Genomic DNA, 230686 nt, shown 5'->3' with positions numbered 1-230686 from the left:
GCCCTCGAGGAGCCCTTTTGTTATCAATCGCTGACGAGGTGCACAGGGCCTTGCCTTAGAAGCTCAAACCGGGGGAGAGCTGCTCTGGCATGGCAGCCTTGCTGTCTTCCACCGATGCGACCGGGTAGGCGCAGTAGTCGGCGGCGTAGTAGGCGCTCGCCCTGTGGTTGCCGGAGGCACCAATGCCGCCGAATGGCGCCGCACTGGAGGCACCGGTGATGGGCTTGTTCCAGTTGACGATACCGGCGCGAATGCGCTTGAAGAAGTGGTTCCAGTCCGCTTCGTTATCCCCAAGCAGACCGGCCGACAGCCCGAAACTGGTCGCATTGCCCAGATCGATGGCGGCGTCGAAGTCCTGGTAACGGGTCACCTGCAGCAGTGGGCCGAAGTACTCCTCATCCGGCAATCCTTGTGCGACAGTGATGTCGACAATACCGGGGGAGACAAATCCCGTGCCCGGCTCCAGATGCTTGAGGGTGAGCAGGCTCTTGCCACCCAGTGACTGCAGCTTGGCCTGGGCCTCGACCATGCCGATGGCGGCACGCTCGCTTATCATGGCTCCCATGAAGGGCTGATCCGCATCATCGTAGTGACCCACTTTGATCTTGCCGACCACCTCGATGAGGCGCGCCAGCAATGCGTCGCCGGCCGGGCCCTGTTCCACGAACAGACGGCGAGAACAGGTGCAGCGCTGACCCGAGGTGATGAACGCGGACTGGACGATGGCGTGCACGGCGCCGTCCACATCACTCACGTCTTTTACGATGAGCGGGTTGTTGCCACCCATCTCCAGCGCCAGGATCTTGCCCGGTTGACCGGCAAATTGCTGATGCAGGAAGTGACCGGTACGGGACGAGCCGGTAAAGAAGAGGCCATCGATGTCGCTGTGACTTGCCAGGGCTTTGCCGGTGTCGACTTCCCCCTGCACCAGATTGATGACACCGGCGGGCAGACCCGCTTCCTGCCAGATTTTGAGCATGGCCTCGGCCACCATGGGGGTCAGCTCGGAGGGCTTGAACACCACCGTATTGCCGGCGATGAGTGCCGGCACTATGTGGCCGTTGGGCAGGTGGCCGGGGAAGTTGTAGGGGCCGAACACCGCAACCACACCGTGGGGTTTGTGGCGTACGAACGCCTTGGCACCCGGCATGGGATTTTCGACCGTGCCGGTACGCTCATCGTGGGCGCGCAGGGAGATGGCAATCTTGCCCTGCATGGCGGCGACCTCGGTGCGGGTCTCCCACAGCGGCTTGCCGGTTTCGCGGGCTATGGTGAGCGCCAATGCTTCCTTGTGCTCGCCGAGCAGTTCGGCGTAGCGACTGATGATGGCACTGCGCGCCGCCAGGGGGAGATCCGCCCAGTGGTAGAACGCGGTGCGGGCAGCCTTGACGGCGGCATCCACCTGAGCGGCACTGGCCGCTTGACCGCACCAGACCACCAGGTTCTTGGCCGGATCTTTTGACTCGAACGCCTTGCCCTCACCCGCCAGCCAGTTGCCATTGATCAGCTGTACTAATTCGCTCATTGCTCATATCCCTTGTTGCTTGGCTCTCGCCTGCCAGGCCACCCAGTGCGGGCCGCCAGCTCATCGTGTTCAGCGGGACAATGCATCGCACTATCCCCATGTTGTCAGTCCAGATCCACGACCCTGACCTGATCGCCATTCTCCACCTTGAGGGCCGCGGCCATCTTGGGCGGCACTATGGCCTCCTGCTTGTCCAGATCGACCCGGATATTGCCAAGGCAGGCACGGTATTGTTCGAAGCGGGTGTTGCACAGCAGATAGGTGTGGCCACCCAGGGGCTCGCCCACCACCACGGTCAGCCGTTTGCTGCGGCGTATGCTGCGAATGTTGTTCACATCGCACTCGACGGTGGGGCCGGCATCGAAGATGTCGACATAGCCGCGGTTCACGAAGCCCTCGTCCTGCAGCATCTTGATGGCAGGGCGGGTCTTGTCGTGAGTTTTGCCGATCACGGCCCGCGCCTCATTGCTGAGCAGATTGACGTAGATGGGGTACTTGGGCATCAGCTCGGCGATGAAGCGCTTCTTACCAATCCCGGTCAGATAGTCGACGGTGGGGAAATCCATCGAGAAGAAGTGCTTTTGCAGCCACTCATAAAAGGGGCTGTGACCCTTTTCGTCGGAGACGCCACGCATCTCGGCGAAGACGGTCTTGTCAAACAGCTCGGGGTGTTCGGCCATGAACAGGAAACGGTGCTTGGAGAGCAGCCGACCGTTGAGTCCCTCGCGAGCACATTCGCGCAAGAAGAGCGTGCAGAGCTCAGAGTTGCCGGTGTAGTCATTGGACAGAGTGAGCGTCTCGACCACGTTGTAGATGCCGAGCTTGGGGGAAGAGTGCACCACCTTGCCGATGTGATAGTTATAAAACGGCTGGGACAGGCCCACGGCCGCATCGATGGCGCAGGTGCCAACCATGTCCCCGGTGTCCAGATCTTCGGCCACGAAGAAATAGAGGCAGTCGCCCTTTCCCGCAGGTTTGTCCGAAAAAGTCTGGGTGGAGGCGTCGATTTTGCGCTGCAGCAGCTCATCATTAACCGGCAAGGAGGTCATGCCAGTACCGGATTCGATGGCGCAAGTCTTGAGACCGGCAAAATCTTTCTGTTCGATAGGACGGATTAACAACATAGATGACAACTCCCTTTCATTGACGACAGGTGGGGTCCCGGCTCCTGCCGGGAGGGCTCCCCACCTCAATTCGGGATCAGGCGTTAACAACCTGAGCCACGGCCAGCTCGAAGCGAGCCAGACCTTCCTTGATGTCCGCTTCCGGGATCACCAGGGAGGGGGCAAAACGCACTACGTTGGTGCCGGCCACCAGGGCCATCAGCCCCTGATCGATGGAGGCCAGCAGGAAGTCGCGAGAGCGCCCCTTGAAGTCATCGTTCAGTACGGCGCCGAGCAGCAAGCCCTGGCCACGCACTTCGCTGAAGCAGTGGTACTTGGCGTTGATGGCTTCGATGCCGGCGCGGAACAGGGCTTCGCGCTGCTTGACCCCTGCCAGCACTTGCTGAGTGTTGATCACATCGATCACCGCCTCAGCCACGGCACACGCCAGCGGGTTACCGCCGTAAGTCGAGCCGTGAGTACCCACTTTCAGGTGAGCGGCTATCTCTGTAGTGGTCAGCATGGCGCCGATGGGGAAACCGCCGCCGAGCGCCTTGGCGCTGGTGAGGATATCCGGCGTGACGCCCAGACCCATGTAGGCAAACAGTTCGCCGGTGCGGCCAACCCCGGATTGCACTTCGTCATAGACCAGCAAGGCATTGTGCTTGTCGCACAGCTCGCGCACACCCTTGGCGAATTCGTCGGTGGGACGAATGATGCCACCCTCACCCTGCAAGGGCTCCATCACCACGGCGCAAGTGTTGTCGGAGATGACAGCAGCCAGCTCGGCCAGGTTGTTGTAGGTGACATGGGTGATGTCGGCAGGCTTGGGGCCGAAACCGTCGGAGTAGGCGGCCTGGCCACCCACGCTCACAGTGAAGAAGGTGCGACCGTGGAAACCCTGATGGAAGGCGATGATCTGGGTCTTGTGCGCACCGAACTTGTCGATGGCATAGCGACGGGCCAGCTTGAGCGCGGCTTCGTTCGCTTCGGCGCCCGAGTTGCAGAAATAGACCTTGTCGGCGAAGGTGGCGGCGACCAGCTTCTTGGCCAGACGCAGGGCCGGCTCATTGGTCATGACGTTGGAGAGATGCCACAGCTTCTCGCCCTGAGTTTTCAGGGCTTCGACCAGCTTGGGATGACAATGACCCAGGCCATTGACCGCAATACCGCCGGCGAAATCCACATACTCACGTCCAGCCTGATCCCAGACACGTGAACCTTCACCACGCACCGGGATGACATTGGCGGGCGCATAGTTGGGAACCATCACTTCATCGAACACTTCACGTGTCACTGCCAACAACTCTGACATACTTGCTCTCCTTCCAGATGGCGACAGAATAATCCACCGCCTAAAAGTTAAATCCGTGTAAACGTGACGGTATTGTCACAGAAAAAAAGTAAAAAGTCTGTAACTTGACGGCCTGCAAGGAACAATCTTCGATTGCCCGTGAGATTTTAGGCAGCCCCATTGCATAACGGCTCAGAGGCTGTTGGCAAGAGATAATTTCGACTGGCAGAGGGGTGAATAAACCGTCAGAGAAAAAAATTTTACCCATAGCGTAAAAATGAGACTCAAGTCACGTCTTATAGCCGAAACAGGGTGAAATCCCCCAAGGTTTTGGGGTGGGAAAGATGAATCAATCTAGTCGAACGGACAGCCTGGGCGATGGATGGGAGCCGAGGCAGCCCATCAGCAGATGATGCGGGTAAAGGAGATAAAGCAGTGCAATATAGGGCAGGATGGACTCAGCGGTGAGCCAGGAAGTTGGCCAGCAACCCATGGCCCTGTTCGCTCAGGATGCTTTCGGGATGAAACTGCACCCCTTCCAGGGCCAGCGTCTTGTGGCGCAGCCCCATGATCTCGTCAACGCTGCCATCCTCATGCTCGCTCCAGGCCGTCACGGCCAGGCAATCAGGCAGTGTCTGCGCCTTGACCACGAGTGAGTGGTAACGGGTCACCCGCAGCGGATCATTGAGCCCCGCGAATACCCCCTCCCCCTGATGACGGATAAGGGACGTCTTGCCATGCATCACCCGGCGGGCACGCACCACCTCGGCGCCAAACGCCTGGGCCAGGGACTGGTGGCCGAGACAGACTCCGAGAATGGGCAATTGACCGGCGAAGTGCTTGATGGCGGCCAGGGAGATGCCAGCCTCATTCGGTGTACAGGGTCCGGGGGAGATCACCAGGCGCTCGGGGGCCATGGCCTCAATGTCGGCCAGGGTCAACTCGTCGTTGCGTTTGACCACCACCTCCTGCCCCAGCGCACCAAAATACTGCACCAGGTTCCAGGTAAAAGAGTCGTAGTTGTCGATCAGTAACAGCATGCAATAAACCCAGGGATTGAAATCGAGGCGATGGTAACCCGCCGTCGGCTGGCGAGTCGCGCATTCTGGCACGTCTGTCCTGGTTAATAAACGCCTGCCAATGGATGCCGCGGGGGCGAGGGCCCGCCCATCAATGCCCTCCTGGTGGATCATTCCACAGGGGCCCGGAACCCGCAGCCAGGAGTCCGCCCGCTCTGCTCCTCCTCTCTATCACCTTGGCTACCCCTCTCTTGCCGGGCGCATTCCCCCGAGACCCTCGACATTGACCGGACGCCTCGTCGACAGATCACCGCGAACGCTCTCCTGCGGCATCGCTCGTCCTGTCCCCTGAAAATAAAAATGCACAACCTAAATCACAAAATACAAAACGATGTTTCATTTTAATTTGATCGCTATTTTTTATTTTGCTATCGTGCCTTCAACGACAGGAGTTCCCGACACATTGTCATTGATGCCGCGTGCGGCCCGCAATTGAGGTTCATTATGCAAACTCGTCAAAGCATCCACAGCGATCATGCCAAGCAACTGGACACCCAGGGCCTGCGCCGTGAGTTTCTGGTAGAAGAGATCTTCACCCCGAACGAGCTGACCATGACTTACAGCCACATCGACCGCATCGTGTTCGGTGGCATCATGCCGGTTGATGCGCCATTGACCTTTTCCGATGCGCTCGGCAAGGCATTCGGGGTCACTTATTTCCTCGAGCGGCGCGAGCTCGGCCTCATCAACATCGGCGGCCCGGGGGTGGTGGTGGTGGATGGCACTACCTATGAAGTGGACAAGGCCGAGGCGCTCTATGTCGGCCAGGGGGCCCGTGCCCTGAGCTTTGCCAGCGTCAACGCCGAGCAGCCAGCCAAGTTCTACTACAACAGCGCTCCGGCCCATACCAGCTACCCGACCCGCAAGGTCACCCAGGATCAAGCGTCTCCGGCGACCCTGGGGGACCCATCCACCAGCAACCGCCGCACCATCTACAAGTATCTGGTACCGGACGTGCTGCCGACCTGCCAACTGGTGATGGGCATGACCCAGCTGGAAGAGGGCAGCCTGTGGAACACCATGCCCTGCCACACCCACGAGCGCCGCATGGAGGTCTATTTCTACTTCAACATGAAGGAGGACGCCGCCGTGTTCCACATGATGGGCAAACCGGACGAGACCCGTCACCTGCTGGTGCACAACGAGCAGGCCGTCATCTCCCCGAGCTGGTCCATTCACTCCGGCGTCGGCACCCAGGCCTACACCTTCATCTGGGGCATGGTGGGCGAGAACCAGGTATTCGGTGATATGGACCATGTCGCGGTCCAGGATCTGCGCTAAGCCCCCATCTCGAGCAGCCAGGGCGGCGGCTCCTGACACTTAATCCCACACCTTCCTGTGGCTAGAGGTAACAACATGATTCTTAATGCATTCAATCTGAAAGATAAGGTCGCCATCGTCACCGGTTGCGATACCGGTCTGGGTCAGGGTATGGCACTGGGCCTTGCCGAAGCGGGCTGTGACATCGTCGGCATCAACATTGTCGAACCCAGCGACACCATCGCCAAAGTCGAGGCCATCGGCCGTCGCTTCCTGAGCCTGAAGGCGGATGTCAGCAAGGTAGACACCCTGCCGGCCCTGGTCGATCAGGCGGTCTCCCACTTCGGTCGCGTCGATGTGCTGGTGAACAACGCGGGCATCATTCGCCGAGACGACGCCATCAACTTCAGCGAGAAGGACTGGGATGATGTGATGAACATCAACATCAAGAGCGTGTTCTTCATGTCTCAGGCCGTGGCCAGGCAGTTCATGGCCCAGGGCGAGGGCGGCAAGATAGTCAACATCGCCTCCATGCTCTCCTATCAAGGCGGCATCAGGGTTCCCTCTTACACCGCCTCCAAGAGCGGCGTCATGGGCATCACCCGCCTGCTGGCCAACGAGTGGGCCAACCAGGGGATCAATGTCAACGCCATCGCCCCCGGTTACATGGCCACCAACAACACCGCGGCACTGCGCGCCGATGATGACCGCAATGCCGCCATCCTTGAGCGGATCCCGGCGGGTCGCTGGGGTGTGCCGGACGACATGATGGGCCCGGTCGTATTCTTGGCTTCTGCCGCCTCCGACTACATCAATGGCTATACCATCGCTGTCGATGGCGGCTGGCTGGCGCGTTAATTTCCCCCTGTTTGACGAGGCGCCGCGAGGCGCCTTTTGTCGTTGTCCGCGGACAGGAAAGCAATATGTTCCTCGATAATCTCTGGTTTGCCCAATCCATCGGCCTGCTGGCTTGTCTCGTTGGCGCCACGGCGTTCATGCAACGCCAAGACAACAAACTCAGACTCCACCTCACCCTCAATGGCTCCCTGATGGGCCTGCACTTCCTGCTGCTGGGATCCTCGGTCGGCGCCATCAACTGCCTGCTGTGCGCGATGCGCAACTGGGTGTCCGGTTACTATCGCGGGCCCGGCGTGATGCTGCTGTTTCTGACGCTGGCCTGGCTGCTGGTCATCCCCCGCATCGAGCATCCGGTGCAGATGCTGACTCTGCTCGGCACCACCCTTAGCACCGTCGCCTTGTTTCGCCTCAACGGCATTGCGCTGCGACTGTGCATGCTGAGCAGCACCCTCTGCTGGCTGACCCACAATATCTGGGCGGGATCCATCGGTGGCATCCTGCAAGAGAGCATCTTTTTCGTCATCAATGGCTACACCATCCTCAAGCTCTACCAGGCAGCCCCGCAGGACATCGAGGGGTGAACCACCCTGCCTGCGGGTCCAATCACGGGCAACGGGTCACTGTCGATGGGAACTGAAATGCAAAAGAGCAGGCCAAGCCTGCTCTTTTTGAGACGAGATACTCAATCAGCGTGAGGAGTGAGAACCAAATGGATAGTCGTGGAAACCCAGCCCGGCAGAGATATTGGCCGCCGCCTCATGCAACTGGGCCACCAGGGTGGCCTTGTTCTCTTCATGGAAGCGCACCAGGGGCAACGACAGGGAGAGCCCCGCAATGATCCGCCCCATACGGCTGTAAATAGGCACGGCGAAGCAGCGCAGACCGTGTTCCATCTCTTCCCGATCTTCGGCGTAGCCTTGCTCGCGCACCTGAGCCAACTCCACCAGCAGCGCATCGACATCGGCGAGGGTATGCTCGGTAAAGCGCTCGAAGGTCACACCGGCCAGCATGGCGCGCACTTCCGTTTCGGGCAACCAAGCCATCATGACTTTGCCAAGGCCGGTGCTGTAGAGCGGACGGCGACGACCGATACGGGAGTACATCCGCAGGTTGTATTCGGAGTCAATCTTGTGCAAATAGACGATGCTGTCTTCATCCAGCATCCCAAGGTGCAGGGTCTCTTTGGTCAGCTTGCCGAGCCGATGCATCTGCTCGTCGGCAATCTGCACCAGATCCTGATGTTCCAGCGCCTTGGCGCCCAGCTCGAACAGCTTGAGGCTAAGGGCATACTTGTCAGTTTCACCCTCCTGGGTGATATAACCCAGGGTCTTCATGGTCTGCAAGAAACGGTAGACGGTGCTCTTGGACATCATGATCCGCTGGGACAGCTCGGTCACTCCGATCTCTTTCTGCTCCCCCAGTGCCTGCAGTATGCCGAACACCTTGAGTACCGATGATACCGATTCTGGCGAGTTGTCTATCATCGACATTGTTCACTTCCAAAAAAAATGATTGATTGTTTCATTGTATTTGAAATGAAATGACCATCATAGTGACAGAGCCGATTATCCAGTCAAATCATCTACTAATAGATAGAGAATGTGGTCTCGCTCACGCAGGTATCGGCCAGAGCCTCGCCGAACGCGCTGACCATGAGAGCGTCCCTAGCGGCCGACGCACGGCCACCCTTCCTTGCCTGCTTGCTTCCTCACATCAATACAAGACCATTGTCACATTTTTAATGAAATGATGTTTCAATTGTTTTTTCTTCCCTGTCAATTAAATAGAATGACGCCATCATCAACGCGGAACACGCGGGAGGATCTATGTCTATCAAGGTCGCCGTCATTGGCGAATGCATGATCGAGTTGTCCGAAAACAAGGCCAACATAGTGCGCCATTTTGGAGGGGATACCCTCAACACGGCCGTTTACCTGACCCGCGCCAACCCTGACATCTCGGTGCATTACGTGAGTGCCCTTGGCACTGACCCCATGAGCAGCGCCATGCTGGCGCAGTGGCAGCAGGAGGGGATAGACATCGAGCTGGTGCAGCGTCTCAGTCACAAGCTGCCCGGCCTCTACCTCATCGAGACCGACGAGCGCGGGGAGCGCACCTTCCACTACTGGCGCAGCGACGCGGCGGCCCGTTATTGGCTGCAAACCCCGCAAGCGAAGCGGATCGGTGAGCGGCTGCATGAATTTGATTATCTCTATCTGAGCGGGATCAGCCTCGCCATCCTGTCACAAGCTGACCGGCTGACCCTGCTGCACCTACTGGCCGACTGCCGGGCTGGCGGAGCCAGAATTGCCTTTGACAACAACTACCGCCCCCGCTTGTGGGAGAGCCAGGAAGCGGCCCGGCAAACCTATGCCGCCATGCTGGCGCTGACCGATCTCGCCTTCCTGACCCTGGATGACGAGGTCGCCCTCTGGGGGGACAGCAATGAGTCCCAGTGCCTGACCCGTACCCGTGCACTGGGCGTGAACGAGATCGTCATCAAGCGCGGGGCCGCGCCCTGTCTCATCGTGCAGCCAGAGTACCGCTGCGAAGTGCAGGCCATCCCCCTGACGAGCGAACAGGTCATCGACACCACTGCGGCGGGGGACTCCTTCAGTGCGGGTTACCTCGCCACCCGGCTGGCGGGGCACTCCATGGCCGACTCGGCCCGCTATGCCCATCGGCTGGCAAGCACCGTCATTCAACATCGAGGCGCCATCATCCCCCTGACTGCAATGCCACATCCCATCACCCCTGACCACCCATCCCACGAGGCTTCCCATGTCCCCATTGCTTGAAACACTATCGACCCTGAAGATCATTCCCGTCATTGCCATCCAGGATGCCGACGATGCCGTGGCCCTCGGTCGCGCCCTGTTGGAAAACGGCATGCCCAGTGCCGAAATCACCTTCCGCACCCCGGCAGCAGCAGAATCCATACGCCGACTGAGGGACGCCTTCCCCGAGATGATCATCGGTGCAGGTACCGTCTTGACCACGGCCCAGGTCGATCAGGCCATCGCCGCCGGTGTGGATTTCATCGTGAGCCCGGGGCTCAACCCACGCATAGTGCAGTACTGCCAGGCCCGCGGGGTGCCCATCATTCCCGGCGTCAACAATCCCAGCCAGGTCGAGCAGGCCATGGAGCTGGGTTTAAAGACTCTCAAGTTCTTCCCGGCAGAACCGTCCGGTGGGCTGGCCATGCTCAAGGCCATGAGCGCCGTCTATCCGGTCGCCTTCATGCCCACCGGCGGCGTCAGTCCAAGCAATGTGAAGGCGTACCTTGCCCTGCCCGCAGTCTTTGCCTGTGGCGGCACCTGGATGGTTCCCGCCAACCTCATCGACAATCGCGAGTGGTACAAAATCGGCGTCCTTGCCAAGGAAGCCATGGCCGCGCTCTGAGCCTGCATGGGCCTGTCCCACGGGCCCATCATTCCAGCCCCGACCGGTTTGCCATAGCCCTGCGCCGCCGGTTCAATGAAAGGATCCATCCCATGATCGTTGGTAACCTGCAGCAACTCGCCATCGCCATGCTGCCGCCCCCGCTGTTGCGCCTTCTGAGCCGGCCCGATCTCTCCTTGCACAAGCTGCAGCAACGGGAAGAGGGAAAATATGATCTCATCGAGGATACCCTCTTCTACATCGTTTCCTGCCCCACCACCGCTCAGGAAGCGGATCTGAAGAGCGAATTTCACGATCGCTACCTAGATATCCAGATAGTGCTGCTCGGGCAGGAGATGATAGCCCTCAGCCCCACTGTCACCTCCCCCCATGACCACCGGGAAACCAAGCCGGATCTTATCTTCCTGGACAACCCGGCGATCACCACCCGGCTGCTGCTCAATGTCGGCGACTTCGCCATCTTCTATCCCGGCGAGGTACACAGACCCACCTGCCAGGTCGGCTCTTCGGCCCAGATAAAAAAAGTCGTGTTCAAGATCTGCAAAACCTGGCTGTCCGCCCAGTAATGGCCACTGGCCGCAACCATTCGTTCCTCTCTCTTGCATGAATGCCCCTGCCTCCAGCCGTATTGAGAGGCAGGAGGCCAGCTCCGCGCATGACACCATGTCATCACTGGCGGCTCCTCTTCTCGTGGCCCTTTGGGAGCTGATGCTCCCCCTTTTCGCGATAGAAAACCTCGATTGAAATCCCTCTTCAGCTTCACTGTGACAATGCCACATGCAGCAAACACAAAACTTGACTCAGCATTCCTTCAAATATGGAACGCCATTTCATTAACTTGAGTTTGATCACTGAAATGCGGCCGGATTCGCGTAGCATGAACGACATCAAAATAACCAAGGGATAACACACATGCGTACCATCAATGCTCTGCCCAAGCTGTCTCTGATTGGCACAGTTGTCGCCGCGGGTCTGTTTCTGACTGGATGTGGTGAAGACAGCAAGGCTGCTGGCCCTGTGATCCTGAAGACAGCGTTTAACCAGTCTGAACACAATCCCCAGTTCAAGGCGCTTCAAGATTTCAGCCAGAAGCTCGAAGCCGCCACCGGTGGTAAATACAAGTTGGAAATTCATCCCAACGAGCTGCTTGGGGATCAACGTGCGGCCCTGGAGCTAGTGCAGTCCGGCGCCATTCAGCTGGCTGTCGTCGCCAATCCCTTGGTCGAGAACTTCAACAAGAACTTCTCCGTGCTGGCCATGCCGTACATCTACGACAACCCGGCTCACCAACGCAAAGTGTTCACCAGTGGCACCCTGGATGCCCTGTTCAGCTCTACCAAGGGCAATGGCTTTGAGGTGCTGACCGCCTATACCGCCGGGGCGCGCAGCATGTACGTCAAGGGGGCTCCCATCAAGACCCCGGAAGATATGAAAGGAGAGAAGATCCGGGTGATGCAGTCCGACACCATGGTCAAGATGCTGACCTGCATGGGGGGAACCGGCGTACCCATGGGCCAGGGAGAGGTCTACTCCGCCATCCAGCAGGGGGTGCTAGATGGCGCCGAGAACAACGAGATCACCTACGCCGACCTGAAGCAGTATGAAGTTGCGCCGCATTTCTCCTACACCCGCCATGTGATGGTGGCTGACCTGTTGGTGGCCAACGAGTCCTTCCTGGCAAAGATGGATGCCGCCGATCAGGCGACCTTCCGCAAACTGGCCAAAGAGAGCACAGAGACCGAGTTCGACCTCTTCAGTCAGGCGCTGGAAACCGCAAAGCAGACGGCTACCAGCCAGGGAGCCACCTTCACCGAAGTGGATATCGCCCCCTTCCAGGCGCGCTGCAAGCCGCTGCAAGAGACGCTGCTGGTCACCCCGGAGCAGAAAGATATTTTCAACAAGATCCGCGCACTGGCCAACTAATGGCAGCTGTTGCTAAGGGCTGCCATGGCAGCCCTTTCTATGAGGTTCCTCTATGAAACCCGCTCAACAACCCACAATGCTCTCCGCCCCTCCCGGCCCCCCCGTTCAACAAGGCTTCTATGCCTCGCTGACCGGGTTCAAGCAAAGAGTGGATCTGCTGGTCTCTTATTTCTGTATCGCCATCGTGGCGTTGATGACACTGCTGGTCACCTATCAGGTGGCGACCCGCTACCTGCTCAATGACCCAAGCGCCGTGAGTGAGGTGCTCTCCCGCTACCTCTTTATCTGGCTGGTCTTGATCGGGAGTGCCTATGTCTTTGGACTGCGCGAGCACATGGCGATCACCTTCATGCGCGATCGCATGCCACACAATGTTCGCATCCTGCTGGAGATGCTCGGTGAGCTGGCGACCACCCTATTTGCCTTGCTGGTACTGAGCGTGGGAGGTTACATCGGGATGAGCCGCCAGATGGGACAACTCGACTCGGCGTTGCAGATCCCCATCGGCGTCATCTATGCCGCCATTCCCCTTTGCGGCGTACTGACCGTCTTCTATTGCCTGTACAACCAATACGGGTTGGCCAGACAACTCTCCTTCGAGCACAAGGTATAACCATGGATATTGCGGTTGTTGTCGCGCTGGTGATGTTCATCGGTGCCTTTGTCCTGCTGTTTATCGGCACCCCCATCAGTATCAGCATCGGGCTCTCCTCCTTCCTGGCCATGGCGATGATCCTGCCCTTTGATGGCGCCATCCTGACCTCTGCCCAGCGGGTCTTCGTCGGCCTGGACTCCTTTGCCCTGCTGGCCATTCCCTTCTTCATTCTGGCCGGCAATCTGATGAACAATGGCGGCATCGCCATTCGCTTGATCAACTGCGCCAAGATCGTCAGCAACTTCCTGCCGGGTCCGCTGGCCCAGACCAACGTGGTTGCCAACATGCTGTTTGGCTCCATCAGCGGCTCCGGCGTCGCCTCGGCGGCGGCCATCGGCGGCATCATGTCCCCGATCCAGAAGAAAGATAAATACGATCCCGCCTTCAGCGCCGCGGTCAACATCGCCTCGGCCCCGACCGGCATGCTGATCCCCCCAAGCAACTCCCTGATCGTCTATGCCACTGTCGCCGGCAGCGTCTCCATCACAGCACTGTTCATGGGTGGCTACGTGCCCGGCATCCTGTGGGGGCTGGGGGTCATGCTGGTAGCCGGCTTCATTGCCAAGCGCCGTGGTTATATGGCCGAGCCCGACTCCCTCAAGGGTCTGCGCCTCAAGTTGCTGCTGGATGCCATCCCCAGCCTGCTGATGATCGTGGTGGTCATCGGCGGCATCCTCGGCGGCATCTTCACCGCGACCGAAGCCTCCGCCATCGCCGTGGTCTATTCGCTTGTCCTCGGTGTCTGCTACCGGAACATCAAAGCTGCCGACCTGCCCGCCATCTTCCTGGCCACCGCCAAGATGACGGCCATCGTGATCCTGATGCTGGCCGCCTCATCCATCATGTCCTGGGTGATGGCGTTCACCAAGATCCCGGCACTGATCGCATCGGGCTTGCTCTCCTTCACCGACAGTTTCCTGATCATTCTGCTGGTCATGAACCTGGTGCTGTTGCTGGTGGGCACCTTCATGGACCCCACCCCAGCGGTGCTGATCTTTACCCCTATCTTCCTGCCCATCTGTACCCAGTTCGGCATGGACCCGGTGCAGTTCGGCATCATGATGATCTTCAACCTCTCCCTCGGAACCATCACGCCGCCGGTGGGCCCCATCCTGTTTACCGGCTGCAAGATAGGCGAGATAAAGATTGAGGGGGTCATCAAGCCACTGCTGCCCTTCTTCGTGGTGATCGCTCTGATCCTGATGCTGGTGACCTATGTGCCGGCCATCTCGATGGCCCTGCCCCAGGCGATGGGACTGGTCAACTGAGACAACTTCGCCGAGCGTTGCGGCAAGAGGCCGTCGTTGAACACAGCCAATGAGCCAGCCCCGGGTGATCAGCACACCCGGGGTTTTTCATGGCTGCGCCGCACCGCCAGAAAACGGGCAGATAGAGGATACCGCCGGGCGGTTTGCGGTATGAACAATACGCACGGAAGGCAAATCAAAGAGGAGACGAAACAGGCGTCACCGACAGGGGAAGGTACCTATCGCAACACAACAGCAGGCCGAGCCAATGGCGTCAGCGATCCAGATAACGGCCCTGTTCCATTTCACGCTCACGTTGGCACTCGGCGAGGTAGATGGCGGCGACGATGGCAGGGACGGCATGGTGCCTGTCGATGGCATTGGAAACCATCAGTTGCAGGGTATTGAGGTTCTTGGCCTTGCGAAACTTGCGCAGCCAGTGACCCTTGTCGCCCAGCTCGTCTATGGAGATTTTTTCTTGGATGGACATGCTCACTCTTGGGACTCGGGGTCCACATAAATTCAAGATCCGGGGATCACAGATACCGAGGGGGAAACAAAGAAAGCCAGGTTGAGACCCGGCTTCCTACGGTTACACCACAATCCGATATATCAGGCTCTGGGAACAAAGCCAACCACATCATATACGCTGGCCAGGGTTTTTTCAGCCCTTTCCCGAGCCTTTTGTGCACCGGCAGCGAGGATGGCCTGCAGATGAGTCTCATCTTGACGCAGGGCGTGGAAACGGGCTTGCAGCGGCTCGAGCAGGGCAACCACGGCCTCGGCGCACTCACCTTTCAGATGGCCATACATCTTGCCTTCGAAGTGCTGTTCCAGCTCCGGAATGGTGCGGCCCGTCACGCCAGACATCAGGGTCAGCAGGTTGGATACCCCAGGCTTGTTGACCGGATCAAAGCGCACCACGGCAGGCTCGTCCGAATCGGTGACGGCCCGCTTGATCTTCTTCACTATCTGCTTGGGATCTTCCAGCAGACCGATGAAGTTGGCCTCGTTGTCATCCGACTTGGACATCTTCTTGGTCGGGTCCTGCAGGCTCATCACCCGGGCACCCTCTTCGGGAATGAAGGGCTCGGGCAGGGTGAACACCTCGCCGTGCAGATTGTTGAAGCGGGTGCAGATGTCACGAGTCAGCTCCAGATGCTGCTTCTGATCGTTGCCGACCGGTACCTGATTGGCTTGATAGAGCAAGATGTCCGCCGCCATCAGCACCGGGTAACCGAACAGGCCAACGTTGACGTTGTTCTCAAAGCGCGCCGATTTGTCCTTGAACTGGGTCATGCGCGACAGCTCGCCCATCTGGGTGTAGCAGTTGAGGATCCAGCCAAGCTCGGCGTGCTGGGGCACATGGGACTGGATAAAGACGGTGCTCTTGGCGGGATCTATCCCGACGGCCAGATAGAGGGCGGCAGCGTCCAGGCAGGCTTTGCGCAAAGAAGCCGGATCCTGACGGGTGGTGATGGCGTGGAGATCGACGATGCAATAGAGGCAATCGAAGTCATCCTGCATCTTGACCCACTGACGCAGGGCGCCCATGTAGTTGCCTATGGTGAGCTGCCCGGAGGGCTGGGCACCGCTCAGTACTATTGGTTTAGCCATGGAGAGGAGTCCTTGTTCTTATTCGACCAGCAGGGCATCGAGCTCACAGAAATGCTCGCACACCCAGTCTGGATTGGAGTCGGCAATGGGGCGGCCATAGTTATAGCCATAGGTGAGCCCCACCACCTTCATGCTGGCAGCCTGAGCGGCCAGCACATCATTTTCGGAGTCACCCACCATCAGGGTGCGCGCCGGGCTGACACCCAGCTCATGGCAGGCATGCAGCAGCGGTGTCGGGCTCGGCTTCTTTGGTTCCACACAGTTACCGCCCAGCCAGAGCGCGAAGCAATCGGCAATGCCGAGGGCATCGAGGATTGGCTGCACGAAGTGACTCGGCTTGTTGGTCACCACGGCTTGGCGGTAACCCAGTTTTTGCAAACGTCGCAGACTCTGCTCGACGCCATCATACATAGCCAGACCTTCGAGCAGGCAAGCCTGGTAGTGCCGATCGAACAGGCCGCGGGCCTGGCTGAACTGCTCGCCAGCGCCGCGATAATCCAGGGCGCGGGAGATAAGCTTATCGGCACCATTGCCGACCCAGGTACGGACCACGGCCTCGTCGGCCTCGGCCAGTCCCAGGTCGGCAAGGGTGCGATTGACCGCCAGTGCCAGCTGGGAGGCGCTGTCGATCAAGGTGCCGTCCAAGTCGAACAGCACCAGATCGAAGGGACGATTAACGCTGGACATGAGCAAGCTCCGCACGCATCTGGTCGATCACTGCCTTGTAGTCCGGCTGACTGAAGATGGCGGAGCCTGCCACGAACATGTCGGCACCGGCTTGCGCGATCTCGCGAATATTGTCTACCTTGACGCCGCCGTCGATCTCCAGGCGAATGTCACGGCCACTCTCGTCGATCAGACGGCGCACCTGGCGCAGCTTGTCGAGGGTGCCGGGAATAAAGCTCTGGCCGCCGAAACCAGGGTTGACTGACATCAGCAGGATCACGTCCAGCTTGTCCATCACATATTCGAGGCAGGAGAGGGGGGTAGCCGGATTCAACACCAGACCGGCCTGGCAACCCTGCTCCTTGATGAGCCCAAGGGTGCGATCCACATGATCCGACGCTTCCGGGTGGAAGGTGATGAGATTGGCACCCGCCTTGGCAAAATCAGGGACTATCCTGTCCACCGGCTTGACCATGAGGTGCACATCGATCATCGCCTTGATACCGAAGTCACGCAGGGCCTGGCAGACCATGGGGCCTATGGTCAGATTGGGCACATAGTGATTGTCCATCACATCGAAGTGCACCACGTCGGCACCCGCTGCCAATACCTTGGCAACATCGTCACCCAGACGGGCAAAATCGGCGGAGAGGATCGAGGGAGCTATCAGAAAGTCTTTCATCACGTCATCCATTGGCAGCTAGGCGAAAAAACGGCGCAATTTTACCCCAAACTGGCTCAGGAAACGAGACTGATTGCCGCTTACCGCGCCTCATGCCACACAGGAGGCCTATTTTCCCGGTCAAGGAAGCGATACGAGCAGAGATGTCGCGCCACCCAGGCCGGGAAGGTGATGCAGGTCAGGCTGTCTGGCGCAGCCAAGCCTGATGCATATGGCCGTGATCAGAGCAGAAAAACGGGAGGGATCGCCTTTCATGAGCGGGTCAGCGGCAGGATGTCTCGGCGGGTTCTGGGGCTAAAGGGGATACCTTGACGAAAACTGGCTAGGCTGTAGGGAGCCAGGAGGCACAAATGAACCAACGACTCACCCTGTGGCACACGCTCACCAGCACCCTCGCCGCCCTGTTCGGGGTGCAATCCCAACGCAATCGCCAACGCGATTTTGCCAACGGCTCGCCATGGGCGTTCATCCTGATGGGCGTCGTGCTGATCGCTCTGATGGTCGGCTCTCTGTGGCTACTGGTTAGCTGGGTACTCGGCTAAACCATCCCCTCCCCTAGACGCTGGCTCCTGTCTCGACCAGATCCCCTGGATACCACCCCTGCTCCGGCGCGATACCGGGGGGATAGAGCGCCAGCAACTCGGCCACCTTGTTGCGGGTGCCGCCATTGCGGCTGATGGTGCGTTTGACCAGAATCTCATCGAGCCGGGCACCACGGTAGAGTTCACGGGTCAGTTCAATATCATGGTTGCTGATGAGCACGGGCACTCCTTTCTCGGCAGCCGTGTGACGAGCCAACCGGGCCAGTACCGCCTGATCGTCCAGGGTAAAGCCGCCGGCCGAATAGCTGGTAAAACTGGCCGTGGTAGAGAGGGGGGCATAAGGGGGATCGCAATAGATGACCCAGTCGGCCTGCGCCCGCCTGATGGCATCGGCATAACTCTCGCAGATGAAGGTCGCCTTCTGCGCCTTCTCCGCAAAAAACCACAGCTCTTTTTCCGGGAAATAGGGCTTTTTGTAAGAGCCAAATGGGACGTTGAAGCCACCCTTCTTGTTGTAACGGCACAGACCGTTGAACCCATGGCGATTGAGGAACAGGAACAGAAGAGCGCGGTCGAAGCTGCCCTCCGTCTGGTTGAACTGGGTCCGCAATCGATAATAAGCCGCCTTGTGATTGTTCTCAGCCACAAACAGCTTGCGCGCCTCGGCAATCAGCCGCTCAGGTGTGAGCTTGAGGTGGTTATAGAGCGCAATCAGATCCGGGTTGATGTCGTTGAGTACATAGGCATCGTAATCTGTGTTGAGAAATACCGATCCTGCGCCGACGAAAGGTTCCAGCAACACACGTCCTGCTGGCAGGCGCTCGGCAATCTCTTCAACCAGGGAATACTTTCCCCCGGCCCATTTTAAAAAAGCGCGTGTTTTCTTCATGGAAATCCGGCGTTAAGAAGGCAACAACCCAAAAAGGGGGGCGATTCTACCCCCTTATCCGACCTGCTGCTATGGCTTCAGCTCTTTTTGTACCTGGGCGAACGACTTGGGCCAGGGTTGCCCTTTGACGAGGGCGGGTGGCAACTGGCGGATGGCCGCCTTCGCCTGCTGGAGATTGGCATGATCTCCCTGCAGCACCACAAACCAGGGACTACCACGGAATTGGGTCTGATAGACCCAGACCTTGCCCGCCAGCTTGTTCTCAGCCACGAAGCTGTCGACCGCCGGCCGGTTGCTCGCCCCCATCAACTGCACGCTGTAATGGGTCTTGGCTTTCTTTTGCAAGGTGGCTATCGGGGTCAGGGCAACCCGGGGGGCGGGCACTGCCTGCTCGACGTCCTTTACGATGTTGGTGTTGGTCGCCGGGGGGACCGCCACACTCTGACTGCCTGTCGTCTGTTTGGCCTGCGTACCAGCCTGTAGATTGGGCCGGGGCTGACCGACCGTGTTTGACTCTTCACCGGTCAGCTCTTTGACCACTTCGCTGGGCAGGGCGCCGCTGGCGGTGGGCCCTGTCATCAGCTTCTCGACCACGTCGTCGGAGATCACGATTCGACGGCCCTCGTAATTGCCTGACTCGGCAGTCACTGTCTCGCTCTCCACTTTCTTGGGCAAGACCTTGCTTTCTGGTTTCCAATCGCGCACCAAGGCGTCGGTATCATTACCTGCCGCACCAGGTTGCGCAGCCTCCTGGCTAACCCCTTCCGGACTCTCCCCCGCAATGGGTGCGGGCAGTTCTGTGCTCATCGGCTTAGCCGTCTCCTGACCGTCCTGCTTGTCTGAAAACAGCGAAGGCAGCAGGTAAGTGAGCGCCAACAAGATGCCGATAACGGCAACAAAACCCAGGACGACCTGCTTGATGGGCAGCTTGGGTTGCGACTTCTTGGGTCTTCTGTCGGTCATGATATCCTCCAGGGCCTGCATGATGATGGACGGCTGTCCTTTCGACTGGCTCAGGATCTCCTCTACCCTGGTTTTGGGCAAGAGGGTCGCCGGTATCTTCTGCTCTTTTGCTTTCTCATACAGGAAGATGCGTTGCTCAGGTGCGCTCAGCGGCGCGACCTCCAGCTCAAGGGGCGGCATGGCGCGCCCCTTGAGGCCCGCGCGCATAGTGCGACACCAGACGTCATCGCCGGTCAACAGGGTCGCCAACTGATGAGGCTTGGTCAGGGTGTCATTGTGGCGACACAGGGTCCAAAGCTCACTGCTCACCTCAGCAGGCAACTCATGCGCCCGCTCAATCAGCAGCAGCAGCGTTGCAGGCTTTCCTTCCATCATGCGAAAGAAGCTGTCAGCCAGGGCATCTTGGGGATTGAACAGGGGTTTGTCGACTATCTGCTCAAGCAGCAGCTGACGCACCTCGGCCATCTTCATGTCGGGGCGACCGATCAGGCTCACCACCATCACCTTCTCAGGCAAACGGGTCAGCAACAGCTCGCAGAGGGTGGCGCGGCCGCTGCCGGCTGGACCGGATAGGAATATAAAAGGGTGATTGAATTCAATCAGATGCAGCAGCCGTTCGACCAGCTGCCGCTGAGAGGGAAATTGGAGCAACTTACTCACATTCGGACTCGATCACCGATTGCAATTGAGCATCAGACACATCGGCCACCACTTCGGCATGGCCAATTCCCACCGGCAATACCAGACGCAGCTTGCCAGCAAGCACTTTCTTGTCTCGGCGCATGTGGCGCAGGTAGGTATCAAAATTCATATCGGCAGGTCCCTTCACCGGCAACTTGGCAGCCAGCAGCAGGGCACGGATCCGCTCTTGTTGCTCGGCGCTCAACTGACCACGCAACTGCGCTGTGGCCGCCGCTTGCATGATACCGGCAGCAACGGCCTCGCCATGCAACCAGTTGCCATAACCCTGCTCTGCTTCGATGGCATGGCCAAAGGTATGGCCCAGGTTGAGCAGAGCCCTTACACCGTGCTCAGTCTCATCTTCGGCAACCACATCGGCCTTGATCTCGCAGCAGCGCTTGATGGCATGAGCCAACGCGACCGGGTCCTGTTGCTGCAGCCGAGACATGTTCTGCTCCAGCCAACGGAAGAAATCAGCATCCCAGATGATGCCGTACTTGATCACCTCAGCCATGCCAGCGGCGAATTCTCGCTCGGGCAGCGTCTGCAGGCACTCGGTGTCGATGACGACCAGCTTGGGTTGATAGAAGGCGCCTATCATGTTCTTGCCGAGAGGGTGATTCACGGCAGTTTTGCCGCCAACGGAGGAGTCGACTTGGGAGAGAAGGGTGGTGGGGACCTGGATGAAGGGGATACCGCGTTGGAAGCTGGCGGCCGCAAAGCCCACCACATCCCCAATCACACCCCCACCCAGGGCGATCAGGGTAGTATCACGTCCATGGTTGGTCTCAAGCAGCGCTGACATGATGCGCTCGAAAGTCGCCAGCGTCTTGTGCGCCTCGCCGTCCGGCAGGATCAGGTGTTCTACCTGATAGTCCGCCAGTAGCTGACTCACCCGCTCGAGATAGAGGGGAGCCACCACGGTGTTGGTCACTATCATGACCCGCTTACCCTTGATGGCCTGAGTCAGCACGTCGGGGCGCTGCAGCAGTCCAGCCGCTATTTCTATCGGGTAAGAACGCTCACCCAGTTCGACCTTCAACCTTTCCATGGACGTCCTCGACATTACATACCGATTAGCTTGACGATTTGATTGGCAACGATTTTAGCACTCTGATCATCGGTGTGGATAACAAAGTCAGCCACTTCCTCATAGAGGGCATTGCGCTCGTACGCCAGACGCTCCAGCACTTCACGGGGCGGCTCTTCGGTCTGTAGCAAGGGCCTGCGCTTGTCTCTCTGTGTGCGCGCCAGTTGCTTTTCAATGGTGGTTTCGAGGTAAACGACAATGCCGCGGGCAGAGAGCTTGTTGCGGGTTTCGCGGCTCTTGATTGCACCACCGCCCGTCGCCAGCACTATGCCTTGCTGCTCGGACAGATCGCCGATCACCTTCTCTTCGCGAATCCGGAAACCTTCTTCGCCTTCAACATCGAACACCCAGCTGATATCGGCACCACTGCGGCGCTCAATTTCATGATCTGAGTCGAAAAACTCCATATGCAGTTGTTCTGCCAGATGTCTACCTATGGTGCTCTTGCCCGCACCCATGGGACCTATCAGGAAAATATTGCGTTTCTCAGCCATGTCTTTTCATTAGTAATTACAAACTGTACGACCCCGATGAACTATGGATCGGGGTACCTATGAACCTTATCTTGCGATGGATCAGGAGGGGATTATCTCAATAGAAATCAGGACTGGCAACCGCAGACCTTACGCCCCAGCCTCATTGGGGCGTAAGGTTATATGTGTTTTACCCCGATATGTAAAGCATTCAAAACTTGTCGGTAACTATCCTGGGCGTCACAAAAATCAGCAACTCGCGCTTCTTGTTCTCGCTGGTGGTCTTGCGAAACAAGGCGCCAAGGCCAGGGATGTCGCCAAGCAGAGGCACCTTGCTGACATCGTTTTTGATCGTCTGCTGGTAGATGCCGCCAAGCACCAGTGTCTCACCATTGTTTACCAGCACCTGAGTGGTGATGGACTGGGCATTGATGGAGACGGCATCACCTGTCCCCGTTGGCACCGTTTCGCCTTTAGTATCCTGGGTCACTGTCAAGTCGAGGATGACCCTGTTGTCCGGCGTTATCTGCGGTGTCACTTTGAGGCTCAGCACGGCTTTTTTGAAGGTGACCGAAGTCGCGCCGCTTGATGAGGACTCCACATAGGGGATCTCGGTACCCTGTTCAATCAATGCCGGTTTCTGGTTTGCCGTGGTGACTCTCGGGCTCGCGATAATCTCTGCCTTGCTCTCTTTTTCCAGCGCCGACAACTCGAGATCCAGCAAGGTACCATTGGCCAGACGAGCCACCTGGAAAGCCAGGGTGCCGGCGGCGTTGGTGACAGGTAGATTGACGTTAAGGCGATCCTCAACTCCGGGCCTGGTATTGGTGCCAGTGCCATTACCCGAACCATCATTCCCCTCTATCGAACCCGATGTGCTATTGCCATGACCATCATTCTTGGTCACCCCCCAGCGCACCCCGAGTGCCTCGTCGAAGCCGTCATCTATAGTCACCATCCTGGCTTCAATAACCACCTGCTTGACCGGGATATCGAGGATATCCAACATGCGTTTGATGTTGCTGATCACGTCTGCGGTGTCTTTTACCACCAGCACGTTGGTACGCTCATCCACGCTCACGGCGCCTTTGGCCGAGAGCAGCTTGGTACTCTCGGAGGAGAGCAGGGCCGCCACTTCCGACGCCTTGGCATAGTTGATCTGCATATATTCGGTATAGAGCGGCGCCAAATCTGCCACTTGGTTGCGGCTCTCCAACTGCTGCTTCTCCCGGGCCGCTATCTCTTCTGCCGGGGCCACCAGCAAGATGTTGTCATCGAGACGCTTGTCGAGGCCACGCACCTTGAGAATGATGTCAAGCGCCTGCTCCCAGGGCACACCGTCGAGGCGAAGGGTGATATTTCCGGAGACTGAATCCGTGGTCACCAGGTTGAGGTTGTTGAAATCGGCGATGAGTTGCAACACGGTTCGTACCGGTATGTCCTGAAAATTCAGGGAGATGGGTTTGCCTTTATACTGTTTGGCGACAGAGCCGACTGGCGCGCGCTTTTTCACTTCTATGATGAACAACTTGTCCGCCTGATCGTAGCGAAAATCAAACTGGCCATTTACCGATAGCTCGAATCGGGTGTCATTACCCTGGCGAAATGCCTCAACTTGGGAGACTGGGGTGGCGAAGTCTTGTACATTGATGAGGTTCAGCTGATCGTCCGGGATCCGGGTACCGTGAAACTTGGCCACCACTTTCTGCCCTGTACTACTGACATCCACGGCTGCCGAGCTGTTATCCAGCCGCACCAGAAATTCGCCCTGACCATCTTTGCCACGACGAAAATCGACCCCCTTGACCGAGTTGAAATAGGCATCACCAGTGTTGGCTTTGGTGGCGGGTAACATGATGGGTGCCTTGGTAACAGGCATAGGTACGGGTTTGGCCGCCTTGTCGCCGAGGGAGATGAGCAACTTGTTGCCTTGCTGATGCACTTGATAAGGCATCAACCTGTCCAAGGCAATCTGTATATCAAGTCCTGTTCCTTTGCCATCGACCTTGACGCTGTCGACCCCCTCCTGCTTGATGGGCAGTGGGTTGACCTTCAGCGCTCCTACCGCTCCCGGGATGTGCAGCATCAACTGATTAGGCTGGTAACCCAGCCGGTCGGTAAAACCTGAAACCGGCTCGCTAAAGCTCAACTCCAACAAGAGTTGATCGGCTAACAGGGGGTTTACTTTTACCTCCTGCAAGGTCGGGATCGCCCATGCCGGATGAAACAAGCTGCCCAGTAACAGCGCAGCCACCCTGAATGTTATTGCTGTTGTTATTCTCATCGACGCTCATCCCTGATTATCGTTTCGCTTCAAGAAGATGGACCATCACCAGCGGCAATGCTTCATGCTCATCACTGATTATTTTTTGCTTCCATATTGGCCATCACCAACTGCGTTTCTCGTGTTACCCAACATCCCTTGCCGTCGGGTACTGTTTCTAGCAAATCCACCGCTGTATTGGTGATCCTGATGACCCGTCCCTGATCCAGGCCCATGTAATGATTCAACCCCATGCGCATGGATTGACCATCCGGCGTGCGGATGAGTGCCCACAACTGACCCTGTTTACCCATGGTGCCCTGCATGGCCAGACTTGCCAGCGAATAATTCTCAAGCACCTCTTTGGGTCTATTGGCCACTATCTGGGCACAGTCTGCTTTTACTTTTTGTTCAACGCCAGCACGACTCTCTGGCTGGGGTTCACTGAAGGGGTTTCGTTTATCAATCGATTCATAATGCAGGGGAGAGAACGGCGTTATGACGGGCAGTGGTTCTATGGCTATCGGTGGCCTGGCCTTGATCTGGCTGATATAGCCATCCATATTCTCTTGGCTGTTACAACCAGCCAGCAATAACACAAACCAATACTTGGTGAGCTGCCTCATTTTTTCTGCCCCCCAGCATTGCCATTGTATTTATAGGTTTTGGCCAGCATGGACATGGCGATGATATCGCTGTTCGCGCCATGACTCAGGGTGAAAGAGTCCAGAATGACGATACGCGGCAGGGCCGCCATGGCTGCCGTAAACTTGCCTATCTCGTGATAAGTGCCAGCTACCTCAATGCGCATTGGTAATTCGGTGGAGAATTCATGAGGCGCCTCGGCTTCCCAGTGAATACGATTGAGTTTTAGACCGTTGTCGGTGGCGATGAAGCTGATGTCATCAAGCAACCCGGCAACCTCATGGGTGTTGGGCAACTGCTTGAGCTGGGTATCAACCAGTTGCTCCAACTCGACCAGCTGCTTTTTATAGGCAGGCAAGCTAGCCGCCAGCATCGCCTTGCTCTCAAACTGTGCCTTGAGTTCTTTCTCTTTATTCTGTTCCTGAGTCAACGCGGTCATAGAATTGTTTATCACATAGTAATAAATCGCGCCGCCAAGCAAGATGCAACCAAACAGGATGAGTACCCGTTTGGCCGCTTTTGGCCAGCCGCCAATGTTGTTCAGATCCAAATCATTAAGCTGTTGCAGGTTCATGATTTACCTCCCGCGACATCGGCTGGCGACTTGGTGACCTGGAACATCATGGAGAACTGACTGAGGGCAACGGGGGCCACATCCGAGGCAAAAATGGTGCTTATGCGCGATGCCCCCAACCAGCCGGAATCATCAATGCGCCGCATCATACTCGCGACCCGTCCATAGGCTTCGGCCTTGCCATTCACATCGATGACATCACTCTTCAACGCTAGCGTATTAAGGTAGACCCCATTGGGCACCATGACCGGCAACTGATTGAACAGGCGTACAGGTAAGTTACGCCGCTGCTGCAGTCTCTCGATGAGATCCATACGTGCAAGCAACCCTTGGCGCTTATCCTTGATGAGGCGGATTTCACCAAGTTGGGCATCAAGAGTGACCATCTCCTGCACCAAACGTTGATTCAAGCCGCGCTGCTGGGCGACTTGCTGGTTCACGAACCAGTCCACAGCAAATCCCAGCGATGCTGTCATCGCGAGACAAACCCCAAACAGCACACCAAATTGCGTCTTCTCACGCTTTTGCTTAGCGTCACGCCAGGGAAGCAGGTTTATATTTGACATGGTGTGAAGCTCCGCAAGGCCAAGCCAAATGCGGTCATGTACTTGGCTCCATGACCACGACCATCACCGCCACTATGGCCAAACAAAGCAAAAGGATCGGGGTGCAATACCTCCAGAGATAGTTCCTGATGCAGCATATCTGCTAACCCGGCCACCAGACTCCCTCCCCCGGTCAGCACCAGCTTGGAGAGCTCCCGTTGTCCGGATGAGCTGACAAAAAGTTGAATATTGCGACGCACCTGCTGCAACAGACTCTGCAAGTACGGTTGCAGCACCTCAGTCTCATGCCCCTCGGGCAACTGGTTCTGAGTCTTGGCGAGCTCAGACTCATCCAAGGGGAGGTTATAAAAAGAGGAGATAGCTTGGCTGTATTGGTCACCACCAAAATTCTGCAAGCGAAAATAGGTCACTTCACCCTTTTGCACAGAGGCAAAAGTCATGGTACTCGCCCCGATGTCGATGACGGCCACGGGCTTTTCCAAGCTGGCGAGATCAGGCTGACAGGCCAATACGGCGCGGACCAATGCATGGGCTCCAACATCCACCACTCGGGCAGTGAGTTCAGCCTCGGCCAGTGCGCTGACCCGACCGCTGACACTCTCGGTTCGGGCTGCACTGAGCAATACTCGCTGGCGCGTGGCCTCGGAAGCGCCAGCCAATACCTCAAAGTCCAGACTGACTTCATCAAGGGGGTAGGAGATGAGCTGCTCTGCTTCCCGCTGCACCTGATCTTCCAGCTCTCCCTCGCTAAGACCCGCATCGACCAGTATCACCTTGGTGATCACATTGGATCCGGTCACGGCGGTCGCTACATTTTGATTGCTGCCAACCAGCTGGCGCTTGAGGGTCTTGAGAGATTGGCTGACCCTCTCGATGTCCTGCACCTGATAGTCTATCAAGGCCCCTTTGGGCATCTGAACATCGGCAATCGACTCGAGTCTGGGCTTGCTCGCGCTGCCATGCAGGGTAACCGCCTTGAGGGACTGGCTGCCAAAATCAACCCCTATCATGGGGATCAGAGTTCCATTCTTGAATAGCCCAACCATATACACATCCATGCGTTATTGGGTTGTGGTCTTGATTGTAGAACAGCTAACTCCATATTGAGTGGCACCACAACCTAGAATTGCCTAATTATCAGAGCCATAACACATCTTCACTAAATCGCCAGCACAACCGGCATTCTGGCGCAGCTTGGTGAAAAGGGTACGGGATGCTAATCTGAGCGCTCTTTGGCCAGCCGATCCCCTGCTTGGAAATGTCGAATTTTCCTGGGCAGTTTGGGTATACTCTGCGCCTGTTGGTTACTTTTAAGACGATTGGTAGTTCTTCCATGCAGAAATGGCTCGTACGCCTGTTAATAGTGATGATGTTCGGTGCTGTTCTTGGCGTCGCCAGCCTCATCGGTATCTACTTCTACATCAAACCCCAGTTGCCGGATGTCTCGGCCCTGCGTGACGTCAAGCTGGCCACCCCCATGAAGGTGTACAGCCGCGACGGCGAATTGATCGCACAGTTTGGCGAAATCCGTCGCATCCCTCTGCAACTGAGCGATATCCCTCAGTCCATGATCGATGCCGTGTTGGCGACCGAAGATGCCCGTTTCTACGAGCACCCCGGTATAGATCCCATCGGGATCCTGCGCGCGGCCACCGTCTGGGCCGTCTCGGGCAAACCCCAACAGGGCGCCAGTACCATCACCCAGCAGGTGGCTCGTAATTTCTTCCTGACCAATGAGAAGACCATAGTGCGCAAGGTGAAAGAGGTCTTCCTCGCCTGGCGTATCGAACAGAATCTCACCAAAGACGAAATACTGACGCTCTATCTCAACAAGATCCCCCTTGGCTATCGCTCGTTCGGGGTTGGCGCCGCCGCCCAAGTCTATTTTGGCAAAGATGTAAAAGAGCTGACGCTCGATGAGATCGCCATCATCGCCGGCCTGCCCAAAGCGCCTTCCATGCTCAACCCCATCCGTTCTCCAGAGCGCGCTTTCGCCCGCCGCAATGTGGTGCTGGGGCGCATGCTGGATACCGGCAAGATCACCCAGGCCCAGTATGACGAAGCCAGCAAGATGCCCATCAAGGCCCGCTACCACGGCGCCGAAACCACACTCCACGCCCCTTATCTGGCCGAGATGGTGCGCCAGAAGATGGTGGATCAGTTCGGTGAAGACGCCTATACCATGGGCTTGCATGTCTACACCACCGTCAGTGCCGACCGCCAGCGAGCGGCTAAGCAGGCCCTGCTGGATGGCATCACGGATTATGACACCCGTCACGGTTACCGTGGCCCTAGCGCCCAGCTCTGGAAAGAGGGAGAGGCTCAATGGGACTACAACCAGATAGTCGCTCACCTCAATAAGGAGCCTGCCTACAATCCTCTGATCCCGGCTGTAGTGACCAAGCTCGCGGACAAGAGCGCTAGCATAGTGCTCAAAAATGGCAAGCAGGCTGAGCTGAACTGGGATGGCATCAAATGGGCTCGCGCCTTCATCACCGATTCGCGCCAGGGCAATGTGCCCAGAGGTGCAAGAGACGTGTTGAAAGTCGGCGCCCAGATCTGGGTACGAGAACAGGGTGAGTCCTTGATCCTGGCTCAAATTCCGGACGTCAACGCGGCCCTGGTCGCCATGAATCCGACCGACGGTGCCATCGAAGGTCTGGTGGGGGGCTTCAGCTTCGAGCTCTCCAAATTCAACCGGGTCGAGCAAGCTCGTCGCCAGATAGGCTCCAACATCAAACCCTTCCTCTATGCCACCGCCCTTGAGCAAGGTTATACCCTGGCATCCATCATCAATGATGCCCCCATCAACCAATGGGATCCTTCCAAAGGCCCCATGTGGCAACCAAAGAACTCACCGGCCGTCTACGATGGTCCGACACCACTTCGAATTGGTCTCGCCAAATCCAAGAACGTGATGTCAGTGCGCCTGATGCGTGCCATCGGCCTCGATACCTACATGGATGGCCTGATCAAGTTCGGCTTCCCCCGCGAACACATTCAGCGCAATGAATCCCTGGCGCTGGGCGCCGCCGAATTCACGCCAATGGAAGTGGTGCGTGGTTTCTCCATGCTCGCCAACGGCGGCTATCAGGTTACCCCTTATTTCATCAATGAAGTCAGAGACAGCTTTGAAACCCTGCTGTTTGCCGCCAACCCGGCCGCGGCATGCCGCGGCTGCGGCGCCCTGGCTGCCGCCAATATGAACGCCCCCGAGGCCTACCTCAATGTGCCGGGTGACTGGCGCGCACAGTGTGCCATCGACCCCGTGGTGCCCAACAACCTGGCGCCCCAGACCATCAGTGCCCAGAGTGCATTCCTCATCTCCGACACCCTGACCACGGCCATCTGGGGTGGACGTGGCTGGATGGGGACCGGTTGGCGTGCGGCGCGGGATCTCAAGCGTCATGACATCTCGGGTAAAACGGGAACCACCAACGAATCGCGGGATGCCTGGTTCTCCGGCTATACCCCAAATCTGGTGGCCACCGCCTGGATAGGTTTTGACAACCATCAGCGGGCCCTGGGCCGGGTGGCCTACAACGCCAACATGGGCCGTGACCAGACAGCAGGTGGTGAATTCGGTGGCAACGCCGCACAGCCTATCTGGATCGACTTCATGAAAGTTGCGCTCAACAAGGTGCCCGAGCAGCCGATGCCGGTACCGGAGGGCATCATCAAGCTGCCGGTCGACGCCACCACGGGTCTCCTGACTCACGGCAGTAATGCCACCACCGAGTATTTCAAGGAAGGCACAGAGCCAACCCGTTACTCGGCCCCCATCTCGGACGGCAATAGAGTCTATGGGGAGGATGGCTATTACGGTGATGGCGACAGTCCGGTCTCTACCGACGATCTCTTCTGAACCAGGCCCGTCTGGCGGGCCTATTGCAATAAAAAAAAACCGGCGCCTCTGCGCCGGTTTTTTTTATTGCCGCTCACACACTGAGCTGCGCTTGGTGCTGTTCATGGCTCAACTGGCCAACTGCACCTTCATCAAGGCCCGAATACGGCTCGCCAGCTCGTTGAAGCAGGGACGGCGCACCGAATAATGGCGATAGAAAAGTGAGATGGCGCGCCCGGGAACGGGGTCAATCACGGGTCGGTAGCTCACCCCACCCTCATCGCGATTGGCGGGCACCGCCAGGCGCGGGATCAGCGTCATGCCGCTGCCTGCCGCCACCATATTGCGCAGGGTCTCCAGGCTGGTGCCCTGGAAGCGCACATCCTCCCCTACCCCTGCGGCGAAGCAAAACCCCATGGCCTGATCCCGCAGGCAGTGACCATCTTGCAGCATTAGCAGCTTCTTGCCCTTGAGGTTGCCAAGCGGTACAGCCTTGGCGTGGGCTTCGGGGTGCTGCCGGGGGACCGCCAGCCACATGGGCTCCTGATAAAGCGGCAGTGAGCCAAAGCCCTCCATGCCATCCAGTTCAGCCAGAATGACGCAGTCCAGCTCCCCCTCCTCGAGTCGCTTCATCAGTACCTGGGTCTGCTCTTCGTAAAGGTAGAATTCGAGCTGGGGAAAGTGTTCGCGCAGATCCTGGATGATATGGGGCAACAGATAGGGCCCCACCGTGGGGATGAGGCCGATGTGGATCTCCCCTGACATCGGTTCTGCAAAGTGCTGACCGATGTTTTTTAGCTCACGCGCCTCGCGCAGCACCTTGCGAGCCTGCTGGGCCATGGCATCACCGGCTGGGGTAAAGAGCACCTTGCGCGAGGTTCGCTCGATTAAGATAACCCCGAGCTCATCTTCCAGCTTGCGCAACTGGCCACTCAGGGTCGGCTGGCTGACGAAGCAGCGCTCCGCCGCCTTGCGAAAATGTTTCTCCTCTTCCAGCGCTACCAGGTACTCGAGATCGCGAAGGTTCATATATCCCCACTGCTGACGGGCAAAAAATCGACCCCTAGCATGCCCAATAAGTGCTTGAAGAACAAGGCAACCTAGTCAGCCAATCGCGCCAGAAACCCTGCCACGTCTCCCAGATAGGGACCGATGTCGAGACGCTGCAGCGCCTCGCCACGCGCCAGCCCCAAGGTCGGGTAACCTTGGCCCCTGAGTCGGGTTAGCCAACGCTGGCTCTCTAGCAGGGCAGGCTCCAGAGCCTGTGTCTCATAGGCATGCTGAAAGGCAGCCTCATCCACGCCCTGTTCGGCGGCGAGGCTGGCCAACAGCACCGAGTCCCCGACCCAGAGACCATCCCGATAGTGGGACTCCTGGATACGCTGCAACAGGGTCAACTCATTGCCCCCCAGGGTGCCGAGCGCGAGTATGGCGCGAATGGGAGGGGCAGAGTCGAGCTGCAACCCATCCCTGAGCAGCAGCCCATTGAAGTAGCGCTCACCAAAAGGCTGACCGGTCAGGGCCTGGATCCGCTCATCATGAGGTTTGACATAATCACGCAGGGCCAATCCCATCGCCTGGCGCCGCTCGCCTAGCCAGAGACCGCCCGGATGCAGCTTGATCGTTACTCCCGCCAGCCTGGCCGCGGCCGCAAGCAGGGGGGCTGCACCATAACACCAGCCGCAGAGGGGGTCATAAACGTAGTGCAATGTTGTTTCTTTCATCTTCATGGCGTCGTATCCAGCTTGAAAAAACCGGGCCAAGGGGCCCGGTAAAAAACACAGGGAAGTAGGCTCAATGCTTTACCACTTCATCTCGCCGGTCGCGACCTTGGCGCCGATAGCCAGACCATCATCGTCAGGCAACGCGGGGAAGGCTTGCTTCATGCTCTGGATCAAGCTGTCTGAGTCCTTGGCCTTGGCCAGCTCCTGCTCGAAGCGCTGCACATAATCGCGTGTGAAGGTCACGGCTTCGGCCCCCCTGGGCTCTGCTCCCAGGAAGTGGCCCGGGATCACCCTGGCCGGTTTCATCGCCAGCAACTCATTGAGGGTCTTGACCCACTGCGTCCGTGCCGTCTTGGTCTGGCTGTCCGCCATCCAGACATGCACGCCGTGATACACCGGCACGCCACCGAATGCGGTCTTGATAGAGGGGACCCAGAGATAGGCGCTCGGCGTGTTCATTGCCTTTATCTCGATCCGCTCACCTTCAATAGTCAGATGGGACGCCGTCATCACCTCGGGGACTATCAGGCTCTTGGGCGCCTGTTTGCCTAGAATGGGGCCCCAGTAGGCCAGCTTGGCATCCTTGGTGGCCTTGATATGGTCAACTACGTGCTGGCTGGCCACTATCTTGACGTTCGGGAAGGCCGCCTTGAGAGGTTCCAGGCCGAAATAGAAATCGGGATCGCCACCACTGATGAAGATGGTGGTCAGCGTCTTACCACTCTTGTGCAGCAACTCGACCAACGCCTGGCCATCACCGACCCCAAACTGGGCATCAACCAGTATGGCTTCCTTGTCTCCGCTGACGATCTCGGAAGCGACAGGGAAGATCCCCTGCTCGCCCGGGTTGTAGACGGTCACCGTCAGAGGGGCAGCTAGCGCGGCGCCGCTGAGCAGTGTGGTGGCCAGGGTCAAATTGCGAAGTGCTTGCTTGTTCATTGCGTCATTCCTAATGATGGATTCGGGATGAACAGAGTTTATTAGAACGACTGAGTTGCAAATACAGCATAATAGTCACTTCACTGTTGCATGAATCGAACAGATAGAGGTTAAACATGGATAGACTGACCGCCCTGCGGGTCTTTGTCAGTGTGGTGGAACAGGGCAGTTTGAGCGCTGCGGGAGAGCAGCTGGAGATGTCGCGCGCCATGGTTTCACGCTACCTGGCCGAGCTGGAGCGCTGGATGGGAGCCCGCCTGTTGCACCGGACCACTCGCCGCCTCAGTCTGACCGGGCCGGGAGAGGAGGCGTTGTTGCGAGCCCGTACCATGTTGACCCTGGGCGAAGAGATGGAGCAGCTGGCAGCCCAGAGCCAGGATGCCCCCAAGGGATTGCTGCGCATCACCAGCAGCTACTCCCTCTCCGAGGCATTGCTGGTCAACATCGCCAACGACTATCTGGCCCGCTATCCAGGCACGGCTGTCGACATATTGCTGTTGGACAGGACGGTCAATCTGGTGGAGGAGCGTATCGATCTGGCCGTGCGGATCACCAACGATCTGGATCCCAATCTGGTCGCCCGCCGGCTCGGCACCTGCCGCTCGGTGGTCTGCGCCAGTCCGGCTTACCTGGCCAGCCACCCGGTGCCGCAACAGGTGCAAGATCTCGCCTTGCACAACTGCCTCACCTACACCTACTTCGGCAAAAGCCTGTGGCAATTTGATGGGGTGCAGGGCCCTCAGTCGGTTCCCGTCAGCGGCAATCTGAGCGCCAATATATCCAACCTGCTTCTGGCCGCCACCCTGGCGGGGACAGGCATCAGCCTGCAACCCCACTATTCGGTTAAAACGCATCTCGAACGAGGTGAGCTGGTGGCCTTGCTGCCCGACTGGCAGCCCAAGCAAATGGGCGTTTACGGTGTCTATGGCACCCGCAAGCAGATGTCTCCCTTGCTGCGCAGTTTCCTCGACTTCATGGTCGCGCGCATGGCAGCCGATCCACTCTGGCAATAAAACAGGGGCCTTTCGGCCCCTGATAAAGAGAAGCAGGGATCAGGCTTCGAAGCCGGTCAGGGCGATCCCCTCCTCCCCCTCTTGCTCGATGAGGAAAATATCCTTGTAAGCCATATAGATGGAGTAGTTGAGCGCAGGCAACACCACCAGCAGGCCAATCAGCATCAACAGGGTGCCGAGTAGCAGCATGACGCAGCCCAGCAGCCCCCACCAAAGGAAGGGCCACATGTTGCGCTGACAGCCGATGAAGCTGAGTTTGGCGGCCTGCCAGGCTCCGACATCATGGAAATAGATGAGGGCGGGGGCAAAGGTCACCGCCATCAATACCGGCACCAGCAGCAACATCCCCAGCAGCACGCAGAGCAGCACGCCTCTTGCCTGCTCCACCGTCAGGGAAAGCTGTTCGGGATCCTGACTGAACAGATCGCTCAGCCCCCACCAAGAGAGCAGTCCAAAACAGAGCATGGCTATCAGGGTGAAGAGGCCAAGGGCAAACAAGCCCCCCATCATCAGTGGCGTCAATCGGTGGCGAAAGCCAGCGAACAGGTCGGAGAGGGTCAGCCGTCCCTGCTCATCACCCCCTTTGGCCACCACCATCCAACCCGCCATCCACACCATGTAGAGCAGTTGGGAAATAAAGCCTCCCGCGGGTAGCTGCTCGATCAGCAAGCCGACCCCCAGCCAGAGCAGCAACATGGCAACGCTCAGTCCCATGCCCTTGTTGAAGATATCGAATCCACTACGGATCCATAACCAGCCCCGCCCTATGGGGTGACGCTGGGGCTCGGTGCGCAGGGCGCTGTGGGTACTCATCATTTAGCCTCGATAGGATTCGCGGGCTGAGGGCGGCTCAGGGCACAGTCACCGTCACCATGACGGTGGCCGTATAGGGCCCGGTTCGTACCGGCTGACCTGGCAGCTTGGTCGGATACACCCTCACCCTGTAGTCAGTCTTATGGGTGCTTTGCGAGTAGGGTACCCCGATGGCAGTATCAAATGGAATAGGGGTATCCGTATCCTGTTGGAGCAAACCTATGCCCACTCCCGCCAGGCTGGTGTTGATGAAGTTACCCTGACTGGTGAGAGCACCACCAAAGCTGTAACTGAGAGGGATCACGTAGTCGCTCGGGATCTGGCTGCACGACACACTCACATTGACGCTGCGCGGGGCATAACCCCGTGGCACGCCTCCTTCGACGAAGGCACTCTGGGCCACGGCCCCGAGATCCAGAGGAATGCTGGTACCAGCTGGAAACTGGCAGCTCGGGGTTGAGGTGATGCTGATATTCATGGCCAACCGGCTGAACTCGTTGCCAACGTTGGTATCGGGCAGGCTGGAGCGCCGCACGAAGAGGCTGGCGACTGTGCCACTGAAGGTCTGGGTGCCAGTGATCCCCTTGAGCAGCTTGAGGGTATATTTACCGCCATTGACGTCAATGCCGCCAAGCGCCAAATTGAGCAGGTTACCGACACAAACACTGAGCAATCCGATTGTCGTGGTATTGAAGGGGACAGTACGATAACTCCCTCCCACATTGAACTCCGCCTTGAGACCGAAATAATCGTTGAGTTTAATCAGGGTACCCAGGGTATCGGCAATGGTCGGCAGTGTGGTCGCCCCCTGGTAGTAAGCCGTCACCAAGAGACCAAGCGATATACCGGTACAGTCGCAGGTAGCTGTGCTGGTGGTGGCAAAACTGCCATTGGTCGTATCCCCCGGTTGATAGACGCTGACGGGGTTGGTCACCGGGACTGTTGCCAGAAAGGGGCTGGTGCACTGGCCGTTGACGGCGCTCGCATCGGGCAAGTAACAGAGCGCGCCAAACAATAACAGCCCCGGCATCCCCACTCGCTCCAGTGCCCGCCGGGTCCAGCCCGCCCGCTCACCGATTCTGAATTTCATCGCCCTGCTCCCTGAGTCAATTGAAAGCCCTGCTCATGATAGTTGCCATCATCATCAATCCAGCGCGCCCTGCCACGCGCACCGTGCAATGCGATCTCATCTGACACCGCAATGGGCAGAAACAGCTTAGCCTGCGGCGGGATCAAGGCAGCCTCTTGCCAGAGTAGCGACTGCTTGCCGTGGGAGATCAACACCTCACTCAGGCTGATATAAAACCCACCGGGATTGGACACAGTCACGCCCAGCCCCGGCCCGGTTTGCCAAACAAGCCGAGTCACGGCGTCGCGCACTGAGCCAGGCAGGCCTGCGGGCCGATAGAACAGCTTGATGCGGGTGCGATAAGCGAGCTGTACCCTGGCCCCTTCAGCAACAGTTTTGGGAGGTAAACCCAGCACATTGAGCCAGAACAGGGATTCGCGGTCCTGTACCAGATGTTTGGTATCCACCCCGTAAATGCGCAGCATCTGCCCCTTGCGCCCCCCCAACCGGATCATGGGAGGAGTCACCAAAAATGGCGCCTTGCTGTGACTCGGTCCTTGCTGCACATCCCCCTCATCAACCCAGGCCTGCAGCAAGCTGGGGGCCTGGTCATCGTTGAATACCCTGAGACTGGCTTCGGGGGCCCCGCCCGGGTAGACGAGACGCGTCGCCATCAAATTGATGGCGGCCTGTCCCTCTTCTTCCCAAAGCAGGAGCGCACACAGTAACATCAGGCAATAGAGCCGACGCGGCTTCATCATGGCGTCTGCTCAGGCTGACAGAGGGCGGTCACCTGCTGATAGGGAATGGCAGGATCCGGCTTGGGTTGTCGATAGTCCAGACGGCAGCGCTGGCTTCCCTCCTTGCCCCACTGCACGTGAAGCGGCCCCTGTTCGCCGCGCACGAAAATAAGTCCCCCCTGTCCGACCACGGCCACCGAGCGGCCACTGCTATCAACTACATCGGCCCCAAAAGGCAGCGTCATCCGATCCGGTAGCTGGGCCTGCAGCAGCAAGGGTTGGCCGATATGAGTCTCATAGTCGAGTTTGACGATGGCACCGCGCCTGGGGGCCACCATCTGCGCACTGCCCTCTATCTCCACGTCCACCGGCAGCCCCCCCGGATCCAGACTGATGATGTTGTTGCGATAGGGATTGAGCCCGGCCAGCACCGCATAACCATCTCCATCGACCTCACTGCCGATACCATGGCTTATCTTGGCTCCCTGAGCCCCTCTGGCCTCCACCAGCGCCATTGTCTCCCCTTGGGTCTGGCCCAATACCCAACCATCTTTATGTACCAGCAAGGTCCCTTTGGCCGAGGCGACATATTGGGAGTAACCATCTCCCTGACTGGTGCTGGCGCCGAGTTGGGCCGCGGCCCCCTGATACTGCAAATTCCCGCCGTAACCATAGTGGCTGGCTGCGCCCCCTCCATTCTTGCTGGCGTAAAGCCCGTAATAGAGCAGACCATCGCGAGCACCACCATTGAGATCGGCGCGGGCGCTGTAGCCCTGTCCCTCCTGATAGGAGAGGGTGCTACTCAGGCGTGGCCCACCGAGTGCCTCGCCGATGGGAATGCTGAGACTCAACACATATTGATCCCCGCCATCGTCCTCATTGAGGGAGTGACTGGCCGAGAGGGAGAGACTGCCCCAGCTAACCCCCTTGTTGTAACCCAGCTGGAAGCTGCTGTTGTTCGCTTCACCTCCCCAGTAGTTGCGCGCGATGCCACTGAAATAGAGATCGCCCAGCTCCCCTACCGGCTGGCTGATGTTGAGTTGGAAGCGATTGCGTTCCCGTTGCAACAAATTGAGGCGATCTCCCTGCAATGCCGCCACATCGTTGAGGTCCAGATAACCCTCGCTCGAGAACCGGTATGCGGCCAGCGTGACATAGGTGCGGGTGTAATCCAGTTGCTTGCTGTAGGTCAACTGATAGCTTTGCCCCGACAACTCCTTGGCTAATCTGGACTCGGGGGGAAGATCCCGTGCCCAGGAGCCGGTGAGATCGAGAGCGAGAGCGCCATAATCGGAGCCGACTGCCAATCCCCCCAGCAGGGCGCCATAATCTTGCGCCGCAATAGCACCACCGTAGAGGGTCAGGATATTGGAGAGGCCGCGTCTGTAGGTGCCTTGCAAGAAGTTGGGACCATCAACCCCCGCATCATTGCGATACTGGCCCAGGGTCAGGCTAAACCGGGAGGCATCGGTGCGCAGCATCTGCACCACCGATGAAAATGGCAGGGTGAAACTGCGCTCACGACCGTCAGCTTCCGTAATAGTCACATCGAGATCGCCCGCAAAACTGGTGGCATAGAGATCGTCGATAGCGAAGGCGCCAGGGGCAACTTGGGTCTCATAGATGAGTGCCGTTCCCTGACGGATGGTCACCCTGGCATTGGTCTCGGCAGTACCGCGTACCACAGGGGCGAAGCCACGCTCAAAATCCGGCAGCATGGCATCATCGCTGGCAAGCTGCACACCGGTGAAGGGCACACTGTCGAAGCTGTCTCCCGGGGAAAAATACTCCCCCAAGGTGAGCTGGGCTCTCTGCCCTGTGATATCCCGCTGGGCATAGCTGTTGAGCGCTTGATAATCACCTTCGCTCTGAAAGGAGCCATTGTGACGTAAACGCCAGCTCCCCAGGTTGAGCCCACTATTGAGGTTGATGTTGCTGCTGAGCTTGTCTGATGCGCCGCGCTGGTCGCTGTAATAGAGATTGGCGTTATAACCGACAAAACCGGCATTGATCCCCTGCACCCACTGATCCGGCCCCACATAGTTGCGACGCACCCGTCCGACATAAGCCTGCGGCAGGCTCAGCGCACCTGTCAGGCTGGGCAAATCCAGAGTGAAACGGGCTTCAGGCACCAACGCTTCCACCTCGATACAATCGCTCTGTAACAGCGCGTTAACTGCCTGCTGATGAGGGAGCTTACCGATCAACAGCCCCCATTGCTCAACCTGAGCTGATTTGAAACAGAAGCGGGGTGACTGGGGATCCGCGCCCGTCCTCACCTCCAGCTGCTGGCTCAGCTTGTCTTGGCCGTTAATGATGATATCGAGTTGATAAATACCTGGCGGAACAAAGTCGGCGCGAGAGAAGCGGGTCAGGTCGATATTCATGCCAAGAGCGTCAAGCAGCTGGCTATTGAACTCCACCGGTTCGGGAGCCGCTATCGCCTTGGCTTGCACCGGCTCATTCGCCATTGCGGTATGACCGATGAGCAGGATTATAAGCAGGAAAATGCGTGTAACCCGGCAAGATGCCAGGCAGGCGGGGGGGCAAACATGAAGACCTGTCATCGATATGGCGGCAGGGAGAACACAGGCAATCACGGCGCACCTCCCTCCAGATACAGACTGACATCGAATGCGGGAAGACCTGGCGCCGGGCTCAATTCCCCGACCCGGTGCTCGTCAGTTGAACGCGAATCGGCCCACCTCGCGGGCACCATAATCATTAAGCCAATAGAAGGTCACCGTTTTGGCCTGCACTGGCCCGCTCAATCGTTCCAGAGGAAAATCAAAACTGGCTCCAGGCGCCACCATGCCACCGCTGCGATTGACATACTGCCTGGCCTGGGCCGTTGTCAGATCGAGATTGCTGATGCTGACGTGGTAACTGCTCGGGTTGCTGGCTCGCAGCACGTAACCACTCGCCTGGTGCAGCAATTGCCACTGCAACCCGTTGGCGGATTGCTGGATATCACCGGCCAATCCCTGGGGCCGATAGAACAGCTTGATGCGAGAGCGAAAGGCGAGTTGCACCAGATTCTGACCCGCCACGGCAGACTTGGCACTGGGCGGCACTTCCAGCACATTGAGCCAGAACACCGACTCCTTGTTGAGGGGCAGTCCTTGCCCTATGTAAGCAAGGCGCAGGGATTGGCCGCGCAAGGCCTCTATTCGGGTAATGGGTGGTGTGATGAGGAAGGGCAATCTATCGGCACCGGGCCGGATCCGGCGATCGCCCGTATCCATCCAGACCTGAACCAACGCTGGCAGCGTGCCCTTATTGGTCAGCTCCAGTGTCACTTCACGAGCCGTGGAGGGATAGATGACCCGGGTGCCAGATATCTGAACCTGCCCCCAGGCCAGCATGGGAAAGAGCACAACCCCATGGAGCAGGAATCGACCTAACATGCCGCTCCAACGGGCCAGACCCGATACCGTGCTCATGGGGCAGATCTCAGTGATAATCGAGAGAATAGATAAGGTCAGCTGACACCAACCCGGCTCCCACAGGCCCGGTGGCTATGTACTGGGCGCTGTAATAAAGGGTGGCATCGCCGGTCGCATTGAAATCAACCAGTACATCATTGCCCGTGTTGTCTCTCAGATCGATAGGGGTGCTGTCGGATGCTAGGATCTGCACCTCCACGTTAGCCGCCGGGTTCTTACCGCCGGACGCCACCGCTTTATTGCTCAGATTCCCCGTGCTCTGGGCCACGCCAAAGTTCTCGAAATAGGCTCGCACCGAACCCGTCGTCGGGCAGCTGGTGAGCTCCAGATTGAAACCTGTCGCACCGGCGGTTACCCCCAGACCGGAGAGTGCATTGGTACTGACAGTGGGCAGGGTCACAATCGCCGAAGCACTGCCACCGTTGACAGAAATGTCGCAGGTTCCCGCCGTGACCTCCCCAGTGATCGTTATGGTGCCATTGAAGGCCAAGACAGACCCCGAGGCCAGCAAGCTGGCCGAGAGTCCAAGAGCCGCAAGAAGATTTATTTTCATCACAACCTCCACCTAACCCGCTGGGATAGCTCAACTCGGTGTGCTGGCAATGCTCTGTTCTCTATCTCCGGCACATCATCCTTGATGGGTGTCATTTAACGACCAAAAGTTAATGACTTATTAGTAAATAGCACAACCTGCGGCGCAGTGCCTGCCGCAGCTCAAAATATAGAAAGCCCCAAGTGAACCATTCACTGTTTCAAGGAGAAGTACTATTCAGCCTGGGGATGTCAGACAGATAAACGGCGATGTGGCATCATATCGCCTCTGTTATTTGCCTCTATCCGGAGTGGTCTATGCGCCTCTTGTTCTCCCTCTGCCTGCTGCTGTGCAGTGCAGCCCTGCAGGCTGAGCCCGGCTTTATCAGCCGCTTGCTCAATCAACCCGTTCCCGGTGGCATCGCCGTCATTCCCCTCGATGAAGGGAGCCAGACACCTGCTCCTCGCTATGAGGGAAATCCCGTGCTGGTGGTCAAGGAGCAAGGCAAGGAGTGGATCGCCATCGTCGGCATACCGCTCAAGAGCAAGCTCGGCGAGCATCGGCTCTCCCTGGCCGACGGTCGCACCCTCGCCTTCACCGTCGAAAACAAGCACTACCGCGAGCAGCACATCAAGCTCAAGAACAAGCGGCAGGTCAATCCCAACCCCGATGATCTCGCCCGCATCCAGCGTGAACTGGCCGAGCAGACCCAAGCTTATCAGTCCTTCAGCCCGATCCAGCCTAGCAATCTGATGTTTGACAAGCCGGTGCAGGGGCCACTCTCCAGCCCGTTCGGACTGCGACGCTTCTTCAATGGTGAGGAGCGTAACCCCCACTCGGGGCTCGACTTTGCGGTCGGTGCCGGCACTCCCGTCAAGGCCCCCGCCGCGGGCAAGGTGATCCTTATCGGCAACTACTTCTTCAATGGTAATACCGTCTTTATCGATCACGGCCAGGGGTTGATCAGCATGTTCTGCCATCTCTCCAAGGTGGATGTGAAACGGGGTCAGAGTCTGCCCAGAGGCGGCATTCTCGGCCGAGTAGGCTCAACTGGCCGTGCCACCGGCCCCCATCTGCACTGGAACGTCAGCCTCAACGACAGCCGGGTCGATCCCGCCATCTTTATCGGTGCCTTCAAGCCCTGAAGCCGGCTATCCAGAACTGAAAAAAGGCAGCCATTGGCTGCCTTTTTTCATGCACTGACCCCACTTATCCTGAGGTCATAGTCGCCTTGTCTATCAGGAGGTGGCCCCGCCATGGCGTGCCGACTCCTGGCGCATGCCCCACACCATGATGGCGATCAGCAAAGCGCTGGAAGTAGGCAGGGCCAGCCAGACGCCTGCTACCCCCCACAGGGTGGAAAATAGCCACAAGAAACCACCGATCAACACTAGCTTGCCGCCGGTAAGCAGGGAAGCCATGCGCGCGCGGCCTATGGCCTGGAAGTAAGTTGCCCCCACCAGCAACAATCCCTCCAGCGGCAAGCCCCAGAAGTAAAGCCAGATGCCCAAGGTAGCCACCGGCAGCAGGGCCGGGTTGTCGCCGGCAAACAGGTAGACGGCCCCCTCTGGCCAGAGATAGAGCGGGAACAAGGCCAGCAAGGCGATAATCAGGGTCGTCCCCAGCGCCAGGTTGCGAATGCGGATGACCCTGTGCCACAGCCCGGCGCCGGCATTGAAGCTGGCGATGGGTTGAATGCCCATGGCGATCCCCTCGAAGATGAGATAGAAGAAGGCCTCGGTGTAACTTATCACCCCATAAGCGGCGACATGCAGCGAGGTTCCCACCGCCAGCATGGCCTTGTTGTGCATGGCCAATACCACAGAGAGATAGAGATACATCAGGAAGCTGGAGAAACCGAGCCGCAACGTCTGGCCAATTTGACGCCAATCCGGACGCAGGCTGTCCCAACGGATCCGTAGCTGACTGCGGCGGCTAAGGAAGTGCCACAGGCAGAGTCCACCTGTCATCGCTTGTGAGAGCATGGTGGCGATGGCCGCCCCCGCCAGCCCCCATGGCAACACGGCCATCAGCAGGTAATCGAGTAGCACATTGAGTACGCCACCTGCCACCAGGATCCAGGTGGTGAGTCCGGGGTGACCGTCGTTGCGCAGCAGGGCAGTAAACGCCATGGAGAGCACGGCAAAGACCCCAAGCAGGGCGTACCAGTCTAGGTAGGCAACGCCTGCATCGAACACGGCGCCCTCGGCCCCCATCCAGCGCAGCAGTCCCTCCCCGTAGAGGAGTCCGATGCCGCTGAGCAGCAGAGAGGCCAGCAGCACCAGTAGCAAGGCATTGCCGACTATCAGGCGGGCAAGTTGCGACTCCCCCTTGCCCTGCAAGAAGGAGACCCGGGCGCTGGCGCCCATGCCGATGAGGGCTCCGACCGCATAGAGCACGGCGCAGATGGGATAGGCGAGCATCATGCCCGCCAGTCCGTCTTGTCCCAGGATGTGGCCAATGAAGATGCCATCTATGGTGACATAGACCCCGGTGACCAACATGGCAGCCACCGTCGGCGTGACATAGCGCAAACACAGACGGCCGAGCGGGGCCGTGCCCAGATCCAGGGTCGACATAGAATTCTCAACAGTGACAAGCAAAGGGGCAGGATAATAGCCAAACAAATCCATTTTCACCCGTTATTTATGTTACGAATCATTAATATGTAAAACTTTACCCTTCCAGGGCCCTGCTTTAGGCTAGGGCTCTTCTCTCGAACGGAAACGAGCCTCATGTTGCAACGCCTGCTCCCCCTGCTTCTCCTCTGCCTTCCCCTGTTATCCCAGGCCGATGATGCCACCTCGCAAATAGAGGAGCTGCTCCAGAGCGTGCCCAAGGGCGAGGCGCCTGAGCATCAGAAGCTGAGGGAGAGCTATCAGCAGGCACTGCAATACGCCCGGGATGCGGAACGCTACCGGGAACAGGGCAAGGCCTATCAACAGTTGATGATCGACTACCCCAATGAGTCGGCGCGCCTCAAAGATGCACTGCACAACTACCAACCCGCCAACAGGGTGCCACTCGCTAGCCTGAGCGAAGATGCCCTGCGTCAGGCGCTGGGACTGAGCAGTAATCGTCAGCTCAACCTGCGCAAGGAGCGTCAGGAGCTGATCGACAACCTCAATCAGCAGGAGATCACCGGTCAGGAGTTTCACCTGCGCATCGATGAGCTGCGCAAACAACTGCAACAGACGCGTACCCAGCTCGATCGGATGAGTTTCAGTGGGGAATCGGATCGCCAGCATGAGGCGCTGCAGTTGATGACCCGCCTCAAGGAGCAGGCGCTATCGGACAGGATCCAGATGCTGGAGCTGGAACAGCTCTCTGCCCAGCAGCGCAGCGATCTCGCCAAACTCAAGGTACAGGGACTCAACCTTGCCATTACCGACGAAGATGAGTGGCAAAACGCCCTCATCAGCCAACAGAACCTGCTCAGGCGCCAGAATACCGAACGCACTCTGGCCCAGAGCGAGCGGCTCAAGGCCCAGCTCACCGCCGACATGCCGCTGCTGCAGGAGCAGCAACAGCAGAACCAGACGCTCTCCATCCAGCTCGGCACCCTGGAAGAGCAGATCGAGCTAGTACAAGACGAGCAGCGAGATCTGGACAACAGCCTCTCTCACCTCAATGACCTGGTCGATTCGGTCCGCGAACAGCTCGAATGGCTGCAGATAAGCAATGCTTACGGTGAAAACCTGCGCAGCAAGCTGGCCGACTTGCCCGCCTACTTCCCCCTCGACAAGCTAGAGTCGGCCATAGTGCAGTCGCGCATCGCCAAATACCGCTATGAAGGGGAGCAGGAGGGACTCAAAGACCCGGCTCAAGTGAGGGATAAACTGCTCGAAGAGGAGAACAGCAAGCTCGACCGCTCCCAGGTCACAGTGCTCGATAACCTGCTCAAGACGCGTCGCCTGCTGTTGACCCGTCTCAATGATGCCGCCGATACCCTGATCCAGGAACAGACCAGGCTCAAGCTGCTCTATATCCGCCAGAACAGCAAAATAGATGAAATTCGCAATCTCAGTGCCAGCCATCTATTCTGGCTGCCGGATGTACCTCCGCTGACTCCTGCTGTCCTGCTCGGAGTACCTGCCGCCCTGGGACTGGCCTTCGATCCTGCCAACTGGTGGCAACTGCCACTGGCACTGGCCGAGCAGGGCACCACCCGTCTTACTTTCATTGTCCTCACCCTGCTGCTGCTATTCGGACTCTGGATCCGGCTGGCCCGCCACCTGAGCAATTTCAGCCAGCAGATAGCCCCAAGGGTCGGCAAAGTGACCCAGGACAAGTTCAGCCTGACCAGCCGTCTGCTGCTTCGCTCCCTGGTCGCCGCCCTGCCCCTGCCCGCCATGGCACTGCTGTTGCGCTACCAGCTGGAGGGGGCATGGCAATATCCCTTCGCCATCGCAATCGCCAAGGGGCTCGGTGAGATTTGGTTCCTGCTGCTGGCCCTGCTGCTGGTGCGTCATCTCACCATGGAGAAAGGCATACTCATTCACCACTTCGGCTGGAGTGGCGTGCAGGTGACCCGAGTCTGGGGCCAGTTCCGCACCCTCTTACTGATCCTGATCCCCAGCTTCTTCGTGCAGGGCATGGCCGACAGCTATCAGGAACATGCCTTCTACGACACCCTGGGCCGGCTCGCCTTCATGGTGGGGGCGCTCTGGCTGCTGCTCTTCTTCGTGCGCCTCAATCGTGAACGCTTGCCGCTGACCTGGGGCCAGGCAGATATGAACAAGCCCCACCTGTTGCACCACTTCATCTGGAACGCCCTCATGCTGGCGCCCCTGGTGGCGGTAATAGGTGCCCTGCTCGGCTATTTCTACACCTCGCGCATCTTGCTGCGTCAGCTGGAAGTGAGCCTGCTGATGGGGCTCGGTTGCCTGCTGATCTATTACCTGGCAAGGCGCTGGATGCTGATCCAGCGCAGGCGGCTCGCCTTCGATCGTGCCAAGAGCCGCCGGGCCGAGATCCTGGCCCAGCGCGAGCGTGAAGAACAAGATGATCTCAGCTCGGAGATCCCGGATGTGGTGGAGGAACAAGAGCTGGATCTGGATACCATCAGCGCCCAGTCCCTCGGCCTTATTCGCACCCTGCTGATGCTCGGCTTCACCATCCTGGTGGTGGTGCAATGGTCCGATCTCAACTCGGCCTTCAGCTTCCTGAGCAACATTGAGGTATGGCAGGTGAGCAGCAAGGTCGCCGGCATAGAGCAGCTGTCGGCCATCACCCTGCAGGATCTGATGTTGACCCTGTTCGTCTTCATACTGACGGTGATGACGGCTCGCAACCTGCCGGGTCTGATGGAGCTGACCCTGCTCCAGCACCTGAGCCTCTCCCCCGGCACCGGCTTTGCCTTGACCACCGTCAGCAAATACATGGTGATCCTGATCGGTGCCCTGACCGGCTTCTCCATGCTCGGCATCGACTGGTCCAAGACCCAGTGGCTGGTGGCGGCACTCTCGGTGGGGCTGGGTTTCGGCCTGCAGGAGATCTTCGCCAACTTCGTTTCCGGCCTGATCATCTTGTTTGAAAAGCCGATCCGGCTCGGTGATACCGTCACCATTCGCGAGCTGACCGGCACCGTCTCCAAGATCAAGACCCGCGCCACCACTATCGTGGACTGGGACAGGAAAGAGATCATTGTGCCCAACAAGGCCTTCATCACGGAGCAGTTCATCAACTGGTCACTGTCCGATGCCATCACCCGGGTCAAGCTGCGTATTCGCATCGGCCTGACCCAGGATCCCAAACGGGTACAGCAACTGCTCGAAGAGTGCGTACGTGAATCCAGCCTGGTGTTGGATACACCGACGCCGGAGGTGTTCCTGATCGAGTTCACCGATTCGGCGCTGATTTATGAGATCCGGCTCTACGTCAACAATATGGATCACCGCATGCCGATCACCCATGAGGTCCATTCGGCCATTCTGGAAAAACTGCATCAACTGGGCATGCACCTGCCGCACCAGCAAGTTGATATCCGCCTCAGTCGTGCCTAGGAGTCTCTAATGCAGATCATCGCCCACCGCGGGGCCAGTGGCCTGGCCCCGGAAAACACTCTCAAGGCCATACGTCTTGCCCTCAAGTTGGGGGCGCCCGCCATCGAAATAGACGTGCAGCAAGCCGATGGCGAACTCTGGGTATTTCACGATCGTCGCCTGGAGCGCTGTACCAATGGTCATGGGGTGCTGAGCCGACAAAGCGCCGCTTATTTGCAGGGGCTGGATGCCGGTGAGGGGGAGCCCATTCCGCTGCTGTGGCACGTCATGGCCGCGATCAAGGGAGAGTGCGAGCTGCATATCGAGCTCAAGGGGATAGAGACGGCAGAGGGCGTGGCAGACCTGACCCGACGCGCCGAAGTCGAACTGGGCTTCATGGCGGACCAGTGGCTGGTCTCCTCCTTCCATCACCCCGAGTTGGCCCGCTTCGGAGCGCTGCGTCCCGAGATCCGCCTTGGCGCACTCATTGCCAATCGACCGCTGGCTCTCTCCCATGCCGCCGAGGCGCTCAACGCCTGGTCACTGAACTGCGATCTCGATTTCGTGGATGAAGCCTTGGTGAAAGACGCCCATGATCGCGGGTTGAAGGTGCTGATCTATACGGTGGATCAGCTGGAGGATGCCCGCCAATTGCATGAATGGGGGGTCGATGGAATCTTCACCAACCGTCCCGATCTGATGTTAAAGGACACTCAATTGGGTCAGCATGCTGCAAGCCGCGAAAATAAAGGCATCGAGGGGATAAAGAAGCCGGAGCGCGGCCGATAACATAAGCACCACCATAATAAAAAAAACACATCTGACTAACGCAGACTGACGCTCACAAGGACGTAAATATGAACCTATCTATCAAAAACAAGCTGGTGATGGCCGTTGGCCTGATCATTTTGATCATCACCGGGCTGCAGGTCTGGTACAACACCAGCCAACTCAAGAGTGAAACCCAGCGTCTGGTCTGGAACATCATCGACGAGAGCTCCACCTCCAACGTCAAGGGGATCTCGCGCTGGCTCGACTCGCGCATCGGCATGGTCACCTCGGCCAAAGAGGCCTTCACCGAGCAAGACAACCCCATCAGCCATCTGGCCCAGGCCATGAATGCTGGCAACTTCGACCTGGTCTATGCCGGCACTCAGGACGGCAAGATGATCCAGAGCAAGCCGACCGACCTGCCCGCAGGCTATGACCCTCGCCAGCGCCCCTGGTACAAGGAAGCCATGGCCGCAGGCAAGCTCATCATCACAGAGCCGTATGCCGACATCACCACGGGTCAGCTCATCATCACCATCGCCGAACCCTTCACCCGAGGTAGTACCCAAGGTGTCATCGCCGGCGATGTCTCCATCGACAGCCTGGTGCGCGACATCCTGGCCATGAACCAGGAAGGCACCTACGCCATGCTGGTCGACAAGAACGGCACCATCATAGCGCACCCGGACAAGGCGCTGGCCCTGAAGCCGGCCACCGAAATCTCCCCCGAGCTGACCCCTGCCAAAGTCAACGAGCTGGCCCATGACGGCGCTATCTCCGACATGGTGATCGGCGGCAAGCTGAGCGTGTTTGACCTAACAGAGATCCCCAACTCCAGCTGGTACTTCGGCATAGTGGTGGATGAGGCTGTGGCCTATCAGTCGGTATCGCGCATGGTCACCTCGACCCTGCTGCAGGGGTTGCTCACCATCCTCATCGTGGCCGGCTTCTCCTATCTGGCCATCAGCCGCGCCCTCTCCCCCTTGCAGACCCTGGGTGAAGCCATCGCCGATCTCTCCCGCGGCAATGGCGATCTGACCCGCAGAGTCAAGATTGAACGCGAAGACGAGGTGGGTGTAGTCGCCAAACACGTCAACACCTTCATCGATCGTATTCACGTCATGGTGCAGGACATCTCCAACTCCTCGGGTCAGCTCAATCAGCAAGCCAACTCCTCCCACAACATGGCGGAGAAATCGAGCCAGGGACTGGCCCGCCAGCAGAACGAGATCTCCCAGATAGCCACGGCCGTCCACGAGATGTCCGCTACCGCCGTCGAGGTGGCGAGCAATGCCGAGCAGACCGCGGACGCGGCGCGCAGCTCCTCCGAGAGCTGTGAACACGGCAAGCAGGTCATCGCCCGCAACCAGAGATCCATCACGGATCTGGCGGGTCAGGTGGAACAAGCCTCCAACATCATCCAGGAGCTGGAAAAGAACGCGCAGGAGATCAACACCATCCTCTCCACCATCCAGGGGATAGCCGAGCAGACCAACCTGCTGGCACTCAACGCCGCCATCGAGGCGGCCCGGGCGGGTGAACAGGGTCGCGGTTTCGCCGTGGTAGCCGATGAGGTGCGGGTCTTGTCCCAGCGCACTCACAGCTCCACCGTCGAGATCCGCAGCATGATAGAGACCCTGCAGCGCAATACCCAGGGGGCGGTCAGCACCATGCATGAGGGTCAACAACTCGCTCAGAACAGCGTGGATGATGCCAGCAATGCCACTTTGGCTCTGGAACGGATCACCGCCTCCATCAATCAGATCTCCGACATGGCCACCCAGATCTCCAGCGCTGCCGAGGAGCAGCGCGCCGTCACCGACGAAGTGAGCCGCAACATCCAGGCGGTGAAGGATGTCTCGGACGAGCTGGCAGGGGATGCGGACAGCTCCCGCAATCTCTCTGCACAACTTAAAAATATTTCAGGTGAACTGAGCAATCAGGTCGGCATGTTCCGCATCTGATCACCACAGTTCAAAGGGGCCATGCAGGCCCCTTTTTTTATTAAAAAATGCTTTCGTTTCAATAGTTATTACCACATCAACGATCGGGGCTATGAGGATAAAAACGCTCATACGCAACGGAATCTCGTCATAAAGCAGCCCATCAAGACAAACTTTCGAATTAGTTTTTTGAATCAAATAACCCCACCAGTTAATCCGCGAATAATTCTTATTAAAGATTTTCGATAAAAAACTTAAAAACTTTATGGGTAATACCTAAAAAGAGAGGCATTTCTCATTTTATTGAAAGAAAACTACGTATAATCCTGAGCTTAAAGTAACCATAGCAATATGATCGGCTGATACCAATAACTGAAGGATGGCGATAATTACGGCGTTTTCATCCAGGGAATGGGGTGATTTTGATAAAAGTCACCATTGCCAAGCACTAAAACAAACCAGTTTGACTTGCATCAAGCCTGAATTTTTTTAATAGAGCAGAATCGTGCCCAGCAAATCTATCCCTAAGGAGGCAGATGTGGATATTATCAAGACCGATGTCGCCATCATCGGTGCCGGTGGTGGTGGCCTGCGTGCCGCTATCGCCATAGCAGAAGCCCACCCGGATCTGGAGATCGCCCTGATTTCCAAGGTCTACCCGATGCGCAGCCATACCGTTGCCGCAGAAGGTGGCGCCGCCGGCGTGGTTCGTGATGATGACTCCCTCGAAAACCACTTCAACGACACCGTATCCGGTGGCGACTGGTTGTGCGAGCAGGACGTGGTCGATTACTTCGTCGAAAACTGTACCCAAGAAATGGTCCAGTTGGAGCACTGGGGTTGCCCCTGGAGCCGCAAACCGGACGGCAAGGCCAACGTGCGCCGTTTCGGCGGGATGAAGATCCCCCGCACCTGGTTTGCCGCCGACAAATCCGGTTTCCACATTCTGCACACCCTGTTCCAGACCTCCATCAAGTACCCCACCATCAAGCGCTTCGACGAGCACTTCTGCATGGACTTGATCGTGGATGACGGCCGCGTACAGGGTGTTCTGACCTTTGACATCCAGAACGGCATCACCCGCTTCATCCAGGCCAAGTCTGTCATTCTGGCCACCGGTGGCGCCGGTCGTGTCTACCGCTACAACACCAACGGTGGCATCGTCACCGGCGATGGTATGGCCCTGGCCTACCGTCACGGTGTGCCCCTGCGGGACATGGAGTTCGTCCAATATCACCCGACCGGTCTGCCCGGTACCGGCATCCTGATGACCGAAGGTTGTCGTGGTGAGGGTGGCATCCTGGTCAACAAGGATGGTTACCGCTATCTGCAAGACTACGGTCTGGGCCCGGAAACCCCGGTCGGCGAGGCCAAGAACAAATACATGGAGCTGGGCCCGCGGGATCGTCTCTCCCAGGCATTCTGGCAAGAGCAGCAGAAAGGCCGCACTATCCCAGGCCCGATGGGCGATGTGGTGCACCTCGACCTGCGCCACCTCGGCGAGAAATACCTGAAAGAGCGCCTGCCCTTCATCTGCGAACTGGCCAAGGCCTACGTGGGTGTGGATCCGGTCAAGGAGCCTATCCCGGTCCGTCCGACCGCCCACTACACCATGGGTGGCATCGAGACCAACGGTCAATGCGCAACCCGTATGCCGGGTCTGTATGCCCTGGGCGAGTGCGCCTCCGTCGGTCTGCACGGCGCCAACCGTCTGGGCTCCAACTCCCTGTCCGAGATAGTGGTCTTTGGCAAGGTTGCCGGTGAGCACGCCGGTGAATTCGCCAAGACCCAGTCCCATGGCGACACCCAGGCCCTGGCTGCCAAGGCCGAGTCACTCATCAAGCAGCACCTCTCCTTGCTCGACATCGACGGCACCGAAAACCCGGCCGATATTCGCAACGAGTTGGGCCTGTCCATGGAAGCCGGGGTCGGTATCTACCGTACCGAAGAGCTGATGCAGGGCACCATCGACAAGATCAACGAGCTGAAGGCCCGTTACAAGAAGGTCAAGATCAACGACAAGTCCTCTGTCTTCAACACCGATCTGCTGTACGCCATCGAACTGGGCTACATGCTGGACGTGGCCGAAGCCATGGCTCACTCCGCCATCAACCGCAAAGAGTCTCGTGGTTCTCACCAGCGACTGGATGGGTTTGAGGAGCGCGATGACGTGAACTTCCTCAAGCACTCCCTCTCCTTCTACAACCAGGAAGGCGCCCCGACCATCGATTACTCCGATGTGAAGATCACTAAATCCCAACCGGCGAAACGCGTATACGGTTCCGAGGGTGAGAAACAAGACGAGGCTAAGAAGCATGGCTGAGATGATCGAAATTGATATCCTGCGCTACCGACCAGAGCAGGACAACGAGCCCTGGATGCAGACCTTCCAGGTGCCTTACCTGAAAGAGATGTCCCTGCTGGACGCCCTGCAATACATCAAGGATCAGCTGGACTCCACCTTAAGCTTCCGCTGGTCCTGCCGGATGGCGATCTGCGGCTCGTGCGGCATGATGGTCAACGGCATTCCGAAGCTGGGTTGCAAGACCTTCCTGCGCGATTATCTGCCGGGCAAGATGACCATAGAGCCGCTCAACAACTTCCCGATCGAGCGCGATCTGGTGGTCGACATGTCCGATTTCATCGAGAAGCTGGAGAGCATCAAGCCCTACATCATCCCGTCCGAGCCGCGCAGCCTGTGCGATGGCGAGTACACCCAGACCCCGGCTGACATGGCGAAGTATCACCAGTTCTCCATGTGCATCAACTGTGGTCTGTGCTACGCCGCCTGCCCGCAATATGGCATCAACAAGAAGTTCACCGGTCCGGCGGCACTGGCGCTGGCCTATCGCTACAACGTCGACAACCGCGACAGCGCGTCCAAAGAGCGGATGAAGATCATCAGCCAGGATGAGGGTGTCTGGGGTTGTACCTTCGTGGGCTACTGTTCTGACGTGTGTCCCAAAGGCGTGGATCCGGCCGCCGCCATCCAGCTTGGCAAGGTCGAGAGCGCCAAGGACTACATGATCGCCATGTTCAAGCCAGATTGAGATCAGGAATGAGACCATGAACAACACCAATAGCAAACGTAAGCCTTACGTCCGCGAAATGAAGAAAGACTGGTGGCTGAAGAACGCCTTCTACACCGGTTACATGATCCGTGAAGGCACCAGTATCTTCGTCTCCATCTATGCCGTCGTGCTGATGTGGGGTCTGCTGCGTCTGGTTCAGGGTCAGGAAGCGTTCAACGGCTGGCTGGAATCCCTGCAAAGCCCGGTAGCCATCCTGTTCCACGTCATCGCTCTGGCCGCCTGCCTGTTCCACGCCAAGACCTGGTTCGCACTGGCCCCCAAGGCGATGCGTATCTTCCGTGGCGAAGACCTGGTGCCGGAGAAGCCGATCGTTATCGTCCAGTATGTGGCGCTGGCGGTGGTATCCCTGCTGATCCTGATTATCGTGGCCTGAGGAGAAAACCATGAGACGTTCTGACGAGCCCATCTACTGGGGATTGTTTGGTGCCGGTGGCATGGTGGTTGCCATGCTGCTGCCGGTGATTGTCCTCATTACCGGTCTGCTGGTGCCCATGGGCATCATGGACGTGGAGACCATGAGCTTTGAGCGTGTGCACGACTTCGCCAGCACCTGGTGGGGAGCCGCCATACTGCTGGTGATCATCGCCCTGCCCATCTGGCACGGCATGCACCGTATCTACCACGGTCTGCACGATCTGGGGATCCACACCACCAAGCTGCACCACTACGTGTTCTATGGCTTCGCCTTTCTGGTGTCCGCCATTACCGTAGGTCTGCTGATGGTGCTGGTACTCCAGTAAGCACATCCTGACCGCATGACAAACCGGGCCAAGTGCCCGGTTTTTTTATGCAGGTTCACACCAGATCCTGCCACAGGGCCAGCAAGGGAGCGGGAATGCTGCCATGGCGAAGGGTCGGGGTCTGATGCCAGTTCGCCAGTGTTTGCAGCGCCTTGGCCAGATCCTTCGCCAGGGTGCGGGTCACCCTGATCCCCGCCTCCAGATAGAGGCTCTTTATCTCGAACACTCCCTCCTTGCGGTGAGCCTTGGCGTCCATCCTGCCCACCAGTTTGCCGCGATGCAGCAGCGGCAGCACGAAGTAGCCGTACTGGCGCTTGGGGGCCGGGGTATAGCACTCGATGCGATAGTCAAAGCCAAACAGCTCGCTGGCCCGTTTGCGATCCCACACCAGGGGGTCAAAGGGAGACAATGCAGCCGTGTGGGTCGCCTTGAGGCTGCCAGCCTGGGCCCTGGCCAGCTCATCGGCCAGGGAGGCGTGCACGAAGGCGCCGTGCTGCCACCCCTCCACCCGCACCGGCAGCAGCTCCCCTTCATCTGCCAACTGATGGAGCAGGGCATCGTATTTGCCCCAGCGCAGCCGGTAGTAATCCGCCACCCAGCCGGTCTTGACCAGCCCCAGCGCCCGACAACTGGCCCGCACCATATCCCGCTGGGCCAGCTCCCTGCTTGGCAGATCCCGCTCATCGCGCCAGTCGGGCATGACCCGCTCGGCCAAGTCGTACACCCGCTGGAAGTTACGCCGCTCACGCACCATCAGCTGGCCTGCGGTAAACAGCACCTCTAGGTGACGCTTCTCCGGCTTCCAGTCCCACCAGCCGTTGCCCTTGCCCCCCTTGCGCTCGAAATCGGCGGCCCGCACCGGGCCGTCCCGCCGAATGCGCTCGACTATCTACGTTATCTCGTCGCCGTGGGTCTTGAGCCACTGGGCGGAGAACTTCCAGCCCATGGCGGCGGGATCCAGCATGCGATGGCGTAGCAGGCGGTAGTCCTCACGGGGGACAAAGCAGGCCTCGTGGGCCCAGTATTCGAAGAGATCGCCCTCGGCCAGCAGTTGCTCCAGCCAGACAGGATCGTACTGGCCCAGCCGGCTGAACAGCACCAGATAGGGGCTGCGCGCCACCACAGAGATGGTGTCTATCTGCAGCAGTGCCATGCGACGGATACAGGTGAGCACATCAGCCGGGCCCGCCTTGCGCTTGGGGGAAACCAGCAGCCCTTGCGCGGCAAGTTGCAGATGACGGGCATCCTGAACACTGAGATGAATGGACGACATGGGCGAGGTGGCCTCAAGTGAGTGAATCGCCAGCATGCCCAAAAGCGGCCCGGATGAAAACCGGGCTTGCGCCATTTTGCGATGCGATCCTGGAGACCGCAGTGTCTAGGGCTGAATTCTGGCCTTGGCGAGCACGGCCACATCCGGGTGAGGCAGGCTCAACTGCGCGCCAAGCCGCTGCGCCAGCCAGTAAAACGAGGCGTCGGCGAAGAAGACGATATGAGTGGGATCATGGCGATAGCGCCAATGCCGAAAGCGCTCGTCGCTGAGCACCCGCTGGGTCTGCAGCACCAGCAGGCCACCCGGCTTGAGGCAGTCCCACAACTGCATCAGCACGGCGCCTGGCTCGGCCAGATGTTCGATCACCTCAGTGCTGGTGATGAAATCATATTGCCGGGTCAGCAAGGCGGGATCGTCGGCATAGAACTTGTCATAACCGGCCATCTGGTAACCCGACTCGCGCCCCATGGCCAGCAGCGCAGGTCCCGGGCCACAGCCGAAATCCAACCCGCTCGCAGGCGCCGGGATCTGCGCCAGCACCTGGCCAAAAGCGCGCATCAGGAACGCGCGGTAACGGGGATCGTCCACCTCGTTATGGTGTCCGTCATAGACGGCCTTCTCCCCGGCATCATCCAGCCGATGAACCGGCGCCATGAACACCAGGGCGCAGTCGAGGCAGCGGCCATAAAGTTTGCCCGCCACCGGCAAGGCATAGTGGCGATCGCCCCCACAGAGGGGACAGAGGCAGAGTTCCACGCAAGCTCCTTGTTGCATCGGGATGAGGGGTGACCTGAATCGGCGTGCAATGTGCCTGCCTGCGGGCGCCATGGCAAGGGCAGAGTGCGGCCGCGTCAAGACCGGACATTATCGGAACCATTTTTTTCGTTCTCTTAATAGTGTCTTAAGTTTGCTCTTTTAGGCTGCACTCATTGACGATGAGGAGACGGCCCATGACAACAGATATCCAAGCCCCCTACCGGCTCATGCTGGCCGAACAGCCGCAGCAGAAGGCCGAATTGCAAGCCTATATCCAGCATGCCTATCAACGAGAATTCGATGCCAGCATCCCCCACTTCTTGCCTTGCCTCGTCGGTCTCTATCGCGCAGACGGGCTGCTGGTGGGGGCCTGCGGCCTCCAGCTCGCCAGGGATGAACCGCTTTATCTTGAGCAGTATCTGGAGCAGCCGATTGAAGATGCGATCGCCCGCGGCCTCGGCCTTCAGACGGCACGAGAGCGCATCATAGAGGTTGGCAACTTCGCCTGCCTGACCCCAGGCAATGCCCGCCTGATGTTCGCCGCCCTCACCTGTTTGCTCTGTGACAATGACCTGGATGTGGTGGTCTTTACCGGCACCGCCAAACTGCGCAACAGCTTTCATCGCCTGCATCTCGAGCCCGTTGAACTGGCGAGCGCCGAGCCGCACCGAGTCGGTGAGGATGCCCAGGCCTGGGGGGCCTATTATCAGTGCCAGCCCAGGGTCATGGCAGGGGATCTCAGCCAGGGGCGCCAGGTGCTGAGCCAGAACAGTCTGCTGATCTCCCTGTTGGGGCCGATGCCGTCCCTGTTTCCCTGCCAGATGAGGGCGTCCTTATGAGCCTGTTCGACACCCTGTTCGATCTCTCTTATCAGGATCCGCACCGCCCGGCCCTGTGTGACAGCCAACAGCGTCTGAGCTATGGCGAACTCTGGCCCCAGGTGCGTGGTCTGGCCTGGGATCTGGAAGAGGCGGGCATACGCCGCCTCGCCCTGCAGCTCGACAATGGCCTGCCCTGGGCCCTGATTGACCTGGCCTGCGCCCTGGCCAACATTGTGGTGATCCCGGTGCCCCACTTCTTCAGTGCCCAGCAGCAGAACTGGCTGCTCCAGAGCAGCGGCGCCGATGCCCTGGTAGGCCCAGCCCGCGATGGCTGGCAAGCGGGTCATCCTCTCGCCCTGCTCGGCGCGACCCTGCCGTTATGGCGCTGCCAGCCAGCCCAGGTCCCCGCCCTGCCAGAGGGCACAGCCAAGATAACCTACACCTCTGGGAGTACGGGGCAACCCAAGGGAGTCTGCCTCTCCTGGCGCCAGCTGATGACCGTTTGCCAGTCGCTGGCCGAACGGGTGGCCCCGGCTCAGGTGGAGCAGCACCTGACCCTGCTGCCGCTCACCACCTTGCTCGAGAACATCACTGGCCTCTATGTTCCCCTGTTCACCGGCGCCTGCAGCCGTATCCCTTCTCCGGCGGAGCTTGGTTTCTCGGGCTCCAGCAAACTGGACCCCATGATGCTGGCGGCGGCCCTCACTCGCTGGCCCAGCCACAGTCTGGTACTGGTCCCCGAGTTGCTGCGCCTGCTGGTCGCCCTGTGCGCCCAGCAACCAGATCTGGTCAAGGGGGTACGTTTCATTGCCGTCGGGGGCGGCAAGGTATGCCCCGAGCTGATCCAGCGTGCCCGCGCCCTCGGGTTGCCCGTCTACGAGGGCTATGGCCTCTCCGAATGTGGCTCTGTCGTGGCGCTAAATGGCCCGGATCAAGACAAGGTCGGCAGCGTGGGGAAACCCCTGGCCCACTGCCGGGTCAGCATTGCCCCTGATGGCGAAATCATGGTGGAAGGAGTCACCATGCTGGGCTACCTGGGTGAATCCGAATGCAACCGGGGTCCCTTTGCCACCGGCGATCTCGGCCAACTGGATGAAGAGGGGTATTTGTACCTCACCGGTCGCAAGAAAAATGTGCAGATCACCGCCTTTGGTCGCAACTTTTCCCCCGAGTGGATCGAGGCCGAGGCCCAGCTCTGTCCCGCCATCGGCCGCATTGTGGTTTTTGGCGACGGCCAGCCCGCCAATGTCGCCTTGATCCAGTCTTTGCCGGGAGGCGAGTCCCAGCTCGCCGCCCAGATTGCCCAGCTCAATCAGCGCCTGCCCGATTACGCCCGCATCCATCACTGGCTGCCCGTGGCACTGGATCAGCATCCCGATCTGCTGACAGCCAATGGGCGCCCCCGTCGCGAACGGATCTATCACCACTTTTCTGACCAGATAAGCCAATGCCTTAACGGAGAATCCTCATGACCTTCTACCAGACACTGCAACAGGCCACCGCCGCAGAGCGTGAACGTCTGTTCAATGCCCCCATTATCGAAGCCTGCCGACGCGGCGACATCAGTCGCCAGACCTACCTCACCTTCCTTGCCCAGGCCTTCTATCATGTGCGCCACACGGTGCCGCTGCTGATGGCGACCGGTGGCAAGCTGGGCCAGGAGTACGAGTGGGTGCGCGGCGCCATCAAAGAATATGTCGAGGAGGAGTATGGCCATCAGGAGTGGATCCTCAATGACATCCGTGCCTGCGGGGGGGACGCCGACGCGGTGCGCCACGGCCATCCCGAGCAGCCCATCGAGCTGATGGTAGCCTTTCTCTATGATCAGATAGCCCGGGGCAACCCCATGGCCTTCTTCGGCATGGTGCAGGTGCTGGAAGGCACCAGCGTCGCCATCGCCACCACAGTCGCCGGCCAACTCACGAGCGGCCTGGGCCTGCCGCCCCAGGCCATGAGCTATCTCAGCTCCCACGGTGCCCTGGATCAGGAACACCTCAAGTTCTTCGAAGGGTTGATGAACCGGGTGGAGCAGCCCGAGGATCAAGCCGCCATCATACATAGCGCCAAGGTGGTCTATCGCCTCTATGGCGACATGCTCTACAGCCTGACGGAGCGCCATTGATGCCTATTATCTGTCTCTTTCCGTGCGGGGAGTTGCCGTCATGAAACTTGCCGGAAAACGCATACTGCTCACCGGGGCCAGCGGCGGTATAGGGGAGGCCCTGGCCCAGGTACTGGCAGAACAGGGGGCCATATTGCTGTTGCATGGCCGTCGCAGCAGTGCGTTGGAACGGCTGCGCAAGGGGCTGCCCAACCCTGACCGCCATCAACTGCTGGTGGCGGATCTGATGACGGCAACGGGCCGCGCCCAGCTGTTGCAACACCCGATTCTGGATGAGCCCATCGATGTGTTGATCAACAACGCCGGTTGCAATGAGTTTGCCTGGCTGGAGGATCAGAGCAGCGAGCAGGTCGAACGCCAGTTGCGCCTTAATCTGGAGGCACCTGTCCAGCTCTGCCGCGCCCTCTTGCCCAGGCTCAATCACCCCGGTCTCATCATGAACGTGGGTTCCTGCTTCGGCGCCATCGGCTACCCGGGCTACAGCGTCTATTGCGCCAGTAAGTTTGCCCTGCGCGGTTTTAGCGAAGCCCTGGGCCGCGAGCTGAAAGACACGGGGGTCAAGGTGATCCATTTTGCGCCACGGGCTACCCGCACGCGACTCAACTCGACCGCTGCCTATGCGATGAATGCTGAACTTGGGACCAAAACCGATACCCCGGAAGTCGTGGCCGAGGCGGCGTTGCAGGCCCTGATGCGGGAGGGGCGCAACTACTGGCTCGGCTGGCCCGAAGCCTTGTTTGTGCGGCTCAACGGCCTGCTGCCCACCCTGGTCGATCGGGCCCTTGCCAAGCAGCATGCCGTCATAGCGCGCCATGCCCGCCAACGACAGCCCCTAAACACAGAGCCAAAAAAGCATCAGGATCAAGGAGAAACACGATGAAAAAAACAGTGATAGCCACGCTTGCCCTGCTCGCCTTGACCCCTGGCCTGTCTCAGGCCGCCCCCCTGGATCTTGGCGGCGTACAGCAGGCCTGGGCCCAGTGCCAGTACCAGCAGAGCGGCGACCAGCAGGAAACCTGCCTCGAACAGTTGAGCGGTGAGGCTGAGCAGGCCAGTGCCGCAGCGCCCTTCAATACGGATCTGCTGATCTGGTCTGCCATAGTGCAGAGCAGCTGGGCGGGCGCCAAGGGGGGGCTGGGCGCTCTTAGCCTGGTCAAGGCGGCCAAAGCCAAGCTGGAGATAGCCATCAAGCAGGATCCCAAGGCGCTCGATGGCTCCGCCTATACCAGTCTGGGCTCCCTCTACTACAAGGTGCCGGGTTGGCCGGTGGGCTTTGGCGATGACAAGAAGGCGGAGCAACTGCTCAAGCAGGCGCTCGCCCTCAATCCCAACGGCATAGATCCCAACTTCTTCTACGGGGACTTCCTGATAGAGCAAGGCCGCAAGGCTGAAGCCAAGCGTTATCTGGAACAAGCCCTCAAAGCACCGGACAGGCCGGGACGCACCCTGGCCGATCAGGGACGACGGACTGAAGTCAAGGGGCTGCTAGCCAAGCTCTGACACCATGCCATCCAAGGGAGGGCGGGACGCAACCCGCCTTCTCTCCTCCCAAGCCAACTCATCCAGACCGGTTAGCTAACCCGTGGAATTCTTTGTTTAAAGTACGCTCGCCAGCAGACATACTGGGAGGCCTTGCTGACCCGGGAGTTCTGTATGCGAGTACTGTTGGTGGAAGACGATCTCATGCTGGGTGACGGCATGCGCGATGCCCTGCGCAGTAGCGGTTACACGGTGGACTGGCTGCAGCTCGGTCTGCCTGCCCTCACAATCCTCAAGTGTGAGGAGTTCGCTACCCTGATACTGGATCTCAACCTGCCTGACATCGATGGCATCAGTCTGCTGCGCCAACTGCGCCGTGCCGGCCACAGCCTGCCGGTATTGATCCTCACTGCCCGCGACGCCCTGGATGACAGAGTGCTCGGCCTGGATGCCGGTGCCGATGACTACCTGGTCAAGCCTTTTGCCCTGCAGGAGCTCAACGCCCGATTGCGCGCGCTGGTTCGGCGCAGCAAGGGCCAGGCCCAGTCGGTATTGGAGTATGGCGATATATTGCTCTATCCGGATTCCCAGCAGGTCACTTACCTGGGGGAAGCGGTGCGACTCACCCCCCATGAATACAAGCTGTTGCAGGAGCTGTTGACCCAGGCGGGTCGAGTGCTCAGCAAGGAGCAGTTGCAACAGAGCCTCTATGGCTGGGATGAGGGCGCCGAGAGCAATGCGGTCGAGGTGCATATTCACCATCTGCGCAAAAAACTCTATACCGACCTCATCCGTAACATCAGGGGCGTCGGTTACATAGTGCCGCCCAAGGAGTCCCTCCCCTGATGCGCACCGCAATCCATCGCACTACCGGGATCTTGCCCTCATGACACCACAGCGTTCCATTCGCAGCTTTCTGCTCACCGGCATACTGACTCTGGTGGGCGGCAGCCTGCTGCTCAGCGCCTTCATTGGTTATCTCGAGTCGAGCCACGAGATGGAGGAGCTGTTTGATGCCCGATTGGCACAATCGGCACGGATCACCAATCAGCTGCTGATCAGCTACATCGATCACACCAAAACCTTGCCCGCCAATGGCACCATCTATGAGGACTGGGAGCAACGCAATCCAGGCACGCACCCCAATGAGAAGGGAATGAATCTCAGTGGCGAGGACAGGGATGTCACCCCCTATGGCCACGAATTCGAACGCAACCTCACCTTCCAGCTGGTCGATAACAACGGCGTCGTACTGCTACGCTCCCCCAGTGCCCCCGTTACCCCTATGGTAAAGCTGACCATCGGCTTTGAGACTCTCAACATCGATCGCCATCAATGGCGCACCTTTACCCTCTATAACGACAAGCAGCATACCTGGCTCATCGTCGCCGAGCGCGACGATGAGCGCGGCGAGCTGGCGAGCAAGATGGCAACTCTCACCATGCTGCCCCTCTTCATCACCCTGCCCTTCCTGCTCGGCCTGCTCTGGTGGTTGGTGACCCGAGGCCTGGCGCCATTGCGCCAACTGGTTAAAGCCGTCAGCGAGCGCCACCCCGCCAATCTGGAGCCCCTCGACCTTGCCCTCCAGGTGAAGGAGATAACCCCGCTCACCAACGAGATCAACCGGCTGATGCACACCCTGGCCGATACCCTGGAGCGGGAAAAACAGTTCACCAATGAGGCCGCTCACGAGCTGCGCACGCCGCTGGCGGTACTGCGCATCCATAGCGAGAACGCCCTGGCGGCACAAAATGAGACGAGTCGGCGCCACTCCCTCGGCAAGATGCTGCTCGCCCTGGATCGCAGCGATCGTCTGCTGCGCCAGCTGCTGACCCAGGCCCGGATCGACAATCAGCAGGATCCGGTGCTGGAGCGCATCGATCTCGGTCAGCTGCTCCAGGGCAGCTTGGCCACACTGGCTCCCTTGGCGCTGCAGAAGGATCAGCTGCTCTCCCTCGATGTCGATGGCCAGGTAGACGTCATGGGGCAGCCCACTCTGCTCGATTTGCTGTTTAGCAATCTCATCGACAATGCTCTGCGCTACACCCAGGCCAAGGGGGAGATAGCCGTGCGGGTCGAGCAGATGGGCAAGCGGGTGCGGGTCGAGATCAGGGATAATGGGCCTGGCATACCGGCCGAGGCCATGGCCCGATTGTGCGAGCGCTTCTTTCGGGTCAACCCCCAGCAGGGAGATGGCGTCGGGCTTGGCATGGCGATAGTGCGCAGCATCGCCGAGCTGCATCGCGCCGAGCTGGATATTCACAACGGCGCCGAGGGTGGCCTGGTGGTCATAGTGATCCTGGACGGGATCCAATAGCCAAATCCCGGCCTATTCATGGATATGACGCCACTCATCAAAGGCAGCAAAGGGGTCCAGCAGGCCTGAAGGGGGCAAAAACAAAGAGGGCCACGCCTGCCGGCATGGCCCTCTTTGCATACACAGAACCCTCACGGTCAAAACCGGCCCTGTGGTGGAAGCCGCTTAAAGACACTCGGGCTGGATGGTGAACGTCCGACCCGCATCCACAGGTCCCAGCTCCGCCAGCAGACGCCGTCCCAACAGTACCGGGTAGACCATGTTCGCGCGCGATCGCAGGGTGAACTCCTCCTTGTAGAGGGTCTCTCCGATGCAGACCGACATATGCACCACAGGCCGCCGTTCGGATCCACCGGCACCGCTCACCGTCACGCGGCGCAGCACGGGCCGCTCTATCTCCTGTTTGACCAGTTTGTCTGTCTCGACATCCTTCATTTCCAGACTGAAGCGCACCCACTCCTTGCCATCACGCTCGAAGCGGGTCAGGTTTCGCGCATCCATGGAAGAGGTGAGCGCACCGGTATCAAGCTTGAGCTTGACCGTCACTCCGCTTGGCATCACCACCCCTTTCTCGACCCAGCCATAGACATGGGAGCTATCGGCCTGGGCCTGCGAAGTGCTCAGCGACAAAGCCAGCAAGGCCCACAGCGCTATGTTCTGATGTTTCATCCTGTCGCTCACCCTCATTGACCTATGCCGGGCACCTGCCCGTCATCGGTCCCAGCTTGAAGCTTGATGATGCCCCCGTCAATGCAGCGCTCAGCATCCTGGGATACATCGGGGAAATAGTGATTATCTGCCGACAGTTTCAGGCATCTTGCGGCGAAAAACAGAGAACAGGATAAAAAGGTGCTAGCAGCGTTAACGAAGAGGAAAATTGCAGGAGAGAACGCAGATTGTGACGCCAAAGGCTACCACAAAAGATCTGCCATTATCAGTCTTGTTCCGCAGGGATTTCTGACTAGACTGTTGTAAACCGGAGGCCTCGAAAACCTGCGGTTTTTTTGTGCCTGCCGTTTATCCAGACAGGGCTCCTGGCCCCTCGACCAGGCTCATTAAGGAAATGTCATGCGTATCGAAGAAGACTTGAAGCTCGGTTTCAAAGATGTACTGTTTCGCCCCAAACGCTCAACCCTCAAGAGCCGTTCCCAAGTCAGCCTGACTCGCCAGTTCATCTTCAAGCACAGCCAGACCCAGTGGCAAGGCGTGCCCGTCATTGCCGCCAACATGGATACCGTCGGCAGCTTCGCCATGGCCAGAACCCTGGCCGGCTTCGAGATGATGACGGCGGTACACAAGCATTACAGCCTTGCCCAGTGGCAAACCTTCATCAACGAGACAGACCCGGGGCTGCTCGGCCACGTGATGGTATCGACCGGCACCTCGGAAGAGGACTTCATCAAGACCCGCCAGATCCTGGCCATGTCACCCGCCCTGCGCTTCATCTGCCTCGACGTGGCCAATGGCTACTCCCAGCACTTCGTCGAGTTCCTGCGCAAGACCCGTGACGCCTGCCCGAACCATGTCATCCTGGCGGGCAACGTGGTCACCGGCGAGATGGTGGAGGAGCTGATCCTCTCCGGCGCCGACATCGTCAAGGTCGGCATAGGCCCGGGCTCGGTCTGCACCACCCGGGTCAAGACCGGCGTCGGCTACCCGCAACTCTCCGCCATCATTGAGTGCGCCGATGCGGCCCACGGCCTGGGCGGCCAGATCGTCGGTGACGGCGGCTGCGCCTGCCCGGGGGACGTGGCCAAGGCGTTTGGCGGCGGCGCCGACTTCGTGATGCTGGGCGGCATGCTAGCGGCCCACGAGGAGTGCGGCGGTGACATCGTCGAGGTCGATGGCGAGCCCTTCATGAAGTTCTATGGCATGAGCTCGGCCAGCGCCATGGACAAGCACGCTGGCGGCGTCGCCGACTATCGCGCCTCCGAAGGCAAAACCGTGCTGCTGCCCTATCGCGGCCCGGTGGAGAACACGGTGCGTGACATCCTGGGTGGCGTGCGATCTACTTGCACCTACGTCGGCGCCAGCCAACTCAAAGAGCTGACCAAACGCACCACCTTTATTCGGGTGCGTGAACAAGAGAACAACGTCTACGGCAAGGAATGAGCTTGCCCCTAGAAAGGCGCTGAACTCAGTACACACCACCCTCATCCGGGGGCGTGAACAAGAGAACAACGTCTACGGCAAGGAATGAGCTTGCCCCGAGAAAGGCGCTGAACTCAGTACACACCACCTTTATCCGGGTACGTGAACAGCAGAACAACGTCTACGGCAAGGAGTAGATTGGTCGCCTCCTTAGCTGGCCCGCACTTTATTTGCGTCTAGATTGCGCCGCTCAAAGGGGCCATCGTCATCCGAGGACGCAAGCAGGAACATAACGGCCAAGACCCGCAATCACCTGATCCCGGTAAACCCTGACGGGTTAGAAGCCAACCCCCCGGTGTGCTACTCTGCGCACCGGTTTTTTATCTGTGGTGCTGACCCATGCCAACTCCCCTGCCCCCCTTCGACTGGGACATCTTCTGCTGCGTCGTGGACAACTTCGGCGACATTGGGGTGACCTGGCGTCTCGCCCGCCAGATCGAGCAGGAGGGCCACGGCTCAACCCACGGTAGTGAAACAAAAGTTCGGCTCTGGGTGGATGACCTGATTAGTTTTGCGCGCATCTGCCCCGGCCTCAATCCCGAACTGGATGGCCAATGGCAGCAGGGCATCTATATCCAGCACTGGCACGATACCCTGCCCGTCGATGTCATCCCGGCCAGGGTCGTGATCGAGGCGTTTGCCTGCGAGCTGCAGCCTGCCTTTATCGGCAAGATGGTGCAGCACCACCCCCCCCCCTGCTGGATCAATCTGGAATACCTCTCGGCGGAAAGCTGGGTCGAGGATTGCCATGGCCTCGCCTCGCCCCAGCGGGTCGGCAACCAGAGCCTCAACAAGTACTTCTTCTTCCCGGGTTTCACGCCCAAGACCGGCGGTTTGCTGTGCGAGCACGGACTTGTCCAGGCTCGGGAACGCTGGCAACAGGATGAGGCCGGCCTTGCCGCCTACTGGGCCAGTCTCGGCCTGCCCCCCCAAGGGGAGGATGAGTTGCGCATCAGCCTGTTTGCCTATGAGAGCGCGGCGCTGGTCAGCCTGGTTGAGGGCTGGCAGGCCAATCCCGCCCCAGTCACCCTCTTGCTGCCTATGGGACGTGCCGTTACGGACGTGCTGCGCGGCTTGGGTTGTGAGGGCCGGGTCGTGCAAGCGGGTGACCTGCTGCAGAGGGGGAACCTCAGTGTCAAACTACTGCCGATGACAGATCAGGCGGGCTACGATCGCCTGTTGTGGAGCTGCGATCTCAATCTGGTACGGGGGGAAGACTCCTTCGTGCGAGCCCAGTGGTCCGGGCGCCCCTTCCTCTGGCACATCTATCCCCAGGAGGAGCAGGCCCACATGGTCAAGCTGGATGGTTTCCTCGATCATTATCTGGAGGGGCTGCCAGAAGAATCTGCCCAATGGCTGAGGGCCTTCAACCACGCTCTCAACCAGGGGGATAACACGAGCGAACTCTGGGCCAAATGGCCGCAATATGACGCCATTTGGCGGCAACATGGGCGAGACTGGTCACAGAAGTTGCTGAGGGATGGGGATCTCCTCACACGATTGGTGAAATTTCTTGAAAGCCGTATATAATCTGGCAGTTTTTTATTCGTCCGTTTCACGAACAGGAATTTTGACATGAAAACCGCACAGGAAATCCGCGCTGGTAACGTAGTCATGATCGGCACCGAGCCGATGGTGGTACAGAAGGCTGAATTCAACAAATCCGGCCGTAACTCCGCCGTGGTCAAGATGAAGCTGAAAGGCCTGCTCAACGGCAGCGCCACCGAGACCGTCTTCAAGGCTGACGACAAGCTGGAAGTGGTTCAACTGGAGCGTAAAGAGTGCACCTACTCCTACTTCTCCGATCCCCTGTATGTCTTCATGGACACAGAGTACAACCAGCACGATGTCGAGAAAGACAACCTGGGTGACGCCCTGAACTACATGGTTGACGGCATGGAAGACATCTGCGAAGTGACTTTCTACAACGAGAAAGCCATCTCCGTAGAACTGCCGACCACCATAGTTCGCGAAGTCGAGTACACCGAGCCGGCCGCCCGTGGCGACACCTCCGGTAAAGTGACCAAGCCGGCCCGCCTGAAGGGCACCACCTACGAGCTGGCCGTTGCCGCCTTCGTAGAGATCGGTGACAAGATCGAGATCGACACCCGCACCGGTGAATTCAAGCGTCGCGTCAACTAATTTGATGGCTTAAGCCAGTGTTGAAAAAGCGAGCCCCAGGCTCGCTTTTTTATTGGCTGACATTCATCAGTCTGGCTCATGGCCTCGATCAGCTGCGCCCCCCAAATCCATCGACTCCCCTTCAGAAATCCCCCAAGCCGCCGCTAACAGTAAGACCCGCACCCAGGGTGAACCAAGAGGGGCCTATGGCCAGAGTATCACTACCGCTGTTGTTGTTGAGCCTGTGCAGCCTGAGCGGTGGGCCTCTCCTTGCCAGCGAGCTGGCACCGCCGCCCCCGGCGGATCACTGGCAGAGCAGCGACTGGCAGGATCTGCCCGGTGCCAGTCAGTTGGAGAAACAGACGGTGCTCTTTGCCAAACATGACAGCAATAGCTACCTGGGTCTGGCCATCTTGCTGCCAGACTGGCAGCACAGCGGTCAGTTGTGGCAACTGACTCGCCAACTGACCCGCGTCGGATTTGATACCCTGCTGCTGCTGCCCTCACCGAGCCAGACCGAGCTCGATCCCGCCGCCGAGAAGAAGCAACAGGGCATAGATGCCTTTCGCGAACAGTTCGCCGAGCGCATCGTGACGCTCGGTGATGCGAAATGGCAGGCGGGGGGCTTCAAACTGCTGCTGGCTCAGGGTACCAGTGCCGCCTGGGTCAGCAACCTCATTGCGAGCGAGAAACTGCCCGCCCCCGATGCCCTGGTGCTGCTCGACGGCTTCTTCCCCAATCCCCAGAGCAACCAGACCCTGGCCAAGCAGATCGCCCTGGGCACCATACCCACGCTGGATCTCTATCAGGAGCAGGGGGGCAACTGGTCACTGCAGGCCGCCCAGATCCGTCGTCAGGAGAGTCGGCGCAGCCACAAGCTCAACTACCGCCCCTATGCCTTGATGGAGCTCGATGAGACCCCTGGGCGCATCCAGGGTTGGCTCACTCACCTCGGCTGGCTCTGACTGCCCTGGAAGGCGCCTCGGCTCTGCCTCCGGGCCCACTCTGCCAAGCGTGATTGGCGGTAGCCCTTGGGCCCTTTTGTTTGGCATCATGGGGCTCCACAGCCGGAGGCCCCATGCAGCAGATAGTCTTTCTCGATAGCGATACCCTGGATGCAAGCGTGCGCCTGCATCGCCCCGATTTCCCCCATCACTGGCTAAGTTACCCGGCCACGGCGCCGGATCAGGTGGTGCCTCGCCTGCGCGAGGCCGACATCGCCATCATCAACAAGGTGCGCATCGGCGCAGCCGAACTGGCGGCATTGCCAGGGCTGCGCTTGATCGCCCTGGCCGCCACCGGCAGCGACAATCTGGATCTCGACGCCTGCCGCGCGGCCAAGGTGGCGGTGTGCAACATCCGCAACTATTCGGGCCCCTCGGTGCCAGAGCATGCCATGGCCCTGATGCTGGCCCTGTCGCGCAATCTGTTCGCCTGGCGCCAATCCCTGCTGGAAGGACGCTGGCAACAGAGCGGTCAGTTCTGCTTCTTCGACCACCCTATCCAGGACTTGCATGGCAAGCGCCTGGGCATCATAGGCAAGGGTACCCTGGGTCAGGCCCTGGGGGAGCGCGCCCTTGGCATCGGCATGGAGGTTCGTTATGCCCAGAGCCAGGTGGACAAGGAGGCGCAAGGAGATCGCCTGCCCCTCGATGAGCTGCTGGCCAGCTCGGACGTGATCAGCCTGCACTGCCCGCTCACCCCCTATACCCGCAACCTGATTGGCGAGCGGGAGCTGGGCCTGATGAAACCGACGGCCCTGCTCATTAACGTGGGACGGGGCGGCCTGGTGGACGAACAGGCCCTGCTGCAGGCCCTCGGCAACGGCCAGATCGGCGGCGCCGGGTTCGATGTGGCGAGCCAGGAGCCACCGCCGCAGGATCACCCTCTGATGCAGGCCCTGCAATATCCCAACTTCATCCTGACCCCGCACGTGGCATGGGCGAGCGATGAGTCGATGCAGCGTCTGGCCGATCAGCTGATCGACAACATCAACGCCTTTGCCGCCGGTCGCCGTCAGCACCGACTGGTCTAGGCCCTCCTTGACGGGCAAGGCCTGACAACACAAAGCCCGGCGCTAGGCCGGGCTTTGTGTTGAGGTGCCATCAATGATGACGGTGCTTTTTGTAGTATTTCTTTTTGTGCTTGTGATGATAGTGACGATCACCGTGATAACGACGATCGTCATAGCGACGACCGCCCCTGTCCCAGTCACCGCCACGGGATTCGTGACCGTCGCCGGTACGGGCACCGATGGCCGATCCCCCCGCACCACCTATGCCTGCACCGATCAACTGGCCCGTGTCACCGCTCACGCTCTTGCCAATGGCGGCGCCGCCCAGGGCCCCCACGGCGCCACCGATGGCCGCTTCATTCTTGTTGCCCCGATTGGCGGTCGCGGCACCACCGGCCGCGCCACCCAGGGCCGCGCCGACCAGGGCGCCGGTGTCACCACCCAACTGTTTGCCAAGCATGGTGCCCGCCACGCCACCAACACCCCCCCCGAGTATGGTATTGACCGTCTCGGAAGCCTGCGCCGGCAGCCAGGCCAACAGCAGGGGCCCCAACAATGCCAAGGAACGCAGTGTCTGTCTGTTCATTCCCATGGGATACTCCTGTCCAGCTGATTAATTTCCCCTGCACTATGATGAGTGTCGGTGACCAGCGCCATATCCCCCACCTCGCCCAAGCGACAAAGCTTGACTGAACCTGAATGGGTCAATGCTTAACTATATGAATTTTATCGAGTAGTTGGCTTACCTACTCGTAACCCTTGTCTGAAGACCCATGCCTGTTACCGTGGCCATCGGTCAACTACTGTCGGTGACGGGGCCACTCGGGCATCTCTTCGGCTCAGGGAAGCCCGTAGTTGGCGGGGGATGGACTAGGAAGGGGATCAAGAGGGCGTTACACTGGCTGCGCGCGAGGCCGGTTTGGCCCCTTGGGCTGCTGCGCCGCCGCGTCACGCATTTTCGCCACGCAAGGAGAGGTTATGAGCAATTCATTTATCGAACTGATGAAGGTACGCCGCACCATCTATGCACTCGGGGACAAGGTTTCCCACAGCCAGGCACAGTTGACTGGCCTCATTCAGGAGGCGATCCGACAGAGCCCCTCCTCGTTCAACTCCCAAAGCTCCCGGGCCGTCATCCTGTTTGGCGATGAGCACCATGCCCTCTGGGATCTGACCAAGGAGACGCTGCGCAAAATCGTGCCCGCCGACGCCTTCCCCCAGACCGAGAACAAGATCAACGGCAGCTTCCGGGCCGGATTTGGCACTGTGCTCTTCTTCGAGGACACGGCCGTGATAAAAGATCTGCAGCAAAAATTTGCCCTCTATGCCGACAACTTCCCCATCTGGTCGGAACATGCGACCGGCATCGCCCAGTTTGCGGTCTGGAGTGCCCTGGCCCAGGAAGGGATCGGTGCCTCGCTGCAACACTACAACCCGCTCATTGACGATCAGGTTCACCAGCGTTGGGAACTGCCCGCCAGCTGGTTGTTACGTGCCCAGATGCCCTTTGGCAGCATAGAGCAGCCCGCCGGTGACAAAACGTTCATGGATGATGCAGAGCGCTTCCGCGTCTTTGGATAACAGTGTCCGCCCCCTCTTAAGTGAGGGGGCCTGCTTGCCCGCATCTGCTGTCGCTTTACAGGCACTGCCCCGGCTACTTGCCCGCAAGCCCAGCAGCCTGTGCTCTCAACCACGCCGCCCTCTTCAACGCTCAGCACTCCGTCACCCTAGGTTTGCACGCGGATCTGCAACCCATCCCCGTCCTTGATCACAGTCACCTGTCGCCAGTCACGGATCCTGGTCACCACAGCGGGATCGAGCGTGCGATCGCCCCCCACTTGCACGACCCGACAACCGGCTCTGAGTGCGCTCTGCACCCCAGCCAGGGCATCTTCGAAGACCAGGCAGTCGGCAGGGGCCAGCCCCAGGCGCTCGGCCCCCAGCAGATAGGGCTCGGGATCCGGCTTGCCCCGGGTGACGTCGGTGGCACCAACCAGTTGCAAGGGCAGGGGCAAACCGGCGGATGCCAGACGATGCAGAGCCACCCGGCGGCTGGCCGAGGTCACCAGCGCCCAGTGCGTCATGGGTAGCCCCTGCAAGACGGAACGACAGCCCGCAAGCGGTTCGGCGGCCCCTGTATGCAGGATCTCCATCTCATCAAGCAGGGCTATTTCGCGGGCCAGATCCAGGTCGGGCGCCAAAGCCTGGATCACCTCGAAGGATCGCACCCCATGACAGATCGCCAGGATAGGCTCGGGGGCGAGTCGGTGGCGCCGGCACCAGAGCCGCCACACCGTCTCCACTTCGGTGGTGGAGTGCACCAGAGTGCCATCCATATCGAGCAGCAGCGCCGCCGCATTCAGGGTGAGTCGCGTCATGACTGGCGTTCCATTGTGCTGACGCCCTGGGTACCGGGCAGCACCGATATCTCGTTTTCATAACAGGCCAGTGCCTGCCGACTGTTGCCCGCCAGGATCTGCCGGGGGGCCAGCACAAATCCCTGCTGCAACAGGCTGACCAGCAGCTCTCCCGTCTCCGGGGCCGCGAGGGGCTGGGCGATCACAGTCCCTTCCTTGTGTAACAGCAGATAAGCTTCGGTGCTCATGGTCTATCTCCTCAGGGGTAGCTTGGTGGACGACAGGGCCGTTTCGACACCATTAGAACAAGGGCGATAGATAATTTATAATCAATAAAACTCAACATTCGATAACCAAGCGGAATGAAATTCGATCTCAAACAGCTCCAGGCCTTCGTGACCCTGGCCCAGAGTGCCAATTACCGGGAGGCGGCGGCACGCCTCTTCATCACTCAACCGGCCCTGACCAAGCAGATCCAGGGACTGGAGCTCATGCTGGGAGCCAGTCTGTTCAACCGCGGTCGCCACGGGGCGGCGTTAACCGCCATCGGTAGCCAGCTGCTCGTCCAGGCCTGCGCCCTGGTCGAGCATGGACAGGGATTCGAGCGCCACGCCCTGGCATTGGCAAGCGGCATCGCCGGGCGCCTCAATATTGGCTTCGGCCTGTCAAGCTTCGAGCTGGCGCCCACTCTGGTCGCCCGCTTTCGCCAGCACGCTCCCGAGGTACTTGTCCATTTGCGCGACATGCCCTCGGCCATCCAGCATGAGCAACTGCTGTCAGGGCAGTTGCAACTTGGCTTCATGCGTCGTCCTCAGTCGGAGCAGCTTCACGAGATCCCGCTGCTGACCGACCAACTGGTGCTGGCGGTGTCCAGCCAGACAATCCGGGGTGAAGCAACCGAGTGGGATATGGAGCAGGCACTGACTCGGCAACCCTTGTTGCAGATGGTGGGGCATCGCTGTCCCGGTTTGAGCCAGCAGATTGCCAGCTTCCTCGGTGCCAATCGGCTGACAGGGACTATTCAAGAGGCGGAAGATATCCAGACATTGGTGGCGCTGGTCGCCGCAGGCATAGGCAATGCGATATTGCCGAAGAGCGTCAGCTTCATCGCTGGCCCCAACGTGACGCTCTATCCCCTCTCGGGTCCCCACTCCGCATGGGAGATAAGCCTGGTGTGGAACCCGGGCTTCCATGACCCCATTCGGGATAACTTCTTGGCGATGATGAAAACCATGGCGCCAGAGGGCCCAGGATCAATGACGAGCCCCGGGATCGCCTGAGTTGCGGCCCGGCCAAGCCTGGGTGTATCGTCTGCGATACTGACACTGCCAAGAGACTTGATATGACACTGAGATGGCACCACACCCAGCTCCTGCTCCCCTTGCTGGCCCTGGCGGGCTGCGCCCAGCAGGACTCGGCACCGACCCCGGTCAAGATAGGCATGGCCAATCCGGCCTCGGTCTATTGCACCGAGCAAGATGGCAAGCTGGTACTTGAGCAGGAAGCTGGCGGCACCGTGGGCTACTGTCACCTGCCGGATGGCACCGTCATGGAAGAGTGGACCCTCTACCGTTCGGCCCAGCAATCCCAATAGGGAGTGACTGTCATGCCCACCAATAAACGCACAAGGCCGATCCAGAAGATCGGCCTTGTGTTATGGCAGGGGTACAATGCAGACGCTAACGCGGCGCATCCGCCGTCAGTTGCTCGACCTTGATGATATCGGCGATGCGGCTCAGTATCCGCAGGGATGCATGGTGTTCGTTGGAGTCCGCAGCCGCGCAGGCATCCTCCAAAATGGTGATGCGGTAATCCCTGTCATGGCCATCCCGCGCCGCGGCCTGGATGGCCCAACTGCTGCTGAGCCCGCACAGAAAGAGGTGCTCGATGCGGTTGGCCCGCAGTGCAGGCTCAAGCAGGGTGCCATAGAAGGGACTGACTCTGGGCTTCTCGATCACCAGATCCGTCGGTTGCACATCCAGCTCCGGGTGAAACTCACAACCTTCCCCATCGAGGCACAGAGCACCAAACTCCTGCGCACGACCAAACATGGGCGAGCCCTTGGGTTGGACATGATAGTTGGCCTCAAAGCCTACCTTGACTTGGATCACCAACCAGCCATGAGCCCGGGCATGAGCCAGCGCCCGATTGGCATGGGTGATGGCATCCTGCTCCTGCACGTGGCGGGCAGAGGCAGCTATCTTGCCATCCGGGTGGGCGAGATCCTTGATGAAATCGATGACCAGCAGTGCCTTGTCTGTCATGGTTGCGTCTCCAAATGTGAACGAGTGGCCTACACCAGCCCCAGTGCGTAGCGTAGCGCCATCTCCTTGAGCGGGCCCGCCTTGTCGGCCAGATTCAGAGCCAGGTTGCGGGCCAGGCGCAGCGGCCCTATCTCATTGCTAAATGCCGCGTAGAAGAGATCCATGCCCGACTGCATCAACATATTGTCCGGGCGCCTGCGCCACTCATAGCGTCGGGCCAGGTCGGCATCCTGCCAATCGTCTCCCGCCGCCCCTAACAAGTCACTCCAGCAGGCCACATCCTTGAAGCCGAGGTTGACTCCCTGACCCGCCAGCGGGTTGATGGTGTGGGCGGCATCGCCCAGTAGTACCACACGGCCAGCGTGGTAATCATTGGCATGGCGACGAACCAGCGGGAAGCTCCCCTTGCCGGTCACCCTGAAACCGCCGAGGCGGGTCGGGAACGCTTGGCGCACCTCGGCGGCCAGGGTGTCGTTATCCATGGCCGACAGGGCGCGAATACGGGCCGGGCTGTCGTACCAGACCAGAGAGCCATGCTGGCCCGGCAGCGGCAGGAAGGCGCGCGGCCCGCTCGGGGTGAACTGCTGCCAGGTGATGTCTTCCTGGGCAAAATCGGTGTCGATATTGATCAGCATGCAGTGCTGGCGATACTCGAAGCGCGATACCCCTATACCGGCGAGACGACGGGTGAGCGACTCGGCACCGTCGCAGGCCAGCACCCAGCTGGCCTGCAACTCGGTGCCATCATCGAGCAGCAAGGTAGCATGCTCGCTCCCCTGGCGCAGGCTCTGCACCGCCGCCGGAGTATGAGTCTGGATGTTCGCAAAATCCTCGATACGGCGCAGCAGGGCAAGCTGGATAAGGCGGTTCTCTATGATGTAACCGAGCTGAGGCAGGCCAAGCTCTTCGGCCGAGAACCGGGTCGCGCAACCCGCTTGCTCCCAGGTCTCCAAGCGGCGATAGGGACACAGCCGCATCTGTTGCAGGTGCTGCCAGGCACCCGCCAGATCCAGCAGGGCGACCGAGGCCTGGCTGATGGCGGAGACTCGCAAGTCCAATGGCTGCTCTGGGCTGAACGGCGCGGGCAAGCGCGTCTCGATGAGTCGCACCGAGCGCCCCTGACTCGCCAGCAGACAGGCGATGGCGGCGCCCACCATGCCGGCGCCGACGATGATCACATCGGCGTCATTGGGCCGTTGGCTGGGGACATCTAACTTTGCAAACATGGGTGCTTCCTGAAAACGGGCGCCCAGAGGCGCGGCGCCGACCGACAAGGGGTGGGCTCTGTGACAAAGGCTTGGCAACCGGCCAAACGTCGCGAGGGCCATGATACCCCAAGATGAGACGGCAAGCAGTGACCTGGCTCGCCAACGCCTGCCATGGGCTGGTTCCATGATGGGTCTGTACAATAGCGCCAGGCCCGGCGCCAGCTGGATATTAACTAGTCAGCGTCCCTATTGCGGAGTAAAATGCTCGGTCCTCGGTCGTTTGACCCTGTCGATTACAAAAACTGTCAAGAGTAGCAATGAGCAAGAAACTTCACATCAAGACCTGGGGCTGCCAGATGAACGAGTATGACTCGTCCAAGATGGCTGACCTGTTGGACGCCAGCAATGGTTATCAGCTGACCGAGGAGCCCGAAGAGGCCGACGTCTTGCTGCTCAACACCTGTTCTATTCGTGAAAAAGCCCAAGAGAAGGTGTTTCACCAACTCGGCCGCTGGAAGAAGCTCAAGGTCAAGAAACCGGGACTGGTGATTGGCGTGGGCGGCTGTGTCGCCTCTCAGGAAGGGGAAGCCTTGCGTCAGCGCGCCCCCTATGTCGATATCGTCTTCGGCCCCCAGACCCTGCATCGCCTGCCCGCCATGATCAAGCAGGTTCAGGAGGGGCGTGGTGCCCAGGTGGACATCGCCTTCCCCGAGATTGAAAAGTTCGACAACCTGCCCGAGCCTCGCGCCGAAGGGGCCAGTGCCTTCGTCTCCATCATGGAAGGCTGTTCCAAATACTGCTCCTTCTGCGTGGTGCCCTACACCCGCGGTGAAGAAGTGAGTCGGCCGCTGGACGATGTACTCTATGAGATTGCCCAGCTCGCCCAACAGGGCGTGCGCGAAGTAAATCTGCTCGGCCAGAACGTCAATGCCTACCGCGGCCCGACCTTCGATGACAGTCACTGCACCTTCGCCGAGCTGCTGCGACTGGTGGCCGCCATCGACGGCATCGACCGGATCCGCTACACCACCAGCCACCCGATCGAGTTCACCGACGACATCATCGAGGTCTACAAGGACACCCCGGAAGTGGTCAGCTTCCTGCATCTGCCGGTGCAAAGTGGCTCGGATCGCATCCTGACCATGATGAAGCGCCCGCACACTGTGCTGGAGTACAAGTCCAAGATCCGCCGCCTGCGCGCCGTCCGTCCCGACATCACCATGAGCTCCGACTTCATCGTCGGCTTCCCGAACGAGACGGACGAAGATTTCGAGGCCACCATGAAGCTTATCGAGGAGGTCAACTTCGACATGAGCTTCAGCTTCATCTACAGCCCGCGTCCCGGTACCCCGGCTGCCGACCTGCCGGATGATGTCGACATGGAAGTGAAAAAGGCTCGCCTCACCCGGCTGCAGAACCAGATCAATCACCAGTCCATGCTGATCGGTCGTGCCATGCTGGGCTCGGTGCAGCGCATCCTGGTGGAGGGTCCCTCCAAGATGGACCTCATGCAGCTCAGTGGCCGCACCGAGAACAACCGGGTGGTCAACTTCGAAGGTCCACACCGCCTTATCGGCGGTTTCGCCGACGTGGAGATCACCGACGTGCGCCCCTACTCCCTGCGCGGTCGCTTCATCCGTGGCGAGGACGAGATGAATCTGCGCATCGCCACCGCGCCGAGCGAAATACTGGCCCGTCGACCCGACAACCTGCCCAATGAGCTGGGCGTTGCCGGTTTCACCCCCCACTGATTTCCTGCCCCATCCGTCTGCGGATGGGGAAATAGCTGAGACGAGGACACATTGAGCCGACACATCTCGACCCTGAATCTGCACCTGGAGCCCGCTGACAATCAGCGCCTCGCCAGCCTGTGCGGCCCCTTCGACGATAACCTCAAACAGCTCGAGCGCCGCCTTGGCCTCGAGATAAGTTATCGCGACAACCATTTCCAGTTGCTTGGCAAACAAGCTCAGGTGGATGCCGCAGCCGTCATTCTCAAGCACCTCTATGTGGAAACCCAGCCGCTCAAGGGCGGCAAGGTGACCGACATCACCCCCGAGATGATGCATCTGGCGGTACAGGAGTCCCGGGTGCTGGAACAAGAGGATGACGACTCCTCGAGCCCATCCTATGGCAAGGAGGTGACGGTCAAGACCAAACGCGGCCTCATCAAGCCACGCAGTCCGAACCAGGCGCAGTACATCAGCAACATAGTGCGCCACGACATCAGCTTCGGCATAGGCCCGGCCGGGACAGGCAAGACCTATCTGGCGGTCGCCGCCGCCGTGGATGCCCTGGAGCGTCAGGAGATCCGCCGCATCCTGCTGACCCGCCCGGCAGTGGAAGCGGGCGAGAAGCTTGGCTTCCTGCCCGGGGATCTCTCCCAGAAGGTTGATCCTTACTTGCGCCCGCTCTATGACGCCCTGTTCGAGATGCTGGGCTTTGAGCGCGTCGAGAAGCTGATGGAGCGCAATATCATCGAGGTGGCGCCGCTCGCCTATATGCGCGGCAGAACCTTGAACGACGCCTTTATCATCCTGGACGAGGCCCAGAACACCACCACTGAGCAGATGAAGATGTTCCTGACCCGCATCGGCTTCAACTCCAAGGCGGTGGTCACCGGCGACATTACTCAGGTGGACTTGCCACGCAGCACCAAATCCGGTCTGCGCCACGCGCTGGAAGTGCTGCAAGGGGTCGACGGTCTGTCGTTCAACTTCTTTGAATCCAAAGACGTGGTGCGCCACCCCGTGGTAGCCCGTATCGTGCAGGCCTATGAGGCATTCGACGCCGCGCAGGCCGAGTCCGCCTCTGCCAAACCCAATAGAGCCAACATCCGAGAAGAGAGTGCCCAATGAGCCTGACACTGGATCTGCAACTTGCCTCTGAGCAAGAGACGGGTTTGCCGAGTGCGGCCCAGCTGCAAGGCTGGCTAGAGGGCACCATCCTCGGCTTCCAGCCAGAAGCGGAAGTCACTGTTCGCATCGTCGATGAGGCCGAGAGCCAGCAGCTCAACCACACCTATCGCGGCATGGAGAAGCCCACCAATGTGCTCTCCTTCCCGTTTGAAGCTCCACCAGGCATGGAACTGCCCCTGCTCGGCGATCTCGTCATCTGCCGCCAGGTGGTGGAACGCGAGGCCGCAGAACAGGGTAAAACCCTCGACGCCCACTGGGCCCATATGGTTGTGCATGGCAGTCTGCATCTGCTAGGTTATGACCATATCGATGATGAAGAGGCCGAGGAGATGGAGGGGCTTGAACGCGAGATCATGGCCGAGCTCGGTTTCCCTGATCCTTACCACGACGATATACTCGGTGACGAGCATAACGGCGACTGACGTCAACCCGGTTGACGACGCAGGCCTTCGGGCCTGCCCTATTCGGGTCGCTGACCCTTTTAATGAGTAATCAAGAGACATCATGACCGACGATCACCCTAGTACCGGCTCGCCGAAGAAAACCTGGCTCGATAAACTCAGCCAACTCTTCCAGGGCGAGCCAAGAGACCGCAATGATTTGGTAGATGTGATTGCCGACGCCGAGGAGCGCGATCTCATCGACCAGGACACCAAGGACATGATTGAAGGTGTGCTAGAGATCGCCGAACTGCGAGTTCGCGATATCATGATCCCCCGCTCCCAGATGGTGACCATTGATAAATCCCAGTCCGTGGATGAACTGCTACCGGTCATCATAGAATCTGGTCACTCCCGTTTTCCGGTGATCAACGAAGACAAGGATCATGTGGAGGGCATCTTGCTCGCCAAGGATCTGCTGCCATTCGGTTTTGGCTCTCATCACGCCAGCGAGCCCCTGCAGCTCGAAAGCATTCTGCGCCCGACCGTGATAGTGCCCGAGAGCAAACGGGTTGACCGTCTGCTCAAAGAGTTCCGCGAGGAGCGCTATCACATGGCCATCGTCGTGGACGAGTTTGGCGGTGTCTCGGGTCTGGTGACCATAGAAGACATTCTCGAGCTCATCGTCGGCGAGATCGATGACGAATTCGACGATGACGACAACGAACCCGATGAGATCCGCCGCATCAGCAAACGGGTCTTCGCGGTCAGCGCCCTCACCGAGATAGAAGACTTCAACGACTATTTCGGCACCCAGTTCAGCGATGAAGAGGTGGATACTGTGGGCGGTCTGGTGATGCATGCGTTCAGTCACCTGCCCAAGAAGGGGGAAGAGATAGAGCTCGATGGCTATCTGTTCAAGGTAATGCATGCCGACCGTCGTCGTCTGCAGCAGTTGCAGGTCAGGATCCCCGAGCATCATATAGCGGCACAATCCGAGACTCAGTAACCCGGCCAGCTCTGCGCTGGTTGACTGCCAAACACGCCCCGCACTGCGGGGCGTTTTCGTGGATGATCCAGCAATGCCGAGTCCCCCGGGCTCGCCGTTAGCCGCCATTACGGGTTAAGATAGCGATCAACACAGTTACAGCCCAATTTGAGCCCCAATCACCCGTGAAATCAAAAATTCTGACCAGCTTGTGTGCCTTTGCCTGTGGCGCCCTCGCCGTGCTGGCCTTCTCTCCGTTCGGCTACTGGCCCGTGGTTGTCCCATCCCTGCTGGGCCTCTATGCCCTGCTGGACAAAGCCAGTCCCAAGCAAGCAGCCTGGCGCGCTTTTGGCTACGCCATGGGGATGTTCCTGCCGGGACAGTGGTGGATCCATGTCAGCATGACGGAGTTCGGGGGCATCCCCCTGCCAGCGGCCTTCCTGCTGCTGACCGGACTGGCGGCCTATCTGTCACTCTACCCGACCCTGGCCTGCTGGCTGTTCGCCCGATTTTTCACGGCTCGCCACTGGAGCCGCTGGCTGCTCGCCTTCCCGGCGCTCTGGCTCATTGCCGACTGGCTGCGCGGCTGGGTGATGACCGGCTACCCCTGGCTCTGGCTGGGTTATAGCCAGATCGATGGCCCCCTCAAGGGTTTCGCCCCCATCCTGGGGGTGCAGGGCATCACCCTGGCGCTGTTGCTGTGCTCATCCGCACTCTGGTTGCTGTGGCAGAGCCGCAAACCGGCCTGGCTGTTGCTGCCCGTCGCCCTGGTGGGCGCCGCTCAGGGGCTGATGCAGCTCAATTGGGTCACCCGGGGCGAGCCGGTCAAGGTGGCGCTGGTGCAAGGCAACATCGCCCAATCCCTCAAGTGGGATCCCGAGGCGCTGGTGCCCACCATTCGCACCTATCAGGATCTCAGCCGCGACAACCAGGATGCAGACATCATCATCTGGCCCGAGTCAGCCATTCCGGCCCTCGAGAAAGAGATGGGCAACTATCTGGAGAGCCTGGACAAGGCAATGAAGCTAAATGATACCGCCCTGCTGGCCGGTATCATCAACTACGACACCAGGCAGCAGCGCTTCTATAACGTAGTACTCGGCATGGGCGTACAGGATGCGGACGGCAAGCAGAGCTACCACTATGAGCATGAGAACCGCTTCAACAAGTATCACCTGTTGCCCATTGGTGAATATGTGCCATTCGAAGATTGGCTGCGCCCCATAGCTCCCTTCTTCAATCTGCCCATGTCCTCCTTCAGCCCAGGGGATGAGGTGCAACCCAATTTGATCGCCAAGGGGTTCAAGCTGGCGGCGGCCATCTGCTACGAGATCATCTTCCCGGAGGAGCTGCGCCGCACCGTACAACCGGATACCGACTTCCTGTTGACCGTCTCCAATGACGCCTGGTTTGGCAGCAGCATAGGCCCCTGGCAGCACATGGAGATTGCCCGTATGCGCGCTCTCGAGCTGGCTCGTCCGCTGCTGCGTGCGACCAACAACGGCATCACCATCACGACCGACATCGATGGCAGCATCACAGGTCAGATCCCTCAATTCGAAGCCAGGGTACTGCGCAGTGAAGTGCGTCCCGCCCATGGCCAGACGCCCTATCACCGATTTGGCAGCTGGCCTCTCTACGCGTTCTGCGCCCTGGGACTGCTGCTGGCCCTGGCGCTGAGGCCCCGCGCCCACCCCTGGGCTCGTGAGTTGTGATCCAGCTAAAAGCGGTTCGATAAATAACAAGGCGCCCTTGGGCGCCTTGTTATTTTTTCGGGATAAACGGTTATCAGGGCGAGAGGGGCTCGCGATGAAACTCACTCGCCCCGCATTCCGGGCAAGGGCCGAGCTGTTCGGGGTGAAGAACCGTATGGCGCCATTCACAATCCTCGCACACCAGCACGCCGAGACCGACCCAGTCACCAACGCGATAAACCCCTTTGTGCTCCAGTTCGTCGGCCAGCTCCTGCCATTCAACCTGGGATCTGTCGGTCACGTCCGCCAGCCAGGACCAGGCGGTATCTTTGAGCGCCAGCATGAAGGCCGACTCAGGCGCCTCGGTCCGTCCGGTCTCAAAGCTGCCCAGATCCCGCTTCACATACTCGGCGATCAGCGCCAGCTCATCCTGGGTCAGGTCGCCGGCAGCCTCCATGTAGGCCTGCACCCTGGCAATCATGCGATTGAGGCGCTCGCCCTGAAAGGCTTCCGTCTCCTCCCACTGTTGCTTGAGTTGAGCGATGAAGGCCTCATAACCTTTTCGACGTTTGTCCATGGCATTACTCCTCTCTCAATGACGGATGGGTGCTTTGCCCGACTGGCGACCCGGGACGCTGACGGTTGTTGCCGTCGCAGGATCTAGGTATCCTAATGCGATTGTCTAAACGCATATTTTATGATGCGATTTCCCAGCCGATTTATCTACCCATTTCACAGATCCGGATGTCACCAAATGCAAGAGCAATACGTTCCCCAGTCCATAGAACCAGCAGTGCAACAGCACTGGGATGCCAAGAAAACCTTCAAGGCAGTGGAGAAAGTAGACAAAGAGAAATTCTACTGCCTCTCCATGTTCCCTTATCCGTCTGGTCGTCTACACATGGGGCACGTGCGAAACTACACCATAGGTGATGTGATCTCTCGTTATCAACGGCTCAATGGCAAGAACGTGCTGCAACCCATTGGTTGGGATGCTTTCGGTCTGCCCGCCGAGAACGCCGCCATCAAGAACAACACGGCGCCGGCTCCCTGGACCTACGAAAACATCGAATACATGAAGAAGCAGCTCAAAATGCTGGGGCTGGGCTATGACTGGGATCGTGAGCTGGCGACCTGCAAGCCGGATTACTACCGCTGGGAACAGTGGTTCTTCACCAAGCTGTATGAAAAGGGTCTGGTCTACAAGAAGACCTCTTCGGTCAACTGGTGCCCGAACGATCAGACGGTACTGGCCAACGAGCAGGTGATCGACAACTGCTGCTGGCGCTGTGATACCCCGGTGGAGCAGAAAGAGATCCCCCAGTGGTTCATCAAGATCACCGACTATGCCCAGGAGCTGCTGGACGATATAGACAACCTGGATGGCTGGCCCGAAATGGTCAAGACCATGCAGCGCAACTGGATTGGCCGCTCCGAAGGGGTCAACATGACCTTCCAGGTCGCGGATCAGGATGCCTCCTTCGACATCTACACCACCCGTCCCGACACCCTCATGGGGGTGACTTACGTTGGTATCGCAGCCGGTCACCCGCTGGCCCTGCAAGCGGCCGAGACCAACCCGGCCCTGGCCGCCTTCATCGAGGAGTGCAAACACACCAAGGTGGCCGAAGCCGACATGGCGACCATGGAGAAGAAAGGCATGGCCACCGGCCTCTACGCCATTCACCCGCTGGATGGCCGCAAGGTGCCGGTCTGGGTCGCCAACTTCGTGCTGATGAACTACGGCACAGGCGCCGTCATGGCGGTCCCCGGCCACGATCTGCGTGACCATGAGTTCGCCACCAAATATGACCTCGACATCAAGGCGGTGATCAAGCCTGCCGATGGCGAGGTGGACGTGATCGCCGCGGCCTACACCGACAAGGGCGTGCTGTTCAATTCCGGCGAGTTCGACGGGCTCGAGTTCCAGGCCGCCTTCGATACCATCTCCAACAAGCTCGAAGCGATCGGCAAAGGCAAACGCACCGTCAACTTCCGCCTGCGCGACTGGGGTGTCTCCCGTCAGCGTTACTGGGGTGCCCCCATCCCGATGTTGACCCTGGCCGATGGCACTGTGGTGCCGACCCCGGAAGAACAACTGCCGGTACTGCTGCCGGAAGACGTGGTAATGGACGGCATCCAGAGCCCCATCAAGGCCGATGCCGACTGGGCAAAGACCACCTATAACGGTCAGGAAGCCTTCCGCGAGACGGATACCTTCGACACCTTCATGGAGTCCTCCTGGTACTATGCCCGCTACTGCTCCCCTGACTACGACAAGGGCATGCTGGATCCGGCGGCCGCCAACCACTGGCTGCCGGTGGATCAGTACATCGGCGGTATCGAACACGCCTGTATGCACCTGCTCTACGCCCGCTTCTTCCACAAGCTGCTGCGTGATGCAGGCCTGGTCAACAGCAGTGAGCCGTTCAAGCGCCTGCTCTGCCAAGGCATGGTGCTGGCTGACGCCTTTTACTACAAGGACGAGAAGGGCGGCAACGTCTGGGTCAGCCCGACCGAGGTCAAGCTCGAGCGTGATGAGAAGGGCCGTATCACCAAGGCGGTGGATCTGGAAGGCCGCGAGGTGATCCACTCCGGCATGACCAAGATGTCCAAATCCAAGAACAACGGCATCGATCCCCAACTGATGGTCGAGCGTTATGGCGCCGATACCGTCCGTCTGTTCATGATGTTCGCTTCCCCTGCCGACATGACTCTGGAGTGGTCCGACTCCGGCGTCGAAGGGGCCCAGCGCTTCCTGCGTCGTCTGTGGCGCCTGACCTTCGAGCATGTTTCGGCCGGTGCCGCTCCTGCCCTGGACCTGGCCTCCTTGACCGGCGATCGACAAACCATTCGCCGTGAACTGCACAAAACCATCAAGAAGGTGAGCGACGACGTGGGTCGCCGCCAGACCTTCAACACCGCCATCGCCGCCATCATGGAGCTGATGAACAACCTGGCCAAGCTGGGTTCGGATGCGCAAGACCGCGCCCTGATGCAAGAAGCGCTGGAAGCCGTGGTGGTGATGCTCTACCCCATCACCCCGCACATCGGCTTCGAACTGTGGAAGATGCTGGGCAAGGGTGACGATGTGGACCACGCCGTCTGGCCTGTCGCCGACGAGGCCGCCATGGTCGAGACCGAGAAGCTGGTAGTCGTGCAGATCAACGGCAAGATGCGCGGCAAGCTGACCGTGCCGGCCGACATCAGCCAGGCCGACATTGAGCGCCAAGCCATGAATGATGCCAGCGTGCAGAAGTTCATCGACGGCCTAACGGTACGCAAGATTGTCTATATCCCGGGCAAGCTGCTCAACATAGTCGCGAACTGATTAAGCCGGCATCCTTCCAGATGCCATCACCGGGTGCAAGGCCACAAGGCCGCGCACCCTCGTATAATCAAAGGAGGCGGCTCGCCGGTGCGCGCCGCCTCCTTGTTGGAGAGGACATGCCATGGGTTCGCCCCTCATTCGCTGGATCAGCATACTGTTGACCACACTGTTGCTTTCGGCCTGCGGCTTTCAGATGCGCGGTCAGGCCATCCCCCCCGAGCTGATGACCATGAAGGTGGTCGGTGATACCAAGAGCGATCTCTATCGCCTGGTCACCACCCGCCTCAAGGCATCAGGGGTCAAGCTGGAGGACAAGGAGGGCATTCCCGTCCTGACCCTCGGCGGCGTCGGTAACAGCAGCGAGGTCGCCTCGGTCGATGCCCTCGGTCAGGACAGAGAGTATGTGCTTGGTTACAGCACCAGCTTTACCGTCTCCATGCCGGGCCAACCGACCCAGATTTTCCCCATCACCTTCAACCGCAGCTTCTTGAACAAACCGGACGCGGCCCTTGCCTCATCCCGTGAGCAGGAGCAGCTCGGCAAGGAGATGCAGGAGCAGGCTGCCAGCCTCATCGTACGTCAGTTGAGTCAGGTCAAGTTCTGATGAGAGTATCCTGATGAGAATTTACCCCGAGCAGTTTGCAGACCACCTCAAGGCAGGGCTCAGGCCCTGCTATCTCGTCTTTGGCGACGAGCCGCTGCTCGAGAAAGAGCGGGCCATCTACCTTGCGTTCTCCTCCCTCAACCAGGCCGGGTGCTGATGCGGATCTACCCTGAACAATTCGCGGACCACCTCAAGGCGGGGCTCAGGCCCTGCTATCTCGTCTTTGGCGAGGAGCCGCTGCTCAAACAGGAGGCCATCGACAGCATCCGCCTGCAATCACGCAAGCTGGGTTTCGATGAGCGCCACAGTTTTGTGGTTGAGCCTGGTCTCGACTGGAATCAGGTCTATGACGCCTGTCAGGCCATGAGCCTCTTCTCTGCCCGCCAGCTCATCGAGTTGGAACTGCCTCCCAAGGTTGACAAGGATCTGGCTGCCCGTATCAGCGAAATAGGCAAACAGTTGCATCCAGATCTGCTGCTGGTACTGAGCGGCACTCGACTCAACCAGACCCAGATGAAAGCAGCCTGGTTTGACAAGCTTTACCAGATTGGTACCTATGTACCGGTCAACCATCCTGAGCCACGCTTTTTCCCTCGCTGGATGGCGGCCCGCTTTCAGAAATTCGGCCTCAAGGCCTTGCCCGACGCCATCAACTTCATGTGCCATGCCTATGAGGGCAACCTGCTGGCCGCCAGTCAGGAGATAGAGAAGCTGACCCTGCTGGATCCCCCCCTGCCGATCAGCGTTCCCTATCTGCAAGAGACCATCATACGCCACGCCCACTTCACGCCGTTCCAGCTGATCGATACCCTGCTGGAAGGCAAGGTGAACCGGGCCCAGCGCATCTTGCAGGCTCTGCGCGCCGAAGGTACCGAGCCCGGCATGCTCGCCTGGACCCTGACTCGCGAGCTGGAGCAACTCACCGAGCTGTCGCTCGCCATGCGCAGTGGCCACCCCCTGGGGGAACACTTCTCCCGCCTGCGTATTTGGCAAAGCCGCCAACAGCTTATCCAGCAGGCGCTGACCCGCCTGCCCTTTGCCAAGTTGCAACAGCTCTGGCAATTGATGGGCCAGCTCGACGATGCGCTGCGCCATTTCGAGACACAGCGCGCCTGGCTGCTGCTGCAGACCCTGGCCCTGGGATTTCGCGATGGTACGCCGCTGCCACTGCCAGAGGCAGCCGCATGCTAAGCAAACCGATCGGCCTGCTCGGCGGCACCTTCGATCCCATTCACATCGGCCACCTGCGCCCAGCCATCGAGGCGCAGCAGGCGCTATCACTGGCCGAGATCAGGCTCATTCCAAACCATATCCCGCCCCATCGCGCCAACCCGCGCTGTTCGAGCGAACAGCGCCTGGCCATGGTCAGGCTGGCGGCGACAGAAAACCCGGGATTTGTGGTCGATGAGCGGGAGCTGGCCAGGAACAGTCCCTCCTACACCATAGAGACGCTGATGGCACTGCGAGAAGAGTTGCCCGATACGCCACTCTGCTTTCTGATGGGCATGGATTCGCTGCTCGGCCTGCCAGGCTGGCATCGCTGGCAAGAGCTGCTCGATTACGCCCATTTGGTAGTGAGCTGCCGCCCGGGTTGGCAGCCGGACTATCCCACCCCGGTGACCGAGCTGCTGGCCCGCCATCAGACGAGGGATGCCGAGGCGCTGCACCTGCGTCTGGCCGGTCATATCTGGCTGGCAGATAACCTGCCCATAGATCTCTCTGCCACGGCACTGCGGAACTTGCTGGCCAAGGGGCAAGATCCCCGCTATCTGTTGCCAGCCTCTGTCGCGCACTATATTGATCAACAAGGGCTCTATCGCACCGATGCGAAGATCCCCCTTGCTTCCCCTGCCCAGCCTGGTAGGAAATGAAGCCACCCATGATATAATCCGCCGCCCCATGCCCACGCAGGCCGCGCCGGTTCCAGAGGAGAAACACTATTGCAAGAGCAACAACTGCACGCCTTCATCATCGACAAGATCGATGACATGAAGGGCCGCGACATCGTTACCCTGGATGTGCGCGGTCAATCCACCATCACGGATGCCCTGATCATCTGCTCCGGCAACTCCAGCCGTCACGTCTGTGCCATCGCCAGCAATCTGGCGAGCGAGGCTCGCCATGCCAAGCTCAACCTGCTCAGCGTGGAAGGGCAACAGACCGGTGAGTGGGTGCTGGTCGATTTGGGCTCCGTCATAGTGCATGTGATGCAAGACGAGTATCGCGACTTCTATCAACTGGAGAAACTCTGGGGCAGTGCTCCGGTACAAGCCTGATCCCCATGAAGATTCAGTTGATTGCCGTGGGCACCAAGATGCCCGCCTGGGTCGAGCACGGCTTCCAGGAATACCGTCGCCGCTTTCCCAAAGATATGCCGTTTGAGCTGGTCGAGATAAGCGCAGGAAAACGCGGCAAGAATGCCGACATCCCCCGCATCCTGCAAAAGGAGGGGGAAGCCATGCTGGCCGCCGCGGGCCGCTCGCGCCTCGTCACCCTGGATATTCCCGGCAAGCCCTGGACCACGGAGCAGCTGGCAGGCCAACTGGAAGCCTGGAAGCTGGATGGCCGCGATGTCGCCCTGCTGGTGGGGGGTCCCGAGGGGCTCTCCCCCGAATGCAAAGCCGCTGCCGAGCAGAGCTGGTCCCTCTCGCCACTCACCCTGCCCCACCCTCTGGTGCGGGTCTTGGTGGCCGAGAGCCTTTACCGGGCCTGGAGCATCACTACCAACCACCCCTATCACAGGGAATAGCGCTTTATGTTCTCGCTCCCCCCCAAGGTTGAGGCATCCCCATGCTGAAACAACGCATCGAGATGCGCGATCACAGCGCTGAGGGCAACCTCTTCTTTCGTCGCACTCTGGTCGCCTATCTGGGCATGGTCGCGCTGATGCTGGTGTTGCTCGGCAATCTCTACTACCTGCAAGTAGAATCGTTCGACACCTACCAGACCCGTTCCAATGACAACCGGATCCGGGTTGTGCCGGTAGCACCGCCCCGGGGCCTCATCTATGACACCAATGGCGTGCTCTTGGCGGAGAACCGCCCTGTCTACAGTTTGGAAATCGTGCCGGAAGAAGCCGGGGACATCGACAAGATGGCCGACGAGCTCATCGCCCTGCTGGGACTGCCGGAAGGCACCAAGGAGAAGTTCCTGGCCGAGGTCAAACGTCAGCGCCGCTTCAAGCCTGTCTCCCTCTATGAGAAGTTGACCGAGAAGCAGGTTGCTGTCTTTTCCGTTGACCAGCATAACTACCCGGGGGCCAGCATTGAGGCCTACCTGAAACGTTATTACCCATTTGGCGATACTCTCACCCATGCCCTGGGCTATGTGGCCAAGATAAATACCCGGGATGTGGAACGCCTCGATAAAGAGGACAAGCTCGCCAACTACGCGGCCACCAAAGACATTGGCAAGCAGGGGGTGGAGAAGTTCTACGAGGATCAGCTGCACGGGGTCGCCGGCTATCAGGAGGTCGAGGTCAACAACCGGGGCCGGGTAGTCCGAACCCTCAAATTCCAGGCCCCCCAGCCCGGCAAGGATATCTACCTCAATATCGACATCCGCCTGCAACTGAAGGCCCAGCAACTGCTGGACGGTCGCCGGGGCGCCATCGTCATGATGGATCCCAAGACAGGCGCCATCCTGGCTATGGAATCGAGCCCCAGCTACGACCCCAACCTGTTCGTGACCGGCATCTCCACCACCAACTACTCGGGCCTGCTCAACGATCCGGCCCGCCCTCTGGTTAACCGCACGACGCAGGGGATCTATGCCCCCGCCTCCACAGTCAAGCCGTTGATGTCGGTGATGGGGCTGAACGAAGGGGCTATCACCCCCCAATACCGCTACTTTGGCGGGCCCAGCTTCTCCATTCCCGGCACCACCAAGAAGTTCCGTGACTGGCGCCGCTGGGGCCATGGCTGGCTCGACGTCTATCGCGCCATCGAGGTATCGGCGGATACCTACTTCTACGATCTCGCCTACCGGGTCGGCATCGACAAGATCCACGAGTACATGACTCACTTCGGTTTCGGTCAGTACAGTGGCGTCGATCTCTACGAAGAGACCCGCGGGGTCATGCCCTCCCGTGACTGGAAAATGTCCCGCTGGCGCCAGCCCTGGTATCAGGGTGACACCATCTCCATCGGGATCGGCCAGGGCTACTGGAGTTCAACGCCCATCCAGCTCGCCAAGGCGATCAGCATTCTGACCCAGAATGGTCATGATGTGACCCCGCATCTGCTCAAGAGCACCGTCTCCCTCGATGGCACTATACCCGCGTCCATCAATCCGAATGTGGCGCTCAAGGTGAAAAACGACAGCTACTGGCAGGTCGCCAGGGATGGTATGTGGCGCGTCATCAACGGTCATGAAGGTACCGGGCGCCGCGCCTTTGCCAACACCCCTTATGTGGCGGCAGGCAAGTCAGGGACGGCCCAGGTGGTCGGCCTGAAAGAGAACCAGGTCTATAACGCAGCCACCACCAAGGTGGAGCACCGCGACAATGCCCTGTTTGTCTCCTTCGCCCCCTTCGATGCCCCCAAGGCAGTGGTGGCCCTGGTGCTGGAAAACGCCGGTGGCGGCAGTGCCGTGGCAGCCCCCGTTGCCCGCCACATGCTCGATGCCTATCTGCTGCCTCCCGACCCCGAGCTGCCCCCGGCTCCGGTTAACGCTGCACTAGCCAAACCGACCGATGCCAACGTCACAAAGGTAAAGCCCCATGAGTAACTCGGCCCGCCACAACAGCATCTGGTACCGGCTGCATATCGATTTGCCCCTGCTGATCGGTCTGCTCTGTATCATGGCCCTCTCCATGGTGGTGCTCTACTCCGCCTCGGGTCAGGACATGGATTCCATCGTGCGCCAACTGGTGCGCGGCGGCCTCGCCTTCGTGCTGATGCTGGCCCTGGCCCAGTTGCCACCGACCCTCTACGCCCGCTGGGCCATCCCCGTGTTCGTGGTGGTGGTACTGATGCTGATCGCGGTCGACGTGTTTGGCCATATCGGCAAGGGGGCACAACGCTGGCTGGATCTCGGCTTCATGAAATTCCAGCCCTCGGAGGTGATGAAGGTCTCCATGCCGATCATGGTGGCGACCTGGCTCAGCCGCCATTCGCTGCCCCCCAAGCTCAGCCACGTGGTGATCGCCCTCATCATGGTACTGTTGCCGACCCTGCTGATCGCGGCCCAGCCCGATCTGGGCACCTCCATCCTGGTGGCGGCCTCCGGCTTCTTCGTCATCTTCCTGGCGGGGATCAGTTGGTGGCTGATCGGCCTGGCCGTGCTGCTGGCCGCGGCCTTCATGCCGGTGCTCTGGTTCTTCCTGATGCATGACTACCAGCGCCAGCGGGTGTTGATGCTGCTCGATCCGGAGAAAGACCCCCTCGGGCGCGGTTACCACATTATCCAGTCCAAGATCGCCATCGGCTCCGGCGGCGTCTTTGGCAAGGGGTGGCTGCAAGGCACCCAATCCCAGCTGGAATTTCTGCCAGAACGCCATACCGACTTCATCTTCGCGGTCTTTAGCGAGGAGTTCGGCCTGGTCGGCGTCGCCCTGCTGCTCGCGCTCTACCTCTATATCATCAGCCGCTGCCTCTACATCTCGATGCAGGCCCAAAGCAGCTTCGAGCGCCTGCTCGGCGGCGCCCTGACCCTCACCTTCTTCGTCTATGTGTTCGTCAACATGGGCATGGTGAGCGGCATATTGCCGGTGGTCGGCGTGCCGCTGCCGCTGGTGAGCTACGGCGGCACCTCCATGGTGACCCTGATGGCCGGCTTCGGCATCCTGATGTCCATTCAGACTCACAGAAGGCTGCTGGCCTGATGAGGTGGATATATTCTGCCGGTGCTCGGCGTGCCGCTGCCGCTGGTGAGCTACGGCGGCACCTCCATGGTGACCTTGATGGCCGGCTTCGGCATCCTGATGTCCATTCAGACTCACAGAAGGCTGCTGGCCTGATGCTGCGCCGCGCCCCCCTCTCGCTGTTGCTGGCAGCAGCCTTGCCAGCCATGGCGGAGCCCATCGCCACTGCGGCGCCGAGCACGGCTACCCTCACCAGGCTGGCCGAACGTCAGTCCGTTCCTCTGGACCAATTGCAAGCCGCCGCCGGGGCAGCCCAGCTCAATCCCGAGATACTGGCGTTGATGCAGCGTCCTTGGGAGGCCAAGCCCTGGTATCAATACAGGCCCCTGTTTGTCACCGAACAACGCATTCAGGCCGGCGTGCGCTTCTGGCAGGAAAACAGCGAACTGCTGAACCGGGCGGAGCAGACCTACAGAGTCCCCGCAGCCCTTATCACCGCCATCCTGGGAGTAGAAACGGCCTACGGTAAGCAGATGGGTCGTCACGGGGTGCTAGATAGCCTCTATACCCTGGGCTTCTACTATCCGGAGCGGGCCGACTTCTTCGCCAAGGAGTTTGCCCAGTTGGTACTGCTCGGCCAGGAGGAGGGACTCTCCCTCCGGGCCCTCAAGGGCTCCTACGCAGGTGCCATGGGCATGGGTCAGTTCATGCCCTCCAGCTACCGCCACTATGCCGTGGATTTTGATGGTGATGGCAAACGGGATCTCTTCAATAACAAGGCCGATGCCATCGGCAGCGTGGCCAACTATTTTGCCGAGCATGGCTGGCGCTGGCATGAGCCGGTGGTCGAACCCGCCAAGGCGACCATGCCGGTTCCTGACTCCCTGATAGGCAAGGCCCCGGAGCCGACCCTGACATGGCAGACCCTGTCTGATGCCGGACTGCGCCTCGCCACGCCACCTGACGCCAAGACCAAGGTCCGCTTGCTGGCCCTTGACCAGGCAGATGGCCCTGGTTACTGGGTCGCCCGCCACAATTTTTACGTGATCAATCGCTACAACCGCAGCCCCTTGTACGGCATGGCGGTCTATCAACTCAGCCAAGCCATCCAGGATGCCTATGCAGCACAACAGACTCCTCACCCTCAGCCTGACCTTGTTGCTGGCGGCCTGTAGCAGCCAACCCGAACAGCCGACGGCTCCCCCGGAGCCACCGGTGCAGGTGGAAAAAACCCCTGTCATCGAGTTCCCCCAGGCCACTGGCGCCATACCGCGCCATGAGCCCCTGAGCGCGAGCGGCAACCGCGACTACTGGATAGGCAAGCAGAAGTACCAGGTGTGGCGCGACATCAAGCACTACAGCGAAGAGGGCAGCGCCAGCTGGCTCGACAAGGGGCTGGACGGCAACAAGACCGCCAATGGCGACACCATGGACAGCACCCTCTTCACGGCCGCCCATCGCAACCTGCCGCTACCAAGCTATGTGCGAGTCACCAACCTGGACAATGGCCGAGAGACCATAGTGCGGGTCAACGACCGTGGTCCCTTCACGCCATCGCGACTCATCGACCTCTCCCATGCCGCAGCTCACCAACTCGGCATGGTCGACCATGGCTCGGCGCGAGTCAGGCTGGATCTCATCACCGACACCCCGGATCAGCAGATTGAGATGATCCCCGACATCCCCATGACGGACACGCGCCCGAACCAGGGGCAGGCGTTGATTGCGCCAGCAGCCGCAGCGCCAGCCAAGGTTGCCCCCGTCCCTGCCAAGGCCGCGGTGGCACCGACCACCGCTGCGGTGAAAAACCCACCGCCGGCCAGCAAGCCTGCCGCGGCGCCCGCCAGCAGCGGTAAACGGATGCAGGTGCTCGCCAGCGGCTCAAAAGAGCGAGCCGAGAGTCTGGCGGCCAGTCTCGGCACACAATTTGGGGTATCCCACCAGGTTGAGGCCGCCGGCCAGGTCTATCGCGTCTTGCTGGGCCCCATCTCTTCGGCGCAGCAAACCCAGCTGTTGCAGCAGGTGCGCAGTCAGGGATTCGAGCAAGCCTTCTTCGTACCCTGAATCCGGATGACTCAGAGCGGGCCGCCTGCGGCCCGTCCCATGCCGCAACCCCTGCCGTCACAGGCTTAGGCCAGTGCGAGACGCGCCTGATTACGACGCGCAGCCCAGCCGATATGGCTAAAAAATCCCTGCCAATTGGCACACTGGACTATAACCGCTGCTCGCTTCTGGTATAGTTAGCCCCGCTTTTTCATTTACATTTACTAGGGGTCACACCCGACCAGGCCCGCAGGAATTTTCACGATGTCCAAATTTTCTCATTCAGTTATCCTCGCCGCCCTGATCAGCGCAACCGCCCAGGCCAATACACCAACCCCAGATGCGCTGCCCACGCCGAACAGCATGCCAGTGGTAGTGCCCGCCGCGCCGACTATCTCGGCCAAGGCCCACATCCTGATCGACTACGCAAGCGGTCAAATCCTCGCCGAGGAGAATGCCGAGGAGCGTCTCCCACCCGCCAGTCTGACCAAGATGATGACCTCCTACATCATTGGTCAGGAGCTGCTCAAGGGGAACATCAAGCGTACCGACATGGTGACCATCAGCCAGAACGCCTGGTCCAAAAACTACTCCGACTCCTCCAAGATGTTCATCGAAGTCGGCAAGCAGGTTTCGGTCGATGATCTCAACAAGGGCATCATCATCCAATCCGGTAACGACGCCTGTGTCGCCATGGCAGAATTCCTGGCAGGCAGCACGGACTCCTTCGCCAGTCTGATGAACACCTGGTCCGCCAAGCTCGGCATGAACGACAGCCACTTCATGAACCCCCATGGCCTGGATGCCGAGGGTCACTACAGTACCGCCCACGACATGGCGCGTCTGGGCCAGGCCTTGATCCGCGACCTGCCCGAGGAGTACAAGATCTACTCCCAGAAGTCATTCGTGTTCAACGGTATCACCCAGCACAACCGCAACCGCCTGCTGTGGGATCAATCCCTGCAGGTCGATGGTATCAAGACAGGCCACGTCAGCCAGGTCGGCTACAACCTGGTCTCCTCCGCCACCAACAATGAAGGCATGCGTCTCATCGCCGTGGTGTTCGGTGCCAGCAGCGAAGCCTCCCGCGCCGCCGAAAGCAAGAAGCTGCTCACCTATGGCTTCCGCTTCTTCCAAAGCTCGACCCCCTACAAAGCGGGCACCGAACTGGTCAGCCAGAAGATCTGGATGGGTGACAAGCCGGAAGTGAAACTGGGTGTGGACCAGGACGTCTCCGTGGTGGTGACCCGCGGTCAGGCCAGCAACCTGAAAGCGGACTTCCAACTCGACAGCGAACTCAAGGCGCCGCTGGCCAAGGGACAAAAGGTCGGTACCGTCTTCCTCAAGCAGGGTGACAAAGAGATCAAGCAAGTTCCCCTGGTTGCCCTGGAAGATGTGCAAGAGGGTGGTCTGATGAGCCGTCTGTGGGACTATGTTGTTCTGCTGGTGACCAGCTGGTTCAAGTAACGCTTGGGCAAGCTGGCCGGCTGGGGGAAGTCGTGACCCTGCGGGCCATCGGCTAACTCGAGTGATCCCAGGGTAAAATGTTGTCAAGTAACGGCGCCATCAGGCGCCGTTACTGTCTCGCTGGCAGCCGCCAGCGAATAACCCTGCAATCTGCAGGTTCCGCCGCCCCGGGATTTGTGGTAAAAAGCAGCACCTCCATGTCTTGTCGCACGAAACCGGGTCTTGATCCCGGTCTGGGCCATGCCCATATAGACTTGTACTGGCGGCCTTCTAGGCCAAGGGCAATGAGCTACATGAGAGCGTCATCCCTGATGACACAAAAGGTGAGTCAATGAATACCAAATTTGATGAACTGCTGGAGTTTCCCTGCAAGTTCCCCTTCAAGGTACTGGGTGTGGCCGATCCCGCCCTGCCGGATCAGGTTGTCAAAGTGCTGCAGCAGCATGCGCCGGGCACTTACAGTCCCGTCGTCCAACCCAGCTCCAAAGGCAATTATCACTCGGTCCGGGTAACCGTTACCGCCCAGAGCAAAGAACATGTCGAAGCCATGTATACCGCCTTGGGTAACATAGAGCTGGTTCGCTACGTTCTGTAACCTCATAGCTTCGTCGCCCTCAGAGGGCGACGAATTTTTTGTCGTGCCCTGCCCGTGAGGAAACCATGTCCAGCCCAGCACAACGTCACCTGCTGATCAGACACCTGGGTCGCAGCCCCTATCAGGCCGTGTGGGACGCCATGAAGGCGTTTACCGACGGTCGCGATGGCGACACCGCGGACGAGTTCTGGTTGGTGGAGCATGAGCCCGTCTACACCCAGGGACAGGCTGGCAAGGCCGAGCATCTGCTCGCCCCCGGCGACATTCCTGTAGTACAGAGCGATCGGGGGGGCCAGGTGACCTATCATGGCCCCGGCCAGCTGGTGCTCTACGTACTGGTGGACGTGCGCCGCTGCAAGCTCTCGGTGCGCGAGCTGGTGACCGCCCTGGAGCAGGCCATCGTCTCGACCCTGGCCTTAAGCGATATCAACGCCTATGCCAAAGCGGATGCCCCCGGTGTCTATGTGCAGCAAGCCGGTCTCGAGGCCAAAATCGCCTCCCTGGGGCTGCGCATTCGGCGCGGCTGCTCCTTCCATGGGCTGGCCCTCAACGTCAACATGGACATGAGCCCCTTCCTACGTATCAACCCTTGCGGCTATGCGGGCATGCCGATGACCCAAACCAGTGCCCTGGGTGGCCCTGCGAGCGTTGCCGAAGCGGCTGTACCGCTTATCAGCGCCCTGGCCAACCTTATCGGCTATCAGACAATCACCCATGTCGAGCAAGCATCATGAGCAATTTCGTGCCGTGCGGCGCTGCGAACATGAAGATGTCCCCTACGGCCATCAACCTGACAGTAACAAACACCGAGAGTGAATCATGAGCAAACCAGTTCGTATGGAGCCGGGCGTCAAGCTGCGCGATGGCGACAAGATGGCCCTGATCCCGGTGAAATTCATGCCGGATCCCACCGAAGAAGTGCTGCGTAAACCGGACTGGATGCGCATCAAGTTGCCGCCGTCGAGCCAGAAGATCGAGCATATCAAGAGCACGCTGCGCAAAAACAAGCTGCACTCTGTATGCGAAGAGGCTTCCTGCCCCAATCTGGCCGAATGTTTCAACCACGGCACCGCCACCTTCATGATCATGGGTGCCATCTGTACTCGTCGCTGCCCCTTCTGCGACGTGGCCCATGGCCGCCCGCTGGCGCTGGATCCCGACGAGCCGAAGAAGCTGGCCCTCACCATCAAGGAGATGGGGCTGAAATACGTGGTCATCACCTCGGTGGACCGCGACGATCTGCGTGACGGCGGTGCCCAGCACTTCGCCGACTGCATCAAGCAGATCCGCGAGCACAGCCCCCAGACCCGCATCGAGATCCTGACCCCGGACTTCCGTGGCAGGATGGAACAGGCCCTGGATGTGTTCCGCGAGACGCCGCCGGACGTATTCAACCACAACCTGGAAACCGCACCGCGCATGTACCGTGTCGCCCGCCCCGGTGCCGACTACAAGTGGTCCCTCGAACTGCTGCGCCGCATCAAGGAGATGCACCCCCATGTACCGACCAAATCCGGTGTCATGATGGGTCTGGGCGAGACCAACGAAGAGATCGTCCAGGTGCTCAAGGACTTGCGCGAGCACGGCGTCAACATGCTGACCCTGGGTCAGTATCTGCAACCGAGCCGCCACCACCTGCCGGTGAAGCGCTACGTGCCGCCCGCAGAGTTCGATGAGCTCAAAGATGTGGCCATGGAGCTGGGCTTCTCCCACGCCGCATGTGGTCCTTTCGTTCGCTCCTCTTATCACGCAGACTTGCAAGCCAAGGGCGAAGAGGTCAAATAACCACCTCGTCTTTCACACGTACTTGCCACCAAAAAGAGCGCCTCATGGCGCTCTTTTTATATCGACTGGTTGGCGGAGTGCTCTCAGTGAGGGCCTCGTACTTGTTGCTGCAACTCAAGCAGGCTCCGCACCTCGGCCAGGCGACGTCGGGTCAAGGCAATGCGCTCTGCCTTGCCAATCCCATCCCCCGTCAACAAGCTGGCCAGACAGTGTTCATAGAGGGGGCCATTCAGGCGCCAACTTTGGCGCTGTGCACCTTGAGTCACGATGAGCAGCTCCTCGTTGCCACGGCGATCCAGGCTGATTTGCCGGCCATCTGCCAGAGAGACCCGGATCCCCTTCTGTCCCCCGGCAGGACCGGCATACTTGTCGAGCCAGATATGGATAGGTATGGCCCCCAGGGAGCCGAACAGCTCGGATCGCCCTTCGGCACTGTGCAGATCGCCTCGGGTTATGGCCACTCCCAGCCGATCCGTCATCCCCTTGACTCTCAGTTGCAAGGTTTCCTCCATGCCAAGCGCAGCCACCAGCTCTCTGGCCTGAGTCAGCACATGGGTACCTATGTCGAGAATGACGCCATCTGGATGACGCAGCTCGCGGCGATCCGCCTCTCCTGTGGCAAAGTTGAGTGCGATGGGATGCCCCTGATCGTCCCTGCCACTGGCTTCTTGCAGATAGCCTTCCAGCAGCACGAGCCGGGCACCGGTGAAGTCTGGGAGATCCGCCTGCGCCGGATCCTCGGCCTGCCAGTGTGCATCAAGCTGTCCCAATAACAGTTGCTGGATACCGCGACGCGCCATCCAGTGATCCAGGGCCAGCACCCGCCCGGCATAGGCAGGATCGGCCAGCAGCACCTCTACTTGTCCAAGCTGAGCCAGATGGGCTACCAGGGGTTTTTCCACTACCAATAGCGGTATTGCGCTAGCCAGGGCGGCCTGCAGGATCTGCAGATGAAGGAGAGAAGGTGTGGTGATAAACAGCAGATCCAGCGGCTTGGCCAGCAAGGCATCGAGGCTCGCCAAGCCATGGATGCCCGCCAGTTGCCGGGCGGGATCGAGATCATGACCCCAGATCTCGAGGTCCGCTATAGCTAGCCGTGTGAGGGCGGGTAGATAGGCCGTTTCCACTACGGCGCCCAAGCCTACGAATCCAATCCGCATGTACAACTCTCTCGATAAATAGCATCAATCTAGCGCCACTCAGCGCAACCAGGCCTGATCCAGCGCAATTAATCGCCAGCACTGGCTGGCGGCAATACTCAGGCTTTCCATCAGAGTCTGATGCGCGGCAACGCCCCACGCATTCCAGTCCGCCCAGGCAAGGGCTATCATGCGAACTCCCCGCCGCATTCAGGAGTTGCTCATGTCCCCGGTCAAAGTCTTCATCATCCATGGTTACACGGCGTCCCCCCAGGCCAACTGGTTTCCCTGGCTCGCCACCCGACTCGAAGAGCAGGACGTGCAGGTCACTGTGCTGGCCATGCCTGCTCCCCATGCCCCGGCGCCTGCCGCCTGGGATGCTCATCTGCTGGAAGGCATAGGAGAGGCGGACAGCAACACCATACTGGTAGGCCATAGCCTGGGCTGCATCGCGGCGCTGCGCTATCTGCATAAACTGCCTGCGACCCAGCGCGTCGGCGGCCTGTTGCTGGTCAGTGGCTTTGATGAGCCCCTCGCAACCCTGCCCGAGCTGACCCCCTTCGTCGCCCAACCTTTGCCCCTTGCCAACATTCGGGCGCGCTTGCTGCATTGTGCCCTGATCGCCTCCTGCGATGATGCCATAGTACCCCAGCCCTACTCGGCGCGTCTGGCCCAGCGGCTCCAGGCTCCTTTGCATCTGCTCAAGCAAGGGGGGCATTTCCTCGACAGAGAGGGATTCACCGAGTTGCCCCTCGCCTATGAGCAAGTGATGGTGACGGTGGCCGCCATCCGTGCCGCGGCAACTCCAGACCAGCAGATAGGCCGAACAGCCACCCGCGGCCTCAGCCCTGACTGAAGCGGCGCGATAGCCCGCGCCACCTCTGGCCTTGGCGGCGCCACACGACTGGGCCATGACATCGTCAGGCGACACGCCAACTTGGCATCGTCATAATGGTGATAACCGTTGGCGGATCGTCCCTGCTATCCCCGCAGCTTCTCGCAATTGAACAGAGGGTACGGCTAGGCCGCAGCGCGACGGGCCAGTTCGATATTGTCATGGCATTGGCTCACGGCAACTGTCGTCAATCAACCCGATGGATGAGAGCGTCAATATGAAACCATTGACGGGTCGGCGACGTTATTGCGCCATTCGCTGACAAAACGGCCACCCGAGGGTGGCCGTTGGCTTGATGCGCAAGAAGCCGCAGGGCTAGAGACCTGCGGCATCCAGATGCTCCACCAGCAGCTGCACGCTGCGGTTGCCGCGCCACTCGTTGACGTCGAGCCGATAAACCAGCCGCACCCGTTTCACCGAGGGATCCGGCCAACGCTTGATATCGACCCCGAAGGCAATGGCATCCACCGCATGACCCGAATCCGTGGTCAGCATCATCTTGAGGTGCTTCTCCCCCACCAGCCGCTGCTGGACCAGCACGAATTCACCGTCAAACAGCGGCTCGGGGAAGGCCTGACCCCAAGGGCCGGACGCGCGAATGAGCTCCGCCAGCTCCAGGCTCAGCTCATCGGGCAGCAGCTCGCCATCGGTGAGCAGTACGCCGATCAGCAGTTCAGGGGTCACCAGCTCGGCGATGATGGCTTCAAAGGCCTGGCTGAACGCCGTTATATTGCTCTTGGTCAGGGTCAATCCGGCCGCCATGGCGTGACCGCCGAACTTGCCCATCAGACCGGGATGGCGGGTATCCAGCAACTCCAGCGCATCGCGCAGGTGCACCCCGGGGATGGAGCGGCCCGAGCCCTTGAGTTCGGTGTCGCTGCTCTGCGCAAAGGCGATCACGGGTCTGTAGTACTTCTCCTTGACCTTGGAGGCCACCAGCCCCACCACCCCCTGATGCCAGTCGTCCCGGTGCAGCACTATGCCGCTTGGTACCTCGCCATCGCGAAAACGGACCTGCTCCAGGGTGGCGAGCGCTTCTTGCTGCATCCCCTGCTCTATCTCCTTGCGCTCCTGATTGAGGCTGTCCATCTCGGCCGCAAGCGTGCGCGCCAGGTTAATGTCATCGCTGAGCAAGCAGGCGACCCCGAGGGACATGTCATCGAGGCGGCCCACCGCATTGAGACGCGGACCCAGTGCAAAACCCAGATCGGCGGCGCACAGACGGCGACCGTCGCGGCCCGAAATATCCACCAGCGCCTGGATGCCGGGGCGACAACGGCCAGCCCGGATCCGTTGCAGCCCCTGGTGTACCAAAATGCGGTTGTTGCCATCGAGCGCCACCACATCGGCGACTGTGCCGAGCGCCACCAGATCCAGATAATCCGCCACGTTGGGGGGACGAATGCCCTGGCGCTCATACCAACCTGCCTGGCGCAGATGGGTGTTGAGGGCCGCCATCAGATAGAAGGCGACCCCGACCCCGGCCAGAGACTTGGAGGGGAAGTCGCAGTCACGCTGGTTAGGGTTCACTATGGCATCGGCAGCGGGCAGCTCATGACCCGGCAGGTGGTGATCCGTCACCAACACCTGCATGCCAGCGGCCTTGGCGGCGGCTACCCCGGCGATGCTGGAGATGCCGTTATCCACGGTGATGAGGAACTCGGCGCCGCGGGCCACCGCCAGCTCGACGATTTCCGGGGTGAGGCCGTAGCCGAATTCGAAGCGGTTGGGCACCAGGAAATCGATGTGATGGCCCCCCATGGCCCGCAGTGCCAGCACGCAGAGGGCCGAGCTGGTGGCACCATCGCAGTCAAAGTCGCCGACGATCAGGATGCGCTTCTGGGCAGCCAGGGCTTCGGCCAGCAGCGGCACGGCCTGCTCCATGCCAAACAGACGCTGGGGCGACAATAACTGACTGGCGCTACGCGCTAGCAGGGCAGGATCCGCAACCCCCCGGCTGGCGAAGATCTGGCGCAGCAAGGGGTGCAGGGTATCGGGCAGATGAGAATCATCCACCCGGGGACGACGACGAATTTGCAAAGACATGGGGCTATCCAATGGGGTTAACCAACACAGTGGCAGAGGCCGAAAACAGGTGGCAAGGATCGCACTACTGCCCCTGATAGGCAAACGCCATGACCCTGGGCTTATTGCCATTCCAATTAATAACCGGTCGATAACAGAAAATTAGCCTGCTCAGGTTGCCAATTGGACTCAGTCACATCAAGCTAGCAGGGATGGCTCATGGTGGCAGGCTCAGCCTGCCCCCAGCCCTCACTCCATGACCAATAACTTCGCTCAACTTTACCCATTTGGAGAGATTTCAATGAGCCTGATCCAGGAATTCAAGGCCTTTGCTGCCCGTGGCAACGTGATCGACATGGCCGTCGGTATCATCATAGGTGCCGCCTTCGGCAAGATAGTCTCCTCGTTCGTCGGTGACATCATCATGCCCCCCATCGGCATCATCCTCGGCGGGGTCGACTTCAGCGATCTGGCCGTAGTGCTCAAGGCGGCGGAGGGTGATGCCCCGGCCGTGGTCATCGCCTATGGCAAGTTCATCCAGACCATCATCGACTTCCTGATCATCGCCTTTGCCATCTTCATGGGCGTCAAGGCCATGAACAGCATGAAGAAGAAAGCCGAGGAAGCGCCTGCGGCGCCAGCCGCGCCGACCAAGGATCAAGAGTTGCTGAGCGAGATCCGCGATCTGCTCAAACAGCAGGGCAAATAGCCCAAGCCGTTGCAGGGCTGGCCCCACCGGGCTGCGCCATTAAAAAAACCGCCCCCGGCGGTTTTTTTTATCTTGTATTGGCGCCTGTGATGGCGTCCATCAGGCGCGGGGGTGATGCTCGCCATGCAGCGCCTTGAGCCGTTCATTCGCCACATGGGTGTAGATCTGGGTAGTGGAAAGATCCGCGTGCCCCAGCAGCATCTGCACCACTCTCAAGTCGGCGCCATGGTTGAGCAGATGAGTGGCGAAAGCGTGGCGCAGGGTATGGGGGGACAGTTCCCCGGCAATGCCGGCGCGCAAGGCATACAGCTTGATGCGATGCCAGAAGGTCTGACGGGTCATCATCTGCGCTCGTTTGGAAGGGAAAACCACGTCCGAGCTGACCCCGCCGAGCAGTAGAGGGCGCGAGGCGCGATAGTAACGCTCGAGCCAATGCACCGCCTCCTCCCCCATGGGCACCAGTCGCTCCTTGTTGCCCTTGCCCACCACTCGTACCAACCCCTGACGAAGGCTCAGGTGCTCGGCGGTCAACCCCACCAGCTCAGAGACCCGCAAGCCGGTGGCGTAGAGCAGCTCCAGCATCGCCTTGTCCCGCAACTCAAGCGGGTCCTCCACATCAGGCTCATCGAGCAAGGTGCCAACCTGCCCCTCACTCAGGTCTGAGGGGAGCTTCTTGGGCAACTTGGGTCCCTCCAGCAAGACGGTCGGATCGTCACTGCGCAATTTCTCCCGATTGAGATATTGATAGAAGCGGCGCAAGGCAGAGAGAAAGCGCGCCGTGCTGCTGGGGGCGAAGCCCTGATCCACCCGCCAGGCGAGGTAGTGCTGGATCTCGGCCATCCCCGCCAGCAGCAGGGCGCTGCCCTGCGCATCCAGCCAATGGGCAAACTTGCTCAAGTCGACCCGGTAGGATGCCACGGTATTGTCAGACAGGCCCCGCTCCAGCCAGAGCGCGTCGAGGAACTGCTCAATCAGGGGGTGCGGGGACTTGGCGGACTTGACGGTTTTCTTGGTCATGGGGCGGCCGGGTTGACGAACAGGTTGCCATTCTAACGCCAAGCCTGGGCGGTACGACAAGAGATGAGCGACACGAAACCCGCCAGTCCCCCCGAAAGGGCACCAACAGTGGCGATGAACCGGCCAGGCTGGGAAGCTGTCCCCACTCTCTGGTAAACTTGCCCCCTTACTTTGAGCTGGCTGGAAGAGCGATGAAGATAGGTCTGTTTTACGGTTCCACCACCTGTTACACCGAGATGGCCGCCGAGAAGATCCGCACCCTGCTGGGCCCGGAGCTGGTCGACATCCACAATATCAAAGACGTGCCCCTGGCGCGCATGCAAGATTACGAGATCCTGATCCTCGGCATCTCCACCTGGGATTTTGGCGAGTTGCAGGAAGACTGGGAGTCCAGCTGGGATGACATTGCCGGGCTCGACCTTGAGGGGCGCATCATCGCCCTGTTCGGCATGGGTGATCAGCTCGGCTACGGCGACTGGTATCAAGATGCCCTCGGCCTGCTCCACGACCAGCTGCAGCCCAAGGGGGTCAAGCTGGTGGGTTACTGGCCCAATGAAGGCTACGAGTTCGAGGCCTCCAAGGCACTCATCGACGACGGTCGCCACTTCGTCGGGCTGGCCCTCGATGACGCCAATCAGTATGAGCAAACGGATGAGCGACTCGAACAGTGGGTCGAACAGATCCTGAGCGAGATCCAGGAGCTGCTCTAAGCCTGCCTCCCTGCGTATTTTCTATTGTCGTCATCGGGTTAGGCCTAGCGACTTTTGCACACTGGTCTGTAACAATGTTAACCAGCGCCCAACATAACCCTAAAAATCGGGGCGCTGGAAGCAAACAGGAATAGACCAGAAAAGGAAATTCTATGATCAAGACCTCTCTCCTTGCCCCTGCGATTGCCCGCGACGTGCTCGATCACGCTCTGGCGCTTGGGGCCGACTTCGCCGAACTCTTCGTGGAGCGCAAACGCCGCAGCCAGATAAGCCTGCTGTCGAGCCAGATAGAAAATATCAGTGGCGGCCTCGATTTCGGCATAGGCGTGCGCCTGTGCTACGGCCACAAGGTGCTCTACGGCTACACCAACCTGGCCGACCGCGACGAGCTGTTGCGTATCGTCACCCTGCTGGCGGCCAAGGACAGGCGTGACCCCATGGTCACCGCCACCGCCTTCGACTTCACCCGCTTCACCGATCGCAACCCTGTGGCCCTGCCGCTCTCGGCCGACAAACTGCTGGAGCAGAAGATCGCCTACTTGCATGCCATGGATGCCGCGGCACGCAGCGAGAGTGACAAGTTGAGCCAGTTCTCCGCCAATGCCCTTGGCTGGGAGCAGGAGGTCGAGATCTTCAACAGCGAGGGGCTTTGGATAAGCGATCGCCGCCACTACAACCGCATCATGGCCCAGGCCATCGCCGCCCAGGGCAGTGAGCAGACCATGGGCTATGAAGCCCCCGGCGCCCTCATGGGCTGGGAGCATGCGGCCAGCATAGACCCACGGGAGCTGGCACTCACCGCCACCCGTCAGGCGCTGGTCAAGCTTGGCGCAGCCCCCTGCCCGAGCGGCAAGCTGCCGGTCATCATGGAGAGCGGCTTTGGCGGCGTCATCTTCCACGAGGCGTGCGGCCATCTGCTGGAAACCACCTCGGTCGCCAAGAAGGCCTCGGTGTTCCACGACAAGATGGGCCAGCTTATCGCCAATCCGGCGGTCAGCGCCGTGGACGAAGGCTTGCAAGGCAACGCCTGGGGCTCCATCAACGTCGATGATGAAGGCATGGCGACCCAGCACACCCAGCTCATCAAGGATGGCGTGCTGACCGGTTTCCTGGTCGACCGCATGGGGGCGCTCAAGACCGGCCATGCCCGCACCGGCTCAGGGCGGCGCGAATCCTATCGCTTCGCTCCCGCCTCGCGCATGCGCAACACCTTCATCGAAGCGGGCAACCACAGCCTCGCCGACATGCTGGCCACGGTGGAGCACGGCATCTATGCCAAGAAGATGGGCGGTGGCTCGGTACAACCCGGTACCGGCGAGTTCAACTTCAATGTGCAGGAGGCCTACCTCATCGAGCACGGCAAAATAACCCGCCCCCTCAAATCGGCCACCCTGATAGGCACAGGCCCCCAGGTGCTCAAGGAGATCTCCATGGTCGGCCGCGATCTGGCCCTGGCCGCGGGCATGTGTGGTTCCGTCTCGGGCTCAGTGCCCACCTCGGTCGGCCAGCCAGCCTTGAAAGTGGATAACATCTTAGTGGGAGGGAACGCCTGATGAGCACACTCGATATGAATACTCTGCTCAGCCGCCTGCTGGAGAAAGTGGCCGATATCAATGCCGAGGCGGATCTCATCGCCAATCAGGACAAGGCGTTCTCCCTCAAGGCCGACAAGGGGGAGCTTGGTGAATACAAGGTCACCAGCAGCCAGCAGGTTGGCCTGCGTCTCATCAAGGATGGCCGGGTCGGCATCGCCTATTCGGAGTCTCTGGATGAAGCAGCCCTCGATGCCATGTTGCAAGATGCCCTCGACGCCAGCCGCTTCGCCAAGGTGGATGCGGATCAGGCCATCCGAGTGGCCAACAGTCAGCTCAATACCGATTGCGCCGAGATCCATCAACCCGACCTGACTCCGGTGGAGGAGAAAATAGCCCTGGCCCTGCGCCTCGAGGCGGACATGCTGGCCTTACCGGATGTGACAGGTGCGCCTTACAACAGCCTGTTCGAGGGGGAGAGCCGCCTCTGGCTCGCCAACAGCTTGGGGACGCTCTGCCAGCACAGCGAGTTCAGCGTCGGCTGCTATACCTCGGCGCTGGTTGAGCGTGAAGGGCGGCAGTCCATGCATTATCAAGGACAGTACGGCCGCCGCTTCGACGAACTCGACAGCCGCCCCCTCATCGAGCAGGTTTATGGCGTAGCTGAGGGGCTGCTGATGGGGGAAGCCGTGCCGAGCGGCCGCTACAGCGCCCTGTTCAGCACCAACTGCCTGGCCAGCCTGTTTGGCTGCTTCCAGTCGGCGCTGTCTGGCAAATGGGCCCAGCAGGGGATAAACCCCTGGCGCGGCAAGCTTGGCCAGTCTGTGGCCTCCCGCTGGCTCACCCTGGAGAGCCGGGTCCATATGCCGGGAGGCATGAACATCAAGGCCTTCGATGGAGAAGGGGCCCCCAGCACCGATCTATTGCTGATTGGCGAGGGGGAGCTCAAGACGCTGCTCCACAACAGTGCCACGGCTCACCACTTCGGCATCCAGAGCAATGGGGCCGCCTCACGCAGCGCCCGTGGCGCCCTGGATGTCAGCCCGCGCCATCTGGTGTTTGGCACAGGTCCCCACAGCGAGGCCGAGGTCAAAGCGGGCGAGTATCTGGAACTGGTCAAACTCGACGGTATGCACTCGGGCGCCGATGCGGTGAGCGGCGACTTCTCGTTCGGCGCCTCCGGCTTCCTGTGTCGGGACGGTGTTCCCGTTGCGCCGGTGCGCGGCATCACGGTTGCAGGCAACTTCTACCGCCTGCTGGGAGAGCTGGAAGCGGTCGGCGACCGGCTGCACCACGACGATGGCAAGGGCTTCTATGCCCCCCTCATCCGTTTCGGCGGGCTGAGCATCGCCGGCAAGTGAGACCTTTGGACAAGGAGAGCCGCAGCCTGCCGGCACAGAGATGGGTCGGTGGCCTGAACCTAGAAGGCAACTGACTGTATGCAGTGCAGAAGCGGCTGCTCTCCCCCACTCCAAAACGGCGCCTGATGGCGCCGTTTTTTCATAGATGGCGCCCCTGCTCAGCCACTCCTACCCTCAAGGAGCCACCGGTCGCATCGGCCGGAACATGCTGGAGAATACGAAGATGGACAATACCCTGGTCTGGGCCGACATTCCGACTCGGGATCTGGATCGCGCCATGGCCTTCTATGCCGCCCTGCTCGACGTGGACGTCACGCCGGTACAGGAGGAGATACGCTTCGCCATGCTGCGCCACGACGGCAACAACGCGGCGGCCTGCCTCGGCCCCATGGATGAATACCACCAGCCCGGCGCCGCCGGCCCCCTCATCTACCTTTCCCTGGGCGATCGACTGGAAGAGGCGCAGCGGCTGGTGCCCGGCCTTGGCGGGCGCGTGCTGGCCCCCCTGCACAGCATTGGCAGCGGCCATGGCTCCCGGGTCATCATAGAGGACACCGAAGGCAACCGGCTCGCCCTCTATGCCCCACCCGGCCCCTGAGTGGCCACCAGAAACAACAACGGCGACCCTGGGGTCGCCGTTGTTGTTTCGCCTAGAGCGAGGAGTCGATCACGCCTCGGGATTGAGGCGCGTCGGCATACCGGAACGCTGCTCCAGGGCCTCTTTCACCAGCTTGGAGTCGTTCTCTGCATGCGCGACGAAACGGCTGATGGGGGCCGTCAGCTTGAGCGGCACCGGTGTATTGGAGTTGAACTCGGCTTCGCTGCGCGACAGCGGCTCATGGACTTCCATGTAACGGCTGCCATCGGGTTCGACCGTGGCCTTGACTGGCTGGTTGACGAACTGGACGCGAGTGCCGACCGGTACCTTCTCGAACAGATACTTGATGTCGTCGGCGCGCAGGCGGACGCAACCGCTGCTCACCCGCAGACCGATACCGAAGGTCGCATTGGTACCGTGAATGGCATAGAGGTTGCCGATGTAGAGGGCGTGCAGACCCATGGGGTTATCCGGGCCGGCTGGCCAGACTGCGGGCAGTGACTTGCCTTGAGCCGCGTAGCGGCGGCGTATGTTCTCGGTCGGCGTCCAGGTCGGGTTGGCACGCTTACGCTCCACCTTGGTGACCCAGTTCTCCGGGGTGTTGACCCCAAGCTGGCCAATGCCTATCGGCAGCACCTGTACCACTTTCTTGCCCTTGGGGTAGTAGTAGAGACGCATCTCGGCCACGTTGATGACGATCCCCTCGCGCGGGGCATCCGGCAGTATCAACTGATGAGGGATCACCAGCGTGCTGCCCGCTTTGGGCAGGAAGGGATCCACGCCGGGGTTGGCTTCCATGATGTTGGTCAGGCCCAGCTGAAAATCAGAGGCGATCTGCTCGAGGGGGCGATTGTCCGCCGGCACCACGTACTCCTGATTTTCACCGATCAAACGGCTGTTGGCGGCGGGCAGAGCATATTCAACAGCGGCGGCCTGCTGGCTGACCAGTGTCAGGCTGCACAAGAGGGCCGAGGCGGCGACGCGAAGCGTGGTACTAAAGGCGTTCATACAATTCCTATAGGGGTTTCTGTGACCTGAACTGGGGGAGGTGCACGCTCGTCATGAGCTGCGGGCACCGCTGGTGCGCATTCTTCCTTGCCGAGGCGCAAATTTCAACGTCCAGACGGGGGATTTATCACTCAGGACCCCGCTTTTGGCACTATTTAATCATTTAAGTTATCGCCACTTGGCTGACTATTCCATGAACAGCGGGATCCTCCCTGCCCCGCGGCCATTTCACAGCATGTGAAATGGCTCACAATCGAGGTCAATTGACACTCAACCTTCATCCCGGCGCCTTATAATGCCGGCGCCCCAAAAAGGCGCTAACCTATTGACGCTACGGAAAATATAATGAAAAACATCAATAAGACCCTGCTGGCCGCCGCCATTTCCCTCGGAATGCTGGCAGGCTGCAACAGCCAAAATGACTCAAAGGCCCCAGATCCCATGGTTCGTTTCGCCACCTTCAATCTATCGTTTGATCGCACCGCCGCCGGTATGCTCTCCGGCGAACTGGCCCTGGACCGCGCCGCCCAGGACGTCCTGCTGAGCCGCTACCAGGACGGAGACAGCAGCCTCGGCAAGGCCGAGATCACCCGCGCCAAAAACGTGCAGCAGATCCGCAATATTGCCGAAATCATCCAGCGCACCCGGCCGGATGTCTTCCTGCTCAACGAGTTCGACAACGACGGCAAGGGCGAAAGCACCGCCGATCTCAAGGCCTTCAACGACAACTACCTGGCCCATGCCCAGCACGGCGAGGTGACCGCCATCCGCTACCCTGTGATGCAGAATTTTGCCACCAACACCGGCCTGATGAGCGGCCATGACCTCAACCTGGACGGAAAGCGCAACAGCGGGCCGGACGACGCCTGGGGCTTTGGCAACTACCATGGCCAGTACGGCTTCGCCGTCATGTCCCAGTACCCCATCGATACCAAGCAGATCCGCACCTTCCAGCACTTCAAGTGGAAGGATATGCCCGGCGAAACGAACCCCGTCATCGACGACTGCAACAACCCCAGGGCGCCGATCCCGGCGGGCCGCCAGTGCGGCGAGCCCTGGTATGACGACGCCGCCTGGGCGCAGTTCCCGCTCTCCTCCAAGAACCACGCGGATGTGCCAGTGCGCATCAAGCAGGGTGACAAGGAGGAGGTGATCCACTTCCTCATCTCCCACCCGACTCCGCCCATCTTCGGCAACGCGGCGCGCCACAACGTCAAGCACAACCGCGCCGAGGTCGCCTTCTGGCAGGACTATGTGGAGAGCGCCAGCTACATGGTGGACGACACCGGCAAGGCGGGCGGCCTGCCACAGGGTGCCCGCTTCGTCATCGCCGGGGATCTCAACGCCGATCCGCAAGCAGGCGATGGCGATCTCAGTGCCATCCAGGACTTGCACAACCATGTGCTGGTCAATCAGGCGGTCAGCAACGGCGCCCTGATCCCGATCAGCCAGGGGGGCCCCGAGTGCCTCGCCAGCCAGCCGGATCAGTGCAAGCGCAACAACAACCGCCCCACGCCGGAGCGCATCACCAGCAGCAGCGGCCTGCAGCTCGATCACCTGCTGCCTTCCGCCAATCTCAATGCCATCGCCTCCGGGGTGTTCTGGCCCGCCAGTTTCGAGCCGGGCTACCATCTGGTCTATGACGCCAAGCTTGGCATCGCCAAGGGGGTGAGTTCGGATCATCGCCTGGTGTGGGTCGACCTCGAACTGGACAACTGATCCCAAGGACGTCACTCAAAAAAAGCGGGGCCAACAGGCCCCGCTTTTTTCTTCGTTTACACCAGCTTGTCGACCCGGGCTGGCAAGCCCTGGCGCGCCGAGGATCCAATGGCCCAATCCACCAGGGGATAGCGGCCGTGACGACTGGGATCCAGCACCGCCAGATCGTTGAGGTTCACCCCGGCGCCGCGCAGGGCACTGGCGGCCACCTCCTTGCCGTCGACCCAATGCGCCCTCGCCCCCAGCTCCTTGTGACCGAAACCGTGCTCGATGGCGATGGCATCTTCCTGCACCCCGGCCACGCACTCGGCCAGCCCGATCACGCTGCCATTGGGGGTACTGACCCGCACCCTGTCCCCGCTCACTATGCCAAGCCGGGCCGCCGTCTGGACGTTGAGCCGCACCCCGTTGCTGGGGTGCACCTGACGCAGGCGATCCGAGCCGATGCTCATGGAGCTCATGGTGTGCGACTTGTAGCTGGTCAGCAGCAGGGGCCACTGGGCCGGCTTGAACGCCTCGCTCAGCGGCGTGCCATCGGCGAGCTGGGGTCGGAAGAAGCGCGGGGTGCCGCTCAGGAAATGGCCGCTCTGGCTGTGGCGGCGACTGCCCACCGCCGGGTTCCACAGCATCAAGGGCTTGGGCCAGCGCTTGCTCGGCTGACCCGATTCATCGCGCCCCTTGGCGACCGGCTCGAAGCGCCCGCCCCGGGCGAAGAGGTAGGCAGCGCGGCCCGCCTCCTCCGCACTCAGGGTGGCGTTGAGAATGGGCAGGATCCGTTCCACCCCGGACCAGGCGAGATCCTCAGGTCCGATGGGAGGCACAGGCTCGCCGAGATAGGCCACGTTGGCCGCCCCGTAGAGGGAGAAGTCCGCCGCCTTGTTCAGGGCGTGCAGCTTGCCATCCGCCCCTTTGAGGGCCCCCTCGCCAAAGCCCGGCAACCCCAGGCGCTTCGCCACGGCGATAAAGAAGGACTCCATGCAGACTGGATCCCCCGAGGCACTCTTGGCAACGCGAGGCTCCACCACGGGCCAGCGGCCGGTCGAGACCTTGGTCATGACCCCGTGCCAGGCCGTGGCCCAGCCCCAGGACTCGTAGGTCAGGGTGTCAGGCACTATGTAGTCCGACAGCGCCGAGGATTCGTTGATGAAGCTGTCGATGCTGACAAAGAGCGGCAGCACCTTGGGGTCTTTAAGCTGCTCGCCGATGGCCTGATGCAGCCCGGCCTGACCGTAGAGGGGATTGCCCATGTGGTTGATCCAGACCTTGGCGCGGTAGGGATAGCCACTTACCGCCGCGGTCAGGTGCTCACCCAGCAGCGGGCCAGAGAGCGGGAACCAGGGCTCGCGGGCCGGGTAGGGGTTCTGCCCCGCCTCTTTCTTGCGGCGATATTCCGAGGTCTTCTCGTAGGGGAACTTGGATCGCGACAGGAAGACACCGGCGGGTTTGACCATACCCGGGAAGCTCTCCAGATCGTAGCGCGGCCCGGCCCCGAAGGGGTTGAACTTGCCACCGCTCGCCACGGCGCCGCCTCGGGCGTTGAGGTTTCCTATCATGGCGTTGAGCATCATGATGGCCCAGGCCGAATAGAAGCCGTTGGCGCTCATGGTGCCGCCGTGACTGATCACCGCCGCCCGGGTGCCGTGGCTGGTGAACTCCCGGGCAAGCTCCTCGATATCGCTCACCGGCACGGCGCACTCCTGGCTGTAATGCTCAAGGGAGTGCTCCCGGCACGCCTCGGCCAGAAGCTGGAAGCTGCTCTTGACCGCCAGCGTCCCACCCGCAGTCGGGAGGCGGCGATCCACCCAGAGCCGGGCCCGCTCGCACTGCCCGGCCACGCGCAGCTCGCCACTGCCCTCCTCGACCACCAGCACCCCATCCCCTTCCCCATAGGCCTCGCCACCGTGGGGCAGCCCCAGGTCGCTGGCGTGCAGCATCTGGCCGAAGCGGGGATGGGTCTCGTCGCAGACAACCAGATGGCTGGCGTTGCAAAAGCCGCGATAACCGGCCCGCTCGGCCGCAACTGCATGGGGTGCCGCCAGGAAGGGCTCGGCGTAGCGGTCGTTGTCGATGATCCAGCGCAGCATGGCCAGGGCCAGGGCCGAATCCGTGGCGGGCTTGATGGGCAACCAGCGGTTGGCGGGCGCCGAGGGCAGGTTGACCGTATTGGGCAGACTGGGGGCCACCACCACGTAGGAGAACGGCTTTCCCTCCCTCGCCCGGTTCGACGCCAGCTGGCGGGATTGGCGCTTGAAAGGGTTGCCGGACTGCTGGGGGGAGGTACCCATGAACAGCAGAAAATCGCTCTCGTCCCAGTCGGGCTTGAGGTGGGCATTTTTCTCCAGATCGTCGAGCAGGGCGCCTGCCCCCGCCCGAAATGACAACCCGCAATAGGCACCGTGGTTGGCGAAGTTGCGGGTGCCGAAGCTGTTGAAGGTGAAGCGCTTGATGAAGACGTCGCGCCCCTCGTCCGAGGCGTTGCTCACCAGCAACTGGTTGGCCTTGGGGCCATATTCGGGGTTGGCAGAGTCGAGCGGCTCATTGAGGTTGCGAATGGCCCGCAGCCCCTCGATGCTGCCCTCACCAAACAGATCGCCCCCCTCCACCACCTCGGTTACCAGCTGTTCGAAGGAGATGCTCTGCCACTGGCCGCTGCCACGGGGCCCCACTCGCTTGAGGCATTGGGTAACCCGGTGCGGGCTGTCGAGCTGTTCGAGCATGGCGTTGCCCCGGGCGCAGGCGGTAGAGCGACCATTGAGCCCCCCTTCCTGATAACCGCTGGTGCCAAGCAGCGCCTGTTTGACCGGCGTCTTGAAATCGATGTGATGCTGGGCGGAGAGCGGGTGATAGGGGTTGCCGAGGATGCGCACTATCTTGTCGCTCTCGTTGTCGATGCGGGCCCGCACCCCGCACAGGGTCCAGCAACCCAGGCACATGGTGTTGGCCAGGCGCTGGGCCGGGTTGGGATGAAGATCCCCCTGCTCGTCGACCCTGTACTCCACGGCAAGGGAGTTGCCATGGATGGGATCCCGAGTCGGTTTGCCCGAGCTGCCGGTCGCCACCCCGCTCACGACGTGCTTGAGGGTGTCGCTGTAACCGGCAACGAACAATCCGGTGCCACCGGCAATGGCGGCCCCTTTGAGAAACTTGCGTTTGCTGTGATCCATCAGATTGCCTCGCGAGCGGAATGAGTAGGAGATGCCTTGGCGGTGGATGCCTTGCCGGTGGATGGCACAGAGGAAGCGCGCACCAGCTCGGAGAGCGCCACCAACAGGGCCAGCAGCAGGCCGAAGGTGCCGAGAATGCCGAGTACCCCGGCCGGCCCCCAGGCTATCTGGTAGAAGTAGGCACCGGCGCCATATTTGGGCACCAGCTGCCCCTGGATAAGCACCAGCCAGCGCAGGCCCCAGACCAGATGCAGCGCCAGCAGCGCCGTTCCCCACAGCGCCAGGGGCTGCCAGCGGGCGCCCAGGCGCTGCCCCACCAGCAACAGGGTCGCCAACAACCCCAGGGTCAGCAGCAGCCAGTGGGCCGCCAGCCGCCAGCTCGGATCGAGCCGATAGAGGGCGCCAGCCTCCGTCGCCGAGGCGCCGCCAAACAGAGTCCAGCCCAGCAGAGAGAGCGCCAGCAGCGCCAGGGTCGGGCGGATCTGGCGCTGCAGCCCCGCCTCCGTGCGTTGCTGCCAGCCGGCCAGCAGGCGGTTGAGCAGCAACAGGGCGCTCTGGGCCGCCAGCAGTGCGCTGAGCGCCAGCAACCAGGGCAGCCAGGGGGTATGCCAGAGCGGGCGAGCCTCGACCACCATGGTCTCCAGACCTGTGTAGAGGGCGATGCTGAGTCCGCTCAGGGCGGCCAGCAGGGCCAGCGGCTTGAGCCAGCGATCCCCGGACCAGCCTCCCAGGCAGAGCAGGCGGGCCATAGCGGCAACCCTGTCAGTCTCCGCGCCGCGCAGGGCCAGACTAGGTCTTATCAGCAACCAGCCGAGCAGCATGCTAAGCAGACTGAACAGGGGCAGCAGGTAGGCGCCATACCACATGATGGAACTGAACCGGGGCTGGGCGTAGAAGTGCCAGGCCCGGGCTGGCTGATGCAAGTCCGCGGTCAGGGCGATGGGGGCCACCACCCCGGCCGCCATCATCAGCACGGCGGCCAACATTTGCAGTCGCCGATCCGGCACCTTGTGCCACAGATCCAGCGCGCCGAGCCAGAGAGCACCATAGGCCAGGCCGATGAGGAAGAAATATTGCACCGCCCAGGGCAGCCAGGTGATGGGCTGATCCGGGGTCAGCAGTTCATTAATGGTCATGGGCTATCTCCTTGCCGTCATCGCCGAGCAGGGTGCGTTGGGCGGGGTTGCCATCGATCTTGCTGACAAAGGCCTCGTCCATGCCCAGATAGAAGACCCGCGGCTGGGTATTGGCCTCGGGTTTGAGCACCTTGAGGGCGGACTCGTGAGTGCGCAGCAGCTGGCTTATCTGGCTGGCGGGATCATTGAGATCCCCGATGATGCGGGCCTCGCCGACGCAGGTCTCCACGCAGGCGGGCAGAAGCCCCGCCTCCAGCCGGTGGGCGCAGAAGGTGCACTTGTCGGCGGTGTTGGTCTCGTGGTTGATGAAACGGGCGTCATAGGGGCAGGCCTGCACGCAGTAGCCGCAGGCGACGCACCAGTCGTTGTTGACCACGACGATGCCGTCGTCGCGCTGGAAGGTGGCACCGGTGGGACAGACATCGAGGCAGGCGGGTTCGGCGCAGTGGTTGCACAGGCGAGGCAGCATGAACAGAGAGGCGGGGGCATCGAGCGCCGCCACATCGCTCACCTCGTACTGGCTGACAGTGGTGCGAAACTGGCCGAGGGGGGGCTGGTTTTCGATGGTGCAGGCCACGGTGCAGGCCTGGCAACCGACGCAGCGGCGCAGATCGATCAGCATGCCGTAGCGCTTGCGCTTGTCACCCCGGCTGATGGCCACGTCGCCATTGCGGGGGGCAGGGCCAGGCTGAGCCTGAACCACGGGGATCAGGGCAGCCCCCGCGGTGAGGGCGGCAATCCCGGATAACAATCGGCGCTTGCTGAGCTCCATGGCTTTTTCCTTGTGCTGGCTTGCCCGAAGCAGGGCAAGCGGGGGATGAGCCCATTGTCCCCAGCCACCGGAACCGTTCTATTGTGGTTTTCCACATACCGGGAGCCGGGTTGATCCAGCGCAATGAAATCGGCCCGAAAAAGACTGAATTGTGACGGGGGCGGCGTTCATCTCCACTGTGCCGACCGAACCTCATTCAAATGCTCGGCCCGATGATAGACTGGGCGCCATCGTCAATTGCCAACACGCATTCAAGGAGAGCCTCCTGCGCAGCCCAGCCCCTCTGCCCCCCACATGCAAGCTCTGGTTGGCCCTGCTGCTCTGGCTGGTCGCGGTGCCCCTCCTGGCCGCGTCGGCCGACCCCGCATCCATAGAAGCCGCGCCGATGCAGGCACAGGACCAGCCGGTGCGCGTCGGGGTACTGGCGACCCGCGGTCTCCCGGTGGCCCGCCATCAGTGGCAACCGCTCATGAGCTGGCTGGACAAGAGGGTGCCGGGCCAGCACTTCGAATTGATGCCCCTGGAGCTCGATGCCCTGGCCGACGCCGTCGCCGGTCAAAGGCTGGATTTTGTCATCACCAACCCGGGGCAATCGGTCAGCCTGTCGCGCCAGTATCCGCTGGCCTGGCTCGCCACCCTCAAGAGCCCGGCCGGCGGTGACAACCTCGCCATCGGCGCTGCCCTGGTGGTACGAGCTGACGCCCCCTTCCAGCACTGGCAGGATCTCAAGCGCCAACCGGTTGCCGCCGTGTCGGAGAACGCCTTCGGTGGCTACCTCGCCTATCGCTTCGAGGCCAGTCAGCAAGGGGTGCGGCTCGACAACTTCTTCTCTGCGGTGCGCTTCACCGGCTTCCCCCTCGACAGGCTCATCACGCAACTGGCGGCAGGCAAGGTCAGCGCCGCCATAGTGCCGGTCTGCCAACTGGAGCGCATGGCGCGGGAGGGCAAGATCGCCTATGCCGATTTCCGGGTGCTGGACAACAGGGCACCGGCCGGCTTTGGTTGCCAGAGCTCGACCCGGCTCTACCCCAACTGGTCTTTTGCCAAGACGGAGCAAGCCTCCCCCGAACTGGCGCTGGCAGTCACCCGCGCCCTGTTTGCCCTGCCCCCCGACAGCCTGGCCGCCATTGCCGCCGATTCGGCGGGCTGGACGGTGCCCACCAGCCAGCTCAGCATAGATCGCCTGCTCAAGGCGCTGGATCGCCATCCCCTGCAGGGTCCCTGGTGGCAGTCGGCATGGCACTGGCTGCGCCAGCATCAGCAGTGGGGTTGGGGTGCCCTGCTGCTGATGTTGCTGCTCGGCGGCCACCACCTGCTGCTGCAACATCTGTTCAACCGCAGCCAGCGTCGCCTGCTCGCCACCCGCCGCCAGCTCGATGACAAGCGGCGCCAGCTCGAGCAAGCCCAGCGCCTCGCCCAGTTCGGGGAGCTCGGTGCCAACATGGCCCACGAGATCAACCAGCCCCTCACCGCCATCGCCAACTACAGCCAGGGTGCCCTGCTGCGTCTCGCCAGACAGACCCTGGACCCGGCCAAGGCGGACAGGGATCCAGCCCTGAACCTCGCCCTGACGCAGGCGCTGGAGCAGATAGGGCAGCAGGTCACTCGTATCACCCAGACCATCAACCGGCTGAGATCCCGCCTGCAGAAGCGGCCACGTCAGGCCGAGCCCACGGACTTGCCCGCCCTGGTCGAGCAGTTGACGCCGCTGCTGCAACAGATGCTGACGCCGCTCGACGTCCGGCTGGCCCTGAGCTGGCACGGTGAGCCCCGTCTGCTCCCCCTGGATGGCATTGGGGTCGAGCAGCTGCTGGTAAATCTCATCAAGAATGGCGCCGAGAGTGCGGCCCGGCACCCCAAGGGGTCAGATCACATCGAAGGGGGGATGGCACAGACGGATGAGCCGCGAGTCGAGGTATTGATCACCTTCGAAGAGGATCAACTGCGGCTGGAGGTACGCGACAATGGCCCGGGCCTGACGGCGCCCCAGGCGCAGCTGCAGCAGGCGTTTTACAGCGACAAGGCCGATGGCATGGGCTTGGGACTCGCCATCTGCCGGGACGTGGTGGAGTTTCATCGCGGCCAATTCACCCTGAGCAACCTGAGCCCCAGGGGCTGCCTCGCCCGGGTTGTCCTGCCCATTCCTGGCCCGGATGCCGCCCCGACCATCGAGGGAGGGAACTGAGATGCAGACCACCACCCAGGGTGCCCTCTCCTTGTATCGCCAAGGGGTCGTCGCCTTCCCCACCATCAAGAGAAAGAATTGATATGCCGACCACAGCCCGCCTCCCTCTCTATCTGGTCGACGACGATCAGGCCGTGCTCGACTCCCTGCGCTTCATGCTGGAGAGCTGTGATCGGGCGGTGAGCTGCTTTGCAGACGGTGAGCATTTTCTGAGTGAGGTGGATCTGAGCCAGCCTGCCTGCCTCATCCTGGATTGCCGCATGCCGGGCCTGTCGGGCCCCGAGCTGCAGCAGCGGCTGAAGGCGGCCCAGAGCCCCATCGCCATCCTCTTTCTCACCGGTCACGGCGATGTGCCCCTGGCGGTGGAATCCCTCAAGCAGGGAGCCATCGATTTTCTGCAAAAGCCCGTGCAGCTCACCACGCTGCTCGACGCCATAGCAGGCGCCAATCAGGCAAGCCAGGCGGCGGCGCAGCGGCTGGCCCGCCTGATCGCCTACCGGCGCCTCCCCCCCCGCGAGCATCAGTTGCTGCACCTGATAGCCTCAGGCCACAAGAACCAGCAGATAGCCCAGGATCTCTGCATCTCGGTGCGCACCGTCGAAGTGTGCCGTGCCAGCCTGATGAAGCGGCTCGAAGTCAATTCACTGGCCGAACTGATACTGCTCTATGCCGACGTGACCTCCTCTTGACGCTAGGCGGTCAAGGGGTGAACAAACAGCCATAGGCGGAGACACAAAGCGCGATGAGATCACACACTTGGCGCCGGGATGGCGCTAGAGTGCCCACCTCCCTTTATCAGGGCCAGCCTTGGCCCTGCGCCTTTTAAATTGAGGAATCAATATGGAACTGCTGTTACTGAGCAACGGAAAAACCACGGAACACCCCGGCCTGCTGGGCTGGGCACGTCAGCGGGTGCAAGCCTTGCTCGCGGCCAGGGGCGTCAACCAGATAGTGCTGGTGCCTTACGCCGTGATCCGCGGTGACTGGGATCAGCGGGCCCGGGATCTGGAGGAGAGCCTGGGGGTTGAAGTCGTCAGCATCCACAGATCCGACGATCCTGTCTCGGCCATTGAAAGCGCGCAGGCCATCTTCGTCAGCGGTGGCAACAGCTGGCGGTTGAATCAGCAGCTCCATGAGCAAGGTTTGATAGTCCCCATCCAGCGCGCCGTGCGCGAACGGGGTGTGCCCTATGTGGGCTGGAGCGCAGGTTGCAACGTGGCGACCCCGAGCATTCGCACCACCAACGACATGCCGGTTTGCAACGCCGCCGTGCTGCCCGCCCTCGGCCTGTTCCCGCTGCAGATCAATCCCCACTATCTGGATGCCAGCATCAGCGGCCACATGGGGGAGACCCGTGATGAGCGCCTCGCCGAGTTCTGTGCCATCAACCCAAGCGAATCCGTGCTTGCCCTGCGCGAAGCCAGCCTGCTGCAAATCAGCGGCGAGCACATCGAATACTGGAGCGTGCGTGGCGAAGGCTACAAAGTCTTCAAGCATGGAGAAGAGATCAAGGAGTACCAGGATGCCCGCCCGCTCGGCGCCTTGACCCCCTTCACGGCCAAGCTCTGAACCACAGCCAGACGTAGAAAAGAGGGATGCCTTTGGCATCCCTCTTTTCTACGTCCGACAGCCAGGGCCAGGATGGTCACTCCAGTACGGGAGCCTCACTCCTGGTGCCGTTGCCACGCTTGGGGGAGCGCAACAGCAGCACCAGCGGAATGGCACAGAGACTGACCCACATCATCAATCGGAAATCCTGCAGATAGGCGAGGGTCGCGGCCTGGCGGGTCACCTCGCCGTCGATCGCGCTGAGCCCCTTCACCGTCTCCAGGTTATAGACCCCGAGATCGACGCCCTGGCGCAGGGCCTGATTGAACGGATTGATGTAGCTGGCAAAGACCTCATGATTCATCTGAGTTCGCTGAGCCAGATAAGTGATCACCACAGAGATGCCGATGCTGCTGCCAATGTTGCGCATCAGGCTGAACAGAGCTGTGCCTTCGTTGCGATAACGCGGGGCCAGGGTGGCGAAGGTGATGGTGGATAGCGGCACGAAGATGAAGCCCAGCCCAAGGCCTTGCACCAGACCGGTACGCACTATGTCCCAGCTGCTGATATTGGTGTTGAACAGGGTCATCTCCCACATGGAGAGGCTGGTGAGCAAGAGTCCCAGCAGGATCAAGTAGCGGGTATCCAGCCTTCCCGAGAGACGCCCCACCAGCATCATGGCCACCATGGTCCCCACCCCGCGCGGCGCCAGCAGGTAACCGACGTCAATCACCGGGTAGCCCATCAGGCTCTGCATGAAGGGCGGCAGCAGGGTCATGGTCGCCAGCAATATGATGCCCACGATGAAGATGAATACCAGACCGACACTGAAGTTGCGATCCCGAAACAGGGCCGGCTCTATGTAGGGGTGTGAATGGGTGAAAATATGCACCACGAACAGGTAAAAACAGAGCACGACCAGCCCCGTCTCTATGACTATCTCGCTGCTGGCAAACCAGTTCTGGGACTGGCCCCTGTCCAGTGCCATCTGCAGCGCCCCTATGCCGACGCTGAGCAGGGCGAAACCGAGCAGATCAAAGCGGCGGCTGACGTTGAGCTTGGTCTCCTCGATAAAGGCGGCGATGCCGAACCAGGCCAGCAGACCGAACGGTAGGTTGATGTAAAACACCCAGCGCCAGTTGTAATATTCGGTCAGCCAGCCCCCCAGCGACGGTCCGAGGATGGGGCCCACCATGACCCCCACTCCCCAGAGCGCCATGGCGGAGCCATGTTTTTCGGGGGGATAAGAGTCGAGCAGCACCGCCTGGGAGAGGGGCACCAGACTGGCGCCGAAGATCCCCTGCAACAGCCGAAACAGCACTATCTGCTCCAGGCTCTGGGCCGCGCCGCACAGCATGGAGGCAATGGTAAATCCCGCCACCGACCACATGAACAGCCGTTTTCGACCGACCTTGTCAGAGATGAAACCGGTCAGCGGCATAAAGATGGCGGCGGCGACGATATAGGAAGTGAGCACCCAGGAGATCTGATCCTGGGTCGCCCCCATGGCGCCCTGCATGTGGGGCAGCGCCACATTGGCGATGGTGGTATCCAGCGCCTGCATGATGGTGGCCAGCATCACCGAGAGGGTAATGAGACCAAGATGGGCCTTGCTGGCCCCTTCCTGAGTGGGGGCCGTCATCGGGCAGGCCTCACAACGACCAGCCAAGCAGACTGCGTTGCTGAGCCGTGTCTATCTCGGCAACGGCGCTGAGTCCGGCCCTGAGCACAGGCTCGGCGCTGGCATCATCGAGACGGATCCGCACCGCGACTCTCTGGGTAATCTTGACCCAATTGCCGGTGGCATTCTGGGCCGGGATCACCGAGAACTCGGAGCCGGTGGCCGGGCTCAAGCTCTCGACCACTCCGGTCCAGTGCGCGTCCGGGTAGGTATCCACGCTGATGCTTACCTGTTGGCCAGGTTTGACATGAGTCAGGTCCGTCTCGGTGAAGTTCGCTTCAATCCAGGGGGCGTCTGTTTCCACCAGCATCATGGCCGTCATGCCCACCAGACTGTACTGACCCGGCTTGGGCAGTTGGCTGACGATGCCATTGACCGGGGCATAGATCTTGGTGCGAGCCAGATCCAGCTTGGCCTTGGCCAGCTCGGCGGCCGCTTCCATGTAGGCCGGTTGCTGGCTCACCGACAGGTTCACGTCACCGTTCAAGGAAGCCTCAATCTGCTTGAGCCCCTCCTCCAGTGCGAGCTGTTGCTGGGCCGTCTGTATGGTGAGCTGGCGCGCATCGTCATAATTGGCAGTCGAGGTGAAGTGCTTGGCGACCAGGTCGGCCTGGCGGCGCTCCTCTTTCAGTGCATATTGGTGGCGGGTACGGGCCACGGCGATTTCAGCCTGCTGACCACGATAACTGGTCTGCAGCGCCACCAGATCGGTGCGCACCTTGGCCAGTTCCGCCTCGGCCTTGCCCACGGCCAGCTGGAAAGAGGCAGGATCCAGTTCAAACATCAGATCCCCGGCCCTGACCTGGGCGTTCTCCTTGACCATCACCTTGGCCACTCGGCCAAGCACCTCGGTACTGATGGGGACCTTGTCTGCCTTCACGTAGGCATTGTCCGTCTCCACATAACGCCCCCCCAACATATAAAGAATGCCGCAGCCAAAGAGGGCGACAAGGGGGACCACAACCAGCAGTAGCCGCCGGGTACGGCGTCGGTCAAAGGCCACCACAGGGGTGGATGTTGGCTCAGTCGTCATGGGAAACACTCCGAAAAATCGAGAAAATCAGCAATGGGAAAGGTTGTCGTGCATCGTCTTGAGCGCCTGGCGGAGGGCGTTCGCCGCCTCCTCGTCCAGATCGCCCATGGCACTGCGATGTACGACATCGCCAGCCTGCTTGATGCGCTGCAGATGGGGCATGGCCGCCTCGGTCAGAAACAGCTGATGGGCCCGCCTGTCATCAGGATCAGGACGCCGCTCGACCAGACCACTCAGGGCCAGCTGATCGAGTTGGCGGGCCAGGGTGATAGGCTGGATATCCAGCCGCTCGGCCAGCTCAACCTGACGCATCCCCTCACAGCGGGCGATATGGACCAGGGCGCGCGCCTGGGCCAGGGTCAGGCAGCTCCCTTCCAGCTGTTGCTGGAAATGACGACGCATCAGACGATGCACATCGCCAATCAGGAAGCCCAGGGTGTCAGGTTGTTTCATCATAATGAGACCGATAAATTGGTAAGCATTGCTTATTATATGTTAAGCGTACATAAATTCAATGCAGGTCTCCCATACTTGTCATCCGCATGCTAAAGCTTGCTAACCGACAGCATCGAGCCAACAGAGAAGGGAACAACAGATGAAGACACGGATGGAGCGAGACAGTATGGGGGAGATAGCGGTACCGGCCAACCGGCTGTGGGGGGCCCAAACCCAGCGCTCCCTGCATCACTTCGCCATTTCGGTGGAGCGGCAAAGCCCCGAACTCATTCGTGCCCTGGTGCAGATCAAGAGTGCCAGCGCCCGGGTCAATCTGCAGCTGGGGCTGCTCAACGAGAGTCATGCCGAGGCCATCATTGCCGCGGCTGCCGAGGTGCTAGGGGGTCAACATGAGGCTGAATTCCCGCTGGTGGTCTGGCAGACCGGTTCCGGCACCCAGACCAACATGAATGTCAATGAGGTGCTCGCCAACCGGGCCAGCGAACTGCTGGGAGGCAGTCGCGGCGAAGATCGCCTGGTGCACCCCAATGACGAAGTCAACCGCAGCCAATCCAGCAACGACGTCTTCCCGACGGCTATGCACCTGGCAGCCGTTAGCACCATCATGGCGCGTCTGCTGCCCGCCCTCGCCAGCCTGCGCCAGGCCCTGGAGCGCAAGGCCGGGGCGTTCGATCACATCGTCAAGATAGGCCGCACCCATCTGCAAGATGCCACCCCGATCACCTTGGGTCAGGAGATCTCCGGCTGGGCGGCTCAGCTCGCCCATGGGGAGCGCCACCTCCAGGCCACCCTGCCCCATCTGTGCGAGCTGGCTCTGGGTGGCACCGCGGTCGGTACTGGCCTCAATGCCCCGGCCGGTTATGCCGACGCGGTAGCCAGGGAACTCGCCAGCCAGACCGGCTTGCCCCTGGTCACCGCACCCAACAAGTTCGAGGCCCTCGCGAGCTGCGATGCCCTGGTACAGGGCCATGGCGCCCTCAAGGGCCTCGCCGCCAGTCTGATGAAAATTGCCAACGATGTACGCTGGCTCGCCAGCGGCCCGCGCAGCGGCATAGGGGAGATCAGCATTCCCGAGAACGAGCCCGGCTCCTCCATCATGCCGGGTAAAGTCAACCCGACCCAGTGCGAGGCGTTGACCATGGTGGCGGCTCAGGTGATGGGCAATGATGTGGCCATCAATGTGGGGGGCGCCGCGGGCAACTTCGAGCTCAACGTGTTCAGGCCCATGATTGCCCACAACTTCTTGCAAAGCGTGCGCCTGCTCAGCGATGCCATGGCCAGCTTCGAGCATCACTGTGTCAGCGGCATAGAGCCAAACCTGGCCCGCATCGACGCGCTGCTGGCCAACTCCCTGATGCTGGTCACCGCCCTCAATCCCCATATCGGTTATGACAAGTCCGCCGAGATAGCCAAAATGGCGCACCAGCAAGGGATCAGTCTGCGAGAGGCGGCCATCGCCTCCGGCTACCTTGGCGCCGAGCAGTTCGATCTCTGGGTGGTGCCGGGAAATATGGTCGGCCGCTAACCCTTCACGACTCGGTTGCGGTGCGGATATCGCCATGAAAAAGAGGCCCCCTGGCGCCTCTTTTTGTTCAATCCTGAATGGTTGGCTTACCTCTGTGCAGGTGAATGAAAGTACTCACCGGCAGCGCCCTACTCTTTGCTTCGACAATTGAACATCCAGTGAGTACCAAACTTGTCCACCAGACTGCCAAAATAGTCGCCCCAGAACATCTCCTGCAACTCCACCTCAACCTTGCCATCTTCGGCCAGAGCCGCGAACAGGCAGTCGGTCTCTGCCCGGCTGTCCGGCTCCAGGTTGAGGTAGCTGCTGTTGCCCTGCACCAAAGTGAATCCCATGCTGGCCGGGGCATCCGTCCCCATCAGCACATGTCCACCGAGAATGGCCAGCTCCACATGCATCACCAAGTTCCCATCTTCCGGGGAGACGGGATCCTGACCCGGGCAACCGGGTGAATCGCTAAACCTGTGGATGGGGCCGTTGAATTCACCGCCAAACACCTCCCGATAAAAGAGGAAGGCCGCTTCCGTCTCCCGGGCAAAGTTGAGATAAGTACTGACACGCGCCATGGTGAACTCCTTGTCACTGGTTTCAAGGCCAGCTATCAGCATAGGCGATAGCGGCGCCGCCGCTGCCATTGCCCGACCTGACAGGGATGACAACTAGCATTGGCGTTCCCCTAAATGGGCATCGCCCGTCAAGGGCTATTCAGGTTGCGCAGCCTGGTGACACGCCCCGGTACTTACCGCCGCCACAGATACGGCATCATGGGTTACGAAGATAGCGAACAACTCTCGGCATGGCGGGTTGCACCCGATTCAAAGCACAACAAAAACAGGTGCAACCCACCGCATTCAACCAATGAATGGACACACATTTCTGAGACATATTTTTAACGTCGCCATATTGTCACAACCCACTGACACCACATCACTTTCTACCAACCAGCCCCGCCATGGCCCTTATTCAAACGCAACCATGTAGCGGAGACATTAAAATTTCTAACTTGAAGGTTGCACCTGGTTGCGCCATCCTCATCGAAATTTAACCATACGGCAATATTCTCGCCGGCACAGACACAGGAAGTTCCATGGCTACTACCACCCTTGGCGTTAAACTCGATGAAGCCACCCGCGACCGGCTCAAGCAGGCTGCGCAGACCATCGATCGCACCCCCCACTGGTTGATCAAGCAGGCGATCTTCACCTATCTGGAGCAGCTGGAGCGGAGCCTGACTCCCGTAGAGCTGTCCGGTCTGGCCGCCGCCGCGGGAGAAGAGTCGGTAGAAGCCCTGACCGAACAGGGTCTGCAAGTGTTCCTCGAATTCGCCGAAAGCATCTTGCCGCAATCCGTGTTGCGCGCGGCCATCACCTCCGCCTATCGCCGCCCCGAGACAGAAGCCGTGCCCATGCTGCTTGAGCAGGCACGCCTGCCCAAGGAGAAGGCCGAAGCCACCCAGAAGCTCGCCTTAAGCATTGCCGAGAAGCTGCGCAACCAAAAAAGCGCCGGTGGCCGCCAGGGTCTGGTACAGGGGCTGCTGCAAGAGTTCTCCCTCTCCTCCCAGGAAGGGGTTGCCTTGATGTGCCTGGCCGAAGCGCTGCTGCGCATCCCCGACAAGGCGACCCGGGATGCTCTCATCCGCGACAAGATAAGCGGCGGCAACTGGAGCCAGCACCTGGGCCAGAGCACCTCATTGTTCGTCAACGCCGCCTCCTGGGGGCTGCTCATCACCGGCAAGCTGGTGGCCACCCACAACGAGGCCGGTCTCAACAGCTCCCTCAAGGGACTGATTGGCAAGGGCGGCGAGCCGCTGATCCGCAAAGGTGTCGACATGGCGATGCGGCTGATGGGCGAACAGTTCGTCACCGGCGAGACCATCGCCGAGGCCCTGGCGAACGCAGGCGGCATGGAGAGCAAGGGGTTCCGCTACTCCTATGACATGCTGGGGGAGGCGGCCCTGACCGAAGAGGATGCCAAGCGTTATCTGGCCTCCTACGAGCAGGCCATCCATGCCATCGGCAAGGCCTCCCACGGCCGCGGCATCTATGAAGGTCCTGGTATCTCCATCAAGCTCTCAGCCCTCCACCCGCGCTACAGCCGCGCCCAGTATGATCGGGTGATGGACGAGCTCTACCCCACCCTGTTGGCCTTGACCCAGCTCGCCAAGCAGTACGACATCGGCATCAACATCGACGCCGAGGAGGCCGACCGACTGGAGATCTCCCTCGATCTGCTGGAGAAGCTCTGCTTCGATCCGTCCCTCGCCGACTGGAATGGCATCGGCTTCGTCATCCAGGCCTACCAGAAGCGCTGCCCCTATGTGATCGACTACGTCATCGATCTCGCCAAGCGCAGTCGCCATCGTCTGATGATCCGGCTGGTGAAGGGGGCCTACTGGGACAGCGAGATCAAGCGCGCCCAGCAGGATGGCCTTGAAGGTTACCCCGTCTACACCCGCAAGCCCTATACCGATGTCTCCTATCTCGCCTGCGCCCGCAAGCTGCTGGCGGTACCCGAGTCCATCTATCCCCAGTTCGCCACCCACAACGCCCATTCCCTGTCGGCCATCTACCAGCTGGCGGGGCAGAACTACTACCCGGGCCAGTACGAGTTCCAGTGCCTGCACGGCATGGGCGAGCCGCTCTACGATCAAGTGGTCGGCAAGGTCGCCGACGGCAAGCTGAGTCGCCCCTGCCGCATCTATGCACCGGTAGGCAGCCACGAAACCCTGCTCGCCTACCTGGTGCGTCGTCTGCTGGAGAACGGGGCCAACACCTCCTTCGTCAACCGCATCGCAGACAACAACATCTCACTGCAGGATCTGGTGCAAGACCCTGTGCAGCAGATAGAGCAGATGGCCGCCCGTGAAGGCAGCCTGGGCCTGCCCCACCCGCGCATCCCGCTGCCCCGCGAGCTGTACGGCGAAGCCCGTCTCAACTCGGAAGGGCTGGACTTGGCCAACGAACACCGCCTGGGTTCGCTCTCAGCCGCCCTGCTCGGCAGCACCAATACCCGCTATCAGGCCCTGCCCATGCTGGGCTGTGATGTGCCGCCGCCGACCGAGTTCCAGAATGTGGTCAATCCTGCGGATCATCGCGATCTGGTCGGTCAGGTGAGTGAGGCTAATGGCGAGCTGGTCGATAGTGCGCTGAGCTGCGCCCTGGCCAGTGGCCAGATTTGGCAGGCCACCCAGCCTGCCGAGCGCGCTGCCGTGCTGGAGCGCGCCGCCAATCTGATGGAGTCCGAACTGCAACCCCTGATGGGTCTGCTGGTACGCGAATCAGGCAAGACCTTCAGCAATGCCATCGCCGAGGTACGCGAGGCGGTAGACTTCCTGCGCTACTACGCCGCCCAGGCGCGCAACCACTTCGCCAACGAGAGTCACAGACCGCTCGGCCCCGTGGTCTGCATCAGCCCCTGGAACTTCCCGCTGGCCATCTTCTCCGGCCAGGTCTGTGCAGCCCTGGCCGCCGGTAACACTGTGCTGGCCAAACCGGCGGAGCAGACCCCGCTCATCGCCGCCCAGGCGGTGCGCATCCTGCTCGAAGCCGGCGTCCCCGAAGGGGCGGTGCAGCTGCTGCCGGGCCGGGGGGAAACCGTGGGTGCGACCTTGATCGCCGATGAAAGAGTCCGTGGCGTCATGTTCACCGGCTCCACCGAGGTGGCAGGCATCATCTCCCGCAACCTGGCAGGTCGCCTCGACGCCCAGGGTCGCACCATCCCCCTCATCGCCGAGACCGGTGGCCAGAACGCCATGATCGTCGACTCCTCCGCCCTGACCGAGCAGGTGGTGATGGATGTCATCTCCTCGGCGTTCGACAGCGCAGGTCAGCGCTGCTCCGCGCTGCGGGTGCTGTGCGTGCAGGAAGATGTAGCGGATCGGGTGATCCGCATGCTCAAGGGCGCCATGGCCGAGTACAAGGTTGGCAACCCCGAACACCTATCCACCGACATAGGCCCGGTGATTGACGCCGAGGCCAAGGCCAACATCGAGCAGCACATCAAGGCCATGAGCGACAATGGCCGCAAGGTACACCAGATAGCCCGCGCCCAGGGCGCCGATTACAGCCGTGGCACCTTCGTGCTGCCGACCCTGATCGAGCTCGACAGCCTGGATGAGCTGGGTCGCGAGATCTTCGGCCCGGTGCTGCACCTGGTGCGCTACCCGCGCGCCAGGCTCGGCGCCCTGCTCGAGCAGATCAATGACAGCGGCTACGGCCTGACCCTGGGGGTGCATACCCGGATCGACGAGACCATAGCCCAGGTGGTCAACACCGCCAGAGTCGGCAACCTCTATGTGAACCGCAACATAGTGGGCGCCGTGGTCGGGGTGCAGCCGTTTGGTGGCGAAGGCCTATCCGGCACCGGTCCCAAGGCGGGCGGGCCGCTGTATATGTATCGCCTGCTGGCCACCCGTCCCCAGGATGCAGTCGCCAAACAGCTGCGTCAGGAACAGGGCACCAATCTGCTGCCCAGCACGCCGAAACCGGCCCTGCAAGCGCTCAGCCAATGGGCAGCCAAACAAGCCCCCGAGCTGGTGGCGCTCTGCAAGCAATATGGCGAACTGGCCCAGAGCGGCCTGACTCAGTTGCTGGCTGGCCCCACCGGCGAGCGCAACAGCTACAGCCTGCTGCCCCGTGAGCATGTGCTCTGCCTGGTCGGAGACAACGACACCAAAGAAGCCAAGCAGGATCTGCTGGCCCAGCTTGCGGCTTGCCTCGCGGTCGGTTGTCGTGTGATCTGGCAGGATGATGCGCAAAACCGCACCCTGCTGGCCAGCCTGCCCAGTGAGGTGCAAGCACGCATCCAACTGGTCGCGGACTGGGTGAACTGCGACATCGGCTTCGATGCCCTGCTCCACCACGGCGACTCGGATCAGTTGCGCGAGCTGTGCCAGCAGGCGGCCACCCGTCCAGGTGCCATCGTCGGTGTGCACGGCCTGCACCGTGGCGAGACCGATATCCCGCTGGAGCGCCTGCTCATCGAGCATGCTCTCTCGGTCAATACCGCCGCCGCCGGTGGCAACGCCAGCCTGATGACCATAGGCTAAGCGCCGCGCTTAACGGCACAGAATCGAGCCCCGCCAACGCGGGGCTTTTTATGCCCGCGCCGCGCTCACCAGAAGCATAAAAAAGGCCGCCCTTATCGGGGCGGCCTTCTTGTTCTCCCTTCTCCCCTCGCGGGAGAAGGGTCGGGGATGAGGGGGTTAAACGTACTCCATAAACACCCGGGAGGTGAGCTTGGTGATGAGCTCATAAGGAATGGTGCCAATCTCGTCGGCGACCCGCTCCACCGGCAACCCTTCCCCCCAGAGCACCGCCTCGTCACCGGCCTTGTCGGTGGCGCCCGGCCCCAGATCGACCGTGGTCATGTCCATGGAGACCCGGCCCACCAGCGGCACTATGCGGCCATTGACCAGCACTGAGGTGCCGTTGGGCGCCATGCGTGGATAACCGTCGCCATAACCGATGGCGATGACGCCGAGCCGGGTATCCCGGTCCGACACCCAGTTGGCGCCGTAGCCCACCGGCTCGCCCGCCTTGTGATCGCGCACCGCGATGAGCTGGGTCTTCAAGGTCATCACAGGCTGCAGGTCATAATCCGCCGCCACCGTATTGGGGAAGGGGGATACGCCATACAGAATGACGCCGGGGCGCACCCAGTCGCAGTGGGAATCTGGCCAGGCCAGAATGCCCGCGGAGTTCGCCATGGCACGCTCCCCCTTGAGGGAGGCAGTCAGGCGGCTGAACAAGTCGATCTGCTCGCGGGTGGTAGTTTGTTCCAGCTCATCGGAGCGGCTGAAGTGGGTCATGATGTTGAACGGCTGCACCACGTTCTTGCACTTGGCGAGGCGCTCGATGAAGGCGGGCATCTCGTCGGCCCGCACCCCGAGCCGGTGCATGCCGGTATCGAGCTTGAGCCAGGCCACCACCGGGGCGGGCAGTTCGGTCTGCTCCAGCGCTTCAAGCTGCTCCCAGGTGTGGACCGCCGTCTGCAGGTTGTTGGCGGCCAGCACCGGCAGGTCGGCACTCGAGAAGAAGCCTTCCAGCAGCACTATGGGTTTGACCACGGCGCAGGAGCGCAGCATCAGCGCTTCTTCAATGCGGGCGACCGCATAGGCGTCCGCATCCACCAGGGTACGGGCGACCGGCAGCAGGCCATGGCCATAGGCATTGGCCTTGACCACGGCGATGATTTTGCACTCGGGGGCATGCCGTTTGACCACGGCGAGGTTGTGGCGCAGGGCCGCTGTATTGATTTGGGCAATTGCCGCTTTCATCTGTTTTCCCTTACGAGGGCATGATGGCGCATGAATGCGTCAGGCACCGAGTGGTGTCAGCCCTTAATAGTCATCGTCTAAGGCCGGACCGGCAGAATTGTCGAACCGGGAAAACTGTTTCAGGAAGCTGGGATGGCATCTGCGCACCGGGCGCAGAGTGTCATCCTCAACTTAGTAGTCATCATCAAACGCCGGACCTGCGTAGTTGTCGAACCGGGAGAACTGGCCCTGGAAGGTGAGCCGCACCCGACCTATGGGGCCGTTACGCTGCTTGCCGATGATGATCTCGGCGACCCCCTTGTCCGGGCTGTCATCGTGATAAACCTCATCACGGTAGATGAACATGATCAAATCCGCATCCTGCTCGATGGAGCCCGATTCCCGCAGATCCGAGTTGACCGGTCGCTTGTCGGCGCGCTGTTCCAGGCTTCGGTTGAGCTGGGAGAGTGCCACCACGGGACACTGCAGCTCCTTGGCCAGGGCCTTGAGGGAGCGGGATATTTCGCCTATTTCCAGGGTTCTGTTGTCGGAGAGCGCGGGCACCCGCATCAGCTGCAGGTAGTCGATCATGATCATGGAGAGGCCGCCGTGCTCACGGGCGATACGGCGCGCACGGGAGCGCACGTCGGTCGGAGTGAGGCCGGAGGCGTCATCAATGTACATCTTGCCCTTCTCGAGCAGCAGTCCCATGGTGGAGGAGAGGCGAGCCCAATCCTCGTCATCGAGCTGGCCGGTCCGCACCTTGGTCTGATCGATGCGCCCGACCGAGGCGAGCATACGCATGATGATCTGCTCGGAGGGCATCTCCAGGGAGAAGATGAGCACCGGCTTCTCGGCGGTGAGCGCCGCGTGTTCGCACAGGTTCATGGCGAAGGTGGTCTTGCCCATGGAGGGACGGGCCGCCACTATGATGAGGTCCGAACGCTGCAGACCGGCAGTCATCTTGTCGAGATCCCCATAGCCGCTGGAGACCCCGGTCACCCCGTTGTGGGGGGTCTTGAACAGCTCCTCAATCTTGTCGACTGTCTGCTCCAGGATGAGCTTGAGCGGCTGTGGGCCCTCGTTGGCACTGGTGCGCTGCTCGGCAATCTTGAATACCTTGCTCTCGGCCAGATCGAGCAAGTCTCCCGAGGTACGCCCCTGGGGCTCGTAGCCTGCTTCGACTATTTCGTTGGCGACCGAGATCATCTCCCGCACCACGGCCCGCTCGCGCACTATCTCGGCGTAGGCACTGATGTTGGCGGCGCTCGGGGTGTTCTTGGCGATCTCCACCAGATAGGCGAAGCCACCGGATTCTTCGAGCTGCTCGGAGCGTTCCAGCTCCTCCTGCAAGGTGATGAGATCGATGGGGTTGCCGGTATTGGAGAGGCGCGCCATGGCCTGGAAGATCAGCCGATGGGGACGGCTATAGAAATCCTTGTCGATCACCCGCTCGGCAACCCTGTCCCAAGCCTCGTTGTCCAGCATCAGGCCGCCCAGTACGGACTGCTCTGCCTCAAAGGAGTGGGGGGGAACTTTCAGCTGTTGTGTCTTGGCGTCTTTTTTCGCCGTCACTTGCTCTGCCATACACCTAAAAACCGCAGCGGGAAGGGGACGGGAATTTTACAAAAGAAAGCTCGCCACCGCGAGTGCTAATCTGGCTGCCGATCGGATAAGCGGCCAAGGACCCTTCCTATTTGCCAAGAGAGCACGACTCGGGCAGGCTGACGCCCTGATAAATTCGTTCATGAATAATTCATGCCGAGGGTGTTACTCCTAGTGACAAGCTGCGACACATAGCGGGACTGGCAGCCTGCCATGCGCCTTGCCACTAGAGGTGGCATGCCCCATCCATTGCTGAGAGTGAAAGCGTCAAAATGAAAAAAATGCTGACCCTGTTTGCCTTAATCCTGGCCGTTGGCCTGGGGGCACCCATAGCCGAAGCCAAGAAATTTGGCGGCGGTAAATCTTTTGGCAAGAGCTACAAGACGGCGCCGGCCCAGCCTGCTGCCAAGCCTGTCGACACAAAGAACCCGACGGTGGGTGCCCAAGGGGCTCCCAAGAAGAGTGGCATGATGGGCGGCCTGCTCGGCGGCCTGCTGGCGGGTGGCCTGTTCGCCTATCTGCTGGGTAGCGGTGCCTTTGAAGGCCTGCAAGGGATGGACATGCTGCTGATTGCAGCCCTGGCCCTTGGCGCCTTCTTCCTGATCCGCGCACTGCGCCGCAGCAAGGCGGCTCAGATGCCGCAGCAGCAGGCAGCTTATGCAGGCTATCAACCCCAGGCGCCCCAGCAGTTTGAGCAGAATAGCAGCGCCCCCCAGGCGACTGGCTTTGCCGACAGTGACGTTCCTTTCCGTCTGCCCCCGGGCTTTGACATGAATGGTTTCCTGTCCGGCGCCCGCGATCACTATCGCACCCTGCAGGATGCCTGGAACCAGAACGATCTGGAGAAGATGCGCGAGTATCTGAGCCCGGAACTGTTCGAACAGCTCAAAACCGAGCGCGCCGAACTGACTGGTGAGCAGCATACCGAAGTCATGTATGTGGACACCCAGCTGGTCCGTGCCGACCACGGCAGCGACTGGGCCCAGGTGAGCGTGCGCTTCAGCGGTCGCTACATGGACCGTCAAGAGCAGGTCGAGGAAGATATCAAAGAGGTATGGCATCTGGAGCGCAACCTGGCCAAGGCCGGTGCCCCCTGGCATATCACTGGTATCGAGCAGCTCTGATTTAAATCAAGAGTATGTTGAAAAAGGCGACCATATGGTCGCCTTTGTCATTTATCGTGCAGATCTCATACTGGTTGACATCGGACTCATTGTGTAAAATTAACGCCTTTTTCTACCACAGGTGAGTCCATGACCTCCTCCATCACCCGCAGCAATGGACCTCGCCTGCTCGCCAGTCTGCTCTGTACCCTGCTGATCGCCGCAGTGGCCTTCTCCGCCCTCTACTGGCAAACCCGGCTCAGCCTGCGCCAGCAGGCGCTCGGCGTCGCCAGTCAGGCTCTGGAGCAGATAGACAATGTGCTGCAAGAGAGCATAGGCATAGCCCAGCAGGCTCGTCCCCTCGCGGGCCAACCCTGCCTCAAGGTCGCCCGGGAGCTGCGCATCCTGACGGCCGCCTCCCCCTATATTCGCTCCATCAATCTCATCCGCCACCACCGTCTCTACTGCTCCTCCATCTTCGACGAGATAGATGTGGCCGAGCAACCGGACAGCTATGTGGATGGCCAGTTACGCCTGCTGCCCACCTCGACCCTGGGTCAGCATCCTTCCCTGTTTCTCTATCATCAGGATCTCGGTCAGACCGGTATTCAGGTCGCCATCAACCCCTACAACCTGTTCAAGACCCTGGAATGGGCTCTGACCGGACCACAGTCGCTGGTGCAGATAGGAGGACACTGGATTGATGCCAGTGGCACCGTCCATACCGGCCCGACGCCCCCCCAGGAGGGCGACCACTACCGGCTCGCCTCAGCACGCTACCCCTACAACGTGCAGATCGGTTTTAGCCCGGCACAGCTCCATCGGCACATGCTGTTGCAGCAAAGACCCGCCCTGCTGCTGTGCATCATGCTGGCCCTCATGACGGGGCTGGGCATCTACCGCTGGTGGTGGCATATCTCAACCCCGGCCCAGGAGCTCAGACGTGCCCTCGGCAATGAAGAGTTCATCCCCTATCTGCAACCCATCATCGACAGTCGAAACCAGGCCTATCACGGCTGCGAGGTACTGATGCGCTGGCAGCACAGACGTCAGGGGTTGATCCGCCCGGATCTCTTCATTCCCCTGGCCGAGGAGAGCGGCCTCATCGTGCCCATGACCCGCAGCCTGATGCAGCAGGTCAGCGGCACCCTCGCTCCCCACGTCGACACACTGCCCGCAGGTTTTCACTTCGGCTTCAACATCTGCGCCCGCCACTGCCAGGATCTCAGCCTGATCGATGATTGCCGCGACTTCCTGGCCGCCTTTGCACGGCCTGATCTGGTGCTGGTACTGGAGCTGACCGAGCGCGAGCTCATCGTCCCGACCGGGCTCACCGAGCAGCTGTTTGGCGCGCTGCGCGAACTGGGCGTCAAGATAGCGCTGGATGATTTCGGTACAGGCAACTCCAGTCTCCGCTACCTGCAAAAATTCCACATAGACCTGCTCAAGGTAGACAAGAGCTTCGTCGACATGATTGGCACAGATGCCCTCTCCCGCCACATTCTCGACAACACCATCAATCTGGCGACCCGCCTGGGGCTGGATACGGTCGCAGAAGGGGTCGAGACCCAGGAGCAGGCTAATTATCTGAGCCGGCGCCAGGTGCACTTCCAGCAGGGTTACCTCTATGCCCGTCCTCAGCCCCAGCACCAGTTTTTACAGCAGTTGATCGAGTCATCGTCGGCGCATTCCCGGCACCAGACGGAATACGCAACGCGGCCCCCCTCCTCAGCCTGATCACCAGAGCTATCAGGCGCGGTGTCGGGCCGCCAACTGGCACTCAACAAGGCAGGACACTCAAGGCCCCTGACATCCGGATAAAAAAAGAGCCCAAATGGGCTCTTTTTCATGGCACAGACCAAATGAGCCAGCTCATTGAGCCGACCCCTGGCGCGCATTAAAGGATAAAGGTCGACACCTGCTTGCTCAGATCCGTGGCCCGGCTCTTGAGACCGTGGGCCTGATCCAGATCGCGCATGGCGGCGGCGGTGATCTCGTCACTCACATCCTTGATGGCGGTGGTGTTCTGGGTGATTTCGCCGGTCACCTGGGTCTGCTCCTCGGCGGCAGTGGCAATCTGACCCGCCATGTCCGAGATGAGCGAGACGGCCTGGGTTATCTCCTCAAGCGCTGCGGCGGCGGCATCGGCATCCTGCACGCTGTTGTCGGCCAGCCCCTGGCTGGTTTGCATCAGGCTCACCGCGCGGGCCGTGGTCTTTTGCAGCGTCTCTATGGTGGACTGGATCTCCTGGGTGGAGTCCTGGGTACGGCGGGACAACACCCGCACCTCGTCGGCCACCACGGCAAAGCCACGACCCTGTTCACCGGCGCGGGCTGCTTCGATGGCCGCGTTCAGCGCCAGCAGGTTGGTCTGCTCGGCAATGCCCTGGATGGTGGAGAGAATGCCGGAGATGGCCTGGGCATGGCGGCTCAGCTCGCCGATCACCTCGGTTGCCTGCCCCACCTCGTCGGCCAGGCCGTTGATGGATTGACGGGTCTTGTTGACCAGCATCTTGCCCTGCTCGCTGCTCTGGGCCGATTGCTGGGCCGCGGCGGCCGTGTTCTCGGCGTTGCCGGCGATCTCCATGGTGGCACTCGCCATCTCGGTGACGGCAGTGGCGACCATGGTCACCTCCTGCTGTTGACGCTGCAGCTCTTCCACCGCGGCCTGGTTGGTCACCAGACTGCGCTCGGCATCGGCATTCAGCTCCTGGGCCAGGTTGCGGATGTGGCCGATCAACTGATGCTGACTGCCAACGAAGCGGTTGAAGCTGTTGGCTAGCTGACCCACTTCATCATTGGCATCTATCTTGATGCGCTGGGTCAGATCGCCATTACCGTCGGCGATCCGGGCCAGGGCCTGGGAGACCTTGGCCAAGGGACCAAGCAGCAGACTGACCAGCCAGGAGATGGCGAGTATGCTGCCCACCAGCACGACCAGCGCCATGGCAAGCTGGGTCATCAGCAAGGAGGAGAGCGGTGCTTCCAGGGTTGCCTTGTCCAGTACCAGCACCAGCTCCCAATCGGTATCAGGTACGTCGACCGCCAGCAGCAACTTGTCACGCCCCTCGTTATCGAAGTAGGCGGGGACCAGGTTCTGGCTCGCCTTGCTCTGATCGATCAGTGCATTGGTGAGATCGTTGTCGATCTCGGTGGCCGGCTTCATCGCCTTGGCGGCATCCTTGTAGGCGATGACGGTGCCATCCTTGTGCATCATGATGGCAAAACCATCTGCCGGCAGCTTCATCTTGGTGATGTCGTCGACCAGGGAGGCGATGGAGAGATCCCCCCCCACGACGCCACCCTGGGCGGGTTGCGCCAGAGTGACCACCAGAATGTTGTAGGCCACATCCAGATAAGGCTTGGTGACGATGAGGCCGCCCTTGCTCATGGCCTCCTGATACCAGCCACGGGAACGCGGGTCATAACCGTCACGGTTGATGGAGGGATCGGAGTCATTCATCTTGCCGCTGCCCTCACCAAAATAGGTGAGCTGGAAGCGACCGGAGACCTGAGCCTGCTGCAGGGCATTGAGGGGCTCGGCATTCGCCTTGTTGCCCAGCGCCTGGATCACGTCGCGGCGGGCACTCAGCCAGTCGCTGACACTCTGTGCTTGCTGGTTACCCAAGCGCTGCACCTGTTCCTGACTGCTCTGAAGCAACAGGTTTTTCTGGCTGGTATAGCTCTGCCAGGAGAGCAGCAGGATCACCAAGGAGAGAGCGATCACCACAGATAACAGTATCTTCTGCTTGAGTGAGAGGTTTTTCATCATGTGTGCTTCTTATGTCAGGAAGAGAGAGTGCCCGGTCATGCTGTCGACAACTTTGTCTTGCAGACGTTAATAGCGGCGGGCCGAGGAAAATCTGAACCTCAATCTGCCCCTGTCGGCAAAATTTTCACCCACATGGGCAAAAAGTCGCCACTAATTGCCCCGTCAAGTCCCACAAGGGGCGGGCAACCCTGTTTATTCCTTCCACAATTGGCTAGAATATCCCGTTTTTAAATCACATCGACCCCGAGAGTTTTCACGATGTTTGAAGTCAATCCTGTATTAAACAAGCTTAAGGAGCTGTCTGAAAGGACCGAGCTTCTTAGGGGGTACCTTTGACTATGACGCCAAGAAAGAGCGTCTAGAAGAGGTCAACGCCGAGCTGGAACAGCCGGACGTCTGGAATGAACCCGAGCGCGCACAGGCGCTGGGCAAAGAGCGCGTGTCGCTCGAAAATGTGGTCGGCACCATAGATACCCTGACCCAGGGCGCCGAGGACGTAGAGATGCTGGTCAGCCTGGCCGTCGAAGGGGAAGATGAAGAGACCTTCAACGAAGCCGTGGCCGAAGCCGATGTGCTGGAAGGCAAGCTGGTAGATCTCGAATTCCGCCGCATGTTCTCCGGTCAGCACGACGGCTCCGACTGCTATATCGACATCCAGTCAGGCTCGGGCGGTACAGAGGCTCAGGATTGGGCCAACATGGTACTGCGCATGTACTTGCGCTGGGGCGATGCCCACGGCTACAAGCCGGAGCTGATCGAGCTCTCTGACGGCGACGTGGCCGGCATCAAGTCCGCCACCGTCAAGTTCACCGGCGAATACGCATTCGGCTGGCTGCGCACCGAAACCGGCGTTCACCGTCTGGTTCGCAAGTCCCCGTTCGATTCCGGTGGCCGTCGCCACACCTCCTTCTGTTCCGTGTTCGTCTACCCCGAGATCGATGACGACATCGAAATCGACATCAACCCGGCGGATCTTCGCATCGACGTCTATCGCGCCTCCGGTGCCGGTGGTCAGCACGTCAACCGGACCGAGTCTGCGGTGCGGATCACCCACATCCCGACCGGGGTGGTGGTGCAGTGCCAGAACGACCGTTCCCAGCACAAGAACAAAGATCAGTGCATGAAGCAGCTGAAAGCCAAGCTCTACGAGCTGGAAATTCAGAAGCAGAATGCCGAGAAACAAGCTCTGGAAGAGACCAAGTCCGACATCGGCTGGGGCAGCCAGATCCGCTCTTACGTGCTCGATGATGCCCGTATCAAGGATCTGCGCACCGGCGTCGAAACCCGTAACACCCAAGCGGTGCTCGACGGCGACCTGGACAAGTTTATCGAAGCCAGCCTGAAATCAGGTCTGTAACACGCAGCAGGAATCACCATGTCTGAACAAACCACTACTCCGGCAGTCGACCACAGCCTCGAACTGAACAACGAGATGACGGAGCGTCGCTCCAAGCTGGCCGCCCTGCGCGCCCAGGGCAACCCCTTCCCCAACGATTTTCGTCGTGACAGCCTCTCCGGCGATCTGCATGCCGAATTCGACGACAAGAGCAGCGATGAGCTGACCGCCTTGGGTAAACGGGTGTCGATCGCTGGCCGCATCATGACCCGCCGTATCATGGGCAAGGCGTCCTTCGCCACCCTGCAGGACATGGCTGGCAAGATCCAGATCTACGTGACCCGTGATGATCTGCCGGAAGGCTTCTACAACGAGCAGTTCAAGAAGTGGGATCTGGGCGACATCGTCGGCGTGGAAGGGACTCTGTTCAAGACCCAGACCGGCGAGCTGTCGGTGCATGTCTCCACCATTCGTCTGCTGACCAAGGCGCTGCGCCCGCTGCCCGAGAAGCACAAGGGTCTGACCGATCAGGAGGCGCGCTGCCGCCAGCGTTATCTGGATCTGATCGCCAACGAAGAGTCCCGCAAGACCTTCATGATCCGCACCCAGGTCGTCTCCGGCATCCGCAAGTTCTTCAACGAGAAGCGCTTCATGGAAGTGGAAACGCCCATGATGCAGGTGATCCCCGGTGGCGCCTCCGCGCGTCCGTTCGTCACTCACCACAACGCGCTGGACATCGACATGTACCTGCGTATCGCGCCGGAGCTTTATCTGAAGCGTCTGGTAGTGGGTGGCTTCGAGCGAGTGTACGAGATCAACCGCAACTTCCGTAACGAAGGCATCTCGGTGCGTCACAACCCCGAGTTCACCATGATCGAGTTCTACATGGCCTATGCCGATTACATCGATCTGATGGACCTGACCGAAGAGCTGCTGCGCACCCTGGCCCAGGATATTCTGGGTGACACCAAGATCCGTTACGCCAAAGAGGGCGAAGAGGGCCTGACCATCGATTTCGGTCAGCCGTTCCAGCGCCTCACCATGGTCGACTCCATCCTGAAGTACGCCGAGGGCGTGACTCTGGAAGATCTGGCTACCCTGGAGAGCGCCAAGGCCGTTGCCCAGCGTCTGCACATCGATCTGATGAAAGGCTGGGAGCTGGGCCATGTGATCACCGCCATCTTCGAAGAGACGGTCGAGCACATGCTGCTGCAACCGACCTTCATCACCGAGTACCCGGCAGCTGTCTCGCCGCTGGCGCGCCGCAACGACAACAACCCGGACGTGACCGATCGCTTCGAGTTCTTCATCGGTGGCCGCGAGCTGGCCAACGGCTTCTCCGAGCTCAACGATGCAGAAGATCAGGCCAAGCGCTTCCAGGATCAGGTGAACCAGAAAGAAGCCGGTGACGACGAAGCCATGTTCTACGACGCCGACTTCGTGACTGCACTGGAACACGGTCTGCCGCCGACCGCCGGTCAGGGTATCGGTATCGACCGTCTGGTCATGCTGTTCACCAACAGCCACACCATTCGCGACGTCATTCTGTTCCCGGCCCTGCGTCCGCAACAGAAATAAGCGCCAGGCAGGCCCAGTCGGCTGCTTGAGAACCACAAAACGCCCCGTCACTGCGGGGCGTTTTTTTATGGCTTCGCGCCGCTTCTCTCAGCCGATTTTATTGTTCAACGGCGCGCCCTTGGGGCTATGCCGCTGGCGGCAGCCACTCTCCCCGGCTCAAGGTCAACGCCCGCCCCGTCATCTGCACCCTGTCACCCACCACTCGAAGCAACAACCCACCACCCCGCTCCGAAGCCTGATAGGCCTTGAGTTGTGTCTTGCCCAATCGCTTGCCCCAGAAGGGAGCCAGGGCACAGTGGTTGGAGCCCGTGACGGGATCCTCCTCCACCCCGACCCAGGGGGCAAAATAGCGTGATACAAAGTCGATGTCGGCATCCTGCCCCGGTGCCGTGACGATGAGCCCCCGGCCCGGTAGCACGCGCAATGCCTGAAAATCGGGATGAATGGCGCGCACCTCGGCCTCGCTACCCAGCTCGAGCACAAATTTGGCACCGGCGGCCCAGGTTTGACGGGGGCTGACCCCGAGAGCCTGCGCATAAGCTGCGTCCAGTGCCAGGGGCGCCATCTCGATGGCAGGAAAATCAAGCAGGATCCCGGCCTCATCCCGCACCGCCGTCAGCAAGCCGCTGCGGGTATCGAAACTGAGCGGCTGCCCGGGCGCCGCCAAACCCTGCGTCCAGATCACATGAGCCGCCGCCAGGGTGCCGTGCCCGCACAACGCCACTTCAACCTGCGGCGTAAACCAGCGCAGTCGATAGTGATCCCCTGTGATTGCTTCCACAAAGGCAGTCTCGGAGAGGCAGAACTCGGCGGCCATGCGCTGCATGGTGAACTCATCGAGTCCCTGACTCAGCACCACCATGGCGGGGTTGCCGGTGAAAGGCCCATGGGCGAAGGCATTGACGTGAAACAGACGGATCATCGGGGCTCCTGGCAAACGGATGGAATGAACTGACTCTAACAAAAATCGCCCTCCCCCAGACATACCTTCCTGTGGGCAGAGATCTGCAAGAGAGATTTCGCACTTTTTAATGCCTCAATCGAATAAAAAAGACATTTTTATTCTTTGTTGTTATTCATGCCAACCCTTAATCTGACCAAAATTCAGACCATGGAAGACCTGTGTGATGCAATTGACGGACTCTTTGACCAACATAACCCCCCTCTCCGATGAGCAGCAGCGCCAGCTAACTCAGGCCCTCGGCACGCTCAACAGCCAGCAGCTGACCTGGGTCAGCGGTTATCTCTATGGTCTCGTCCAGGCCGGTGGCGCCATCAGCGCGGCGCCCACCCTGCCCGCCAGTACCGGTGGCAGTCTGACGATCCTGTACGGCTCCCAGACCGGCAATGCCAAAGGGGTAGCCAGCGCCATCGAGCAGCAGGCCAAGGCTCTAGGATTACCCACCACCCTGATTTCCATGGCCGACTACAAGCCCAAGCAGCTCAAGAAAGAGAGTCACCTGCTGATCATCGTCAGCACCTATGGCGAGGGCGAGCCGCCCGAACCTGCGGTCGATCTTCATGAGCAGCTCAAGAAGGGCAAGCTCGGCAAACTCGATGGCGTCAAGTTCGCCGTGCTGGGGCTGGGGGACAGCTCCTATGAGTTCTTCTGCAAGACGGGTCAGGACTTCGATGGCTGGCTGGCTCAGGCAGGTGCTGAGCGTATCGCCCCCCTGGCCGGTCTGGATGTGGACTACGAAGCGGGCGCCAAGGCCTGGACCGAGCAGGCTCTGGCTGCGGTAGCGGCAACCCTGAACGCGGGACCGGTCGGCACTGTGGCGGGTGCCGTCAAGCGCGCCGTCGGTCACAACCAGTATGACAAGGCCAACCCCTTCCCGGCCCGCCTGTCTGTGAATCAGAAGGTCACCGGTCGTGACTCGACCAAGGATATTCGCCACATAGAGATAAGCCTCGAAGAGTCCGGCATCGCTTATCAGCCCGGTGACGCCCTCGGCGTCTGGTTCGACAACGAGGCCGGTCTGGTGAGCGAACTGCTGGCCCTGGCCAGCCTGTCCGGCGATGAGCCGACCGAGCAGGGCAGCCTGCGCACGGCACTGACCCGCCACTTCGAGCTGACCCGCTTGCACGGCGGCTTTATCACAGGCCTTGCCGCCATCTCCAACGATGCGGCACTGCACGACATCGCCGGCGACAAGACTCAGCTCAACGCCCTGGTGGCTTCCGCCCAAGTGGTCGATGTGCTCAAGCGCTTCCCGACCCCCTTGAGTGCAGAGCAGCTCGTCAGCCTGCTGCGTCCGCTCACCCCCCGCCTCTACTCCATCGCCTCCGCCCAGAGCGAAGTCGAGGAAGAGGTGCACCTCACCGTCGCCGTGGTGCGCTATCCCCAGGAAGATGGTGTGATGCGCAGTGGCGCAGCCTCCTCCTATCTGGCCGATCGCCTGGATGAGGATGCCGAGGTACGGGTGTTCGTAGAACACAATGACAACTTCCGCCTGCCGGCGAACCCGGATACTCCCGTCATCATGGTGGGCCCGGGCACCGGCATAGCGCCGTTCCGCGCCTTCTTGCAGGAGCGTGATGCCATCGGTGCCTCTGGCAAAAACTGGCTCTTCTTCGGCAATCCCCACTTCACCCAGGACTTCCTCTATCAGCTGGAGTGGCAGCGCTATGTGAAGAGCGGCCTGCTGTCGAACATCTCCCTGGCATTCAGCCGGGATCAGGCCAGCAAGATCTATGTGCAGGACAGATTGCGTGAACAGGGAGCAGAGTTGTTCTCCTGGCTTGAGGCGGGCGCCCACTTCTATGTATGCGGCGATGCCAACCACATGGCCAAGGATGTGCAGGAAGCCCTGCTGGAAGTGATTGCCCAACATGGCCACAAGAGCCGTGAAGAAGCAGAAGAGTATCTGAGCGAATTGCGTCGTGCCAAACGTTACCAAAGGGATGTCTACTGATGAGCAAGCAAACAACTCCGGGGCCGGTTGCAGGCCCGCTGTCCGACAACGAGCGGCTCAAGCGCGAGAGCAACTTCCTGCGTGGCACCATAGAGCAGGATCTGCAAGATCCCTTGACTGGTGGCTTCAATGGCGACAACTTCCAGCTGATCCGCTTCCACGGCATGTACCAGCAGGATGACCGCGACATTCGCCCGGAACGCACCGCCCAGAAGCTGGAACCGCTGCACAACGTCATGCTGCGTGCCCGTCTGCCCGGCGGCATCATCACCCCGGCCCAGTGGCAGGTGATCGACAAGTTCGCCGAAGATCACAGCCTGTATGGCAGCATCCGCCTGACCACGCGCCAGACCTTCCAGTTCCACGGCGTGCTCAAGCGTGACATCAAGCTGATGCACCAGACCCTCAACAGCACCGGCATCGACAGCATAGCCACCGCAGGGGATGTGAACCGCAACGTGCTCTGCACCAGCAACCCGGTAGAGTCCGAACTGCACCAAGAGGCCTACGAGTGGGCCAAGCAGATCTCCGAGCACCTGCTGCCCAAGACCCGCGCCTACGTGGAGATCTGGCTCGATGGCGAGAAGCTCGGCGAAGATGAGGAGCCCATTCTCGGCTCCAACTATCTGCCGCGCAAGTTCAAGACGACCGTGGTGATCCCGCCCCACAACGACATCGACGTGCACGCCAACGATCTCAACTTCGTGGCCATCGCAGAACATGGCAAGCTGGTCGGCTTCAACGTCCTGGTCGGCGGCGGCCTGGCCATGACCCATGGCGACACCAGCACCTACCCGCGCAAGGCGAGCGACTTTGGCTTTATCCCGCTCTCCCATGTGCTGGACATAGCAGCCGCCGTGGTCAGCACCCAGCGCGACTGGGGCAACAGAGTCAACCGCAAGAACGCCAAGACCAAGTACACCCTCGAGCGGGTGGGCGTGGAGGCCTTCAAGGCCGAAGTGGAGCGCCGCGCCGGTATCGCGTTTGCCGAGAGCCGCCCCTATGTCTTCACCAGCCGTGGCGATCGCTTCGGCTGGGTGGAAGGGATCGACGGCAAGCACCACCTGACCCTGTTTATCGAGAACGGCCGCCTGCTGGACTTCCCGGGCAAGCCCCTCAAGACCGGCATGCTGGAGATCGCCAAGATCCACCAGGGGGATTTCCGCCTGACCGCCAACCAGAACCTCATCATCGCCGGTGTGCCTGCCAGCGAGAAGTCACGGATCGAAGCCCTGGCTCGCCAATACGGCCTCATCGATGATGGCGTGAGCGAGCAGCGCAAGCAGTCCATGGCCTGCGTCGCCCTGCCCACCTGCCCGCTGGCAATGGCGGAAGCCGAGCGTATGCTGCCGGCCTTCGTCACCGAGATCGAAGGGCTGCTGACCAAACATGGGCTGGCCGAGGATGCCATCATCTTCCGAGTCACCGGCTGCCCCAACGGTTGCGGGCGCGCCATGCTGGCGGAAGTGGGACTGGTGGGCAAGGCCCCCGGTCGCTACAACCTGCACCTGGGTGGCAACCTGGAGGGGACCCGCATCCCGCGCATGTACCAGGAGAACATCACCGAGCCGCAGATCCTGGCCGAGCTGGATGCCCTCATCGGCCGCTGGGCCAAGGAGCGCAACCCGGGTGAATGCTTCGGCGACTTCGTGATCCGCGCCGCCATCGTCGCCCCCGTGGTCAACTCGGCCGTGGACTTCTACGCCGCCTGATCCCAAGGGCGCCTTCACTGGCGCCCGTTTTTCTTCACAGAGCGAGACACAGAGATGACACTGGATCTGACACTATTGCTCACCCTCTCCAAAGAGGAACAGGTCGCAGCCCTGGCTCCCCACAACCGCGAGTTGGAGGCCATGAACGCCCCCGAGCGGGTGCGCTGGGCCCTGACCAACCTGCCGGGACAGCACATTCTCTCTTCGAGTTTCGGCATACAGGCGGCCCTGATGCTGCATCTGGTGAGCCGCGAGCGGGCCGACGTCCCCGTGGTACTGACCGACACCGGCTACCTCTTCCCCGAGACCTATCGCTTCATCGACGAGCTGAGCGAGCGGCTCAAGCTCAATCTCAAGATCTACCGATCCGAGCTATCCCCCGCCTGGCAGGAGGCCCGTTTCGGCCTGCTGTGGGAGCAGGGGATCGAGGGGATCACCCGCTACAACCAGCTCAACAAGGTCGAGCCCATGGACCGCGCCCTGAGCGAGCTGGGTGCCCAGACCTGGTTCTCCGGCCTGCGCCGGGAGCAGTCAGACAGCCGTGGCAACTTGCCGGTGCTGGCCATACAGCGCGGCCGTTTCAAGTTCCTGCCGGTCATCGACTGGAGCAACAAGGACGTGCACTACTACCTCAAGGAGTTCGACTTGCCCTATCATCCGCTGTGGGAGCAGGGTTACCTCTCGGTGGGGGACGTTCATACCACCGCCAAGTGGGAGCCGGGCATGAGCGAGGAGCAGACCCGTTTCTTCGGCCTAAAACGCGAATGCGGCCTGCACGAAGAGAGCGGCGAAAATGACGGTTCAGGGATCTGAACCCGCCTCTTTTTGCATGAAAAAGGCCCGGGTTGTCCCGGGCCTTTTCTATATTCGACCTACAGCTTGCGGCCGAGTCGCCTCTCAATCTGACGCCGCTCCCAGTCGGGACCCAGCAACTTGGGCAGTTTGAACAGGTTGAAGGCATGCGCCATCAGGCCTATTCCCCAGCCCAGCATGGGCCACCATGCCCAGATATGCCCGGGGCTGGTCACCAGATTGATGACCCAGAGCAGGCTTATCACCAGCACATAGCTGATGAGGTGGCCGTAGAATCCCTTGAGCCCCTGCACAAACTCCATCGCCTCCCGCTCTTCCCGTGTCACCCCGGTGCCCGACTCCATATTTGCTTCCCTCATCTCGCTCTCCTGCAGTTGGCTGATATCGAGTTCGAAGACGGCGGCCAGGGCCTTGAGGGATTCGAGACCGGGGGCCTGACCCCGCTCTATCCGCTGCACAGTGCGGACACTCAGCCCCGACATGGTAGCCAATTGATCCTGTGACCAGCCGCGCTGCAATCTCAACTTCCTGACGATCATCGATGAACTCCTTGTGGTATTGACGAGAGCAAGCGTACCCGGCCTGAGTGAAATCCTTGACGACAGAGACCCGACACCTGGGCGACAGTCTTTTTATATCAACATCTTATAGAATAAATTGCACAAATAAAAACGCCCGGCAACAAGCCGGGCGTGGGGTCATGACGGGAGACTGGCGCCTATTTGGCAGCGCGCGCATCCGTGAGCCACTGCTTGACCAGGGCTGGGTGCCCCTTGATCCAGGCATCGGCGTGACGCTCTATGTCGGCCGGCTTGTTCTGGCCCTGTTTCATCAGGCTGTTCTGGACGTTGATGTCGTTGATCGGCAACTTCATCTCGTCAAACAGTTTGGCCGCCGACGGATTGGCCTCGGCGAAGGCGCGGTTGGCCACTATGTGCATGGTGTTCATCTCGAAACCATAGTTCTTGCCATTGGCCAGCTTGGTGTCGCCCTCGCGGCCATCCGGCAGCGCGGTAAAAGGCACTTCCAGCCAGACCACATCCTTGCCCGGGATCAAATCGCCACTGACCCAGTATGGCGTCCAGGTGTAATAGAATACCGGCTTGTGCTCCTTGTAGCGGGTAATGGTGTCGGCAATGATGGCCGCATAGTTGCCCTGCTGGTGGGTCACTGTCTTGTCCAGTGCAAACGCCTTGAGCTGATGATTGATCACCCCCTCACAACCCCAACCCGGATTGCAACCGGCCAGATCGGCCTTGCCATCACCGTCACTGTCAAACAGAGCGGCCAGCTTGGGATCCTTGAGCTGCGCTATGTTGGTGATGTTGTACTTGTCGGCGGTTACCTTGTCGATGAGGTAGCCCTGGGCCGCCCCTGTGACATAGGTGCCTTCACGATAGAACTTGGTGTCGCCGCCGGCTTTTTCATATTTGTCTTTGTGCAGCGGATTCCAGTTGAAGGCGAGGAAGGTCGCATCGCCGCTGGCGACTGAAGCATAGCCCACGTTGTAGTCAGCCTCTTTGGCGGGCTTGACATCATAACCCAGTTCGCCGAGCAGCTTGCTCACCAGCAGGGTCTGGAACGCCTCCTCCGGCACGCTGCTCTGAATGGGCTGGACCAGGGCGCTGGCCATGGCGGTGGTACTCAATAACAGGGTGCCCAGCGTCAATCCCTTGGTGATGGCGTTCATATTTCTTCTCCTTTGGTGTGAGTCTGATGGCGCTGCCCGAATGGGGAGAGCAGCAGGCCTACGGGGCCTCGTTGATACCAGTGGCCGATACGCTCGGCACTGGATTGGCCCATGGCCTGAGTGAGACGATCGAGCACTATGGCCAGCAGTACTATGCCGAGACCACCGACAGAGGCCATGCCCATGTCGAGGCGGCCTATGCCGCGCAGGACCATCTGGCCAAGCCCGCCCACCGCTATCATGGAGGCGATCACCACCATGGAGAGGGAGAGCATCAGCGACTGGTTGACCCCTGCCATGATGGTCGGCATGGCCAGCGGCAGTTGTACCTTGAACAGCAGCTGACGTGGGCTGGCGCCAAATGAGTGACCGGCTTCGATAAGATCTTCCGGCACCTGGCGAATGCCGAGAATGGTCAGCCGTATCATGGGCGGCAGGGCAAAGATGATGGTCACTACCACCCCGGGCACATTGCCTATACCAAACAACATGACGATGGGGATGAGGTAGACAAACGCCGGCGTGGTCTGCATGGCGTCGAGCAGGGGGCGAGTCCAGGCGGTTGCTCGCTCGCTGCGTGCCAGCAAGATGCCAACCGGCAGACCGATGATCATGCAAAACAGCAGAGAGGTCATCACCAGGGCCAGGGTCACCATGGCATCGGACCAGGCCCCGATAAGGCCAATCCCGATGAGGGAGATCAGGGTACCCAGCGCCATGCTGCCACTGACCAGCTGCCAGGCGATCAGGGTCAAGATCCCCACCATGAGTGCGGAAGGCACGCTCTGCAGCGTATGAGTCAGTGCATTGAGGGTCACCTCGACCGGTGCCCGCACTATCTGGAACAGGGGACGAAAGTGGGTTACCAGCACGTCTATGCCCTGCTCCACCCAGACATCGAGCGGCAGCCAGGCCTGCTGGAAGGGATCCAGCAGATCGAGAGGCGGTTTGTCATCGGCCGAGGCTATCTGGTTTTGCCAGTCGTTGCTGGCGACGGCGGTGTGGGTGGTGCTGCCCCAAGGATCCGCGTCAACCTGGGTGGTGGAAGCACTGGCCCAAGGATCCGGATCGGCAGCAGGGGCCTCGTCGGCCCAGGCTGGATGGGCGGCAAACAGCAGCGTTGCCAGACAGAGGGATATTAAATGCTTCATACCGGGGTACTCCTGTCCAGGGTGTTGAGCAGATTGGCCTTGGAGATAAGCCCCAGATAAGTGCCATCCTCTTCTACCACGGGGACCTGACAGGGGGCGGCCGCCACCAGGCTTATCAGTTCGTGCAGGGGAGTGTCGGCCAGCAAGGGGCTTACCTCATCCAGCAATGCCTGATCCAGACTGCCCTTGCTCGCCACGGCACGGGCCAGGGAGTCGAGGGAGACGACGCCGACGAAGCGCCGACTACGATCGATCACATAGCCAAACTCCCGATCCTGCTCCTTGAGCTGGCGCAGGGCATTGGCCGGGCCATCCGTGGTGTGCTTCTTGATGAGCGGGGTCTGCTTGCGGCTGGCGATGTCACGGGCACTGAACACATTGGCCAAATCCACACCGCGAAAGAAGGCGCGCACATAGTCGTTGGCAGGCTGGCTCAGGATCTCGTCCGGGGTGCCGATCTGGATCACCTGACCGTCCTGCATGATGGCGATGCGGTCGCCGATGCGCATCGCCTCGTCCAGATCGTGGGAGATGAAGACGATGGTGCGCTGATGGTTGGCCTGTAGCTTGAGCAGCTCATCCTGCATCTCGGTGCGGATCAGGGGGTCGAGGGCGGAAAATGCCTCGTCCATCAACAATATGTCGGGATCATTGGCCAGGGCGCGCGCCAGGCCAACCCGCTGCTTCATGCCGCCAGACAGGGCATCGGGGTAGGCATGCGTCCAGGTCTCGAGGCCGACCTGGGCAAGGGCCTGGCGTGCGCTGCGGTGGCGATCTGCTTGGGGAACACCAGCCAGTTCCAAACCAAAAGCGGCGTTGTCCAATACCGTCAGGTGCGGCATCAAGGCGAAGGATTGGAACACCATGCTGATTTTTTTGCGACGTACCTGACGCAGCGCCTCATCCGAGATGACGGCGATATCTTCACCATCGATCAAGACCTGACCGCGAGTGGGCTCTATCAGCCGGTTGAGCAGGCGTACCAGGGTGGATTTACCGGATCCCGACAACCCCATCACCACGAAAATCTCTCCTTCATGGATCTGCAGATTCACGTCATGTACGCCGAGGGTTTGGCCGGTTTTTTGCAAAATCCCGGCACGATCATCACCCTCTTCCAATAATTTGAACGCCTTGTCCGGCTGCTCTCCAAAGATCTTATACAGGGTCTTTACTTCCAGTTTGACTGTCATATTGCCCTTTTCTAATTGATTACAACTTCACCGCCATGGCATAACCATGACGAAATTCATTTACTACACTAAACAATTAAAGGGCAAACATAAAGCATAATTAGTCGCCACAACATCGATGCAAATGCATATACCATTGAATAAATAAGAAAAACAAGCCAATCACACCATGTATAAATAAAAATTAAACATTATCACCACAAATAAATTAGCAGTTATTATTTAAGGGTATAAACATATTTTGATGAAAAGCCTACCCGCTGCAGATCAAGCTGATGCCCTGATGCAGATTTGGCCGCGCAAGATGACGACCATCCAAATCGGTCCGCCAGCATGACGACGAGGCAATCTACGAGGGAATATTGCTGACAAAAATCAGAGTAGTGTCGACATAATCGGCGAAATAGAGACTAATAGATGAAATAAAGAAGGAATGAACCACAGGGAAAATGGCAGGAATAAAGAGGTGAGTAGCAGGGGATGGCCGCAGAAGACAGCGCGACGCCAGGGAACCCGGCGCTGACTGCACCGGGATCCGCCTGCATCAAAGCGAGCGCATGATCTCCGCCCCCAGGGCGAAGGATCGCAGCCGGGCCTGATGATCGAAGATGGGGCCATTGAACATAAGTTCGTCAGCCTGGGTTTCGGCCAGCAATGCCTGAATGCCATGGCGGATGGCGGCTTTATCACCCACCAGGGAGCGAGACAGCGTCTTCTCCATGGCCACCAGCTCGTGAGGGGCCCAGCCGGTCAGCTCTTCCACCGGCGCCGGTAATTCCCCAGCATCTCCTCGATAGAGCCGCAAGAACTGCTGCTGTACCGTGCTCAACAGAAAACGCGCCTCGGCCGTACTCTCGGCAGCAATCAGATTGACGCAGACCACGGCATAGGGCTTGGGCCAACGTGCGGAAGGGCGATATTGGCTGCGATAAACCTCCAGGGCCTGCAACAACAGCGCCGGCGCAAAATGGGAAGCAAAACCAAACGGCAAGCCCATGGCCGCCGCCAGCTGGGCGCTGTAGAGGCTGGAGCCAAGCAGCCAGACGGGCAGCTGTAGTCCGAAGCCGGGCACTGCACGTACCGGGCCCGGCTCATCACCGAAATAGGCCATCAACTCGGCCACATCGGCGGGAAAGTCATCCTGATCGCCTCCCCGCTGGCGGCGCAAAGCGTGCATGGTGCGCTGATCGGAGCCAGGGGCACGACCCAGGCCCAGGTCAATTCGCCCCGGATAGAGGGACTCCAGGGTGCCGAACTGTTCGGCAATCACCAGAGGGGAGTGATTGGAGAGCATGATGCCACCGGCGCCAAGACGCAGAGTCCGGGTGCCAGCAGCCAGGTGACCAATCAACACTGAGGTGGCGGCGCTGGCAATTCCCGGCATGTTGTGATGCTCGGCCAGCCAATATCTGTGATAACCCCAGGCCTCGGCCTGCTGAGCCAGTTCAAGGGAGCAGCGGAAAGAATCGGCGGGACGAGAGCCGACGGGAACAGGCACCAGATCCAGTACCGAATAGGGAACAGACATGACTCACTCCAGAGGTGGGAAAGCCGTCACTCTACCACTAGCTCTAAATGAGACACAATTAATCCATTGCTGGCGATTCTGATGTCATGAGCCAAACTCATTGCTGGCCAACCATGGACGAATGGCCATAATAAGGATCACGACATGAGGCTGAACGGCTCGCAACGCCGCCCTTTTTACGTACACATAGCCACCCTCTTCATCTGTTTGTTCACTCTGCTCGGCGCCTTGCTGATAGCGCAGCATTTTCAGCAGAGCCGTGCCCAGGGGATGGCCCACGAATACCATAACTTCCAGCAATACCGGGAGCAGCTGGCCCTGGCTCTGACCCTCAACGAGCGGCCGGCCCGCACCACCCTCAAGCTGCTCAGGGCAGGCCAGCTGATGCAGGCGGGTGATCTGGCGGCCCGGCTCGCCTTTTTGCCGCAGCTGGTCGAGGTGCTGGCCAGCCAGCATGGCTATGGCGCCATCTATGTCGGTTATGGCAACGGTGACTTCTTTCTGGTGCGAACCCTGACCGAGAGCGTCAAGGCGCAGTTGGACTCGACCCCACCGGGCAGCAGCCTGCTGGTACAGAGTCTGTCTGGGGGACAGGGGAAGTACCTCTATTATGATGCCCGCCAGCGCCTGCTCCATCAGCAGCCCATGCCCGACTACCAGTTCGATCCCCGTGCCCGGCTCTGGTATCAGCAGGCGCTGCGCAGCAAAGGCATTGCCAGCACGGCCCCCTATCTCTTCTTCACTACCAAGGAGCCCGGCATGACGCTGGCGATCGCCAGCCCCGATGGCCAGGCGGTGATCGGCATAGATGCCAGCGTTGATCGTCTCTCCAGACTCATTGGCAAGATGCGGCAAGAGGGGACCCAGCTGGTATTGTTTGATCGCCATGCCACCTTGCTTGCAACCGACCCGGCGCAGTTACCCAGCTATGAACGCTTGCGGGTACTGCCCAAGATATCGGCCCTGAGCGATCCCGTATTCACCCTGTTGCAACGCCGACTGAGTGCAGAGCCCGACCTGCTTAAGGGGCGCCATGAGCTGACCCTCAATGGCGAAAACGGGGGGGAGTGGCAGGTCAATCTCTCATCGCTCGGGGAGGGTTCCCCCTTCTATCTGGGACTCATCATCAGCAGCGAGCGCCTGTTCGCGAGCGCCACACGCGAGGCCTGGCACAACCTCGGTAGTACCCTGCTTGCCCTCTTGCTGCTGCTGCCCGTCATCTGGCTCGTCGCCAGACGCACCGCCACTCCCCTGCTTGCGCTGACCCGGGAGGCCGAGCGCATCCAGCATTTCGATTTCAGTAACGGGGAAGCGCCCCACTCCGCCATCCAGGAGATAGACGATCTCTCCCGCACCATGTCGGGCATGCGCCTGACCCTGGGTAACTTCATGAATATGGGGCGGGCGCTTGGCGCCGAACACAACTTCGACGCCCTGCTTGAACGCGTACTCGGTGAAACCATAGCCGCAGCCGGGGCCGAGGGCGGCGCTCTCTATCTGGTGGAGGAGGGGCAACTGCAACCTGCGCTGGCCTTCTGGCATGGCCATCCCTTGCCAACCATAGAAGGTGAGCGCCTGCTGCGTCCCGTCCTGCACGGCGAGCGCCTCAGCGTCGCCCTCGAAGAGGGTTGCTGGCAGCGCCACCTGAGTGGCTGGGGGGCCTATCCCGGCAAGGGACGCCTGGTGGCCGAACCCCTGCGCAATCACAGTCAGGAGGTGACGGGCTGCCTGCTGATCTTGCTGCCCCCCTGCTCCCCTGATGAACTGGCAGCCCGCATCAGTCTGATCGAGGCGCTGGCTGGCACCTCGGCCTCCGCCATCGAGAATCAACGACTGCTGGCGGAGCAAAAGCGTCTGCTGGAGTCATTCATCGAGCTCATCGCCGGGGCCATCGATGCCAAGAGTCCCTATACCGGCGGCCATTGCCAACGGGTGCCCGAACTGACCCGACTGCTGGCGGAAGCGGCCGCCGCCGAGCGGGAGGGCCCCTTTGCCGGCTTCAACCCCAGCGAACAGGAGTGGGAAGCCATTCACATTGCCAGCTGGCTGCACGACTGCGGCAAGGTGACGACCCCCGAGTTCGTGGTCGACAAGGCCACCAAGCTGGAAACCCTCTACGATCGCATCCACGAGATCCGCACCCGCTTCGAGGTGCTCAAGCGCGATGCCCACATCGCAACCCTGAGTGAGCAGTTGTCAGAACAGCAACGCAGCCTAGCCCGCACGGCCGTGGCCCCCGTCTGGGCGGAGCTCGATGCCGAATTTTCCTTCGTGGCCGAGTGCAATCAGGGGGAGGAGTGGATGGCGCCGGAGCGACTCGAGCAATTGCAACAGATTGCCACTCGCAGTTGGCTACGCACTCTGGATGACAGGCTCGGACTGGGAGCTGAAGAGCGCAAGCGCCATGGCGACCTCGCCGCTCCCCTGCCTTGCCGTGAATACCTGCTGGCCGACAGGCCCGAGCACAAAATCCCCCGTCCCGACAACGATAGACTGGAGGCAGACAATTCCTGGGGCTTCAAGGTCAAGGTGCCCGCCTGCCTGTATGATCGGGGCGAGCTCTACAACCTCAGCATTGGCCGTGGCACCCTGAGCGAGGAGGAGCGCTACAAGATCAACGAACACATCATCCAGACCATCAAGATGCTGGAGCGATTGCCCTTTCCCCGCCACCTGCAACAGGTACCTGAAATAGCGGGCGGCCACCACGAGAAGATGGATGGCAGCGGCTACCCCAGGGGGCTTAGCCGGGCACAGATGAGCGTGCCGGCCCGCATCATGGCCATCGCCGACATCTTCGAGGCACTGACCGCCAGCGATCGCCCCTACAAATCGGGCAAGTCTCTCAGCCAGTCCCTTGCCATCATGAGTCAGATGGCCAACGTGGGGCACATAGATCCGGAGCTCTTCGCTCTCTTCCTGCGCAGCCGTATCTGGCTACAGTACGGCCAGCGCTTCCTGAGCGAGGCACAGTGCGATGAGGTCAATCTGGCCGCCTTCCGCCCCCCTCAGGGCGAGGAACCTGCATCCCCCTCTCGCCCAGCACCCGCCATCAGATCAGGCCGAGCATCCAGGAGGCAAATCCTAAGCTGAGAGAGGGGCCCAGGGGCCCCTCTCTCAGCTTTGCGCTACCCATGGCTAACCATGGGGGGCCAGCTCGGCGTTCATCAGCTCCTTCATGCGAAACTTCTGCAGTTTGCCGGTGACCGTCATGGGGTACTCGTTCACGAAACGGATGTAACGTGGCACCTTGAAGTAGGCGATGCGGGCCGACAGGAAGTGTTTAATCTCCTCTTCATCGGCATCACAGCCGGGCCTGAGCTTGATCCAGGCGCAGACCTCCTCGCCATAGCGGTCGCTGTCGATACCAAACACGGCGGCGTCCTGCACCGCGGGGTGATCATAGAGCCGCTCCTCCACTTCCCGGGGATAAATGTTCTCGCCCCCCCGAATGATCAACTCCTTGCTGCGCCCGACAACCTGGACATAGCCCTCGCTATCCATGACCCCGATGTCGCCGGAGTGCAGCCAACCCTCGGTATCTATGGTGGCCGCCGTCTTGGCCGGATCCTGCCAGTAGCCACTCATGACGCTATAGCCACGACAACAGATCTCCCCTTTCTCCCCCCTTGCCACCATCTCACCACTGGGGTCGACCAACTTTATCTCGGTGTGGCTGATCGCCCTCCCGACTGTGGTTACGCGCTTGTCGAGCGGGCAATCCACCGCGGTCATGTGATTGATAGGGCTGCACTCCGTCTGGCCATAGGCAATGGTCACCTCCGTCATGTGCATCAGGGTCTGCACCCGCAACATCAGTGGCTCGGGACAGATGGCTCCCGCCATGATGCCGGTACGCAGTGAGCCGAGATCGAACTCGGAAAAGTTCGCAAGCTCCAGCTCGGCGATGAACATGGTCGGCACCCCATGCAAGGCGGTACAACGCTCCTCACTGACCATCTGCAAGGTGGTGGCGGGGTCAAATGCCTCACTGGGGAAGAGGGCGCAGGCTCCCACGCTCAGACAGACCAGGTTGCCGAGCACCATGCCGAAACAGTGATAGAGGGGCACCGGGATGCAAAGTCTGTCCTGTTCGGTCAGCGCCATGCCGGCTGCGACCAGCAGACCATTGTTAAGTATGTTGCTGTGGCTAAGGGTTGCGCCTTTGGGGCTGCCCGTGGTGCCCGAGGTGAACTGGATATTGATGGGATCCGAAGCCTTGAGCCCGGCAGCCACCCTTTGCAGGACGCTGTTCTCCTGTTCATCCCCCAGGCTGAGCAAGGCGTTGAAGTTGAGCATGCCAGGGGTCCTGTCCTCACCCAGACGCACCACCCAGGCCAGGCTTGGCAAGGCGGCGGCCTTGAGCTCTCCGGCGGTGAACTGTTCAGTTCCGGGGCCAGCTCGGCCAGAGTGGCAAGATAGTCACTGCCCTTGAAGCGGCTGGCGCAGATCAATGCCTTGCAGCCAACATTGTTGATGGCAAAGGCCAGTTCCTCACGCCGGTAGGCGGGATTGATACAGACCATGATGGCGCCGATACGGGCGGTGGCAAACTGCACCAGACACCATTCGATGTTATTGGGGGACCAGATGCCGACCCGGTCACCAGGCTGTATGCCTATGGCCAGCAATCCCTTGGCCAGCCGATCTATCTGCTGCAGATATTCACGCCAGCGCCAGCGGATCTGTTGATGGCGCACCACCACCGCGGGCCGGTCTGGGAAGCGTTCGACTATCCCTAGCAGGTAGTCACCTATGGTTTGATCAAGCAGGGGGGCATCGGTCGGGCCGACGCGATAGCTGGGCAGTGCGGACATGAAGACTCCTTGCCATAAGGGGAATGAGTGGCCTACGGCTCGGCTGGCAACATCGCGATGACGAATGTTACGTTAGTGTAAAATCATGAAATTACAAAGCCCACTTTGGTCGAACAACAGGACTACCTGCCAGTGCAATAGCCAAAGAGCAGTTCAATTCCCAATGAGGAAAAAGCACATATAAAAACGGACAGCCCTGGGGCTGTCCGTTTTTTGGTCACCTGTCCCCAAGCATTGGGTCAGAACAACAGATGTGCCATGGCGGCAATGACCGGCAAGGTCACCAGTGTCCGCAGCAGGAACACCACAAACAGCTCCCACAGCTTGACCGGGATCTTGCTGCCCAGCAGCAGTGCGCCCACTTCCGACATATAGATAAGCTGAGTCACCGACATCGCGGCAATGACGAAGCGGGTCATCTCGCTCTCGATGCTCGAGGCCAGAATTGCCGGGATGAACATGTCCGCAAAACCGACCACTATGGTCTTGGAAGCGGCTTCAGCCTCCGGCAGCTGCAACAGCTCAAGCAGCGGAATGAAGGGGGCACCCAACCAGTTGAACACTGGCGTGTGCTCGGCCAGCATCAGGGCGCAGGTACCGATCGCCATCACCACCGGCAGCACGCCAAACACCATGTCCAGGGCATTTTTGACCCCTTCCCGGGCAACGGCGCCGAGATCGCTCACGCTGTCGGCTTTCTTGAGGGCACGCTCGAAGCCATAGCTCACCAGATTGTGCTCGTGAGGCACGGCCTCCTGCTTGCGGCACAGTGGGGTACCATCGGAATAGACGTCCTTCTTCCAGGAGAGGGGCGGCAAACGCGGCACTATGATAGCGGCCACCACACCGGCCAGACAGACGGTCAGATAGAAGGGCACGAACATGTGCTCCAGCTTCACCTGAGAGATCACCACCAGACAGAAGGTAATGGAAACCGCCGAGAAGGTGGTGCCGATGACGGCGGCTTCCCTTTGGGTATAGAACTTGCCTTCATACTGTTTGCTGGTGAGCAGGATGCCCACGCTGCCATCGCCAAGCCAGGAGGCAAAGCAGTCGACCGCGGAGCGGCCCGGCAGGCGGAATACCGGACGCATGATGCGGGTCATCAGGGTACCGACAAACTCCAGCAGACCGAAATCCAGCAGCAGCGGCAACAGCAGACCGGCGAAGATAAACACCGAAAACAGCACGGGCAGCAAATCATGCAGCACCAGGCCACCGGTCGCATCGGAACGCAGCGCCTCTGGGCCCATCCCGAAGAAGGTCAGCAGCGCAAAGATGCCGCCCAGCACTCGTACCATGGCCCAGAACGGGGAGACGTTGAACAGGGCATTGAGAAAGGGACGACGTACCAGGATCGCGGGCTTGAACAGCCAGGCAACCAGGGTCATCAGCATGGTGGTGGTGATCAAGGCACATACCACGGCCACAAGCGAGTCGGCGAACACCGCTTGTACCGTCTTGGCCAGCACGGCCACGGGGATGGTGATATTGCCGTCATAGAGCACGGGGGTCATGAACAGCAGGATCCCGACGAGTGACGGGATCAAGAACATCAGCAAGTTACGGCGAGTATTTACCGCAGGGGCTTCGAGGGTCTTTTCCAACATGAGATTACAGCCTTAATGTTACTTTTCCTTAGCCAGGCCGCCTGCATACTCATGCCCCGCCCAGCAAAACGGGCGAAAGAATACTCCAAAAAAATGCACAAACAAGCTTTTAATGCATAATTTTAAGCATAAGTATTTTTACAGACGAAGCTTCCATAAGAACATCCCCAAACAGATATGCATATCAATTCACGACGCCGTGTTAGCATATTGTTTCAATCAGGTTACGTTCAGGTGCGCAGTATAACCAGCTGGCGATGACAGGCAAGAACAGGCATCACAAATACACCTATTGGCACTCTTCGAGTCCATGAAAAACCATTGCGACACCCATAAAAAAACCGGAGTCCGTTGCCAGACTCCGGTATTCATCTCATCCCTCTTGAGGAGTGATCAGTCACGTACGTAAATGACTTCCACGCCGTCATCATCGTCGTCATCCCAATCATCATCACCGAGGGATTCATCGAAGGCGCGGGAAGCCGCAGCGGCCTCTGCTTCGGCCTGGGCCAGCTGGTTCTTGTGGTAATCATCCCACTTGAACTCCACCTTCTCGATGGCGTCCCTGGCATCCTGCTCCAACTGACGAGGCATGGTATCGAGCAGATCCAGAATGTCGTAGCAGACCTTCTTGGTACCTTGCTTGCTGATAGCAGAGATCTCGTAGACGGGGCCTTCGTAGGCCAGAGCGGTCTTGACGCGCTCCATTACCTCGGCCGCTTCCTCTTCCAGGATCAGATCCATCTTGTTGAACACCAACCAGCGCGGTTTGCTCGCTAGCTCAGGGCTGTATTTTTCCAGCTCCCGGACTATGGTCACTGCGTTCTCGGCAGGATCAGACTCGTCAACCGGGCAGATATCGACCAGGTGGATCAACACGCGGCAGCGCTCAAGGTGCTTGAGGAAGCGAATCCCCAGACCCGCGCCTTCGGCAGCACCTTCGATCAAGCCCGGAATGTCGGCAATCACGAAGGAACGGGAGTTTTCACCACGCACTACGCCCAGGTTAGGTACCAGGGTAGTGAAGGGATAATCGGCAACCTTGGGTTTGGCGGCAGAGACGGCACGGATAAAGGTAGATTTACCTGCATTGGGCAAGCCCAGCATACCGACGTCAGCCAGCAGCAGCAGTTCCAGTTTCAGAGTGCGAACTTCACCCTCGGTGCCGTTACTCTTCTGATAAGGGGCTCGGTTGACTGAGCTTTTGAAACGGGTGTTACCCAGGCCATGGAAGCCACCTTTGGCGACCAGCAGTTTCTGGCCGTGCTGGGTCAGGTCACCGAGCCGCTCGCCGGTATCTTCGTCGCTGGCGCGAGTACCGACCGGTACCTTCAGGGTCAGATCCTTGCCACGGCGACCAGTACAGTTGGCGCTCTGGCCATTCTCACCACGTTCGGCGGCGTGGAAACGCTCGAAACGGTAGTCGATCAGGGTATTCAGGTTTTCATCGGCAAGCAGATAAACGTCGCCGCCATCACCACCGTCGCCACCATCAGGGCCGCCGTTAGGGATGAATTTCTCACGGCGGAAACTCACACAACCGTTACCACCGTCACCGGCATCGACTCGAATTTGGACTTCATCAACAAACTTCATAGGTAACCGTCACCTTAATTCGAAAAACCGATACGCAATTATAGTGGTACAGACCCCTGCGGGCGAGACGCATCTTGGCGATGAGGCCTGTCAGCGCCAGCTCATCCGCGTGCCGTTTTTTCGTCAAACTTTTCAGAAAAACAAAAGCCCCGCCAGGTTGGCGGGGCTTCGGATCCTTGCGGTCCGTAATTACTCAGCAACGATGCTGACGTACTTACGATTCTGCGGACCTTTAACTTCGAACAACACTTTACCAGTCGCAGTAGCGAACAAAGTGTGGTCGGTACCCAGACCAACGTTGGTGCCAGGGTGGAACTTAGTGCCACGCTGACGAACGATGATGCTACCAGCCAGTACAGTTTCGCCGCCGAAGCGCTTAACGCCGAGACGTTTGGCTTCTGAGTCGCGACCGTTACGGGATGAACCGCCAGCTTTTTTATGTGCCATTTTTCAGATTCCTCTCGAATTAAGCGCTGATGCCAGTGATTTTGACTTCAGTGAACCACTGACGGTGGCCCGCTTGCTTACGATGGTGCTTACGACGACGGAACTTGACGATAGTCACTTTCTCGCCACGGCCGTGAGCCACAACTTCAGCTACAACCTTGCCACCTTCAACGAAAGGAGCACCTACTTTAAAAGTGTCGCCTGCAGCAACCATCAGAACTTCATTGAAGTCGATAGTAGCGCCAGTCTCAACGTTCAGCTTTTCAAGACGAACGATTTGACCTTCGGCCACACGGTGTTGTTTTCCGCCGCTTTGGAATACCGCGTACATTTGATTAACTCCGTAAAGGCGAGTCTTTTGCTCAAGGCCAGACCCGCACAAAAACCTATAACAATGGGCCGGCATTCTACGCACATCGATCTGTTCAGGCAAGACCAATTTAGCAAAAAGTTTATTTTGTGCGCACGTACCGAGCCGTGAATAAACGCTTCACTGTAACCCATTGTGAAATCGTGTAGAATCCCCGCCATTACTAAAACTGCAGACATTGCTGCCCGTCACGTTACGAGATCTATGGACCAACAGACTATTCGAGCGCTCTGTGCCGCCGACATGACGGCGGTCAATGAGCTGATCCTGGCCCGACTTCAGTCCGAGGTCAGTCTGATCAACCAGCTGGGCTTCTACATCGTCAGTGCCGGCGGCAAACGGATGCGCCCCATGCTGACTGTCATGGCGGCAAGAGCACTGGGCTATGAGGGCGAAGATCACCTCAAGCTGGCCGCCATCATAGAGTTCATCCATACCTCGACCCTGCTGCACGACGACGTAGTCGATGAATCCGATCTGCGCCGTGGCCGGGAGACCGCCAATGCCATGTTCGGTAATGCCGCCAGCGTGCTGGTCGGCGACTATCTCTACAGTCGCTCCTTCCAGATGATGGCCGAGCTCGCCGATCTGCGAGTGATGGAGATCCTGTCCGACGCCACCAACACCATCGCCGAAGGCGAGGTGCTGCAGTTGATGAACTGCAACGATCCCGATACCACAGAACAGAGTTATATGACGGTCATCTACTGCAAGACCGCCAAGCTGTTTGAGGCCGCCACTCGGCTCGCTGCCGTGCTCACCCGCCAGGATGCCCGTATCGAGGCCGCCATGACGGATTACGGCAAGTATCTGGGAACCGCCTTCCAGATCATCGATGACGTGATGGACTACTGCTCCCAAAGTGATGAGATGGGCAAAAATGTCGGTGACGATCTCGCCGAAGGCAAACCCACCCTGCCGCTGCTGCGCGCCATGGACGTCGGTACCCCGGCCCAGCGCCAGCGTATCCGTGATGCGATAGAGCATCGCAACGGCATGGAGCACCTGGACGAGATCCTCACCATTCTGGATAGCACCGGAGCCCTCGAATACTCCCGCCAGCGCGCCCGTGAAGAGGCTGACAAGGCCATCGCGGCGCTCATGGTGCTGCCTGAGTCGCAACATCGTCAGGCCCTGATCCAGCTGGCCCAGATGGCAGTACAGCGCAGCGCCTGAGTTCTTGAGCTACAACCAACAAAAAGAGGCCTGATGGCCTCTTTTTGTTGGTTGTAGCTCAAGAAGGAAGCTGTCGCCCTCCCCCTGATAGATGACTGACTCCCTCGGCTCGACGGCCCCCTGTTCATCACCAGAGTCACTGTTAGTGAGCTCGGCGCCACCATGGCGCCTTATTGGCTGTTATCTATCAATCCGCCCTGATGGCGCTAATGAGCAACGGGAGGCCTGCCCTCCTTCGGTGTCATCAGCCACAGCGTCCAATCGGAACAGACAAAAACGTAAACCCTAGACATAGAAAAGGGCCCTCACGGGCCCTTTTACATAACGACATACGATAACAAGCTTACTGCTTGTTGCCATCCGGCGACTTGAGGTAGCGGAAGAACTCGCTGTCCGGCTTCAGGACCATCAGGTCGTTGCCACCGGCGAAGCTCTTGCGATAGGCCTCCATGCTACGCACGAAGCTGAAAAACTCGGGGTCTTTCTTGTAGCTGTCGGCATAGATCTTGGCGGCTTCCGCATCCCCTTCACCACGCAACTGACGCGCGTTACTGTCGGCGTCGGCGATCATGACGGTCACCTTGCGGTCGATGTCGGCGCGCAGGATTTCAGCCTGCTCGCGGCCCTGGGAGCGATGCTCCCGGGCCACGGCCGTCCGCTCGGCACGCATCCGCTGATAGATGGAGTTGGACACTTCCACCGGCAGGTTGATCTGCTTGATGCGCACATCCACCACCTTGATGCCGAGCTCGGAGGAGCGCGCCATCTTCATCAGGGCATCTTCCATCACGGTACTACGCTCACCGGAGACGATGTCCTTGATGGTACGGTTACCTATCTCTGAACGCAGACCGTTGTTGATCTTGCGCTTGAGTAGGTCTTCGGCCTGGATCTTGTTGCCACCGCCCGTCGCCAGGTAGTACTTGGAAAAGTCCTCGATCTTCCACTTCACGTAGGAGTCGATGATGAGATCTTTCTTCTCCGAGGTGACGAAGCGATCCGCCTGACCTTCCAGAGTCTGAATGCGAGCATCCATCTTGCGAACCTGATCGATCATCGGCACCTTGAAGTGCAAGCCTGGCTCGTAGAGACGAGGCTCACCAGAGTCAATCCGCTTCACCTTGCCAAACTGCACCACTATGCCCTTCTGCCCTTCATCAACGATGAAGATGGAAGAGAAGCAGACCATGGCAGCCACAGCGATGACACCAATAGCTATTTTATTCATCTATCAGTTTCTCCCTGTGCTGAAACGGTCACCGCTACGCAGCGGCGTCGGAGTGGAGTTGGCCCCTTCGTTGGACGGCTGAGCCGGTTCCACCGCAGGAGTGCCAGCCGGACGAGTCGGTTGCACCGCGTTCGCCTTGCCGGACAGTTTGTCGAGCGGCAGGTAGATCATGCTGTTGTTGCCAGCAGGCATGTCGACCAGCACCTTGTTGGCTTGCTGATAGAGCTCCTCCATGGTTTCCAGATAGATACGCTCACGAGTCAACTCGGGGGCCGCCTGATACTGGGGCAGCAGCTCATTGAAGCGTGCCACTTCACCCTTGGCCTTCAGCACAATCTGGGACTTGTAACCTTCGGCTTCCTGTTCCAGACGTTTGACCGAACCGCGAGCCTTTGGCTCCACTTCACGGGCATAGGCTTCGGCTTCACGGATGAAGCGCTGCTCATCTTCCTGAGCGGAGATGGCGTCATCGAAGGCATCCTTCACTTCTTCTGGCGGACGTGCCGGCAGGAAGTTGACGTCGACGATTTGCAGGCCCATCTGATAGGGCTCGATGATGCCATCGATCACCTGCCAGGTTTCCTGACGGACTTTTTCCCGACCCGTGGTCAGGACGTCATCCATCCGGGTGTGGCCTACCACATAGCGCAAGGCACTGTCAGTGGCCTGGCTCAGACTCTCGTCGGCATTGGTGACGCTGAACAGATATTGCTGGGGATCGACCACGCGATACTGCACGTCCATCTCGACCCGGACCACGTTCTCGTCCTGAGTCAGCATGAAACCAGAGGCTGGTAGGGAGCGTACCGACTCCACATCCACCGGAATAACCCGATCGATGAAGGTCGGCTTCCAGCGCAGACCCGGATCCACGTTATGGGAGTACTCCCCAAAACGCAGCACAACGCCACGCTCGGCCTCGCGAATGGTATAGAAGCCGCTGACGACCCACACCACCACAGCGACCAGCAGGGCGATGGAGATGCCGAACTTGCCTATCTCACCACCGGATTTACCACCGCCGCCAAACAGACCGCCGAAGCGACGGCTGACCTTGCGTAGCATCTCGTCCAGATCAGGGGGTCCCTGAGTCTTGCCGTTATTCCCCCAAGGGTCACGGTCTTTGCCGTTGTTACCAGGCTCATTCCAAGCCATCAGCATCTCCATTTAAATACTTGCGAATGGATGTCATCTCTATCGGCATCAGTCCACCGGGCTCAGTTGCCCATACGGTGGGTCAATGCATGATAAAGCGTTGTAAAACTTCACCTTCTTGCTTCACGAGGCGGTTCCAGTCGGCCACTTGCAAGCGGACTTCCAGCACGAAATCCCCCTCCTCGCTAAAACCTTCCTGCTCTATCCCTTTGAGGCGATAGAGGATACTGCGCAACCGGGCGGCCGAAGGCGGCAACTGCAACCTGTGGTGCACCATGGTGCCAGCCAGCAATTCGGTCAGGGCCTGGAACAACAGTTCGCGGCCTTCGCCCGTCTGGGCGGAGAGCCAAACCCGGACCGGTCTGCCCTCATCGTCACGCTCCAGCGCGGCGGGGCGATCGCTCAGCTTGTCGATCTTGTTACAGATCATCAGCTGGGGCCGATCATCGGATTCGATCTCGACCAAGACCCGCTGCACGGCATCAATATTGTCCTGCATCTGCTCGTCGGCGCAATCCACCACATGCAGTAGCAAGTCAGCCTCCCGGGTCTCTTGCAAGGTCGCCTTGAAGGCCGCGACCAGATCATGAGGCAGGTGCCGAATAAAACCAACCGTGTCCGCCAGTATCACATCCCCGACGTCCCGGATCTCCACTTTACGCAGAGTCGGGTCCAGAGTTGCGAACAACTGATCGGCAGCATACACGCTGGCATCTGTAAGTTCGTTGAACAAAGTGGATTTTCCGGCGTTGGTATAACCCACGAGAGAAACGGTCGGCACTTCATTGCGATTGCGGGCACGGCGGCCCTGTTCCCGCTGCTTGGCGACCTTGTCGAGCCGGCGCAATATGGCCTTGATACGTTCACGCAGCAGACGACGGTCGGTTTCAAGCTGGGTTTCACCCGGACCACGCAGGCCGATACCGCCCTTCTGGCGCTCGAGGTGAGTCCAACCACGGATCAATCGGGTGGAGAGATGGCGCAACTGGGCCAGTTCAACTTGCAGCTTGCCTTCATGGGTGCGGGCACGCTGGGCGAAGATATCGAGAATGAGCCCGGTTCTGTCGACGACCCGGCACTGGAACAGGCGTTCCAGATTGCGCTCCTGGGCAGGGGTCAGCGCGTGGTTGAAGATCACCACATCCGCCCCCAGGGCTTGCACCTCGGAAGCGATCTCTTCCGCCTTGCCGCTGCCGACAAAAAACTTGGCGCTGGGCGAACTGCGACTGGTGGTGACCACTCCCAGCATGCTGACCCCGGCAGAGCTCACCAACAGCTTGAGCTCTTCGAGATCCTCACGCTCCCCTTCATTGCTGAAGTTGACATGCACCAGCACAGCCTGTTCGCCTGCTTCGTAACGGTCAAACAAGCGCTTGCTCCTTAGCTGGACTCATGAGGCATGGCGAGCTGACTCGCCGCTTGGACTCACTCCTCACTGTCACCTGACTGCTCATCACCCTGGCCAGTGGCGGCATGCTGATGATGATTGACGGCGCGAGCCGGCACCACGGTAGAGATGGCATGCTTGTACACCATCTGGCTAACGGTGTTCTTCAGCAAAATGACGAATTGGTCGAAAGATTCGATTTGACCCTGCAGTTTGATGCCGTTCACCAAATAGATAGAAACAGGAATCCGCTCACGGCGCAGCGCATTCAAAAACGGGTCTTGGAGAGATTGCCCCTTAGCCATCTTCTTTTTTCCTTATAGTTTGTTGTTTTTAAACACCGGATATCACTATAACAACCTGATTATACAGGGAGTGTCAAGCCGCACCAGCGCAGGCAATGACCCTGGCGAGGTTGTCAGACTCACCAGATCCCAACCAGGTGACCTCAGGCCATCCCCTCAACCAGGTCATTTGCCGTTTAGCAAGCTGACGAGTGGCAACAATGCCACGATAACGCATCTCATCATACCCCAGTTCCCCGGCCAGGTAGTCCCACATTTGGCGGTAGCCAACGCAGCGAATAGAGGGTAGGTCCGCAGTCAGATCCCCACGCGCGCGCAGGGCTCTGACCTCCTCTTCGAACCCCCGGGCCAGCATGAGATCGAAACGCTGCTCGATACGCTCATGAAGCAGCGCCCTTTCGGTCGGGGCAATGGCAAACTGATGCACCCTGTAGGGCAATCCCTCCCCTTGTACCTGGGTCAGCTCGGTGAGGGTCTTGCCGCTGATGCGATAGACCTCGAGGGCCCGGCTCAGCCGTTGGGGATCATTGGGGTGAATGCGTGCCCCAGCCACAGGATCCAGGCGCACCAGCTCGTCATGCAGGGCCTGCCAGCCCAGCCGGGCGGCATCGGCCTCAATACCGGCACGAATGGCAGGGTCGGCAGAGGGCAGTGGCGACAACCCCTCCAACAACGCCTTGAAATAGAGCATGGTACCGCCGACCAGCAAGGGGATGCGGCCGCGACTGGCAATTTCGTCCATTTCGCGCAAGGCATCACGGCAAAAATCCGCCGCAGAGTAACTCAACGCCGGATCCAGAATATCGATCAATCGATGGGGTGCCAGCCTGAGCTCATCGGCATTTGGCTTGGCGGTGCCGATGTCCATGCCGCGATAGATGAGCGCGGAATCCACGCTGATGATGTCGCAGGGCAGGGTCTGGCACAGTTCAATAGCGAGATCCGTCTTGCCGGAGGCGGTAGGTCCCATCAGAAAAATGGCAGTCGGCAAGTCAGTCACGGTCAATTCCTTTCACAAAACGCTAAAAACAGGCTGTTGCTCTTTGCAGATCTGGGGCCGCGACCTCACTCTTGCGCAAACTCGGCCAGGGTCGCCGCCAGCGAGAGGGGGCGCAGCAGCCGTTTGTCACTCAGCGGATCCGCCAGTTGGCTAACCAACTCGTCAAGCAAGCGAGTGGCCGTGGCAAAATCATATTGCTTGTCACTGGCCAAGCCTTGTTCTACCAGCCATTGGCAGAGTACTTCGGCCTGCTCCGCGTCACTGGCGGCGCTCAAGCCTTCAAGGAGTTGCAGCAGCTCGGGCAGCAAACGGGCCAGATCGGTCTGGCGCAACAACGCCGGCACCCGAGTCAGGATCATGGTGTCGCGACCACCGCTTTTCAACTCAAGCCCCATGCGTTTGAGCAGGTTTTCCTGTTCAGCGGCCACAACATGTTGGGATTTGGGCAATTTGAAGGAGACCGGCAACAGCAGCGGCTGAGCAGCCAGTCCCTGTCCCCAGCCTTCGAGCAGCCAATGGCGCAGCAGGCGGCGTTCGGCCACCACCAAGCGCAGCAGGGCGAGTCGTCCCCCCAGCTCGATCAGCAGATAACGCCCCTCTACCAGCGTCAGTGCCCGAGGAGTAGCGTCGAGCAGAGCGTCGTTCTGGGGCTTATGGGTGGTCGAATTTGGTACCTGGAGGCCGGGCAGTGTGGTCAACAGGGCCTCCATGCCACGCAGTGCTTCCCGGCTGGGGGCCTGCGGTGGCTGACTCACACCATGACCCCCCTGACCACCCTTGGCGGTGCGCGACTCGCTGCCCGGACTTGTCCGGCCGCTGCCCATAGCGTCCCCTGGCTCCCCCTGGCGGGCCCCCTCCCGCACTTCGGCAGGAGCACGATAGCCATGTTCAGCCCCGTACCAGTCGGTGCGCGCCGCCTGCCCCGGATAGTCGGGGCCCTCGGTGGCTGGCAGGCTAACCTCGCTCATCGCCAGGGGCTCCTGGCTGTCGGCTTGATGCAAGGCGCTAAACAGCGCCTGATAGATGAAGTCGTGGATGAGCCGCGCCTGGTGAAAACGCACCTCGTGCTTGGCCGGATGCACGTTGACGTCCACCTGGCGTGGATCCAGTTCGATATAGAGCACGTAGGCGGCGAAGCGATCCGGCCCCAGCAGCTCGTCATAGGCCTGACGGATGGCATGGTTGATCAACTTGTCGCGCATCATGCGCCCGTTGACGTAGGTGTACTGCAGGTCGTTCTGCGGCCTGGCCCCAGCCGGAGTTGCCAGCCAGCCGCGCAGCCGCACGTCGCTGTGCTCACTCTCGATGGCCAGTGCATGGTACATGAAGGGGGTGCCACAGACGGCAGCGAGGCGGCGCTCCTGCTCTTGCACCGTACTGGCAGCGCGATACTGGCGCACCAGCTTGTCATTGTGGCGCAGCAGCAGAGTCACATCGAAGCGCGACAAAGCAATGCGACGCACCAGCTCGTCTATGTGGGCAAACTCGGTCTTTTCGCTGCGCATGAACTTGCGCCGCGCCGGGGTATTGAAGAAGAGATCCACCACCTCGACCGTGGTACCGACGGGATGGGCCGCGGGTCTGATGGTGACGTCCATCTCCCGCCCCTCCGCCTCCGCCTGCCAGGCTTCAGATTGATCCTGGGTACGAGAAGTGAAGCTGAGCCGGGAGACAGAACTGATGGAGGCGAGCGCCTCTCCCCGAAATCCCAGGCTGCAGATCCCTTCCAGATCATCCAGGGTCGCCACCTTGGACGTCGCATGCCGTGACAGGGCCAGCACCAGCTCATCTCGGGCGACACCGCAGCCGTTGTCACGAATGCGGATAAGCTTGGCCCCCCCCTTGTCTATGTCGATCTCTATCCGGTTCGCCCCCGCATCCAGGCTGTTCTCGACCAGCTCCTTGACGACGGAGGAGGGACGCTCAACCACCTCGCCAGCGGCTATCTGGTTGGCAAGGATGGGGGGCAAAATACGGATCGGCATCGCTTATCCTTTGGGTATGTAGAGCACCTGCCCAATCTGGATCTCGTTGGATTTCAGATTGTTATATTGAGCAAGTCGGGACATGGACATGCCGTGGCGCTCGGCAAGACGAGACAGGCTCTCGCCGCGCGTCACCACGTGCCTGATGCTGCGCTGCTTGTCTATGGTGTTGGGGCTGCCGTTGCCAGAGAGGCTGGTCATCGGTTTGATGACCCCCGCCCCTGAGGCGCTGACTACCCCGACCACGGGGGCACCACTGCGGGCCGACTGGCTGGCGGGGGCCACCTGACTGACCGGCTGCTGCACGGTACGGGTCGGCGAGCTGCTCACCTTGCCGGCCATGATGGGGCCCTTGATCGGGTGTGCACGGTAATAGTTGCGAACGCCCTGGAAGATGGCCTGAGCCAGTTTGTTCTGATAGGCGGCACTGGCCAGCAGTTTCTCCTCGTCGTGGTTGGAGATAAACCCGGTCTCCACCAGCACCGAAGGGATGTCAGGCGCCTTGAGTACCGCCAGACTGGCGTGCTCGGGGGCTGACTTGTGCAAGCGGGCGACCCGTCCCATCTCTTTCAAAATTTGGCGGCTGACGTCATAGCCCTCGGCGCGGGACTTGTCCATGGAGAGATCCAGGAAGGTGCGCGCCAGATAGGGGTTGGGGTCAGACTCGGCAATGACCTTGCCCACCCCCCCGAGCAGTTCGCCCTGCTTCTCCTGCTTCTCCAACCAGCTGCCCATCTCCCGGTTGGCACGGTTGGTCGAAAGCACCCACACAGACGCGCCGCGCGGACGCGAGTTGTGGAAACTGTCCGCGTGCACCGAGACCAGCAGATCGGCCTTGGAGCGGCGGGCAATCTCGGAGCGCTTGTTGAGATCGACGAAGTAGTCGCCGTTGCGGGTCATCACCGCCTGCATGCCGGGCTCACGATTGATGAGTGCGGCCAGCTTCTGGGAAACCGCCAGGGTCACTCGCTTCTCGTAGGTGCGACGCGGGCCGATGGAGCCGGGGTCCTCACCGCCGTGACCGGGATCGATGGCGATAATGACTTTGCTGCCTGGGGTCGCGGGCGGCGGCGTGGCGTGGCGGGCCGAACTCTCCTCATAGGGGAGATCGATCACCAGCCGGTGACCATAGGGACCAGCCGGCGCCAATGGAAACACCACCGGCTTGATGGCCGACTTGAGATCCAGCACCAGACGCAGGCCACCTTTGTCTACCGGCGTGCTCTCGCGGATCTTGCGTACCAGCTCGCTCTTGTTCTCGACTCGGGCCAGATTGGCGCCATTGCTGGCCCCCTTGAGGTCGATGACCAGCCGGTCCGGTCCGGTCAGGATGAAATAGTTGAACTGGGGCGAACTGGAGAGATCCAGCACCACCCGAGTGTTATCGGGCGAGGGCCAGATCCGCACACTCTTGAGCTGATTGGCCCAGGCAGGCAGGGCCAGCAGAATAAAAAACAGAGAAATTATCAGACGCACTTGGGTTGCAACCGTTCCAGAATGGCTTCGCCGATCGCAGTGCGGGCCACCAGCAAGGCCTCGCGCTGCATGTCTACATATGTCAGGGTAATCTCGAGATCCGGGGCGGCCAGCCAGCCTTCCCCCTTCTCAGGCCACTCGACCAGACAGAGGGTGTTGGGGCCGAAATAGTCACGGATCCCCATGAACTCCAACTCCTCGGGATCTGCCAATCGATACAAATCAAAGTGATAGACCTGCCAGGCCCCAAGCTCATAGGGCTCGACCAGTGTATAGGTCGGACTCTTTACCTTGCCTGAATGACCGAGTCCCTGGATCCAGCCACGGGTGAGCGTCGTCTTGCCCGCCCCCAGGGTGCCGTGCATAAAGACTGTGGTCGCGACTTGGCTGGCGCGCGCCAACTGACCACCCAGATTTACGGTTGCTGCCTCATCCGGCAACGCTATCATCAACTGTTTTGCCATCGTCTTCTTAACTTGTCAGGAGTGTCGGGATTGGCCAGAAGGCGGATCCATGGCAACAGGTCAGATGCCAGCATGCCTCTCTCCCCTTCTGTCGCCGCCAGATCGGCGGCCTCCCCATGGATCACTGCACCCAGGCAGGTCGCATCACGCGCCCCTAGCCCCTGGGCCAAAAGGGCAGCGATGATACCAGATAACAGGTCACCCATGCCGCCACTGGCCATGCCGGGATTTCCCTCCTGGCAGAGCCAGATCTGTTTGCCATCAGTGATGAGCGTACCCGCCCCTTTGAGCAGTACAACGCCGCCATAACGGCCTTGTATTGCACGCAGGGCGGCGAAGCGATCGGCTTCCACCTCGGCCGTACGGCATCCCAACAGGCGGGCTGCCTCGGCGGGATGGGGCGTGAGCACCCAATTATCCTGATGGCGGGGCTGTTGCGCCAGCCAATTCAACCCATCTGCATCCAATACCAGAGGCAACCTCTGGCACAGAGCCTGATCAAACAAGGTCTTGCCCCACTCATCCAGGCCCAATCCCGGCCCAAGCACCCGTACCGATTCCCGGGGGGTTACACCGGCCACCGGGGAGTTGTCTCCAGACTGGCCCGCGGTAGCCGATGACGCTGTGACCAGACACTCCCGTCCCAATGCCATGATCTCGGGTTGGGTCAGGCTCGCGGAGGCATTGCCCGGATGCTGGCACACCTTGACCAGCCCGGCCCCCGTGCGCAGGCAGGCCATGGCCGCCAGCAATATGGCGCCCGCCATGCCCTGATTGCCGCCGATCAGCAGCACTCGACCCTGCTGTCCCTTGTGGGCGCTGCGCACCCGCGGACCGAGCAAATGGGCCAGCGCGGGATAGTCGATGCGCAGAGCGGAAGGGGCTTGCCAATGGCCAAGATCCAGGCCAAGGGAGGCCACATCCAGCTCACCGCACCAGCTGGGGCCCTGACCGGTAAGCAGCCCCTGCTTGAGCCCGACCAGACAGAGAGTACGGGTCGCCCGCACCGGATCGCCCATGATATGGCCGGTGTCGGCATCCAGCCCTGAGGGCAAATCCACGGCGAGCAGCGGAGCGGGCAAGCGATTGATGGTTGCGACAATCTTTGTCATGGCCGCCGTGAGTGGCAGGTGGGTGCCGCTGCCAAGCAGGGCATCTATCAGTAGATCAGGCAGAGTCTCCGACTCGGCAAGGGTCTGATGCACATCATCAAAGAGTTCTATCTGACCGCCCGCCGCCAGGAAGGCGGCTGCGGCCTGATGGGCATCGTCCTTGAGCTGCGCCGGGGCTCGCGCGGCTATGACTCTGACCCTGAAACCGGCAGCCTGGGCCAACCTGGCCAACACGTAGCCATCGCCACCATTGTTGCCGGGGCCGGTGAACACCCACCAATGGTGGGCATCTGGCCAATGTTGCCTGGCATAATCAAGCAGAGCCGCACCGGCACGCTCCATCAACTCATAAAGCGGCATCCCCGCAGCAGCTGCCAACTCGGCCTCGGCCCGACGGATCTGCTCGCTACGCCATAGCAGGCCAGGCAGGCTCGGGGCAGGACTGCTCGGTTCGCTGCGGACCTGTGGTAAACTGCCCTCTCCTCCCCTGTTGATCTGCATCATGACGGCTCCCGATTTCGACAAACTGGCCCACGATATCAAGCTCTGGGCACGCGAGCTAGGATTTGACCAGGCTGGCATCACGGACACTGACCTAAGCCTGGAAGAGCCCAGGTTGCAGGCCTGGCTCGATGCCGGCTACCACGGCTCCATGGACTACATGGCCCGCCATGGCATGATGCGCGCCCGTCCCCATGAACTGCTGCCGGGCACCCTGCGAGTGCTGTCGGTGCGGATGAACTATCTCCCCTTCGAGGCAGGATTCGCCGCTACCCTGCGCGATCCCAGCCTGGGTTACATCAGTCGTTATGCCCTGGGCCGCGACTATCACAAGCTGCTGCGCGCCCGTCTCAAACAGCTCGGCGAACGAATTGAAGCGCGCTGCGACGCGCTGGGCTGGCGTCCCTTCGTCGACTCGGCCCCCGTGCTGGAGCGGCCTCTGGCTGCCAAAGCCGGGCTTGGCTGGGTTGGCAAACACTCACTTTTGCTCAATGAGTCCGCTGGTTCCTTCTTCTTCCTCGGTGAACTGCTGCTGAGCTTGCCGCTACCTTTGGACAAGCCGGTGGAGAAAGAGCTGTGCGGCAAGTGCGTGGCCTGCATCAACATCTGCCCGACCGGCGCCATCGTCGCGCCCTATGTGGTGGATGGTCGGCGCTGCATCTCCTATCTCACCATAGAGAGCGATGACCCCATCCCTGTCGAGCTCAGACCCCTGCTCGGCAACCGCATCTATGGCTGCGATGACTGTCAGCTCATCTGCCCCTGGAATCGTTATGCCGATGCCAGCCCCGAGCCTGACTTTCGCCCACGCGCCAATCTTCACAGCCCAAAATTGCTGGATCTCTGGTGCTGGTCCGAGCCTGAGTTTCTCAAGAGCACCGAAGGGAGTCCCATTCGCCGCATCGGTTATCAACGCTGGCGCCGCAACCTGGCGGTGGCGCTGGGCAATGGCCCGGCCGACGAGGGGGTGCTGGATGCGCTGAAAGCCGCCCTGCCAACTGCCGAGCCCATGGTGGCCGAACACATCAGTTGGGCCCTGGCGAGCCTGACCGCCCGTCAGCAGGGTGAGAACCGCAAGACCAAGCTGCTCATCCGCTGCATCGAAAAGGGCCTGCCTGATCACGCTTGAGCAGCAGGCCCCTTGCTGTTTCCGCATACATTTCCCATGCTTTAGCGCCACTTGTGTGGCGCCATCATCATAAGGATCAGACCAGATGCAGATATTGGGTGTGGACATAGGCGGCTCGGGCATCAAGGGGGCCCTGGTCGATACAAAGAGTGGCGAACTCATCGGCGAACGCCATCGTATCCCGACCCCGCAGCCGGCCACCCCGGCCGCCATCGCCCATGCCCTCAAGCAATTGGTCGAACACTTCCAGTGGCAGGGGCCCATCGGCTGCGGTTTTCCCGCCACCATACACCACGGGATCGCCAAGAATGCCTCCAACATCGACAAGAGCTGGATAGAAACGGATGCCGCCAGGCTGTTTTCTGAAGTCACAGGCCAGCCCTGCTTCGTGCTCAACGACGCCGATGCAGCGGGTCTTGCCGAGATGCGATTTGGCGCCGGTCAACGTCATGATGGCGTCGTCATCCTGATCACCGTCGGTACCGGCATAGGCACCGCCCTGTTCGTGGAGGGTCATCTGTTGCCCAATACCGAACTGGGTCACCTGATGCTGGAGGGCATGATAGCCGAGCACTACTGCTCGGATGCGGCGCGCAAGCGGGAGGATCTCTCCTGGGGCAAGTGGGGCAAGCGTTTTAATCAGTACCTGGCCCGGCTCGAGTTCCTCTTCTCGCCGGATCTCTTCATCCTGGGCGGAGGCACTGCCGCCAAACTCGACAAGTTCGTCGACAGGATAGCCAGCCGGGCTCCGCTCATCGCCGCCGCCAGCCTCAACCAGGCAGGCATCATCGGCGCCGCGCTCTATGGTGCCGAACAGGCTCGCCTGCAGCAGGCAAACAGGCAGAAACGGGGCGCGGCCGCCAAGCAGACTCACTGACCCCAAGGATCGCGGCCGCGTCGAGGAAAGTGGCCGCTTACCTCCCCATGCCTCCCACGTTGACACCGCCTGACCATGCTGATGCCAATAGGGATGGCATCAGCAAACCTGCGCGGCAGAGGCGCTGACCGGAGCTAGGTTGGCGAACGTCAGGATCGGAAAATCGCAGCCTGGTGGCTGTGTCAGGTATTAAATCAGGTGAGGGACATCAAGAGACAACACGATGAAGAGATTGGAGCGGGAAACGAGACTCGAACTCGCGACCCCGACCTTGGCAAGGTCGTGCTCTACCAACTGAGCTATTCCCGCAACAGGTACTGCTGGTATGACTGCTGTTCACGGATGCTTGGAGCGGGAAACGAGACTCGAACTCGCGACCCCGACCTTGGCAAGGTCGTGCTCTACCAACTGAGCTATTCCCGCATCGATTCGACTGGCGTCGACGCATCTGCAAAACACTATTTTCTTTTGGAGCGGGAAACGAGACTCGAACTCGCGACCCCGACCTTGGCAAGGTCGTGCTCTACCAACTGAGCTATTCCCGCAACAGGTACTGCTGGTATGACTGCTGTTCACGGATGCTTGGAGCGGGAAACGAGACTCGAACTCGCGACCCCGACCTTGGCAAGGTCGTGCTCTACCAACTGAGCTATTCCCGCATCGATTCGACTGGTGTCGACGCATCTGCAAAACACTATTTTCTTTTGGAGCGGGAAACGAGACTCGAACTCGCGACCCCGACCTTGGCAAGGTCGTGCTCTACCAACTGAGCTATTCCCGCAACAGGTACTGCTGACGATATGCATATGCTTGGAGCGGGAAACGAGACTCGAACTCGCGACCCCGACCTTGGCAAGGTCGTGCTCTACCAACTGAGCTATTCCCGCATCATCTCGACCTAAGCCGATGCATCTGCCTATCTTTTGCCTTTTTAATCGATGTTGGAGCGGGAAACGAGACTCGAACTCGCGACCCCGACCTTGGCAAGGTCGTGCTCTACCAACTGAGCTATTCCCGCAAAACCATCAATAAAAAAATCGTGCAGAATTTGGTTGCTTGCGCTACTACACGGGAGCCGAATTATAAGAGCAGAGTGATCAATTGCAAGGGCTTTTTTGCCAAGCAGAGTCTGTTCGCTCAAAAGCTGGCCGAACTGTCGATTTTCCCAACCGATGACGTCATCTATGCTCTGCGTTGTCATCGAAATGCCCAGCCCTCGCAGAGATTGATACCTGCTTCTGACAAGGGCACATCAGGCAAGACTGGCCCTTGTCAGTATCATGAATCCCCCATGGCGCAGCCGGCGACGCTTTAAATCTTGAAGACGTGGCCGCGGTAGAATTGCAACTCGGCAATGGATTCGCGAATGTCATCCAGCGCCTGGTGGGAGCCACTCTTCTTGAATTGATCCAGCAACTCTGGCTGCCAGCGGCGTACCAGCTCCTTGATGGTGCTGACATCGACGTTGCGATAGTGGAAGAAGGCTTCCAGCTCGCTCATGTGCTTGACCATGAAGCGGCGATCCTGACCAATGCTGTTGCCGCACAAGGGGCTGGTGCGCTCCGGCACCCATTGACGGATGAAATCGAGGGTTTCGCGCACGGCGCGCGCCTCGTCGTACTCGCTGGCCTGTACCCGAGCCACCAGACCGGAACCTGTATGGGTACGCACATTCCACTCATCCATCTTGGCCAACTCCGCCTCGCTCTGATGAATGGCCAGTACCGGGCCCTCGGCCAGCACATTCAGATCCTTGTCGGTGATGATGGTGGCTATCTCGATAACCACATTCAATTCGGGGTCCAGCCCCGTCATCTCCATGTCGATCCATACCAGGTTCTGCGCGCTGACAGTCATGCTTGTTCTCTCTCTATTGGGAGGAATGGCGGAACTTTGCCAATTTGCATGTATCATACTGGCTTTGGATCTGTTCATAAACTGGCGAATCGAGTGGCAAAGAAAGCAAAACTCAATCTGGGTCAACAAAGGCGCGTCCAGGTCAACCGCGACAAGCGGCTGCAAAAAGAGCACAACAACCAGGTCGATGACACCCTGTTCGGCCCGGCTATCGAAGGCATGGTGATCAGCCGTTTCGGCCAGCATGCGGACGTGGAAGCGAGTGATGGCAGCATCCACCGCAGCAACCTGCGCCGCAGCAGCATCACCAGCCTGGTATGCGGCGATCGTGTGGTATGGCGTCCGGGCCTCAACGAGGCGACTCCGGGCGTGATAGAGGCGGTACATCCCCGCCACTCGGTGCTGACCCGCCCCGATTTCTATGACGGCGTCAAACCCATCGCCGCCAACATAGACCAGATCATCATCGTCTCGGCGGTGATGCCCGAGTTCTCGACCAACATCGTCGACCGTTATCTGGTAGCCGCCGAAGATGTCGAGATCCAGCCGCTCATCGTGCTGAACAAGGTCGACATGCTCGATGACGCCGCTCGCGTGCGCATCGATGGCCAACTGAGCGCCTACCGCAAACTCGGCTATCAGGTGATCCTGGTCAGTTGCGAGAGCGGTGAAGGGCTCGAGGAGCTCAAGGCCCAGTTCAACGGCAAGATCAGCATCTTCGTCGGCCAGTCCGGGGTAGGAAAATCCTCCCTGGCCAATGCCCTGATGCCCGGCCTGGGTGTCTTGACCGGCGAGATCTCCGAAAACTCGGGGCTCGGCCAGCACACCACCACCACGGCGAGACTCTATCACTTCCCGAGTGGCGGCGATCTCATCGACTCCCCGGGGATCCGTGAGTTCGCCCTCTGGCACCTGGAAGCCGATCGCATCACCTGGTGCTTCGTCGAGTTCCGCGACTACCTGGGGGGCTGCAAGTTTCGCGACTGCACCCACAAGGAGGATCCCGGTTGCGCCCTGCGCACCGCGGTCGAGCGGGGCGACATCAGCGCGGATCGCTTCTACAACTATCACCGCATCCTGGAAACCATGCAGGAAGCCCGCCATGGCCGGCAACAAGCCCGGCTGTGACCCACTCAACCCCTCTTTCTATTAAAAGAGCAGATGAACATCATGAGCATTACTGACAACCTGAAGATTGCCGGTCAATACTGTCTGCCCAAGCATGCCCTCTCTCGCTTGCTCGGCAAGCTGGCTGCCGCCGAGGCGGGCAACCTCACCACCAAGGTGATCGAGGCCTTTATCAAGCAGTACCAGGTCGACATGAGCGAAGCGCTCCATGAAGAGCCCGCGTTCTACAAGAGCTTCAACCACTTCTTTACCCGCGAGCTCAAGCCGGGGATCCGTCCCCTGGTTGACGATCCCATGACCCTGGCCCTGCCGGTAGATGGTACCGTCAGCCAGCTCGGCCCCATTAACCAAGGCCGCATCATCCAGGCCAAGGGCCACGACTACAGTGCCCGCGAGCTGCTGGGTGGTTATGAGGATCTGGTTGCCCCCTTCAAGGATGGTGACTTTGCCACCATCTATCTGGCCCCCAAGGACTATCACCGCATTCACATGCCCCTGGATGGCGTATTGGAGAGCATGGTGTTCGTGCCCGGCGACCTCTTCTCGGTCAACCCGCTGACCGCCGAAAACGTGCCGAATCTGTTTGCCCGCAATGAACGGGTGGTCGCCACCTTCCGCACCGCCCATGGCCCCATGGCCCTGGTGCTGGTCGGCGCCACTATCGTCGCCAGCATCGAGACCATCTGGGCTGGCAACATTGCGCCAGCTAAGCAGAAAGGACCGACCAAACAGAAAGAAGTGGTGCGTTGGGACTACGCCGGCGATGAGGCCATCACCCTGCAAAAAGGGGCGGAAATGGGGTTGTTCAAGCTCGGCAGCACAGTGGTCTGTCTGTTTGGCCCCGGCATGCTGGCCAGCTTCGATGCGCCGCTGGCGCCCGGTGTCACTACCCGCATGGGTCAGCCCTTTGCCACCCTGGCGAGCGACGCATGAGCGAACCGACCGATAACCCCCAGTCCGACCCGGTTGCGGCCGACAAGGCCCAGCCCAGGAATCCACTCCATGGCCTGACCCTCGAGGCCATCGTCACCGAACTGGTCGCCTACTATGGCTGGGAGCAGCTCGGAGAACAGATTAACATCCGCTGCTTTACCGACGATCCCAGCATCAAGTCCAGTCTGAAGTTTTTGCGCAAGACCCCCTGGGCCCGGGAGAAGGTCGAGAGCCTCTATCTGTACGTCCAGCGCAAGCAGTCCAAAAAGAAGGAAGGCCCCCATGGCGTTTAAAATTACCTACACATACAAGAGTCAGGCCAAGGAAATCGGCTATTCCAACGACAAATTCCGCAGCATCTATGATGCCATCGCGGCCGCCGAAGGGCTCGACCTCAAGGCATTCCACGCCATGGAGGCCCAGTTGGCTCAGGTGTGCCGCCGTGACAAGAAGAGCGTGAAGGATTATCAGGAGAATCACTTCAAGGAGCTGGGTTTCTCCGCCATCACCATCTTCCGCGACGAAGAGTGAGCATGGCGACAATAAAAAACCGGGCCTTGGCCCGGTTTTTTATTGCTGCGTTTTTCATGCCTGCCTGTTTGATGACTCGGCCAGGCAGCCACGCAAGGGCCGGGTCGTTCAGACCCCCTCTTAATTACCCAGGGTGGCGAACAGTCCCTGCTCCAGGGTACCGCGCGAGACGCAAACAGGTGTAATGGAAGGCGCGGCAACCCGCTCACCAGAACCTTCGACGAAGAACAGTTCGGTATTGCCCTTGACGTTGACGGTAGCCACGCTGTTGGTACCGCTCTGGGTGACGATCAGGTTGATCTGCAAGTTGGGGTTACCCAGTGCGACTTTGGATCCCATGGTGCCGCAATCGAGCCACTCCAGACCATCGGCCGCATTCTCGACATTGGCCGTCATCAGACCGGTGGCACGCTGGCTGGTCTCGATCTTGAGGCCGTGGTCGGCAAACCACTTCTCGGCGCGAGCCCAGACCAGATCGACCGGGATCTGCATCTCCTGGGTGTTATTGGTCGCCTTGGCGATCGGCGGGTTATAACGGTACTGCTCACCACCATTGTTGTCCGCTGCACAGCCTGCCAGCAGCAGCGCCAGGGCGCTCCCCATTATCTTTTTCATCTGTCTCTTCTCGTCTCATCATGAGGCCATAGGCCAACCGGCGGCTATTATGGCGCCAGCGTCAACGGCTGTCAGCAGGACAATAAAGAAATGATCGAGGCCCGAGCGGGCTTTACAAAAAGAGTGTCCTATCATAGATTTGCTCGAAACTTGCCCTTTGAGCCCACCTTCACACCTTGTTCACCCCAGATCAGTTGCAAGCCATCATAGATCAACTCCCCATCAGCATTTTCTGCCGGGGTGCAGATGGCCGCTACCTGCTGGTCAATCGCCATTTTGCCCTGCACGCTGGCGCCACGCATCCGGGCGAGCTCATTGGCAAAACGGATGCGCAGCTCCCCTGGGGAGACGTATTTCACGAGGAGGACAGCCAGATCCTGGCACGGGGTGAGCCCTTGCTGCACCAGCAACAACTCTGCCTGCGTGACGATAACGAGTTCTGGATAGAGACCCACAAGGTTCCTATCTACGACGAGGAGGGAGCCCCCCTCGCGCTGTTTGGCGTCGTGAGCGAGATAGGGCAACACAAGGAGCTGGAGCAAACCTTCAAGCAGCAGCAGCTGTTGCAACGCCGCTTGCTCGACGCCATACCGGATCCTATCCGGTTCGAGGATCACGACGGCCGGGTGCTCGACTGCAACCAGGCTTTCCTCGATTTCATGGGGTTACAGGCAAACGAAGTGCTGGGCCAGAACGTCCGTCAACACCTGCCCCCCCAGATGCCCATGGGCCGCGGTGAATACTGCCTGCTCGATGCCAAGGGGCAGGGTCGCCATCTGGAGATCATCAGAGTCGAGGTGCCAGACGATAACGGCCTCTCCCTCGGGGTTCTCACCCTGAGTCGCGACATCACCGGGCTGCGCACCACCCAGGCCCAGTTGCAGCAGGAGCAGCATTACGACAGTCTCACCGGGCTGCTCAAGCTCTCCCATTTCCTGCAGACCAGCCGCCATCTCGGCGGACGCCAGGCCAGCCTGCTGCTCATCGATCTGCAGCATTTTCGCGAGATCAACGACAGATTCGGTATCCGCATCGCCGATCGCCTGCTCAGCCAGGTCGCTCAGCGCTTGCAGCGCCTCACGCCAGCCAACGCCCTGTTGTGCCGGGTCGCCGCCGATGATTTCGCCCTGTTACTGCCCGAGCTGAACCAACCCCTGGCCGAATGGAGCCAGCGCCTGCAAGGGGAGCTGATGGCACCCTATCAGGTCGAAGAGCATCGCATCCAGATCACCAGCTTCCTCGGTATCGCCCAGGGGCGAGCCAATGACGCCGAGCGTCTGCTGGGCCATGCCGAAGCAGCCCTGGCCGAAGGCAAGCGCCTGCAGCAGCACTGCACCCTGTTCGATCCCGAGCTCTACCAGCAGTTGCAGCGCCGCAAACAGCTCAGTGCCAACTTGCCCAAGGCTATCCGCTCGGCCGAACTCATTGCCGTCTACCAACCCATTATCTGCGCCCGGCAAGACAAGCTGCATGGGGCCGAACTGCTCTGCCGCTGGCCTCACCCGACTCTTGGCATGGTGGCACCGGACGAGTTCATCCCCCTGGCCGAAGAGCTGGGACTCATCGGCCGGCTCGGCGAACTGATGCTCGAGCAAGGCTGTGGCCAGCTTGCGCGCTGGCAGCAGGTGTGGCCGCACCTCATGCTGTCAGTCAATCTCTCGCCACTCCAGTTTCGCGACCCCGAACTGTGCGAGCGCATCCAGGCCTGCGCCTTGCGCCACGGCATTTCACCCACGACCCTGGAACTGGAGATCACAGAAGGGGTATTGATGGAGAACGCCGACGAAATAGAGCAGAACCTCTCCAGCCTGATCCAGGCCGGTTTCCAACTCGCCATCGATGATTTTGGTACTGGCTACTGCTCCCTGGCTTATCTGCCGCGCCTCGAAGTGGCCACCCTCAAGCTGGATCGCAGCTTCACCCGGGATCTGATCAGCAATGCCGCGACCACAGCCATAGTGCGCTCCGTCATCGGCCTGGGTCATGAACTCGGCATCCAGATCACCGCCGAAGGGGTCGAGACCCAGGAGCAGCGCCGTTGGTTGACCGAGGCGGGCTGCGATCGCCTGCAGGGCTACCTGTTCAGCCGCCCCTTGCCTCCCCAGGAGTTCGGGCGCAGCTATGGCCTGAGCGATACTTAAGCCCGAGGGCTCAACCTGCGCCTTCAGCGGCTGCAAAAAAGAGAGGCCACCCTGGGGTGGCCTCTCGCTTGTGTGTTGTGCTCCCGGCGGCCCTCCATGGCGGCGGTTTGGTCTTCCCTCACCACCCATATGGCGGCGCCGGACCCGGGAGATAGGGCATTACTCCTGGAAGTAAGTGCCCCAACCATCGTAATCCACACCGTATTTCTCGAGGATGGGACGCATCTTCTCGATATCGGCGAGAATGCGCTCCACATTCAATGCACACTCGGCAGTGGCATCGAAACAGAAGATAGTGGCACCGTCATCCAGCTCCATCTCTTCGGCATCGGTCACTTCAAAGCCAGCCTTGAACAAATCCACCGCAGCTTTCTCCAGCAGATCGAAATCCTGACAGGCGAAGTGGTGCTCTATCTCGTAGTCGAGCTCAGGGTTGCTGCCGTCGGCCAGCAGTTCGGTAACGATGGCGGTCGTTTCGTCGCGCCACTCTTGCATATCCAGACTCATGTTGCCTCCCAGGCGGTATGGTTGCGCAAAGCATACCTGTCCGGCGCGCCGTGCTCAACGAGTGTCGGTGTCCATCTTGCCCCTTGTTCAGGCTGTCGCCCCCTCCCCCAAATGGGGACATGCCCATTTTGGGGGGTAATCCGCACTATCTTCCATCCATTGTGTCATGTGCCGCAGATCTAACAGACAAGATCATTCACGTCAGAATGAACCAGAGGTCCAGCACTGCCGGTCCAGCATATCAGCACAACGGGAACGCCATGACAAAAGGGGCGACTCGGGTTATCAAGGGTCGGCAAGCCGAGCTTGCAAACGAGAGAGGAGCCCCTGCGGGCTCCTTTTTTTCACGTGATGGAGCACGTTAATAATGACTAAAAACACCATACTGAGCCTGCTGATCGGCTCGACCCTTATGATTGGAAATCAAACCAGTGCTGCCCCTGCCCATGGCCCTTTCGATGCCCCTCTGGCCGATGAGGCCAAGGTGCTGGATATGCTCAGGAAGAGTGGCAAGATAGCCACTCTGGCGTCACCCGAAATGGAGCAGGCCGCCCTGGCCCGCTTCTACCGCCAGAAGTCCCGCGCCCATCAGAGCCATGGGGCTCTGGCGGTGCAGGAGGGAAAAGTGCGCGAGCGCATCCTCAAGAAGATCCGCTTGAACGGCACAGCCCGCCCCGGTGATCGCATCCCCACCCTGTTGCTCAAATCCATCGAGAAGGAGACCTACCACGGCACCATGCGGCAGGACAAGATCCTCGCCATTCTGGTCGACTTTCCCGATTACCCGAAAAACAGTGTGCGTCCCGAGCTCACCAGGATGTACTACCCGGACTATACCCCGGCGCACTACAACGACCTGCTGTTCTCCGCCAAGGGTTACCAGGGCCCGAATGGCGAGACATTCATCTCTATGCGCCAGTTCTACGAGCAGCAGTCTGGCCAGAGCTACAGCGTGCGTGGCCAGGTCGCGGGCTGGTACACCGCCAGCAAGAATGCCGCCGATTATGGCAATAACCAGAACGAAACGGCGGTGCGCGACCTGGTGAAAGAGGCGCTGATCCAGGTAGCCAACGACCCCAGCATCGATCTCGCCGAGTTTGATCAGGAGGATCGCTACGACCTGAACGGCAACGGCAATCGTAACGAGCCCGATGGGCTGATCGACCACCTGATGATCTTCCATGCCAGTGTGGGGGAAGAGGCCGGGGGCGGCGATCTGGGCGAGAATGCCATCTGGGCCCATCGCTGGAATCTGGGCAACCCCTACCCCATTCCCGGCACCAGCAGCCCGGTCGGCAACTTCAACGGCCAATACGCCGCCTACGACTACACCATACAGCCCATCGATGCGGCGGCCGGGGTTTGCGCCCACGAATATGGTCACGATCTCGGCCTGCCGGACGAATACGATACCAAATACAGTGGCAAGGGAGAGCCCGTCGCCACCTGGTCCATCATGTCCTCCGGCTCCTGGGCTGGCGTGATTGGCGGTACCGAACCGACCGGTTTCTCCGCCTGGGCCAAGGAGTTCCTGCAAGCCTCCCTCGGCGGCAGCTGGCTGCACGGCAGCAACGTGCATGTCGATGACCTCAGCCGACGCGGCAATGTCTATATGCTGGACCAGGCCAATGACAAGGGGCGCAACGATGATGTGGTGCGCATCAACCTGCCCGCCAAGCAGGTGCCCCTCAATCCCCCCTACGCCGGCCAGTTTGAATACCATGGCGGCAAGGGGAACGATCTGGACAACCGCATGGTTCTCAACCTGGACTTGACCGGCAAGCAGAGCGCCAGCCTGGGCTTCAAGGCCTGGTATCAGATAGAAGATGGCTTCGACTATGCCCGGGTATTGGTCAATGGCCAGCCTATCTCCGGCAACCTGACCACCTCGGACGATCCGAACGGCATCGGCTTTGGTATCGGCATCACCGGCAACTCGGGGGGCTGGGTCGATGCCGACTTCGACTTGAGCCCCTGGGCCGGTCAGCAGATCCAGCTCAGCTTGCAGTATCTGAGCGATGGTGGCGTGGCCGAGCAGGGCCTGTTCGTGGACGAGATCCTGCTCATCGCCGATGGCGAGACCCTGGTCAGCGATGGGGCCGAGACAGACTCGGCCTTCGACTTGGCAGGCTTCGTTCAGAGCAACGGCAATGAGGCCAAGGATCACTACTACCTGGCCGAGTGGCGCAGCCACGCGGGTGTCGACCAGGGACTGGCTCACATCAATGTCTCGGATCAGCTGATGCGCTACGAGCCGGGTCTGCTGCTCTGGTATGTGGACAACAGTCAGAGCAACAACTGGGTCGGCCAACACCCCGGGGAGGGTTTCCTCGGGGTGGTGGATGCGGATCAGCGCCCCCTCACGTGGAGCGATGGTGCCCTGGCCAGCACCCGCTACCAGATCCACGATGCGACCTTCAGCCTGGGTATGGCCAAGCCGCTCATCCTCAATCATCCGAGCGGATCCTTCCTGCAGGATCTCTGGATAGCGCCCAAGCGCATCTTCAAGGACAGCCACAGCTATCAGCACGATGCCATACCGGATGCGGGCATGCGCCTGCCCCAGTACGGCCTCAAGATAGCGGTCACCGGTCAGGCCCGGGACATGAGCACAGGCAGGATCATCGTCAGCAAACCGTAGTATCAGTGTCAATCAAGGCCCCTGCAGGGGCCTTTTTGCTGCCCGGCAATCGCGCTAAAGAGCCCTGCTCTCCCTTGGCCACTGGACTCTTGGCGAGGAAAACAGCGGATTGTGCAGATGTCGAGCGAACGGCGAATTTATCCGGCCCCCAGGTTGACAGTGCCATCTCAAAAGGGTTTAATGCGCGCCGTTGCCCAGATAGCTCAGTCGGTAGAGCAGGGGATTGAAAATCCCCGTGTCGGCGGTTCGATTCCGTCTCTGGGCACCAACAATTCCTCCTTAGTTCAGTCGGTAGAACGGCGGACTGTTAATCCGTATGTCGCTGGTTCAAGTCCAGCAGGAGGAGCCAAATTTCACAAAAAGCCCGCTCAATGAGCGGGCTTTTTGTTTTGTCATGGTCAAAGGCCAACGGGTAACGCCCCTGCGGGCGCCACCTCACCCCGCCAGCTCTATCTTGCCGTAATCGAGGCGATTCTCCTTGGGTGCTCCCTCTATGCTGCGCACCTCGTTGAACCTGTAGCTGAGGATGTAGCCGAAGCAGGCGAAGAAGAGCCCTATCACCAGGGCGCCGACCCACTGGATCTCGAGAAAGTCGAGCTGGAACAGCAGGGTCAGACCGGCCAGCACCAGCAGATTGAATCCGAAGTAGCGCCACTTGCCGAGCCGTTCGGTCGTCAGCCCCAGGTTGTCGGTGTAAAGGCGGATCAGGGAGTCGAGGGAGTTGATCACCATGGTGATCCCCACGGCGACCATGGCCCAGTTGAAGAAGCCGGCGGTCGACAGTCCCTGCTCGTGGTAGTAGTAGAGCACGGCGAACCAGACGGCGATGGCCAGGGAAGGGAACACCAGCATGGCCCCCAGCAGCTGCCAGGTGCGCAGGCCGCCGACGAAACGGGCGGTGAACTGGCCGATCATGATGCTCCAGGAGAACCACCAGTAGAGATAGAAGGCGTGGTAATCATTGAGGGGCAGCACGAAGCGCTCTATGTGACCAAAGTAGCCCCCCACCAGCGCCAGGGTGGCGACGAAGTCTGCGGGGCTGCCCGCCGGGGTGAGGAAGGCGGCGCCCCACATCAGGGCGATCAGGGCGATGAAGCAGGTCGTGGTGCCCAGACTTAGGATCCTGACAAACTTCAGACTGGTGCTCGAATAGATGGAGAGCCCTATCACCACCAGCACGAGCAGGTAAAAACTCGCCACCAGGCTCTCGCCGTCCCCTATCTGGGGCAGGTACCAGGGCAGGTTGCTCAGCAACAGATAGGCGGTGAAGGCGCAGGTGCCGATGATCACCAGGTTGTTGAGAAACTTCACCGGCGCCAGCTCGAAGAACTTCACTCTGGGCTCTATCACGCAGAAATAGAAGCAGGTCAGGAAGTAGAAGCCCCAGATGAGAAAACCCCAGTAGCCGAACTCGATGGCGAGCGGATTGGTGAAGCCGTATTCCGGGCTCCCCTGAAGATCGGCATAACCGGCAAATTCGGTGAGCGGGAACATGATCAGACCCACGTCCAGCCCTGAGGTGAACAGGATGGCGATGAAGGTGAAGGTGCGCACCGGCGTGGTGCCGATGCAGCGGATATTGCCCCAGCGATAGAGGACAAACGCGATGGCGGCAAAGGTAAAGAGTATTCCCGCACTGAGCCAGGCCGTCATGACTGACCTCCCGCGATATCCATTTCGTGACCAAACATAGCTGCTCCTTGTCATTGCATTGTGATGTTCAAGGTGGGCAGTTCGGCTTCCTGCGGCCATGGCTTCCCCCACCCCACGGCGGCGGGGGAAGAGATGGACGCGGGATCAGGACTTAACTATCGCCAGCGCACAGAGGGCCCGGTGATAGGTAAAGACTGACGAACTGCCGCGATAGGTGCTCTCTGCACCCAGTGTCGTTGTCGTGAACCCTCAGGCCAGGGCGCGTACCGGCGCCCGGGGGCGCTGCTTCTCCTGCCAGTATTCGGCCAGCCCCACCTCGGCTGGAAGTGCCGCGAGCGGCGTCTTGCCGAGGATCAGGTCGGCGGCGCGCTCGGCCACCATCAGGGTGGGGGCATTGAGGTTGCCGTTGGGGATGGTCGGAAAGATGGAGGAGTCCACCACCCGCAACCCTTGCAGACCATGGACCCGGGTCTGGGGATCCACCACCGCCAGGGCGTCCGTCCCCATCTTGCAGGAGCAGGAGGGGTGGTAGGCGCTCTCCACGGCACTGCGCACGAAGGCATCTATCTGCTCGTCGCTTTGTACCGAGGCCCCCGGCTGTATCTCCTCTCCCCGGTAGGCATCCAACGCGGGCTGGCCGATGATCTCCCGGGTCAGGCGCACGCAGGCGCGAAACCCTTCGACGTCATCGGGATGGGAGAGATAGTTGAAGCGGATGGCGGGAGCCTCGCGGGGATCCGCCGAGCGCACCGTCACCTGGCCGCGACTGCGGGGCTTGTTGTGGCCGATATGCACCTGGAAGCCGTGACCCGCAAACGCCTCCCTGCCGTCATAGCGCATGGCGGCGGGCAGGAAGTGGTATTGCAGATCCGGCCAGGGCACCCCGGCCTTGGAGCGAATGAAGCCGCAGGACTCGAAGTGATTGGTCGCCCCCAGGCCATCCTTGCGCAGCAGCCAGCGGCTGCCGATGAGGAACTTGTCCCACAGCCCCAGCTTGCCGTTGAGGGTGATGGGCTGCTGGCAGCGAAACTGGAAGTAGAACTCCAGATGATCCTGCAGGTTTTCCCCCACCCCGGGCAGAGGATGCAGCACCCCTATGCCAGCTTGCTTCAGGGTATCGGGGTTGCCGATGCCGGAGAGTTGCAGCAGATGGGGGGAGCCTATGGGTCCGGCACTCAGGATCACCTCCTTGTCGGCCCTCACCTCCTCCATCTTGCCTGCGCGCTCGAAGCGCACCCCGACCGCCCGCTTGCCCTCCAGCAACACCTTGTGGACCAGGGCGCCGGTTTGCACACTGAGGTTTGCCCTGGCCATGGCGGGCCTCAGATAGGCGTTGGCACTGGAGCTGCGCACCCCTTGCTTCACCGTCATGTGCATGGGGCCGAACCCCTCCTGCTGGCGGCCGTTGTAATCGGCCGTGGCGTCATAGCCCGCCTCCACACCGGCGTCGACGAAGGCCTGGTAGAGGGGGTTTTGCATCTGGTTGCCGTTGTTGACCCCAAGGGACCCTTCGCCGCCACGATACTCGTCCCCACCGAAGGCCCACTGCTCGGCCCGCTTGAAGTAGGGCAGGCAGTGTGCATAGTCCCAGCCCTCGGCCCCCGCCTGCTGCCACTCGTCAAAGTCCCCGGCGTGGCCGCGCACATAGACCATGCCGTTGATGGAAGACGATCCCCCCAGCACCTTGCCCCGGGGGCAGTGCATGCTCCGCCCGTCCAGATGGGGCTCGGGCTCGGTCTCGAACTGCCAGGCGTACTTTTTGGTGTTCATGGGGATGGAGAGGGCGGTCGGCATCTGGATGAAGATGCTCCTGTCGCTGCCCCCTGTCTCCAGCAGCAGCACCCTGTAGCGGCCATCCTCGCTCAGGCGGTTGGCCAGCACGCACCCGGCGCTGCCCGCCCCCACTATGATGTAATCGAATCGCTTCATGGCGCCTCCTTAGAACGGGCTCTGCATGGCTTGCATGCCGACATAGACGGATTTGAGCTGGGTGTAGTGCTGCAGGGTCGCCAGACCGTTCTCCCGCCCTATGCCGGACTGCTTGAAGCCGCCCACCGGCATCTCGGCCGGGGAGGCGCCATAGCTGTTGATCCAGCAGATCCCGGCCTGCAACTGATGCACCACCCGGTGGGCGCGGCGAATGTCCCGGGTAAACACCCCGGCCGCCAACCCCAGGGCCGTGTCATTGGCCCGTCGCACCACTTCTTCCTCCTGCTCGAAGCTGAGCACCGACATCACGGGGCCGAAGATCTCTTCCCGGCAGATCCGCATCTCGTCCCGGCACTCGCTGAAGATGGTGGGGGCGACGAAGAAGCCATTGGGCGCCATGGCGGGGCGCAGCGCCTCCCCGCCGCAGCGCAGGGTGGCCCCCTCCTCCTGGCCGATGCGGATGTAGTCGAGCACCTTGCGCTGATGTTCGCGGGAGATGAGGGCGCCGAAGTTGGTGGCCGGATCCATGGGGTCCCCGACTCGGATATTGTCCCGGGTGCGGGCCAGCAGGCGCGCCATGAAGGCGGGGTAGATCCCCTGCTGCACGTAGACGCGGGTGCCATGGGTACACACCTCCCCCTGGGTGTAGAAGTTCGCCACCATGGCGGCGCTGACCGCCTCTTCCAGATCCGCATCGTCGAAGATGATGAGGGGGGACTTGCCCCCCAGCTCCATGGTCACCCCCTTGAGGGTGTCGGCGGCGGCGCGCATCACCTTCTTGCCGGTACCCACCTCGCCGGTGAAGGAGACCTTGGCCACCTCGGGCGCCTGGCTCAGCCAGGCCCCGATCCGGCCATCCCCCTGCACCACGTTGAAGACCCCGGCAGGCATGCCGGCCTCGATGAAGATCTCCGCCAGCTTGAGGGCGCCAAGGGGCGTCTCTTCCGAGGGTTTGAAGATCATGCTGTTGCCGCAGGCCAGCGCCGGGGCCGCCTTCCAGCAGGCGATCTGCAGCGGATAGTTCCAGGCGCCGATCCCGGCGCAGATGCCGAGGGGCTCGCGGCGGCTGTAGTAAAAATCGGCCCCCAGCTGCTGCTGGTTACCCTCGATGGCGGCGGCCAGACCGGCGAAGAACTCTATGCTGTCGGCCCCCGTCACCACGTCCACCACGGAGGCCTCCTGCCAGGGCTTGCCGGTGTCGGCCACCTCGATGGCGGCCAGAGCATCGTTGCGCTCGCGCAGCAAGGCCACGGCCCGCAGCAGGATCCGGCTACGCTCGACTCCGCTCATGGCGGACCAGAGCGCAAAACCCTGCTGGGCACTCGCGATGGCCGCAGTCTGCACGGCTTCATCGGCCACCTCGACCTCGTAGATGACGGCGCCGGTGGCCGGATTGATCACCTCGAAGCTCTCGCCAGAGGCATTGGCCAGGTAACGGCCGTCGACAAAATTCTGATAACGGGTCAAAGACATGAATTCACTCCGCTGGGGTCAGTCGTTGCAGGATAAAAAGTTTGCACAGCCGCTCGGCACGGCTGAAGTCGGGTTCAGGGCTGGGGCTCAGGGCGCTGCGCAGCCAGAAGCCATCTATCATGGCGGCGCTCTGCTGGGCTGCGGCCAGAGCCTGCTGGCGCGGCAGGCTGGCGCCGAAGGAGCAGGCCAGATTGCTCAGCAGCCGCCGCTGGTTGATCCGCTGCAAGCGGGCCAGAGCGGGCTCATGGCTGGCCTGAGCCCAGAAGGCAAGCCAGGTGCGCGCCACGGCACGGGAGCACTGCAAGGGGGTGAAATTGGCTTCCACGACTGCCATCAGCCTCGCCCGAGGCGACATGCCGGGGCGCAGCCGCTGCCGCAGCGCCGCTCCCAGGGCCGAGAGCAGCTCCCGCACCACCGCCTCGATCAGCGCCTGCTTGCCGCCGAAGTAGTGGCTGATGATGCCGGACGACATGCCGGCCTGGGCGCTGATGCGATTGAGGGTGGTGTGCTGCAAACCGAACTCGGCCACCGAAGAGATGGTGGCCTGGATCAGTTGCTGACGACGCTTTTCCGAGACTCCGACAATGGGCATTTTTTTGTTAATTGATTGTTCAATGAAGCCACACCCTAAACGTTAGATACGAAACGATCAACCCACTAAATCCATAAAAATAGCGCTAACAAAAACACAATAAAATAAATAAACACATTAAAAACAAGAATTTGAAATACACCCAACACCACATTGTTTAATTTAGATATCTAATCATTTAATCTTGAATATGTTATCGAGATGCACCAGTTGGCCGGAGAAGATAGGCGAGTGAGAGGCTCCTTGGCCCCCCCAACAACAGACGCCATCAGCCCCTTGTTCTGGGGATTGCAAAGACGGCAAGGGAAGGCGCCATAGCACCCGTTTATGAGTGCGGCGGACTACAGGGATATAGCTTCAATAGAATCTTTATATGAATAGATCAGGCACCAAATATAGAGCCCCTTCGTGAAGGCCGTGGATACGAGGCAGCAAGGCTCAATAAGATCTTTTTGATGAAGACTGTGAGCACGCGAAAGCACCAGGATCCCGACTTCCCCCTTCGCAACCCAAAGGGGACGACACAAATCACCAAAGTTGCCACCAGTGCCATAACCGGCGTGACCAGATCCTGCGCCATGGTTATGATGTGGGTCCCCCTGTTGCCTCGTTTCGGGAGTACGCCAGATGAATCGCCCCTTGAGTTATGTGCTGGATGGCATCCAGTGTGAGCCCCGCCTGTTCACAGTGCCACTCGACCACCAACAGGAGGATGGCCGTGAGCTCACTCTGTTTGCCCGTACTCTCTGTCGTAAGGACAAGCTGGATGCAGACTTGCCCTGGCTGCTCTACCTGCAAGGGGGCCCAGGCTTTGGCGCGCCCCGCCCCACCAATCAGAGCGGCTGGCTCAAGCGCGCCCTGCAAGAGTTTCGCGTCGTGCTGCTCGATCAGCGTGGCACTGGTCACTCCACCCCGGTCAGCGCCGAGGCCCTGACGCATCTAAACCCCGCTGAGCAGACCGACTATTTGAGCCATTTTCGCGCCGACAGCATAGTGCGCGATGCCGAACTCATCCGCGCCCAGCTCTCGCCAAACCGTCCCTGGAGCCTGCTCGGCCAGAGCTTTGGCGGCTTCTGCTGCCTCAGCTATCTCTCCTTGTTCCCCCAGGCCCTGCACGAGGTCTATATCACTGGTGGCATTCCCCCTGTTGGCCGCAGTGCCGATGAGGTCTATCGCGCCACCTACCAGCGTGTTGCCGACAAGAATCGCGCCTTCTTCAGCCGTTTTCCCCATGCCCAGGCACTGGTCAATCGCCTCGCCCAGCACCTGCATCAACATGAGGTGCGCCTGCCCAACGGCCAGCGTCTGACGGTAGAGCAGTTGCAGCAGCAAGGGCTGGACTTGGGGGCCACAGGCGCCTTCGAAGGCCTCTATTTCCTGCTGGAGGATGCCTTTATCGGCGAGCGCATCAATCCCGCCTTCCTCTACCAAATCCAGGCCATGCAGCCGTTCAACGCCCACCCCATCTTCGCCATATTGCACGAGGCCATCTATGCCGAGGGGCAGGCGAGCAATTGGGCCGCAGACCGGGTCCGGGCCGAGTATCCCGAGCTAAACTGGGCGCCGGGCCAGGACTTCGTCTTCACCGGCGAGATGGTCTACCCCTGGATGTTCGAGCAGTTCCGCGAGCTTGTCCCGCTAAAAGAGGCCGCCCATCTGCTGGCCAAGAAGGCGGACTGGGGCCCCCTCTATGACCCGGCACAACTGGCCCGCAACCCAGTGCCGGTCGCCTGCGCCGTCTATGCCGATGACATGTATGTGGAGTTCGATTTTTGCCGCGAGACCCTCAAGGGGCTGGGCAGCAGCCGCGCCTGGATAACCAACGAATACGAACATAACGGCCTGCGCGCCGATGGCGAATATATCCTGGACAGGCTCATCAGGTTGAACCGGGATCGCTAACGCCGACGCCATTAAGCCAGGCAGCTCCCGAGTGGGGAAAGACGGCGAGATCGCCCTGATTTGGAAGTGAATAATAACAATAAGGAAAGTGAACTTGGATCATCCGGAACTCTCAGCCGGCTGGCTGAGTCGTCTCTTCTATCACTGGACCGGCCCCTTGCAGCGCAAGGGATTGCAGGATCCCAGCGTCAGTCTGGACGATCTCTACCCCCTGTTGCCCCAAGACAACAGAGATGCGCGAGCCGATGCCTTCCTGGCCCTGACCGCCCGCCTGCCGGTGCGCCCCTGGGCCATCACGACCTACATCTGGCGCCACTATGGCAGCCGCATCGCCCTGCTTACCTTGCTGCAACTGCTGGCCATGCTGGCGACCCTGGCCAGTCCCTGGTTGCTCAACCATGTCATGACCCAGCTCGGCACCGGCGCCGCGACTGAACACAAGTTGCTGTTGGCCTTGGCGTTGTTTGGCTCTGTACTCGCCGCGGGCATGCTGGCAGAACATGCCTTGCAACTGGCGCTCAAGATGCACGTCCCGATCCGCCGTCTGCTGGCCGAGGCCCTGCTCGCCAAGGTGATGAAGCTCGGCGGCAAGAGTTTCGATGACAGAGCCGGCGGCCGGGTGCAGAACCTGATCAATCGCGATGTCTGGGACATCACCTGGATCCTGGCGGACCCCGCCATGCCAATCACCATGCTGTTGCAGTTGGCCGGTACCATAGCCCTGCTGGTCTGGCAGGTGGGCAGCGCCGGCCTGGTAGGCTGCGCCGTGCTGACCCTGCTGCTGCTGCTCTCGACCCGGCTAATCCGGCGCATGAACCAGCAGGAGCAGCGCCTCAAGCACAGCCAGGATGAACGCAACGGCATCTTGGCCGAGTACATCAAGAAGCTGCGACTGGTACGCCAGAACGGGCTGGGCCCCTTCTTCACCCGGGCCGCGGAGCAGAAACGTCAGCAGGAGCTCAGGGTGCTTGGCCGAGTGCTTAGACTCGATGCCATCAATGATGCCCTCATGCTGGGGACACCGCTGCTGGTCACCCTGGCCACCTTCACCACCTACCTGGTGTCAGGCCAGAGCCTGACCCTGCCCCAGGTGTTCACCACCATCGCCCTGTTCGCCGTGCTGCGTATTCCCATGCAGCGCCTGCCCTACCTCATCCGTACCCTGATCAACTTCAATACCGGTTTCCAGCGTCTGTGCGAACTGCTCAACAGCCCGGAGCAGCATCGGCAGCTCGATGATGACAGCCTGGCCAAGGGGACAGTGGTCCTCAATGGGGTGAGCGCACATCATCAGCAGCACCCGGTGCTGACCGGCGTCGACCTGACCATCAATCCCGGCGAGTTAATCGGCATCACCGGCAAGACAGGGGCTGGCAAGAGCTGCCTGCTGCACCTGATTGCCGGCTTCGATGACGACTTCGAGGGGGAGATCCGTCGCCACGGCAGGGTCGCCCACCTGGGTCACAAGCCCTGGCTGATGAATGACAGCATCCGCAACAACATACTGTTCGGGCAGCCCTGGGATGAGGCTCGCTACCGCTGGGTGCTGGAGGCTTGCACCCTGACCGGGGATCTCGCCCTGCTCGGCCACGGGGATCAGACGCTAGTCGGCGAATTGGGCACCCGGCTCTCGGGGGGACAACAGCAGAGGGTGGCACTGGCCAGGGCGCTCTACACCCAGGCCGACATACTGCTGCTGGACAACCCGCTCTCGGCACTGGATCCCATGGTCTCGGCTCAGGTGTTGCGTCTGGGGCTAACGTTTCGGCCCGGTCCGACCCGGCTGCTGGTGAGCCATGACCCCGAGGTGCTGGCGCACTGCGACCGGGTATTCTCCATTGAGCAAGGATCCTTGACCGAGCTGGCCCCCCGCCAGCTAGCCGACTTGCCCGTGCCGGTATCCGAACAAACTCTCCTCGTCCCCCAGGAAGCCGAGCTGTTCAATGAGGAGAAAATGGTCGAAGGCAAGGTGGATTGGGGACTGTTTGGCTTTCTGTGGCAGCGGCTCAACGCCCCCGGCCTTATCCTGTTGACCCTGCTGCTGGCCCTGGGTCAGGAGGGGCTGCGCATCGCCTCGGATCTCTGGCTCGGCGGCAAGGCAGCCAACACTGAACTGGCGCCCCTGCTCGGTACCTACATGGCTCTTGGGCTGGGCTCCCTGCTCTGCATCACCCTGGTGCGCGTGCTCAACTACAAGTTGGGCCTCAAGCTGGCCTGGAGCCTGTTCGAGGGCATGCTCGGCCGCATCAGCCGTGCCCCCATGGCTTTTTTTGACAAGGTACCCCAGGGCAGGATCCTCAATCGCTTCGACAGGGATCTCGCCGAAACCCAGGAGACCTTGCTGCCCATGATGAGCGGTCTGTTTGGCATGCTGATCTCGGTGCTGCTGCAGGTGTTGGTCATCGGCATCAATCTGCCACTGTTGCTGCTGGTCACGCCCCTGGTCGGCGGTGTGCTCTACCTGCTGCAACGCCGCTACCGGGCGGTGCAGCTCAAGCTCAGACGCCAGGCATCGGTGCTGCGCTCGCCACTCTATATCAGCATCAGTGAAACCATTCGTGGCGCTCCCGCCTTGCGCCTGGCCGGTGCCGAGCGTTATGCCCTGGATCAGGTGCTGATCCACTATGACAACAACCTGCGCAGCTGGTACACCACCACCTCCATCAACCGCTGGCTCGGCCTGCACCAGACCCTGCTCTCCGCCGCCCTGGTCGGCGCCGTGGCACTCATGGTTGCCCTGAGCGACAGCACGCTATTCGGGGCCGTGGCGATCACCTACGCCTTCACCACCTCGGCCATGCTCAATGCCCTGATCCGCACCTTTGCCGAGGTCGAGCAGATGATGAATGCCGTCGAGAGGGTGCGCGAATACAGCGAGATAGCCAGTGAACGCCAGGAGGGGGAGCCGCTGCGCGATCCTCACCCCCCAGTGCGCTTCGTCAACCTTGGCCTGCGCTACCCAGAGGCGAGCCAGTGGGCCTTGCACAAGGTCAATTTCGAGCTGGCTCCCGGTGAGAAAGTCGGCGTATGCGGCCGCACCGGGGCGGGCAAAAGCTCCCTGCTTGGTGCCCTGCAGGCCATGTATCCGGCCTCGCAAGGGGAGATCTATTACGGCGAGCAGCCACTCTCGACCCTGGCCCCCGAGGCGGTCCGTGCCCTTTTTGACACAGTATCCCAGACGCCACTCACCTTCTTCGGCACCCTGCGCGCCAACCTGGCCCCCCTTGATCAGCAGCATGATCTGTCGTCCGGCGGCACAGATCCTCAGCCTGACAGGCTCGGAAATGGCGACGCCCAACGCAACGATGAGAGACTGACAGAGGCACTGCAACGAGTGGGGCTGGGTGAGCGCTGCGCCGGGCGGCTGGATGAAGATCTCGACCGGCTGCAACTCTCCGCAGGGGAGACCCAGTTGCTGGTGATCGCTCGCATACTGCTGTCGCACCGCCCGCTGATCGTGCTGGATGAGGCGACCTCGGATCTCAGCCACAGCGGCATGCGCGAGATGGCCGAGTTGCTCTATCGCTATAGACCCGATGCCAGCTACCTGGTGATAGCCCACCATCTGGAACCGCTGCTCTCCCTCGACAAGGTCGTGGTGATGGAAGCGGGCACCGTCGTGGAGCAGGGCTCGCCGGTCGGTCTGCTGGCCAACCCCGGCTCGCGCTTCCATCAGCTGTTTGCCCGCCAAGTTAATCGGCAGATCGATCAGATTGCCTGACCCCATACGACGAAGGGCTGCCCATAGGCAGCCCTTCTAACAAGCGAGCAAGATGGATCAAGGATCCATTATCTGAGTCACATCGTCCTTCCTGATCAGCATCTCCCTCCCCTCCTCATCGTAATACCGATACATGCCAGTGCTCTCATCCAGCTTGGGTCTGCTATCAGTGGTGATCAGCTTGCCATCCCGAGTGCTCATTATGTATTGGGCGCTACATGCCGTAACACCCAACGCGCAGCAGAGTAACATCATGGAAAATCTCATCGCCTGCTTTCCTTGCCCGCCCCTCACCATGAGAGGAACACTCCAACAGCCTAGCTGAAACGAATATAACTCAAGACAAAAACAAGAAAGTCAACACCCAGCAAGCGACCTAAAAACCAGCAATTAAGTACAAAAACACAACAGTATTTATACAAACATTCCTATATCTCAGCACAAAATGCCATGAGTGGCTCCAATGGCATCCATTTATTGAGAACTGTCTGATATTTGTTGCAAAAAAATACACTTTTGATAAATTCCGCCACTGGATTCAAATGGCAACCTAATTACTAAAACCATCAATAATAAATCTTTTTCGCCCACCCAAGTGTGACACAGTTTGTCTGGCGAACAGATTTAGCAACAAATAATTCACAATTCATGCCGAGATGTCATTCGGATGCGGTAGCTATGCCCATTTTCCCTACATCTTGTCGGTGGGGTGAGACTCTTTATTGAGTAATTTGGTCGCACAGTTGGCAAAATAGTGACTTGGGCCATAAGTCAATACTGATTTTCTGTGAAATCCATTCCATGCCACCCGTTATAAACGGTCAATTTTTCGTAATTTACAATTGTAATACGTTTGTTTCATGTAACCAGTAATTAATTAAAATAATTCAATCACAGAAAACAAAAATATCTGTAATAGACCCAGTTTCTTTCAGGGTGTGATGAACAGCAAGAGTTAATACAGTCAACATGGAATGTCAGATACGTTCTGGCAACCATTTCTAACAGTCAGAATAAACACATTTCAAGGCTTTACCAAAAATGAAATTTATAACAGCGCCATGGATACTTGCTGCGGTTAGCTTGAGTGCGTTCGCCGCACCACAAATAACTCCACAGATGATGGAACAGTTCAAGCGTCTATCGCCTGTAGAACAGCAATCATTGGCAAAACAATATGGTATATCAACAGAGCAGCTGAAAAGCGCAAGCGCCATTACTCCTATCACGCCCTCGGTCCCTGTCGCAGCCCCACGTGAGTTGGATTACACCCAAGTATCCCAGCGTCCGCTCATTGCTGGTGTGGCGCAACCCGGAGACTTACAACCATTCGGATATAACGTCTTTGCTGGTGAGCCAATTTTAGATGCCCCTATTACTGATATGCCGGTATCAGATGATTATGTCCTTGGACCTGGAGATAAGATACATGTTCAACTCTATGGAAAAGAGAATACTGTTTATGAGCTGAATGTAGGGCGAGAAGGATATATTGACTTCCCTAACCTAGGCCCTATCTCTGCCAGCGGGCAGACATTTCAGCAATTCAGGGCGGATCTAGAAGCAAGAATTAAAGAGCAGATGATTGGTGTAAATTCCTTCATCAGTTTTGGCTCCATGCGTTCTATGCAAGTCTTTGTCATGGGTGATGCTTATCGTCCCGGAGCTTATAACGTCAGTGGCATGGCGACAGTCACTCAAGTGTTACAAGTCGCTGGAGGGATAGATACCGTAGGTTCACTGCGTAAAATTCAAGTAAAACGCTCAGGACAAAAAGTCATTGATGTAGATCTCTACAAGATGCTGGTTTGGGGAGACACTAGCCAGGATATACGTCTGCAGGCTGGCGACACCGTTTTTATACCAGCCAAGGGCAGCGAGATTGCTATCAGTGGCTTGGTAAAACGCCCCGCTATCTATGAGCTTAGAAACACAGCGTCATTGGCCGAGGTCTTGGCCCTGGCTGGCGGTGTTAAAGCAGCTGCTTTGCAAGAAGTATCCATAGAGCGCCATACAGAGTCAGGGCTTAGAGTATTCAATCTGACACTGGCTAATACTCATGACCGTCATTTTAAGGTTAGTGATGGCGATAAAATACAGGTCAAGCCCAGCAGCACTGAATATAACCAGGCTATTGTATTAAAGGGTGCTGTGGTCCGAGATGGTGTGTATAGTTTTACCCCTGGCACTAGAATAAGCAGCATTCTAAAAGATACTCAAAGAGATCTTATTTCCGCTACCGATTTGAACTACGCCTTGGTGGTAAGAGAGATCGATCTTCAGAGAAATATCAGTGTAATTCAATTCAATTTAGGGAAAGCCTTACAATATCCAGGTGGTCCGGATGATATCCAGCTTCATGCCAGGGATCAGATTCTGGTCTTTCGTAATGATGCCACTGATAGGTTAAGAGAAGTAGCGACTAATAATTTCAAAGTAAAAGGCACCCAAGAAAAAACTATCGAGCTCAACAGTGCATCTATGGAACGCACTGACGATGCAACGGGAGCAAATGTTAGCGGAGATGAGTTAAATAGCCGTAATCAAGTAAAGCTCTCATCCCTATCAGACAAAACGGCGACAGACTCGATTGTGACAGACTCAAGGCAGGCCCTTCTTGCTCCTGTCATCGAGCGATTAAAGGCACAATCAACACAAGGCAAGCCTGTTAAGATCATCGAGGTAAGGGGGGAAGTAAAATACCCTGGTCTTTACCCTTTAACAAATAATAGTCGTATGCAGGACGCTATCATTGCTGCAGGCGGCTTCAATGAACAGGCAAATATAGTTGAACTGTCTCGTGTAAATGAACGTGGCGATAGCATCCTTGTTAACAATGAGCGCTTCTCGCTCGAGATTGCCAGTAGCAAGTCAAATTCGCCAACGTTGCAATCTAAAGACAATATCAATGTATTACCCCATCCACAGTGGCGAGAAGAAGCAACGGTACAAGTATTTGGTGAAGTAAAATATCCGGGGACCTATACAGTACGACGTGGAGAAAGTCTGCACGATTTGATAGAGCGGGTTGGTGGTATCACCGCGTACGCAAATCCAAATGGTGCCGTTTTTGCTCGTAAAGCTCTTCGCCAACAAGAGTCTGAACGGCTAGTAATGTTGCGTGATGAACTTCGGCAAGAAATTGCAACAATGACACTACGCAGACAAAGCACTATTGCGAATTACAGCAGTTCCCCAGCGGAAGCTATGACAGTCGTCAATCAACTAGAGAATACCAAAGCAGTTGGTCGTATGACCATTGACATGCCTGCTCTTTTATCTGGAGAAAAACAATCTGATGTATTACTTGAGGATGGAGATAAGCTATATGTTCCTACCTTGCAGAATGTTGTTTCTATTGCAGGTATGGTACAATTCCCGTCATCTCACATCTATGACAATGACACCAGCATAAATGAATATATCAGCCGGGCTGGGGGCACAAAGAAACAAGCTGATACAGATAGAGTATATGTTATAAAAGCCAATGGTAGTGTCATGCTCCCGAATGATAGTTGGTTTGGTGGTAGAAAAAGTCTGGAACCAGGTGACACCATCATAGTTCCGGTAGATTCAGACTATTTGGATAATTTGAGCATCATGTCATCAGCAACACAAATAATGTATCAATTGGGTGTTGCATGGTCAGCGATAAAATAACCTTGTCATTCGTATAGTTAAGGTAGCTTTGTCATCATGGAAGCACAGAAAGTAAACGTCATTCCTTTACCGAGAGATTTATCACCGGTGAATGATGAAATTGATCTAAGGGAATTGATTGTTTCATTGTGGTCAGGAAAGTGGTGGATTCTCTCCACCACTTTTATTGCCACTTGCATTGCTGTTGCATTTGCAATCCTGAGTCCTAATGTTTATCGCTCCGAGGCTTTACTGACCCCTTCACTCGAACAGCAGGGAGGAGGGCTCTCAGCGCTGGCTTCCCGCTTTGGTGGCTTGGCCAGTCTGGCGGGAGTCGATCTTGGCAACAAAGGTGGAGATAAAGCATCTATCGCCATCGAAGTGGGCAAGTCACGCCTGTTTCTTACCGATTTTATCCGCCGTCATCAATTGGCCGTGCCACTGATGGCGGCCAAGAGCATGGATAAAAACACAGGAGAGCTCATCATTGATCCTCTGATCTATGACATGGTCAATCACAGGTGGGTCCGTGATGTTCCCCCAGGGAAGTCCTTAGAACCGAGCGATTGGGAACTGATTAAAGCCTTCAAAAACCTGGTCATGCTCAACAGTGATCCCAAGACAGGCCTATTGACAGTCTCTATCGATTTCTATTCGCCTCAGATTGCCAAGCAATGGGTGGACTGGTTGATCGATGACCTCAATGCCACCATGAAACGCCGCGATCAAGATGAGGCCAAGCGAAATATTTCTTATCTAACCGAGCAGTTATCAAAAACGTCCGTAGCTGACATGCAGAAGGTTTTTTATCAGCTTATCGAGGAGCAGACCAAAACCCTGATGCTCGCCGAAGTCAATCAATAGTATGTGTTTAAAGTGCTTGATCCTGCAGTCATAGCCGAAGAAAAAATAAAACCTAAACGAGCACTGATTGTTGTACTCGGTGCCTTGTTGGGCGGCATGTTGGGGGTGATGATAGTTTTGATTCGCTTTGCATTCCGTCATGATAGAAAATAATGGATGCAAATCGGTCAAAAACGATGGCTTGCCATCACAATAGAGTAGAACGAACGTCGACTATTCTGATTTTATAAGGGAAATATATGAAGAAGAGTGTTTTGATTATGACTGCACTGCTGGCGCTGTCCAGCCCGACCATGGCTGCTGAAACAGTCGCTGCTGGTGCAGGTACTACTGGTGGCGCTGCTGCCGGTGCAGGTGCTGCAGGCGGCGCTGCCATTGGTGGTCTGACTGCTGGCGCCATCGCTGCTGGTGTCGCCGCTGCTGCAGCCATCGGTGTTGCCGTTGCCAGTAACAGCAACGATGACAGCCCTTCGACTGTCACCAGCACAGCTCGTTGATTTAATTAAATAAAGACTGCCTCAGGGCAGTCTTTATTATTGTCCTATTTATTCAGTGATGCTTTCATGCTAACCAAACGCATTCTTTTATTGCTATCAATGTTGTTGTTTGGCTGTGCAGACAGCAACGTTGATAGCTATCAACAGCTCAAATATCTCTTCTCTGCTGATGATGAGATAGCCATTACCCCGGAAGCCATCGAAAGACTGCCCTATGCCAGTGCCTTCGTCACCGTGGACGACAGACCAACGATATTTGTCGTACTCGCCTTTGCTGAAGGTGATCGTTTGTCCTGGGTTAGTAGCGACAGAGGCTTGATCGTCACCGAGCATGGTCGAATTACCAAGACGCTGAAACTGGATAATGATCTTCGCTATTTCTCCGGTACCATGAAGGATCCGTTGAGTCAGGCAGTCATCCCTAACGATGTCCAATTCAGTTATCTGGCCGAATGGGCGCAGCTTCGCCATAGCGGAAGAAACATCCACACTGTCTTCAAACAACTGGCAGATGAGAGTCTGGATATCAATGGCACCGTGCTGGCGACCTCACTCTATGAAGAGGCGGTCCAGTCGGTGAAAGATGGCCAGACGTGGCAGAATTATTACTGGCTGGATAAAAAGACCGGCTTGGTCAGAAAAAGCATTCAACAAATCGGCCCTGACAACAGCACCATTGAGATGGTCTTCACCAAGCCATATGCACCATGAAAAAAATCATACTCTCGTTATTGATTGGCTATGCGCCATGGCTTCACGCTGACAGCGTCACCCAGGTGATCATCGGTCATGCCAGCAAGACCACCATTTCACTCTCCGATACCCAGCGCCTGGAACAGCTGTTGAATGCATCGGGCTTGCCTGGTGACATCTATTGGCCTGCCGCCATCATCTCGTCTCCCACCAAAGATGCCTCGGCACAACAGGCCAAAGATCAGCTGCTCAGCGATTTGAAAGCACTCCAGATTGTCTGGATGAGAGAGCATCAGGGAGGCCTGGTTCAAGCCACCCAACAATTGTTGCGCGAACTGGATCAGCTCGATGTGGCAGGCCGGATTGACATCAAGCTGGACCCTGATCTCAGCAGGGTGGAGCCAGCAGACAACCCTCGTCTGGCCGGAGACTATTCACTCTACCTCTCCCGCCGGCCATCCAGCCTCTATCTGCTGGGGTTGATCAACAGTCGCAAGACCATGCCCCATGAACCCGCCAAAGGGCTGGCTGAATATTGGCAGGGCCACAGCCTGCTGCCCGGCGCCAATCCTGGCGAGGTCTATCTCATTCAGCCGGATGGCCGCATCCGGTTGTCCCCCGTCGCGGTATGGAATGAATATCATATCGAGCCCATGCCAGGAGCAACGCTGTTTGCTGGCTTCGAACCGGCGCTGCTGCCCGTCCAACTCCCCGGCACGGCAAGGGGAAGCGCATTGCGGCAAAATCCTGATCCCAGTTTGCCGCCAATGGGGGCTGGCAACAGGCCTCACTCTACAGCGAGCAAGAGACCCTGACCCTGGAGGGGGAACAGACCCGTTATAGGGATCAGACCCAGAGCGAGAAGCGAGCCACCATGGTGGCCATCAATGCCCTGCCTCCCACGGTGAAAGAGCTGCGCATCATCGAGCAGAAGCAGGGGATGTAGGCAGGAAAGGCCGGACAGTGTCCGGCCTCTCATGTCACCCTGATAGGCAAGGCAATAAAAGGCGGCAGTCGTCCGGCCTCTGCCGAAGGGACACGGCGCCATGAGGCCGAACCCCGCTCATGGGATTTCAAGATCGTGCCCAAGCTGAGCCAGTCCATCGGAGGTGCCGAAAGCTTTTACATGTACCAAGTCGGATTGAATGCCAACACCGACTGGTACATGACCGAACATAGCTGGGTGAGCAGCACCCTCTTCTTCAACCTTATCAACAAGCCATGTCACCCTTCTGGCAACCGGCGTTTCTGTAGGCAATAAAAAGGCCGGACAGTGTCCGGCCTCTCATGTCACCCTTCGCTTGGCTTGCGAACGCCGGTGATGGTTGGGTTCTTGGGGTCAGAACTCCATTCATACCAGCCGCCGTCGTAGACGCTGATCCGCTTCCAGTCCATCAACCAGGCGTAGAAGAAGGCCTCGGAGGCGCGCCAGCCGGTGCCGCAATAGAAAGCAGTCTGATCCTGCGGCGCTATCTGCCACTGCTGCCACATGGCCAGAATTTCACTCGACGGCTTCATGGTGCCATCCGGGTTGTGAAAATCGCTCATGCTTTGCGAGTCGACGCCACCATGACCCCATTTGGCGCCTGGAATGTCGCCCTTGGGTTCGATATAGCTGTAACCCGAGGTCTCACCGATGAACTCGTCCCAGGTGCGGATGCTGACCAGCTCGCCATCGGGCTGCTTGAGCAGGGCTTTGGCCTGTTCGGTCGAGGTGAGATACTCAGGATGCACGGGGATCTTGGCACCGAACGATTTGACGGGCTCATACTGGTGCGGCAGGCCGGTCTTAGTGCGCAGATGGGCGATAAACCAAGCCTCGATACCACCATCGAGCAGGCGAACGTCTTTGACTCCGGCATACATCAGCAGATGGGCGGCGCGGGCGGCAGCCATGGTGTTGCGGCCATAGAGCACCACTGTGGTGTCATGGCGAATGCCATTCTCCAGCAGCAGCGCCTCAAGATCGGCATCGGACACCTTGTTCCACAGCGGCTCCTGTTCCAGGCGGTTGGTATCGATATAATCGGCCCCTGGGATGTGACTGATCAGAAACGCCTTGGGCGCACCCCAATCCACTTCGAACAGTTTCCAGTCACCCTTGGGGGCGGCTACGACTGGCTTGCCAGCCTGCAGATCCGCCAGCCACTGGGGATAGACCAGCTGCTGCCAGCGCACCAGATGATCGCGCTTGGCCTCTTGCCAATCCTTGAGCTCGTACAGCTGATGGAAGCCGCGCATGCGCAGCATCCGCGCCACCTCGGCCAGACCACGTTCACTCCCGTAGATGGCGACCGGCTTTCTGGCATCCAACCCCTTGTCACGCAGCGCCTGGGGCCACTGCTCGTCATCATATTTCCAGTCAGCAGACAGGCTCACTGCTCCCGGGACATGGCCGCCCTGACTCTCACCTTCCATGGGCCAGCCCTGGTAGAAGTGGCTGGGGCGGGTGTCGACTATGATGGCGCCCTGAGCCTTTGCCTCCTGCAAGGAGAGAGGGGCAAGCTCGCCCGCTTGTGCGGAAAAGCTGCACCAGAGCAGCAGGCTGGCCGAGGCCGCCAGCAGCCGAATCGCGTGTTTCATTGACTTGCTCACTTATGATGAATGGCAGTTAAAAGATGGATCGGCCGAGGCGCTCGGACAGTAGCTCTAGGGCTGCCGTACCTGCCAGAGAGTTACCGGCCTTGTTCAGTTCGGGTGACCAGACGCAGACACACAGCTCACCCGGGATCAGTGCCATGATACCACCGCCCACCCCGGATTTACCCGGCATGCCGACGCGGTAGGCAAAATCACCCGCTTCGTCATAGAGGCCGCAGGTGGCGAGCAAGGCATTGACCTGTTTGGTCGTACGGGCCGCCAGCAGAGGCTCGCTCGCCCCGAGCGGCAGGCCGCGATTCGCCAGATAGATGAAGGCGCGCGCCAAGTCGACGCAGCTCATGCGAATGGCGCAGGCGTTGAAATAACTCTGCAGCACCTTGTCCACTTCATTTTCGAAGTTGCCGTGGGACTTCATCAGGTAGGCGATGGCGGCGTTGCGGGCCGAATGCTGGTATTCGGACTTCGCCACCACGGCGTCCGCGACGATAGCGGGATTGGCCGCCAGGCGGCGCACCAGCTCCAAGGTCCGCTGACGGGGCGCAGTGAGCCGGGTTTCCAGCAGATCGCTGACGACCAGCGCGCCGGCATTGATGAAGGGGTTGCGGGGGATGCCTTGTTCAAACTCGAGCTGCACCAGGGAGTTGAACGGCTGACCCGAAGGCTCCTTGCCGACCCGGGCCCAAATCTCCTCTTCCCGATAGAGGGTGAGAGCCAAGGTCAGGCTCAGCGCCTTGGAGATACTCTGGATGGAGAAGGGCTCGAAAGCGTCACCGGCGGTAAACAGCTCGCCGTCTACGGTGTAGACCGCCATGCCGAGCCGCTCGGCGGGCACCTGGGCCAGAGCCGGAATATAATCGGCCACCTTGCCTTGCCCCAGCAAGGGACGCACTTCATCAAGGATGCTTTCAAGTAATTGCGATGACAGCTGCATTGAGAGGTTCCACGACTCAAACGGGGTGAGCGACCCCAGAGACAAAAATCCCGCCAGCGGCGGGATTTTTCATTCGGCCAATCAGGCCGGTTCGCCATACCAGAGGTCGAACAGTTCGGTGACCGCGACGGCCTCCATGCCTTTGGCTTCCAGCCAGCCCTTGAGAACGGCTCTGTCCTCATCGGTGCATTTACCCAGCGCCTGGGTGCAGATCATGCCTTCCCATGCCAGGTGACCGGAACCGGCGAATGCCAGTTTACGCGGCTCAATCACCTCATCGATCAGGGCATCGATAACGGCATCTATGGTCTCTTCAGCGGTATTGACCGGGAAGTTAAAGCTCAGATCGAATCCCATTTCTTGGAACTCTTCGACGCGCAATTTCTTACGCAGACGGCGACTACGGTTTGCCATGACAGCTCCTCAGGTTCAGTTAACGCGTTTAAAAATCAGATCCCAAACCCCGTGGCCAAGACGATGGCCCCGTTGTTCAAATTTGGTCAGCGGACGCCACTCTGGACGAGCCACCCAGTTGCCAGCAGGGGAGGTGTTCTCGTAACCCTCGGCGGCACTCATCACTTCCAGCATATGCTCGGCATAGTTTTCCCAATCGGTAGCCATGTGGAAGACTCCTCCGATGGCCAGCTTCTGACGAATATCCTGGGCGAAGGCTGGCTGTACTATGCGGCGTTTATGGTGGCGGCTCTTGTGCCAGGGATCCGGGAAGAACAGCTGCAGGCAAGCGAGCGAGCCGTTCGGGATCATGTGTTCCAGCACTTCGACCGCATCGTGGCAGATGACACGCAGATTGGTGATACCGGCCTCCTGGGCGCTGCCAAGGCAGGCCCCGACACCGGGGCTGTGCACCTCTATGCCGATAAAGTTCTTCTCGGGGGCTTGCTTGGCCATCTCGACCAGGGAGGTCCCCATACCAAAGCCAATCTCCAGTACCACAGGCGCGTCGCGGCCAAACAGGGCGACGAAGTCCAGCGGGGCAGTGTCAAAATCGATCCCCATGACTGGCCACTGTTCGGCCAGAGCCTTCTCCTGACCCTTGGTCAGGCGGCCTTCACGACGGACAAAGCTGCGGATCTTGCGCATGAATTTGCCGTCTTCGTTAAATTCGTCTTGGGTCACTGGCATAAATTGGCTCGTTATTTCATCTATCGGCAGAAACTGGGGAGCGAATTATCCCAAGATGGGCCCAAGGCGCAAGTGTTTCCGACAACAAATGACCGGGCCGTGCTGAACCCATGCAGCTCAATGGACAATTGCCAGCTGGCTCACAGTATCAAGGGCTGCATGGGGCCATGCTATGTCGCGACAATAAAACCATACACAACAAAGGATTGCAGTATGAACAAGACCCTTATTGCCCTCAGCCTCGCCGCCCTGCTGACCGGTTGCAACACGTCCAGCAATGAGTCAGAGGCCCCGGCGGCGGCGACGCCGGCCGAACAGGCTTTCGAATACCTGACCCAACTCAGCTCGAGTGCCGAGGGGATTGGAGCCCGCCCCACGGGCACGGAGGCCGAAACTCGCGCCGCCGCCTGGATCCAGGATCATCTGACCGGCTGGGGTTACGATGTGCAGAACCAAACGTTCAGCTACACCAAGAGCGGGGTCAGCAAGACCTCCCAAAACCTGGTCGCCGAGCTCAAGGGCCAGAGCGACAAGGTGATCCTGATCGGTGCCCACTACGACAGCACGGGTGACAAACATGGCTCGGAAGGCGCCACCGACAACGGTGCCGGCGTGGCCGCTCTGCTGGCGGTCGCCGAGGCGCTCAAGGGACAAACCCTGCCCCATACGGTGCGTTTCGCCTTCTTCGGCGCGGAGGAGAATGGCCTCAACGGCGCCAAGGCCTATGTGGCGAGTCTGGATGACACCGCCATCGCCCAGCTGCTGGCCATGGTCAACTACGACACCATCGCCGGTGGTGACATCGTCTATGTCCACTCCGCCCACTCGGACGAAGCCGAGTATGGCTGCGCCGATCCGATGCGCTACAGCCACGATCCCAAGGTGCGCGATCGTCTGTTTGCCATCTCCGAACTGACCCAGACTCCATTCGCCATCCATCCCAGCTACGCGGGCTATCCAGAAGGTGAGACCGGCAGTTGGTCTGATCATGCCCCCTTCGCGTGCCTGGGGGTGCCCATCGCCTATGTCGAGGCCACCAACTTCACCATCAATGGGGCCGATGGTTACGACGGTTACTCCCAAAGCACCAACCCGGCGCTGTGGGATTGCTATGACGAGGGGAGCAAGAGCGCCTGTGATCGGGACAGCGAGACCCAGTGGGGCAAGATCTGGCATACCCAGTACGACCGTCTCGACAAGATGGCCGAGCTGTTCCCGGGCCGGGTTGAGCAGCAACTCGGTGCCAACACCGACATCATGATCCGTTTCCTGCGCGATCCAGGATTGTAACCGTCTCCTCAGCCGTTTTGGCGAGGGGATGCCAAGGCGGGACGATAAAATGTGGGCAGGTGCCAAACCTGCCCTTTTTTATCGATTTTTCCACCAGCCATTGCCTCAATTTTTAAATCTGATACAAACGGATAACTTGGCGGTTGAATGGAGTGACCGCCCACCAGTCAGAGAGAGTCCTATGCAGCCGTTTTTTGCCCAGCGTTTCGAGCAGGTTGAACCCTCCTTCATCCGCGAGATCCTCAAAGTTGCCGCCAATCCGGAGATCATCTCCTTCGCCGGCGGCCTTCCAAATCCTCATCTGTTCCCGGTCAAGGCGATCGATCAGGCCTGCCAGGACGTGTTGCGTGAGCAAGGCGCCGCTGCGCTGCAGTATGCGGCTACCGAAGGCTTCGCCCCACTGCGCCAATATATTGCCGACCGCTACCTGGCGCGCCACGGCATGCAGGTCAATCCGGACAACATCCTCATCACCAGCGGCTCCCAGCAGGCGCTGGATCTACTGGGCAAGGTACTGGTCGATGAGGGGCAGGATCTCATCATCGAGGAGCCGGGCTATCTCGGTGCCATTCAGGCCTTCTCCGTCTATCAACCCCGATTCAGACCCATCACCCTGGGGGAAGAGGGGCTGGATCTGGCCGCGCTGGATGCGCTGCTGGCTGAAGGCTCCACTGCCAAACTGCTCTACGGCGTGCCCAACTTCCAGAACCCGAGCGGCGTCTCCTATAGCCGAGCCAACCGCGAGGCCATCGCCGAGCGACTGGTACGCCACGAGCTGTTGATGGTGGAAGACGACCCCTACGGCGAGTTGCGCTTTGAGGGTGAGCACCTGCCTCCCATCGCCAAGCTGGCACCGAACAATACCGTGCTGCTCGGCTCCTTCTCCAAGACGGTGGTGCCCGCCTTCCGGCTGGGCTGGATGCTGGTACCGGACTGGCTGCGCAAGAAGGTCACCATCGCCAAGCAGGCCACCGATCTGCACAGCAACGCCTTCAGCCAGCAGGTGCTGCACCGCTTCCTGACTGACCACTCGCTGGATGCTCATCTGGAGAAGATCAAGGAGGTCTATGGCCGTCAGCGTGCTGCCATGGAGGCCGCGCTGGCCCGTCACTGCCCGCCAGGGGTGAGCTACACTCGTCCGGAAGGGGGCATGTTCCTCTGGCTGACCCTGCCGGCCAGCATCTCGGCCATGGCGCTGTTCGATGAGGCCATCAAGGAGAAAGTCGCCTTCGTGCCCGGTGCCCCTTTCTATGTTCGCCCCGAGATCCAGAACACCCTGCGTCTGAGCTTCTCCTGCGTGGACGAGGCAACCACAGAGGAGGGCATCAAGCGGCTGTGCAACGCCATGAGACGCATGCTCTGACCTCCCGGTCCTCCATAAAAAAAGCGGCCTATGGCCGCTTTTTTTATGCTTGTTGTGCTGAGATTTCCGAGGGCAGACTCCCACTTTTATCCAGCGTGGGAAAGAGCCGTTCAAACTCGGCCATGGGCAAGGGACGACTAAACAGATAACCCTGCAGAAAATCGACCTTGTGCGCCCTGAGATAATCCGCCTGCAGCTGGGTTTCAACCCCTTCGGCCACCAGCATGAGACCGAGCCGGGTGGCCAAGTCGATCACGTTATCTACTATGTGGCTGGAGAGGGCATCCGAGCCAATCATGCCGACGAAGCTCTGATCGATCTTGAGAAAGTCGACCTGAAACTTCTGCAGATACGTCAGGCTGGAGTGACCGGTTCCGAAGTCATCGATGGCAATAAAAACACCGAGATCATGCAGCTCCGCAAACAGGCGATCCGTCATAGGGGTTGATTCAATCAACTCCCTCTCGGTCAACTCCAGCACCAGCTTGACTGGATTGGCCGCGAATGCCTTGAGGAAGGCACGGCAGTCCTCCACCAAGCTGAGATCCTGACAATGGCGAGCACAGATGTTGAAACCGAAGTGAAAGCCGACGGGCAACGCCTTGACCTTGGGGGCAAAGCGCTCACGTACCTGCCGCATCAGCGCACTGGTCATGGGGATGATGAGGCCACTCGCCTCCGCCATGGGAATGAAGCGATCCGGCGGGATCATGCCCTGCTGGGGATGTTGCCAGCGCATCAATACCTCACAGCCGGTGTATCCGCCATCGATGGCCTTCACCACGGGTTGCAGATAGGGAATGAACTCCTCTTTGGCAAGGGCCCGCGCCAGCTCCTGCTCTGGCGACACGGGCCGACCCAGCGCCCAGAAGGCCACACCAGCGGCCAGCAGCGCCAGTAATAGATAAAGCGCCATGCTGCCATTGCTGTAATTCCAGGCATGTTGCCAATATTGCTGTGGCGTGATGCTCGAATTCAGCCGATAGGCATAATGTTGGGAGGCAATATCAAATCGCTTGCCCTCGATACTGGGCTCGCCGTCAGAGACATGGCCATTAGTCCCCATCCAGCGTTGACCCACCTGCAGTATCATGGGGACTTCCCGACTCATTAGCTGCAGCGTGTTGGCCAGGTAATAACCGTCCACGCCCACCAGCACACTGCCCCCCTCCCCTTGGACGCGGTAAACGATGAGGGCTCGATCCGGGGTGAGCGAGTTACCCGGCGCCAGATCCAGTTGTCCCTGCACATAGCCGCTCGGGTCATAGTCCTTGTCGAAATTCCCAAAGAGGGAGGTGCAGTAGATGCGATTGCCCCGGGTCAGGTTGACGGAACGCACGTCCGGTACCGTCGCCACCTGATGGCGCAGCAGCAGCGCGACATCATTACAGGACTTACCCAGCTCAGGCTTGACCGCCATCGCCGCCTGATGGGCGTTATCCAGCATGCGGTCAAACTTGTCACGGGCCTGGTGCAATCGGGCATTTGCATCAGTGCTCATGTCGCTCGTCGTTTGCCAGCCGATGATGCTGGCGCCAAGCAGCAGGATCACCAGGAAAGCAAGGCAAGACAAGACCCCGCGCATAAGCTGCTGGCGCAATTTGAAGCGGCGAAAAGGCATTGTTATCCCCAAGGCGATGACGAAAAAGGCGACAATGATACTGGTTTGAATCTGCCTTGTAACTCGGCTATTGACCAGATGCAAATATAAATAATGGCATCAATAATGAGCTAATCCATCCAGGTCTCAATCTCGGCTAGCCAGGAGTGACGGTGGCACTCTTCGATCCGCTTCCACCTTACTAACAAAAAAAGAGCCCCGAAGGACTCTTTTCTATGTCGAGGATGAGAGGGACTCAGGCTCGCAGGGATTTCTCTGCCCGGGAGATACCACAAACCCCGGAACGGACCACTTCGATGATCTCGTTGGTCTGGGCCGCCGTCTTGATGAAGGCATCCAGCTTCTCGCTGGTGCCCACCAGTTGGACAGTGTACTGATCCGGGGTCACGTCAACTATCTGACCACGGAAGATATCCGCCAGCCGCTTGAGTTCATCCCGGGTACCACCAATGGCACGGGCCTTGACCAGCGCAATCTCTCGCTCTATGTGCTCCCCTTCGCTCAAATCGCACACCTTGAGCACATCCACCAGCTTGTGAAGTTGCTTCTGGATCTGCTCGAGCACCCGCTCGTCACCCATGGTCACTATGGTCATGCGCGACAGGGTGGGATCCTCGGTGGGGGCCACCGTCAGGGTCTCGATGTTGTAGCCACGCTGGGAGAAGAGGCCCACCACACGACTCAAAGCACCGGACTCGTTTTCCAACAGAACGGAAATAATATGTCTCATCAGGTTCTCTCCGTCTTGCTCAGCCACATTTCATCCATGGCACCAAACTTGATCTGCATCGGATAGACGTGCTCATCCGGGTCGACCGAGATATCCATGAACACCAGCCGATCCTTCATGGCGAAGGCCTTCTCCATGGCGCTCTCCAGCTCTGCCGGGTCGCTCACTGCGATACCGACGTGGCCATAGGCCTCCGCCAGCTTGACGAAGTCCGGCAGGGATTCCATGTAGGAGTGGCTGTGACGGCCGCCGTAGAACATCTTCTGCCACTGCTTGACCATACCTAAGGCACGGTTGTTGATGGAGATGATCTTGATGGGCACCCCGTATTGCATGCAGGTGGAGAGTTCCTGGATGTTCATCTGCACGGAACCGTCGCCGGTCACGCAGCACACCACCGCCCCCGGGTTGGCAAACTGGACGCCCATGGCGGCCGGAATGCCGAAGCCCATGGTGCCCAGGCCCCCAGAGTTGATCCATTGGCGCGGCTTGGCAAAGGGGTAGTAGAGGGCGGCGAACATCTGATGCTGGCCGACGTCAGAGGCAACGAAGGCCTCCCCCTTGGTCACCTTGTAGAGTGTCTCTATCACCTGCTGTGGCTTGATCAGGGTGGGGTGGGTTTCGTAGGCCAGACAGTTGCGCGAGCGCCACTGATCGATCTGGCTCCACCAATCTGCCATCGCCTGCTTGTCAGTGTCGAAGCCACACTCGCCTATCACATCCAGCATTTGCTGCAACACGGTTTCTACCGAGCCAACGATAGGCACATGGGCCTGCACCGTCTTGGAGATGGAGGTGGGATCTATATCGATGTGCACTATGGTCGCATTGGGGCAGAACTTGGCCACGTTGTTGGTCACACGGTCATCGAAGCGGGCACCCACGGCGAAGATAAGATCCGCATTGTGCATGGTTTTATTCGCTTCGAAGGTGCCGTGCATCCCCAGCATGCCCACGAATTGCTTGTGAATACCGGAGAAAGCCCCCAGCCCCATCAAGGTAGTGGTGACCGGCAGATTGAGTAGCTCGGCCAGCTTGGTTACCAGCTGGTCCGCGTTGGCATTGATGGCGCCGCCACCCACATACATGACCGGACGCTGGGCATCGGTCAGCAGCTTGGCCGCCCGCTTGATCTGGCCCTTGTGCCCGGCCTTGGTCGGGTTGTAGGAACGCAGGGAGACAGACTCGGGATACTGATAGGGGAATTTCTCTTTCGGGTTCTGCACGTCTTTGGGCAGATCCACCACCACGGGCCCCGGGCGGCCAGTTGCGGCAATATAGTAGGCCTTCTTGATGGCGTCGGGGATCTCGCTCGCCGTCTTGCACAGGAAGCTGTGCTTCACCACAGGACGGGAGATACCGATCATGTCGGTCTCCTGGAACGCATCCTCTCCAATCATGGTGGTCGGCACCTGGCCGGACAGGATCACCAGGGGAATGGAGTCCATGTAGGCGGTGGCGATACCGGTAATGCAGTTGGTCGCCCCCGGCCCCGAGGTCACCAGCACAGTGCCCACCTTGCCGGTGGAACGTGCGTAACCATCTGCCATGTGTACTGCCGCCTGCTCATGACGTACCAGTACATGTTCCATCTTGCCGTTTTCGAAGAGGGCGTCGTAGATGTCGAGCACTGAGCCACCGGGGTAGCCGAACACATGCTCAACCCCCTGATCCTCCAGCGCACGTACCACCATCTGAGCGCCTGATAACATCTCCATGATAAAGCCCTCCAGGCTTTGCTCCGTTTAGCAATTCTATCGACGGCTCCGCTGCTTCCCGGCACCACCCGGTCTGCCTGTTACTTGTTATGGATCAGACGGAGTGAGTACGGAGCGCGATAGTTGAAAAATAGGGTTTGTCCATCATACCCCCACAAAAGGGGGTGAAAAACCAAGTTAACCCGCTTCCCCCGGCTTGTCCACGGCTTTATCTGACAATAACAGTCATAAATTTCAAACAGATATTAACATTTAGTGAGTGGGTCGAAAAAAATGGCATCATTGGCTGGGTATGTCGCAGTGACCTAGTGGATCCTGCTAAAGAGGAATTTATTGGCAGGGGAATGCCCATCCCACCGGGATGGGCATTAGAGGGGATTACCTAGGGATTGTCCTCCGGTTCGGCCAACCAGATCTGCTGATCAGGGTCAGTCTCCTCGCAGACGGAGATACTGACTCCCATATCAAGCAACTCATGGAGAGTCAGACCATCTGCCAGGTTCATCACTTCACCGTTCTCATTGGTAAAACGCATCTTGCTTATCCTCAGCTAGGGGTCACTCATCAGTCTAGCTTATGGGAGTGTCAACACCGCCCGAGCAGTGAACTCTGGCCATGGCTGCCAGCCATGAGCCTCGTTGATGAACTATTTGACACTGCCAAGCTGAGATAACCAGGTCGTGCCAATGGACTCCCCTCCTTCCAGCTCGCTCAGTCGATCGCCAACCTCTTCTGGAAAGAGCGCCTTGGCCCAGAGCCGCCGGGACAAGCTGGCCAACGTCTCCTCGGCCCCCTGAGCTAACCAGAGCGCCAGGGCCGTCGCTACATCCGGATAGAGTATCGGCCCAGGCTGCGGCGCATCGAGCCAGTTGCGCACGGCATTGGCATCCAGGCTGTCCATCAGCTGCGCCAGTCCCATCAGCTCCAGGGTCTTGCCGTTCGTCAGTTGTTCGAACTGGCCACCAAGGGGCTTGACCAGCAGCTTCTTGCCCAGGGTCAGCGCCTCCGATGCAAGCTCGAAGCCGGCATTGGAGATGACACCGCGACAACCACAGAGCTGGGCCTTGAAGCCATCCCTGGCCGGTGGCTCGAAGCGGATGTTGCGCCACTGGGTAGTCGTGGTCACCCCGGGATGGAAACAGACGAACCGATGCTGGCTAAACCGTGACAACAAGGCAGCGATGGCATCTTGCTGCTCGAAGGGCAGGTAGACCAGGATGCTGTGATTGTCAGGGGTCGGACGCATGGCATCGACGATAGGGGGTAATAAAGGGAAACCAAAGTGGAACCAGTGCAGCCCCAACGATTGCTGGACAGGGGCATAGTGGCGCATCAGCTGCTGGCTGAGTCGGTTCTCGCCCCAACGGGGGACTGGCCAATGGAAGCTGGCCTGATGGCTGATGCTGAGGCTCGGCATCCCTTGCCGACGCGCAGCATGCGCAGTCAGGGGCTCGAAGTCACTGATGACAAGGTCATAGCGGCCACAATCCAGCCCCTTGAGATCCTGCCAGAAGCGTATTGGTGCCAGCTGGCGCACCGTGTTCCAGGGGCTGACCTGTCCTTCCCGGGTGACGAAGCTGAGCCCCCCGAAGCTGCGATAGTCGCCGAATGCCTCCATCTCGAAGTAACCGTCACGGGCACGGCCACTGAATAGGTAATCTACCTCTATCCCCTGCGCGGCCAAGGCCCGTGCCAGGGTGCGACTACGACTGATATGACCATTGCCCGTGCCCTGAACCCCGAACAGTATTTTCATCCCTGGCCCCAGCCCAGAGCCAGGCTGGCACAGCTGACCCCCAGCAGGGCACCAGCGAGCAGATCGCTGCCATAGTGCACACCCAGCAGCAACCGCGAGGCCGCCACCATGCCAGCCCAGGCAAACAGTGAGCCGGCCCATTCGGGGTAGCTGGCCGCCAACACCGTCGCCATCAGGAAAGCGGCCGCAGTGTGGCCCGAGGGCAGGCTGTAGCGATCGGAGGGGGTGATGAAGACCGGTAACCCGCTGGGACGAGCCCGTTTCAAGCTGTTCTTGAGTAGCAGGTAGAGGGGCAGTTCCAGAGCAAAGGCGAGCAGCGACGTCTCCACCGCCCCCTGGCCGCGCGCACCTTGCTGCCAAAGCAGCAGGGCCAGCAACAGATAGAGGGGGCCATCGCCACTGTGGGAAACGATGCGACTGACTCGGGCCAGTGTTCGATTATAGGGATGAAGCAAGCAGAGCTGACACACCCGCAGATCCCATTGCTGGATTTTATTCATCACCCTGGCCTCCTCATTATCCTTGAGTACCAGATTGAGGCGCTGGTATGACAAACAGGTGAATAGGGAGTAACAGATTAATGAAAAAGGGCCCTGGGGCCCTTTTTCATCATGGTGATCTCGAATGCATCAGTTCAGATTGGGGCGCAGGCCAGACTCCATCAGGCGGCAGTTGTGGTTCGCCAGTCGGGCCATGAACTGTTCATCAACCTTGAGACCAAATACCTGCTCATAGAGCTCCTTCATCACGAAGGGCTGCCACATCATGCTGAGGAAGGAGACCTTCAGCATCTCGGGATCCGCATCGGCATTGAGTTCGCCGTTATCCTTCATGGACGCCAGCAGGGCGTCAAACTGAGGCATTTGCCGCTCCAGGAGACGGCTCAGGACAAAATCCCGTCCCGGGCTCTTCTCACTGGATAAGGCACTGGAGATGGCAGAGGTCAGTTCGCTGTTTGGCGCCATCACCTGATAGTAGGTGCTGAGCAGATCGTTGAGACTGCGGTGGCTGCCCTCATCTTGCCAAGCTTGTTCCAGCGGCTCGGCGACATCCCCCAGCACCGCCTGATAGAGACCCTCTTTGCTACCGAAGTAGTAATGGATCATTGCCAGGTTGGAGCCTGCTCGCTCGGCAATCTCACGGGTGGTGACCTTGCTGTAAGGAGTGCTCAAGAAGCGCTCTCGAGCAGCTGCGAGCAACTTGTCACGAATGTCAGAACGTCCAACCGGACGACCGGGTCTACGTTTTTCCATGAAATACCTCGAATGAATGCGCGAAAGGCTGATAAGTCGATACGTTTGTGCAGGTGATCGAGTACAGCAGGAATGACCGGATAATCGAGCAAGGACCGAACATGGGACAAGGAAATTTGCACTCCTTTACAATTCGATTAAATAACGCAGGGGATCCCATGGGTAAAGTCAGGTTGACACAGGATAAAAAACTCGATATTGGTAAAGCATGACTGACTGGAAGGATTGTTCACCTCATGGGTATTGCCGCTCAACGACTACTAAGCTCCCTAATCGCGACATGTCGCGCGGGAACCTTGTAGCCGGGCTCAGGCAAAGCCGGTCATTACAAAAACCCGTGCAACCTGCACGGGTTTTTTTATGCCAATAGCAGGATGCACACCAAAGCACTTAGGAAGAGGGAAAACAGATGTCAAATCGAGTGATCATATTCGATACCACCTTGCGTGATGGTGAGCAGGCATTGGCGGCCAGTCTGACGGTCAAGGAGAAGCTGCAGATAGCCCTGGCCCTGGAGCGGCTCGGTGTCGACGTCATGGAAGTGGGTTTCCCCGTCTCCTCCCCGGGCGACTTCAACTCGGTGCAGACCATAGCCCGCCACATCAAAGACAGCCGAGTCTGCGCCCTGGCCCGGGCCCTGCCCAAAGACATAGATGCCGCCGGGGAAGCCTTGAAAGCCGCCGAGGCGTTTCGTATCCACACCTTCATCTCCACCTCCTCCATCCATGTTCAGAGCAAGCTGAAAAAGAGTTTCGAAGATGTACTGGAAATGGGTATCAGCGCGGTCAAGCATGCCCGCCGTTACACGGACGATGTAGAGTTCTCCTGCGAGGATGCGGGCCGCACTCCGATCGACAACCTGTGCCGCATGGTCGAGGCCGCCATCAAAGCTGGCGCCCGCACCATCAATATCCCGGATACCGTGGGTTATACGGTGCCGACCGAGTTCTCCGGCATCATCCAGACCCTGTTCAACCGGGTGCCCAACATCGACCAGGCCATTATCTCGGTGCACTGCCACGACGATCTGGGCCTGTCGGTGGCGAACTCCATCGGTGCCATCCAGGTGGGTGCCCGCCAGATAGAGTGCACCATCAACGGCATAGGCGAGCGGGCCGGCAACTGCTCCCTGGAAGAGGTGGCGATGATCCTGAAGACCCGCGCCGATTTGCTCGGGGTACACACCAACATCCGCCACAACGAAATCCACCGCACCAGCACGCTCGTCAGTCAGATTTGCAACATGCCGGTGCAGCCGAACAAGGCCATCGTCGGCGCCAACGCCTTCTCCCACAGCTCCGGCATTCATCAGGACGGCGTGCTCAAAGCCAAGAACACCTACGAGATCATCACCCCCGAGAGCATTGGCTTGACCCAGAACAGCCTTAACATGACCTCTCGCTCCGGTCGCCACGTCATCAAGCACCGCATGGAGACCATGGGCTACGCCGAGAGCAGCTATGATCTCGACCATCTCTACGACAGATTCCTCACCCTGGCCGACAAGAAGGGGCAGGTATTTGACTATGACCTGGAGGCGCTGGCCTTCTTCAGCCAGATCCACGAAGAACCTGAACACTTCAAGCTGGAATACCTGGGCGTGCAGAGCGGCAGCTCGGTACTGGCCACAGCGTCAGTCAAGCTGAAGGTAGGTCAGGAGACCATCAGTGAAGCCGCCACCGGCAATGGTCCTGTCGATGCCGTCTACCAGTGCATCAACCGCATCACCGGCTACGAAATTCGCATCGACAAATATGAACTCAAAGGCAAGGGTGAGGGCAAGAACGCCCTCGGCCAGGTCGACATAGTGGCCGAATACAAGGGACGCAAGTTCCACGGCATGGGCCTTGCCACCGATATCATCGAGTCCTCGGCCCAGGCGCTGATCCATGTGATCAACAGCATCTGGCGCGCCGATCAGGTCGCCGAGCAGATGGGACGCAATAACAATATCAAGACGGAGACAGTATGAGCAGTTATCGGATCGCAGTATTGCCGGGTGACGGCATTGGCCCGGAAGTGATGGCCGAGGCTATCAAGGTGCTGGACAAGGTGCAGGCCAAGTTTGGCTTTTCCCTCGCCTATGACCGCCATGACGTGGGTGGCATCGCCATCGACAACCACGGCTCTCCCCTGCCCCAGGGCACCCTCGATGGGTGCGAAGCAGCCGACGCCGTGCTGTTTGGCTCGGTAGGCGGCCCCAAATGGGAGCACTTGCCGCCACAGAGCCAACCGGAACGTGGCGCCCTGCTGCCCCTGCGTGCCCACTTCAAGCTGTTCTGCAACCTGCGCCCGGCCCGTATCTACACCGGATTGGAGCAGTTCTCTCCCCTGCGTGCCGACATCTCGGATCGCGGCTTCGACATCGTCTGCGTGCGTGAACTGACCGGCGGCATCTACTTTGGTCACCCCAAGGGCCGCGAGGGCGAAGGTGCCCACGAGAAGGCATTCGACACCGAGGTCTACCACCGCTTCGAGATAGAGCGTATCGCTCACCTTGCCTTCCAGGCGGCAAGAGTGCGCCGCAGCAAGGTCACCTCCATCGACAAGGCCAACGTGCTCGCCTCCTCCATACTGTGGCGCGAGGTGGTGACGCAAGTCGCCCACTCCTACCCGGACGTGGCCCTCAGTCACATGTATATCGACAACGCCACCATGCAGCTCATCAAGGATCCGTCCCAGTTCGACGTGCTGCTCTGCTCCAACCTGTTTGGCGACATTCTCTCCGACGAGTGCGCCATGATCACCGGCTCCATGGGACTGCTCCCCTCCGCCAGCCTGAACGATGCCGGTTTCGGCTTGTTCGAACCTGCAGGCGGATCTGCGCCGGACATCGCAGGCAAAGGGATCGCCAATCCCATCGCCCAGATCCTCTCCGCCGCCCTGATGCTGCGCTACAGCCTCAAGCAGGAAGAAGCGGCCCTGGCCATTGAAAAGGCCGTGGCAGAGGCCCTGGCCGAAGGTTACTTCACCGCCGATCTGCATCAGGCCGATGCCCATCATCCGGTGCAGAGCACGGCCGCCATGGGCTCCCAGATAGCCGCGCGCATCTAAACATCAGGAAGGAGTGAGCAAGATGGCAAAGACCCTCTATCAGAAAGTATTCGACGCCCATGTGGTCCGTGAAGTCGCAGGCGAGACGCCCCTCATCTATATCGACCGCCACCTGGTCCATGAAGTGACCAGCCCGCAAGCCTTCGATGGTCTGCGCGCCATGAATCGCCCCCTGCGTCGCCCGGACTTGACCTGGGCCACCATGGATCACAACGTCTCCACCACCACCAAGGACATCGCTGCCTCCGGCGAGATGGCCCGCATCCAGATGGAAACCCTTGCAGCCAACTGCAAGGAGTTCGGTGTTCGTCTCTACGATCTCAACCACAAGTATCAGGGCATAGTCCACGTGATGGGGCCTGAGCTGGGCATCACCCTGCCTGGCACCACCATCGTCTGCGGCGACTCCCACACCGCCACCCACGGCGCCTTTGGCTCCCTGGCATTCGGTATCGGCACCTCGGAAGTCGAGCATGTGATGGCCACCCAGACCCTGAAGCAGGGCCGGGCCAAGACCATGCGTATCTCTGTCAACGGCAAGCTGAGCGACGGGATCAGCGCCAAAGACGTGGTGCTGGCCATTATCGGCAAGGTCGGCGCTGCCGGTGGTACCGGTTACGTGGTGGAGTTCGCAGGCGATGCCATTACGGGTCTCTCCATGGAAGGACGCATGACGGTCTGCAACATGGCCATCGAGCTGGGTGCCAAGGCGGGCATGATAGCCCCGGATCAGACCACCATCGACTACATCCGCGGCAAGGAGTTTGCCCCCACCGGCGAGGCGCTGGCGCAGGCCATCACCTACTGGCAAACCCTCAAGAGCGATGCCGATGCCAGATTCGATGCCGAAGTGGTGCTGGACGCCGCCGACATAGCGCCGCAGGTGACTTGGGGTACCAACCCGGGCCAGGTGATCTCCGTCAATGACCCCATTCCGGATCCGGACTCCTTCACCGATCTGATGGAGCAACAGTCCGCCCGCAAAGCACTGGCTTATATGGATTTGCAACCGGGTCAGAAGCTCAGCGATGTCACCATCGACAAGGTGTTCATTGGTTCGTGCACCAACAGCCGTATCGAGGATCTGCGTGCCGCCGCCGCCATCGCCCAAGGTCGCAAGGTTGTCGCCGGGGTGCAGGCCCTGGTCGTACCGGGCTCCGAGCAAGTGAAGGCCCAGGCCGAGTCTGAAGGACTGGACAAGATCTTCATCGAGGCTGGCTTCGAGTGGCGTCTGCCTGGCTGCTCCATGTGTCTGGCCATGAACAACGACCGGCTGCAACCGGGGGAGCGCTGCGCCTCCACCAGCAACCGCAACTTCGAGGGTCGCCAGGGTCGCGCCGGCCGCACCCATCTGGTGAGCCCGGCCATGGCCGCCGCCGCCGCCGTTACCGGTCGTTTCGCCGACATTCGCGCGCTGTAATTGGAGATCAACAAGATGACAGGCTTCAAGCAACACCAAGGGATCGTCGTCCCCCTCGACAGCGCCAACGTCGATACCGACGCAATCATTCCCAAGCAGTTTTTGCAAAAAGTGAACCGCATCGGTTTTGGCAAGCACCTTTTCCACGACTGGCGCTTCCTCGATGATGCGGGCCAGCAGCCCAATCCCGAGTTCGTGCTCAACCAGCCGCGCTATGCCGGTGCCAGCATCTTGCTGGCCCGGGAAAACTTCGGCTGCGGTTCGAGCCGTGAGCACGCCCCCTGGGCACTGGCGGATTACGGCTTTAAAACCCTGATCGCCTCAAGCTTTGCCGATATCTTCTATGGCAACGCTATCAACAACGGTCTGGTACCTGTTCGGTTGAAAGAAGAGGAGGTGGATGTCCTGTTCCAGCTGGTTGCCACACAGCCGGGCATCGAAATCGAGGTGGATCTGGAAGCCAATCAGGTGCGTGCCGGTGAGCTCAGCTTTGGTTTCGAGATCGACGAGTTTCGTCGCTATTGCCTGCTCAACGGACTGGATGCCATCGGGCTGACCCTGCAGCACGAGGCCACCATCAGCGCCTTCGAAGCCAAACAACCGAGCTGGATCTGAGTCCGGATACCATGGACCGCAAACAGGCCAGCTGGCACTGAACGCGGTAATATAAACGGGGAGCCTTGGCTCCCCGTTTGTTTGGCCATTCCAACCTCATAGGAGACGATGACCCCCGATGAGCAGACCCCCCTTCGTTTTGACATGGAGACTCGCCCTGCTGTTGAGCCTGAGCGGCGCAGATCAGGTTCTCGCGGCCCAAAGCCACTTTATCAACAGTGCAGGTCTGCTCAAGGTGGGCTGGCAGGACAACAAGGGGGAGCCCCAGCAGCTCAGCTATCAACTGGCCGCCGGCGCCTTGCCGCCACTGATTACCTATCGCCCGGCGCGGATGCAAGAAGAGATCTGGCAGAGCCTGCTGCGCGAGGCGAATGACCAGTTCCCCGAGGTACAGTTCTCCCTCGCAAGGCCCGCATTCGAACTGAGCCTCAAAAGTCGCCATCAGGATAAGGCACAAGCGGCCATGGCCTGGGTGAAGACACGCCGCGCCGAACTGGAGCAGGCATGGCTACGGCAATACTACTTCCAGTACTTCATCCCACCCGATGGCAGCAGAGCCATCAAGCAGGATCATGTGCGCATTGCCCTTGAGAGCCGCAGCGAACTCGCCCCCCTTGCCGATTTGCTCAAACAAAGTGGCGCCACCGAGTTGGAGGCCTATCAGAACACCACGGCATGGGTGCTCGATTTTGTACAGAATATCCCCTACCTGCTGCTCGATGAACCCAGTGGCCGGGGCGGACGGGGTTTGCTGACTCCCCGTCAGGTGCTGGAGCAAAATAGTGGTGACTGCGACAGCAAGGTGACCCTGATGGTCGCATTGCTGGCGCAGCTCTTTCCCGAACTTCCCCAGATCATGGTGTTCGTCCCGGGCCATGCCCTGCTTGGCGTCGCTCTGCCCGTCCAGAGCAACCAGGAGAGCCTGATGTGGGAGGGACAACGCTATCTGTTGATGGAGCCCACCGGTCCAGCCGAGTTGCCCCCCGGCCAGTTGGCAACGAGCAGCAAGGTTCTGGTGGACAGTGGCCAGTTGAGTATTCAGGCGGTACGCCCCGAGGAGGTCGGGGGATAGCGGGGTCGATGGGGTCACTGCATGTCGATCCGGCTTTCGCGCTGCCAGCAGACCGGCGAGGGATGACGAAACGCCCGACTGGCGGGCGCAACGTCAACTGATGGGCAGGAACGCCACCGCCAGCAATGTGCCCTCTTCCGCATCCAGCTCTCGCAGGATGCGCGCCTGGGCCTCGAACGGCGGCAACAGGTTGCTGTGAGTGGCCAGGCTGACCCGGATCGGCAGGCCGAGATCCAGGCTATGTTCGTTGACCAAGATACCCATGCCAGTGGCGCTGAGATCCCGGCAGGTCCCCATCAGCACGGCATCGCCCTGATAGAGGGTGATAGGGGCATTGATAATCATGCGCTGGAAGGCGCGCCTTTCCTTGGTACTGATGATCACGCAGAACTCCTCTCTCGACGGGGGCCTGGCCCGACACACGATTGTGCTGGCCTGCCCCCCAGAAGGTTAATACAATGCGACTCCTTGCTCAAACGGGGTGCGCCCAGGCGCTGAGATGATACCCGTGAACCTGATCCAGATAATGCTGGCGGAGGAATTTGAGGCACGAGACGCACAGCGTCTCCTCATCCGTCGGCACCTCACAGGAGTGCCATAGATGAAAACCATTCTGACTGCCGCCACAGGGCTGCTGATCTCCGTCGCCGCCAGCGCAGCCTCGCCCCAGACCCTCACCGTCTATACCTATGACTCTTTCGCCTCCGAGTGGGGGCCGGGCCCCAAGATCAAGCAAGCCTTCGAGCAGCAGTGTGCTTGCACCCTCAATCTTGTTCCCCTCGAAGACGGGGTCGCCATCCTCAACAGATTGCGCCTCGAGGGGGGCCACGGCAAGGCGGATCTGGTGCTGGGACTTGATGATGCGCTGGTCGCAGAGGCCAAGAAGAGTGGCCTCTTTGCCAAGCATCATACCGATTTGAGCGCCCTCAATGTGCCAGGCGGATGGCAAGACGACACCTTCGTCCCCTATGACTACGGCTACTTCGCCTTCGTCTACAACAAAGACCAACTCAAACAGCCCCCCAAAAGCCTGAAGGAGCTGGTCGAGCGCCCGGATCTCAAGGTGATCTATCAGGATCCGCGCACCTCCACCCCGGGGCAAGGATTGATGCTGTGGATGAAATCCGTCTACGGGGATGAGGCACCTGCGGCCTGGGCCCAGCTTGCCAAGAAGACGGTCACCGTCACCAAGGGCTGGTCCGAGGCCTATGGCATGTTCATGGATGGCGAGGCTGACATGGTGCTCTCCTACACCACCTCACCCGCCTATCATCTGATTGCCGAGCAGAAGAGCCAGTATCAGGCTGCCGCTTTTGCCGAGGGGCACTATCGTCAGGTCGAGGTGGCCGCCAAGCTGGCGGGCGCCAAGCAAGACAAGTTGGCGGATGCGTTCCTGCAGTTCATGGTTAGCCCCGCCTTCCAGCTGGTGATCCCGACCGGTAACTGGATGTATCCGGTGATCAATACCGAATTGCCCAAGGGCTTCGAGCAGATGATGACCCCGGCCAAGACCCTGAGCTTCTCCTCTGATGAGGTGGCGAGCAAGCGCAAGGGCTGGATCCGCGAGTGGCTGCAAGCCGTCACTCAGTGAATCAGACCCGCTCCTATTGGTGGCTACCGGGTCTTGGTGCCACCAGTCTCATCTTGCTGTTAGCCCTGGGGCCCCTGCTGGCCCTGCTATGGCAGGCGGGAACCCTCTCCCTCTCCAGCCTGCTGGCCGATCCCTATCTGCGCCATGTACTGGGTTTCAGTCTGGGACAGGCGTTGCTCTCCACACTGCTGAGCCTGGGTCTTGCCATTCCAGTGGCCCGCGCCCTGGCCCGGCGTCGCTTCCCCGGCCGTCGCTTGCTGCTCAAACTGTTCGGCCTCTCTCTGGTATTGCCAGTCATCATCGCCATCTTCGGCATAGTGGCTGTACATGGCCGCCAGGGCTGGCTGCCTCAGCTGTTGCGTGCTCTCGGCCTGGATCCTGGCAACTATCTGTACGGCCTGTTTGGCATCTTGCTGGCCCACGTCTTCTTCAACATGCCCCTGGCGGCCCGCCTGCTGCTGCAGAGCCTAGAGACCATCCCCGAATCCTCCTGGCGTCTGGCCAGCCAGCTGGGCATGCGCTCCTCACACATCTTCCGCTTGCTGGAGTGGCCGCTCATGCGCGCCGCCCTGCCGGGACTCGCCAGCCTCATCTTCATGCTCTGCTTTACCAGCTTTACCACAGTGCTGGCTCTGGGGGGCGGCCCCAAATCCACGACCCTGGAAGTCGCCATCTATCAGGCACTGCGCTTCGACTTTGATCTCGCCACCGCCGGGGGACTGGCCCTGATGCAACTGCTGTTGACCGCCGCGCTCCTGTTGCTGCAACACAAGCTGCAGACCAGTCCTGCCAGCCGAGTCAGTCGGATACGTACTTGCCTGCGCCCGGACCGCCTGCAGCCCGGTACGCGATGGGTCGACAGCCTGGTGCTGCTGCTTGGTACTGGTATCTTCCTGCCACCGCTGCTGGCCATACTGGTGGCCGGGCTCAATCCAGCCTTGTTCACGGCGCTCACCTCCACCGCCTTGTGGCAAGCCGCGGGTCATTCTCTGCTTATCGCCATCGGCGCCGGCCTGTTCGCCACCCTGCTCGGCTGCACCCTGCTGCTCACCAGTCGCCATCTCAAGGTGCGCAAGCGCAGGCGCCGCGCCGCCGCACTCTGGGAAGCCAGCGGCGCCATGATCCTGATGATACCGGCCGTGGTGCTCAGCACCGGCCTCTTCATTCTGTTCATGCCCTTTACCGATGTCTTTGCCCTCGCCCCCTGGCTGGTCGTGCTGGTCAATGCCCTGATGGCGCTGCCCTATGTGCTGCGCACCCTCTCGGCCCCCATGCAACTGGTGGTGCGCCAATACGACAGATTGGCCGACAGCCTGGGCGTGAGCGGCTTCAACCGCCTGCGTCTGGTGGAACTGCCGCTGCTGCGTCGCCCTCTGGCCCTGGCCATGGCGCTGTCGATGATCTTGTCCCTGGGGGATCTCGGTGCCATCGCCATGTTTGGCAGCCAGAGCCTCACCACCCTGCCCTGGCTGCTCTATCAACAGTTGGGCAGCTACCGCCTGACCGAGGCGGCAGCCACCGCCCTGCTGTTGCTACTCTTGTGTCTTTCTCTGTTCTGGCTGGTAGAGCGGGGGCTTGGAGGGAAAAATGCTGCGCATTGAGACGCTGACCATCTGCTGCTTGTCTGGCCAGCCCTTGGCATCAATGACTGGTCGAACGACACCTTTGAGGGGAAAAAATGCTGATCATCGATGAGCTGGTCACCAGTTACCCGGACTGGCGAGTGAGCTTTAGCGCCCGGCTCGCACCGGGCCAGATAACCGCCCTGATAGGGCCGAGCGGAGCGGGCAAATCAACCCTGCTCGGCATGATTGCCGGTTTCGTGCCGGTTGAATCCGGCGCCCTCACCTTCTGCGGTGAGGATCTGTTGCCTTTGGGACCGGCCGCCCGCCCGGTCACTACTCTGTTTCAGGATCACAACCTCTTCCTGCACCTGCCGGTGTTTGACAACATCGCCATCGGCCTGCATCCAGGCCTGCGCCTCCATCCCGCCCAGCGCCGGCAAGTCACAGAGGCCGCCAGGCGAGTCGGACTCGGTGAGATGCTGACCCGACTGCCCGAGCAACTCTCCGGCGGTCAGCAACAACGCGTCGGCCTGGCCCGCGCGCTGGTACGCGGCAAGCCGCTGCTGCTGCTCGATGAGCCCTTCTCGGCACTGGATCCCGCTCTGCGCCGGGAGATGCTGGCGGAAGTCGCTGGCCTCGCTCGTGAACAGAACATCACCGTGCTCATGGTCTCCCACAACCCGGAAGACGCCGAGCTTATCGCCGATCAGTTGCTGTTCGTGGACGAGGGACGTATCGCCTTGCAGGGGCTGCCCAGCCTGCTGCGCGACTCGGATCACCCAGGTTTACGCCGCTACCTCGGCCTGTCCCGGGGGGCATGATTGGTACAAGTACCAATCATGAAAGAGGGGAGCCACAGGCTCCCCTCTTTCATGTTGAGAATGAACGTCAGAGGTTCTCTTCGGCAAAGGAGGCGAGTCGGCTACGCACCACACCATTGAGATAGATGTTGGCACTGCCCTCGAAATCCTTGAAGCGTTCCACAATGTAGGTCAGCCCCGAGGTGACCGGACTCAGGTAGTTGGAGTCTATCTGGGCCAGGTTGCCGGAGCAGACTATCTTGGTGCCCTCACCGCAGCGGGTGATGATGGTCTTGAGCTGGGAAGCCGTCAGGTTCTGGCACTCGTCCAGCAGTACGAAGGTGTTTTGTATGCTGCGCCCACGCATGAAGTTGACGGATTTGAACTGGATGTTGGCCTTCTCCATAATGTAGCTGAGCGAGCCACTCATGTTCTCGTCCTGCTTGTGCAGCACCTCCAGGGTATCGGTGACCGCCGCCAGCCAGGGCATCATCTTCTCTTCTTCGGTACCGGGCAGGAAACCGATGCTTTCGGCAATTTCAGGGGTGTTACGGGTGACTATCACCTTCTCGTATATCCCCTTCTCTATCACCAGTTCCAACGCCGCCGCCATGGCGAGCAGCGTCTTGCCGCACCCGGCCGGGCCAGTCAGGATAACCAGATCGATATGGGGATCGAGCAGGGCGTCCAGGGCCATGCCCTGATAGATGTTCTTGGGATGTATTCCCCAGGCCTTGCGTGACATCAGCCGCTCGCGGCCCAGATCCCGCAGCCGGATATGCTGATCATCATGGGCAAGTACCCGGGCGGCGAAGAAGTTCTCCTCGTCAATCAGATACTGGTTGACGTGTACATGGTCGAGCAGCTTGGTCTCGACCACATGCACCGTTTCCCGGCCATGGGTCTCGCTCTCGCACTCGCCGACCCGCTCCCAGAAGCTGCCAGGTACCTGCTGGAAGCCCTTGGCGAGCAAGCGGATATCGTCGATCAGCTGATCGGAACGATAGTCCTCCACACGGGATAGACCGGCCCCCTTGGCCTTGAGGCGCATGTTGATGTCTTTGGTGACCAACACCACCTGGCGTTTTGATTCGTGCTTTTGCAGGTAGAGCGCGGCATTGATGATGCGGTTGTCCGCCTCCTTGTCGGTGAAGATCTCGGCATCCTGGGGCAGATGGTGATCGCTGAAGATGGAGATGCGGCCCGATGCCTCGCCAGCCAGCGTCACTCCGCTCGTGATCTGTTCCGGCGTCGCATCGCGGAACACATCTTCCAGGGCGCGGATAGCGACGCGCGCATCCCGGCTCACGTCCTTCTGACGATCCTTGATGTTGTCCAGCTCTTCGAGGACCGTCATGGGGATCAATACGTCGTGTTCTTTGAAGGAATAAATAGCGAGGGGTTCGTGTAACAGAACGTTGGTATCCAGGATAAACAGCTTCCGGTCCGTATTGTCCATAAGCATCCTCCTTGGCACTGGGGGTGCCACGTGTGTGAATCTCAGATGTCATTGAAACCACACGGCCGTGACAGTTTTATTACTCCCAACGCTACGCCCGAATTTACCGACGCGCAACAAATCACTCAACAAGCACAATCAGTTGAACACAAAACAACCAACAAGAAAGCCGGCACACTGGCCGGCTCTTTTCACCCTCACGTTTATCTCTCAGGGGCTCAGCCGCACTTGGAGTCGCCACAGTTGAGGCAAGTCAGGCAGCCATCCTTTTGGACCAGTGCCTTGGTGTGACACTTGTAGCAGAGCGTCGCACTGGCAGGAAAACCGGTTGCCACTTGCTCCTGCGCCTCTTGCCTCTCGGGTTCGGCAGCCCCCTGCAACTCGGCCTGCTTTTTCGCCAGAAACTGCTGCTGATGCTCATCAAGACCGGCAGGAGCAAACATGCCTATTTCGGTTAGATGAGCCTCGATCACGTTGCCAATTTCCGCGATCAAGGAGGGAACGTATTTCCCCTTGTTCCAATAGCCGCCCTTGGGATCGAACACGGATCTCAGCTCCTCCACCAGGAAGGTGACATCCCCGCCCTTGCGAAACACCGCCGAGATGATCCGGGTTAGCGCCACTATCCACTGATAATGCTCCAGACTCTTGGAGTTGATGAAGATCTCGAACGGGCGACGAGCCTCATGAACCGTGCCCTCGTTGAGAATGATGTCGTTAATGGTGATGAACAACGAATGCTCCGAGACATGTTCCGGCGTCTTGAGCTTGTAGGTCGTCCCCATCAACCGCTCCGGGCGCAGCACTGTCTCGTGCATCTGAACCACCTCAGACTCGGCGGCGGGCTCCTGAGGTTCATCACGGGTACGCACCTTGTAGGCGGTAATTTTCTTGTCGATCTTCTTAACCATGGTCATCTTCTCAGAATTTGCCGTAATAGCCTTCTTTCAAGGCGTCATAGAGGTTGGCCGCGGTGTGCAGCTCGCCGTCGTACTCGATCTCTTCGTTACCCTGCGCACTGACAACAGAGCCATCTTCCAGGGTGAATTCATAGCAAGTGTTCGCCAGATCCTGCTCCTTCACCAATACCCCCTGAAACACCTCGGGATTGAAACGGAAGGTAGTGCAGCCCTTGAGACCCGCATCCGAGGCATACATATAGATATCCTTGAACTGCTCGAAGGGGAAATCGGTCGGCACATTGGCAGTCTTGGAGATGGAGGAGTCTATCCAGCGCTGAGCGGCAGCCTGGATATCCACGTGCTGGGTCGGAGTGATGTCATCGGCCGTGATGAAGTAATCCGGTAGACGACTGCGCTCATCGGTGCCATGAGGCATGGCATCGGCATTGATCAATACCCGGTAAGCGAGCAGCTCGAAGGAGTAGACATCGACGCTCTCCTTGCTCTTCTTGCCCGCCCTGATGACGTTGCGGCTGTAGTGATGAGCAAAGCTCGGCTCTATGCCGTTGCTGGCATTGTTGGCAAGGGACAGCGAGATAGTACCGGTCGGCGCTATTGAGCTGTGATGCGTGAAGCGCCCCCCCACCTCGGCAAGCTCGGCGACCAGGGTAGGATCCACCTCGGCCACCTGCTGCATGTAGCGGCTGTAGCGAGCATGCAGCTCTCGCCCCTTGAGCTTGTCGCCCAGCTTGATGCCATCGGCGGCCATTTCGGGACGCAGCCGCAGCATCTTGCCAGTCACTTCAAACTCTTGTTCCATGATGGGAGCCGGCCCCTTCTCCTTGGCCAAGGCCAGGGATTCACGCCATCCAGTCATTGCCAGCTCTTGGGCGACTTGTTCGGTGAAGGCAACCGATGCCGCCGAACCGTAGCGCAGTTGCAACATGGTCAGGGCCGAGCCTAACCCGAGGAACCCCATGCCATGGCGGCGCTTGTTCAGGATCTCTTCACGCTGCTTTGCCAGGGGCAACTGGTTGATCTCCACCACGTTATCCAACATGCGAGTGAAGATGGCCACCACCTCTCTAAAAGCCTGCCAATCAAACTGGGCCGCAGCCGTGAAGGGGTCGCGTACAAACTTGGTCAGGTTGACCGAACCAAGCAGACAGGCCCCATAGGGGGGCAACGGCTGCTCACCGCAGGGGTTGGTAGCGCGGATCTCCTCGCAGAACCAGTTGTTGTTCATCTCGTTGACCTTGTCGATCAGGATGAAGCCTGGCTCGGCATAATCATAGGTGGAGGCCATGATGAGGTTCCACAGCTTGCGGGCAGGTATGCTCTTGTAGACCTTGCAGGCTACCTGACCCAGCTCGTTGAACTGCACTCCCTGCCGGTTTGGCCAATCGCGCCAGACCACTTGCTCGGGATCGTCCAGTACTATCCCATCCTGGCTTATCTCTTGCTGGGTATAGGGGAAGATAAACTGCCAGGGCGCATCCGCCTTCACTGCCGCTACAAACTCTTCGGTGATGAGCAGGGAGAGATTGAATTGACGCAGGCGACCATCTTCACGCTTGGCCTGGATGAAATCGATCACATCAGGATGACGAATATCCATGGTGCCCATCTGGGCGCCACGCCGTCCACCGGCTGACGAGACGGTGAAACACATCTTGTCGTAGATATCCATGAAGGAGAGCGGGCCAGAGGTGTAAGCCCCTGCACCGGAGACGAAGGCGCCACGCGGCCTCAAGGTCGAGAAGTCATAACCGATGCCACAACCTGCCTTCAGGGTCAGTCCCGCCTCGTGCACCTTGGCCAATATGTCATCCATCGAATCTTCTATGGTACCGGACACGGTGCAGTTGATGGTTGAGGTGGCAGGTTTATGCTCGAAGGCGCCGGCATTGGAGGTTATGCGGCCAGCCGGAATGGCGCCCTGACGCAGCGCCCACAAGAAGCGCTCATACCAGGCATCACCATCTTGCTCTTGAGCCGCCAGGGCACGAGCCACTCGCTGGTAAGTCTCATCGATAGAGCCATCGACCGGCTCTCCCTCTTTGCGCTTGAGACGATACTTGCTGTCCCAGATCTCCAGGGATGTCTCCTGTAGCGGAATAAGCGTGGTAAGCCGTTCGTGCTCGCCTACGGGATTGGGTTTTTCCATCAAAAATCACCTTCTGTCATGGTGCCAAGAGCAGCCGTCAACATACCACCTATGGTGTTAACTTTAATTTAAAACACAATATATAGCGTTAAATCTGAAGTCTAGCGCATCACCTGCCGCTAAGGGGGCGCATTCTAACCCAAAAAAACACCCTGGCCAGCCGAGATCGACCTGAGCGTGTTCAATTGATTAATTTAGGTGCAGCCTTGCGATAGCAAGCTCTTGGCAACGGCAGAGTCAGGCTCGCTAACTGGGTTAAAAGGATTCATTCAGGTGTACATAAGGCATGACCTGCCGTGAGAGGAGATTGAGCTAACAAGAATTCATCACCCTGATCGATTAGGCCAAGCGGCTCGGTTTTCACATCGACATGCAGCTGGAAGAGGGGGTGGTGGAGATGCTGCTGCCGTGCGGCGAGTCAGAGGGAGCAGTTTAGATACTATCGGTTCGCTGGCGATGGGCGTCTGGCTCAAGCGCCTGCCACTTCGCGCAAACCGCTACGCCGCGGCACTATCGTGTCAAATCGCAGGCATGAAAAAAGCCCGCTCGTGAGAGCGGGCTTTTAGGGTCTTGCTACCAATAAGAAGCATCTGCTTCTTCTGGCCAATCACATCGCTGTGACTGTAATTAGGAGCCTGGCAGTGTCCTACTCTCGCATGGCGAATGCCACACTACCATCGGCGCTACCGCGTTTCACTTCTGAGTTCGGCATGGGATCAGGTGGGTCCACGGCGCTATGGCCGCCAGGCAAAAACTTCAATCTCGGAAAGCTGACGTGAATAACGACTTCGCTAGTTGCTTGTCACTATCACTGAATTTGTAAGTAGTTCATGCACTTGCTACAAGCACCAGAAACACTTCTTGGGTGTTGTATGGTTAAGCCTCACGGGTAATTAGTATGGGTTAGCTCAACACGTCGCCGCGCTTACACACCCCACCTATCAACGTTGTGGTCTCCAACGGCCCTTTAGGACCCTCAAGGGGTCAGGGATGACTCATCTCAGGGCTCGCTTCCCGCTTAGATGCTTTCAGCGGTTATCGATTCCGAACTTAGCTACCGGGCAGTGCCACTGGCGTGACAACCCGAACACCAGAGGTTCGTTCACTCCGGTCCTCTCGTACTAGGAGCAACTCCCTTCAATCATCCAACGCCCACGGCAGATAGGGACCGAACTGTCTCACGACGTTCTGAACCCAGCTCGCGTACCACTTTAAATGGCGAACAGCCATACCCTTGGGACCGACTTCAGCCCCAGGATGTGATGAGCCGACATCGAGGTGCCAAACACCGCCGTCGATATGAACTCTTGGGCGGTATCAGCCTGTTATCCCCGGAGTACCTTTTATCCGTTGAGCGATGGCCCTTCCATTCAGAACCACCGGATCACTATGACCTACTTTCGTACCTGCTCGACCTGTCCGTCTCGCAGTTAAGCTGGCTTATGCCATTGCACTAACCTCCTGATGTCCGACCAGGATTAGCCAACCTTCGTGCTCCTCCGTTACTCTTTGGGAGGAGACCGCCCCAGTCAAACTACCCACCAGGCACTGTCCGCGAGCCCGATTCAGGGCCCTGCGTTAGAACATCAAACATACAAGGGTGGTATTTCAAGGACGGCTCCACGACAACTGGCGTCATCGCTTCAAAGCCTCCCACCTATCCTACACATGTAGGTTCAATGTTCAGTGCCAAGCTGTAGTAAAGGTTCACGGGGTCTTTCCGTCTAGCCGCGGGTACACCGCATCTTCACGGCGAATTCGATTTCACTGAGTCTCGGGTGGAGACAGCATGGCCATGGTTACACCATTCGTGCAGGTCGGAACTTACCCGACAAGGAATTTCGCTACCTTAGGACCGTTATAGTTACGGCCGCCGTTTACCGGGGCTTCGATCAAGAGCTTCGCTTGCGCTAACCCCATCAATTAACCTTCCGGCACCGGGCAGGTGTCACACCCTATACGTCCACTTTCGTGTTTGCAGAGTGCTGTGTTTTTGATAAACAGTCCCAGCCATCTGGTCACTGCGACTCCCAACTGCTCCATCCGCAAGGGATTTCACTGTCAAGAGCGAACCTTCTCCCGAAGTTACGGTTCTATTTTGCCTAGTTCCTTCACCCGAGTTCTCTCAAGCGCCTTGGTATTCTCTACCCGACCACCTGTGTCGGTTTGGGGTACGATGACTTGTAATCTGAAGCTTAGAGGCTTTTCCTGGAAGCATGGCATCAATGGCTTCACCACCGTAGTGGCTTCGTCTCGTGTCTCAGTGTTGTGTCTCCGGATTTGCCTAGAAACACCACCTACGCACTTTCACCAGGACAACCGTCGCCTGGCCCACCTAGCCTTCTCCGTCCCCCCATCGCAATTACAAGTCGTGCAGGAATATTAACCTGCTTCCCATCGATTACGCCTTTCGGCCTCACCTTAGGGGTCGACTCACCCTGCCCCGATTAACGTTGGACAGGAACCCTTGGTCTTCCGGCGAGGAGGCTTTTCACCCCCTTTATCGTTACTTACGTCAGCATTCGCACTTCTGATATCTCCAGCATACCTCTCGATACACCTTCGCAGACTTACAGAACGCTCCCCTACCACTCACACATAAGTGTGAATCCGCGGCTTCGGTGCCTGGTTTGAGCCCCGTTACATCTTCCGCGCAGGCCGACTCGACTAGTGAGCTATTACGCTTTCTTTAAATGATGGCTGCTTCTAAGCCAACATCCTAGCTGTCTGAGCCTTCCCACATCGTTTCCCACTTAACCAGAACTTTGGGACCTTAGCCGGCGGTCTGGGTTGTTTCCCTCTTCACGACGGACGTTAGCACCCGCCGTGTGTCTCCCGGATATTACTTACTGGTATTCGGAGTTTGCATGGAGTTGGTAAGTCGGGATGACCCCCTAGTCCAAACAGTGCTCTACCCCCAGTAGTATTCGTCCGAGGCGCTACCTAAATAGCTTTCGGGGAGAACCAGCTATCTCCGAGTTTGATTGGCCTTTCACCCCCAGCCACAGGTCATCCCCTAACTTTGCAACGTTAGTGGGTTCGGTCCTCCAGTTGATGTTACTCAACCTTCAACCTGCCCATGGCTAGATCACCCGGTTTCGGGTCTACACCTTGCAACTAGACGCCCAGTTAAGACTCGGTTTCCCTACGGCTCCCCTATACGGTTAACCTCGCTACAAAATGTAAGTCGCTGACCCATTATACAAAAGGTACGCAGTCACCCCGAAGGGCTCCCACTGCTTGTACGTACACGGTTTCAGGTTCTATTTCACTCCCCTCACAGGGGTTCTTTTCGCCTTTCCCTCACGGTACTGGTTCACTATCGGTCAGTCAGGAGTATTTAGCCTTGGAGGATGGTCCCCCCATATTCAGACAGGATGTCACGTGTCCCGCCCTACTCGATTTCACAACAAGGTCGTTTTCATGTACGGGGCTATCACCCTGTATCGCTGGCCTTTCCAGGACCATTCCACTAACTTCCAAGTTGCTTAAGGGCTAATCCCCGTTCGCTCGCCGCTACTAAGGGAATCTCGGTTGATTTCTTTTCCTCGGGGTACTTAGATGTTTCAGTTCTCCCGGTTCGCCTCGTTAAGCTATGTATTCACTTAACGATACCCAGCTTATGCTGGGTGGGTTTCCCCATTCGGAAATCTGTGAGTAATAGCGTCTCTTACCGACTTC

196 protein-coding genes, 9 tRNA genes, 2 rRNA genes, 4 pseudogenes and 1 riboswitch (1 of these 212 cut by a window edge) are annotated in these 230686 nt (G+C 59.6%); of the genes and pseudogenes, 107 read left to right on the top strand and 104 right to left on the bottom strand.

Annotated elements, in window-relative coordinates:
• Window positions 1–55: 55 nt before the first annotated feature.
• The 4 genes from astD to ACSMDR_RS14780 form a co-directional block, all read right to left on the bottom strand.
• Window positions 56–1525, bottom strand: coding sequence for a succinylglutamate-semialdehyde dehydrogenase (gene astD, locus ACSMDR_RS14795; RefSeq protein ID WP_436468746.1), 1470 nt, complete (start codon window positions 1523–1525; stop codon window positions 56–58).
• A gap of 104 nt (window positions 1526–1629) precedes the next feature.
• Window positions 1630–2649, bottom strand: coding sequence for an arginine N-succinyltransferase (astA, locus tag ACSMDR_RS14790; protein ID WP_005899872.1), 1020 nt, complete (start codon window positions 2647–2649; stop codon window positions 1630–1632).
• A 76-nt stretch (window positions 2650–2725) separates the two neighbouring features.
• Window positions 2726–3943, bottom strand: a complete 1218-nt coding sequence (locus ACSMDR_RS14785) for an aspartate aminotransferase family protein (RefSeq protein ID WP_436468745.1) — start codon at window positions 3941–3943, stop codon at window positions 2726–2728.
• 437 nt (window positions 3944–4380) lie between these two features.
• Window positions 4381–4962, bottom strand: a complete 582-nt coding sequence (locus ACSMDR_RS14780; RefSeq protein WP_005899868.1) for an aminodeoxychorismate synthase component II — start codon at window positions 4960–4962, stop codon at window positions 4381–4383.
• A gap of 483 nt (window positions 4963–5445) precedes the next feature.
• Between ACSMDR_RS14780 and kduI the strand changes: the two genes are divergently transcribed.
• The 3 genes from kduI (at window position 5446) to ACSMDR_RS14765 (ending at window position 7700) form a co-directional block, all read left to right on the top strand.
• Entirely contained in the window at window positions 5446–6282 is an 837-nt protein-coding gene (gene kduI, locus ACSMDR_RS14775; RefSeq protein WP_436468744.1) for a 5-dehydro-4-deoxy-D-glucuronate isomerase, read from the top strand.
• A gap of 75 nt (window positions 6283–6357) precedes the next feature.
• The gene (gene kduD, locus ACSMDR_RS14770; protein WP_436468743.1) at window positions 6358–7119 is read left to right on the top strand and encodes a 2-dehydro-3-deoxy-D-gluconate 5-dehydrogenase KduD; all 762 of its coding nucleotides are present in this window, start codon (window positions 6358–6360) and stop codon (window positions 7117–7119) included.
• Between the two features lie 65 nt (window positions 7120–7184).
• A complete protein-coding gene (locus ACSMDR_RS14765) occupies window positions 7185–7700 on the top strand; it encodes a YgjV family protein (RefSeq protein ID WP_436468742.1) in 516 nt (171 codons plus the stop codon).
• 105 nt (window positions 7701–7805) lie between these two features.
• On the opposite strand, the gene kdgR is transcribed toward ACSMDR_RS14765, so the two are convergent.
• A complete protein-coding gene (gene kdgR / locus ACSMDR_RS14760; protein ID WP_436468741.1) occupies window positions 7806–8609 on the bottom strand; it encodes a DNA-binding transcriptional regulator KdgR in 804 nt (267 codons plus the stop codon).
• A gap of 336 nt (window positions 8610–8945) precedes the next feature.
• Here kdgR and kdgK point away from each other — a divergent pair, with 336 nt between their 5' ends.
• The 6 genes from kdgK to ACSMDR_RS14730 all read left to right on the top strand — a co-directional run bounded on the left by kdgK (window position 8946) and on the right by ACSMDR_RS14730 (window position 14367).
• Complete coding sequence (kdgK, locus tag ACSMDR_RS14755) at window positions 8946–9917, top strand: 2-dehydro-3-deoxygluconokinase (RefSeq protein ID WP_436468740.1); 972 nt, start codon at window positions 8946–8948, stop codon at window positions 9915–9917.
• Complete coding sequence (locus ACSMDR_RS14750; protein ID WP_436468739.1) at window positions 9901–10521, top strand: bifunctional 4-hydroxy-2-oxoglutarate aldolase/2-dehydro-3-deoxy-phosphogluconate aldolase; 621 nt, start codon at window positions 9901–9903, stop codon at window positions 10519–10521. Before kdgK ends, ACSMDR_RS14750 begins: the two co-directional genes overlap by 17 nt.
• A 92-nt stretch (window positions 10522–10613) precedes the next feature.
• Entirely contained in the window at window positions 10614–11087 is a 474-nt protein-coding gene (locus tag ACSMDR_RS14745; protein WP_436468738.1) for a NanQ anomerase/TabA/YiaL family protein, read from the top strand.
• A gap of 346 nt (window positions 11088–11433) precedes the next feature.
• Complete coding sequence (locus ACSMDR_RS14740) at window positions 11434–12444, top strand: TRAP transporter substrate-binding protein (protein WP_436468737.1); 1011 nt, start codon at window positions 11434–11436, stop codon at window positions 12442–12444.
• 52 nt (window positions 12445–12496) lie between these two features.
• A complete protein-coding gene (locus ACSMDR_RS14735) occupies window positions 12497–13057 on the top strand; it encodes a TRAP transporter small permease (protein WP_436468736.1) in 561 nt (186 codons plus the stop codon).
• Window positions 13058–13059: 2 nt separating this feature from the next.
• Window positions 13060–14367: a TRAP transporter large permease gene (locus ACSMDR_RS14730; RefSeq protein ID WP_005899849.1), complete on the top strand. Its 1308-nt coding sequence runs from the start codon at window positions 13060–13062 to the stop codon at window positions 14365–14367.
• 253 nt (window positions 14368–14620) lie between these two features.
• Here the strand turns inward: ACSMDR_RS14730 and ACSMDR_RS14725 are convergent, their stop codons facing one another.
• From ACSMDR_RS14725 to rpe, 4 genes are all read right to left on the bottom strand, one after another.
• Entirely contained in the window at window positions 14621–14836 is a 216-nt protein-coding gene (locus tag ACSMDR_RS14725; protein ID WP_005899847.1) for a hypothetical protein, read from the bottom strand.
• A 122-nt stretch (window positions 14837–14958) separates the two neighbouring features.
• A complete protein-coding gene (trpS, locus tag ACSMDR_RS14720; RefSeq protein WP_436468735.1) occupies window positions 14959–15963 on the bottom strand; it encodes a tryptophan--tRNA ligase in 1005 nt (334 codons plus the stop codon).
• An 18-nt stretch (window positions 15964–15981) separates the two neighbouring features.
• Window positions 15982–16650: a phosphoglycolate phosphatase gene (locus tag ACSMDR_RS14715; RefSeq protein WP_436468734.1), complete on the bottom strand. Its 669-nt coding sequence runs from the start codon at window positions 16648–16650 to the stop codon at window positions 15982–15984.
• The gene (gene rpe, locus ACSMDR_RS14710; protein WP_005899831.1) at window positions 16637–17311 is read right to left on the bottom strand and encodes a ribulose-phosphate 3-epimerase; all 675 of its coding nucleotides are present in this window, start codon (window positions 17309–17311) and stop codon (window positions 16637–16639) included. The genes ACSMDR_RS14715 and rpe overlap by 14 nt, the downstream gene beginning before the upstream one ends.
• 350 nt (window positions 17312–17661) lie before the next feature.
• Here rpe and ACSMDR_RS14705 point away from each other — a divergent pair, with 350 nt between their 5' ends.
• Window positions 17662–17853 carry a DUF2970 domain-containing protein gene (locus ACSMDR_RS14705; RefSeq protein WP_436468733.1) on the top strand — a complete coding sequence of 64 codons (192 nt, stop codon included), beginning with the start codon at window positions 17662–17664 and terminating at the stop codon, window positions 17851–17853.
• Between the two features lie 13 nt (window positions 17854–17866).
• Here ACSMDR_RS14705 and ACSMDR_RS14700 read toward each other — a convergent pair whose 3' ends face one another.
• The 9 genes from ACSMDR_RS14700 to pilM form a co-directional block, all read right to left on the bottom strand.
• Window positions 17867–18742 (bottom strand): Dam family site-specific DNA-(adenine-N6)-methyltransferase, encoded by an 876-nt coding sequence (locus ACSMDR_RS14700; protein ID WP_040319092.1) that lies wholly within the window; start codon window positions 18740–18742, stop codon window positions 17867–17869.
• Between the two features lie 69 nt (window positions 18743–18811).
• Window positions 18812–20365: an SPOR domain-containing protein gene (locus tag ACSMDR_RS14695; protein WP_436468732.1), complete on the bottom strand. Its 1554-nt coding sequence runs from the start codon at window positions 20363–20365 to the stop codon at window positions 18812–18814.
• Window positions 20358–21437 (bottom strand): 3-dehydroquinate synthase, encoded by a 1080-nt coding sequence (gene aroB / locus ACSMDR_RS14690; protein ID WP_436468731.1) that lies wholly within the window; start codon window positions 21435–21437, stop codon window positions 20358–20360. Before aroB ends, ACSMDR_RS14695 begins: the two co-directional genes overlap by 8 nt.
• Before the next feature lie 14 nt (window positions 21438–21451).
• Window positions 21452–21970, bottom strand: a complete 519-nt coding sequence (aroK, locus tag ACSMDR_RS14685) for a shikimate kinase AroK (protein ID WP_005909680.1) — start codon at window positions 21968–21970, stop codon at window positions 21452–21454.
• Between the two features lie 190 nt (window positions 21971–22160).
• A complete protein-coding gene (locus tag ACSMDR_RS14680) occupies window positions 22161–24233 on the bottom strand; it encodes a type IV pilus secretin PilQ (RefSeq protein ID WP_436468730.1) in 2073 nt (690 codons plus the stop codon).
• Between the two features lie 71 nt (window positions 24234–24304).
• Window positions 24305–24838, bottom strand: a complete 534-nt coding sequence (locus ACSMDR_RS14675; protein WP_005909684.1) for a pilus assembly protein PilP — start codon at window positions 24836–24838, stop codon at window positions 24305–24307.
• A complete protein-coding gene (tapO, locus tag ACSMDR_RS14670; protein WP_436468729.1) occupies window positions 24835–25431 on the bottom strand; it encodes a PilO family type IV pilus biogenesis protein TapO in 597 nt (198 codons plus the stop codon). Before tapO ends, ACSMDR_RS14675 begins: the two co-directional genes overlap by 4 nt.
• Entirely contained in the window at window positions 25428–25997 is a 570-nt protein-coding gene (tapN, locus tag ACSMDR_RS14665; RefSeq protein WP_436468728.1) for a PilN family type IV pilus biogenesis protein TapN, read from the bottom strand. The genes tapO and tapN overlap by 4 nt, the downstream gene beginning before the upstream one ends.
• Window positions 25985–27043, bottom strand: a complete 1059-nt coding sequence (pilM, locus tag ACSMDR_RS14660) for a type IV pilus assembly protein PilM (protein WP_436468727.1) — start codon at window positions 27041–27043, stop codon at window positions 25985–25987. The genes tapN and pilM overlap by 13 nt, the downstream gene beginning before the upstream one ends.
• Window positions 27044–27330: 287 nt before the next feature.
• Here pilM and ACSMDR_RS14655 point away from each other — a divergent pair, with 287 nt between their 5' ends.
• On the top strand, window positions 27331–29862 hold the full coding sequence (locus tag ACSMDR_RS14655; RefSeq protein ID WP_436468726.1) for a penicillin-binding protein 1A: 2532 nt from the start codon (window positions 27331–27333) through the stop codon (window positions 29860–29862).
• A gap of 108 nt (window positions 29863–29970) precedes the next feature.
• Here ACSMDR_RS14655 and oxyR read toward each other — a convergent pair whose 3' ends face one another.
• The 3 genes from oxyR to ACSMDR_RS14640 all read right to left on the bottom strand — a co-directional run bounded on the left by oxyR (window position 29971) and on the right by ACSMDR_RS14640 (window position 32504).
• Window positions 29971–30870: a DNA-binding transcriptional regulator OxyR gene (gene oxyR, locus ACSMDR_RS14650; protein ID WP_436468725.1), complete on the bottom strand. Its 900-nt coding sequence runs from the start codon at window positions 30868–30870 to the stop codon at window positions 29971–29973.
• A gap of 71 nt (window positions 30871–30941) precedes the next feature.
• On the bottom strand, window positions 30942–31571 hold the full coding sequence (locus ACSMDR_RS14645) for a DsbA family protein (protein ID WP_005913793.1): 630 nt from the start codon (window positions 31569–31571) through the stop codon (window positions 30942–30944).
• Window positions 31572–31643: 72 nt separating this feature from the next.
• Window positions 31644–32504, bottom strand: coding sequence for a Vmh family MBL fold metallo-hydrolase (locus ACSMDR_RS14640; RefSeq protein WP_436468724.1), 861 nt, complete (start codon window positions 32502–32504; stop codon window positions 31644–31646).
• 116 nt (window positions 32505–32620) lie between these two features.
• On the opposite strand from ACSMDR_RS14640, the gene ACSMDR_RS14635 reads away from it, so the two are divergent.
• Window positions 32621–33517 carry a LysR family transcriptional regulator gene (locus tag ACSMDR_RS14635; RefSeq protein WP_436468723.1) on the top strand — a complete coding sequence of 299 codons (897 nt, stop codon included), beginning with the start codon at window positions 32621–32623 and terminating at the stop codon, window positions 33515–33517.
• A 39-nt stretch (window positions 33518–33556) separates the two neighbouring features.
• Here the strand turns inward: ACSMDR_RS14635 and ACSMDR_RS14630 are convergent, their stop codons facing one another.
• From ACSMDR_RS14630 to ACSMDR_RS14605, 6 genes are all read right to left on the bottom strand, one after another.
• Complete coding sequence (locus ACSMDR_RS14630; protein ID WP_436469332.1) at window positions 33557–34330, bottom strand: BPSS1780 family membrane protein; 774 nt, start codon at window positions 34328–34330, stop codon at window positions 33557–33559.
• Window positions 34331–34367: 37 nt separating this feature from the next.
• On the bottom strand, window positions 34368–35420 hold the full coding sequence (locus ACSMDR_RS14625; protein WP_436468722.1) for a fimbrial protein: 1053 nt from the start codon (window positions 35418–35420) through the stop codon (window positions 34368–34370).
• Window positions 35417–36160, bottom strand: coding sequence for a fimbrial biogenesis chaperone (locus ACSMDR_RS14620; protein ID WP_436468721.1), 744 nt, complete (start codon window positions 36158–36160; stop codon window positions 35417–35419). Before ACSMDR_RS14620 ends, ACSMDR_RS14625 begins: the two co-directional genes overlap by 4 nt.
• Window positions 36157–38610: a fimbria/pilus outer membrane usher protein gene (locus tag ACSMDR_RS14615; RefSeq protein ID WP_436468720.1), complete on the bottom strand. Its 2454-nt coding sequence runs from the start codon at window positions 38608–38610 to the stop codon at window positions 36157–36159. The genes ACSMDR_RS14620 and ACSMDR_RS14615 overlap by 4 nt, the downstream gene beginning before the upstream one ends.
• 210 nt (window positions 38611–38820) lie before the next feature.
• Entirely contained in the window at window positions 38821–39582 is a 762-nt protein-coding gene (locus ACSMDR_RS14610; RefSeq protein ID WP_436468719.1) for a fimbria/pilus periplasmic chaperone, read from the bottom strand.
• Between the two features lie 10 nt (window positions 39583–39592).
• Window positions 39593–40138: a fimbrial protein gene (locus ACSMDR_RS14605; RefSeq protein WP_436468718.1), complete on the bottom strand. Its 546-nt coding sequence runs from the start codon at window positions 40136–40138 to the stop codon at window positions 39593–39595.
• Between the two features lie 296 nt (window positions 40139–40434).
• On the opposite strand from ACSMDR_RS14605, the gene ACSMDR_RS14600 reads away from it, so the two are divergent.
• A complete protein-coding gene (locus ACSMDR_RS14600) occupies window positions 40435–41262 on the top strand; it encodes a peptidoglycan DD-metalloendopeptidase family protein (protein ID WP_005897369.1) in 828 nt (275 codons plus the stop codon).
• A gap of 93 nt (window positions 41263–41355) precedes the next feature.
• Here the strand turns inward: ACSMDR_RS14600 and ACSMDR_RS14595 are convergent, their stop codons facing one another.
• Window positions 41356–42696 carry an MATE family efflux transporter gene (locus tag ACSMDR_RS14595; protein ID WP_436468717.1) on the bottom strand — a complete coding sequence of 447 codons (1341 nt, stop codon included), beginning with the start codon at window positions 42694–42696 and terminating at the stop codon, window positions 41356–41358.
• Between the two features lie 156 nt (window positions 42697–42852).
• Here ACSMDR_RS14595 and mscM point away from each other — a divergent pair, with 156 nt between their 5' ends.
• The 7 genes from mscM to frdD all read left to right on the top strand — a co-directional run bounded on the left by mscM (window position 42853) and on the right by frdD (window position 52647).
• Window positions 42853–46122 carry a miniconductance mechanosensitive channel MscM gene (mscM, locus tag ACSMDR_RS14590; protein WP_436468716.1) on the top strand — a complete coding sequence of 1090 codons (3270 nt, stop codon included), beginning with the start codon at window positions 42853–42855 and terminating at the stop codon, window positions 46120–46122.
• 9 nt (window positions 46123–46131) lie between these two features.
• Complete coding sequence (locus ACSMDR_RS14585; protein WP_436468715.1) at window positions 46132–46890, top strand: glycerophosphodiester phosphodiesterase; 759 nt, start codon at window positions 46132–46134, stop codon at window positions 46888–46890.
• Between the two features lie 68 nt (window positions 46891–46958).
• Complete coding sequence (locus ACSMDR_RS14580) at window positions 46959–48836, top strand: methyl-accepting chemotaxis protein (protein ID WP_436468714.1); 1878 nt, start codon at window positions 46959–46961, stop codon at window positions 48834–48836.
• A 517-nt stretch (window positions 48837–49353) separates the two neighbouring features.
• Window positions 49354–51138 (top strand): fumarate reductase (quinol) flavoprotein subunit, encoded by a 1785-nt coding sequence (gene frdA, locus ACSMDR_RS14575; RefSeq protein ID WP_005897349.1) that lies wholly within the window; start codon window positions 49354–49356, stop codon window positions 51136–51138.
• The gene (locus ACSMDR_RS14570) at window positions 51131–51865 is read left to right on the top strand and encodes a succinate dehydrogenase/fumarate reductase iron-sulfur subunit (protein WP_005897345.1); all 735 of its coding nucleotides are present in this window, start codon (window positions 51131–51133) and stop codon (window positions 51863–51865) included. The genes frdA and ACSMDR_RS14570 overlap by 8 nt, the downstream gene beginning before the upstream one ends.
• A 16-nt stretch (window positions 51866–51881) precedes the next feature.
• On the top strand, window positions 51882–52280 hold the full coding sequence (locus ACSMDR_RS14565) for a fumarate reductase subunit C (protein WP_005897341.1): 399 nt from the start codon (window positions 51882–51884) through the stop codon (window positions 52278–52280).
• A 10-nt stretch (window positions 52281–52290) separates the two neighbouring features.
• Window positions 52291–52647 (top strand): fumarate reductase subunit FrdD, encoded by a 357-nt coding sequence (frdD, locus tag ACSMDR_RS14560; RefSeq protein ID WP_005897338.1) that lies wholly within the window; start codon window positions 52291–52293, stop codon window positions 52645–52647.
• A gap of 55 nt (window positions 52648–52702) precedes the next feature.
• Here the strand turns inward: frdD and ACSMDR_RS14555 are convergent.
• Together ACSMDR_RS14555 and ACSMDR_RS14550 are read right to left on the bottom strand one after the other, a co-directional pair.
• Window positions 52703–53920, bottom strand: a pseudogene (locus ACSMDR_RS14555) (winged helix-turn-helix domain-containing protein).
• Window positions 53921–54025: 105 nt separating this feature from the next.
• Window positions 54026–54694 carry a class I SAM-dependent methyltransferase gene (locus ACSMDR_RS14550; protein WP_436468713.1) on the bottom strand — a complete coding sequence of 223 codons (669 nt, stop codon included), beginning with the start codon at window positions 54692–54694 and terminating at the stop codon, window positions 54026–54028.
• A gap of 176 nt (window positions 54695–54870) precedes the next feature.
• Between ACSMDR_RS14550 and ACSMDR_RS14545 the strand changes: the two genes are divergently transcribed.
• The 7 genes from ACSMDR_RS14545 (at window position 54871) to ACSMDR_RS14515 (ending at window position 61415) form a co-directional block, all read left to right on the top strand.
• Window positions 54871–55515, top strand: a complete 645-nt coding sequence (locus ACSMDR_RS14545; RefSeq protein ID WP_005897331.1) for a thermostable hemolysin — start codon at window positions 54871–54873, stop codon at window positions 55513–55515.
• A complete protein-coding gene (locus tag ACSMDR_RS14540; protein ID WP_436468712.1) occupies window positions 55512–56969 on the top strand; it encodes an AMP-dependent synthetase/ligase in 1458 nt (485 codons plus the stop codon). The genes ACSMDR_RS14545 and ACSMDR_RS14540 overlap by 4 nt, the downstream gene beginning before the upstream one ends.
• Window positions 56966–57619, top strand: a complete 654-nt coding sequence (locus ACSMDR_RS14535) for an iron-containing redox enzyme family protein (protein WP_005897325.1) — start codon at window positions 56966–56968, stop codon at window positions 57617–57619. The genes ACSMDR_RS14540 and ACSMDR_RS14535 overlap by 4 nt, the downstream gene beginning before the upstream one ends.
• 40 nt (window positions 57620–57659) lie before the next feature.
• Complete coding sequence (locus ACSMDR_RS14530) at window positions 57660–58499, top strand: SDR family oxidoreductase (protein WP_436468711.1); 840 nt, start codon at window positions 57660–57662, stop codon at window positions 58497–58499.
• Window positions 58496–59119, top strand: coding sequence for a tetratricopeptide repeat protein (locus tag ACSMDR_RS14525; protein ID WP_436468710.1), 624 nt, complete (start codon window positions 58496–58498; stop codon window positions 59117–59119). Before ACSMDR_RS14530 ends, ACSMDR_RS14525 begins: the two co-directional genes overlap by 4 nt.
• Before the next feature lie 153 nt (window positions 59120–59272).
• Window positions 59273–59944, top strand: a complete 672-nt coding sequence (locus ACSMDR_RS14520; RefSeq protein ID WP_005897319.1) for a response regulator — start codon at window positions 59273–59275, stop codon at window positions 59942–59944.
• 40 nt (window positions 59945–59984) lie between these two features.
• Window positions 59985–61415: an ATP-binding protein gene (locus tag ACSMDR_RS14515; RefSeq protein WP_436468709.1), complete on the top strand. Its 1431-nt coding sequence runs from the start codon at window positions 59985–59987 to the stop codon at window positions 61413–61415.
• 165 nt (window positions 61416–61580) lie between these two features.
• Here ACSMDR_RS14515 and rloA3 read toward each other — a convergent pair whose 3' ends face one another.
• Window positions 61581–62084 carry a retropepsin-like aspartic peptidase RloA3 gene (gene rloA3 / locus ACSMDR_RS14510; protein ID WP_436468708.1) on the bottom strand — a complete coding sequence of 168 codons (504 nt, stop codon included), beginning with the start codon at window positions 62082–62084 and terminating at the stop codon, window positions 61581–61583.
• 399 nt (window positions 62085–62483) lie between these two features.
• Here rloA3 and ACSMDR_RS14505 point away from each other — a divergent pair, with 399 nt between their 5' ends.
• The 5 genes from ACSMDR_RS14505 (at window position 62484) to ACSMDR_RS14485 (ending at window position 67722) form a co-directional block, all read left to right on the top strand.
• Entirely contained in the window at window positions 62484–63527 is a 1044-nt protein-coding gene (locus ACSMDR_RS14505; RefSeq protein ID WP_436468707.1) for a GMP reductase, read from the top strand.
• Between the two features lie 378 nt (window positions 63528–63905).
• On the top strand, window positions 63906–65096 hold the full coding sequence (gene earP / locus ACSMDR_RS14500) for an elongation factor P maturation arginine rhamnosyltransferase EarP (RefSeq protein WP_436468706.1): 1191 nt from the start codon (window positions 63906–63908) through the stop codon (window positions 65094–65096).
• A gap of 45 nt (window positions 65097–65141) precedes the next feature.
• Complete coding sequence (efp, locus tag ACSMDR_RS14495; protein ID WP_005905823.1) at window positions 65142–65708, top strand: elongation factor P; 567 nt, start codon at window positions 65142–65144, stop codon at window positions 65706–65708.
• 185 nt (window positions 65709–65893) lie between these two features.
• Window positions 65894–66652, top strand: a complete 759-nt coding sequence (locus ACSMDR_RS14490) for a DUF3530 family protein (RefSeq protein WP_436468705.1) — start codon at window positions 65894–65896, stop codon at window positions 66650–66652.
• A gap of 113 nt (window positions 66653–66765) precedes the next feature.
• Window positions 66766–67722 (top strand): D-2-hydroxyacid dehydrogenase, encoded by a 957-nt coding sequence (locus ACSMDR_RS14485; RefSeq protein ID WP_436468704.1) that lies wholly within the window; start codon window positions 66766–66768, stop codon window positions 67720–67722.
• A 70-nt stretch (window positions 67723–67792) separates the two neighbouring features.
• Here the strand turns inward: ACSMDR_RS14485 and ACSMDR_RS14480 are convergent, their stop codons facing one another.
• On the bottom strand, window positions 67793–68293 hold the full coding sequence (locus ACSMDR_RS14480; protein WP_436468703.1) for a YMGG-like glycine zipper-containing protein: 501 nt from the start codon (window positions 68291–68293) through the stop codon (window positions 67793–67795).
• A 386-nt stretch (window positions 68294–68679) separates the two neighbouring features.
• On the opposite strand from ACSMDR_RS14480, the gene ACSMDR_RS14475 reads away from it, so the two are divergent.
• Window positions 68680–69282, top strand: coding sequence for a nitroreductase family protein (locus ACSMDR_RS14475; protein ID WP_436468702.1), 603 nt, complete (start codon window positions 68680–68682; stop codon window positions 69280–69282).
• 146 nt (window positions 69283–69428) lie between these two features.
• On the opposite strand, the gene ACSMDR_RS14470 is transcribed toward ACSMDR_RS14475, so the two are convergent.
• On the bottom strand, window positions 69429–70079 hold the full coding sequence (locus tag ACSMDR_RS14470; RefSeq protein WP_005905817.1) for an HAD-IA family hydrolase: 651 nt from the start codon (window positions 70077–70079) through the stop codon (window positions 69429–69431).
• Window positions 70076–70306, bottom strand: a complete 231-nt coding sequence (locus ACSMDR_RS14465; protein WP_436468701.1) for a hypothetical protein — start codon at window positions 70304–70306, stop codon at window positions 70076–70078. Before ACSMDR_RS14465 ends, ACSMDR_RS14470 begins: the two co-directional genes overlap by 4 nt.
• 114 nt (window positions 70307–70420) lie before the next feature.
• On the opposite strand from ACSMDR_RS14465, the gene ACSMDR_RS14460 reads away from it, so the two are divergent.
• Together ACSMDR_RS14460 and ACSMDR_RS14455 are read left to right on the top strand one after the other, a co-directional pair.
• A complete protein-coding gene (locus ACSMDR_RS14460) occupies window positions 70421–71338 on the top strand; it encodes a LysR family transcriptional regulator (RefSeq protein ID WP_436468700.1) in 918 nt (305 codons plus the stop codon).
• Window positions 71339–71400: 62 nt separating this feature from the next.
• Complete coding sequence (locus ACSMDR_RS14455; RefSeq protein ID WP_436468699.1) at window positions 71401–71652, top strand: putative hemolysin; 252 nt, start codon at window positions 71401–71403, stop codon at window positions 71650–71652.
• Window positions 71653–71737: 85 nt separating this feature from the next.
• Here ACSMDR_RS14455 and ACSMDR_RS14450 read toward each other — a convergent pair whose 3' ends face one another.
• Both ACSMDR_RS14450 and ACSMDR_RS14445 read right to left on the bottom strand, forming a co-directional pair.
• The gene (locus ACSMDR_RS14450) at window positions 71738–72322 is read right to left on the bottom strand and encodes a cysteine hydrolase family protein (RefSeq protein WP_436468698.1); all 585 of its coding nucleotides are present in this window, start codon (window positions 72320–72322) and stop codon (window positions 71738–71740) included.
• Window positions 72323–72351: 29 nt separating this feature from the next.
• Complete coding sequence (locus ACSMDR_RS14445) at window positions 72352–73548, bottom strand: FAD-dependent monooxygenase (RefSeq protein WP_436468697.1); 1197 nt, start codon at window positions 73546–73548, stop codon at window positions 72352–72354.
• Between the two features lie 299 nt (window positions 73549–73847).
• Between ACSMDR_RS14445 and miaB the strand changes: the two genes are divergently transcribed.
• The 5 genes from miaB (at window position 73848) to lnt (ending at window position 79531) form a co-directional block, all read left to right on the top strand.
• Entirely contained in the window at window positions 73848–75281 is a 1434-nt protein-coding gene (gene miaB / locus ACSMDR_RS14440) for a tRNA (N6-isopentenyl adenosine(37)-C2)-methylthiotransferase MiaB (RefSeq protein WP_436468696.1), read from the top strand.
• A gap of 51 nt (window positions 75282–75332) precedes the next feature.
• Window positions 75333–76388: a PhoH family protein gene (locus ACSMDR_RS14435; RefSeq protein ID WP_436468695.1), complete on the top strand. Its 1056-nt coding sequence runs from the start codon at window positions 75333–75335 to the stop codon at window positions 76386–76388.
• A complete protein-coding gene (gene ybeY / locus ACSMDR_RS14430; protein WP_005894612.1) occupies window positions 76385–76870 on the top strand; it encodes an rRNA maturation RNase YbeY in 486 nt (161 codons plus the stop codon). The genes ACSMDR_RS14435 and ybeY overlap by 4 nt, the downstream gene beginning before the upstream one ends.
• Before the next feature lie 82 nt (window positions 76871–76952).
• Window positions 76953–77837 carry a CNNM family magnesium/cobalt transport protein CorC gene (gene corC / locus ACSMDR_RS14425; protein ID WP_005894615.1) on the top strand — a complete coding sequence of 295 codons (885 nt, stop codon included), beginning with the start codon at window positions 76953–76955 and terminating at the stop codon, window positions 77835–77837.
• A 164-nt stretch (window positions 77838–78001) separates the two neighbouring features.
• Window positions 78002–79531: an apolipoprotein N-acyltransferase gene (gene lnt / locus ACSMDR_RS14420; RefSeq protein WP_436468694.1), complete on the top strand. Its 1530-nt coding sequence runs from the start codon at window positions 78002–78004 to the stop codon at window positions 79529–79531.
• A gap of 73 nt (window positions 79532–79604) precedes the next feature.
• Here lnt and ACSMDR_RS14415 read toward each other — a convergent pair whose 3' ends face one another.
• Window positions 79605–80087, bottom strand: a complete 483-nt coding sequence (locus ACSMDR_RS14415) for a zinc ribbon-containing protein (protein ID WP_436468693.1) — start codon at window positions 80085–80087, stop codon at window positions 79605–79607.
• A gap of 177 nt (window positions 80088–80264) precedes the next feature.
• Here ACSMDR_RS14415 and leuS point away from each other — a divergent pair, with 177 nt between their 5' ends.
• From leuS to lipA, 16 genes and pseudogenes are all read left to right on the top strand, one after another.
• Complete coding sequence (gene leuS / locus ACSMDR_RS14410; RefSeq protein WP_436468692.1) at window positions 80265–82841, top strand: leucine--tRNA ligase; 2577 nt, start codon at window positions 80265–80267, stop codon at window positions 82839–82841.
• A 121-nt stretch (window positions 82842–82962) separates the two neighbouring features.
• The gene (locus ACSMDR_RS14405) at window positions 82963–83445 is read left to right on the top strand and encodes an LPS-assembly lipoprotein LptE (protein WP_005894628.1); all 483 of its coding nucleotides are present in this window, start codon (window positions 82963–82965) and stop codon (window positions 83443–83445) included.
• A 13-nt stretch (window positions 83446–83458) separates the two neighbouring features.
• On the top strand, window positions 83459–83602 hold the full coding sequence (locus ACSMDR_RS14400; protein WP_436468691.1) for a DNA polymerase III subunit delta: 144 nt from the start codon (window positions 83459–83461) through the stop codon (window positions 83600–83602).
• A complete protein-coding gene (gene holA, locus ACSMDR_RS14395; RefSeq protein WP_436468690.1) occupies window positions 83602–84636 on the top strand; it encodes a DNA polymerase III subunit delta in 1035 nt (344 codons plus the stop codon). The genes ACSMDR_RS14400 and holA overlap by 1 nt, the downstream gene beginning before the upstream one ends.
• On the top strand, window positions 84630–85316 hold the full coding sequence (nadD, locus tag ACSMDR_RS14390; RefSeq protein WP_436468689.1) for a nicotinate-nucleotide adenylyltransferase: 687 nt from the start codon (window positions 84630–84632) through the stop codon (window positions 85314–85316). Before holA ends, nadD begins: the two co-directional genes overlap by 7 nt.
• 69 nt (window positions 85317–85385) lie before the next feature.
• Window positions 85386–85721 carry a ribosome silencing factor gene (rsfS, locus tag ACSMDR_RS14385; RefSeq protein ID WP_005894639.1) on the top strand — a complete coding sequence of 112 codons (336 nt, stop codon included), beginning with the start codon at window positions 85386–85388 and terminating at the stop codon, window positions 85719–85721.
• 5 nt (window positions 85722–85726) lie between these two features.
• Window positions 85727–86194 carry a 23S rRNA (pseudouridine(1915)-N(3))-methyltransferase RlmH gene (gene rlmH / locus ACSMDR_RS14380; protein ID WP_005894642.1) on the top strand — a complete coding sequence of 156 codons (468 nt, stop codon included), beginning with the start codon at window positions 85727–85729 and terminating at the stop codon, window positions 86192–86194.
• A gap of 41 nt (window positions 86195–86235) precedes the next feature.
• Window positions 86236–88173 (top strand): penicillin-binding protein 2, encoded by a 1938-nt coding sequence (gene mrdA / locus ACSMDR_RS14375; protein WP_436468688.1) that lies wholly within the window; start codon window positions 86236–86238, stop codon window positions 88171–88173.
• Window positions 88166–89269, top strand: coding sequence for a rod shape-determining protein RodA (gene rodA, locus ACSMDR_RS14370; RefSeq protein WP_436468687.1), 1104 nt, complete (start codon window positions 88166–88168; stop codon window positions 89267–89269). Before mrdA ends, rodA begins: the two co-directional genes overlap by 8 nt.
• A gap of 12 nt (window positions 89270–89281) precedes the next feature.
• Window positions 89282–89404: pseudogene (locus ACSMDR_RS14365) on the top strand (FtsW/RodA/SpoVE family cell cycle protein); the annotation flags it as partial.
• A 23-nt stretch (window positions 89405–89427) separates the two neighbouring features.
• The gene (mltB, locus tag ACSMDR_RS14360; protein ID WP_436469331.1) at window positions 89428–90423 is read left to right on the top strand and encodes a lytic murein transglycosylase B; all 996 of its coding nucleotides are present in this window, start codon (window positions 89428–89430) and stop codon (window positions 90421–90423) included.
• Entirely contained in the window at window positions 90362–91312 is a 951-nt protein-coding gene (locus tag ACSMDR_RS14355) for a septal ring lytic transglycosylase RlpA family protein (RefSeq protein ID WP_436468686.1), read from the top strand. The genes mltB and ACSMDR_RS14355 overlap by 62 nt, the downstream gene beginning before the upstream one ends.
• Window positions 91313–91555: 243 nt before the next feature.
• Window positions 91556–92758: a D-alanyl-D-alanine carboxypeptidase family protein gene (locus ACSMDR_RS14350; RefSeq protein WP_005894660.1), complete on the top strand. Its 1203-nt coding sequence runs from the start codon at window positions 91556–91558 to the stop codon at window positions 92756–92758.
• Window positions 92759–93089: 331 nt separating this feature from the next.
• A complete protein-coding gene (ybeD, locus tag ACSMDR_RS14345) occupies window positions 93090–93353 on the top strand; it encodes a DUF493 family protein YbeD (RefSeq protein ID WP_005894662.1) in 264 nt (87 codons plus the stop codon).
• 65 nt (window positions 93354–93418) lie between these two features.
• A complete protein-coding gene (lipB, locus tag ACSMDR_RS14340; protein ID WP_005894665.1) occupies window positions 93419–94087 on the top strand; it encodes a lipoyl(octanoyl) transferase LipB in 669 nt (222 codons plus the stop codon).
• Window positions 94088–94172: 85 nt separating this feature from the next.
• Window positions 94173–95138 carry a lipoyl synthase gene (gene lipA / locus ACSMDR_RS14335; RefSeq protein WP_436468685.1) on the top strand — a complete coding sequence of 322 codons (966 nt, stop codon included), beginning with the start codon at window positions 94173–94175 and terminating at the stop codon, window positions 95136–95138.
• Window positions 95139–95221: 83 nt separating this feature from the next.
• Here the strand turns inward: lipA and ACSMDR_RS14330 are convergent, their stop codons facing one another.
• Together ACSMDR_RS14330 and ACSMDR_RS14325 are read right to left on the bottom strand one after the other, a co-directional pair.
• Window positions 95222–96298 (bottom strand): Gfo/Idh/MocA family oxidoreductase, encoded by a 1077-nt coding sequence (locus ACSMDR_RS14330; protein ID WP_436468684.1) that lies wholly within the window; start codon window positions 96296–96298, stop codon window positions 95222–95224.
• A gap of 39 nt (window positions 96299–96337) precedes the next feature.
• Window positions 96338–96469 carry a hypothetical protein gene (locus tag ACSMDR_RS14325; protein WP_269077624.1) on the bottom strand — a complete coding sequence of 44 codons (132 nt, stop codon included), beginning with the start codon at window positions 96467–96469 and terminating at the stop codon, window positions 96338–96340.
• 31 nt (window positions 96470–96500) lie between these two features.
• On the opposite strand from ACSMDR_RS14325, the gene ACSMDR_RS14320 reads away from it, so the two are divergent.
• Window positions 96501–97133, top strand: a complete 633-nt coding sequence (locus ACSMDR_RS14320; protein ID WP_436468683.1) for an RBBP9/YdeN family alpha/beta hydrolase — start codon at window positions 96501–96503, stop codon at window positions 97131–97133.
• Between the two features lie 354 nt (window positions 97134–97487).
• On the opposite strand, the gene recJ is transcribed toward ACSMDR_RS14320, so the two are convergent.
• Entirely contained in the window at window positions 97488–99218 is a 1731-nt protein-coding gene (recJ, locus tag ACSMDR_RS14315) for a single-stranded-DNA-specific exonuclease RecJ (RefSeq protein ID WP_436468682.1), read from the bottom strand.
• Between the two features lie 280 nt (window positions 99219–99498).
• Between recJ and mscL the strand changes: the two genes are divergently transcribed.
• Window positions 99499–99906, top strand: a complete 408-nt coding sequence (gene mscL, locus ACSMDR_RS14310) for a large-conductance mechanosensitive channel protein MscL (RefSeq protein ID WP_005894682.1) — start codon at window positions 99499–99501, stop codon at window positions 99904–99906.
• Window positions 99907–100005: 99 nt separating this feature from the next.
• Here the strand turns inward: mscL and xerD are convergent, their stop codons facing one another.
• Window positions 100006–100923 (bottom strand): site-specific tyrosine recombinase XerD, encoded by a 918-nt coding sequence (gene xerD, locus ACSMDR_RS14305; protein WP_436468681.1) that lies wholly within the window; start codon window positions 100921–100923, stop codon window positions 100006–100008.
• 191 nt (window positions 100924–101114) lie between these two features.
• Here xerD and fldB point away from each other — a divergent pair, with 191 nt between their 5' ends.
• The 4 genes from fldB (at window position 101115) to ACSMDR_RS14285 (ending at window position 105124) form a co-directional block, all read left to right on the top strand.
• Window positions 101115–101633, top strand: coding sequence for a flavodoxin FldB (gene fldB, locus ACSMDR_RS14300; protein WP_005894688.1), 519 nt, complete (start codon window positions 101115–101117; stop codon window positions 101631–101633).
• A gap of 152 nt (window positions 101634–101785) precedes the next feature.
• Window positions 101786–103186 carry a TldD/PmbA family protein gene (locus ACSMDR_RS14295; RefSeq protein ID WP_436468680.1) on the top strand — a complete coding sequence of 467 codons (1401 nt, stop codon included), beginning with the start codon at window positions 101786–101788 and terminating at the stop codon, window positions 103184–103186.
• Entirely contained in the window at window positions 103186–104526 is a 1341-nt protein-coding gene (locus tag ACSMDR_RS14290) for a TldD/PmbA family protein (RefSeq protein WP_436468679.1), read from the top strand. The genes ACSMDR_RS14295 and ACSMDR_RS14290 overlap by 1 nt, the downstream gene beginning before the upstream one ends.
• Before the next feature lie 205 nt (window positions 104527–104731).
• The gene (locus ACSMDR_RS14285; RefSeq protein ID WP_436468678.1) at window positions 104732–105124 is read left to right on the top strand and encodes a VOC family protein; all 393 of its coding nucleotides are present in this window, start codon (window positions 104732–104734) and stop codon (window positions 105122–105124) included.
• A gap of 69 nt (window positions 105125–105193) precedes the next feature.
• On the opposite strand, the gene ACSMDR_RS14280 is transcribed toward ACSMDR_RS14285, so the two are convergent.
• The gene (locus tag ACSMDR_RS14280; protein WP_436468677.1) at window positions 105194–106132 is read right to left on the bottom strand and encodes a L,D-transpeptidase family protein; all 939 of its coding nucleotides are present in this window, start codon (window positions 106130–106132) and stop codon (window positions 105194–105196) included.
• A 345-nt stretch (window positions 106133–106477) separates the two neighbouring features.
• Between ACSMDR_RS14280 and ACSMDR_RS14275 the strand changes: the two genes are divergently transcribed.
• On the top strand, window positions 106478–107851 hold the full coding sequence (locus ACSMDR_RS14275; RefSeq protein ID WP_436468676.1) for an endonuclease/exonuclease/phosphatase family protein: 1374 nt from the start codon (window positions 106478–106480) through the stop codon (window positions 107849–107851).
• 56 nt (window positions 107852–107907) lie between these two features.
• Here ACSMDR_RS14275 and ACSMDR_RS14270 read toward each other — a convergent pair whose 3' ends face one another.
• From ACSMDR_RS14270 to dsrO, 3 genes are read right to left on the bottom strand one after another with little or no spacing between them, the layout of a single operon-like run.
• Complete coding sequence (locus ACSMDR_RS14270) at window positions 107908–111015, bottom strand: tetrathionate reductase subunit A (protein WP_436468675.1); 3108 nt, start codon at window positions 111013–111015, stop codon at window positions 107908–107910.
• Window positions 111015–112151: an NrfD/PsrC family molybdoenzyme membrane anchor subunit gene (gene nrfD, locus ACSMDR_RS14265; protein WP_436468674.1), complete on the bottom strand. Its 1137-nt coding sequence runs from the start codon at window positions 112149–112151 to the stop codon at window positions 111015–111017. Before nrfD ends, ACSMDR_RS14270 begins: the two co-directional genes overlap by 1 nt.
• On the bottom strand, window positions 112141–112923 hold the full coding sequence (gene dsrO, locus ACSMDR_RS14260; RefSeq protein ID WP_436468673.1) for a sulfate reduction electron transfer complex DsrMKJOP subunit DsrO: 783 nt from the start codon (window positions 112921–112923) through the stop codon (window positions 112141–112143). Before dsrO ends, nrfD begins: the two co-directional genes overlap by 11 nt.
• A gap of 151 nt (window positions 112924–113074) precedes the next feature.
• Between dsrO and ACSMDR_RS14255 the strand changes: the two genes are divergently transcribed.
• From ACSMDR_RS14255 to pepE, 3 genes are all read left to right on the top strand, one after another.
• Window positions 113075–115108, top strand: a complete 2034-nt coding sequence (locus ACSMDR_RS14255) for a sensor histidine kinase (RefSeq protein WP_436468672.1) — start codon at window positions 113075–113077, stop codon at window positions 115106–115108.
• An 83-nt stretch (window positions 115109–115191) separates the two neighbouring features.
• Window positions 115192–115797 (top strand): response regulator transcription factor, encoded by a 606-nt coding sequence (locus ACSMDR_RS14250; RefSeq protein WP_436468671.1) that lies wholly within the window; start codon window positions 115192–115194, stop codon window positions 115795–115797.
• A 151-nt stretch (window positions 115798–115948) separates the two neighbouring features.
• Window positions 115949–116677 (top strand): dipeptidase PepE, encoded by a 729-nt coding sequence (gene pepE, locus ACSMDR_RS14245; RefSeq protein ID WP_005901062.1) that lies wholly within the window; start codon window positions 115949–115951, stop codon window positions 116675–116677.
• Between the two features lie 76 nt (window positions 116678–116753).
• On the opposite strand, the gene ACSMDR_RS14240 is transcribed toward pepE, so the two are convergent.
• From ACSMDR_RS14240 to ACSMDR_RS14230, 3 genes are read right to left on the bottom strand one after another with little or no spacing between them, the layout of a single operon-like run.
• The gene (locus tag ACSMDR_RS14240; RefSeq protein WP_436468670.1) at window positions 116754–118298 is read right to left on the bottom strand and encodes a DHA2 family efflux MFS transporter permease subunit; all 1545 of its coding nucleotides are present in this window, start codon (window positions 118296–118298) and stop codon (window positions 116754–116756) included.
• A gap of 10 nt (window positions 118299–118308) precedes the next feature.
• Window positions 118309–119370 (bottom strand): HlyD family secretion protein, encoded by a 1062-nt coding sequence (locus ACSMDR_RS14235; protein WP_436468669.1) that lies wholly within the window; start codon window positions 119368–119370, stop codon window positions 118309–118311.
• 27 nt (window positions 119371–119397) lie between these two features.
• Entirely contained in the window at window positions 119398–119826 is a 429-nt protein-coding gene (locus ACSMDR_RS14230) for a MarR family winged helix-turn-helix transcriptional regulator (RefSeq protein WP_436468668.1), read from the bottom strand.
• 139 nt (window positions 119827–119965) lie between these two features.
• Between ACSMDR_RS14230 and fumC the strand changes: the two genes are divergently transcribed.
• Window positions 119966–121351 (top strand): class II fumarate hydratase, encoded by a 1386-nt coding sequence (gene fumC / locus ACSMDR_RS14225; protein ID WP_436468667.1) that lies wholly within the window; start codon window positions 119966–119968, stop codon window positions 121349–121351.
• A 128-nt stretch (window positions 121352–121479) separates the two neighbouring features.
• Here the strand turns inward: fumC and ACSMDR_RS14220 are convergent, their stop codons facing one another.
• Window positions 121480–121917 carry a VOC family protein gene (locus ACSMDR_RS14220; RefSeq protein ID WP_436468666.1) on the bottom strand — a complete coding sequence of 146 codons (438 nt, stop codon included), beginning with the start codon at window positions 121915–121917 and terminating at the stop codon, window positions 121480–121482.
• A gap of 521 nt (window positions 121918–122438) precedes the next feature.
• Here ACSMDR_RS14220 and putA point away from each other — a divergent pair.
• Entirely contained in the window at window positions 122439–126398 is a 3960-nt protein-coding gene (gene putA, locus ACSMDR_RS14215; protein ID WP_436468665.1) for a trifunctional transcriptional regulator/proline dehydrogenase/L-glutamate gamma-semialdehyde dehydrogenase, read from the top strand.
• 156 nt (window positions 126399–126554) lie between these two features.
• Here putA and alr read toward each other — a convergent pair whose 3' ends face one another.
• Window positions 126555–127628, bottom strand: a complete 1074-nt coding sequence (gene alr / locus ACSMDR_RS14210; RefSeq protein ID WP_436468664.1) for an alanine racemase — start codon at window positions 127626–127628, stop codon at window positions 126555–126557.
• A 171-nt stretch (window positions 127629–127799) separates the two neighbouring features.
• Window positions 127800–129194 carry a replicative DNA helicase gene (dnaB, locus tag ACSMDR_RS14205; RefSeq protein ID WP_436468663.1) on the bottom strand — a complete coding sequence of 465 codons (1395 nt, stop codon included), beginning with the start codon at window positions 129192–129194 and terminating at the stop codon, window positions 127800–127802.
• Between the two features lie 290 nt (window positions 129195–129484).
• On the opposite strand from dnaB, the gene ACSMDR_RS14200 reads away from it, so the two are divergent.
• Window positions 129485–130336: a Tim44 domain-containing protein gene (locus ACSMDR_RS14200; RefSeq protein WP_436468662.1), complete on the top strand. Its 852-nt coding sequence runs from the start codon at window positions 129485–129487 to the stop codon at window positions 130334–130336.
• A 129-nt stretch (window positions 130337–130465) separates the two neighbouring features.
• Window positions 130466–132052 (top strand): EAL domain-containing protein, encoded by a 1587-nt coding sequence (locus ACSMDR_RS14195; RefSeq protein WP_436468661.1) that lies wholly within the window; start codon window positions 130466–130468, stop codon window positions 132050–132052.
• Window positions 132053–132212: 160 nt separating this feature from the next.
• On the opposite strand, the gene ACSMDR_RS14190 is transcribed toward ACSMDR_RS14195, so the two are convergent.
• On the bottom strand, window positions 132213–134084 hold the full coding sequence (locus tag ACSMDR_RS14190) for a methyl-accepting chemotaxis protein (RefSeq protein WP_436469330.1): 1872 nt from the start codon (window positions 134082–134084) through the stop codon (window positions 132213–132215).
• 261 nt (window positions 134085–134345) lie between these two features.
• Here ACSMDR_RS14190 and prfB point away from each other — a divergent pair.
• Both prfB and lysS read left to right on the top strand, forming a co-directional pair.
• A protein-coding gene (gene prfB / locus ACSMDR_RS14185) for a peptide chain release factor 2 (RefSeq protein ID WP_152436104.1) occupies window positions 134346–135444 on the top strand; the annotation gives its coding sequence in 2 pieces (ribosomal slippage) (window positions 134346–134420 and window positions 134422–135444; 1098 coding nt in all).
• An 18-nt stretch (window positions 135445–135462) separates the two neighbouring features.
• Window positions 135463–137001, top strand: a complete 1539-nt coding sequence (gene lysS / locus ACSMDR_RS14180) for a lysine--tRNA ligase (RefSeq protein WP_436468660.1) — start codon at window positions 135463–135465, stop codon at window positions 136999–137001.
• Window positions 137002–137125: 124 nt separating this feature from the next.
• Here the strand turns inward: lysS and ACSMDR_RS14175 are convergent, their stop codons facing one another.
• Window positions 137126–137923, bottom strand: coding sequence for a PhzF family phenazine biosynthesis protein (locus ACSMDR_RS14175; RefSeq protein WP_436468659.1), 798 nt, complete (start codon window positions 137921–137923; stop codon window positions 137126–137128).
• Between the two features lie 205 nt (window positions 137924–138128).
• On the opposite strand from ACSMDR_RS14175, the gene ACSMDR_RS14170 reads away from it, so the two are divergent.
• Genes ACSMDR_RS14170 through ACSMDR_RS14160 form a run of 3 tightly spaced genes read left to right on the top strand, consistent with a single transcriptional unit; the run spans window position 138129 to window position 142441 of the window.
• Entirely contained in the window at window positions 138129–139916 is a 1788-nt protein-coding gene (locus ACSMDR_RS14170; RefSeq protein WP_436469329.1) for an assimilatory sulfite reductase (NADPH) flavoprotein subunit, read from the top strand.
• Window positions 139916–141628: an assimilatory sulfite reductase (NADPH) hemoprotein subunit gene (gene cysI, locus ACSMDR_RS14165; protein WP_436468658.1), complete on the top strand. Its 1713-nt coding sequence runs from the start codon at window positions 139916–139918 to the stop codon at window positions 141626–141628. Before ACSMDR_RS14170 ends, cysI begins: the two co-directional genes overlap by 1 nt.
• Before the next feature lie 54 nt (window positions 141629–141682).
• On the top strand, window positions 141683–142441 hold the full coding sequence (locus ACSMDR_RS14160) for a phosphoadenylyl-sulfate reductase (protein WP_436468657.1): 759 nt from the start codon (window positions 141683–141685) through the stop codon (window positions 142439–142441).
• Between the two features lie 59 nt (window positions 142442–142500).
• Here ACSMDR_RS14160 and ACSMDR_RS14155 read toward each other — a convergent pair whose 3' ends face one another.
• The 5 genes from ACSMDR_RS14155 to ACSMDR_RS14135 form a co-directional block, all read right to left on the bottom strand.
• Complete coding sequence (locus ACSMDR_RS14155; RefSeq protein ID WP_436468656.1) at window positions 142501–142980, bottom strand: 2TM domain-containing protein; 480 nt, start codon at window positions 142978–142980, stop codon at window positions 142501–142503.
• A gap of 179 nt (window positions 142981–143159) precedes the next feature.
• Window positions 143160–144131, bottom strand: coding sequence for a glycine betaine/L-proline ABC transporter substrate-binding protein ProX (proX, locus tag ACSMDR_RS14150; RefSeq protein ID WP_005902226.1), 972 nt, complete (start codon window positions 144129–144131; stop codon window positions 143160–143162).
• Window positions 144128–145282, bottom strand: coding sequence for a glycine betaine/L-proline ABC transporter permease ProW (gene proW, locus ACSMDR_RS14145; RefSeq protein WP_436468655.1), 1155 nt, complete (start codon window positions 145280–145282; stop codon window positions 144128–144130). The genes proX and proW overlap by 4 nt, the downstream gene beginning before the upstream one ends.
• On the bottom strand, window positions 145279–146475 hold the full coding sequence (proV, locus tag ACSMDR_RS14140; RefSeq protein ID WP_005902224.1) for a glycine betaine/L-proline ABC transporter ATP-binding protein ProV: 1197 nt from the start codon (window positions 146473–146475) through the stop codon (window positions 145279–145281). Before proV ends, proW begins: the two co-directional genes overlap by 4 nt.
• 544 nt (window positions 146476–147019) lie before the next feature.
• A complete protein-coding gene (locus ACSMDR_RS14135; RefSeq protein ID WP_436468654.1) occupies window positions 147020–148003 on the bottom strand; it encodes an MsnO8 family LLM class oxidoreductase in 984 nt (327 codons plus the stop codon).
• A gap of 144 nt (window positions 148004–148147) precedes the next feature.
• On the opposite strand from ACSMDR_RS14135, the gene ACSMDR_RS14130 reads away from it, so the two are divergent.
• Window positions 148148–151096, top strand: a complete 2949-nt coding sequence (locus ACSMDR_RS14130) for an HD domain-containing phosphohydrolase (RefSeq protein ID WP_436468653.1) — start codon at window positions 148148–148150, stop codon at window positions 151094–151096.
• A gap of 45 nt (window positions 151097–151141) precedes the next feature.
• Here ACSMDR_RS14130 and ACSMDR_RS14125 read toward each other — a convergent pair.
• The 5 genes and pseudogenes from ACSMDR_RS14125 to rplU form a co-directional block, all read right to left on the bottom strand.
• A pseudogene (locus tag ACSMDR_RS14125) lies at window positions 151142–152820 on the bottom strand (AMP-binding protein).
• Window positions 152821–153059: 239 nt separating this feature from the next.
• Window positions 153060–154430, bottom strand: a complete 1371-nt coding sequence (locus tag ACSMDR_RS14120; RefSeq protein WP_436468652.1) for a YjiH family protein — start codon at window positions 154428–154430, stop codon at window positions 153060–153062.
• 393 nt (window positions 154431–154823) lie between these two features.
• Complete coding sequence (gene cgtA / locus ACSMDR_RS14115; protein ID WP_005911262.1) at window positions 154824–156026, bottom strand: Obg family GTPase CgtA; 1203 nt, start codon at window positions 156024–156026, stop codon at window positions 154824–154826.
• A 189-nt stretch (window positions 156027–156215) separates the two neighbouring features.
• Window positions 156216–156473 (bottom strand): 50S ribosomal protein L27, encoded by a 258-nt coding sequence (gene rpmA / locus ACSMDR_RS14110; protein ID WP_005911261.1) that lies wholly within the window; start codon window positions 156471–156473, stop codon window positions 156216–156218.
• Between the two features lie 19 nt (window positions 156474–156492).
• Entirely contained in the window at window positions 156493–156804 is a 312-nt protein-coding gene (gene rplU, locus ACSMDR_RS14105) for a 50S ribosomal protein L21 (protein ID WP_005304210.1), read from the bottom strand.
• Between the two features lie 243 nt (window positions 156805–157047).
• Here rplU and ispB point away from each other — a divergent pair, with 243 nt between their 5' ends.
• Window positions 157048–158019, top strand: coding sequence for an octaprenyl diphosphate synthase (ispB, locus tag ACSMDR_RS14100; protein ID WP_436468651.1), 972 nt, complete (start codon window positions 157048–157050; stop codon window positions 158017–158019).
• Window positions 158020–158362: 343 nt separating this feature from the next.
• Here ispB and hflC read toward each other — a convergent pair whose 3' ends face one another.
• The 9 genes from hflC to ACSMDR_RS14055 all read right to left on the bottom strand — a co-directional run bounded on the left by hflC (window position 158363) and on the right by ACSMDR_RS14055 (window position 168635).
• Window positions 158363–159247 (bottom strand): protease modulator HflC, encoded by an 885-nt coding sequence (hflC, locus tag ACSMDR_RS14095; protein ID WP_005907084.1) that lies wholly within the window; start codon window positions 159245–159247, stop codon window positions 158363–158365.
• A 3-nt stretch (window positions 159248–159250) separates the two neighbouring features.
• The gene (gene hflK, locus ACSMDR_RS14090) at window positions 159251–160402 is read right to left on the bottom strand and encodes an FtsH protease activity modulator HflK (RefSeq protein WP_005907085.1); all 1152 of its coding nucleotides are present in this window, start codon (window positions 160400–160402) and stop codon (window positions 159251–159253) included.
• An 82-nt stretch (window positions 160403–160484) separates the two neighbouring features.
• Window positions 160485–161771 carry a ribosome rescue GTPase HflX gene (hflX, locus tag ACSMDR_RS14085; protein ID WP_005907086.1) on the bottom strand — a complete coding sequence of 429 codons (1287 nt, stop codon included), beginning with the start codon at window positions 161769–161771 and terminating at the stop codon, window positions 160485–160487.
• A 56-nt stretch (window positions 161772–161827) separates the two neighbouring features.
• Window positions 161828–162094 (bottom strand): RNA chaperone Hfq, encoded by a 267-nt coding sequence (gene hfq / locus ACSMDR_RS14080; RefSeq protein ID WP_436468650.1) that lies wholly within the window; start codon window positions 162092–162094, stop codon window positions 161828–161830.
• 73 nt (window positions 162095–162167) lie between these two features.
• A complete protein-coding gene (gene miaA / locus ACSMDR_RS14075; protein ID WP_436469328.1) occupies window positions 162168–163064 on the bottom strand; it encodes a tRNA (adenosine(37)-N6)-dimethylallyltransferase MiaA in 897 nt (298 codons plus the stop codon).
• Between the two features lie 95 nt (window positions 163065–163159).
• Window positions 163160–165079 (bottom strand): DNA mismatch repair endonuclease MutL, encoded by a 1920-nt coding sequence (gene mutL / locus ACSMDR_RS14070; protein WP_436468649.1) that lies wholly within the window; start codon window positions 165077–165079, stop codon window positions 163160–163162.
• 3 nt (window positions 165080–165082) lie between these two features.
• Window positions 165083–166555: an N-acetylmuramoyl-L-alanine amidase gene (locus ACSMDR_RS14065; RefSeq protein WP_436468648.1), complete on the bottom strand. Its 1473-nt coding sequence runs from the start codon at window positions 166553–166555 to the stop codon at window positions 165083–165085.
• Window positions 166546–167019, bottom strand: coding sequence for a tRNA (adenosine(37)-N6)-threonylcarbamoyltransferase complex ATPase subunit type 1 TsaE (gene tsaE, locus ACSMDR_RS14060; protein WP_224431174.1), 474 nt, complete (start codon window positions 167017–167019; stop codon window positions 166546–166548). The genes ACSMDR_RS14065 and tsaE overlap by 10 nt, the downstream gene beginning before the upstream one ends.
• Window positions 167004–168635, bottom strand: a complete 1632-nt coding sequence (locus tag ACSMDR_RS14055; protein ID WP_436468647.1) for an NAD(P)H-hydrate dehydratase — start codon at window positions 168633–168635, stop codon at window positions 167004–167006. The genes tsaE and ACSMDR_RS14055 overlap by 16 nt, the downstream gene beginning before the upstream one ends.
• Here ACSMDR_RS14055 and queG point away from each other — a divergent pair.
• Both queG and ppgK read left to right on the top strand, forming a co-directional pair.
• Window positions 168634–169761: a tRNA epoxyqueuosine(34) reductase QueG gene (gene queG, locus ACSMDR_RS14050; protein ID WP_436468646.1), complete on the top strand. Its 1128-nt coding sequence runs from the start codon at window positions 168634–168636 to the stop codon at window positions 169759–169761. The two genes, ACSMDR_RS14055 and queG, sit on opposite strands and share 2 nt — an antisense overlap.
• Window positions 169762–169846: 85 nt before the next feature.
• Window positions 169847–170638 carry a polyphosphate--glucose phosphotransferase gene (ppgK, locus tag ACSMDR_RS14045; RefSeq protein WP_436468645.1) on the top strand — a complete coding sequence of 264 codons (792 nt, stop codon included), beginning with the start codon at window positions 169847–169849 and terminating at the stop codon, window positions 170636–170638.
• 233 nt (window positions 170639–170871) lie between these two features.
• On the opposite strand, the gene ACSMDR_RS14040 is transcribed toward ppgK, so the two are convergent.
• The 7 genes from ACSMDR_RS14040 to ACSMDR_RS14010 form a co-directional block, all read right to left on the bottom strand.
• Window positions 170872–170947, bottom strand: a tRNA-Gly gene (locus tag ACSMDR_RS14040).
• Window positions 170948–170985: 38 nt separating this feature from the next.
• Window positions 170986–171061: transfer RNA gene (locus ACSMDR_RS14035), tRNA-Gly, on the bottom strand.
• A gap of 46 nt (window positions 171062–171107) precedes the next feature.
• Window positions 171108–171183 (bottom strand) — tRNA-Gly (locus ACSMDR_RS14030).
• A 38-nt stretch (window positions 171184–171221) separates the two neighbouring features.
• A tRNA-Gly gene (locus ACSMDR_RS14025) sits at window positions 171222–171297 on the bottom strand.
• Window positions 171298–171343: 46 nt separating this feature from the next.
• A tRNA-Gly gene (locus ACSMDR_RS14020) sits at window positions 171344–171419 on the bottom strand.
• Between the two features lie 30 nt (window positions 171420–171449).
• Window positions 171450–171525: transfer RNA gene (locus tag ACSMDR_RS14015), tRNA-Gly, on the bottom strand.
• Between the two features lie 55 nt (window positions 171526–171580).
• Window positions 171581–171656 (bottom strand) — tRNA-Gly (locus ACSMDR_RS14010).
• Between ACSMDR_RS14010 and ACSMDR_RS14005 the strand changes: the two genes are divergently transcribed.
• Window positions 171630–171953, top strand: a complete 324-nt coding sequence (locus ACSMDR_RS14005; RefSeq protein ID WP_436468644.1) for a hypothetical protein — start codon at window positions 171630–171632, stop codon at window positions 171951–171953. The two genes, ACSMDR_RS14010 and ACSMDR_RS14005, sit on opposite strands and share 27 nt — an antisense overlap.
• Here the strand turns inward: ACSMDR_RS14005 and orn are convergent.
• Window positions 171950–172495, bottom strand: coding sequence for an oligoribonuclease (gene orn / locus ACSMDR_RS14000; protein ID WP_436468643.1), 546 nt, complete (start codon window positions 172493–172495; stop codon window positions 171950–171952). The two genes, ACSMDR_RS14005 and orn, sit on opposite strands and share 4 nt — an antisense overlap.
• 93 nt (window positions 172496–172588) lie before the next feature.
• On the opposite strand from orn, the gene rsgA reads away from it, so the two are divergent.
• The 4 genes from rsgA to ACSMDR_RS13980 are packed head-to-tail and all read left to right on the top strand — an operon-like array spanning window position 172589 to window position 175087.
• Entirely contained in the window at window positions 172589–173623 is a 1035-nt protein-coding gene (gene rsgA / locus ACSMDR_RS13995) for a small ribosomal subunit biogenesis GTPase RsgA (RefSeq protein ID WP_042040970.1), read from the top strand.
• A 42-nt stretch (window positions 173624–173665) separates the two neighbouring features.
• The gene (gene asd, locus ACSMDR_RS13990) at window positions 173666–174556 is read left to right on the top strand and encodes an archaetidylserine decarboxylase (RefSeq protein ID WP_436468642.1); all 891 of its coding nucleotides are present in this window, start codon (window positions 173666–173668) and stop codon (window positions 174554–174556) included.
• Window positions 174553–174849: a VF530 family protein gene (locus tag ACSMDR_RS13985; protein ID WP_436468641.1), complete on the top strand. Its 297-nt coding sequence runs from the start codon at window positions 174553–174555 to the stop codon at window positions 174847–174849. The genes asd and ACSMDR_RS13985 overlap by 4 nt, the downstream gene beginning before the upstream one ends.
• Window positions 174839–175087 carry a DUF2960 domain-containing protein gene (locus tag ACSMDR_RS13980; RefSeq protein WP_042040972.1) on the top strand — a complete coding sequence of 83 codons (249 nt, stop codon included), beginning with the start codon at window positions 174839–174841 and terminating at the stop codon, window positions 175085–175087. The genes ACSMDR_RS13985 and ACSMDR_RS13980 overlap by 11 nt, the downstream gene beginning before the upstream one ends.
• Before the next feature lie 120 nt (window positions 175088–175207).
• Here ACSMDR_RS13980 and ACSMDR_RS13975 read toward each other — a convergent pair whose 3' ends face one another.
• Window positions 175208–175702 (bottom strand): hypothetical protein, encoded by a 495-nt coding sequence (locus tag ACSMDR_RS13975; RefSeq protein WP_040319391.1) that lies wholly within the window; start codon window positions 175700–175702, stop codon window positions 175208–175210.
• A 176-nt stretch (window positions 175703–175878) separates the two neighbouring features.
• Here ACSMDR_RS13975 and ACSMDR_RS13970 point away from each other — a divergent pair, with 176 nt between their 5' ends.
• Window positions 175879–177843, top strand: coding sequence for a putative bifunctional diguanylate cyclase/phosphodiesterase (locus tag ACSMDR_RS13970; RefSeq protein WP_436468640.1), 1965 nt, complete (start codon window positions 175879–175881; stop codon window positions 177841–177843).
• Window positions 177844–178002: 159 nt separating this feature from the next.
• Here ACSMDR_RS13970 and rraB read toward each other — a convergent pair whose 3' ends face one another.
• Entirely contained in the window at window positions 178003–178338 is a 336-nt protein-coding gene (gene rraB / locus ACSMDR_RS13965) for a ribonuclease E inhibitor RraB (protein ID WP_042040974.1), read from the bottom strand.
• A 379-nt stretch (window positions 178339–178717) separates the two neighbouring features.
• On the opposite strand from rraB, the gene ACSMDR_RS13960 reads away from it, so the two are divergent.
• The 3 genes from ACSMDR_RS13960 to ACSMDR_RS13950 all read left to right on the top strand — a co-directional run bounded on the left by ACSMDR_RS13960 (window position 178718) and on the right by ACSMDR_RS13950 (window position 181340).
• Window positions 178718–180991, top strand: a complete 2274-nt coding sequence (locus ACSMDR_RS13960; protein WP_436468639.1) for an immune inhibitor A domain-containing protein — start codon at window positions 178718–178720, stop codon at window positions 180989–180991.
• Window positions 180992–181183: 192 nt separating this feature from the next.
• Window positions 181184–181259, top strand: a tRNA-Phe gene (locus tag ACSMDR_RS13955).
• 5 nt (window positions 181260–181264) lie between these two features.
• Window positions 181265–181340 (top strand) — tRNA-Asn (locus ACSMDR_RS13950).
• A gap of 86 nt (window positions 181341–181426) precedes the next feature.
• Here ACSMDR_RS13950 and ACSMDR_RS13945 read toward each other — a convergent pair.
• The 4 genes from ACSMDR_RS13945 to betI form a co-directional block, all read right to left on the bottom strand.
• Window positions 181427–182644, bottom strand: a complete 1218-nt coding sequence (locus ACSMDR_RS13945; protein WP_436468638.1) for a BCCT family transporter — start codon at window positions 182642–182644, stop codon at window positions 181427–181429.
• 249 nt (window positions 182645–182893) lie between these two features.
• Window positions 182894–184573: a choline dehydrogenase gene (gene betA, locus ACSMDR_RS13940; RefSeq protein WP_436468637.1), complete on the bottom strand. Its 1680-nt coding sequence runs from the start codon at window positions 184571–184573 to the stop codon at window positions 182894–182896.
• Between the two features lie 9 nt (window positions 184574–184582).
• Entirely contained in the window at window positions 184583–186046 is a 1464-nt protein-coding gene (betB, locus tag ACSMDR_RS13935; protein WP_436468636.1) for a betaine-aldehyde dehydrogenase, read from the bottom strand.
• Between the two features lie 4 nt (window positions 186047–186050).
• Window positions 186051–186638 (bottom strand): transcriptional regulator BetI, encoded by a 588-nt coding sequence (betI, locus tag ACSMDR_RS13930; protein WP_041992730.1) that lies wholly within the window; start codon window positions 186636–186638, stop codon window positions 186051–186053.
• Window positions 186639–187265: 627 nt separating this feature from the next.
• Between betI and ACSMDR_RS13925 the strand changes: the two genes are divergently transcribed.
• Window positions 187266–188540: an alpha/beta fold hydrolase gene (locus tag ACSMDR_RS13925; protein ID WP_436468635.1), complete on the top strand. Its 1275-nt coding sequence runs from the start codon at window positions 187266–187268 to the stop codon at window positions 188538–188540.
• Between the two features lie 94 nt (window positions 188541–188634).
• Window positions 188635–192261: an ATP-binding cassette domain-containing protein gene (locus ACSMDR_RS13920; protein ID WP_436468634.1), complete on the top strand. Its 3627-nt coding sequence runs from the start codon at window positions 188635–188637 to the stop codon at window positions 192259–192261.
• Window positions 192262–192318: 57 nt separating this feature from the next.
• On the opposite strand, the gene ACSMDR_RS13915 is transcribed toward ACSMDR_RS13920, so the two are convergent.
• A complete protein-coding gene (locus ACSMDR_RS13915; protein ID WP_436469327.1) occupies window positions 192319–192513 on the bottom strand; it encodes a YgdI/YgdR family lipoprotein in 195 nt (64 codons plus the stop codon).
• Window positions 192514–193302: 789 nt separating this feature from the next.
• Between ACSMDR_RS13915 and ACSMDR_RS13910 the strand changes: the two genes are divergently transcribed.
• From ACSMDR_RS13910 to ACSMDR_RS13880, 7 genes and pseudogenes are all read left to right on the top strand, one after another.
• Window positions 193303–195921, top strand: coding sequence for an SLBB domain-containing protein (locus ACSMDR_RS13910; protein ID WP_436468633.1), 2619 nt, complete (start codon window positions 193303–193305; stop codon window positions 195919–195921).
• A 36-nt stretch (window positions 195922–195957) separates the two neighbouring features.
• Window positions 195958–196764, top strand: coding sequence for a Wzz/FepE/Etk N-terminal domain-containing protein (locus ACSMDR_RS13905; RefSeq protein WP_436468632.1), 807 nt, complete (start codon window positions 195958–195960; stop codon window positions 196762–196764).
• A 3-nt stretch (window positions 196765–196767) separates the two neighbouring features.
• On the top strand, window positions 196768–196917 hold the full coding sequence (locus ACSMDR_RS13900) for a GNVR domain-containing protein (RefSeq protein WP_436468631.1): 150 nt from the start codon (window positions 196768–196770) through the stop codon (window positions 196915–196917).
• Between the two features lie 86 nt (window positions 196918–197003).
• Window positions 197004–197261, top strand: a complete 258-nt coding sequence (locus ACSMDR_RS13895; RefSeq protein ID WP_436468630.1) for a hypothetical protein — start codon at window positions 197004–197006, stop codon at window positions 197259–197261.
• A 66-nt stretch (window positions 197262–197327) separates the two neighbouring features.
• Window positions 197328–197972: a YjbF family lipoprotein gene (locus ACSMDR_RS13890; protein WP_436468629.1), complete on the top strand. Its 645-nt coding sequence runs from the start codon at window positions 197328–197330 to the stop codon at window positions 197970–197972.
• On the top strand, window positions 197969–198769 hold the full coding sequence (locus ACSMDR_RS13885; protein WP_436468628.1) for a capsule biosynthesis GfcC D2 domain-containing protein: 801 nt from the start codon (window positions 197969–197971) through the stop codon (window positions 198767–198769). Before ACSMDR_RS13890 ends, ACSMDR_RS13885 begins: the two co-directional genes overlap by 4 nt.
• Window positions 198766–199215: pseudogene (locus ACSMDR_RS13880) on the top strand (YjbH domain-containing protein). The gene ACSMDR_RS13885 and the pseudogene ACSMDR_RS13880 overlap by 4 nt, the downstream one beginning before the upstream one ends.
• 29 nt (window positions 199216–199244) lie before the next feature.
• Here the strand turns inward: ACSMDR_RS13880 and ACSMDR_RS13875 are convergent.
• From ACSMDR_RS13875 to trmB, 4 genes are all read right to left on the bottom strand, one after another.
• Entirely contained in the window at window positions 199245–200537 is a 1293-nt protein-coding gene (locus ACSMDR_RS13875) for a rhodanese-like domain-containing protein (protein ID WP_436468627.1), read from the bottom strand.
• Between the two features lie 28 nt (window positions 200538–200565).
• Window positions 200566–201486: a glutaminase B gene (gene glsB / locus ACSMDR_RS13870; protein WP_005899321.1), complete on the bottom strand. Its 921-nt coding sequence runs from the start codon at window positions 201484–201486 to the stop codon at window positions 200566–200568.
• Window positions 201487–201567: 81 nt separating this feature from the next.
• A complete protein-coding gene (locus ACSMDR_RS13865; RefSeq protein WP_005899319.1) occupies window positions 201568–201900 on the bottom strand; it encodes a 50S ribosome-binding protein YggL in 333 nt (110 codons plus the stop codon).
• Between the two features lie 15 nt (window positions 201901–201915).
• Window positions 201916–202629 (bottom strand): tRNA (guanosine(46)-N7)-methyltransferase TrmB, encoded by a 714-nt coding sequence (gene trmB, locus ACSMDR_RS13860; RefSeq protein WP_005899315.1) that lies wholly within the window; start codon window positions 202627–202629, stop codon window positions 201916–201918.
• A 213-nt stretch (window positions 202630–202842) separates the two neighbouring features.
• Between trmB and ACSMDR_RS13855 the strand changes: the two genes are divergently transcribed.
• Both ACSMDR_RS13855 and ACSMDR_RS13850 read left to right on the top strand, forming a co-directional pair.
• Window positions 202843–203919, top strand: a complete 1077-nt coding sequence (locus ACSMDR_RS13855; protein WP_436468626.1) for a M28 family metallopeptidase — start codon at window positions 202843–202845, stop codon at window positions 203917–203919.
• Between the two features lie 181 nt (window positions 203920–204100).
• The gene (locus ACSMDR_RS13850; RefSeq protein ID WP_436468625.1) at window positions 204101–205282 is read left to right on the top strand and encodes an aminotransferase-like domain-containing protein; all 1182 of its coding nucleotides are present in this window, start codon (window positions 204101–204103) and stop codon (window positions 205280–205282) included.
• A 43-nt stretch (window positions 205283–205325) separates the two neighbouring features.
• Here ACSMDR_RS13850 and ACSMDR_RS13845 read toward each other — a convergent pair whose 3' ends face one another.
• The 7 genes from ACSMDR_RS13845 to ACSMDR_RS13815 form a co-directional block, all read right to left on the bottom strand.
• The gene (locus tag ACSMDR_RS13845; RefSeq protein ID WP_436468624.1) at window positions 205326–206903 is read right to left on the bottom strand and encodes an EAL domain-containing protein; all 1578 of its coding nucleotides are present in this window, start codon (window positions 206901–206903) and stop codon (window positions 205326–205328) included.
• Between the two features lie 235 nt (window positions 206904–207138).
• Window positions 207139–207633 (bottom strand): acetolactate synthase small subunit, encoded by a 495-nt coding sequence (gene ilvN, locus ACSMDR_RS13840; RefSeq protein ID WP_005899311.1) that lies wholly within the window; start codon window positions 207631–207633, stop codon window positions 207139–207141.
• Window positions 207633–209351, bottom strand: coding sequence for an acetolactate synthase 3 large subunit (locus ACSMDR_RS13835; RefSeq protein ID WP_436468623.1), 1719 nt, complete (start codon window positions 209349–209351; stop codon window positions 207633–207635). The genes ilvN and ACSMDR_RS13835 overlap by 1 nt, the downstream gene beginning before the upstream one ends.
• Window positions 209352–209733: 382 nt before the next feature.
• A complete protein-coding gene (locus ACSMDR_RS13830) occupies window positions 209734–209886 on the bottom strand; it encodes a hypothetical protein (RefSeq protein ID WP_005899309.1) in 153 nt (50 codons plus the stop codon).
• Window positions 209887–209997: 111 nt separating this feature from the next.
• Window positions 209998–211107, bottom strand: coding sequence for an MJ1255/VC2487 family glycosyltransferase (locus ACSMDR_RS13825; protein WP_436468622.1), 1110 nt, complete (start codon window positions 211105–211107; stop codon window positions 209998–210000).
• The gene (locus ACSMDR_RS13820; RefSeq protein WP_436469326.1) at window positions 211104–211607 is read right to left on the bottom strand and encodes a phosphatase PAP2 family protein; all 504 of its coding nucleotides are present in this window, start codon (window positions 211605–211607) and stop codon (window positions 211104–211106) included. The genes ACSMDR_RS13825 and ACSMDR_RS13820 overlap by 4 nt, the downstream gene beginning before the upstream one ends.
• A gap of 129 nt (window positions 211608–211736) precedes the next feature.
• Window positions 211737–212360 carry a TetR/AcrR family transcriptional regulator gene (locus ACSMDR_RS13815; protein ID WP_436468621.1) on the bottom strand — a complete coding sequence of 208 codons (624 nt, stop codon included), beginning with the start codon at window positions 212358–212360 and terminating at the stop codon, window positions 211737–211739.
• 409 nt (window positions 212361–212769) lie between these two features.
• Between ACSMDR_RS13815 and leuA the strand changes: the two genes are divergently transcribed.
• From leuA to ACSMDR_RS13790, 5 genes are all read left to right on the top strand, one after another.
• Window positions 212770–214332, top strand: coding sequence for a 2-isopropylmalate synthase (gene leuA, locus ACSMDR_RS13810; protein WP_436468620.1), 1563 nt, complete (start codon window positions 212770–212772; stop codon window positions 214330–214332).
• Window positions 214329–215414 (top strand): 3-isopropylmalate dehydrogenase, encoded by a 1086-nt coding sequence (gene leuB / locus ACSMDR_RS13805; RefSeq protein ID WP_436468619.1) that lies wholly within the window; start codon window positions 214329–214331, stop codon window positions 215412–215414. Before leuA ends, leuB begins: the two co-directional genes overlap by 4 nt.
• Before the next feature lie 22 nt (window positions 215415–215436).
• The gene (leuC, locus tag ACSMDR_RS13800) at window positions 215437–216834 is read left to right on the top strand and encodes a 3-isopropylmalate dehydratase large subunit (protein ID WP_436468618.1); all 1398 of its coding nucleotides are present in this window, start codon (window positions 215437–215439) and stop codon (window positions 216832–216834) included.
• A 15-nt stretch (window positions 216835–216849) separates the two neighbouring features.
• Window positions 216850–217449 carry a 3-isopropylmalate dehydratase small subunit gene (gene leuD, locus ACSMDR_RS13795; protein WP_436468617.1) on the top strand — a complete coding sequence of 200 codons (600 nt, stop codon included), beginning with the start codon at window positions 216850–216852 and terminating at the stop codon, window positions 217447–217449.
• Between the two features lie 118 nt (window positions 217450–217567).
• A complete protein-coding gene (locus ACSMDR_RS13790) occupies window positions 217568–218521 on the top strand; it encodes a transglutaminase-like domain-containing protein (protein ID WP_436468616.1) in 954 nt (317 codons plus the stop codon).
• Window positions 218522–218614: 93 nt separating this feature from the next.
• On the opposite strand, the gene ACSMDR_RS13785 is transcribed toward ACSMDR_RS13790, so the two are convergent.
• Window positions 218615–218905, bottom strand: a complete 291-nt coding sequence (locus ACSMDR_RS13785; RefSeq protein ID WP_436468615.1) for a PilZ domain-containing protein — start codon at window positions 218903–218905, stop codon at window positions 218615–218617.
• Window positions 218906–218988: 83 nt separating this feature from the next.
• Window positions 218989–219079: riboswitch (TPP riboswitch) on the top strand.
• Between the two features lie 43 nt (window positions 219080–219122).
• Here ACSMDR_RS13785 and thiB point away from each other — a divergent pair.
• The 3 genes from thiB (at window position 219123) to thiQ (ending at window position 222498) form a co-directional block, all read left to right on the top strand.
• Window positions 219123–220112, top strand: a complete 990-nt coding sequence (thiB, locus tag ACSMDR_RS13780) for a thiamine ABC transporter substrate binding subunit (protein ID WP_436468614.1) — start codon at window positions 219123–219125, stop codon at window positions 220110–220112.
• Window positions 220088–221713 carry a thiamine/thiamine pyrophosphate ABC transporter permease gene (gene thiP / locus ACSMDR_RS13775; protein WP_436468613.1) on the top strand — a complete coding sequence of 542 codons (1626 nt, stop codon included), beginning with the start codon at window positions 220088–220090 and terminating at the stop codon, window positions 221711–221713. The genes thiB and thiP overlap by 25 nt, the downstream gene beginning before the upstream one ends.
• Before the next feature lie 77 nt (window positions 221714–221790).
• Window positions 221791–222498, top strand: coding sequence for a thiamine ABC transporter ATP-binding protein (thiQ, locus tag ACSMDR_RS13770; protein ID WP_436468612.1), 708 nt, complete (start codon window positions 221791–221793; stop codon window positions 222496–222498).
• Window positions 222499–222565: 67 nt separating this feature from the next.
• Here thiQ and ACSMDR_RS13765 read toward each other — a convergent pair whose 3' ends face one another.
• From ACSMDR_RS13765 to ACSMDR_RS13745, 5 genes are all read right to left on the bottom strand, one after another.
• Window positions 222566–223936, bottom strand: coding sequence for a PhoH family protein (locus tag ACSMDR_RS13765; RefSeq protein WP_005908442.1), 1371 nt, complete (start codon window positions 223934–223936; stop codon window positions 222566–222568).
• Window positions 223937–224154: 218 nt separating this feature from the next.
• Window positions 224155–224847 carry a TSCPD domain-containing protein gene (locus ACSMDR_RS13760; RefSeq protein WP_436468611.1) on the bottom strand — a complete coding sequence of 231 codons (693 nt, stop codon included), beginning with the start codon at window positions 224845–224847 and terminating at the stop codon, window positions 224155–224157.
• A gap of 10 nt (window positions 224848–224857) precedes the next feature.
• A complete protein-coding gene (locus ACSMDR_RS13755; protein ID WP_436468610.1) occupies window positions 224858–227005 on the bottom strand; it encodes an adenosylcobalamin-dependent ribonucleoside-diphosphate reductase in 2148 nt (715 codons plus the stop codon).
• 633 nt (window positions 227006–227638) lie between these two features.
• Window positions 227639–227753 (bottom strand): 5S ribosomal RNA (gene rrf / locus ACSMDR_RS13750).
• A gap of 124 nt (window positions 227754–227877) precedes the next feature.
• Window positions 227878–230686: ribosomal RNA gene (locus ACSMDR_RS13745) — 23S ribosomal RNA — on the bottom strand; it runs 81 nt beyond the window's last position.

It is taken from the genome of Aeromonas molluscorum (genome assembly GCF_051376105.1).
In the GTDB taxonomy this organism is placed as follows: domain Bacteria; phylum Pseudomonadota; class Gammaproteobacteria; order Enterobacterales; family Aeromonadaceae; genus Aeromonas; species Aeromonas molluscorum.
This window is presented reverse-complemented; position numbering and strand designations above follow the sequence as displayed.

What these genes read in the sequence shown, in the direction of transcription:
- ACSMDR_RS14275 (WP_436468676.1), top strand. Translation starts at nt 106,478, where the DNA reads ATGAAAAACATCAATAAGACCCTGCTGGCCGCCGCCATTTCCCTCGGA.
- ACSMDR_RS14280 (WP_436468677.1), bottom strand. Translation starts at nt 106,132, where the DNA reads ATGAACGCCTTTAGTACCACGCTTCGCGTCGCCGCCTCGGCCCTCTTG.
- ACSMDR_RS14160 (WP_436468657.1), top strand. Translation starts at nt 141,683, where the DNA reads ATGACACTGGATCTGACACTATTGCTCACCCTCTCCAAAGAGGAACAG.
- ACSMDR_RS14625 (WP_436468722.1), bottom strand. Translation starts at nt 35,420, where the DNA reads ATGAAATTCAGAATCGGTGAGCGGGCGGGCTGGACCCGGCGGGCACTG.
- ispB (WP_436468651.1), top strand. Translation starts at nt 157,048, where the DNA reads ATGGACCAACAGACTATTCGAGCGCTCTGTGCCGCCGACATGACGGCG.
- ACSMDR_RS14230 (WP_436468668.1), bottom strand. Translation starts at nt 119,826, where the DNA reads ATGATGAAACAACCTGACACCCTGGGCTTCCTGATTGGCGATGTGCAT.
- hfq (WP_436468650.1), bottom strand. Translation starts at nt 162,094, where the DNA reads ATGGCTAAGGGGCAATCTCTCCAAGACCCGTTTTTGAATGCGCTGCGC.
- ACSMDR_RS13980 (WP_042040972.1), top strand. Translation starts at nt 174,839, where the DNA reads ATGGCGTTTAAAATTACCTACACATACAAGAGTCAGGCCAAGGAAATC.
- ACSMDR_RS14785 (WP_436468745.1), bottom strand. Translation starts at nt 3,943, where the DNA reads ATGTCAGAGTTGTTGGCAGTGACACGTGAAGTGTTCGATGAAGTGATG.
- ACSMDR_RS14445 (WP_436468697.1), bottom strand. Translation starts at nt 73,548, where the DNA reads ATGTTTGCAAAGTTAGATGTCCCCAGCCAACGGCCCAATGACGCCGAT.
- leuB (WP_436468619.1), top strand. Translation starts at nt 214,329, where the DNA reads ATGAGCAGTTATCGGATCGCAGTATTGCCGGGTGACGGCATTGGCCCG.
- ACSMDR_RS14725 (WP_005899847.1), bottom strand. Translation starts at nt 14,836, where the DNA reads ATGTCCATCCAAGAAAAAATCTCCATAGACGAGCTGGGCGACAAGGGT.
- ACSMDR_RS14190 (WP_436469330.1), bottom strand. Translation starts at nt 134,084, where the DNA reads ATGAAAAACCTCTCACTCAAGCAGAAGATACTGTTATCTGTGGTGATC.
- ACSMDR_RS14350 (WP_005894660.1), top strand. Translation starts at nt 91,556, where the DNA reads ATGTCCAAATTTTCTCATTCAGTTATCCTCGCCGCCCTGATCAGCGCA.
- hflK (WP_005907085.1), bottom strand. Translation starts at nt 160,402, where the DNA reads ATGGCTTGGAATGAGCCTGGTAACAACGGCAAAGACCGTGACCCTTGG.
- ACSMDR_RS13755 (WP_436468610.1), bottom strand. Translation starts at nt 227,005, where the DNA reads ATGGAAAAACCCAATCCCGTAGGCGAGCACGAACGGCTTACCACGCTT.
- nadD (WP_436468689.1), top strand. Translation starts at nt 84,630, where the DNA reads ATGCTAAGCAAACCGATCGGCCTGCTCGGCGGCACCTTCGATCCCATT.
- leuS (WP_436468692.1), top strand. Translation starts at nt 80,265, where the DNA reads ATGCAAGAGCAATACGTTCCCCAGTCCATAGAACCAGCAGTGCAACAG.
- astA (WP_005899872.1), bottom strand. Translation starts at nt 2,649, where the DNA reads ATGTTGTTAATCCGTCCTATCGAACAGAAAGATTTTGCCGGTCTCAAG.
- ACSMDR_RS14780 (WP_005899868.1), bottom strand. Translation starts at nt 4,962, where the DNA reads ATGCTGTTACTGATCGACAACTACGACTCTTTTACCTGGAACCTGGTG.
- ACSMDR_RS14645 (WP_005913793.1), bottom strand. Translation starts at nt 31,571, where the DNA reads ATGAAGATGAAAGAAACAACATTGCACTACGTTTATGACCCCCTCTGC.
- ACSMDR_RS14195 (WP_436468661.1), top strand. Translation starts at nt 130,466, where the DNA reads ATGACCTCCTCCATCACCCGCAGCAATGGACCTCGCCTGCTCGCCAGT.
- ACSMDR_RS14765 (WP_436468742.1), top strand. Translation starts at nt 7,185, where the DNA reads ATGTTCCTCGATAATCTCTGGTTTGCCCAATCCATCGGCCTGCTGGCT.
- ACSMDR_RS13855 (WP_436468626.1), top strand. Translation starts at nt 202,843, where the DNA reads ATGAACAAGACCCTTATTGCCCTCAGCCTCGCCGCCCTGCTGACCGGT.
- ACSMDR_RS14735 (WP_436468736.1), top strand. Translation starts at nt 12,497, where the DNA reads ATGAAACCCGCTCAACAACCCACAATGCTCTCCGCCCCTCCCGGCCCC.
- ACSMDR_RS13925 (WP_436468635.1), top strand. Translation starts at nt 187,266, where the DNA reads ATGAATCGCCCCTTGAGTTATGTGCTGGATGGCATCCAGTGTGAGCCC.
- lysS (WP_436468660.1), top strand. Translation starts at nt 135,463, where the DNA reads ATGTCTGAACAAACCACTACTCCGGCAGTCGACCACAGCCTCGAACTG.
- ACSMDR_RS14550 (WP_436468713.1), bottom strand. Translation starts at nt 54,694, where the DNA reads ATGCAACAAGGAGCTTGCGTGGAACTCTGCCTCTGTCCCCTCTGTGGG.
- glsB (WP_005899321.1), bottom strand. Translation starts at nt 201,486, where the DNA reads ATGCAGCTGTCATCGCAATTACTTGAAAGCATCCTTGATGAAGTGCGT.
- ACSMDR_RS14475 (WP_436468702.1), top strand. Translation starts at nt 68,680, where the DNA reads ATGAGCAATTCATTTATCGAACTGATGAAGGTACGCCGCACCATCTAT.
- ACSMDR_RS14285 (WP_436468678.1), top strand. Translation starts at nt 104,732, where the DNA reads ATGCTGGAGAATACGAAGATGGACAATACCCTGGTCTGGGCCGACATT.
- ACSMDR_RS14200 (WP_436468662.1), top strand. Translation starts at nt 129,485, where the DNA reads ATGAAAAAAATGCTGACCCTGTTTGCCTTAATCCTGGCCGTTGGCCTG.
- ACSMDR_RS14675 (WP_005909684.1), bottom strand. Translation starts at nt 24,838, where the DNA reads ATGAGGCAGCTCACCAAGTATTGGTTTGTGTTATTGCTGGCTGGTTGT.
- rpe (WP_005899831.1), bottom strand. Translation starts at nt 17,311, where the DNA reads ATGAAAGACTTTCTGATAGCTCCCTCGATCCTCTCCGCCGATTTTGCC.
- mscM (WP_436468716.1), top strand. Translation starts at nt 42,853, where the DNA reads ATGTTGCAACGCCTGCTCCCCCTGCTTCTCCTCTGCCTTCCCCTGTTA.
- ACSMDR_RS14705 (WP_436468733.1), top strand. Translation starts at nt 17,662, where the DNA reads ATGAACCAACGACTCACCCTGTGGCACACGCTCACCAGCACCCTCGCC.
- ACSMDR_RS13975 (WP_040319391.1), bottom strand. Translation starts at nt 175,702, where the DNA reads ATGAAAAAGATAATGGGGAGCGCCCTGGCGCTGCTGCTGGCAGGCTGT.
- asd (WP_436468642.1), top strand. Translation starts at nt 173,666, where the DNA reads ATGAGCATTACTGACAACCTGAAGATTGCCGGTCAATACTGTCTGCCC.
- pepE (WP_005901062.1), top strand. Translation starts at nt 115,949, where the DNA reads ATGGAACTGCTGTTACTGAGCAACGGAAAAACCACGGAACACCCCGGC.
- ACSMDR_RS14450 (WP_436468698.1), bottom strand. Translation starts at nt 72,322, where the DNA reads ATGACAGACAAGGCACTGCTGGTCATCGATTTCATCAAGGATCTCGCC.
- fumC (WP_436468667.1), top strand. Translation starts at nt 119,966, where the DNA reads ATGAAGACACGGATGGAGCGAGACAGTATGGGGGAGATAGCGGTACCG.
- ACSMDR_RS13850 (WP_436468625.1), top strand. Translation starts at nt 204,101, where the DNA reads ATGCAGCCGTTTTTTGCCCAGCGTTTCGAGCAGGTTGAACCCTCCTTC.
- ACSMDR_RS14545 (WP_005897331.1), top strand. Translation starts at nt 54,871, where the DNA reads ATGACAACAGATATCCAAGCCCCCTACCGGCTCATGCTGGCCGAACAG.
- betA (WP_436468637.1), bottom strand. Translation starts at nt 184,573, where the DNA reads ATGAAGCGATTCGATTACATCATAGTGGGGGCGGGCAGCGCCGGGTGC.
- ACSMDR_RS14520 (WP_005897319.1), top strand. Translation starts at nt 59,273, where the DNA reads ATGCGAGTACTGTTGGTGGAAGACGATCTCATGCTGGGTGACGGCATG.
- ACSMDR_RS13790 (WP_436468616.1), top strand. Translation starts at nt 217,568, where the DNA reads ATGAGCAGACCCCCCTTCGTTTTGACATGGAGACTCGCCCTGCTGTTG.
- ilvN (WP_005899311.1), bottom strand. Translation starts at nt 207,633, where the DNA reads ATGAGACATATTATTTCCGTTCTGTTGGAAAACGAGTCCGGTGCTTTG.
- ACSMDR_RS14455 (WP_436468699.1), top strand. Translation starts at nt 71,401, where the DNA reads ATGACACTGAGATGGCACCACACCCAGCTCCTGCTCCCCTTGCTGGCC.
- leuC (WP_436468618.1), top strand. Translation starts at nt 215,437, where the DNA reads ATGGCAAAGACCCTCTATCAGAAAGTATTCGACGCCCATGTGGTCCGT.
- ACSMDR_RS13865 (WP_005899319.1), bottom strand. Translation starts at nt 201,900, where the DNA reads ATGGCAAACCGTAGTCGCCGTCTGCGTAAGAAATTGCGCGTCGAAGAG.
- ACSMDR_RS14740 (WP_436468737.1), top strand. Translation starts at nt 11,434, where the DNA reads ATGCGTACCATCAATGCTCTGCCCAAGCTGTCTCTGATTGGCACAGTT.
- ACSMDR_RS14610 (WP_436468719.1), bottom strand. Translation starts at nt 39,582, where the DNA reads ATGAGCACGGTATCGGGTCTGGCCCGTTGGAGCGGCATGTTAGGTCGA.
- cgtA (WP_005911262.1), bottom strand. Translation starts at nt 156,026, where the DNA reads ATGAAGTTTGTTGATGAAGTCCAAATTCGAGTCGATGCCGGTGACGGT.
- proV (WP_005902224.1), bottom strand. Translation starts at nt 146,475, where the DNA reads ATGACAGTCAAACTGGAAGTAAAGACCCTGTATAAGATCTTTGGAGAG.
- ACSMDR_RS14680 (WP_436468730.1), bottom strand. Translation starts at nt 24,233, where the DNA reads ATGAGAATAACAACAGCAATAACATTCAGGGTGGCTGCGCTGTTACTG.
- fldB (WP_005894688.1), top strand. Translation starts at nt 101,115, where the DNA reads ATGAAGATAGGTCTGTTTTACGGTTCCACCACCTGTTACACCGAGATG.
- miaB (WP_436468696.1), top strand. Translation starts at nt 73,848, where the DNA reads ATGAGCAAGAAACTTCACATCAAGACCTGGGGCTGCCAGATGAACGAG.
- aroK (WP_005909680.1), bottom strand. Translation starts at nt 21,970, where the DNA reads ATGGCTGAGAAACGCAATATTTTCCTGATAGGTCCCATGGGTGCGGGC.
- ACSMDR_RS14235 (WP_436468669.1), bottom strand. Translation starts at nt 119,370, where the DNA reads ATGACGACTGAGCCAACATCCACCCCTGTGGTGGCCTTTGACCGACGC.
- ACSMDR_RS14120 (WP_436468652.1), bottom strand. Translation starts at nt 154,430, where the DNA reads ATGTTGGAAAAGACCCTCGAAGCCCCTGCGGTAAATACTCGCCGTAAC.
- efp (WP_005905823.1), top strand. Translation starts at nt 65,142, where the DNA reads ATGAAAACCGCACAGGAAATCCGCGCTGGTAACGTAGTCATGATCGGC.
- ACSMDR_RS14505 (WP_436468707.1), top strand. Translation starts at nt 62,484, where the DNA reads ATGCGTATCGAAGAAGACTTGAAGCTCGGTTTCAAAGATGTACTGTTT.
- ACSMDR_RS14750 (WP_436468739.1), top strand. Translation starts at nt 9,901, where the DNA reads ATGTCCCCATTGCTTGAAACACTATCGACCCTGAAGATCATTCCCGTC.
- ACSMDR_RS14135 (WP_436468654.1), bottom strand. Translation starts at nt 148,003, where the DNA reads ATGTCTGTTCCCTATTCGGTACTGGATCTGGTGCCTGTTCCCGTCGGC.
- ACSMDR_RS13885 (WP_436468628.1), top strand. Translation starts at nt 197,969, where the DNA reads ATGAAAAAAATCATACTCTCGTTATTGATTGGCTATGCGCCATGGCTT.
- miaA (WP_436469328.1), bottom strand. Translation starts at nt 163,064, where the DNA reads ATGGGACCTACCGCCTCCGGCAAGACGGATCTCGCTATTGAACTGTGC.
- holA (WP_436468690.1), top strand. Translation starts at nt 83,602, where the DNA reads ATGCGGATCTACCCTGAACAATTCGCGGACCACCTCAAGGCGGGGCTC.
- ACSMDR_RS14615 (WP_436468720.1), bottom strand. Translation starts at nt 38,610, where the DNA reads ATGGCGAATGAGCCGGTGCAAGCCAAGGCGATAGCGGCTCCCGAACCG.
- cysI (WP_436468658.1), top strand. Translation starts at nt 139,916, where the DNA reads ATGAGCAAGCAAACAACTCCGGGGCCGGTTGCAGGCCCGCTGTCCGAC.
- ACSMDR_RS14155 (WP_436468656.1), bottom strand. Translation starts at nt 142,980, where the DNA reads ATGATCGTCAGGAAGTTGAGATTGCAGCGCGGCTGGTCACAGGATCAA.
- ACSMDR_RS13910 (WP_436468633.1), top strand. Translation starts at nt 193,303, where the DNA reads ATGAAATTTATAACAGCGCCATGGATACTTGCTGCGGTTAGCTTGAGT.
- rloA3 (WP_436468708.1), bottom strand. Translation starts at nt 62,084, where the DNA reads ATGAAACATCAGAACATAGCGCTGTGGGCCTTGCTGGCTTTGTCGCTG.
- xerD (WP_436468681.1), bottom strand. Translation starts at nt 100,923, where the DNA reads ATGACCAAGAAAACCGTCAAGTCCGCCAAGTCCCCGCACCCCCTGATT.
- ACSMDR_RS14530 (WP_436468711.1), top strand. Translation starts at nt 57,660, where the DNA reads ATGAAACTTGCCGGAAAACGCATACTGCTCACCGGGGCCAGCGGCGGT.
- queG (WP_436468646.1), top strand. Translation starts at nt 168,634, where the DNA reads ATGACGGCTCCCGATTTCGACAAACTGGCCCACGATATCAAGCTCTGG.
- ACSMDR_RS14655 (WP_436468726.1), top strand. Translation starts at nt 27,331, where the DNA reads ATGCAGAAATGGCTCGTACGCCTGTTAATAGTGATGATGTTCGGTGCT.
- ACSMDR_RS13760 (WP_436468611.1), bottom strand. Translation starts at nt 224,847, where the DNA reads ATGGTTAAGAAGATCGACAAGAAAATTACCGCCTACAAGGTGCGTACC.
- ACSMDR_RS14295 (WP_436468680.1), top strand. Translation starts at nt 101,786, where the DNA reads ATGATCAAGACCTCTCTCCTTGCCCCTGCGATTGCCCGCGACGTGCTC.
- rodA (WP_436468687.1), top strand. Translation starts at nt 88,166, where the DNA reads ATGAGTAACTCGGCCCGCCACAACAGCATCTGGTACCGGCTGCATATC.
- ACSMDR_RS14250 (WP_436468671.1), top strand. Translation starts at nt 115,192, where the DNA reads ATGCCGACCACAGCCCGCCTCCCTCTCTATCTGGTCGACGACGATCAG.
- ACSMDR_RS13945 (WP_436468638.1), bottom strand. Translation starts at nt 182,644, where the DNA reads ATGACGGCCTGGCTCAGTGCGGGAATACTCTTTACCTTTGCCGCCATC.
- ACSMDR_RS14535 (WP_005897325.1), top strand. Translation starts at nt 56,966, where the DNA reads ATGACCTTCTACCAGACACTGCAACAGGCCACCGCCGCAGAGCGTGAA.
- ACSMDR_RS14325 (WP_269077624.1), bottom strand. Translation starts at nt 96,469, where the DNA reads ATGATAGCCCTTGCCTGGGCGGACTGGAATGCGTGGGGCGTTGCCGCG.
- ACSMDR_RS14540 (WP_436468712.1), top strand. Translation starts at nt 55,512, where the DNA reads ATGAGCCTGTTCGACACCCTGTTCGATCTCTCTTATCAGGATCCGCAC.
- rraB (WP_042040974.1), bottom strand. Translation starts at nt 178,338, where the DNA reads ATGCAAGAGTGGCGCGACGAAACGACCGCCATCGTTACCGAACTGCTG.
- ACSMDR_RS14490 (WP_436468705.1), top strand. Translation starts at nt 65,894, where the DNA reads ATGGCCAGAGTATCACTACCGCTGTTGTTGTTGAGCCTGTGCAGCCTG.
- ACSMDR_RS14330 (WP_436468684.1), bottom strand. Translation starts at nt 96,298, where the DNA reads ATGCGGATTGGATTCGTAGGCTTGGGCGCCGTAGTGGAAACGGCCTAT.
- leuD (WP_436468617.1), top strand. Translation starts at nt 216,850, where the DNA reads ATGACAGGCTTCAAGCAACACCAAGGGATCGTCGTCCCCCTCGACAGC.
- ACSMDR_RS14480 (WP_436468703.1), bottom strand. Translation starts at nt 68,293, where the DNA reads ATGGGAATGAACAGACAGACACTGCGTTCCTTGGCATTGTTGGGGCCC.
- dnaB (WP_436468663.1), bottom strand. Translation starts at nt 129,194, where the DNA reads ATGGCAGAGCAAGTGACGGCGAAAAAAGACGCCAAGACACAACAGCTG.
- ACSMDR_RS13815 (WP_436468621.1), bottom strand. Translation starts at nt 212,360, where the DNA reads ATGGAAAAACGTAGACCCGGTCGTCCGGTTGGACGTTCTGACATTCGT.
- rlmH (WP_005894642.1), top strand. Translation starts at nt 85,727, where the DNA reads ATGAAGATTCAGTTGATTGCCGTGGGCACCAAGATGCCCGCCTGGGTC.
- kduD (WP_436468743.1), top strand. Translation starts at nt 6,358, where the DNA reads ATGATTCTTAATGCATTCAATCTGAAAGATAAGGTCGCCATCGTCACC.
- ACSMDR_RS14565 (WP_005897341.1), top strand. Translation starts at nt 51,882, where the DNA reads ATGAACAACACCAATAGCAAACGTAAGCCTTACGTCCGCGAAATGAAG.
- ACSMDR_RS13845 (WP_436468624.1), bottom strand. Translation starts at nt 206,903, where the DNA reads ATGCCTTTTCGCCGCTTCAAATTGCGCCAGCAGCTTATGCGCGGGGTC.
- proX (WP_005902226.1), bottom strand. Translation starts at nt 144,131, where the DNA reads ATGAACGCCATCACCAAGGGATTGACGCTGGGCACCCTGTTATTGAGT.
- pilM (WP_436468727.1), bottom strand. Translation starts at nt 27,043, where the DNA reads ATGGTTGGGCTATTCAAGAATGGAACTCTGATCCCCATGATAGGGGTT.
- ACSMDR_RS14605 (WP_436468718.1), bottom strand. Translation starts at nt 40,138, where the DNA reads ATGAAAATAAATCTTCTTGCGGCTCTTGGACTCTCGGCCAGCTTGCTG.
- ACSMDR_RS14585 (WP_436468715.1), top strand. Translation starts at nt 46,132, where the DNA reads ATGCAGATCATCGCCCACCGCGGGGCCAGTGGCCTGGCCCCGGAAAAC.
- tsaE (WP_224431174.1), bottom strand. Translation starts at nt 167,019, where the DNA reads ATGGCAAAACAGTTGATGATAGCGTTGCCGGATGAGGCAGCAACCGTA.
- ACSMDR_RS14570 (WP_005897345.1), top strand. Translation starts at nt 51,131, where the DNA reads ATGGCTGAGATGATCGAAATTGATATCCTGCGCTACCGACCAGAGCAG.
- ppgK (WP_436468645.1), top strand. Translation starts at nt 169,847, where the DNA reads ATGCAGATATTGGGTGTGGACATAGGCGGCTCGGGCATCAAGGGGGCC.
- ACSMDR_RS14220 (WP_436468666.1), bottom strand. Translation starts at nt 121,917, where the DNA reads ATGGCGCGTGTCAGTACTTATCTCAACTTTGCCCGGGAGACGGAAGCG.
- ACSMDR_RS14635 (WP_436468723.1), top strand. Translation starts at nt 32,621, where the DNA reads ATGGATAGACTGACCGCCCTGCGGGTCTTTGTCAGTGTGGTGGAACAG.
- kdgR (WP_436468741.1), bottom strand. Translation starts at nt 8,609, where the DNA reads ATGTCGATGATAGACAACTCGCCAGAATCGGTATCATCGGTACTCAAG.
- ACSMDR_RS14055 (WP_436468647.1), bottom strand. Translation starts at nt 168,635, where the DNA reads ATGATGCAGATCAACAGGGGAGGAGAGGGCAGTTTACCACAGGTCCGC.
- leuA (WP_436468620.1), top strand. Translation starts at nt 212,770, where the DNA reads ATGTCAAATCGAGTGATCATATTCGATACCACCTTGCGTGATGGTGAG.
- ACSMDR_RS14240 (WP_436468670.1), bottom strand. Translation starts at nt 118,298, where the DNA reads ATGACGGCCCCCACTCAGGAAGGGGCCAGCAAGGCCCATCTTGGTCTC.
- thiQ (WP_436468612.1), top strand. Translation starts at nt 221,791, where the DNA reads ATGCTGATCATCGATGAGCTGGTCACCAGTTACCCGGACTGGCGAGTG.
- ACSMDR_RS14620 (WP_436468721.1), bottom strand. Translation starts at nt 36,160, where the DNA reads ATGATGAAGCCGCGTCGGCTCTATTGCCTGATGTTACTGTGTGCGCTC.
- ACSMDR_RS14460 (WP_436468700.1), top strand. Translation starts at nt 70,421, where the DNA reads ATGAAATTCGATCTCAAACAGCTCCAGGCCTTCGTGACCCTGGCCCAG.
- astD (WP_436468746.1), bottom strand. Translation starts at nt 1,525, where the DNA reads ATGAGCGAATTAGTACAGCTGATCAATGGCAACTGGCTGGCGGGTGAG.
- ACSMDR_RS14130 (WP_436468653.1), top strand. Translation starts at nt 148,148, where the DNA reads ATGAGGCTGAACGGCTCGCAACGCCGCCCTTTTTACGTACACATAGCC.
- ACSMDR_RS13830 (WP_005899309.1), bottom strand. Translation starts at nt 209,886, where the DNA reads ATGCGTTTTACCAATGAGAACGGTGAAGTGATGAACCTGGCAGATGGT.
- ybeY (WP_005894612.1), top strand. Translation starts at nt 76,385, where the DNA reads ATGAGCCTGACACTGGATCTGCAACTTGCCTCTGAGCAAGAGACGGGT.
- nrfD (WP_436468674.1), bottom strand. Translation starts at nt 112,151, where the DNA reads ATGACCATTAATGAACTGCTGACCCCGGATCAGCCCATCACCTGGCTG.
- kdgK (WP_436468740.1), top strand. Translation starts at nt 8,946, where the DNA reads ATGTCTATCAAGGTCGCCGTCATTGGCGAATGCATGATCGAGTTGTCC.
- ACSMDR_RS13985 (WP_436468641.1), top strand. Translation starts at nt 174,553, where the DNA reads ATGAGCGAACCGACCGATAACCCCCAGTCCGACCCGGTTGCGGCCGAC.
- ACSMDR_RS13890 (WP_436468629.1), top strand. Translation starts at nt 197,328, where the DNA reads ATGCTAACCAAACGCATTCTTTTATTGCTATCAATGTTGTTGTTTGGC.
- mrdA (WP_436468688.1), top strand. Translation starts at nt 86,236, where the DNA reads ATGCTGAAACAACGCATCGAGATGCGCGATCACAGCGCTGAGGGCAAC.
- ACSMDR_RS14715 (WP_436468734.1), bottom strand. Translation starts at nt 16,650, where the DNA reads ATGTCCAGCGTTAATCGTCCCTTCGATCTGGTGCTGTTCGACTTGGAC.
- ACSMDR_RS14415 (WP_436468693.1), bottom strand. Translation starts at nt 80,087, where the DNA reads ATGGACAAACGTCGAAAAGGTTATGAGGCCTTCATCGCTCAACTCAAG.
- aroB (WP_436468731.1), bottom strand. Translation starts at nt 21,437, where the DNA reads ATGGAAAGGTTGAAGGTCGAACTGGGTGAGCGTTCTTACCCGATAGAA.
- ACSMDR_RS14170 (WP_436469329.1), top strand. Translation starts at nt 138,129, where the DNA reads ATGCAATTGACGGACTCTTTGACCAACATAACCCCCCTCTCCGATGAG.
- rplU (WP_005304210.1), bottom strand. Translation starts at nt 156,804, where the DNA reads ATGTACGCGGTATTCCAAAGCGGCGGAAAACAACACCGTGTGGCCGAA.
- ACSMDR_RS14405 (WP_005894628.1), top strand. Translation starts at nt 82,963, where the DNA reads ATGGGTTCGCCCCTCATTCGCTGGATCAGCATACTGTTGACCACACTG.
- ACSMDR_RS14630 (WP_436469332.1), bottom strand. Translation starts at nt 34,330, where the DNA reads ATGAGTACCCACAGCGCCCTGCGCACCGAGCCCCAGCGTCACCCCATA.
- ACSMDR_RS14700 (WP_040319092.1), bottom strand. Translation starts at nt 18,742, where the DNA reads ATGAAGAAAACACGCGCTTTTTTAAAATGGGCCGGGGGAAAGTATTCC.
- ACSMDR_RS14580 (WP_436468714.1), top strand. Translation starts at nt 46,959, where the DNA reads ATGAACCTATCTATCAAAAACAAGCTGGTGATGGCCGTTGGCCTGATC.
- ACSMDR_RS13895 (WP_436468630.1), top strand. Translation starts at nt 197,004, where the DNA reads ATGAAGAAGAGTGTTTTGATTATGACTGCACTGCTGGCGCTGTCCAGC.
- kduI (WP_436468744.1), top strand. Translation starts at nt 5,446, where the DNA reads ATGCAAACTCGTCAAAGCATCCACAGCGATCATGCCAAGCAACTGGAC.
- ACSMDR_RS13835 (WP_436468623.1), bottom strand. Translation starts at nt 209,351, where the DNA reads ATGGAGATGTTATCAGGCGCTCAGATGGTGGTACGTGCGCTGGAGGAT.
- betI (WP_041992730.1), bottom strand. Translation starts at nt 186,638, where the DNA reads ATGCCCATTGTCGGAGTCTCGGAAAAGCGTCGTCAGCAACTGATCCAG.
- hflC (WP_005907084.1), bottom strand. Translation starts at nt 159,247, where the DNA reads ATGAATAAAATAGCTATTGGTGTCATCGCTGTGGCTGCCATGGTCTGC.
- ACSMDR_RS13960 (WP_436468639.1), top strand. Translation starts at nt 178,718, where the DNA reads ATGACTAAAAACACCATACTGAGCCTGCTGATCGGCTCGACCCTTATG.
- mscL (WP_005894682.1), top strand. Translation starts at nt 99,499, where the DNA reads ATGAGCCTGATCCAGGAATTCAAGGCCTTTGCTGCCCGTGGCAACGTG.
- alr (WP_436468664.1), bottom strand. Translation starts at nt 127,628, where the DNA reads ATGAAAGCGGCAATTGCCCAAATCAATACAGCGGCCCTGCGCCACAAC.
- recJ (WP_436468682.1), bottom strand. Translation starts at nt 99,218, where the DNA reads ATGTCTTTGCAAATTCGTCGTCGTCCCCGGGTGGATGATTCTCATCTG.
- ACSMDR_RS14470 (WP_005905817.1), bottom strand. Translation starts at nt 70,079, where the DNA reads ATGACGCGACTCACCCTGAATGCGGCGGCGCTGCTGCTCGATATGGAT.
- ACSMDR_RS14465 (WP_436468701.1), bottom strand. Translation starts at nt 70,306, where the DNA reads ATGAGCACCGAAGCTTATCTGCTGTTACACAAGGAAGGGACTGTGATC.
- proW (WP_436468655.1), bottom strand. Translation starts at nt 145,282, where the DNA reads ATGAAGCATTTAATATCCCTCTGTCTGGCAACGCTGCTGTTTGCCGCC.
- ACSMDR_RS13875 (WP_436468627.1), bottom strand. Translation starts at nt 200,537, where the DNA reads ATGAAACACGCGATTCGGCTGCTGGCGGCCTCGGCCAGCCTGCTGCTC.
- putA (WP_436468665.1), top strand. Translation starts at nt 122,439, where the DNA reads ATGGCTACTACCACCCTTGGCGTTAAACTCGATGAAGCCACCCGCGAC.
- ACSMDR_RS13825 (WP_436468622.1), bottom strand. Translation starts at nt 211,107, where the DNA reads ATGAAAATACTGTTCGGGGTTCAGGGCACGGGCAATGGTCATATCAGT.
- lipB (WP_005894665.1), top strand. Translation starts at nt 93,419, where the DNA reads ATGTCCAGCCCAGCACAACGTCACCTGCTGATCAGACACCTGGGTCGC.
- ACSMDR_RS13905 (WP_436468632.1), top strand. Translation starts at nt 195,958, where the DNA reads ATGGAAGCACAGAAAGTAAACGTCATTCCTTTACCGAGAGATTTATCA.
- rpmA (WP_005911261.1), bottom strand. Translation starts at nt 156,473, where the DNA reads ATGGCACATAAAAAAGCTGGCGGTTCATCCCGTAACGGTCGCGACTCA.
- ACSMDR_RS14515 (WP_436468709.1), top strand. Translation starts at nt 59,985, where the DNA reads ATGACACCACAGCGTTCCATTCGCAGCTTTCTGCTCACCGGCATACTG.
- tapN (WP_436468728.1), bottom strand. Translation starts at nt 25,997, where the DNA reads ATGTCAAATATAAACCTGCTTCCCTGGCGTGACGCTAAGCAAAAGCGT.
- earP (WP_436468706.1), top strand. Translation starts at nt 63,906, where the DNA reads ATGCCAACTCCCCTGCCCCCCTTCGACTGGGACATCTTCTGCTGCGTC.
- ACSMDR_RS14525 (WP_436468710.1), top strand. Translation starts at nt 58,496, where the DNA reads ATGAAAAAAACAGTGATAGCCACGCTTGCCCTGCTCGCCTTGACCCCT.
- ACSMDR_RS14270 (WP_436468675.1), bottom strand. Translation starts at nt 111,015, where the DNA reads ATGGATCACAGCAAACGCAAGTTTCTCAAAGGGGCCGCCATTGCCGGT.
- ACSMDR_RS14595 (WP_436468717.1), bottom strand. Translation starts at nt 42,696, where the DNA reads ATGTCGACCCTGGATCTGGGCACGGCCCCGCTCGGCCGTCTGTGTTTG.
- trmB (WP_005899315.1), bottom strand. Translation starts at nt 202,629, where the DNA reads ATGCCAGTGACCCAAGACGAATTTAACGAAGACGGCAAATTCATGCGC.
- tapO (WP_436468729.1), bottom strand. Translation starts at nt 25,431, where the DNA reads ATGAACCTGCAACAGCTTAATGATTTGGATCTGAACAACATTGGCGGC.
- corC (WP_005894615.1), top strand. Translation starts at nt 76,953, where the DNA reads ATGACCGACGATCACCCTAGTACCGGCTCGCCGAAGAAAACCTGGCTC.
- ACSMDR_RS14355 (WP_436468686.1), top strand. Translation starts at nt 90,362, where the DNA reads ATGCCTATGCAGCACAACAGACTCCTCACCCTCAGCCTGACCTTGTTG.
- ACSMDR_RS14400 (WP_436468691.1), top strand. Translation starts at nt 83,459, where the DNA reads ATGAGAATTTACCCCGAGCAGTTTGCAGACCACCTCAAGGCAGGGCTC.
- ACSMDR_RS14290 (WP_436468679.1), top strand. Translation starts at nt 103,186, where the DNA reads ATGAGCACACTCGATATGAATACTCTGCTCAGCCGCCTGCTGGAGAAA.
- betB (WP_436468636.1), bottom strand. Translation starts at nt 186,046, where the DNA reads ATGTCTTTGACCCGTTATCAGAATTTTGTCGACGGCCGTTACCTGGCC.
- ACSMDR_RS14600 (WP_005897369.1), top strand. Translation starts at nt 40,435, where the DNA reads ATGCGCCTCTTGTTCTCCCTCTGCCTGCTGCTGTGCAGTGCAGCCCTG.
- frdD (WP_005897338.1), top strand. Translation starts at nt 52,291, where the DNA reads ATGAGACGTTCTGACGAGCCCATCTACTGGGGATTGTTTGGTGCCGGT.
- ACSMDR_RS14745 (WP_436468738.1), top strand. Translation starts at nt 10,614, where the DNA reads ATGATCGTTGGTAACCTGCAGCAACTCGCCATCGCCATGCTGCCGCCC.
- ACSMDR_RS13915 (WP_436469327.1), bottom strand. Translation starts at nt 192,513, where the DNA reads ATGTTACTCTGCTGCGCGTTGGGTGTTACGGCATGTAGCGCCCAATAC.
- dsrO (WP_436468673.1), bottom strand. Translation starts at nt 112,923, where the DNA reads ATGGAGCTCAGCAAGCGCCGATTGTTATCCGGGATTGCCGCCCTCACC.
- lipA (WP_436468685.1), top strand. Translation starts at nt 94,173, where the DNA reads ATGAGCAAACCAGTTCGTATGGAGCCGGGCGTCAAGCTGCGCGATGGC.
- mutL (WP_436468649.1), bottom strand. Translation starts at nt 165,079, where the DNA reads ATGCCGATCCGTATTTTGCCCCCCATCCTTGCCAACCAGATAGCCGCT.
- ACSMDR_RS13820 (WP_436469326.1), bottom strand. Translation starts at nt 211,607, where the DNA reads ATGAATAAAATCCAGCAATGGGATCTGCGGGTGTGTCAGCTCTGCTTG.
- ACSMDR_RS13765 (WP_005908442.1), bottom strand. Translation starts at nt 223,936, where the DNA reads ATGGACAATACGGACCGGAAGCTGTTTATCCTGGATACCAACGTTCTG.
- ACSMDR_RS14730 (WP_005899849.1), top strand. Translation starts at nt 13,060, where the DNA reads ATGGATATTGCGGTTGTTGTCGCGCTGGTGATGTTCATCGGTGCCTTT.
- trpS (WP_436468735.1), bottom strand. Translation starts at nt 15,963, where the DNA reads ATGGCTAAACCAATAGTACTGAGCGGTGCCCAGCCCTCCGGGCAGCTC.
- thiB (WP_436468614.1), top strand. Translation starts at nt 219,123, where the DNA reads ATGAAAACCATTCTGACTGCCGCCACAGGGCTGCTGATCTCCGTCGCC.
- ybeD (WP_005894662.1), top strand. Translation starts at nt 93,090, where the DNA reads ATGAATACCAAATTTGATGAACTGCTGGAGTTTCCCTGCAAGTTCCCC.
- ACSMDR_RS14320 (WP_436468683.1), top strand. Translation starts at nt 96,501, where the DNA reads ATGTCCCCGGTCAAAGTCTTCATCATCCATGGTTACACGGCGTCCCCC.
- orn (WP_436468643.1), bottom strand. Translation starts at nt 172,495, where the DNA reads ATGACTGTCAGCGCGCAGAACCTGGTATGGATCGACATGGAGATGACG.
- ACSMDR_RS14175 (WP_436468659.1), bottom strand. Translation starts at nt 137,923, where the DNA reads ATGATCCGTCTGTTTCACGTCAATGCCTTCGCCCATGGGCCTTTCACC.
- oxyR (WP_436468725.1), bottom strand. Translation starts at nt 30,870, where the DNA reads ATGAACCTTCGCGATCTCGAGTACCTGGTAGCGCTGGAAGAGGAGAAA.
- ACSMDR_RS14640 (WP_436468724.1), bottom strand. Translation starts at nt 32,504, where the DNA reads ATGAACAAGCAAGCACTTCGCAATTTGACCCTGGCCACCACACTGCTC.
- ACSMDR_RS14485 (WP_436468704.1), top strand. Translation starts at nt 66,766, where the DNA reads ATGCAGCAGATAGTCTTTCTCGATAGCGATACCCTGGATGCAAGCGTG.